Raw genomic sequence first — 229,724 nt, 5'->3', positions numbered from 1 at the left:
TCGACGAGCGGCTGGACGAGATCTCCCGCGCCATCGTCGCATCCACGGTCGCGGCGCAAGCCAATTCATTCGACCACGAGGCTTTCGAGCGCATCGAGAGGCGGATCGACTCGCTTGCCAGCCAGATCGAGGAAGTGGCGCAGGATCGTCCAGGCAACGCGGTCATGGACCGGCTGAGCACGCTGTCCGGTCGGGTCGACGAGCTCGGCGGTCGCGCCAATCTGCCCGAGCAGGCGATGGAGCGCCTGGCCAAGCAGATCGCACTCATCGCCGACAAGATCGACCAGGCGCCCGCCATGCCTGACGCCGACTACATCTTCCATGGGCTGGAGCAGCGCTTCGACGTGCTGTCGAGCATGATGGAACGCCGCCAGGGTGACGCCATCGAACAGGGCAACATGCTGTTCCGCGATCTCGAGCGCAGACTGGACGAGGTTGCCGACAGGCTCGACCAGCGCATGCCGCAGGTCGACAGCGCCGGCATCATGGAAGCCATCGATGCCCGCTTTACGGCGCTCGCCAAGCGTATGGAAACGCGTGTGCCCGATCCCGCGGGCGAAGCCGCGATCCGCGGCCTGGAGAGCCGGCTCGAAGACATTTCAAGCCGGCTGGACGCGTCGGCCGCACAGGTCGCCGGCATCGATCCGGCGCTGATCCGCAGCCTGGAAGCACAGGTTGCCGGCCTGTCCGCTCATCTTTCCAAGCCCAGCACCCCGCTGCCGGAATTCGAGGACATCAGCCCGCGTCTCAACGAAATTGAAAAGTCGCTCGCAGGAACCCGCGATTCCATCCTTGGCGCGGCGCGCGAAGCGGCCGAGAACGCAGTGCAATCGCTGGCCGGTTCGAGCGCCAATACGACCGCGGTTTCCGGCCTCGCCCAGGATTTGAAGACACTTGAAACGCTGACGCGGCGCTCCGACGAGCGCAATTCGAGAACGTTCGAGGCCATCCACGACACGTTGCTCAAGATCGTCGACCGGCTAGGTTCGCTCGAACCCGGCGAGCCGGTCGAGGCGATGAGCGAATTGCTGGATGCGGCACCGGCCGAGCCGAGCAACTGGCGCGGCGCCCGGCGGCCCAAGATGGCTGTCGACGCGCCGTCGATGGATATCGATCAGCCCCTGCCATTGACCGGGGACATGGCCGATCTCGATGGCCGTGCCGCCGCCATCCTGCGCAACGAGCCGAGTGCGCGTGGCGACCTGGGTACGCGTGGCGACCTGGGTATTGGTATCGGCACGCGCACGCCGGCCGAGGCTGCGGCGGCGGCTGCCATGGCCGCGCTCGGTTCGGACACGATCGCCGAGAAAGGCGAACAGGCAGGCGGCCGCAAGTCGTTGTTCGGTGGCCTGGCTCGCGCCTTCAAGGGCAAGAAGGAGGCGGACATGCCGCCACTGGCCGGCTCGGCGCCGAGTGCCCCGATCCCGAGCGTCGATCTCGACGAGCCGCTCGATCCGAAAATGGCCAACCGGCCGCTGGAGCCCGGCTCCGGCGCACCTGACCTCAATGCCATCATGAAGCGCGTGCGTGACGAGCGCGGCCAGCCGGCCAAGCCCAGCGACACCGATGCCGCCAAATCGGATTTCATCGCCGCGGCCCGGCGCGCGGCGCAGGCCGCGGCCGCCGAGGCCGATGCGCTGAAGCGCCAGTCGACGGTGACCGGACCGGTGAAGGCGCTGCGGATCGGCGACCTGCTCAAGGCACGGCGCAAGCCAATCCTGATGGGGACAACCGCGATCCTGCTGGCGCTGGGCGCTCTGCAACTGGGCAAGGCCTTCTTCGCTGATCCGGCCCAGGTGGCGAGCAACGATGTCGCGCCGATCGTCGCCTCGCTCGATGCCGCGAGCCAGCCAAAGACGGACGCGCAGCCCGCGGCAGTGGAAAGCGCGCCGGACCATGCCGTCAGACAGGCCGAGCCGTCCGCACCGGCAACCAAGGACGACATGGCCGCGCAAAGCATGATTGCCACGCCGTCAGGCGCCGAGCCGTCGATGGGTGCCGCGCCGACCGCCGAGCCGGTTCCGGCGCCCGTCGCCTTGGCCACATCGGCCGATGCGAACCCAGCGGTGTCCGAGACAACAGCCCCGGCTGCGCCGCCCTCGACCGTTCCGGTCGCCCCGGAAGCTGCCGATACCGACACCGGCATCCAGCCTATGGCGGCAGAGCCGACCATCGCCAAGGACACCACGGGCGCGGTTCCGCCGGTGGACGCTTCGCCGGCGACGACGGCAAAGTTCGACATTCCCGCTGACGCCGGCCCGCCCGCCTTGCGTGATGCCGCCGCCGGCGGCGACGCCAAGGCGCTGTTCGAAATCGGCTCGCGCTATGCCGAGTCGCGCGGCGTCAAGGAAGACATGGCGGCAGCGGCCAAGTGGTACGAGAAATCGGCGGAACTCGGCTTCGCGCCGGCCGAATACCGCATCGGAAATTTCTACGAAAAGGGCGTCGGCGTCGCGCGCGACATCAAGAAGGCGAAGACCTGGTACCAGCTTGCCGCAGCACAGGGCAACGCCAGCGGCATGCACAATCTAGCCGTCCTGTTCGCCATGGCGGCAGACGGCGTGACCGACAATGAATCGGCCGCGCACTGGTTCCAGGCGGCGGCCGATGTCGGCGTCAAGGACAGCCAGTTCAACCTCGGCATCCTCGCCGCTAAGGGCGTCGGCATGAAACAGAACCTCGAGGAATCCTACAAATGGTTCGCGCTTGTCGCCAAGACCGGCGACAAGGATGCGGCGGCCAAGCGTGACGAGATCGCCAATGCGCTGCGGCCCGAGCAGCTCGAACGCGCCCGCGCCGCGACTGAGCTGTGGAAGGCCAAGCCGTTGGATGCGGCGGCCAATTCGGCCGACATTCCTGAATCCTGGCAGGACGGCACACCGCAGACGACAGCCAGCATCGACATGAAGAAGGCCGTCCAGAACATCCAGCGCATTCTCAACAAGAACGGCTACGACGCCGGCGGCGCCGACGGCAAGATGGGCCAGAAGACGAAGACCGCGATCATGGCTTTCCAGACCGACAACAAGATGCCGGCGACCGGCGAAGTCGATGAAAAACTGGTCAAGGCGCTGCTGGCGCGCAAATAACGGCGGAGGCGTCGTTTCCACGACGCCTCTGCCACACATTCGCCTGTTAACTGATTGAGATGTTTTTTGTTTCGGCGGCGTAGCGCGGTTTGACTTCGCAGCACCTCCGGCGCAAGAACGAATTGGCTTGTCGGTCCAAGATGCCCGCAACGGTTGCATTCGCCGACGGCAGAACTGATTGAGACTGACGGGTGGGCATCTATCTCCCGATCGCGGAAATTTCCGTCAATATCTTCGTCCTGCTGGCCATGGGCGCGGCGGTGGGTTTCCTGTCGGGCATGTTCGGCGTCGGCGGCGGCTTCCTCATCACGCCGCTGTTGATCTTCTACAACATACCCCCGGCGATCGCTGTCGCCACCGGCGCCAACCAGGTCATCGCCTCCTCCGTCTCCGGCGTCCTTTCGCACATGAAGCGGGGTACGCTCGATTTCAAGCTCGGCGGGGTGTTGCTGGCCGGCGGCATTGTCGGCTCCACCGGCGGCATCTACGTCTTCGCCTTCCTGCGCCGCCTCGGCCAGCTCGACCTGTTCATCTCGCTGCTCTACGTCGTGCTGCTCGGCACCGTCGGCGGGCTGATGTTGGTCGAAAGCGTCAATGCGCTGCGCGCCACGCGCAGCGGTGCGGCGCCGGTGCTGAAGAAATCCGGCCAGCACAACTGGATCCACCGCTTGCCGCTGAAGATGCGGTTCAGGGCGTCAAAACTGTTCGTCAGCGTCATCCCCGTACTTGGCCTTGGCGCCGGTATCGGCTTCCTGTCGTCGATCATGGGCGTCGGCGGCGGCTTCATCATGGTGCCGGCACTGATCTATCTGCTGAAAGTGCCGACCAACGTCGTCATCGGCACCTCGCTGTTCCAGATCATCTTCACCTCCGCCTATACGACGCTGGTCCACGCCACCACCAACCAGACGGTCGATGTCGTGCTGGCCTTCCTGCTGATGGCGGGCGGCGTCGCCGGTGCGCAGTACGGCGCCAAGGCCGGCCAGAGGCTGCGCGGCGAGCAGCTCAGGGCCTTGCTGGCGCTGCTCGTGCTGGCGGTGGCGATACGATTGGCGATCGATCTGTTCGTCACCCCGCCCAACCTCTATTCGCTGTCTGCCGCGGGCCTCAACTGATGAGGGCTCGCAACACATTCGCAACCGCCATTGTCCTGTCGCTGCTTGCGGCCGCCGTGCCGGCGAAGGCACAGGTCCCGCTGACCGAAGGCATCCAGATCGGGCTCTCCACCGACAACGTCTCGATCACCGCCGGCTTTTCCGGGGCCGACCTGACCATCTTCGGTTCGCTGGAAAACCCGGATCCACTCGTCGCGCGCCAAGGCCGTTACGACGTCATCGTCGTGCTCGAAGGTCCGCCCAAGCCGGTGGTGGTGCGCCGCAAGGACAGGGTGCTCGGCGTCTGGGTCAATCTGGACTCCGAGACCTTCGAAAACGTGCCCGTCTCCTATTCGGTGGCGACGACGCGGCCGCTGCAGGACATCACCGAACCCAACAGCTACAAGCAGCTGTCGCTCGGCGCCTCCAACCTCTATATGCAGCCCGCCGATGCCGGCGACAGCCCGGCGACGATCGAGGAGTTCACGGCGGCACTGCGGGAGCGCAAGTCGGCGACCGGCCTCTACAGCGAGAATGTCGGCGGCGTGCAATTTTTGTCGCAGAACCTTTTCCGCGCCACCGTCAGGCTGGCACCGAATGTGCCAGTTGGAACCCATAAAGCCCGCGCGTTCCTGTTCAAGAGCGGCCTGTTCATCAAGGAAAGCTCGGCCCAGCTCGAAATCCGCAAATCCGGTTTCGAGCAGTCGATCTTCCGTGTCGCGCACAATTATTCGTTCCTCTATGGCGTCTTCGCGATATCGCTGGCCATGCTGACTGGCTGGCTTGGAAGGCTGATCTTCCGGCGGGACTAATGCATGTCGCCCAAAAGTGGCCCCGGTTTTGGGAGAACGACATGCATCGAATCAAGACCTGAAGTGCGTCGCGTGAATCCGCTCAAACGCGACGCACTTCAGAACTTTCCCGAAAAGTGGTTTCCCTTTGCCGAGGCATGCGGTAGACCGCGCTCCCCGGCCAAATGGCACACACAAACAATTCGGTTCGGCAGAGCAGCCCGTCCCCGGACAGCGCGCGATTTCTCATGGCGCCTCTTGGCTCGCCGACGACAAATACAGGAACTTGTCATGCGACCAGCCTTCGGCGGCATCGACTTCGGGACTTCGAACTCCACCGTTGGCGTGGTCCGCAACGGGCAGCCGCGGCTCGTCGTGCTTGAGGACGGCCAGGTGACGCTACCCAGTGCCGTATTCTTCAACTTCGAGGACAACCGCACCTGCTTTGGCCGCCACGCCATCGCCAACTACACCGACAGCGTCGAAGGCCGGCTGATGCGTTCTCTGAAGAGCGTGCTCGGCAGTTCGCTGGCCCATGAAAAGACCCGCATCAAATCGCGGTCGATCGGCTTCATGGAGATCGTCGGCATGTTCCTCGGCCATCTCAAGAAGAGGCTGGAAGCAGATGCCGGCGATACGGTCGAGACCGTCGTGCTTGGCCGGCCGGTGCAATTCGTCGATGACGATGCCGAGGCCGACGCGAAGGCGCAAAGCGAACTCGAGAACGCCGCGTGTGCCCAGGGCTTCAAGCACATCGCTTTCCAGTTCGAGCCGATCGCGGCGGCGCTCGACTACGAGCAGAAGGTGACGCGCGAGGAACTGGCGCTGATCATCGATATGGGCGGCGGCACGTCGGACTTCTCGATCGTGCGCGTTTCACCGCAGCGCTCCCGGTCGCTCGACCGCAAGGACGACATCCTGGCCAGCCGGGGCGTCCACATCGGCGGCACGGATTTCGATCGGCAGCTGAGCATCGCCCATGTGATGCCGCAGCTCGGCTATTTGACGCCAACCAAGGACGGCAAGCGCAATCTGCCGGCAAGCTACTTCATCGATCTGGCGACATGGCAGCGCATCAATCTGGTCTACACCGCCAGGGCGATGACGCATCTGCGCCAGATCCGCTACGAGGCCGAGCGCGCCGACCTGGTCGGCCGTTTCATCCACATCGTCGAACACCGCTATGGACACGCGCTGGCGGCACTCGTCGAGAAGGCCAAGATACAGCTGACCGACAGATCGTCCGCAGATGTCGTGGTGAAGCTGCCGGGTGCGGAGTTCGCCGCCGAAATCACGCGCAACGGGCTGGATGCCACGATCGCCAGGGATATCGAGCGTGTCACAGCAACGGTGGCGCAGACCATCCGTGACGCTGAGGTGAAGCCATCCGACATCACCGCGGTGTTCCTGACTGGCGGATCGACCGCGATCCCGCTGGCCAGACGAGAAATCCTGTCGCTGGTGCCGCAGGCGTCCGTCATCGAAGGCGACATGTTCGGCTCGGTCGGACTTGGGCTGGCGCTAGATGCCCAACGGAAGTTCGGCTGATCAGGGTCCATTGATATTCAGGTGATGCCGGCCTGCAAATGGCTGGTACCTGCGCTTCCGGTGCTCACGTACTTTAAGTACGCTCCGCTCCGGTTCTCGGCGTCAGCCATTTTCGACTCGGCCTGACCTGAATCTCAACGGACCCTATCTTGGCGCGGACCCGTTCATCTCCGTACCCAGATGTGCCTTGAGCGCCATCTGGGCCAGGCTTGCCTGGCGATCGCGATGAGTGATCATGGCGAAGTCGCGTTTCGGCAGTTCGAGCGGCACCGATCTCAGACCGCCTTCGGCCACGGCGCGGGCCACGACAAGCTCCGAAATGATGGTGGCGCCGGCTCCTGCCTCGACCGCCTGGCGGATAGCCTCATTACTCGGCAGCACCAGGAATATCTGGAGGTCGGCGAGCGAAATCCCTTCGTGGCGCGCCAGATCCTCCAGCACCTCGCGCGTACCCGAACCACCCTCGCGGATGATCCAGCGCAGGCCCTTGATGTCAGGGCGGCCGGGCGCGACTTCGGGGATCTCCGGATGCGCGCTGGCAACCACCAGCATCAGCCTGTCGACGTCGACCTTGGCGCGGCGCAATATGTCGGACTCGGTGCGGCCTTCGACCAGGCCGAGATCCGCGGCGCCATCGAGGACATTGGCCTCGACCTGCCTGGTGTTGCCGATGGAGACGCTTAGCCTGACGGCCGGATAGGCTTCGTGGAAGGAAGCCAGCCGGCGCGGCAGCCAATAGCTGGCGATGGTCTGGCTGGCGGCGATCGAGAGGCTGCCGGTGACGGTCTGTGAGACATGCTCCAGCACATTGCGCGCGGCGGCGGCCCGCTCGAGCACGGCCTTGGCCTCCGGCAGGAACCGGTGGCCGGTCTGGGCAAGCTCGATGTTGCGGCCGACGCGGTTGAACAGATGGACGCCGTGCTGTTCTTCAAGCGCCCGGATGGCGGCCGATGCGGCCGACTGCGAAATGCCCAGCAGTTCCGCCGCCTTGGTCATATGGCCGCGCTCTGCGACGGCGACGAAAATCCGCAACTGGTCCAGGGTCATGTCTGCATTAAGAACCAATATCGATCGAATTTACAAGAACAACTGATTAGACGGATCGATAGCTTTATTCTAAGTTTTTGGGTGAAGTTAGAAAAAATTCGCCGAGAGATCGCAGAGAGCAGAATGGTCGGGCGGTTCAGATCCCTGCTTGCGCATTGGACCCGCGGCATAAGACGGCGGCTGGCCGGCGATCGCTACCACCCGGAAGAGCATTACATGCGCGGCCCCGGACCGAAGACGCGGGCCAAATCCATGGGCCGTACAGGCGCCACCGGATCATGATGCAGGGACCGCCGCGCGGCGCGAATTCGGCACCATCGCAACGCCCGCTTGCCGACACGCGAGCGCCTGACGAAGGCGACGGCGTCGACACCTCGCCTGATGTTTCCGACAGCATCGCCAAGACGACCTGCTACATGTGCGCCTGCCGCTGCGGCATCGATGTGCACATCAAGGATGGCAAGGTCCGCTACATCAACGGCAACAAGGACCACCCGGTCAATCGCGGCGTGATCTGCGGCAAGGGCAGCTCCGGCATCATGCAGCACTACAGTCCGGCAAGGCTGAAGAAGCCGCTGCTGCGCACCGGCCTGCGCGGCTCTGGCGAGTTCCGCGAGATCGAATGGGAAGAGGCGTTTTCGATCGCCACCGAACGGCTCTCGGCGATCCGCCGGACCGACCCCAAGAAACTGGCCTTCTTCACCGGCCGCGATCAGTCGCAGTCGCTGACCGGCTGGTGGGCGAGCCAGTTCGGCACGCCGAACTTTGCCGCCCATGGCGGCTTCTGCTCGGTCAACATGGCGGCCGGCGGTCTCTACACGATCGGCGGTTCGTTCTGGGAATTCGGTGAGCCCGACTGGGACAACACCCGGTATTTCATGCTGTTCGGCGTCGCCGAGGATCACGATTCCAACCCGATCAAGATCGGCCTCGGCAAACTCAAGGCGCGCGGCGCCAAGGTCGTCTCGATCAACCCGTGCCGCACCGGCTACAATGCCATCGCAGACGACTGGATCGGCATTCGGCCCGGCACCGATGGGCTGTTCGTATTCGCCCTCATCCACGAATTGCTCAAGGCGGGCCGCGTCGATCTCGATTATCTGCTGCGCTACACCAATGCCCATGTTCTCGTCGTGCAGGAGTCGGGTGCCGCCGATGACGGGCTGTTCGTGCGCGACGCCGACGGAAATCCCCTGGCGTGGGACAGGGTTGCGAAGACGCCTGTCGGCGCCACTGATGCCAGTGCGAAGCCGGCACTGACGGGCAGCTTCACGATCGGCGGGCGCCACTGCGTCCCGGTGTTTCAGCTCATCGCCGACCGCTACCTCGATGAGAGCTATGCGCCGGACGCGGTCGCCGAGCGTTGCGGCATTGCCGCCGATACGATCCGCAGGATCGCCGCCGAACTTGCGCATGTCGCCTTCGAACAGACGATCGAACTGCCGATCGCCTGGACCGACTGGGCCGGGCGCCGGCACGAGACCATCAAAGGGCGGCCTGTCTCGATGCACGCCATGCGCGGCATCTCGGCCCATTCGAACGGCTTTCACACCTGCCGCGCCATCCATCTCCTCCAAGTGTTGCTGGGCACGGTGGATGTTCCCGGCGGTTTCCGTTTCAAGCCGCCCTACCCCCGCTCCGCTCCGCCAGGACCGAAGCCGGCCGGCAAAACCGTCAAGCCGATGACGCCGCTTGACGGCATGCCACTCGGTTTCGTCTGCGGGCCGGACGATTTGCTTGTCGATGAGGCCGGCACACCGCTTCGTATCGACAAGGCTTATTCCTGGGACGCGCCGCTGGCCGCGCACGGCCTGATGCACACCGTCATCCGCAATGCCTGGGCCGGCGACCCGTACCCGATCGATACGCTGATGATGTATATGTCGAACATGGCGTGGAATTCCTCGATGAACACCGTTGAGACCATTGCCATGCTGACCGACAGCGACGAAGCGGGCAACTACAAGATTCCCTTCATCATCTATTCCGATGCCTATTATTCCGAGACCGTGCCGTTCGCCGACCTGGTGCTGCCGGATACCACCTATCTCGAGCGGCATGATTGCATCAGCCTGCTCGACCGGCCCATCAGCCATGCCGACGGACCGGGCGACGCCATCCGCTATCCCGTCGTCGAGCCGGACCGCGACGTCAGGCCGTTCCAGTCGGTGCTGATCGAACTCGGCGCCCGGCTCGGCATGCCCGGTTTCGTCGATGAGGACGGCACGGCCAAATACCGCGACTACGCCGACTACATCGTCAATCATGAGCGCACGCCCGGCATCGGCCCGCTCGCCGGCTGGCGCGGCAAGGATGGGACCTCGACCGGCAGGGGCGAGGCCAACCCGGATCAGTTGCAGCGCTACATCGACAATGGCGGCTTCTGGCATCACGATTTCGCCGACGACCAGCGCTACTATAAGATGGCCAACCGCTCCTATCTCGACTTCGCGGTGCAGATGGGCTTCATCCCCAAGGCGGAGCCAATCGTCTTCCAGCTCTATTGCGAGCCGATGCAGCGCTTCCGCCTCGCCGCGCGTGGGTATGGCCCCGTATTGCCGCCAAAGGGCGATCGCCAGCGCATCGAGACCTACATGGACCCGCTGCCCTTCTGGTACATGCCCTTCGAGGAAGCGGTCGTCGACCTCGAAAAATATCCGCTGCATGCGCTGACGCAGAGGCCCATGCACATGTACCATTCCTGGGGATCGCAGAATGCGTGGCTGCGGCAGATCACCAGCCAGAACCGGCTGTTCGTGCATCACCGGACGGCAGCCGGCCTTGGCCTTGTCGATGACGACTGGGTGTGGATCGAAAGCATCAACGGCAGGGTGAAGGGGCAGATCAAGCTGATCGACGGGGTCAACGAAAGCACGGTCTGGACCTGGAACGCCATCGGCAAGCGGCGCGGCAGCTGGGGGCTGAAGGACGACGCGGCCGAGAGCAACCGTGGCTTCCTGCTCAACCATATCATCGGCGACCAGACCTCGGCCGATGCACAGGGCAAACGCTATTCGAATTCCGATCCGGTCACAGGCCAGGCCGCATGGTTCGACCTGCGCGTGCGCATCGTCAAATGCGCTGTCGAGGAAGCCGGCTTCACCGAGCCGCAATTCGAGCGTTTCCGGCAGCCGCCGCATTTCGAACCCTCACCCGACATCCTTCGCTTCGGTGCCGAATTCCGCAGGGCAAGAGAGGCGACCGAATGACCTGTCTGCCAAGCCAAAGCGGCAAGAAGCTCGGCCTCGTCATCGATCTCGACACCTGCGTCGGCTGCCAGGCCTGCGTCACCGCCTGCAAGGAATGGAACACCGGCGGCCACATGGCACCGCTGACCGACATCGACCCCTATGGCGGCCATGTCGACGGCGTCTGGTTCAACCGCGTGCACGCTTACGAGCACACGACCGAGATGGGCGGGCGCACCGTCAATTTTCCGCGTTCCTGCCTGCATTGCGAGACACCGGCCTGCGTCACCGTCTGCCCGACCGGCGCCTCCTACAAGCGGGCCTCGGACGGCATCGTGCTGATCGACGAGGACAAGTGCATCGGCTGCAAATTGTGCAGCTGGGCCTGTCCCTATGGCGCGCGAGAATTCGATACGGACGTCGGGGTGATGAAGAAGTGCACGCTGTGCGTCGACCGCATCTACAATGACAATCTGGCCGAAGAGGACCGCGTACCGGCCTGCGTCGCCGCCTGCCCGACCAGCGCCCGGCATTTCGGCGATCTCGGCGATCCCCTATCGGCGGTTTCGCAACTGGTGGCGGAGCGTGGCGGCGTCGACCTGATGCCTGAGCTCGGCTATCGCCCGACCAACAAATACCTGCCGCCGCGCGCCCACACCACGCGCGCCGCATCGGTGGCAGCACCCGCACTCGAACCGGTGCGGGCCGAAGGCGGTTTCCTCGGCTGGGTCGACCGCATGCTTTCGAACTGACCCATGCATCCAGCCTTCTCCGTCGTCTTCTTCACCACCGCCACCGGGGCGGGCTACGGCCTGCTCGCGCTGCTGGGCGTGCTCGGAGGATTCCAGATCATCCCACCCGATTTCTGGCTGGGCTTCATCGGCATGGGGCTGGCGCTCGGCCTGATCGTAGCCGGACTGTTGTCCTCGACTGGCCACCTCGGCAGACCCGAACGCGCCTGGCGGGCGTTCTCGCAATGGCGCAGTTCATGGCTGTCGCGCGAAGGCGTCGCCTCGGTCATCACCTTCATTCCGGCGGGACTGTTTGGCATCGGTTGGGTATTTTTTGGCCGCACCAGTGGCTGGGTGGCCATTGCCGGATTGCTGGCGGCCTGCGGCGCGATCGTCACCGTCTGCACCACAGGCATGATCTATGCGTCGCTGAAGCCGATCGCCCAGTGGCACAGCCGCTACACTCTACCGGCCTACCTCATCTTCTCGGCGATGACCGGCAGCGTGCTGCTGAACGCGCTGCTGCAGGGATTTGCTCTCGGCTCGAAGATGCTTCTGGCGGCTTGCTTGCTGCTCACCTTGCTCGGCTGGGGCTGGAAGCTCGCGACCTGGCGCTACAACGACCGATTGGAGATCGCGACCACCGCCAACACCGCGACCGGGTTGGCCGGAGGCACGGTGCGGTCGCTGGAATGGCCGCATACCGAGGAAAACTACCTGCTCAAGGAAATGGGTTTCCGCATCGCGCGCAAGCACAGCGCGCGGCTGCGCCACATCACGCAGCTTCTGGCCTTCGTGTTGCCCTTGGGGCTGCTCGCCATTGTGTTCGCCCTGCCATGGCCGCTGGCAGCGTTGCTGACGGTACTTGCTGCTGCAATCCAGTTCGCCGGCATGCTGGTCGAACGTTGGCTGTTCTTCGCCGAGGCGAAGCACACGGTTACGCTCTACTATGGCAGGTAAGGTTGTTTAGCCCGGCCGCAGCATCGAGCCGGAAATGGCAAAGATGCGTTGGGCGCCCAGCATATAAGCCATCAGCGTGTCCAGCCGGAACAGCCCGGCATAGGCGCGGTCGAGCACGTTGAGCGAGCCGGTATAGGCGCCGAAGGCCGGCATGATCATGCGGCCGCCGTCGCCGGCAAAGCAGCGGCGCCGCACCGAGCGGCCCTGCTGGACTATACGGGCGCAGGGGTGCAGATGGCCCGCTATTTCGCCTTCGACACGCTGCTTCGACGGCTCATGCCGGAACAGCAGCGAGCCTGTAGCAAGTTCACGCACCGTTTCGCCGGGCAGATCGGCTGGCGCTTCCGGGTCGTGATTGCCGGTGACCCAGAACCATTGCCGGCCGGCCATCAGTGCTTCCAGCCGCTCGCGGAAACTTGCGTGCATACGTTGGGCGCCGCCGCCATCGTGAAAGCTGTCGCCCAGGCTGATGACGATCGACGGCTGGTAGTCCGATATCACGGCCTGAAGCCGCAGCAAGGTCGCACCGGTGTCGTAGGGCGGAATCAGCGTGCCGCGGCGTGCCAGCGACGAACCCTTTTCCAGATGCAGATCGGACACGGCCAGAAGCCGCAGATCCGGAAAATAGAGCACGCCGCGCGGGTCGCAGACAGCGCGCTCGCCGGCGATGCCGACGAGATCGGCCTCGGCGATCAGCGATGTGCGCGCCAGCGAAAAATTCATTCCTCAGCCATTCCCGGCCCCATGGCCTCCTCGACCAATGTCGCCGCATCCATCAAAAGCGTTTCATCGGCTTCGCCATGGACCGGCATCTTGCCGATCTCGAGCATGATCGGCACAGCGAGCGGCGATATCTGTTCGAGTGCCTTATGCACGATTCGACCCTGGATGCGCGAGAGCATGTCGGCAAGTCTGCTGACATCGAGCAGGCCGGTCGCTGCGTCGGCGCGTGTTGCCTGCAGCAGAATGTGGTCCGGTTCATGGCTGCGCAGCACATCGTAGATCAGGTCGGTCGAGACCGTGACCTGGCGGCCGCTCTTTTCCTGGCCGGGGTGGCGTTTCTCGATCAATCCCGAAATCAGCGCGCAATTGCGGAAAGTGCGCTTGAGAAGCCAGCTGTCGGCCAGCCAGGCTTCGAGGTCGTCTCCAAGCATGTCCTGGTCGAAAAGCGCGCCAAGCGAAGGCTTCCTGGCTTTGAACATCGCGCCCATGTCGCCCAGTGACCATATCGCCAAGGCATAATCGGTGGCGACGAAGCCGAGCGGCCTGGCTCCTGCCCTGTCGAGACGGCGGGTGAGCAGCATGCCGAGCGTCTGGTGCGCCAGCCTGCCCTCGAACGGGTAAGCCACCAGATAGTGGCGGTTGCCTCGTGGAAAGGTCTCGATCAGCAGGTCGTCGCGTTTGGGAAGCACCGATTTGTCGGCCTGGTATCGCAGCCAGTCGGCGACCTGCTCGGGCAGCTTCTTCCATCGCTGCGGGTCGTCCAGCATGATGCGGACCTGTTCGGCGAGATAGGTCGAAAGCGGGAACTTGCCGCCGCCATAGTAAGGCACCTTGGCATCGCTGCCGGGCGCGTTCGACACGAAGCATTCATTCTCGCGGATGCCTTCGAAGCGCAGAACCTTGCCGGCGAACATGAAGGTGTCGCCATGCGTCAACGTTTCGAGGAAGGCCTCCTCGATCTTGCCGAGAACCCGGCCGCCGCGCGAAGCCGCACCTTTGCCGCCGGCCTTGATATAGCGCACATTCAGCGCCGGAACCTCGATGATGGTGCCGACATTCAGCCTGTATTGCTGGGCGACGCGCGGATTGGACACCCGCCAGAATCCATCCTTGTTCAGGCGTATGCGGGCGTAGCGCTCGTAATTCTTGAGCGCATAGCCGCCGGTGGCGACAAAATCGATGACGCGGTCGAAAGTCGGCCGGTCGAGGCTGACATAGGGTGCTGCCGTTCGCACTTCCTCGAACAGATCATCGGCACGGAACGGCGCGCCGCAGGCGCAGCCGAGTACATGTTGCGCCAGCACGTCGAGACCGCCATCGATCAAGGGAGGCGTGTCCTGCGCGCCGAGATAGTTGGCGTCGAGGGCGGCCCGGCATTCCAGCACCTCAAAGCGGTTGGCCGGGATGAGGATCGCCTTGGACGGCTCGTCCATGCGGTGGTTGGCGCGGCCGATGCGTTGCGCCAGCCGGCTCGCCCCCTTTGGTGCGCCGACATGCACGACCAGATCGACATCGCCCCAGTCGATGCCGAGGTCGAGCGTCGAGGTGGCGACGATGGCGCGCAGTGCGTTTTCCCCCATCGCCTTTTCGACGCGCCGGCGCTGGGCGACGTCGAGCGAACCGTGATGCAGCGCGATCGGCAACGTATCCTCGTTGACCCGCCACAATTCCTGGAACAGCAGCTCCGCCTGGCTGCGCGTGTTGACGAACAACAGGGTCGTCTTGTGGCGCTTGATCTCTCGGTAGATCTCAGGCGTGGCGTAGCGCGCCGAATGTCCCGCCCATGGCACCCGCTCTTCGGAATCGAGGATAGAAATCTCCGGTTTCGCGCCCCCGGTGACGACGATCAGTTCCGCCATGTCATGGTCTGTCGAACCCTTGGGCGGATTCTGGCTGACCAGCCAGCGCCGCAACTCGTCCGGCTCGGCCACCGTCGCCGACAGCCCGATGGTTTGCAGACCAGGGACAAAGCTGCGCAACCGCGCCAGACCGAGCGCCAGCAGATGTCCGCGTTTCGACGTCACCAGCGAATGCAGTTCGTCGAGCACGACGTAGCGCAGATCCTCGAAGAAACGTTTAGCATCGCCGGCCGCAATCAGTAGCGCCAGTTGCTCGGGCGTGGTCAGCAGGATGTCGGGCGGCACCAGCTTCTGGCGCTGGCGCTTGTGGGCGGGGGTGTCGCCGGTGCGCGTTTCGATGGTGACAGGCAGGCCGATCTCTTCCACCGGCTTGCCGAGATTGCGCTCAATATCGACGGCAAGCGCCTTCAGCGGTGAGATGTAGAGCGTGTGGATACCGCGACGCGCCTGGCCCGGCTTTCTCTTGGGCCTGTTGGCCAGTTCGGTCAGCGAAGGCAGGAATCCGGCCAGCGTCTTGCCGGCACCGGTCGGCGCAATCAGCAGGACTGATTGCCCGGCCTGGGCTTTCGCCAGAAGTTCGATCTGATGGGCGCGCGGCGACCAGCCTTTCTCACCAAACCATCTGATGAATGGTTCGGGCAGGGCCACGGCGGCATTCTGTTCGGCAAGGCGCGGCTGCTCTGTCACCCGCCAGAGGTAGCGCGACGGCGGCTAATCGCCAAGAAGAATCGGAACAAAAGGGGATCGTTCTTCCCTAAGGCCGCCGAAACCCTGTCGGGCTGCCATAGAGATAGCCGATGCGCGCGACGGCGTCTTTCAATCCCTCGTGCGACACCAGCATGGTGTGGCCATTGGCGTGGATCATCGTGTCGGCATCCGTCATGACGGCGACATGGCCCTTCCAGAACACCAGATCGCCGCGTCGCAAGCCTGAGAAATCAGGTCCCGGTTCGAGCGGCTCGCCAAGTGTCGCCGCCTGCATGTCCGAATCGCGCAGCACGTCGCTGCCGGCCATGCGCATCGCCAGTTGCACTAGGCCCGAACAGTCGATGCCGAACCCGGAAGTGCCACCCCAGAGATAGGGCGTGCCGAGAAACGCCTCGGCAACCGCGACATAGTCGGAGCCAGCTTCACTGAGCGGCCGCAGGTGACCTGCGATCAGCGCCTCGCCGGAAGGCAGGACCGCATAATGCGTACCGCGCGTCTCGGCGGCCTCCGTCACTGTCACCGTCGATCCCATCGACAATTGTCCGGCGATCGGAAAGCGCAGATCCGGCCCGGGGTAAAGGAAGGTGCGCGGCACGCAGACGATGTGAGTGGCCGCGTGATCCCGGCCCCCGAGCATCGTGTCGGCGACATAGCCGACATAGCCGTCGCGTTCGGCCTGGACCCAGGCCCAGCCTTCAGCGACATCGAAGACCAGGACATCGTCGCCGAACAGCGCTTGCGTGTTGACGCCGGCATCAGGCCGCGGCGCCTTGCGCATATCGGCCACTGACGCGATGACCCGCGCCGGCCGGCCGGCGACGAAGCGGTCGGCGGCGACCTCGCCCTTCAGCCTTGCATCGGCGAGATCGGAGCGAAAAGCGTGAAGGCGGGCATCCCTGGCGGTCAAATCGAGCACTCTGTTGAAAAGGTAATTCGCTCACATCGGCAGTTCGAGCGCCTTGGCGATGATACCATCGCCGAAGCGCTCGACAAAGAGCGCGCCCTCGACCGTGCGCCTGATCAGAACATTGCGCTTGTCGAGTTCGTCGCGATGGCGCGAGACGAGTTTCAAAGCGCCCATCGTGTCGAGCGCGCGGGTGATCACGGGCTTGGTGACATTGAGGCGCGCGGCGAGCCCGCGCACGGTGTGCGGCGGCGGATCGAGATAGATGGTGAACAGGATTGCCGTCTGGCGCATGGTCAGATCGGGCGCGTCGTCGCGCACCTGCGACAGCATCACCTGCTGCCACAGTCGCAAGGCCTGGCTCGGGCGCATCGCAATCGACATCGCGCCAGCATGACGGCAAATTGTTTCGGTTCCGTTTCAGTCAAAGCGATTGCCGTCTCTCGCCTGCAACCGTCAGCCGTAGCGTTTCGCGATGATCCGCTCCAGCGCGCGGATGCCTTGTGCCTCACCGCCGGCGGGGCCATGCGGACGGTCAGCCGGGTTCCAGGCGAAGATGTCGAAATGCGCCCAGCCCGCGGTTTTTTCGACGAAGCGCTTGAGGAACAGCGCCGCGGTGATCGAGCCGGCGAAACCATCCGGGGTGACATTGTTGATGTCGGCGATCTTCGACGACAATTTTGCATCGTATGGCTGCCACAGCGGCATGCGCCACAGCGGATCCTCGACCGCGACGGAAGCCGCCGCAAGATCGGATGCCAGCATTTCGTCGCCGGTGTAGAACGGCGGCAGATCGGGGCCGAGCGCGACACGGGCAGCCCCGGTCAGCGTCGCCATGTCGATCAGAAGCTGCGGCTCCTCCTCGTCGGCCAGCGCCAGCGCGTCGGCCAGCACCAGCCGCCCCTCGGCATCCGTGTTGCCGATCTCGACAGTGATGCCCTTGCGGCTCGCAAGCACGTCCCCGGGCCGGAAGGCGTTGCCGGCAATCGAATTTTCGACCGCGGGAATGAGCACGCGCAGCCGCACATTCAGCCCGGCAGCCATGATCATCGAGGCAAGGCCAAGGACATTGGCGGCACCGCCCATGTCCTTTTTCATCAGCAGCATGCCGGACGATGGCTTGATGTCGAGACCGCCCGTGTCGAAGCAGACGCCCTTGCCGACCAGCGTTACCTTCGGCGCCCCTTGCTGCCCCCACTGCATATCGATCAGGCGCGGCGCGCCGGCCGACGCACGGCCGACAGCATGGATCATCGGGAAATTCCGGTCGAGGAGATCGTCACCCTTGACCACCGAGACTTCGGCCTTGTGCTTGGCGGCCAGGGTCCGCACCGCCTGCTCCAAATCTTCCGGGCCCATATCGCTGGTCGGCGTGTTGACCAGATCGCGTGTCAGGAAGACGCCATCGGCAATGCGGCGAACGCGCCCGGCATCGACGCCTGCCGGCAGGCCGAAGCGCAGCGCCCTGCCTGACTTCTTGCCGTAACGGGTGAAGACATAGCCGCCGAGCAGCAGCGCGATCGCCGCGAGATCCGGCTTGGCCGGCGTCGAGGCGAAATGCCAGTCGCCTTCCGGCAAGGCTTTCGACAGTGCGCCGAGGGCGAGCGCGCCTTCGCCATCGCCGACGCCGAACAAGGCGCCGCCGAGCGCCCCGTTTTCGCCGGGCACGACCAGCGTCCTGCCTGCCTCGCCGGAAAAGCCGTTGGCCCTGGCCCAGGCGACAGCGGCCGGCGCAAGGCCGGCCGCGTCCAGACCGTCCCTGGCGATCAGATGGACCGGCAGCGCGCCCGGCAATGTCTTCCCGACGAGTTCGACAGGCATGCGATGTTCTCCGTGTGAGTCGCCGTTCTTAACCGTCCGTTAGGGTTAACAGAATATTTCTGCGGGAGGGAAGACGGCCACGCAATGGCCGCGCATGAATGGAGGCTTAGGTGGCCATGCCGACCAACCGCAGGATCAACGCCAGGGGAAAACGGCTCATCACCACGGCCCTTGTGCTGGCGCTGGCGGCGGGCGTCGCCGGTTGCGGAACCGACAAGCTCTCCACCGGCTCTATCACACGCACCAGCGGCAAACCGCTGGAAAGCATGTCGGCCGGCGAACTGCACAATGCCACCGGCGCACTTGGCCAATCCTACGCGAAGAACCCCAACGACAAGCGGATAGCGACGAATTATGCGGCGGCATTGCAGATGGATGGCGACGCCGATCAGTCGCTGGCCGTGATGCGCAAGCTCGCCATCGCTTTGCCCAAGGATCGTGACGTTCTTGCCTCATATGGCAAGGCGCTGGCCGCCAATGGCCAGTTCGAGGCGGCGCTCGACGCCGTGCGCCGTGCTCAGACACCGGAATATCCCGACTGGAAGCTGGTGTCGGCCGAAGCGGCCATTCTCGACCAGACCGGCCAGAAGGACGATGCACGCCAGCTTTACCGCAAGGCGCTCGACCTCAAGCCGAACGAGCCTTCCGTGCTCTCCAATCTTGGCATGTCGTATGTGCTGGAAGGTGACCTGCGCACCGCCGAAACCTATATGCGCTCGGCCGCGCAGCAGCCGAATGCGGACAGCCGCGTCCGCCAGAACCTGGCACTGGTCGTCGGCCTGCAAGGCCGGTTCGACGAGGCCGAGAAGATCGCCTCGCAGGAGCTCTCGCCCGAACAGGCGCAGGCAAACGTCGCCTATCTCAGGCAGATGCTGGCCCAGCAGAATGCCTGGAGCCAGCTCAAGGACCAGGACAAGCCGAAGTCCGCGACCAACTGAGATCACAATCCCGATGCCCAACGAAGAAGCCGCGCTGCATGCGCGGCTTCTTCGTTCGAGGGAATGCAGGAATTTGCCTTGCCGCTACTGGGCGTTTGTTGCCGGCGCCGGATGATCGCCGAAGATACCGCGCTGGCTGACCTGAATGCCGGCGGGGCCTAGAATGATGGCGAAAAGCACAGGCAGGAAAAACAGGATCATCGGCACGGTGAGCTTTGGCGGCAGGGCGGCGGCCTTCTTCTCGGCCGCATTCATGCGCATGTCGCGACTTTCGGCGGCAAGCACGCGCAGTGCATGCGCCACCGGCGTGCCGTAACGCTCGGCCTGGACGAGCGCCTGCGACACCGACTTGACCGAATCCAGGCCAGTGCGGCTTGCCAGGTTCTCGTAGGCCTGCTTGCGCTCCGGCAGGTAGGAAAGCTCGGCGTTGGTGAGGATGAATTCTTCCGCCAGCGCCACCGATTGCGCACCGATCTCGTCGGCGACCTTGCGCAGTGCCGCTTCCACCGACATGCCCGATTCGACGCAGATCAGCATCAGATCAAGCCCATCCGGCCATGCCATCTGGATCGACTGCTTGCGCTTGGTGGCGCGGTTGTTGACGTAGATGACCGGTGCGTAGAAGCCACCGTAAGCAACAAGGATGCAGACAAACAGCCTGATGACCAATGGCTTGTCGGGCAGTCCTCCGAGCACGAAGATGTAGATTGCGGCCAGCGCGAAACCGACAAAAGGAAGCACGAGACGGAAGAAAAGAAACCGCGTCAGCGGATTCTGTCCACGAAAACCGGCCACCTTGAGTTTCTGCAAGGTGCCTTCATCGGCGAGTGCGCGTCTCAGATCCAGCCGGTCGACAATGTTGCGCATGCCGATCGACTGTTCCTCGCGCAAGCCCTTGCGACGGCGGTCGGCCTCGACCGCAAGCCGGGCGCGCTGTTGCGCACGCAGTTCGTCGCGTTCCAGCGCAACGGATTTCATGCGTGACTTGAGCTGGTTTCCGCCAAACGCCGGCAGCAAGGTGAAGACGGTCGCAAACACCGCTATCGCGACCAGCATCGCGATCAGGAAGCTCGGATCCGTCAGGGTCTTGATGACTTGCTCGGTCATGCCAGCATCCTAGACTTCGAAGTTCATCATCTTGCGCATCACCAGGATGCCGATCGACATCCAGACCGCAGAGCAACCAAGGATCAGGTTTCCGACGCTGGTGTTGAAGAGCGGCATCAGGTAGGCCGGGCTCGACAGGTAGACGAGAAAGGCGACGATGAAGGGCAGCGCACCGATGATCGCGGCGGACGCCTTCGCTTCCATCGACAGCGCCGCGACCTTGGCTTTCATCTTCTTGCGATCGCGAAGCACGCGCGAAAGATTGCCCAGCGCCTCGGAGAGATTGCCGCCGGCCTGCGATTGAATCTGGATAACGATGCCGAAGAAGCTTGCTTCGGTGCAAGGCATGGTTTCGGGCATGCGCAAGGTCGCGTCGGGGATAGAGAGGCCCATCTGCTGTGAATCGACGATGCGGCGAAACTCGGTCTTCACGGGTTCGGGCGATTCGTTGGCGATCAAGCGCACGGCGTCGTTCAGCGGCAGGCCGGATTTGACCGCGCGCACGATGATGTCGAGCGCGTTTGGAAATTCGTTGAGGAATGCCTTGACCCGGCGGGCGCGACGAAACGTGACGAACCAGCGCGGCAGGCCCAGCCCCCCGGCCAACAGCACGCCCGGCAAGGCGATCAGCGGGGCTCCGGCCACAAAGGCGACCATCGTCAAAACGATGCCGCATATTGCGGAATATATATAGAAACGCTCGATGGTGGTCTTGAGGCCGGCCTGACGAAGCTGGGCTTTCAGCGGCGGTTTCTTGACGCGGCTGTCCTTGGTTTTCTGCTTGGCGTCGAGTTCGTTGAGAGAATCCTGAACCGATTTGCGCCGCTTGGTGGCTTCCGCCACGCGGTCGCGCGAGGCCTTGACGACGGAGCGATCCGTCTCGGCGGTCCTGATCGTTTCGAGCCGCTTGCCGACCTGTTTCTCGTTGCTGATCCGGGTGAACAGAAATGCATAGGCGACGGCGCCGGCGCTAAAGCCGGCGAGCACGACAAACGCCAGTACTGTGCCGTCAATTCCAAACATTGGCCCGAACCCTTACACCCCAGCATACGTCAGTCAGCGCGTTTCTCCATCGCCTCGAGCGCAATGGCGAGACGCTGCTCCTCGCCGTAATAGCGTGCACGCTCCCAGAAATGCGGACGGCCGATGCCGGTCGATACGTGCTCACCCAACAGCCGGCCGTTGGCGTCCTCACCCTTGATGTTGTAGAGGACGATATCCTGCGTGATGATGACGTCGCCTTCCATCCCGATCACCTCGGTGATGTGGGTGATGCGGCGCGATCCGTCGCGCAAGCGCGCCGCCTGGATGATCACGTCGATGGAGCCGACGACGATTTCGCGCACTGTCTTTTGCGGCAGCGAATAACCGCCCATGGCGATCATGGATTCGATACGGTTCAGGCATTCGCGCGGGCTGTTCGAGTGGATCGTGCCCATCGAGCCGTCATGGCCGGTGTTCATCGCCTGCAGAAGATCGAACACTTCGGGTCCACGCACTTCGCCGACGATGATGCGCTCGGGCCGCATGCGCAGACAGTTCTTGACCAGGTCACGCATCGTCACCTCACCCTCGCCCTCCAGATTGGGCGGGCGGGTTTCGAGGCGTACCACATGCGGCTGCTGCAATTGCAGCTCGGCCGAGTCTTCGCAGGTGATGACGCGCTCCTCGCGGTCGATATAGTTGGTCAGGCAATTGAGCAGCGTCGTCTTGCCCGAACCGGTGCCGCCCGAGATCACGATGTTGCAGCGAACACGGCTGATGATCTTGAGGACTTCGGCGCCCTGCGGCGAGATGGCGCCGAACTTGACCAATTGATCGAGCGTCAGCTTGTCCTTCTTGAATTTGCGGATGGTGAGCGTGGCGCCATCGATGGAGAGTGGCGGCGCGATGACGTTGACGCGGGAGCCGTCGGGAAGGCGCGCGTCGCAGATCGGGCTGGATTCGTCGACGCGGCGGCCAACCTGGCTGACGATACGCTGGCAGATGTTGAGGAGCTGCTGGTTGTCACGAAAGCGGATGCCGGTCTGTTCGACCTTGCCGTTGACTTCGATGTAGACGTTCCTGGAGCCGTTGACCATGATGTCGGCGATGTCGTCGCGGGCGAGCAGCGGCTCGAGCGGCCCATAGCCGAGCACGTCGTTGCAGATGTCCTCGAGCAGCTCTTCCTGCTCGGCGATCGTCATTGCGAAGTTCTTGATCGCGATGATGTCGTTGACGATATCGCGGATTTCCTCGCGCGCACTTTCAGGATCAAGCTTGGAAAGCTGCGACAGATCGATGGTGTCGATGAGCGCGGAGAAGACCTGGCTCTTGGTATCGTAATAAGTTTCGCTCTTTTCGCGCTGTGCCCGCTTCGGCTCAGGCGCCAATGGCGGTGCTTCGACCGCACGGCGCGCCGGCGGCGCGACAGGCGCGCTTGGCGCCGCGGGCCGGGTCAGAACCGCCGTGTCCATGGAACCTGCAGCCGGCGGCGCAACAGGCGCCGGTGCTGGCTGGCGAAATTCCGGCGTGAACCGGTTGCCGTCGTCGCTGCCTCTTTTACCAAACATGATCGACTACCGATTCCACTGCTGAAGCGTCACTTCTTGTTGCGCGAGAGCTTGCCGAGCAGGCTGCCGAGCCCGGCCTTCTTCTTGATCTTGATTTCGCTGCGCCCGGTCAGCACATGCGCCATTTCGTTGATCATTGCGACGACCGGGTTCTTGGCATCCATTTCGCCAAGCATGCGTCCGTTGTTGGCGGCATTGCCGAACAGCAACGGATCAAAAGCAATGACCGACATTGGCGACAAGCCGAGCGGCTCGGCGAAGTCGGAGGGCGAAATCTCCGGGCGCTTCGGCACGCCGGCCTGGTTGATGATCAGCTTGGGCGGCGGATCATTGGGACGAAGCCGCTTGAGCATATCGACGAGGTTCTTGGTGTTGCGCAGATTGGCAAGTTCCGGTGTCGCGGTGATGACGATCTCGTCGGCCTTGACCAGGGTGTTCTTGGTCCAGCCCGTCCAGGCATGGGGGACGTCTAGCACCAGAAGCGGCACGCTGCGCTGGGCGGTGTCGATGAGCTGAACGAAGGCCTCGGCATCGAAATCATAGACCCGTTCGAGCGTCGAAGGTGCTGCCAGCAGCGACAGATGCTCGGCGCACTGGGTCAGCAGCCGGTCGAGATAGACTTCATCGATGCGTTCCGGTGAAAACACTGCCTCGGCGATGCCTTGCGCCGGATCTTGGTCGAAATTCATGTTGGCGGTGCCGAAAGCCAGATCGAGATCGGCGACGACCACTTCGGATTTGAACAGGGAGGACATCGCCCAAGCCACATTGTGTGCGATCGTCGAGGAGCCGACACCGCCCTTGGCGCCGACAAAGGCGATCGAGCGGCCGAGCGGCTCGGCTTCCGGATCGATAAAAATCGACGACACCACGCTGACGATGTCGGCCATCGAGACCGGAGCGATCACATATTCGGAAATGCCGTTGCGGATGAGCTCGCGGTAGAGGCCGACATCATTGTAGTGGCCGATCACCACCACCTTCGACGTCGGATCGCAATATTCCGAAAGCTGGGCGAGTTGTTCCAGCAATTGCTTGGGCTCGCTGCGCGATTCCAGCAGGATCAGGTTGGGCGTCGGCGCCGATTGGTAGAATTCGATGGCGGTGGGGACGCCGCCCATATGCACCTTGAGATGCGCCTTCGTCATGCGGCGGTCCTCGCCGGCGCGCTCGACCGGATTGGCAACACCCTCGGTCTCGCAGAATGCCTGGATCGAGATGCGCGGGATCGGCCGCAACGCCTGCATCGCGGCGATGTCCTGCTGCGAGGTATCGCTGCCGTCCACCGGGGCGTCGTAGGCAAGGTTGCTCATCGTCATGCTCTTTCCCGTGGCCTGTTCTATCCGAGACTGGCGGCTTAGTAGTCTACTTCCGAATTGCCCAGGAACTCATCCGAAATGCCTCTTGCACGGTAGACATCGATCACCGCGCCGCGATTTTCAGCATCGATTGTGGACGGCTTGCGCGGGCCGAGCAGATCGGCCGGGTTGGCCATCTGGGCGGCAAGATTGTTCTGATAGGAGCAGCCGAAGTCGGCATAGTGCTTATTCTCCGACGTATCGACGAGGTCGGCTGGCCAGCGTCCGCATTTGTCGGTCCGCGCCCTCACCGCAACATAAGCGACGCGGACCGGCGAGGATATTTCGCTCGAGGCGGCCTGGTAAGAGGTGACGACAAGCCGGTTGCGCTTGACGCCGCTGGCGATCGCGAGCCGGGCGAAATCACGGGCCGCCGCGGTCGCGGCGACCTCATTGGCCGATCCGCTCGGGACCTGGATCGTCAGCGTCGGGGCGGCACTTCTGTCATAGCCATCGAGGAAGCCAAGAAGTGTATCGCGCTGAGAGCCGGTCATGCCGCGGTCACCGGCACCAACCGGGAGGTCGATCTTTTGATTCTTCTCGGCGATCACGATCGGATGGTTGGTGCGGTAATCGTCCGGAATGGCGCCGACCGTGATGCTGTCGCGCTGGGCGCAGCCGGCCAGCAGAGCCGCCACCGCAACCGCCAGGACAGGAACGGCTCCCCGGCAGACCCGCGAGCGGCCAAAGCGCATCGCTGCCGCGATGGTGCTTGCCTTCAATGCTGACTGAGACATGTCCGCTTCCCCGCTCACTTGTAGATGAAGCCGACAACGCCGTGGTAGCGGCCGTTGGGCTTGTCTGTCTGCATGGTGCCGTAGACGCGATTGACGCGGCCAAGGAACATGCCGGCGCCATCGCTGGCGGCGTTGAAATTGTCATCCGGCTTGGCAAGGTCGTTGCGGGCCACCGGCTTCACCAGATAGGGCGTTATGATGATGACGAGCTCGGTCTCGTTGCGGACGAAGTCCCTGCTGCGGAAGAGCGAGCCGAGCACCGGGATCTTGGCTAGGCCAGGCAGGCCCGAGATAGCCTGGCGAACGTCGTCGCGAACGAGACCCGCGATCATCATCGACCCGCCCGAAGGCAATTCGACAGTGGTATCGGCAAGCCTTTTGCGGATGGACAATATCGTCATACCGGGTTGAGTGCCCGAACCTTCGAGGGTCGGCGCACCATCCGTGGTCGGCTCCGATACGGAGGTTCTGACCTTGAGGCTTATGCGCCCCGCCGACAACACGACCGGCTGGAACTCGAGGCCAATGCCGTATTCGATCTTTTCAAATGAATATGTCGTCAGGCCGGTCTGATTGTCGGTCGAGACATTGCTCGAGCGACCGGTGGCCAGATTGTACTCGCCGCCGACCTTGAACGTTGCCTTCTCGCCCGACACGGCGGTGAGGGTCGGCTCGGCCAGCGTCTTCATCACGCCGCTTTGCTCCATGGCATTGATGTAGGCCTGGAGGCCGTTTCCGATCCCGTCTCCCAGCAACAAACCGGAACTAGCCGCAATCGGCTTGCCCAACCCGAAAGCAGGCGAACTTGCCGCGCTGTAAGAAATGCCGTTGGAGCTGCCGCTGCCGACCATGTTGACGCCGAGCTGCTTCATCACGGAGCGGCTGACTTCGGCGACCGTGACCTTCAGCGTAACCTGGTCGTCGCCAATGATCTGCAGCAGGTTGACGATCTTGCTGGTGCGGCGTTCCTGGTCCGGATTGTTGATGTCGACACCGCTTTGAGCTGAACCGCCGGCGGCGGTCTGCGAATACTGTCCCGTCGTCGCTTCACCACCCGAAACGAAGATCGTCGCCAGGTCGACCGCGCGCTTTGCGTCCAGCGGCGTGTCGACCGTTCCGGTCAGAACGACGTTGTCGTTCAGCAGTTCCACCTTGATGGCCGACGTCGGCAGGAAGCGCCTGATATAATCCTCAAGGCCGGCAACGTCGCGTTCGACGGCCAGGTCAAGACTGACGATCTGCTCGCCATTCGGACCGAAGACAAAGATGTTCGTCTCGCCGACCGCCTTGCCGAACAGATAGATGCGCCTTGCGGTGCGGGTCACCGCATCGGCCACCGCCGGGTTGGCGACGAGAATGTCGTAGGCATCGCTCGGCAGGTCGATGACCACCGACTTGTTGAGGCCGAGTTTGACGCGCTGGGTGGCCGTCGATGCCGTGACCTGCGCGTTCTTTGCCTCGACAACGCTGCCTTGCACATTCGTTCCGACGAGCAGCAGGCCGAATGCCGCGGCTACGATTGCCGGCAGTTTACCGCTTAGCCTCATTTCCTTGCCCCTACTTCGGAAACTTCGCCCGACTTGATCAGCCTCACCGTTCCCCTGCGGCCATTGCCGGAAACGAGATAGTCGGCCTCACCCAGATTCTTTTCCTGCGCGTCCGCGACTGCCCGTAGCGCCAGGGTCAGGCGATCCGCCATCTGTTGGGCGACGGTGATGATCTCCGCCTGCTTGGGCGTCAGTTCCAGCGTGGCGGTCTGACCCACCCTGGTCTTCTTGCCTTCCTCGTCCTCCTGAATGGTCTGATCGATGGCCAGGACGCGGATGTTCTTGAGGATGGTCTCGGTGTTGAAGCCGGCGGCGCCGCTGGCGGCATCGGCCCTGCGGGTCATGATGACGTCGACGAAATCGTTGGGAAGAATGAAGCCGCCGGCCGACGTATCGGCCGAGATGGCCGTGGCGACCGCCCGCATGCCGGAAGGCAGGATCGACGACATGAAGCTCTGCCCCTCGCCGATCAGCTTGGAGCGCCGCAGGGGTTCTCCGGCATACATTGCCACACGGGCAACGGAACTCTTCAGCTTGTCCAGCGCCTCGGGCTCGGCGGTGCGGGTGATGAAATTCGCGTTGACGCCGTCGGCGGGCCAGGATTGCCAGGCGATGTTGTTTTGGATCGGGCTGCCCATCGGAACGTCGCCTGAAAGCACAAGCACATCCTGGAGTGCCACTGCCGGGGCTTGGGGGCCGGAATCGACGACGACCTGGGGCGGCGGTGCCACCATGTTCTTCGCGACATAGCCAGCGCCACCCGCCGCGGCCACCGCCACGCTCAGAATTATCAATCGCGATGCTGGCATCTGTCCGAACCCTTGCCCTGGCAAACCACGTAGCCAAGCCGGACTTTGCAGCGGCAATCGTCAAAACAAGGTTAATGTAATGCTTACGATCGTGATTAATTTAAGCTTTACATAAATTAGCCGGAATGTGGTCTGAACGGCCAAAATGGCCGGGCCGGCCCTGTTGAGAACGGGGTTTCGGCAATGCTGACAGACAATAAAAATAAGATCGTGCTCAAGTCGCCAGCCTGGCAAGCGCCCATACCATCAAAGGCGAATCCGGATAGGTCAGCAACCCGCCAAGGCCGAGGGCGACGCCGTAGGGAACACCTTTTGCCTCGTCGGCGAAATGGCGCAGAAACGGATTTTGGCCGGTAACGGCCGCAAGCAGCGACTTCCGGTAGAGGATGATCGCCAGCGTCAGCAAGCCGCCGATGATTGTCGAGGCGACAAGATACTCCACGAGATTGATATTGAGGCCCATCCACATCGCGGTGGCGGCCAGAAGCTTGGCGTCGCCGCCGCCCATGCCGCCCATTGCAAACAGGCCGAACGTCACGGCCAGGACCAGGGCGCCGGCGGCGAAATGTCCGCCATAGACCGCCCAGTCCATACCCGTCAGCGGCGCGACCAGCGCGAAAACAACGACGAGCAGCACCGGCACGCGATTGGCGATCGTCATCGACAGCATGTCGGAAATCGCGGCAAACAGCATGCAGAACGGAAAGACGACGAAGATCAGGGCTTCAAGCATCGGCGCTGTGCCTATTGTTCAATTCCAATGCGGCCAGTCTAGACATGTTCGATTAACGATTGATGAGGCCCGCTGCTAAAACGTCTTGGTACCCTAAGGTCTCACAAACAAAGCAAGGGCCGCCAGTGAGGCGGCCCTTGCTGCAAGTTGATTGCTTCAGCGATAGCGAATCAGTTGCCAGCGCCGTTCAACGTGGATCCGATGTTGGTGAACTTGGCGTTGAGCGCAGTACCGAGCTGGCCCGCGCCAGTGATGATGGCGAGCGCAATGAGAGCGGCGATCAGACCATATTCGATAGCGGTCGCGCCGGATTCGTCCTTCACAAAACGTGCGATGAGATTAGACATTCGAGAGCTCCTACTCCACGTGTTACAGCACTTCCGTCAACTTCTGTGATGGTTGATCGGATGCTGCCAATCTAGGGAGAAGCTCTTTCGATCGGCTTAAGAAACAGCCTTACCGATTCCTTTCCCGGTTCGAACACATTGCGTGGTTAACCTGGGGCTAATATACCACTGAGCCTTCTCGCCCCGGGTTTGTGGACTTCCGGACAGTGCCCGGCGAGCGTCCTTGTCTGCCATCGCATCATTGGCGACACCGCATGCTTAACCGTTGGTTCACCAATCTCGTTCATGTTCCGTTGATCAGTCCGCCTGCGTGGAGCGCCTCAATGGCCCAGCCGAGATCGTCAATCCTGATTGCCGCGCTTCTTGCCGTCTCGAGCTTCGTCGCGCCCGCCATGGCCGGCGCCGGTATCGAGGTCACGATGAACCAGGCCAAGATCGTCAAACTGTCGCGTCCCGCCGACACCATCGTGGTCGGCAACCCGGCAATCGCCGACGCTTCGGTGCAGGACGCTTCAACGATCGTGCTCACCGGCAAAGGCTTCGGGGTCACCAATCTGGTCGTGCTCGATACGGACGGCAGCCCCATCGTCGACGAGCAGGTTACCGTGGTGCGGCAAGCCGCCTCGTCCGTGCGCATCTATCGGCGCGCCGAAATCCAGACGATGTCGTGCACACCCTATTGCGAAAGCTCGTACAAGAGCGAAGCGGAGAAGTCTTCGGAAGCGGAGATGAGCGTCAGCCGATAGGTGGCGTTGCCGACTGCCGTTCCGGTTATTGTCTGGTTAAGAGGCCTGCGCCGACTTTAACGATCATCCAAACCGGACCTCAATCGGTTTGCGCTAATGCTCCTTCCGAGACCGCATAGAGATCGGCAGGATCGGACATGAGCAAGGAATTCGGTCGCGCAGGCGACCACAAAGTGAGACGCCCAAGGTTTTTCGCCCGCTTCCTTCGTGACCGGCGCGGCGCCACGGCAATCGAATTCGCGATCCTTTCAGTCCCCTTCGCGCTGCTTGTCTTTGCCATTCTGGAAAGCTGCATCTCGTTTGCCGGCCAGGAGGTGATGGCCAACGTCACCGACGATGTCGCGCGCAAGCTGCGCACCGGCCAGTTGAGAGCGGCTGACGTTGCCGGAACCAATTTGCGGGACATGATCTGCACGAAACTGCAGATCATCGTCTCCCAGGATTGTCCCAATCAACTGCTGGTGGATCTTCGCCAATATACGTCGTTCGCCGATGCGGCCACGGCAGGCTTCAAGATCCAGAACGGCGACGTCGTACTGACGAAAGGCACCGCAACCCAATCGTTCTCAGTGACAGCGGGTGCGGCGGAGTCGAGGAACATGCTTCGGGTCTTCTACAAGTGGCCGATCATGACCGATCTGCTGGCGCAGTCGATGGGCGGCAACAAGACCCTGCATTTCGCATCGGTGACCTGGCAGAACGAGCCGTTCGACAACTGAGCGGAATGCACGAGCAGTATAAGAAAAGGGCAAGGGCATGATGCGTGCGGGGGCACATCTTATGATTACGGGAGTTTGGCGGAAAGCAAGCCGATTCTGGTCCGATCGCCGCGGCATCGCGGCGGTTGAATTCGCGTTGATCATGCCAATTCTGCTGATCATGTATTTCCTGACAATGGAAGCGTCGCAAGCCATCGAGACCAGCAAGAAGGTCAGTCGTATCGGCAGCATGGTGGCCGATCTCGTCACCCAGCAGACAAGCGTCCTCAAAGCGGATGTCGACGCCATCATGCAGATCGGCAGCGTCACCCTTCAGCCCTACAACCGCTCGCCCCCTAGCATCACCATCACGGCGATACAGGTTACGCCCGATGCGACGAGGGCACTGGTGGTTTGGTCACGCAAATTGGTCGCCGGCGTCGCCAGCCGTGGCGCCGGCGCCACCACCGAGACAACGATCCCGACGTCGCTCAGAGTCGCCAACACGTTTCTCATTCGCGTCGAAAGCAACCTCGGCTATACGCCGGCCATCGCGTGGAGCGCGAGCAGTCAACAGAAGCTTGGACTGACCTCGGCTTTCAGCAACATAACCATGGGCGAAACCTATTATCTGCGCCCCCGCAGAAGCGTGACGATCCCTTGCAGCGACTGTTGAACAGAACCAGCTAGGCCCTGCGCAGGGCCGCTACTGCTGCGGCTCACGGTCCGAAACGAAGCGCACGATAGCAGCGGCCATCTCGTAGTCTTTTGGCGCCACGCGAGCGAAGCCGCCGGAATGTCCCGATTCCAGGAGGGCGTAGATATCGGGCGTCGTCGACTTGAGGTTGGTGAGGAACACGGCAAGTCGACGCTTGGCTTCCGGGTCGAGATCGCTGCGGACCGCGTGCGGGCCGTATCTCAGCAGACCCGACGTCCACACGACACGAAGCGCCGTCACCGAGAGCCCTGCCGCCTCCAACCTGGCCTGCGTGCCCGACGGTTCTCGCGGGCCGTCGGCAGCGGCCGTCACCCAGCCAAACAGGCCATCAGCCTTGCCGTCGACCAGCATCGTCTCGGCCGCCGCGGCCGAATCGGCACGGGCCAGAAACGGTGCATCTTCCGCGATCTTGCGGCCTTCCGCGGCCAACGCCGCCAATGGCAGGAGAGAACCGCCGACGCTGTCCGAAGGCGCCATGGCGATACGATGGCGGTCCATCGCCGCAAGGTCGGGCAGCTTGCCGTCCCGCGTCAGCAGAACGGAGCGGATGCCGATCGCGCCGTCTGAATCGACCGGAGCGACAAGCGGTTCGATACATAAGCAGCGCTGCGAGGCCGTTGCATAGGCGGTGGCCGAATAGATCGCATATTCGATGCGGGAATCGGCCTGCGCCTCGATCAGCGCGGCATAATTGCGGGCAACGACAAACTCGACCTTCATGCCCAATGCTTTGGTGTAGGCGTCGGTCAACACAGCCAGCCCCGGAACGGCGTTGCCGGCACCTGGCTCGGCAACGATGCCTATGCGAAACGTGCCGATATCATCGCGCCAGTCGGCATGCGCCGGGTTGGACCAGAGCCCGACGAGCGCGCCCGGCCCCAGCAACAGAGCGGCATATGTCTTTAACGCAACCCTCATGACAGAACCGCCGTCTGTTTTCCCGGATCGATGCTCAGATCGTCATTCCCAAACCGCTGCGCACTTTTGGGCGACGCACTGCTTGCTTTGGGCAAGTCGTTGCCCCCAAAACCGCTGCGCACTTTTGGGCGATATGCACTGATTGTCACGCCTGCCCGTTGCCGTTTGGTTTCCGAATTGCCAATGAAGTCGCGGAACCCTATGTCTGGTCGGTCAAACTGGCAACAACTTGATGGCGCGCGCTTTCCTCTTCGTCCTGGATTCCTTCGGCATCGGCGGCGCGGCCGACGCCGACCGCTACGGTGACGCCGGCGCCAACACATTCGCGCACATCGCAGAGGCCTGTGCGGAGGGCCGTGCGGATCGCGAAGGGTCTCGTAGTGGACCGCTGTTTGTCCCTCATATGGCCTCACTCGGGCTTGGCAAGGCTGCCGAAACCGCGACGGGACTGGGATTTGCCAACAGCGGGGCGGATATGCTCCCAACTGCCTTTCACGGCGCCGCACAGGAGGTTTCGAGCGGCAAGGATACGCCATCCGGCCATTGGGAAATCGCCGGCCTGCCGGTGCGCCTCGACTGGGGCTATTTCCCGGATACGGTTCCGGCCTTTCCGGCCGAACTGACCGAGGCGATCATCCGTGAAGGCAAGGTGCCGGGCATTCTCGGCAATTGCCATGCGCCGGGCACCGAGATCATCGAGCGCTTCGGTGAGGAGCACATCCGGACCGGCAAGCCGATCTGCTACACGTCGGTCGACTCGGTCCTGCAAATCGCCGCGCATGAAGTCCATTTCGGCCTCGACCGGCTTTATGAATTCTGCCAGGTGGTGCGCAGGCTGGTTGACCCGCTGAGGATTGGACGGGTGATCGCGCGGCCGTTCGTCGGCGAAACCACCGCCACTTTCGAGCGGACATACAACCGTCATGACTACGCCGTGCCTCCGCCGGAACCGACCCTGCTCGACCGGCTGACGGCGCGTGGCAGCCGTGTCATCGCCGTCGGCAAGATCGGCGACATCTTCGCCCATCGCGGAATTTCGCAAGTGCGCAAGGCGGCAGGCAACATGGCGATGTTCGACGAGGCGCTGGGTGCGATCGATGATGCCGGCGACGGTGACCTCGTCTTCGCCAATTTCGTCGACTTCGACACCGAATTCGGTCACCGCCGCGATGTCGCAGGCTATGCTGCCGCGCTCGAGGCCTTCGACCTGCGGCTGCCGGAAGCATTTGCGAGGCTGCGGCAGGGCGATCTTCTCATCCTGACGGCCGACCACGGCAACGACCCGACCTGGGGCGGGACCGATCACACGCGCGAGCGCATTCCGGTGATCGGCACTGGACCGGGTCTCAAGGGCGGCGACATCGGACTGAGAACGACATTCGCCGACATTGGCGAGACCCTGGCCGAGCATCTCGGGCTGGCGCCCGGACGCTACGGCACTTCTTTCTATACGGCGATCGGCGGTCATGCCTGAATTGCCGGAAGTCGAAACCGTCCGGCGCGGACTTCAGCCGGTTCTGGAAGGCGCCACCATCGCCCGCGTCGAGGCGCGCCGACCGGATCTGCGCTTTCCATTTCCCGAGAAATTCGCGCAGCGGCTGACCGGCAAGACGATCACGGCACTCGGCCGCCGGGCCAAGTATCTGACGATGGACCTGGAAGGCGGGCCCGTGCTAATCTGCCATCTCGGCATGTCGGGCTCATTCCGCGTCGAGACGGCCGATGGCAGCGACATGCCCGGCATCTTCCGGCACGACCGCTCGAAAAGCTCCAATCACGACCACGTCGTCTTCCATGTCGAGTCTCCAACCGGTGCCCGGTCCCGCGTGATCTTCAATGATCCGCGCCGCTTCGGCTTCATGTTGTTTGCGGAGGGACTGCCGGACGTTCACCCGATGCTGGCTGGACTTGGCGTCGAGCCTACGGGCAACACATTGGACGGTGCGCTGCTCGCCTCATTGATGAAGGGGCGGCGATCACCACTGAAGGCAGCGCTTCTCGACCAGAGGCTGATCGCCGGGCTCGGCAACATCTATGTGTCGGAGGCGTTGTGGCGTGCCGGCCTGTCGCCGCTGCGCGAGGCGGGCACGATCGCCAGGCCCGGAAAGAAAGCCCAAGCCCAAAGCGAACACCTCGCGCAAGCCATTCGTTCGGTGATATCGGATGCGATCGCAGCCGGCGGCTCCTCACTGCGGGACTATATGCAGACCGATGGGTCGCTGGGCTATTTCCAGCACGCCTTCGCCGTCTACGACCGCGAAGGCGAGGCCTGCTCCAAGCCCGGCTGCGGCGGCCACATCGAACGGATCGTGCAGAGCGGCCGATCGACCTTTTATTGCCGGACATGTCAGCGGTGAGTTTGAGCAATTCCAGGAAAAGTGTGAAACGGTTTTCCGTCGAGAATTGCGTCGAGACAAGGAGATGGGAGCGGTTCTGCGTTTCCGTGAAACGATGAACCGCTCTAGACGAGCGTGAGCAAGGAGAAGCAGCCATGGCCTATGAGACGATCATCACCGAGACGCACGGCAAGGTTGGGCTGATCACGCTGAACAGGCCGCAGGCGCTCAACGCGCTGAATTCGCAGATTCTGACCGAAGTGGTGGCAGCCGTGAACGGGTTCAGCGCCGATCCAGATATCGGCGCCATGGTCATCACGGGTTCCGAAAAGGCTTTCGCCGCCGGCGCCGATATCAAGGAGATGCAGTCCATCTCCTACGCGGACGCCTACGCTCAAGACTTCTTCGTCGGCTGGGAGGAACTGACGCGGGCGCGAAAGCCTATTATCGCGGCGGTGGCGGGCTATGCACTCGGCGGCGGCTGCGAGCTGGCGATGATGTGCGATTTCATTATCGCCGCCGACACGGCCAAATTCGGCCAGCCCGAGATCACCCTCGGCGTCATTCCAGGCATGGGCGGGTCACAAAGGCTGACCCGCTTCGTCGGCAAGTCGAAAGCGATGGACATGTGCCTGACCGGGCGGATGATGGATGCCGCCGAGGCCGAGCGTTCTGGTCTGGTGTCGCGGGTCGTGCCTGCCGGCGAGCTTGTCGAGGAGGCGCTGAAGGCCGCAGCCAAGATCGCCGCTTTCTCACTACCATCGGTGATGATGGCGAAGGAGGCTGTCAACCGCGCCTTCGAGACGACGCTTGCCGAGGGATTGCGGTTCGAGCGCCGGCTGTTTCACTCGCTGTTTGCACTGGACGATCAGAAGGAAGGCATGGCGGCCTTTGCCGAGAAGCGGAAGCCGAATTTCACCAACCGCTGACGCCAATCCCTTGGCCGCGAAGAAGATGGCTGTTGGCCGCCAAAAAGAAGACCGGGCAGCGTTGACGCGCCGGAAAAGCTGAACTATAAGCCGCACCAACCGAGGCGGCCCCGTGGCTGCCCGTTTGTTTTTTGCGCCCTGCGGCATTCCGCATGCGCCGACCAGATCAGAAGAGAGGCATCATGGCCAATACATCCTCGGCCAAAAAGGCAACGCGCAAGATCGTCCGCCGCGCAGCGATCAACAAGAACCGCCGCTCGCGCGTCCGCACCTATATCCGCCAGGTCGAAGAGGCGCTTGCCTCCGGCGACAAGGCTGCCGCACAGGCTGCCTTCAAGATCGCGGAGCCGGAATTGATGCGCGCCGCGACCAAGGGCGTGATTCACAAGAACACGGCGTCCCGCAAGGTGTCGCGACTGGCTCAGCGGGTCAAGGTACTGTCGGCCTGACATTACTTGCCTAGACTGACGTTCTTCGAACCCGGCCGTTTGTGCCGGGTTTTTTCGTTTGCCGGCAAGCACTTAAAAAGAATGTCCGGAAACGGCGTCTTAGGCGGATTTCACAATTGGGAATAGTTTGCCGGCATATGCATGCCTGCTGTTGATCGGCATGCTTGAAAAGGGCCAGCTTAATGATTCTTAACTGTCAGAAATAGCTTATAATTTTCAGACACTTACTGATGGTGATCCACAGCTTGTCCACACCGGGCCGACCCGATCGGGGACAAGTCGCTGTCAAGCGAATTATTTCAGAATATTTCTCTCAGCGTCCGGTTTTTCATATTCGCCGGAAAAGGGTTTGAATCACAATGGCTTTGTTAAAATGTGCCGTCACGGCACGCCACTCGAACCCGCCTCCAGTAACCAGATTCCTTAAAAATCCGTTAGACGTGGCCTTGCCCTATCCACAGCGATTTCGGTAGTGTCGATCTATCGAAAGGGACGGGCTCTGGCTCTTAACCCAAGCCTGAATCGGCCAGCTTAAATTGGCGGGATTTGCAACGCGGATCAAGTCCGCGGACGGGTTTGGTTTGTCTTTTTCGATACGGTAGGGGACTGGCGTAACTAGACATGGCAGGTAGACGGCGCGCCGGCGCTCCTTTCGCCGGACGGTGTTGTATTGCCCTGACATACCCAACGCGGACTGGCTTCCATGGGCCGGCACCGGTTCCCGCAGATAATGGGCGACGTTCATCTGCCGGCGGCGGCAGCGGACATCGTAGCAAAGACTTAGGTCGCCGGAACCGGATGCAGGAGGCGCATCCCCGGTGGAAACAGGTACGGAAGAACAAGGAAAAGATCATGCAGAGCGGCATCGAAAGGGAGCTTACGGGCGACCTCCCATTTCCTGGAACTTTGATCGGAGCAAACGACATGGCGGTGTCCAGCGACGCGGAACAGAAATTCGACCGGGTCAAAGCCCAGTTGAAGGCGCGCCTGGGAACCGAAGTCTATTCGAGCTGGTTTGGCCGCATGAAGGTCGCCGAGGCTTCCAAGGGCATCGTCCGCATCTCGGTGCCTACTGCCTTCCTGCGCTCATGGATCAACGGCCACTATCTCGACCTCATCTCCGAGTTGTGGAAGCAGGAGGATCCCGATCTCCTCAAGATCGACATCGTCGTGCGCACGGCAACCCGTCAGGGACGCAGCCAGGCCGAGCCAGAGGTAACGCCAGCACGCAGCAAGGTGACACGGCAGACGCAGACGGCGCTTGCCGCCGGCACAGTCAGCCCCAGCCGGGTGGAGCGCGCACCGGCTCCGCGTCCGGGCACACCGATCGAGAGCGAATTCCGCCACAACGTTTTGGGATCACCGCTCGATCCGCGCTACACGTTCGGCTCCTTCATCGAGGGACCGTCGAACCGGGTGGCCTTCGCCGCCGCCAAGGCAGTGGCGGAATCGCAATCGAGCGCGGTGCGCTTCAATCCGCTTTTCCTTCACGCAACCGTCGGGCTCGGCAAGACACATTTGCTGCAGGCCATCGCCGCGGAATCGCTGAAGCAGAACCCCAAGTCGCGCGTCGTCTATCTCACGGCCGAGTATTTCATGTGGCGCTTTGCCACCGCGATCCGCGACAACAACGCGCTGACGCTCAAGGAACAGCTGCGCGACATCGACCTGCTCATCATCGACGACATGCAGTTTCTGCAGGGCAAGTCGATCCAGCACGAATTCTGCCACCTCATCAACATGCTGCTCGACAGCGCCAAGCAGGTCGTCGTCGCCGCCGACCGGCCGCCATCGGAACTGGAATCGCTCGAACCGCGGGTCCGTTCGCGCCTCAATGGCGGTGTCGCGCTTGAAATGTCGGCGCCCGATTTCGCCATGCGCCTCGGCATGCTCAAATTGCGCCTTGCCACGGCCAGGAGCGACGACGCGTCGCTCGACATTTCGGAGGAGATCCTCAATCACGTCGCCCGCACCGTGACCGGCAGCGGACGCGAGCTGGAAGGCGCCTTCAATCAGCTTTTGTTCCGTCAATCCTTCGAGCCGCAGATCACCATCGACCGGATCGACGAAATCCTCGGCCACATCTATCGCACCGGCGAGCCGAAGCGTGTCCGTATTGAGGACATCCAGCGCATCGTGGCGCGTCACTACAATGTGTCGAAGACCGAATTGCTGTCCAACCGGCGCACGCGCACCATCGTCAAGCCGCGGCAGGTCGCCATGTACCTGTCGAAGGTGATGACGCCGCGCTCGCTGCCTGAGATAGGACGGCGTTTCGGCGGCCGCGATCACACCACGGTGCTGCATGCCGTGCGCAAGATCGAGGACCTTTCCGGCAACGACAACACGCTGGCGCAGGAACTTGAGCTTCTGAGGCGGTTGATCAACGACCAGGCCTGATCCTCCGGGGATGGCAGAGCCAGAACAATACCGGAATTCAATGGCTTGCCAGTGCGGCGCTGGGCCTGGATCGGGCTCGTGGCGCCGCCTGGAAGCGATCTGGATTTCGGTTTTACGACACTGGCTCGCGGACTTCGGGCGCGTTATCCCCAGAAAGCCCGCCTAGCCGGCCTGAACCGGTGGCGCGGGCTTGCGTTTGCTGGTTTTTTCCTGTCAGTTTACGCAGATTCTGAGCCTGTTCAGACCTTTCGCGGGACGCCGCTCACTGGTGACCCGTCATTCATTCAAGCGAGCCTGTTTCGTCATGCGTGTTATCCTGGAACGGTCAAATCTCCTGAAGTCGCTCAACCACGTCCATCGTGTGGTCGAGCGGCGAAACACCATACCGATCCTGTCCAACGTGCTGCTCAGCGCCGAAGGCGCCAGCCTTGAAATGAAGGCGACCGATCTCGACCTCGAGGTGACCGAAGCGACGCCCGCCAAGGTGGAGCGCGGCGGGGCGACGACAGTCCCGGCACATCTGCTCTACGACATCGTGCGCAAGCTTGCCGATGGCGCCGAGGTGATGCTGAAGACGGACGAGGACGGCAACGCCATGACGGTGACGTCTGGCCGCTCGAGCTTCCGCCTTCAGTGTCTGCCGCAATCCGACTTCCCGGAGCTCTCGGCCGGATCCTTCTCGCATATCTTCCGTCTCGACTCGGTTGCCCTGAAAGGCCTGATCGAGAAGACCCAATTCGCCATCTCCACCGAGGAGACGCGCTATTACCTGAACGGCATCTACCTGCACACGCATGAGGTCGGCGGCAAGCTGAAGCTGCGCTCGGTGGCGACCGACGGCCACCGCCTGGCGCGCGCCGAGATCGATGCGCCAGCGGGTTCCGAAGGCATGCCGGGCATCATCATTCCGCGCAAGACGGTGAGCGAGCTGCAGAAGCTCGTCGACGATCCGGATGTCGCGGTCACCACCGAACTGTCGGACACCAAAATCCGCTTCACCATCGGCAGCGTGGTTTTGACCTCGAAGCTGATCGACGGCACCTTCCCCGACTATCAGCGGGTCATTCCGACCGGCAACGACAAGAAGCTGATCATCGACCGCCAGAGCTTTGCCGCCGCCGTCGATCGTGTCTCGACCATCTCTTCCGAACGCGGCCGCGCGGTGAAGCTGTCGATCAGCGAGGGTCAGGTGACGCTTGCGGTCAACAATCCGGATTCAGGCAGCGCCACCGAAGAACTGTCCGCCGACTATTCATCCGATCCGATCGAGATCGGCTTCAACGCCAAGTACCTGCTCGACGTTGCCGCGCAGCTGACCGGCACGGAGGCCAAGTTCATGCTGGCGGATGCCGGTTCGCCGACACTGATCCACGACATGGCCGACGAGACCGCGCTTTATGTGTTGATGCCGATGCGGGTGTAGCGGCGCGGTGTCAGCACTTCGGTCCTGTTGTGAACGGCGGCAAGCGCGATATTTACGGCAACTCCTAGAGCAATTCCAGGAAAAGTGTGAAGCGGTTTTCCGTCCGGAATTGCGTCAAAACAAAGAGATAGAGCGGTTCTGCGTTTCTGTGAAACGATGGAGCGCTCTATAGGCGGATAGCGGTTGCCGGGACAGAACCATATAAGTAAGCTAACACTTACTAATTTCCGCAACTATGCGGCACTGACGATCGATCTGGCGCCAGGTGCCGTGGTTTTTTCCGGCGACAACGGCGCCGGCAAGACCAATCTCCTCGAAGCGATCTCCTTTTTGACACCAGGGCGTGGCTTGCGCCGCGCCCCTTACGCGGATGTCGCACGCGAGGGCGGCGACGGCGGCTTTGCATTGCATGCCCGGCTCGACGGACCTGACGGCCAAGTCGAGATCGGAACAGGCATTTCCGGCGGCGACACCGCCGGCGAAGGCGGCAGGCGGGTGCGCATCAATGGAGCTCCGGCGCGTTCGGCCGAGGACATGCTGGAATGGCTGCGCGTGGTGTGGCTGACGCCGGCCATGGACGCGTTGTTCACCGGGCCGGCCGCGGATCGCCGGCGCTTTCTCGACCGGCTGGTGCTGGCGATCGATCCCGGCCACGGGCAACGTGCGATCGACTATGAGAAGGCGATGCGTGGCCGTAACCGCTTGCTTACTGAAGGCTCTCGAGACGACCGCTGGTTCGACGCTATCGAGACGCAGATGGCCGAAACCGGTGTGGCGATCGCCGCCGCGCGGGCCGAGATGGTGCGTCTTCTCGCCGCCATGATCGACAGGCTGCCCGACACAGGACCGTTTCCGCAGGCCGACATCGGCCTTTCGGGCGATCTGGAAGCCGAGATTGCCGTCGCGCCGGCAGTCGATGTCGAGGAACGCTTCCGCCGGACGCTTGCCGACGGCCGTGAGCGCGACCGCGCCGCCGGGCGCACGCTCGATGGCCCGCATCGTTCGGACCTGATGGTTCGGCACCGCCCCAAGGCGATGCCGGCCGAGCTTTGCTCGACAGGCGAGCAAAAGGCGCTGCTGGTCGGCATCGTGCTGTCGCATGCAAGGCTGACCGGCGAAATGTCGGGCATGACACCGATCCTGCTGCTCGACGAGATCGCCGCGCATCTCGACAGCCGGCGCCGCACGGCGCTGTTTTCCATCCTGGAGGAACTGAACTGCCAGGCGTTCATGACAGGAACCGATGCTGCGCTGTTTTCCAGTCTCCAGGGACGCGCGCAATTCCTGACTGTCGACCATGGGACGGTTGGGCCAACCGAAGATCCCTGACAAGGTTTTTCAGTCCCTGTATGATCAGGCAATGACCACTGCCGCCCTGACCGCAGACGAGATCGAACGCTATGCCCGCCACATCGTGCTACCGGAGATCGGCGGAGCCGGCCAGCAAAGGCTGAAACAGGCCCGGGTGCTGGTCATCGGCGCTGGCGGGCTGGGCGCGCCGGTGCTTGAATATCTCGCCGCCGCCGGCGTCGGCACACTAGGCGTGGTCGATGACGACACCGTTTCGCTGTCCAATCTGCAGCGCCAGGTCATTCACGGTACCGACACTGTCGGCCTGCTGAAAACCGATAGCGCCAAGGCGGCAATCGCTCGCATCAATCCCAACACAATTGTTGAAGCGCACACAATCCGGCTGACCAAGGACAATGCGCCCGCCCTCGTCGCCCGCTATGACATCGTCGTCGACGGTTCCGACAATTTCGAAACGCGCTATGCCGTGGCCGATGCCTGCGCGAGCGAAGGCAAGCCGCTGGTGCATGCCGCCGTCGGACGCTTCGATGGTTCGGTAACGGTGCTGAAGCCATTCGAAGACGGCAAGGACGGCAAACCCAATCCAGGCTATCGCGATCTGTTTCCCGAGGCGCCGCCGCCGGGCCTGGTGCCGTCCTGCGCCGAAGCCGGCGTGCTTGGCGCGCTGGCCGGTGTCGTCGGCACGCTGCAGGCCATGGAGGCGATCAAGCTGATCACCGGCGTCGGCGAACCGCTGGTCGGCCGGCTGCTGCTCTATGATGGGCTGGCGGCGCGCTTCGACACCATCCGCTACAAGAGAAGCTGAATTCTTGGACCGGATCGAAGCTGTCTCCATCACGCGGATCCCGACCGATTTCGACCGCTGGGACGATGTGCTCGCATTGATCATGCGCGCTTTCGCCTCGATGGACGGCGTCATCGACCCGCCCTCCTCGGCCCACCTTTTGACCACCGACACTCTGCGGGACAAGGCGCGGTGGGAGACCGGCTTCGTCGCGCTCAAGGGCGATCGGATCGTCGGCTGCGTCTTTGCCCTTGAAAAGGTGACAGAGTTCTATGTCGGCAAGCTCGCGGTCGCGCCGGACTGCCAGGGACAAGGCATTGGCCGGCGGCTGATGCAGGCGGTCGAAGACCTTGCCCGCAGCCGCGGCAAGGCGGCAATCGAGCTTCAGACGCGGATCGAGCTGACCGGGAATCATGCGGCCTTTGCTCGCCTCGGCTTTCGCGAACTGAACGGACGGCGCACGAGGGCTATGCCAGGCCGACCTCGATCACCATGCGCAAAGCTATCCCGTAAGGTTTATCTTACGGTTTGTGGGCCGCGACAGCGTCAGGTCCTGAGCGGCAGCACGCGGTCTGGTGGGCGGTGGCCGTCAACGAAGGCGCGGATATTGATGATGACCTTTTCACCCATGTCGATGCGGCCCTCGAGCGTCGCCGAGCCCATATGCGGCAAAAGCACGACCTTGTTCTTGGCGGCGAGCTTCAGCAGCTTGCTGTTCAAGGCCGGCTCATGCTCGTAGACATCGAGCCCGGCGCCGGCGATCTTGCCGTCCTGGATCAGCTTGACCAGCGCTTCCTCGTCGATGATGTCGCCACGTGCGGTGTTGACGACATAGGCAGTCGGCTGCAGCAGCGCCAGCCGCCGCGCCGAAAGCAGATGGAAGGTTGCCGGCGTCGAGGGACAGTTGACCGAGATGATATCCATGCGGGCCAGCATCTGGTCGAGGCTTTCCCAATAGGTCGCCTCCAACCCGTCTTCCACGGCCGGCAGCACGCGGTGGCGATTGTGATAATGGATCGACAGTCCGAAGGCCTTGGCCCGCCTGGCGACGGCGGTGCCGATGCGGCCCATGCCGACAATGCCGAGCCGCTTGCCCCAGATGCGCCGGCCCAGCATCCAGGTCGGCGACCAGCCGGCCCATTTCTTGTCACCGGTGAGCACATTGGCGCCTTCCGCCAGCCGCCGCGGCACCGCCAGCATCAGCGCCATGGTCATGTCGGCGGTGTCCTCGGTCAGGACATTCGGCGTGTTGGTGACGGTGATGCCCCTCTTGGCCGCGGCCGCGACATCGATCTTGTCGACGCCATTGCCAAAATTCGCGATCAGTTTGAGGTTGTCGCCGGCCTGGGCGATCAGTGCGGCGTCGATCTGGTCGGTTACCGTCGGCACCAGCACGTCGGCCTCCTTGACCGCCGCGACCAGTTCCGGCTGCGTCATCGGCCGGTCCTCGACATTCAGCCTTGCGTCGAACAACTCGCGCATGCGGGTCTCGACGGGGTCGGGCAGCTTTCGCGTGATGACGACGAGAGGCTTCTTTTTGCCTGCCATTGTTTCCCTCTCGAGTACTTGCCGCAATTCCGAACGCAAAACCGCTTCACACTTTTGCTGGAATTGCTTCTAACCCGATCTCGTTGAGACCTCTTTAACCAAGACCGGCGAAACTGAAAGCCGGTCGCGGTGCCGATTACTCCCTGTAACAAGCGGTGCCGCCGAAGACAAAGAAAAAGGGGCGCCGAGGCCGATGGGCAAGCGCCGAAAGGAATGAAAGTGTCTGGTTTCGCGTCGCTTCGCCTGACCCTCAGCGCAGCATTTCTCGGCGCTCTGCTTTATTCTCCGCTTGCGGGCGCGCAGAGTGCCGCAGCACCTGCCCAGGGCGTCGTCACGCTTGGTCCGAGCGGCCTGCCGCTGCCGCGCTTCGTCAGCCTGAAATCCGGCCGCGTCAACTCGCGCGTCGGTCCCGGGGCCAACTACTCGGTCGACTGGATGTATATGAAGGCCGGCCTGCCGATGGAGATCATCCAGGAATTCGACACATGGCGCCGCGTGCGCGATGCCGATGGTTCGGAAGGCTGGATCAACCAGTCGCTGCTTTCCGGCCGACGCACGGCAATCGTCGCACCATGGCAGCGCGGCAAGGGCGCCCAGATCGACCTTCTCAACAGTCCCGACAAGGACGCAAGAGTGGTCGCGATGATTGAACCTGGCGTCATGGGTACGATCAAATCCTGCGACGGCCAGTGGTGCGAAATGACGTTCGACGGCCACACCGGCTGGCTTGCCCAGTCGGTTGTCTGGGGCGCCTATCCCGGCGAACGGGTCAAGGACTGACAACTTCATCGCGAGGCTCGGAAGAACTCGGGATCAGAAATAGGCCGGCAATCACGGATACGGCAACAAGGTGCTTGCGCCTCCGCTTCATCAAACTCAATTGCAGCATTGTCATTCACGCCGCCGATCGCTCGCGTCCGTTGCGAATGCGGCAGCGATTGCGCCTCTCAGCGGGTTGCTCAACCGTGTCAGGAGCGTAATCCGGCTGGCTGGCAAATCCGGCAATCCATGCGACCGGTTCAGTATCACGCAATCGGCCGGTACCTGGCTCTGCCCGATCGCCGCCACTCCCAAGCCCGCGCTGGCGGCCGATTGCAACGCAGTCACCGAACCGCCGGTGAAGGCGAGGCGCCAGGCGGTATTGCTGCCATCGAGCGCGCGTTCCGCTGCCAGTCGGACGGTGCAGGATCCGGGCAATGCCAACAGCGGCAACGCGGCAGACGACCGCCAGACGTCAGGCGACCTTGCACACCAGACAAGCTGGTCTCGGTAGAGCGGGATGCCCTGGCGCCGGCTGATATCCATGCGCACGACGGCAAAATCGGCCTTGCCTGCGTCGTAGCGGGCCTGCATCTCGGCTGAGAGACCCACCGACACTTCCAGCAGCAATTCCGGAAAGACTTGGCTCAGACGCCCAAACGCCGACTCCAGAAGCGCACCGGCGGCGTGATCGCCGATGGCCGCCCGGAGCGTGGTGGTTTGCGTGCCAGCATCGAATGTAGCCACGGCCCGGTCATGAGCCTCGAGGACCTGCCGCGCCGAAGCAAGGAACCGCGCGCCTTCGGGCGTCAGCGAAACCGCGCGCGGCGTCCGCGCCAGGAGACGCCGCTCCATCGCTTGCTCGAGCTTGCGGACCCGCAGGCTGATCGCCGACTGGGTGGTCCCGAGAAGATCGGCCGCGGTGGTGAAGCTCTCGCAGTCGGCAACAAGCACGAAGCTGCGAAGCTGTTCGATGGCAAGATGCTTCATTTCGTACTCATATCATAGAGACAGCTACTATGACATTTCCAAATGCTCCTCGTCGAGTCATATGGATTCCGACGAAGCACGGCGGTTGCCGGCTGACCCGGAAGGAGAATGATTAGATGTCTCGCCTATCGCCAATAAACGAAGATTCCGACACGGAAGCCGGCAAGCTTCTGGCGGAAACGCGACGCCAGCTCGGACGCGTCCCGAACCTCTATCGCGTCCTGGCCAACTCTCCGGTCGCTCTCAAAGGTTATCTGCAATTTCGCGAGTCGCTGCAGAGCGGCCGTCTCAGTTCGAAATTGCGCGAGCAGATCGCCCTGATAACTGCTGAGGTGAACCGCTGCGAATACTGCGTTTCGGCCCACGCATTTCGCGGATCCAAGATCGGCATCTCCGATACGGAATTGGAGCTAAATCGCAGGGGCGATTCAAGCGATGCCAGAGTGGCGGCCACGCTGGCGTTGGCTGCGGATGTGGCGCGTAGCCGCGGAGCCGTCACCGACCAGGCATTCGGCGCCGCCAGGGCCGCGGGGCTCGACGACGAGGAACTGGCAGAGGTGATCGCGCATGTCGCACTCAACTTCTATTCCAACATCCTCAATCACTTCGCCCAGCCAGAACTCGACTTTCCACGGACAGTGCTTCTCAATGACTGACCTCGTGACCCTCGATCCGAGTTCGATGGCGACCATTCCGCGTCACCAGATCGTCGTTTCGTCCAGCTATGGTTTCGATGAGACACTGCAACGGCTTCGCGACGCCATCGCTGCTGCCGAGCTATGGATCATCCATGAGATCGATCCGCAGGCCCTGCTCAGGAAAGGCGGGATCTCCACCATTCGGCTCCGTCAACTGCTTTGGTTCCACCCGCGATACATGGCGCGCCTGTTGCTGACCGATCCTGGCGCCGTGCCCGAAGCGCCGTTCAAGTTCGTGGTCAGCGAACAAGCAGCCGGCGTGACGGTCTGCGCCTTGAACCCGATTTTGGTGTTCTCGCCATATCCCCGGCTTTTTGGTCTCGCCCATGAACTGTTCGACGCGACGGAGCGAATGCTCGAGACGGTTTCCACGATGCCGGTGTCGGGAGGCGATATCTAGCGGAGCCATGAGCGGTCCGGCCGCCTGCATCAGGCGTGGTCATCTAGTCCCGATGCGGCCGAGATGGTGTCCGGAAAGCCGGTCGACAGCTTCAGGCCATAGCCCAGCGCACGGTCGATGGCGATGTGGGCGATCCAGATCAGCAACCGCCATCGCATTGCCCCACATGTGCCCGGCGAGCAGCAACAGCGCGGGCACGGTCAGGGGGCCTCGCCGGTCATTCGCGGCGTTTGGGGCGCAGCCTCACCACGATGTCGACATTGGCGATCTCCATCCCTTCCGGAGGCTCCGGCAGGTTGGCAACCGTCACCGGACCGCTGTCGATGTCGAATATGCGGTTTTCGCCTTCGATGTAGAAATGGTGGTGGTCGGAGGTATTGGTGTCGAAATAGGTTTTCGCGCCCTCGACGGCGAGGATGCGCAAAAGTCCCGCCTGGGTAAACTGGTGAAGGGCATTGTAGACGGTGGCCAGCGACACCGGCACGCCGGCGGCAACCGCCTCCTCGTGCAGTTCCTCGGCCGACAGATGCCGGTCGCCCTTGGCGAAAAGCAGATCGGCCAGCGCAATGCGCTGACGCGTCGGCCTCAGGCCGGCTTCACGGACCCGCTTGTCCACAGCGACATTTTCCTTCCGGCCGTCCAGGTCCATCTTCTCGTCGAACCCCACAGTTCCGCCCCAAGACACGCCCAGAATGGCAAAAAAATGAACGTCTGCCGAAACCGGACCTCTCAGGACATATATTCTGTCGTCCGAATGCGATCAATAGCGCGCATTGACCCAGGCAGACGAGCAGGCTAAGCGCAAACGCCGGTTTCCGGCCTGAAACAGATTGTGTTAGGAAACCAACTACAAGGGCACCCGATAGCCCGGAACGATATGGGATGAGATTGATGGCGGGTAAATCCAGCTACGAGTACGACGAATTGCTGGCCTGCGCCCGCGGCGAACTGTTCGGACCGGGCAACGCCCAGCTTCCTTATCCGCCGATGCTGATGTTCGACCGCATCACCGAGATCAGCGAGACGGGCGGCGCCTTCGAGAAGGGTTTCATCCGCGCGGAGTTCGACATCAAGCCGGACCTGTGGTTCTTTGCCTGCCATTTCATCGGCAATCCGATCATGCCGGGGTGCCTCGGCCTCGACGCCATGTGGCAATTGACGGGCTTCTATCTTGGCTGGCTGGGCGAACCCGGCAAGGGGATGGCGCTGTCGACCGGTGAAGTGAAATTCAAGGGCATGGTCACGCCCTCGGTGAAGAAGGTCGAATATGGCATCGACTTCAAGCGCGTGATGCGGGGCCGGCTGGTGCTCGGCATCGCCGATGGCTGGCTGAAGGCGGATGGCGAACCCATATACGCGGCAACGGATTTGAAAGTCGGTCTGTCCAAGCAGTCGGCGGTTGGCTGACCGGCATCCCTGGCCAGCTCTCTGGCCAGCATCCTTGGAAGGAGTTGCGAATGAGACGTGTCGTAGTCACAGGCATCGGCGTTGTGTCGTCGATCGGCAACAATGCCAACGAGGTGCAGACCTCTCTGCATGACGCCAAATCCGGCATCAGCTTCTCCGATTCCTTCGCCGAACACGGCTTCCGTTGCCAGGTCTGGGGAGCGCCGACGCTCGATCCATCGGCCATGATCGACCGCCGTGCGATGCGCTTCCTGAGCCAGGGGGCTGCCTGGAACCATGTCGCCATGGATCAGGCGATCGCGGATGCGGGCCTCGGCGAGAGCGACATCACCAATGAGCGCACCGGCATCGTCATGGGATCGGGCGGACCATCCACCCGCACCATCGTCGAAGCTGCCGAAACGACGCTGAAGAATGGCAGTCCCAAGCGCATCGGTCCGTTCGCGGTGCCGAAGGCAATGTCATCAACCGCATCGGCAACGCTTGCCACCTGGTTCAAGATCCACGGCGTCAACTACTCGATCTCGTCGGCCTGTTCGACCTCGGCGCACTGCATCGGCAATGGCTACGAATTGATCCAGTGGGGCAAGCAGGACATCATCTTTGCCGGCGGCCACGAGGATCTCGACTGGACGATGTCGGACCTGTTCGACGCCATGGGCGCGATGTCGTCGAAATTCAACGACAAGGCATCGACCGCTTCCCGCGCCTATGACGCCAATCGCGACGGCTTCGTCATCGCTGGCGGCGCCGGGGTGCTGGTGCTGGAAGAGCTTGAGCATGCCAAGGCGCGCGGCGCCAAGATCTATGCCGAGATCGTCGGCTATGGCGCGACGTCGGATGGCTACGACATGGTTGCTCCTTCAGGCGAGGGCGCGGTCCGCTGCATGCGCCAGGCGCTGGCTACGGTTTCCACACCGGTCGACTACATCAACACCCATGGCACCTCGACGCCGGTGGGAGATTCCAAGGAAATGGGAGCGATCCGCGAGGTGTTCGGCCCAGAGATGCCGTATATCACCTCGACGAAGTCGCTGACCGGCCATTCGCTGGGCGCGGCCGGCGTGCAGGAATCCATCTATTCGATCCTGATGATGCAGGGCGGCTTCATCGGCGAAAGCGCCCATATCGAGACCCTCGACCCCGAATTCGAGGGCATGCCGATCGTGCGAAAGCGCATCGACGACGCCAGGATCGATACTGTCTTGTCCAATTCGTTCGGCTTCGGCGGCACCAACGCCACGCTCGTTTTCCAGCGCTATTCCGCATAAGGATTTGCCGGCCATGGACGGATTGATGAAGGGCAAGCGCGGGCTTGTCATGGGTGTCGCCAACGATCATTCGATCGCTTGGGGAATTGCCCGGAAATTGTCCGAACATGGGGCGGAACTCGCCTTCACCTATCAGGGCGATGCCTTCGGACGCAGGGTCAAGCCGCTGGCCGACAAGCTCGGCGCCTCGCTGGTGGTGCCGTGCGACGTCGAGGACAGCGCTTCGGTCGCCGCCACATTCGAGACCCTGGGCAAGGAATGGGGCGGGCTGGATTTCATCGTCCACGCCATCGGCTTTTCCGACAAGAACGAGTTGAAAGGCCTCTACGCCGACACCAGCCGGGACAATTTCGTCCGTACCATGGTGATCTCTTGCTACTCCTTCACCGAGGTCGCCCGCCATGCAGCCACCTTGATGCAGGACGGCGGATCGATGATCACGCTGACCTATGCGGGCTCCGTCCGCGTCATGCCGAACTACAATGTCATGGGCGTCGCCAAGGCAGGGCTGGAGGCGAGTGTCCGCTACCTCGCCAACGATTACGGTCCGCGCGGCATCAGGGTGAACGGCATATCGGCTGGACCCGTGCGCACGCTCGCCGGCGCCGGTATTTCCGATGCGCGCCATATGTTCTCCTACCAGCAGCGAAACTCGCCGCTGCGCCGCACGGTGACCATCGACGAGGTCGGCGGCTCGGCACTTTATCTGTTGTCGGATCTGTCTTCCGGGGTTACCGGCGAGATCCACTATGTCGATTCCGGCTATCACATCGTTTCCATGCCGACACTCGACGAATTGAAGCAGACCGACGGCGGACGAGACTAACGCCTGTCGCCCAAAGGTGCGCGGCGGTTTTGGAATGGCGACATTGAAGACACGAAGCTTAAAGCGCGCCAACTGAATCCGTTTCAGCGCTAGGCGTATTGATCCGCTCAAGAAATACTTTCGGTCCAGTAAAATTGGATTCATTCGCGGAAACTCATTTTAAGGAGATATCCGCTAGAAAGCCCCGTACTCAGGGGAACTTTCAATGCTCGCCGTCAGCAACCCGAAGCGAACACCGGTGTTCCGACTGCTCACCATAGCGAGTTCGGGTCTCGGCAGTTTCGTCCTCGGGCTCTGGGGCTTGAAGCTCGGCCTCGGCGATGGTTTTGTCGGCATCTCCGCGGACATGATGGTCTCGGTGATGGCCGCTCTTTGCGCACTGGCGGCATCGGTCGCCGCGATGTCCTTCTTCGCCGGCGTCGATGAATCGGCGGATTTCGTCTTCACGGAAACCCATTTCGACAAGCTGACCGGCCTGGTGGCACGCCCGGCGATGGTCGGCAAGATTGCCGAGGCGGCATGCGCGACCAGCCGGACCGGCGAGCCGATGTTCCTCATCGATATCGACATCGACCGGTTCAAGCAGATCAATGACGCCATCGGCTACAGCCAGGGCGACGAGTTGATCCGCGCCTTCACCAAGCGCTTGAAGACGTGCGTGCCGCCGCGCGCGCTGATCGGACGCATCGGCGCCGGTGAATTCGCGATCCTGCTGCCCGACAATCAGGTGTCCGGATCGCTGGAAAGCACCGTCGAGAGGCTCATCGACGAGATGATGGAGCCCTATGATCTCGGTACGCACCTGCAATCGGTCAGCCTGTCGGTCGGCATCGTGGCGATGCCAAAGGACGGCGTCGATCCGGTCCTCATCCTGCGCCGCTCCAATCTGGCGCTGCAGAACGCGCGCGCCAGCGGCGTCGGCAACTGGTCGGTCTTCCATGCCGAAATGGGCAGGGTCGCCGACCATCGCCAATGGATCGAATCCGAACTGCATATAGCCTTCGAGCGTGGTGACTTCGACCTTCATTACCAGCCGCAGCTCGATCTCCCGACCGGCCGCATCGTCGGGTATGAAGCGCTTATCCGCTGGCGGCATCCGGAACGCGGCATGATCCCGCCGATGGAGTTCATTCCGATCGCCGAGGAAACCGGCATGATCGGCCCGATCGGCGAATGGGTGCTGCGCAAAGCCTGCAGCGACGCACAGCATCTGCCCGATGATTGCTTCGTCGCCGTCAACATCTCGCCCGTCCAGTTCATGACCAAGGACTTCGTCGGCATCGTGCGCGACACTATGACGAGCACCGGCATCAAGCCGTCGCGGCTGGAGCTGGAAGTGACCGAGACGGCGATGATGCAGGACCGCGACCGCGCCGCCGCCATCCTGAAGGAGCTTGCGGATATGGGCATCTCGGTCGCCGTCGACGATTTCGGTACCGGCTATTCCAATTTGAGCTACTTGATCGATTTCTCATTCGGCAAGCTGAAGATCGACCGGTCCTTCGTCAGCCGCCTCGACACCGACTCCAGCTCCGGCGCGGTCGTCTCGACGATCGTCGGGCTTTCGCGCGCGCTCGGGGTCAGCATCATTGCCGAAGGCGTCGAGACCGAAAGCCAGGCGACGCTGCTCAGGGCAGCCGGCTGCGAGGTGGTGCAAGGCTATCTTTACGGCAGGCCCGCCCCCCTCAAGATCAGGATCGGCGACGCGCATGTCACCGATGAGGTCCGGCGCGTCGCCAATCTGCATTGAGTGCGACGCGATGTCTGTTTTCGTCTGAGCATGACCTTTTCCGAAAACCGGTATCCACTTTTCGGGATCATGCTTCAACGACGAGCGACAAGCACCTTGAACATGCCGTCGCGAGCGAGTTCGGCATGGCTCGAAAAAGCGGCCGCCAGGATCGGCTCATAGGGAAGCTGGCGGTTGGCGACCATGAACAGCCGCCCACCTGGTTTCAAGGCCTTGGCCGCCGCGCGGATCATGCCGGCGCCGATCTCCGGCTCGGCCGCCCGGCTGCGGTGAAAGGGCGGGTTCATGGCGATCGCGTCGTAACGCTTCTCGACCGGTTCCTTCAGCAGATCGATCCAGAAGAAGTTTCTGGCGATCGACTGGGTGACCCCTGTCAGATTGAGCTTTGCGGCTTCGAGCGAGGCGAAATCGGCCTCATAGAGGTCGAGCGCCTGAACGCCGGGGGAGCAGGCGGCGATCTCGGCAGCCAGATACCCCCAGCCGGCGCAGAAATCGGCAACGCTGCCCCGCAGATCATTGGGCAGGTTCTCGACCAGCAATTTGGAGCCGGTATCGATCCGGTCGAAGGAAAACATGCCGGGCGCGGTGCGGAACCGGTTTTCAACCAGCAGAGCGGGATTGGCGGCGCGCAGTTCTTCCGCGACGGCGAGATCCGCGGGACGGCGTAACCAGAAGGCGATGCCGTGATATTTCGGCAGATGGCCCTCAAGGGGGACAAGTTCGTCAACGCGCTTGCGCAGGCTGGCAATGCCGTCATCCTTGCCGCCGGCAATGACGACCAAGGCGCCAGGCGCCACGCGCTCAAGCGCATCGGCGATGCGCACCTCGTTCAGGCCGCGATGCCGGCCGGCCAGCACAAGTGCCATATCGAAGCCGCCGCCTTCCGGTTGCGCGGTGACGCCGGAGGCCTGCAACGCACGAAAATCCGGCCGGAAGCCTTGCACGAGGTGAAGCGTCGCCTCGAAGCCTTCAGGCAGGCGAAATCCTGGCTCAGCGCCGAGAAACAGCACGCGCTCGCCCTTTACCGGCAAAGCAACAGCCTCGGCCTCAAAGGGATGGAAAAGCGTCTTCAACGGCTCGGCGGACATTGTTCGATCTCGACCTGTCTAGACGATCTGAAAGTGAAAACGGAGCTAAAATGAAAACGGGCGCGACATAAGCCGCGCCCGTTTCGATTCATGGTCTCAGACCAATCAGGCGGCGTTTTCTTCGCCTTCGGTCTTCTTGTCGCGGGCGAGTTCTTTGCCGGTGGCCTGGTCGACGACCTTCATCGACAGGCGGACCTTGCCGCGCTCGTCGAAGCCCATCAGCTTGACCCAGACCTTATCGCCTTCCTTGACCACGTCCGAGGTCTTGGCGACCCGGTCGTTGGCAAGCTGCGAGATGTGGACGAGGCCATCACGCGGACCGAAGAAGTTGACGAAAGCGCCGAAGTCCGCGGTCTTGACGACCGTACCTTCGTAAATCTCGCCGACTTCCGGCTCGGCGACGATGGTGTGGATCCACTTCTTCGCCGCCTCGATCTCCTTGGCGTTGGACGAAGCGATCTTGACCGTGCCGTCGTCCTCGATGTTGATCTTGGCGCCGGTCTTTTCGACGATCTCGCGGATGACCTTGCCGCCCGAGCCGATCACGTCACGGATCTTGTCGGTCGGGATGTGCATCACTTCGATGCGCGGTGCGAACTCACCCAGTTCCGAACGCGCGCCGGTCAGAGCATGCGCCATCTCGCCGAGGATGTGCTGGCGGCCATCCTTGGCCTGGTCCAGCGCGATCTTCATGATCTCCTCGGTGATGCCTTCGATCTTGATATCCATCTGCAGCGAGGTGATGCCGCTGGCGGTGCCGGCGACCTTGAAGTCCATATCGCCGAGGTGATCTTCGTCACCGAGGATGTCGGAGAGAACGGCGAAACGCTCGCCTTCCTTGATCAGGCCCATGGCGATACCGGCGACGGGCTTGGCCAGCGGCACGCCGGCATCCATCAGCGCCAGCGAGGTGCCGCAGACAGTGGCCATCGACGACGAACCGTTGGACTCGGTGATCTCCGAGACGACGCGCAGCGTGTAGGGGAACTGGTCAGCGCTCGGCAGCATCGGGCGAATGGCGCGCCAGGCGAGCTTGCCATGGCCGATTTCGCGACGACCCGGCGAACCCATGCGGCCGGTCTCACCGACGGAATAGGGAGGGAAGTTGTAGTGAAGGAGGAACTTCTCCTTGTACATGCCGGTCAGCGAATCGACATACTGCTCGTCCTCGCCGGTGCCGAGCGTGGCAACGACCAGCGCCTGGGTCTCGCCGCGGGTGAACAGCGCCGAACCATGGGTGCGCGGCAGAACGCCGACTTCGGAGACGATCTTGCGAACCGTGCTCAGGTCACGACCGTCGATGCGCGAACCGGTGTCCAGGATGTTCCAGCGCACGACCTTGGCCTGGAGTTCCTTGAACACGCTGCCGATCTGCTCGGAAGTGTATTTGGCGTCTTCACCTTCGGCCGGGGCAAACGCTGCCTTGACCTTCGCCTTGACGGCGTCGACGGCGGCGTAACGCTTCTGCTTGTCGACGTTCTTGTAGGCATTGCTGAGTTCGTCGCCGACGATCTTCAGCATCTCGGCTTCAAGCGCGGAATAGTCCGGCGCGGTGAAGTCGCGCGGCTCCTTGGCGGCAACTTCGGCCAGCTTGATGATGGCGTCGATAACCGGCTGGAAGCCCTTGTGGCCGAACATGACCGCGCCGAGCATCAGCTCTTCGCCGAGTTCCTTGGCTTCGGACTCGACCATCAGCACGGCATCTGTGGTGCCGGCGACGATCAGATCGAGCTTCGATTCCTGCATCTCGTCGACATGCGGGTTGAGCACATATTCGCCGTTGATATAGCCGACGCGAGCGCCGCCGATCGGGCCCATGAAGGGAACGCCGGAGAGCGTCAGGGCGGCCGAAGTGGCAACGATCGACAGGATGTCCGGATCGTTCTCGAGATCGTGCTGGACGACGGTGACGACGATCTGGGTGTCGTTCTTGTAGCCGGAGGCGAAGAGCGGGCGGATCGGGCGGTCGATGAGGCGGGAAACCAGCGTTTCCTTCTCGCTCGGACGGCCTTCACGCTTGAAATAGCCACCCGGGATCTTGCCGGCGGCGTAGGTCTTTTCCTGGTAGTTGACGGTCAGCGGGAAGAAATCGAGGCCGGGCTTCGGCTCCTTCATCGAAACGACGGTGGCGAGAACCTTGGTCTCGCCGTAGGTGGCGAGCACCGCGCCGTCAGCCTGGCGTGCGATCTTGCCGGTTTCGAGGATGAGCGGACGGCCGCCCCATTCGATTTCCACTTTGTGGTGATTGAACATGTCTTGTCCTTAATATGAGGAAAGGGCCGCGCCGTTTCACGGTGCGCGGATGCCCTTTCCCTGGCTTCCTTTCTCGGGCAGCCACGGGCAAGACAACGGGAAGCTCGGGTGATTTCGGCGCGGTGCGCGCGCGAGCGTCCTGCAATCCTGCCCCATGACCGTCCATGGGCGGTTTCGAGTGCCCTCTGCACGATCGAAACCGGGTCTGGCCAGTCGATGCGACTGGCAGAATGCGCGACCGGCGGGCTCTCCTTCGAAAGCCCGCCGGTCAATTCGTCAACGGCGCAGACCGAGCTTCTCGATCAGCGTCTGGTAGCGCGCGTCGTCCTTGCGCTTGAGATAATCAAGCAGGCTGCGGCGCTGGGAGACGAGAGCAAGCAGACCACGGCGGGAATGGTTATCCTTCTTGTGGTCCTTGAAATGGTCGGTCAGGTTCTTGATGCGCTCGGAAAGGATGGCCACCTGGACTTCCGGAGACCCGGTATCGCCCTTGGCGGTTGCGAATTCACCCATCAATTCCTGTTTGCGCTCGGCAGTAATCGACATCGTGTTTTTCCTTATCTGTTTGAGGAAACGGGTCGCCCTCAGCCGGGATGTCGTCCAGCAGGGGCCGGTGCAAGCAAAACGTCATAGCGCTATGCTGCGGCGCATATAGTGCAATTCCCCGGAAAACACCAGCCCAATTCACAAGCCGGCTTTTCAGGCCAAAATGGCAGGTTTTAGCCTTGTCAAAGCCATTTCTTCCATTTGAAGAAGGCGATCAGCCCGAACGCGACAAGCGCCATGAACAGCAGCGACAAGGGATAGCCATAATAGGCCTTCAGTTCCGGCATGTTCCAGGGCGAAGACTCCGGATCGAAATTCATGCCCCAGATGCCGACCAGGAAGGTGAGCGGCATGAAGATGACCGAGACGATGGTGAGATAGCTGATGACGTCGTTGGTGCGCGCCTGGCTCAGCGACAGGTGCATCTCGATCAGGCCGGTCAGCATGTCGCGCTGGGTTTCGACCAGCTCGATCAACCGTAGCGCATGGTCGAGCGTGTCGTTGAGGAAGATCTTGGTCTCGGCCTTCACATAGGGCACATCGTTGCGGATCAGCGTCGCCAGCGCATCGCGCATCGGCCACAGCACGCCTTTCAGCACGTTGGCGTCGCGCCGCAATTCATGCAGCTGCCGCATCTGATGCTTGTGCGGCGAATGCAGCATCTCGTCCTCGATGCTGTCGACCATGTCGCCGGCGGCCTCGATCGGCGGAAAGTAGCTGTCGACGATGGCGTCGATCAGCGCATAGGCGAGGTAATCGGCACCGCGCGCGCGCAACCGGTTGGGCGCTGAGCTTTCGATGCGCTTGCGCACGGGATCGAACGGATCGCCTTCACGCTCCTGGAAGGTGACGACGAAATTATTGCCGAAGAAGACGGCGATCTGCTCATAGCGGTGCGAGGCGACGTCGTCGATCATCCTGACGACGACGAAGGCATGATCCTCGAAAAAGTCGACCTTCGGCCGCTGGCCGGTGTTGACGACGTCCTCCAGCGCCAGCGGATGCAGGCTGAAAATGCGGCCGATCTCCTCGATCAGCGGGATGTTGGCGAGGCCGGTACAATCGAGCCAGATAACCGGCCACTTGTCGCAATGGGTGTTGAGGTCGTCGATGCTGGCATTTTCGATAGTCTTGAATTTTTCGGGCGAGATCAGCGTCAGCCTGAGTTCGCTGCGCCGCGCCGAGGGATCGGCGATCAGCGTGCCGGGCGACGCACCGACCGGCGGCCGCCGCGTTTTCACTGGTGCCCGCGTCTTCACGGTCTCAGCCTTTGCCATATGCCCCTCGTGCGAGTCCTCGCCTCGACATTAGACGACAGGAGTCACCCGGCAAAGACCCGCTTGGGCTTGAACATGCCTTGCTCGATGGCACCGATGGCGACCAGCTTGCCGCGCGCCGTGGCGCAGGCTTCCTCGGCTACCACCGGTGCATCACGGCCGCGGATGATGACTGGATTGCCGAGGCGGACCTTGGTCGCCGCATCGTCGCTGATGGCGATCTGCGGCAGGCAGTCAAGGGCGGCCGATGTATCGACCAGAAGCGCATCGATGGCGTCGAAGTCGATTGGTACTTCCACCTTGTCGACAGCCTCTGTCGTGTCAGCGGCTTCCGTTGCGTCCGTGACGTCCGTCGTGCTGTCTTCGTCCTGGACACCGAAACGGGCGGCTTCCAGTTCGGCAATGGTGACGAAATCCTCCGCCGTGAACGGCTCGACCTCCACCCGGCGCAATTCGGAAATGTGGCCGAAACAGCCCATGTCGCGGCCCATGTCGCGGGCCAGCGCGCGCACATAGGTGCCCTTGCCGCATTCGACCTCGAAAACAGTATGGTCGGCGCCATGCTCGACAACGTCCAGACGGCCGATCTCGATCTCGCGCGCGGGTATGTCGACTGTCGCGCCGTCGCGGGCCAGATCATAGGCACGCTCGCCCGCGATCTTGATGGCCGAGAATTGCGGCGGCGTCTGCATGATGACGCCAGTGTATTTCGGCAGCAGGGCGAGCACTTGGGCTTGCGACGGGCGCAGGTCGGACTCTTTCGTCACCGGACCTTCGAGGTCATCGGTGGAGCGCTCCTGCCCCCAGGCAACGGTGAAGCGGTAGATCTTTGCGCCGTCCTGCACGTAGGGAACGGTCTTGGTGGCCTCGCCAAGCGCGATCGGCAGCATACCGGACGCCAGCGGGTCGAGCGTGCCGGCATGGCCGGCCTTTTCGGCCTGGAACAGCCATTTGATCTTGGAGACGGCTTCGGTCGAGCCCATGCCGACCGGCTTGTCCAGGATCAGCCAGCCCGAGATCGGCCGGCCCTTCTTCTTGCCGCGGCGCGCCACTATTCGGTGTCCTTGTTGTCGTCTTTGCCCTGGTGCGGGTTTTCCTGGTCCTCAGGACCCAGATCGCGCGCCACTTCCGGCGATTTCAACAGGTCGTTGATCCTGGCAAAGTTGTCGAAGGAGGTGTCGAGCTTGAAGCGGAACTCCGGCATGAACTTCATCTGCCGCAGCGCGCCGGAGACACGGCCACGGACGAATTTCGCATGCTTGTTCAGCGCCTCGACCACCGCATCGGTATCCTTGGCGCCGAGCGGCGAGACGAAAGCGGTAGCGACCTTCAAATCGGGCGACATGCGCACTTCCGAAACCGACACCACAGTGCTCTCGATCAGCGGATCGATGATCTCGCCGCGCTGCAGGGTTTCGGATAGCGCATGGCGCACCTGTTCGGCGACGCGCAGCATGCGCTGGGATGGGCTGGATGTGGTTGGACGGGGCATTTTTCTCTATCCTGAAGGCGTGAGGCGCGGGATGGGACCGTGCCGCATGTCTCATATGGGTCGTTCTCAATAGACCTCGGGCGGCGGCCTCTCGGCCACCGCCCGGTATGGACAAGTCACTCGAACTCAGAGTGTCCGGGTCACCATCTCGACGCGGAAGCACTCGATGACGTCGCCGACGCGCATGTCCTCGTAGTTCTGGAAGGCCATGCCGCACTCCTGGCCGCCGGGGACTTCCGAAACTTCGTCCTTGAAGCGCTTCAGCGTCTTCAGCGTCCCTTCGTGGATGACGACGTTGTCGCGGATCAGGCGCACCCCCGCACCGCGTTCGACCTTGCCTTCGGTGACACGGCAGCCGGCGATCTTGCCGACCTTGGTGATGTCGAAGATCTCGAGGATCTGCGCGTTGCCAATGAAGGTCTCGCGACGCTCCGGCGACAGCAGGCCCGACAGAGCCGCCTTCACGTCATCCACGAGGTTGTAGATGATCGAGTAGTAGCGGATCTCGATGCCAGCCGCCGCTGCGGCGGCACGTGCCTGGACGTTGGCGCGGACGTTGAAGCCGATGATCGCGGCACCCGAAGTCTCCGCCAGCGACACATCGCTTTCGGTGATGGCGCCGGCACCGGCATGGACGATGCGCGCACGCACCTCGTCGGTGCCGAGCTTGTCGAGCGCGGCGTTGATCGCCTCGATCGAGCCCTGCACGTCGCCCTTGATGACCAGCGGGAATTCCTTCAGCCCGCTTGTCTGCAATTGCGACATCATCTGCTCGAGCGAACCGCGCTGGCCGGCATGCTTGGCAACCGCCTTCTCGCGCGCCAGACGCTGGCGGTATTCGGTGATCTCGCGGGCACGGGCCTCGTTGTTGACCACGGCGAAGCGGTCGCCGGCCTGCGGGGTGCCCTGCAAGCCAAGCACTTCCACCGGCATCGCCGGCGACGCTTCCTTGATCTGCGTGCCACGATCGTTGACCAGCGCACGCACCCGGCCCCATTCGTTGCCGGCAACCAGGATGTCGCCCGGCATCAGCGTGCCGGTCTGCACCAGCACGGTGGCGACGGGGCCACGGCCCTTGTCGAGCTGGGCTTCGATGACGACGCCTTCGGCGGTACGATCCGGATTGGCCTTCAGGTCAAGAATTTCGGCCTGCAGCAGGATCGCCTCGAGCAGTTTGTCGAGATTGGTGCCCTTGGTCGCCGACACTTCGACGTCCAGAACTTCACCCCCCATGGATTCGACGAAAACCTCGTGGCGCAGCAGCTCCGAGCGCACTTTCTGCGGATCGGCATCATGCTTGTCGATCTTGTTGATCGCCACGATGATCGGAACGCCGGCCGCCTTGGCATGGCTGATCGATTCGATCGTCTGCGGCATGACGCTGTCGTCGGCCGCAACCACCAGGATGGCAATGTCGGTCGCCTGGGCGCCACGAGCACGCATCGCTGTGAAGGCGGCGTGGCCGGGCGTGTCGATGAAGGTGATCTTGTGACCGTTCTTCTCGACCTGGTAGGCGCCGATGTGCTGGGTGATGCCGCCGGCTTCGCCGGAGACGACATTGGCGTTGCGGATCGCGTCGAGCAGCGAGGTCTTGCCGTGATCGACGTGACCCATGATCGTCACGACCGGCGGACGCGAAACCAGGTCCTCGGCACTGTCGGCGATGTTGAACAGGCCTTCCTCGATGTCGGACTCGGCGACGCGGCGGACCGTGTGGCCGAATTCGGTGGCAACCAGCTCGGCCGTGTCGGCGTCGATGACGTCGCCCGGCTTCAGGATCTGGCCCTGCTTCATGAAGAACTTGACCAGGTCGACCGCGCGCTCGGACATGCGTTGCGCCAGTTCCTGGATGGTGATGGTCTCTGGCAGGATCACTTCGCGCATGACTTTCTCGCGCGGCTCATTGTGCATCGCGCGCTTGAATTTTTCCTGGCGGCGACGCATCGACGACAGCGACCGGGCTCGCGCGTCTTCGTCGGACAATGCTGAATTCAGCGTCAGCTTGCCGCGGCGGCGGTCTTCCTCGGCCTTGGTCGGCTTGGCCGGACGCGCCACTTCGGGCGTGACCGGACGGCGCACCGGTGCGCCGGCACCAACACGTTTCGGCTTGGCCACTTCCTCGTCATCGACTGTTGCCAGTTCGGCGGCCAATGGCGCGCGTCGACGGGCCTCTTCCTCAGCCCGACGGCGGGATTCTGCCTCGGTCTGCAACCGCGCCTCTTCCTCGGCCTGGCGGCGTGCGGATTCATCGCGTTCGCGCTTGCGGCGCTCTTCGTCCTCGGCGCGACGCTTGGCATCCTCGGCGGCGCGCTGGCGGTCCTCGACCTCGCGAACCTTCGAGCCCTCGAGCGCCCTGCGGCGTGCTTCCATTTCACTGCGCGACAGTTCGTTCAGCACCATACCGCTGCGTTCGACCGGGGCCGGCGGCGGTGGTGGCGCCTTCGGTGCTTCCGGCACGACGACGGGTGCGGCCACGACCGCCGGCTTCGGTGTGAAGACGGGGGCGGCAACAGGCTCCGGCTTGTCGCCGGGCATCGAGAACTTGCGCTTCTTGGTTTCGACGACGACCTGCTTGGTGCGGCCGTGCGAGAAGTTCTGGCGCACAGTGCCCTGTTCCATACCGGGGCGCTTCAGCGTCAAGGTCTTCTTCGGCGTCACACTCAGCGTATTGTCGTCACCCGATTTCGTATCGCTCATTCCATATCCTCTGCGGCATCATCTTCGTCAGCAACAGCCGCAAGCATTGCCAGATCGTCCGGGGAACCGCCCCGATACCGGTCGAGCGCAACCATGCGCTTCTGGACCGCCCTGCCCGCGTCTCCCGCGAGAACGGCAGCATGTATCACATTTGTACCCCCCAATGCCAAGCTCAACTCGGCCTCGGAGAAAAGTTTGTAGGCAAGGATAGCGGGCCCGCCGAGATGGACTGTCGCCCGTCGCGCCTGGCTGATCTTGCGCACGCCGTCGTCGGACGCCTCGGTCGCGTGGAGCACGAAAAGCGCCAATCCACCGCGGACAGCACTTTCGACCTTGGTGGCACCCAGCGAAATTGCGCCTGCCTTGCGGGCAAGACCAAGCATGCCCAGAGCGTGCCTGGAAAGTAGCCCGTCGATCATGCCGCCAAGATCGGGCGGCACGACCACCTGTGCCTTGAAGGCGCGGGCAAAGAGGTTCTTCGCCGCAGCCTTGTCGATATGTAGGCGGTCGGCGCTCACCCAGCAACCGCGGCCGGGCAGATTTCTCTTAATGTCGGGAACGACGGCCGAATCCGGGCCGACGACAAACCGGATCAGATCATCCGGTTCGGCTTGTTTGCGCGTAACGATGCAGGTGCGATCGTTCATCTCGTCCAAGGGCGGGTTCGGTGCGATGCGGTTTCACCTCACGCACCAACGGCTTCGTCAGCCGAGACTTCTTCGGCTGCAAGCTCGTCTTCGGTGATCCAGCCGGCCTTGAGGCGGGCGGCCAGAACCATTTGTTCGGCGTCTGCGCGGGTCACGCCATGATTGGCCAGCACGCCCGGATAGACCTTGGTCTCACCGTCCTTGCGTTCCTTCCAGCCGGTCAGGTCGTCGGCGGCATAGCCGGCGAAATCCTCGATCGTCTTCACGCCGTCCTCGCCAAGCGTCACCATCATGGCGGTGGTGACGCCGGGGATTTCGCGCAATTCGTCCGAAACACCAAGCGCCTTGCGCTTGTCATCGTGCTCGGCCTCGATCTTCTCCAGATATTCGCGAGCGCGGGTCTGGATTTCCGAAGCGGTGTCCTCGTCGAAACCGTCGATCGAGGCGATCTCGCCGGAATCGACATAAGCGACTTCCTCAACGCTGGTGAAGCCTTCGGAGGCCAGCACCTGGCCGACCATCTCGTCGACGTCGAGGGCTTCCATGAACAGCGACGAACGCTCGACGAATTCCTTCTGGCGGCGCTCGGATTCTTCGGCCTCGGTGAGGATGTCGATATCCCAACCGGTCAGCTGCGAAGCGAGACGCACGTTCTGGCCGCGGCGGCCGATGGCCAGCGACAGCTGGTCGTCGGGAACCACGACTTCGATGCGTTCGGCATCCTCGTCGAGCACGACCTTGGCGACTTCCGCCGGCTGCAGCGCGTTGACGATGAAGGACGCCGCCGAAGGCGACCACGGAATGATGTCGATCTTCTCGCCCTGCAATTCGCCGACGACGGCCTGGACGCGGCTACCGCGCATGCCGACGCAGGCACCGACCGGATCGATCGAGCTGTCGCGCGAGATGACGGCGATCTTGGCGCGCGAACCTGGGTCGCGGGCGACCGATTTGATCTCGATGATGCCGTCATAGATTTCCGGCACTTCCATGGTGAACAACTTGGCCATGAACTGCGGATGGGTACGCGACAGGAAAATCTGCGGGCCGCGCTGCTCGCGGCGCACATCGTAGACATAGGCGCGGACGCGGTCGCCATATTTGTAGTTCTCGCGCGGGATCAGCTCATCGCGGCGGATGATCGCTTCGCCGCGGCCGAGATCGACGATGACGTTGCCGTATTCGACGCGCTTGACGGTACCGTTGACGATCTCGCCGATGCGGTCCTTGTACTCGTCATACTGGCGGTCGCGTTCGGCCTCGCGGACCTTCTGCACGATGACCTGCTTGGCCGACTGGGCGGCGATGCGGCCGAAATCCATGGGCGGCAGCTGTTCAGCGATGAAGTCGCCGAGCTGAGCGTCGGGATTGCGCTCGCGCGCCGAGGAAATGGCGATCTGCGTGGCGTAGTCATCGACCTTCTCGACGACTTCCATCAGCCGCTGCAGCTTCATCTCACCGGTGTTCGGGTTGATGTCGGCGCGGATGTTGGTCTCCTGACCGTAACGCGAGCGCGCCGCCTTCTGGATCGCATCGGCCATGGCGGCGATGACGATCGACTTGTCGATCGACTTTTCACGCGCGACCGCGTCGGCGATCTGCAGCAATTCAAGTCTGTTGGCGCTTACAACCATCGTTTTTCTCCCGAGCCTGTTTGCCGGACCTTTGCGCCCGGCAGCTCAATCATAGTTCCTGTTCGTGTTCTTCCGTGGCGTCCGCTTCCGCACCCGACTCGTCGTCGTCCGGTTCGCCGCGGCGTTTCTTGGCTTCCTTGCGCGCCCTGTTGTCCTTCGACAGGGCATCGCGGATAAGATCGTCTGTCAGGATCAAGCGCACATCGGCAATCGCATCATAGGGGACGCGCACCGTCGGCTCCTCGCCATAGGCGGCCTTGTCGCGCTCGATCAGCACATCGTCTTCGCCGGCTTCGGCGATCTTGCCCTTGAAGCGCTTGCGGTCGGCAACGACGATCGATGTTTCCATCTTCACCAGATGACCCGTCCAGGTCGTGAAATCCGATTTGCGGACCAGCGGCCGGTCGATGCCGGGCGACGAGACTTCAAGATGATAGGCCTTTTCGATCGGATCGTCGACGTCGAGCGCCGGCGACACCGCGCGGCTGACCTCTTCGCAATCCTCGACGGTCATGGTGCCGTCCTCGCGTTCGGCCATGATCTGCAGCGTCAGCCCGTTCTGGCCCGACAGATGCACCCGCACGAGGCGGAAGCCGATGCCACGCAGGACCGGCTGGACGATCAGCGCGATGCGCGCATCGATGCCGCTTTCGCGGATGATGCGATCGTCGCCCTCGCTTGCCGTTGCAGTCATTGAAGCCCTGTCGTTCTACTAGGTTATCGGCAGGTAATAAAAAAGAGCGGGACCGGGTGGACCCACTCTTCGTCATACCGACCAAGAATTTGAGGCTGATATAAACGATCATGGCCTGTGTTTCAAGCCCGCTATGCTGGTCGGGCAACGCCGCCATCGAGGCGGCCCGCGCCAGCGTTGCATGGGGTGCATGGCGCCTATGCGGCGACCCCCATGGGATTGGCGCCGAAACGCACCTACCTATGTTGCGCTGCACAAATGTGGCCGTGGGTCACACGTGCGCGAAAGGACATGATCATGAGCAATCGCAAGATATTTTCTGCAATAGGCGACTTCTTCACCGTATTCGGCAGCGCCGTGGCCGCTTCACGGGCCGTGGAAGCCGGTCGCAGGCCGCGCGCCGACGACCTGCGCAACCTCGGCGTCGAGCCTGCCGCCTTCGATCGCATCGGCCGCCGCTTCTAGCTTTGACGCAATTCCGGACGGAAAACCGTTTCACACTTTTCCTGGAATTGCTCTAAGACCGCGAGCCTATTTCCGAATGAAGGTAAGATAGGCCGGCCGCCGGCCCTCACGAATGGCCTTGACCTCGTAACGGGTGCCCGGCCAGCCTTCATAGGGCCGGTGCCAGTCCGCCGCCTCGCAAGCCTGCCATGCGAACGCGCCATGCGCGCGGCAATGCAGCAGGGTCCAGTTGACATAGGTGTCGATGTCGGACGCAAAGCGGAATTTTGAACCAGGCTTCAGCACACGCGCGAACCGCTCGAGATTGACCGGGCTGACGAAGCGCCGCTTCCAGTGTTTCTTCTTCGGCCAGGGATCGGGATAGAGCAGATCGATGCCGTCGAGCGAGGCTTGCGGCAGCCAGTCGAGCAGCCTTGTGGCGTCGTCGTCATAAACCCGCAAATTGCCGAGCGGTTTCTCGCGCACCGCCATCATCATCTTGGCCATGCCGTTGACGAAGGGCTCGACGCCGATAAAGCCGATCGCTGGGGCCTCGGTCGCACGATGCAGGAGATGCTCGCCACCGCCGAAGCCAATCTCGAGGCGAACCGCGCGGACATCCGTCTCAAACAAAGCGCTGAGATCAGCCGGCGGCTCGGCCGCCAGATCGAGCCGATATGTGCCGAAGCCGCTTTCCAGCGCGGCCGCCTGCTGCGGGCGCATGGTCTTGCCGCGCCGGCGACCGAAAAAGGCTTCGGTCGCGCGGCTTGGTCTGTCCTTCGGATCCATGGCGGGACTTTGCGGTGCCGCTGTCAGGCGGCGACCGCGTCCTTGAGTGCCTTGGCGAGATCGGTCTTTTCCCAGGAGAAAGACCCATCACGGCCGGCCTTGCGGCCGAAATGGCCGTAGGACGACGTCTTGGCGTAGATCGGTTTGTTGAGATCGAGGTGACGGCGGATGCCCGACGGCGACAGATCCATCACCGTGCGCAACGCGTCCTCGAGCTTTGCCTCGTCGACCTTGCCGGTACCGTGCAAGTCGACATAGACCGACAGCGGCTGAGCAACGCCGATGGCGTAGGAAAGCTGGATGGTGCAGCGGTCGGCGAGTTTCGCCGCCACGACGTTCTTGGCCAGGTAGCGCGCCGCATAGGCCGCCGAACGATCCACCTTGGTGGTGTCCTTGCCGGAGAAGGCGCCGCCGCCATGGGGTGCGGCACCACCATAGGTGTCGACGATGATCTTGCGGCCGGTCAGTCCGGCATCGCCGTCCGGCCCGCCAATGACGAACTTGCCGGTCGGATTGATGTACCACATGCAATCGTCGGCGATCTTGAGGTCGCCCAGCGCCTCTCGGATATAGGGTTCGACGACCTTGCGGACCTTCTTCGAATCCCAGCTCGCATCGAGATGCTGTGTGGACAGCACGATCTGCGTCGCCTCGGCGGCCTTGCCGTCGACATAGCGAACGGTGACTTGGCTCTTGGCATCCGGCCCGAGCTTGCCGGCTTCACCGCTGCCTTCGTGACGGGCGGCAGCCAGCAGTTCGAGGATCTTGTGGCTGTAGTAGATCGGCGCCGGCATCAGATCCGGCGTCTCGCGACAGGCGTAACCGAACATGATGCCCTGGTCGCCGGCACCCTCTTCGCCCTGACGGTCGGAGGCATTGTCGACGCCCTGGCCGATGTCAGGCGACTGGCCGTGCAGCAGAACCTCGATCTTCGCCGTTTTCCAATGAAAGCCGGCCTGCTCGTAGCCGATTTCGCGGATCGCCTTGCGGGCGACCGATTTGAACTTGGCCGGATTGACGACCGAATGCCCGGCGGCATCCTTGAGAATATTGCCGGCCTTGTCCCGCTTGAGCAACGTGTCGGGAACACGCACTTCGCCGGCGATCACGACACGGTTGGTGGTGGCCAGCGTCTCGCAGGCGACACGGACTTTCCACGGGTCCATGCCGGTCTTCTTGGCTTCGCGATACACCAGATCGACGATCTCGTCGGAAATCCGGTCACAGACTTTGTCGGGATGGCCCTCGGCAACGGATTCCGAGGTAAAGAAGTAGTTCTGCCGCGTCACGGGTGTCCCCTCTTGAAAAACGATCGGCAGGCTGCCGATTTTGGCGCGCCACGTGTTAGCGGGGCGAAGCGCCGCTCGTCAAGCGGTGCTTCGGTTCTGGCATGATGTCGATGCAGTTATCTTGTGCCACCGGCGGCAAGACGCCGCCAGTCCTGGCGTGATTGCCGATCAGTCGGGATCGTCGGTGGAGAGGGACTTGACCAGGTCTATGATCCTGCGGCGCACCTTGGCGTCCGCGATCTTGACAAAGGCCCGGTTGAGCTGGAGTCCTTCGGGACTGCCGCAGAATTCGACGGCGAAAGCCATCGACGCGTCCTCGGCAAATCCGCGGCCCGCCACGGGCTCCTGGCCGGGCGCATCCTCGAAAAAGAAGGCGACAGGCACGCCGAGTATGGACGCTATCGCCTGCAATCGGCTGGCGCCGACGCGGTTGGTGCCTTTTTCATATTTCTGAATCTGTTGAAATGTGATGCCGAGGTTTTCTCCCAGCTTTTCCTGGCTCATTCCCAGCATGTTGCGGCGAAGCCGGATGCGACTGCCAACATGGATGTCGATCGGATTCGGTTTCTTCTTGTTGTCTTCTGTCATTTTTTCCTCGCCGAATTTTTTCGGCTTTCTCTATTTTTTTCCTGCCCAAACAAAGCCGGAGGCAACTGCCCCAACAGAACGATCCACCGGCTTCGAGAAATTTTCAGGCACTTACAGTATGAGTTTCTAATGTGTGGGCTGTCAATTCACCCGTAGCCTTTGCCTTACGTTCAACAGCGCTGCCCCAACGGCAAACAGCAACATGATCAGCATTCCGTTAATGCGCCGTTGGCCGGGAGATATGAGCGCCTGTCCGGAAATCGGTATGTGGGCGTCGATGGCGCCGCGTGCGTCGATCGCAAGCGCATCGACGATGCGCCCACGCGGATCGACGACGGCCGAGATGCCGTTGTTGGCAGCACGCACCAATGGCAATCCATTTTCCACCGCACGGATCTGGGCCTGCCTGAAATGCTGATACGGACCCGGCGTGTCGCCGAACCACGCATCGTTGGTAACGTTCACAATAAGCTGCGCTGACGCAGCGTCAACTGCCACAAGATCGGGAAAGATCACCTCATAACAGATAAATGGCAGCGCACGGATGCCATCGGGCAGCGTGATGGCGTGGCGCTCATTGCCGGCCGCGAAACTCATCGGCCCGGCAACCAGTTGCTCGATGCCGAAACGCTGGAGCAGATCGGCGAAAGGCAGGTATTCGCCGAACGGCACCAGGTGAACCTTGTCGACGGCGTCAGCGATTTCACCCTTGTCGTCGATCGCCACCACGGAGTTGTAGTAACGGCTGTCGGCATTCGCGGCCGAACCGCCTTCCTCGCGAACGACGCCGGCAATCAGCATCTGGCCGGGTCCGAGCATGTCCCCCAGCGCCGTCAATGCGTCCGGACGCTCGGTGAAGAGGAACGGCACCGAGGTTTCGGGCCACAAGATCAGTTGCGGCTTTTGATGGCCTGGGTCCGGCGCCTTGGCCGAGAGCCCCATCAGGACCGCGAAGATGCGGTCGCGCACCGAGGCATCCCATTTTTCCGACAGGTCAACGGCCGGCTGGACGATGCGGACATCCAGGCTGCGTGAAGCTGGCGGTTCGGGAGCGGCAAGCCTGACATAGCCGAAGCCGACATGGGCGGCGGCGAGCACGACAAACAGTGCCGCGCCGAGGCGCAGATGCCGACGTGCCGCCAGCAGTGCCGGCAATGCGAAGACGAACACCGCGAGCGCGTTCATGCCGATCATGCCCGTCACCGAGACGCTCTGCATCAGCAGCGGCACGGGCATGGCCGCGTAGCCGACGGCATTCCAGGGAAAACCGGTGAACAGGAAATCGCGCAGCCATTCCGCCAGGCCGAAGCCGAAGGCAAGGGCGGCGATGCGGCCAATGTCGTTGCTCCACAGCAGCCGGGCAACGATTGCCGCAAAGCCGTAGAAAAAGGCGAGCATGAAAGGAATGCCGACCACCGCGAAGGGAAGCGCCCAGGCAAAACTGTCGGCCTCGACCAGCAGCGCCGAGCCGATCCACCAGAGGCCGGCGAGGAAATAGCCGAAACCGAACCACCAACCGACGGCGAAAGCCGGCCGCAGGCGCTGGAACAGGCTGCCGGAAGCTTCGCCGGTGGCGCCGTCGAGCAGCCAGACCAGCAGCGGAAACGAGACGAAACAGGCGGCGAAGAAATCGTAAGGCGCCTGCCCAAGCACGGCAAAAGCGCCTGCGAGAAACGCCACGAGCGCACGCCGCCAACCCCAAAGCAGAATTATCCGGCCGGTGAGGCGCTCCATGCATACTTCCGAGTCGCGAATCAGGACACAAGATTTAACAGGCTGCGCTCCGCGCTCCAAACGGCGGATGGGCTGGCTGAGATGCACAGCTTCGGCCCTGCCCTACCGGTGCCAACCCTCGATTTGGACGCCGCCCAGCCGCTCGGCCTCCTCGCGCGGAACCGAACGGATGGTCTGCGTGAAGGTCCAGACATGGCCTTCGGGGTCGCGTGCACGATACTGGCGCTCGCCGTAGAACTGATCCGCCGGCTCCTGGATTATATCAGCGTCGACCGCCCGCGCCTGCTCGCAATGCGCATCCAGGCCGCGCTTCAGCCTGACATAGATCGACTGCGTGTTCTTGCCCAAGACCGAAGCCGGGCTGGCAACATAATCGCTCCATTCGGAATCTACGATGATGTAGCTGTCGCCGAATCGCATCTCTGCATGGACGAGTTTCCCTCGGCATCGCTGACCACCATGCTGCGCGCGAAGCCTAAGGCTGCTTCCAGCCAGTCCAGCGCGGCACGAGGGTCCTTATAGAAAACACCGGACCCCAGACTTGGATGCTTGAAGGGGTCCTCGACCGCCATCCCTAAGCGCCTGGATTCTGGTTTTGCCGCATGATGTTCATTCGAAAAGTCTGCAACTTTTCGGCATCATGCTTAAGCCCTGGTTTTGCCGCATGATGTTCATCCAAAAAGTCTGCAACTTTTCGGCATCATGCTTACGCCTGTTCGGTGCGCGCGGTGGCGCGCCGGCGGCGCTCACCCTTCTGGCTCTGCACGATGCGCACGCGCTTGACGCGGCGCGGATCGGCGTCGAGGACGTGGAACTCGAAGCCGGGTATGGCCTGCACCACCTCGCCGCGGGCCGGAACACGGCCAAGCGTGTTGAAAATCATGCCGCCGATCGTGTCGACATATTCGCCATGTTCACCGGCGGCGAAATCCCCGCCGATCATCTTGGCGACGTCGTCGATCTCGGCCTTGCCGTCGACGATGAACACGCCGTCGCCGCTCTGGGTGATCATCGGCTCGTCGTCGTCATGCTCGTCCTCGATGTCGCCGACCACCATCTCGACGATGTCTTCCAGCGAGGCGAGGCCGTCGGTGCCGCCATATTCGTCGATGACCAGCGCCATCTGGGTGCGCGTCGTCTGCATGCGGCCCATCAGGTCGGAGGCAAGCATCGACGGCGGCACGAACAGCACCGGGCGGATCAGATTGAGGTCGCCAATGGTGCGTGCGAGGTCGACCTGGGCAAGATCGAGAACCGTGGCAGCGGGGGTTTTCCTGGTCGTGCGGCCCTTCTTGACGCGCGCGATCTTGGTGATGTGGGCCAGCACGTCACGGATATGGACCATGCCGCGCGGATCATCGAGCGTCTCGGAATAGACCGGCATGCGCGAATGGCCGGATTGTTCGAAAGTGCCCAGGAGATCGCCGAGCGTCGTCGTGATTTCGACCCCCTGAATGTCGGCGCGCGGTACCATGACGTCCTCGACGCGCACTTCGCGCAGCCGCAGGATGTTGTTGAGCATGGCGCGTTCGCCGGGCGAGAAGGCGCCGGCATCGCTCGTCGTCTCGGCTAGCGCGCCGGCAATTTCCTCACGCAGGCTGGTTCCGTTGCGTTGCCTGAACAGGCCCAGAACGCGGTCGAACAGTGAGGGACCGGCAGGCAACGTCTCGCTGGCAGCGCTGCCAGCACCGGCAGCAGCAGAGGTACTGCTAGCGCCAGACGTAACGGTACTCGGACTTGATCCCTCTTCCGACGTGTCGGAAGCCTTGTTCGCACTGCCGGCGTCGGGGCGGGCGGCAGTCTCTGGTTTGTCGTTCATCGTCGTCCGGTCAATTGATCAGATGTAGTTACGCGTAGGGGTCGGGAATGGCAAGCCTTGCAAGCGCCGCGCGTTCGACGGCTTCCATCGCCTCGGCCTCGGCCTCGGTCTCGTGATCGTAGCCCAGCAAATGCAGCAGGCCGTGGATGACGAGATGGGTGATATGGTTCTCGACCGGCTTGTCTTCCAGTGCCGCTTCATGGGCGACCGTTTCGGCGGCCAGCACGATGTCGCCCAGCATCGGCGGCAACGGACCGCCTTGCGCAAACGGAAAAGCCGGGAAAGACAAGACGTTGGTCGGCTTGTCCTTGCCGCGCCAGCCGGCATTGAGGAGCTGGACATGGGCGTCGTCGGTAAAAACGAGGCTGAGTTCGGAACGGCCCGCCACGCCGGTTTCGGCAAAAGCCGCCTTGACCGCGCCATCGACCAGCCGCGTCAGGCTTACCTCGTCGGGCCAGTTGCCCGCCTCAACCGATATGTCGATGTCGACGGGAACATTCCCGTCGCCGGATATTATGTCCTCAGGCATGAAGCCGCATCGTCAACATCAATTCTCGGCGCCGAGGCCGCGCGCCAGCTTGGCGTCCCGGTCGTAGGCCCTGACGATTTCCGCCACCAGTGGATGGCGGACCACATCGCCGTCGTTGAAGCGCACGGTGACCGCGCCCGCCACACCGTCCAGCACGCGCAAGGCTTCGACCAGGCCCGATTTGGTGTTGGAGGGAAGGTCGATCTGGGTCGGGTCGCCGGTGACGATCATGCGCGAATTTTCGCCCAGACGCGTCAGGAACATCTTCATCTGCATCGGCGTGGTGTTCTGCGCCTCGTCGAGGATGACGGCGGCATGCGCCAGCGTGCGGCCGCGCATGAAGGCGAGCGGCGCGATCTCGATCACTTCGGCGGCAATGGCGCGCTCAACCTTGTCGGCGGGCATCATGTCGTAGAGCGCATCATAGAGCGGCCGCAGATAGGGATCGACCTTCTCCTTCATGTCGCCGGGCAGGAAGCCCAGCCGTTCGCCGGCCTCGACCGCAGGCCGCGAGAGAATGATGCGCTCGACCATGCCGCGCTCGAGCAGCATCGCCGCATGCGCCACCGCCAGATAGGTCTTGCCGGTGCCGGCCGGGCCGATGCCGAACACCAGTTCCGACCGTTCCAGCGCCCGCATATAGGCGTCCTGGTTGAGTGAACGGGCATAGATCGTCTTCTTGCGGGTGGCGATCTGGGCGGCGGAAACCTTGCCCTTACGCTCCAGCGTCGGCAGGGTCAGCTGATCGTCGGCGGCAATCGCCATGCGCACGGCGCCATCGACGTCGGACTGGCCGATATCGACGCCCTTCTGGAGAATGCCGTAGAGATTGTCGAGCGCGCGGCGCGCCTGCTCGGCGGCCGACGCCGAACCCTTGATGGTCAGCTGGTTGCCGCGTGAGCGGATGTCGACGCCAAGCTTCTGCTCCAGCCTGGCGAGGTTTTCGTCGAACTGACCATAAAGGGCGCTGGCAAGCTTGTTGTTGTCGAAAGTCAGAACGATGTGCGCCATGTCAGAAGCCCCAGATGCCGGTACCGGGGGCAGGTTCTTCAGCTCTGCTGCGCTCAACCGTCTCTCCTCATCTGCCGAGACCCTCAGGCCAATTCGGCGAACAGGCTATTGTAGCCCGTCTTCGTGATTCGCACCTGGATAATGTCACCGATTTCGCCGGCCTTTTCATCAACAATAACCGGCTGCAGCCAAGGTGAGCGGCCAACCTTCTGGCCGGCCTGACGGCCGGGCTTCTCGATCAGCGTGCCGATGGTGCTTCCAACGAGGCTCAAGCCGAAATCCTGCTGCTGCTTCACAAGCAGAGCCTGCAGCCGCTGCAAGCGCTCGTCCTTGACCGTTTCGGGCACATGATCGGACATTTCGGCGCCCGGCGTGCCGGGGCGCGGCGAATATTTGAACGAGAAGGCCGAGGCGTAATTCACCTGACGCACCAACTCCATCGTCGCCTCGAAATCCGCTTCTGTCTCGCCGGGGAAGCCAACGATGAAGTCGCCGGAGAGCGCGATGTCAGGCCGCGCGGCACGGATACGGTCGAGCAGCGCCAGATAATCCCTCGCCGTGTGCCGGCGATTCATCGCCTTGAGGATGCGGTCGGAGCCGGATTGCACCGGAAGATGCAGATAGGGCATCAACGCCGGCAGATCGCGATGGGCCGCTATCAGTTCGTCATCCATGTCGCGCGGGTGGCTGGTGGTGTAGCGCAGACGCGCCAGCCCGGGGATTTCGGCCAGCCTGAAGAGCAGGCGGCCAAGGCCCCACTCCTCGGTCTTGCCCCCTTTGGCCTCGCCCCGGCCATGCCAGGCATTGACGTTCTGGCCAAGCAGCGTCACTTCGCGCACGCCGGCTTCGGCCAGGCGCTCAGCCTCCGCGACAATCTGCGCCACCGGCCGGGAGACTTCGGAGCCCCTTGTGTAGGGCACAACGCAGAAGGTGCAGAACTTGTCGCAGCCTTCCTGCACGGTGAGGAAGGCGGTGACGCCGCGCTTGATGACCTCGGCGCGCTTGGGCTGCGGCAGATGCTCGAACTTGTCCTCGATGGCGTAGTCGGTCTCGACGATCTTTTCGCCGCCGCGCACCCGCGCCAGCACGTCCGGGAGCCGGTGATAGGTCTGCGGACCGATGACCAGGTCGACGGCAGGCGAACGGCGGATGATCTCGGCGCCTTCGGCCTGCGCCACGCAGCCGGCGACGCCGACCAGCATCTCACGGCCGGCCAGGGCACGCTCGGCTTTCATGTCGCGGATACGGCCGAGCTCGGAATAGACCTTTTCGGCCGCCTTCTCCCTGATATGACAGGTGTTCAGCAACACCAGGTCGGCCTCGCCAATGGCATCGGTCGCGGAATAGCCGTCGGCAGCCAGCGCATCGGCCATACGCTGTGAATCATAGACATTCATCTGGCAGCCATAGGTCTTGATGAAGACTTTTCTCGCTGCCGCGGGAAGCACCGCCGGCTGTCCAGCCGTAGTGCCGATGTCGTCGCTTTCTATCGTGTTCAAGTCCATAAGGCGGCTTCTAACGCCTTTCCGTGACAAAAAACAGACGATTCTCGGCGCGCCAGCAAGGGCATGCCGGAGCTACCGGCTCGGCCGCGGGTCGGCAAGCGCCGCCTGCATCATCTCACGCACCTGGCTTTCCATCAGTTTCGACGTCTCCTTGCGGTTCGAACCCTTGGAAAAGGCGATTGCCTCGCCGAAATGCACCTCGACGTCGAGCGCGCCCTCAGCGAGCAATACCTTGAGATGCGGCATCAGATCCTCATCGCCGATCCAGGCGGCAAGCGGGCGATGCCGGCGGCCGAGCGGCACGCCGTGCAGACGCGTATAGGCGATCGCCACCGGCTGGATGAACACCTGTTCCGCCGCGCCTTCGGAAATCGCCATCGAGGCGGCGCCGAACAGCGTGCTCTTGAACGGCAGGACCATATTGCCGTCGCCGGTCGAGCCCTCGGCAAACAGCACCATCGCATCGCCCTTGGCCATGCGGCTGGCAATCTCGCTTGCCTGGTCGCCCGACGATCGCTTGCGCTCGCGCTCGATGAACACGGTGCGCTGCAGCTTCGACAGCATGCCGATCAGCGGCCAGCCTTCCATATCCGCCCTGGCGATGAACTTTACGTCGGCAAAAGAGCCGAGCACCATGATGTCGGTCCAGGAGATGTGATTGGACGCAACCAGCAGCGGGCGCTTGTCGGACAGCGTTCCCTTGACATGGATGCGCATGCCGAGCGCCCTGACGATCAGCCTGTGCCAGATCTTGAGGATGAAGGTTTCCGGCCACCAGCCGGTCTTCATCGACAGGATCTGTAACGGCACGAGGACCAGCGAACCGGCGACAACGAGGCCCAGCGCCAGGAAAATCCTGATTTTCTTGATCATCGCCTCATCCCGGCCGTGTCGCTAGCGAAGATCGCGGCGCATGACAAGCGCGCCGGTCGGTCCGTGTTCGGCCGATCTGTAGTAATTCGGCCGCTTGCCGACCTCATGGAAGCCCAGCCGACGATAAAGCGCGATCGCCGCGACATTGGTCTCATCGACCTCGAGGAACAGCGCTTCGGCGCGCTGCGCGTGCAGTTCGCGCAACACCGCGTCCATCAATTGCCAGCCCAACCCCTGGCGACGATGCGATCGCGCCACCGCGACGGTCAGGATCTCGCCCTCGCCTGCCGCAAGCCTCGCCAGCACGAAGCCGACGGGCGGCTTGGAGCCCTGCCCGGTTTCGCGCGCGGCATAGCCGAACACGGTGTCCTGTTCGAGCAGGGCGGCGAATTCGCCATCGGTCCAGGGGCGGACAAAGTCCTCGCGATGCAGCAGCGAGACCGCCGGACTGTCGGCGATCCTCAGCGGCTCGAGCGCGTAGTCCCGGCGGCGTGGTTGGAGAAAAGGTATGCGCATTTATCTTTCTTGCCTTGATAGAATAAAGCCAGCCTGCGGCTTGGCGTCGGCGCCGCGCATATAGAGTGGTTTCGGCCGTTCGCCTGCGCCCTTGGCGGCAGCCAGGCGGGCGTAGGTGACAATGTCGGCGGTGGCTGTCCGAGGGCCGACATCAAATTCGCGCCCGGCCGATGCGCTGATGAGCGCTGCCGCGGTGCCGGCAAGCACCGGAGACGTTTCCATCGCCATGGCCACCACGTCAGCCAGCGTGGCCACGGCCGGACCGTAAGCCAAGGCTGACGTTTCGTCGTAAAAGGCGGCGTGGATCTCCTCACGGCCGGCATCGAGCGCCGCCAGCACGGCGCGACCGGGAAATGCGGCTGCTGCTTCGGCGGCCAGCGCCTCCAGGGTCTTCACCCCGATCGCCGGTATCTTCAGCGCCAGCGCCAGGCCACGCGCGGTCGAGACGCCGACCCGCAGACCGGTGAAGGAACCGGGGCCGACAGAGACGGCAATGGCGCCAAGACCGGCATAGTCGGTTGCGCTTGCCTCCAGCGCTTCGGCTGTGACCGCCATCAGGTGCTCGGCATGGCCCTTGCCGAGATCGAGCACCGAGCGGCCAAGCTCCCGCTTCGCCACAGCATCATAGACGCAAGCGGCGCAAAGGTTGGCGGCACAGTCGATGGCAAGCAATTTCATGAGGCAACCGGTTCGAAAAACAATTCCCTGTGCCCGCCACGGCCCGCCACCGCAAGGGGATAGTGCATAATTCGTTAAACGGCTTCGCTGGTAGACTATGCGGCCTGTTCGATGCGCAGCATGTGGTTGTCCCAGACATAGTCCGGTTCGGAGCGTGTCGCGCCGCTGCCCTCGACGATCTCGCCGGCGCCGGTGGTGGCCATGAAGCCGGTTCCATCGGGGGCCACGCCGCAGACCTCGACCAACGCGCTGTTCGCAACGACCCGGCCGCTGGCCGCATCGATCACGACAAGCGAGTTGCCTTCCGGCGAGGAAACGGCGACGGTTCCGGCAGCCCGATTGGCCGCGACCGAGCCTATGTAGTTGCGGAAGCCGGACAAAACGTCCTGCGGCATGTCGAGCAACTGCAGATCCTTGCCGCGCGCGGCGCGACCGACCAGCAATGGACGATCGCTGCCCGGTCCCCGGTACTGGCAGCCGAACCAGACGGTTCCGGCCGGATCGGTGTCCATGTGGCGGATCGACAGCTGATGCAGTGCGGCCGGCAATTCGTGTTTCTCGATGACATAGCCGGTGACGCGGTCGATCAGCACATAGGACGGCTTCATGGTGGCGATGTTGAGCTCGGCGCGGCCGTAGTCCGGATGAGTCTCGATGCCGCCATTTGCAACCGCAATCGTCCTGCCGTCGCCCAGGAGCAGAAGCTCGTGCGGACCCATGCCATAGGTCGGGAACTCACTGATGCGGCTGAATTTCGCCCGCGCATCATAGACGCCGACGACGCCGGCGGCGTTGTCGAAGTCGTTTTCGGTGGCATAGAGCAGCGCACCGTCGGCCGAAAACACGCCATGGCCGAAGAAATGCCGGCCGGCGATGCTGGCGATCGTCAGCGGCGCGTCACGGCCCGAGTGATCGAAAACCACGGCGAAGGTGCCGGGCTGACGCGCGAAGACCACCGAGCGTTTCGATATGGGATCGAAGGTGACATCGTGGCCGCGATCGGGCAGGTCGATCGCATGCAGGACCTTGCCGGCCTCGGACAGGACGGCAGCGCCAAAGCTGCCGTCGCGTTTGACGAAAGCCGTGGCGAAGACGGCGTCGGCCGCAAGCGTCTTTGCCCAGGCCGACGGCGCCATCGCCGCGGCAAAGCCGATACCCGCAGCCCTCAGGAAATCGCGGCGATCGATGAGGGAGGTTTTCAAGAGACTATCCTCCCCTGCACTGGCTCGCTCCAGGACACGGTGATTATTACGGATCGGAGCTGACGCTTGGCACCTACCGATTCTTGGAATGATCCATCGCAGACATTGGAAGTTAGCCGAAGCCTCCGGAACTTCGTCATCCACGGGCGGAGCAGGAGCGAAGCTCCGTCGCGGAGACCCGAGGATGACGAAGCTATGGGCGTTTCGGCCAATCTCAAGGTCATGCTCAGTCCCCATCCAGCGACGAGAAGCCTGCGGTCAGGCCGAATTCGGCGGTCAACCTGGTGCCGATCAAGGTCGACAGGCTGGAGGTGATCAGCGCGAAATGATCGAGCTTGTCGCGCAGCGCCGGATCGGCAAGCGTCTTGTCGATTGGACCACTGACCGCCTTGGCGGTGGCGACACCGTTGACCAGCTGGATATGGATCGATTCGGCCATCCAGCGCGCATCGGCCGGCAGAGCGTCACCAAGTTTCGAGGCCTGGAACAGCGTATCGATGCCGGAGAGATTGCCGGCCAGTGACGCGGTGGTGTTTTGCGAGCGCCAGTAGATTGCCTGTTTCGGCTTGTCCGCATCCGGCTTGCCACCGAAAAACCCTTTCAGGCGCACGTCGCGGACCATTTCCAGCTCATTGATGAAGACGCCGACCAGTTCGGTCACCGCTTCATTGCCGTCGCGGTAGAGCGGGTTCTGCGGCCCCGGATTGGCCCAAAGGGCGGCAAAGCCGCCCGGCTTGTTCCAGGCGGCGCTGACCTCGCCGGCCATGGTTTCGATGTTGCCGGCAACAGCAGTGCCATAAGCGCAGCGGTAGGGATCATCCTTGCCGGCAAGTGCATCGGCGCCGTCGCCGTAAAGAACGAATTCGAGCGCGCCCAGCCCCTGCATGGCAACGCTCTTGCCGGCCAGTTGTGCCGGATCGGTCGCGGTCGGATCCTTGGCGGACAGCGCCGCCTGTACCTGTTTCAGGCCGATGCTCTTGCGATCCGGCCAGAACAGCATGCGTTCCAGCCGGTTGTTCTCCTTGATCGGTCCGAAGCCGATGATTTCGGCTGACGACCAGGCATAGACGGTGGCGGAGAATTCGGCGCGTGCGGCATCGAGTTCTCCTTGCGAGGGCGCTTCGCAGAGCTTGTGCATCGCTTTCGTCAAGGCTTCCGCATGCTGATGCAGGCCGGCATAGGCCGGGCGGACGAAGCCATCGATCGCGCGCTGGATGATATCGGAGGCTTTGACCGCCGCCGACGCAGGGACAACGCCCAGCAGAGCCAGCGGAAGAACGAGAAACAATGCAGAACGCTTGAACATCACAGTGACTCCAGGAATTTGAGCAGCGCATTGCGGTCGGCCGCATTGGCTGCGGCAAAGCGGTCGCGCGCTTTCTGTGCCTCGCCGCCATGCCACAGGATCGCCTCGGTCAGGCTGCGCGCGCGCCCGTCATGCAGGAAGAAGGAATTGCCGTTGACCGTCTCGGTCAGGCCGATGCCCCACAGTGGCGGCGTGCGCCATTCATTGCCCGTCGCATCTCCCACGGCCTGGCCATCGGCCAGATCTGGCCCCATGTCGTGCAGCAGGAAGTCGGAATAGGGCCAGATCAGCTGGAAGGCCTGCGCTTTGTTGGGCGTGTCGCGGCGCGTGACAAATTTCGATGTGTGGCAGGCAATGCAGCCCATCTCATAGAAGACCTTCTTGCCTTTGAGAACTTGTGGGGCGTCGAGATCCCGGCGCGCCGGCACGGCCAGGTTCTGCGAATAGAAGGTGACGAGATCCATCACCGGCGGCGGCGCCTCGACCGGGCCAAGACGCTGCTGCACGCCGTTCGGCATGGCGAGGCATTTTGCCTCCGCAGCAGTGCAATCGCCCCAATGCTTCGGCTCTTCGGGCGTCGAGATGCCGATGTCGCCGGCAAAGGCATCCGCTGCCTGCTGGCGGATCGACGCGGTCTGCGCCTTCCAGCCGAAGCGGCCGAGCGTCAGTTCCCCGCTCAAGCCATCGCGCACGATGTTCGGCCTGCCGGAAATGCCGTCGCCGTCCCTGTCGTCCGGATCGGCGTGGGCGAGAATATCAGCCGGCGCGATCTGTTCGATCAGGCCCAGGCCGATCATCGGCGGCGTCAGGCGCGGCGACAGCGTGGTGCGTGGGTCAAGCGGCCCGTAGCCAAGGCCGTCAACCGAATAGCTCGGTTTGCGCAAGGAGATCACTGTGCCGTCCGTCAGCTCCACCTTACGTTCCTGATAGTCGATGTGCATCCTGCCTTCACCGGGCAGGCCGGGCACGGCGAGCTCCTGCAATTGCCTGCCATAGACCGGGTCGGGGAAGTTAGGCACCTCGTGGTCGGCAAGCGCCTCCCTCTCTTGCGCGCTGCTGGCGTCGCGGGCCAGCCGAAGGAACATCGACGTGGTGCCGGCGTCGCCTTGCGGCGGGCGGCCGCGGCCATCCTTCAGATGGCAGTTCTGGCAGGCGCGTTCGTTGAACAGCGGGCCGAGCCCGTCCGAAGCCTGCGTCGAGGATGGCGACGAGACCCAATTCTTGCGGAAAAGGGCATTGCCGAGCTTGAAGTCGCCCTCTTCCTCGAAGGTGATGTTGGCCGAGGATTGCGAGAAGGAATCGCGGCTGACGTCCTTTCGGGACGTGCCGGCGCCACCTTGCATCAGTTCGAACTGCTCTGGCCTGGAAAAATCCGTGGTCGGCCTGGTGACGGCGATGACGCGCGCCTGATCCTTCGCATTGAGGTCGGTGCGCGTGACGGCGAGGCCGGCTGGCTGAATATCACCCGCCATCGCCGAAGAGGTGAGTGCCAACACGAGCATGACATAGTGCCGACGCGCCAATCCGGCTGACGTCTTTGGAAGGGACGGCGAGCCATCGGCCCGCCGCGAGCGGCGCACGAATTCTAGCAGGCGCCGCATTCCCGCATGCCCTTACTCCGCCTCGTCCGCCGATGCGGCGTTGAGCTGGCCGTATTTCTCCTCGCCGATCGAGGCAAGCAGGTCGAGTTGCGTCTCGAGAAAGTCGATGTGGCCCTCCTCGTCGGCGAGCAATTCCTCGAACAGCTTCATCGTCACGTAGTCGCCGGCGTCGTTGCAGATTTCGCGCGAACGCTTGTAAGCGGTACGTGCGTCATATTCGCCGGCAAGGTCGGATTCGAGCACTTCCTTGACGTTCTGCCCGATGCGCAGCGGCGCCACGGACTGCAGGTTCGGATGGCCTTCGAGGAAGATGATGCGGGCGACGAGCTTGTCGGCATGGTGCATCTCCTCGATCGATTCCGCCCGCTCCTTCTTTGCCAGCTTGGCGTATCCCCAGTCCTCAAGCAGACGGAAATGCACCCAGTACTGATTGACGGCCCCGAGTTCCAGAAAAAGGGCCTCGTTAAGCCGCTCGATGATCTGCGGATCGCCTTTCATGAATTCTGCTCCCGTATTGGACGCGCAGGCCTCTGACGCGATCCAGGTGTGAAACGACATCCACGCCGCTCGCCTCCGAGCGGGCGTGGTAATTTTCGGTGACCCGAATGATCGTTTCCACCACATTTGGGAAGCAGCCGCAACAGCGACCGCGCTTTTGCATGGCATGATAGATCTTCGCCGGCACGATCAGCTGCCAGGGATCCTGGTCCAGCAGCCCGACGATCGTCTGCTCGATCTCCTTCTCGGTGATGATATTGCAATGACAAATCAGCATTGGCTTGCTCGGCTGGCTGACGGCGTCTCCCGCGCCGTGTGGCTTGATTTTCTAGCGGAGGCCGTTCCAGAGCCGGTTTTCCGGCTCCCGGATCAGTCACCTGTCTTTCGACCCTTACTTGAACACCTTGTCCGGCGCGTCGAGGCTATCGGACCCTTCGAAGGCGATGGTGCTGAGCTTCAAGGAGCCGACGGCGCGCTCAATCGACTTGGTCTGATCGATCAGCGCATCGATCGCCGCCTGCACGGTGGCGTTGCCCTCAATGTTGCCCTCGGCGATCTGCTGGTCATAGGCCTCGCCGGCCAGTGCACGCGCCTTGATCGCCTCCATCTTGGCGACCGAAACATCGAGCTTGTCAGACAGTTCCTTGTCGATCGCCGGATCGGCCGCCTTCACCATATCGGCCACCGAGGGACCCGAAACGACGGTGCCGTCGAGACGCGTGTAGCTCGCATGATAGGCCGCGCGAATGCCGATGGCGTCGTAGAGATGCGAATTGTACGTGTTGTCGGAGAAGCAATCGTGCTCCTCTTCCGGATCATGCAGCAGCAGGCCGAGCTTCATGCGCTCGCCGGCCAGTTCGCCGTAGGACAGCGAGCCCATGCCGGTGAAGATGGTCGAGATCGCCGTGTTCGGCTCGCCATCGACGAGAGCCTTGCGGGCGGCGCCGTCTTCCTTCCAGTTGCCGACCATCTCCTGAAGATCCGAAACCAGAAGGTCGCTGGCCGATTTCAGATACTCGGCGCGGCGATCGCAATTGCCGCCGGTGCAGTTCTGGAGGTCGTAGTCGGTATAGGGGCGCTCGCCGGCACCCGGCCCGGTGCCATGCAGGTCCTGGCCCCAGAGCAGGAATTCGATGGCGTGGTAGCCGGTGGCGACATTGGCCTCGATGCCGCCGGCTCCCTGCAGCGTGCCGGAGAGGAATTCCGGCGAAAGCTTCGATGCATCGACCTTCTTGCCGTTGATCTCGATCTCCTTGTTGGCGATCACATTGGCCGTGTAGAGCGCATTCGCGTCCGATTCGGTGCCGTAGCTCTTGGCGATGTAGTCGATCAAACCTTCATCCAGCGGCCAGGAATTCACCTTGCCTTCCCAGTCGTCGACGATCTTGCTGCCGAAGCGGTAGACCTCGGTCTGCTGGTAGGGAACGCGCGATGCCTTCCAGGCGTCACGGGCAGCGTTGAGGGTTTCCGCCGATGGCGTGGCGAGCAGCGCGTCGACCGCCTTGTCGAGCGCCTGCGCGGTGGTCAGCGAATCCTCATATTTGGCGAGCGCGATGTCGGAATAGGTCTTGATGACGGCCTTTGCATCGGTTTCCGCCTTTGCCGGCAACACGAATACCGCCGCCGTCAGCAGGGCAGTGGCGCCGATCGCCGCAAGCCTGCTGCCATATCGTGCTGTCATAATCACTCTCCAGTTTCTCGGAAATTCTGTAAACGGCGCGCACAGCAACCGGCGCCAGGCCATCTGCGGGCCATTGGGCGCAAGAGATGCCGCGCTAGCGCGCGGTTCGCGGAAGAAAGACACCAAAATGCCTCCAATCGAAAGGGTTCAAGGCCCAGACATTAAAGGGATGCGCTGACGCGCGAGCTTCCATAAAGCTGCGACATCGTCGGATGTCAATGACAATCCGTAGGAAAAGTCAATTGAAACAACAGTTTAGAATTATTCTAAACTACGACTGTCAACTTATGCGTCTTTCTGCACCGGTCTTGCCGTTGAACTGTACGATTGACAGCTGCCATTCCGGGTGCGACCCGCAAAAGCTCTCTTGCGGCGGCACCAGACAATTGCCACTTGGCGAGACATCCTAGGATAGAAGCGGGATTGGAATGCGATGAAGAACGGTGTGGTCATTGTCGGCGCGGGTCATGCGGGCGTGCAAGCGGCCGCCAGTCTGCGCGAAGACGGCTATGACGGGCCGGTGATCCTCGTCGGGGATGAGGACGAACTTCCCTATCACAAGCCGCCGCTGTCGAAGACTTTCATCAAGGATGCCGAGGCCAAGCCGCAACCCTTGCGCGGCGAGGCCTTTTACACCGGCAGCGCCATCGATTACCGGCCTGGCGTCAGGATCGATCGCATCGATGCCGAGCGCCGCAGCCTGGAGATATCAGGCGGTGGCGCGCTTGCTTTTGATCACCTGATCCTGGCGACCGGCTCGCGCCCGCGCACCCTGCCGTTGCCCGGCTCGGACCTGTCCGGCGTGCTGTCGCTGCGCTCGCTGGCCGATGCGCGGCTGATCCGCGACCTCAGCGCGCAAAGCGACGAAATCGTCATCCTCGGCGGCGGTTTCATCGGGCTGGAGATAGCAGCCACACTGCGGGCCACCGGCCGCACGGTGACAGTGGTGGAGGCCGTGGACCGGCTACTCGGCCGCGCCGTGGCGCCGGTGGTGGCGAGCCACGTCCGGCAACGGCTGGAAGCGACAGGCGTGCGCATTCTCACCGGCACCTCGATCGCCAGGCTCGATGGCGAAAACGGTCATGTCACGGCCGCCATCACCTCGTCAGGCGAAAGGCTGCCGGCGCGCATGGTCATCGTCGGCATTGGTGCCATGCCGAATGTCGAACTGGCGCAGTCTGCAGGCCTCGGCATCGCCAACGGCATCCGCGTCGATCATCAGATGCGCACGTCGATGCCGGAGATTCTTGCCATTGGCGATGCTGCCTCCTACCGTCACTGGTTCACCGGCGGCGACGTGCGGCTGGAATCGGTGCAGAACGCCACCGATCAGGCGCGGCTTGCCGCGCGCACGATATCAGGCCACACCGACGCCTATTCGGCGGTGCCATGGTTCTGGTCGGACATCGGCGACATGAAATTGCAGATGGTCGGCCTGACCGCCGGCGGCGACAGCCATGTCGTGCTGGGCGACCTGCCCGAAAACAAATTCTCGATCTACCACTATGCCGGCGACCGGCTGCTCGGCATCGAATCGGTCAACCGCCCCGGCGACCACATGCTTGGCCGCAAGATGCTCGGCGCCGGCTTTTCGCCGACGCCGGAAACGGTTGCTGAGGGACCTGACGGTTTGAAGGCGGCGCTGGCCGCGTTTCAGCAGGATGAGCCTGCCAGGGCTGCGGGCTAGCCCCCGCTTACCCTCCCTTGTGGGGAGGGTCGCTGTGAAGCAGCGGGGTGGGGTCTGCGCGAGGCGCCCCACCCGGACCTTCGGTCCGACCTCCCCACAAGGGGGAGGTAGAAGTTCAGGCGGCGCAGACTTCGCGGATCGAGCTTTCCAGGATGTCGAGTGCTTCGTTCATGACTTCGTCCTGGATGGTGATCGGCGCCAGGAAGCGGATGACGTTGCCGTAGACACCGCAGGTCAGCAGGATCAGGCCCTTGTCGAGCGCCTTCAACCGGATCGCATTGGCGATCTCGGCCGACGGCAGGCCCTTCTTGACGTCGTTGAACTCGACCGCGTTCATGAAGCCGAGGCCTCTGATGTCGACGATCTCGGGCACGTCGTCGCGGATCGACTGCAACCGCTGCTTCAGCCTTGCGCCCAGCGTGTTGGCGCGGTCGCACAGGTTTTCGTCCTCGATCACGTCGAGCACGGCGTGCGCGGCGGCAACGCCGATCGGGCTGCCGCCATAGGTGCCGCCTAGCCCGCCGGGGCCGGGCGCATCCATGATTTCGGCGCGGCCGGTGACCGCCGCCAGCGGAAAACCGCCGGCCAGGCTCTTGGCCATGGTGGTGATGTCGGCCGCCACCTCATGGTGATCCATCGCAAACATCTTGCCGGTGCGGGCAAAGCCGGTCTGCACTTCGTCGGCAATCAGCAGCATGCCGTGCTGGTCGCAAAGCTTGCGCAGCGCAACCAGGAAGTCACGCGGCGCCTCGTAGAAGCCGCCCTCGCCCTGAACCGGCTCGATGATGATGGCGGCGACGCGGGCCGGATCGACATCGGCCTTGAACAGCCGGTCGAGCGCCGCCAGCGAGTCGGCGACCGAGACACCGTGCAGCGGCACCGGGAACGGCGCATGATAGACATCGCCCGGCATGGCGCCGAAGCCGACCTTGTAGGGCACGACCTTGCCGGTCAGTGCCATGCCCATGAAGGTGCGGCCATGGAAACCGCCGGCGAAGGCGATGACCGCCTGACGGCCGGTGGCATTGCGGGCGATCTTGATGGCGTTCTCTACCGCCTCCGCCCCGGTGGTGACGAAGATCGTCTTCTTCTCGAACTTGCCGGGCAGCATGCCGTTCAGCCGTTCGGCCAGGCGCACATAGCTCTCATAGGGCACCACCTGGTGGCAGGTGTGGGTGAAGCGGTCGAGTTGTGCCTTGACCGCTTCGATCACCCTGGGATGGCGATGCCCGGTGTTGACGACGGCGATGCCCGACGAGAAATCGATATAGCGACGCCCCTCGACATCCCAGATTTCCGAATTTTCAGCCCGGTCGGCATAGATCTGCGTGGTCATGCCGACACCGCGGGAAATCGATTGGTTCTTGCGTTCGGAAATGGCTGAATTCTTCATCGTATCCCTCACCGGGCCGGCGCCCGTCCTGTTTGATGCCGTTGAGACATCTTCTGACCTTATTTCACGTTTTCCTCAAGTCGGCACCACCGGCAGGCGATTGGGCCTGCGGTGGGCAGATCCCGGCGCTTAACCAGTCAGGCGATACACGTACGAGACCGGTTTCCTTTTCCCGGGGATCGACTATCCTCTGGATGTCCACGAGGCATCGCGACCAGCGAGCCGCCGCGGCCGGGGGAGCCCATGAGCAGGAACGTGACTTCGCCCGTCTCGCAGCCGTCGGTCCAAGCTCCCGGTCTTTTGTCTTTTCCAGCCGCCCCGGCGCTTTTCGCCTGCACGGCTGCGCTGCTTTTGGTCGGCTGCCAGAAGCAGGAAGCGGTGGACAAGAAACTGCAGATCATGGTGCGCACCGAAACGGTGGCGATGGCCGACTATGCGCCAAGGACCTCGCTGACCGGGGTGATCGCGGCGCGTACGCTGAACAATCTGTCGTTCCGGGTCGGCGGTCGCGTCGCCGAACGGTTTGTCGATGTCGGCCAGCATGTCGATCAAGGCACGGTGCTTGCCCGGATCGATCCGCAGGAGCAGGAATCCGATTTGCGCTCGGCGCAGGCCGATCTCGACGCGGCACAGGCGCAATTGACCCAGTCCGCCGCCGCCTTCGAACGGCAGAAGACGCTGCTCGCCCAGGGTTTCACCACCAGGCGCGATTATGACGCCGCGGACCAGGCCCTGAAGGTGGCACAAGGCAGCGTCGATGCCGCGCAGAGCGCTTTCTCCAACGCCCAGCAAAACCTGTCCTTCACCGAGCTCAAGGCCGGTGCCGCCGGCGTGATTACCGCCCGCCAAGTCGAAGCCGGCCAAGTGGTGCAAGCCGCGCAAACCGTCTTCACCGTCGCCGAGGACGGTGACCGCGACGCGGTATTCAACGTGCAGGAGACGCTGATCGCCAAGACACCGGCATCGCCTGCGGTGACGATCACGCTGTTGTCCGATCCGCAGGTCAGGGCGACGGGCAAGGTCCGCGAAATCTCGCCCGCGGTCGACCCGGCTTCGGGCTCGATCCGGGTCAAGGTCGCCATTCCCGACACGCCCGCCGACATGCCGCTGGGGGCAGCCGTCATCGGCTCGGTAAGCGCCAAGCCGGCGAAGGCGATCCTGCTGCCTTGGCAGGCGCTGACGTCCAGCGGCGGCAAGCCGGCGGTCTGGATCGTCGATCCCTCGACCAAGGCGGTGACGATGGCGCCGGTCGAAGTGCTGGCGTTCAATTCGGGCACGGTCGTGATCACCAAGGGGCTGGACGCGGGCCAGAGCGTCGTCACCGCTGGAGGACAGCTGCTCAGCCCTGGACAGACGATCGAGATATCGGGAGCGGGCCAATGAGCCGGACGCCACGCATCCTGCTCGGCGTGCTCATGCTCGGCGCGCTGGCATCCTGCTCCAAGTCGGAGGAAAAGCCGCCCGAGATCATCCGACCGGTGCTGTCGATGGTGATCGAGCCGCGCACCACGCAAATCTTCGGTTTTGCCGGATCCGTCGAACCGCAGGTCAGCGCCGACCTGGCCTTCCGCCTGCTTGGCCGGGTCGTCTCGCGCGACGTCCAGGTCGGCGACATCGTCAGCAAGGGCACGACGATAGCGGCACTCGATCCGACCGCGCTGGAGTTGGGCCTCCAGGCGGCCAAGGCGGAACTGTCCAATGCCGAGGCGCAGCTCGCCAACTCCGCCGCCAGCGAGGAACGGCAGCGCCAGTTGCTCGCCTCGGCCAACGCCACACAAGCTGTCTTCGATGCCGCGCAGCAGGCGCGCAAAGCTGCGGAGGCAGGTGTCGAGCGGGCCAAGGCTTCGCTTGCCAAATCGCAGGAGCAGCTCGGCTACGCCAGGCTGTTCTCTGATTTCGACGGTGTCGTCACCGCGGTCGGCGCCGAAGTTGGCCAGACGGTCTCGCCCGGCCAGACCGTCGTCACCGTGGCGCGTTCGGACCTGCGCGAGGCGGTGGTCGACATTCCCGATCAATTGACCGGTGATCTTGAGGCCGGCACGCCCTTCCAGGTGATCCTGCAGTCGCTGCCGACGATCCAGACCGGGGCCAAGCTGCGCGAGATCGCACCGCAATCCGAGGGCTCGACCCGCACGCGGCGCGTCAAGCTGACGCTCACGGATCCGCCACAGGCCTTCCGGCTCGGCTCGACGGTAACGGCGACCCGCGTGACCAAGGTGGCACCGACGATCGAACTGCCGATGTCGGCGCTGTTCGAAAAGAACGGTTCCGCGAAAGTGTGGATCGTCGACCCGCAGACATCCAGCGTGAACGCACGCGACATCAAGATCGCGTCGAAGAATGGCGTTATCTTCACCGTGGCCGAAGGGCTTGACGCGGGCATGCGTGTCGTCACGGCGGGCGTCCACAGCCTGAGCGAAGGCCAGAAGGTGAAAGTGCTCGAGGGAGGCGCCTCATGAAAGGCTTCAATCTCTCCGACTGGGCGCTCAACCACCGCTCCATGGTCTGGTATTTCATGCTGGTCTTCGTCGTGGCTGGCGTGTTCTCCTACCTCAATCTCGGCCGTGAAGAAGACCCCAACTTCACCATCAAGACGATGATCATCCAGGCCAACTGGCCGGGCGCCTCGGTCAAGGAAACCGTGCAGCAGGTGACCGACCGTATCGAGAAGAAACTCGAGGAACTCGACAGCCTCGACTACACCAAGTCCGTCACCACGGCCGGCCAGACCGTCATCTTCGTCAACCTGAAGGACACCACCAAGGCACGCGATGTCGTGCCGAACTGGATTCAGGTGCGCAACATGGTCAACGACATCGGGGCGCAGTTTCCGCAGGGGGTGCAGGGACCGTTCTTCAACGACCGCTTCGGCGACGTCTATGGCAACATCTACGCCTTCACATCGGACGGGCTGACGCCGCGCCAGTTGCGCGACTATGTCGAGGACGCCAGAACAAAAATCCTGACCGTGCCCAACGCCGGCAAGGTCGACCTAGTCGGCGCCCAGGACGAGGCGATCTATCTCGAATTCTCGACCCGCCAGATCGCCGCCCTCGGCCTCAACCAGCAAGCGATCGTGGCGAGCCTGCAGGCGCAGAACGCGATCACGCCGTCCGGCGTCATTCAGTCCGGGCCGGAGCGCATCAGCGTGCGTGTCGGCGGGCAGTTCACCTCCGAGGACAGCCTGCGCGCCATCAATCTGCGCGTCAATGACCGCTTCTTCCGCCTCAGCGACGTGGCGACGATCACGCGCGGCTATGTCGATCCGCCTACGGCGCTATTCCGCTTCAACGGCCAGGACGCGATCGGGCTCGCCATCGGCATGAAACCCAACGCCAACCTGCTCGAATTCGGCGAGGCGCTGCACAAGGAGATGGACAAGGTGCTGGCCGACCTGCCGGTCGGTGTCGGCGTGCATCTGGTGGCCGACCAGCCGGTCATTGTCGAGGAGGCCGTCTCGGGCTTTACGCGCGCGCTGTTCGAGGCGGTCGCCATCGTGCTCGCGGTGTCGTTCATCAGCCTCGGCATGCGCGCCGGCTTCGTCGTGGCGCTGTCGATCCCGCTGGTGCTGGCCATCACCTTCACGGTCATGGCCTATCTCGGCATTTCGCTGCAGCGGATTTCCCTGGGTGCGCTGATCATCGCGCTCGGGCTTCTGGTCGACGACGCGATGATCGCGGTCGAGATGATGGTGGCGCGGCTGGAGGTCGGCGACAATCTGCGCAAGGCGGCGACCTATGTCTACACATCGACCGCCTTTCCGATGCTGACCGGTACGCTGGTGACGGTCGCCGGCTTCATCCCGATCGGCCTCAACAACAGCGCCGCCGGCGAATATACCTTCACCCTGTTCGTGGTCATCGCCGTTTCGCTGCTGGTGTCATGGGTCGTGGCGGTGCTGTTTGCGCCACTGCTCGGCGTCACCATCCTGCCGGCGACGATGAAAACCAAGCATCACGACCAGCCCGGCCGCTTCACCTCGCTTTTCCGGCGCGTGCTTGTCGGCTCGGTGCGCCATCACTGGCTGACCATCATCGTCACCGTGCTTTTGTTTGCCGGCTCGATCGCCGGCTTCGGGCTGGTGCAGCAGCAGTTCTTTCCGCCATCGGACCGGCCGGAGCTGATCGTCGACTGGAACCTGCCGCAGAATGCCTCGATCGCCGATACGCGCGACCAGATGGAGCGGTTCGAGCAGCGGGCGCTGGTCGGCAATCCCGACATCGACCATTTTTCGTCCTATATCGGCCAGGGCGCGGTGCGTTTCGTGCTCGCCTATGACGTGCAGCCGGCCAACCCCTATTTCGGCCAGACCGTCATCGTCACCAAGAGCATCGCGGCCCGCAACCGGGTCAAGCCGGCGCTTGAAAAACTGCTGCGCGAGGAGTTCGTCGGCACCGACGCCTTCGTCAAGCCGCTCGAACTCGGGCCCCCGGTCGGCCGCCCGGTGCAGTATCGCGTCGGCGGTCCCGACATCCAGACGGTGCGCGGGCTGGCGCAGCAATTCGCCGGTATCATTTCCGCCAACCCCAAGCTTGCCGCGCCGACCTTCGACTGGAACGAGCCGCAACGCGTGCTGAGGGTCGACGTGCTGCAGGACAAGGCACGCCAGCTTGGCATCACCTCTTCCGACATCGCCAGCGCGCTCAACAGCACCGTCGGCGGCGCTACCATCACGCAGGTGCGTGACGCCACCTACCTGATCAATGTCGTGGCGCGCTCGCGTGGGTCCGAACGCGGCTCGATCGAAACCTTGCAGAACATGCAGCTGCCGACCAGTACCGGCGAGGCGATCCCGCTCGCGGCCGTCGCCAACTTCCGCTACGATCTGGAGCAGCCAACGGTGTGGCGACGCGACCGCATCCCGACCATCACCGTGCGCGCCGGACTGGTCGGCGACGTGCTGCCGGCCACCGTCGTCAACGAATTGAAGCCTTCGGTCGATGCCTTCACCGCCAAGCTGCCGCCGGGCTATTCGATCGCCACCGCCGGCTCGGTCGAGGAGAGTGCCAAAAGCCAAGGACCGATCGCCGCCGTCGTGCCGTTGATGCTGTTCGTCATGGCGACGATCCTGATGGTGCAATTGCAGAGTTTCCAGCGCCTGTTCCTGGTGGTGGCGGTGGCGCCGCTCGGCCTGATCGGCGTTGTGGCGGCCCTTGTGCTGAGCGGCGCGCCGCTCGGCTTCGTCGCCATCCTCGGCGTGCTGGCGCTGATCGGCATCCTGATCCGCAACTCGGTCATCCTGATCGTGCAGATCGAGGATCTCGTCCGGGAAGGCAAGGACCGCTGGGCGGCCGTCATCGAGGCGACGGAACACCGCATGCGGCCAATCGCGCTGACGGCGGCGGCCGCAAGTCTCGCCCTGATCCCGATCGCGCGCGAAGTGTTCTGGGGCCCGATGGCCTATGCCATGATGGGCGGCATCATCGCCGGCACGGCGATCACGCTGCTGTTCCTGCCAGCGCTTTATGTGACGTGGTTCAGGATCAAGGAGCCGAAAGCCCAGGAAGAGCTACCCGTGGAGAGCGGCGAACCGGTGCAAGCTCAGACTTAAGGCTTTGCCGGGTCATTCGTTGTCGTTGGAGGGTACGGGGCGTGACTTGGCGCGTTGCCACGGCGACGATTTTGAGGTGCGCCAGGCATGCCAACCTTTCGGCAAATCGGCCAACTCCACGATGGTTTCATCCAGTTGAACCACCTCTTGCAGGCCTACGAGCATTACCTCGCGTTCATCCCATTCTCGAGTGTCGCTGCTGTAGAATTGCCAACTGCCACCTTCGTCGTTGTAGCTGTCGTCGTCGTCATCTTCATGCACAACGTATGCGATCCAGTCGCCACGTTTAAATAGGCTCTTGTCCGACAACACCGCGAGGTTGGGCGGATCCGCAAACTTCCATTCCTCCATCGGAATCCCTGAAGACGGTTGGTTCTGCACACAGGAAGACGAATTCAGGCGGTTCTCACAAACCCGTCGCTCGCTCTCAGCAGGTTGCGAGTATAGTCCTTCGTCACGCGGCGTTCGACGAGATCCGCCGCCGCCAGATTCTCCACCGCCTCGCCGCTTTGCATCACCATCAGCCGCTCGCACATATGGGTGATGATGGCGAGGTCGTGGCTGACCATCAGGAAGGTCAGCTTGCGCCGCTTGCGTACCTCTTCCAACAGGTTGAGCACTTCCGCCTGCACCGAGGCATCGAGCGCCGAGGTCGGCTCGTCGAGCAGCAGGATCGAAGGTTCGAGGATCAGGGCACGGGCAATCGCCACGCGCTGGCGCTGGCCGCCCGATAGTTGGTGCGAATAGCGGAAGCGAAAGCCGTTTCCCAGCCCGACCTCGTCGAGCGCCCGCTGGATGCGCTTTTCGCCATCGGCGAAGCCGTGGATGGCAAGCGGCTCCTGCAGCAGGCGGTCGACGGTCTGGCGCGGGTGCAGCGAGCCGTACGGATCCTGGAAGACCATCTGCACTTCGCGGTAGAAGGCCTTGTCGCGGCGTGGCCCGAGCGTCTTGCCGTTGACGGCGATGCTGCCCGATGCGACCGGCGCAAGGCCGGCGATGGCCCGAAGCAGCGTCGATTTGCCGGAGCCGGATTCACCGACCAGGCCAAAGGATTCACCCGGCTGCACGTCGAGGCTGACGCCCTTCAGTGCGCGAAAACGGTCGAAGATCACTTCCAGCCTGTCGACGGCAATCGCAGAAGTCATGCCGCCCACTCCGGCTTGCGGTCGAGCACCGGCAGCGGGTGGCGGTCGGCACCGATCTTGGGCATGCAATTGAGCAAGCCGCGCGTGTAGGGATGCTGGGCATGGCCGAGTTCGGACGCCTTGAGCTGCTCGACCACCTTGCCGGCATACATGACGATGACGCGGTCGCAGAAGGATGAGACCAGGCGCAGATCGTGCGAGATGAAGATCAGCCCCATGCCGCGCTCACTGACCAGCCGGTCGAGAATGCCGAGCACATCAAGCTGCACGGTGACGTCGAGCGCCGAGGTCGGCTCGTCGGCGATCATCATTTCCGGACCGGCGATCAGCATCATGGCGATCATGGCGCGCTGGCCCATGCCGCCGGACACTTCATGCGGATGCAGGTTGAAGACGCGAGAGGGATCACGGATCTGCACCGCCTCCAGCATGGCCAATGCGCGGTCGCGCGCCTCGGCCTTGCCGACCTTTTCATGCGTGCGCAGCGTTTCGACGATCTGGCGGCCGATGCTCATCACCGGGTCGAGCGAGTATTTCGGATCCTGCAGGATCATGGCGATGCGTTTGCCGCGCAGCGCCCGACGTTCGCGCGGCGAGACGCTGAGCAGGTCGATGCCGTCGAAGGCGAGCTTGTTGGCCGATATCCGCGCCTGCGGCGGCGTCAGACCCATGATGGCGCGGCCGGTCTGCGATTTGCCGGAGCCGGATTCTCCGACGATGCCGAGCCGTTCGCGGCCGAGCGAGAAGGAGACGCCGCGAACCGCCTCGATCAGCCCGGTGCGGGTCGGGAAGGTGACGCGCAGGTCGTCGACCTCGAGCAGCGTCTTCGTTTCCCTGCTCATTGGTCACCACTGCGGGGATCGAGCGCGTCGCGCAGGCCGTCGCCGAGCAGGTTGAAGCCGAGGCTGACGATGAGGATGGCGAAGCCCGGCGCACCGGCCACCCACCACTGGTCGAGCACGAAGCGGCGGCCCGACGCGATCATCGTGCCCCATTCCGGCAGCGGCGGTTGCGCGCCGAGGCCGAGGAAACCGAGCCCGGCGGCGGTCAGGATGATGCCGGCCATGTCGAGCGTCACCCTGACGATCAGGGACGAAATGCAAAGCGGCATGATATGGCGCAGCACGATGCGGAAGGGCGAGGCGCCCATCAGCTGCACCGCCTTGATGTAATCGGAATTGCGCACCGTCAGCGTCTCTGCCCGCGCGATGCGGGCGTAGGGCGGCCATGAGGTGATGGCGATGGCCAGCACCGCATTCTCGATGCCGGGGCCAAGTGCTGCAACAAACGCCAGCGCCAGGATCAGCTTGGGAAAGGCGAGAAAGATGTCGGTGATGCGCATCAGGATGGCATCGGTCCAGCCGCCGGCATAGCCGGCCACCGTGCCGACCAGAAGGCCGATCGGTGCCGCGATGATGGCGACCAGGATGACCACATAAAGGGTCCAGCGCGAGCCGTAGAGGATGCGCGACAGGATATCGCGGCCGAGATCGTCGGTGCCGAACCAGTGCTCGGCGCTCGGCGCCAGCAGGCGCGCGTTCTTCAGGTCGCCGAACGTCGGAGAATAAGGCGCCAGCACACCGGCAAGGGCGGCAACGATCAGCAAGGCAATGATAATGAGCAGGCCGAGAAAGGCCAGCCGGTTGGCGGAAAAGCGCCGCCACGCCACATAGGCGCGGCCGAGCCTCGCCTGGGTGCGCGAGGCCGGCCGCTCGCTGAGCAGCCAGTCGCGACGAGAGAGAGGACGGGCGTCGGAGGCGGTCATGATGATGCCTCTTGGAGCTGTCGACCCCCACTCCGGCCTGCTTCGCAGACCACCTCTCCCCCGCTCGACGGGGGAGAGGAAAGGCGCGAAGCGTGCGACCGGCTTTTCCTCTCCCCCGGGCAGGGGGAGAGGTGACCCGAAGGGCCGGAGTGGGGGTGATTGGCCGCAGCTGGAGCAATTCCAGGAAAAGTGTGAAACGGTTTTCCGTCCGGAATTGCGTAAAAACAAGGAGTTAGAGCGGGTAGCCGTTTCCGTGAAACGGTGAACTGCTCTAGGCCCGAAAGTGGAATACCTCTGCTCATTGAACCTTCGTCCTCGGATCGAGCACCCGATACAGAAGGTCGGAGAGGAGATTGATGGCGATGAACACCGAGCCGATGACTATGGTGCCGCCGAGCACCGCATTCATGTCGGCGTTCTGCAGCGAGTTGGTTATGTAGAGGCCGATGCCCGGCCATGAGAAGACGGTCTCGGTCAGCACCGAACCTTCGAGCAGCCCGGCATAGGAGAGCGCGATCACCGTCACCATCGGCACCGCCGCATTGCGCAGCGCGTGGCCCCAGATGATGCGGGTTTCCGACAGTCCCTTGGCGCGCGCCGCGACGATATATTCCTGCGACAATTCGTTGAGCATGAACGAGCGCGTCATGCGGCTGATATAGGCGAGCGAGAAATAGCCGAGCAGCGAGGCCGGCAGGATGATGTGGCGGAAGGCGTCGTAAAAAACGTCCCACTGCCCCTGCATCGCAGAGTCGAGGAGATAGAAGCCAGTGATCGGCGTAAAGGTGTATTCGTAGACGATGTCGAGCCGCGCGGGGAAGGCAACCCATTGCAGCTTGGCGTAAAACAGCACCAGCGCCAGCAGTCCCAGCCAAAAGATCGGCACGGAATAGCCGATCAGGCCGATGATACGCACGATCTGGTCGATGAGACTGCCGCGCTTGACCGCCGCCAGCACGCCGAGCGGCACGCCAAACAGCGCCCCGATCAGCGTCCCCAGCGTCGCCAGTTCCGTCGTGGCCGGCAGCGCCCGGCGAATGTCGGTCATGACCGGATTGGTGGTCAGCACGGAGACACCGAAATTGCCGTTCAGGGCATTTTTCACATAGATGTAGAACTGCTCCACCAGCGGCAAATCGAGGCCCATCTCGCGGCGCGTGCGCTCGACGACATTGGCCGGCGCCCGGTCGCCGAGCACCGCCAGCACCGGGTCGATCGGGATGACGCGACCGATGAAGAAGGTGACCGCGAGCAGACCAAGATAGGTCGTGATCGCGATGACCAGGAAACGGCCAAGCGATGATGCAATAGCGACGGCACGGGCGCTGCCGCGCCCCGCCGCCACTTCCTTTTCAACCGTGCTCATGCGGCGTGTCCGCGAGCACTATTCCTTGGACACCGGCCCGACGAAATTGCTGTCGAAGCTCGGGCCGAGGGCAAAGCCCTTGAGGTTCTTGCGCAGGCCGGCCACTTCCAGCTGCTGGTGGATGACGACGAAGGGGCTGGTGTCCAGGATCTTCTTCTCGAGATCCTTGTACATGTCAGCGCGCTTGCCGGCGTCCTTCTCGAGCAGCGCTGCTTCCGTCTCCTTGGTCAGGTCCGGAATGTCCCAGGCGTTGCGCCAGGCCAGCGTCTTGGACTTACCCGCATCCGAGTTGTCCGGATTCGAGGCAAAGGTCTGGGCGTTGGAATTCGGGTCGAAATAATCCTGGCCCCACTGGCCGATATAGATGTCGTGGTTGCGGGCGCGGTACTTGGTCAGCGTCTGCTTGCCGTCGCCCGGGATGATCTCGAGCTTGATGCCGGCCTGTCCGAGCGTCTGCTGGATCGATTCCGCCATGCCGGTCGTCGGCTGACCGGTGCGTACGTCCATGGTTACGCTGAAGCCGTCGGGCAGACCGGCCTTGGCCAGCAATTCCTTGGCCTTGGCGACATCGAACTTGAACGGATTCTCATCCAATTCGCCGAGCACACCCTTCGGCAGGAAGGTCTGGTGGATTTCGCCGATGCCCTTGAGGATCGTCGAGCTCAGCGCATCGTAGTCGACCAGGTATTTGAAGGCTTGGCGGACCTCGGGCTTGGCGAGGTTGGCATTCTTCTGGTTGAGGCTGATGTAATAGACCGTGCCCTTCGGCGCGCTGGTCGAGATGAGATCGGCGTTCTTGGCGATGGCGTCGAGGTCGTTCGGCTCGAGATTGCGGGCAACGTCGATGTCGCCGGCCTCGAGCGCCAGGCGCTGGCCCGAGCTTTCCTTCATGTTGCGGTAGATGACGCGGGCAAGCTTGGCCTTCTCGCCGTAGTAATTATCGTTGCGCTCGAGAACGACCACCTCATTGGCCCGCCATTCGCGCAGCTTGAAGACGCCGGAGCCGGCATAGCCGGTCTTCAGCCAGGCATTGCCGAAATCATTGTCCCATTTGTAGTCGGCGCTCGGCGTCACCGCAGCGACATGTTCCTTGACCAGCTTGGCGTCGACCACCGATGCAACCGTTGCCGACAGGCAGTTCAGCACGAAGCTCGGCGCATAGGCCTTGTCGACGGTGAACTGGAAGGTGGTCTCGTCGACCGCCTTGGCCTTCTCGGCGACGTTGTCGCCGCTGATGCCGAATTGGCCGATGATGAAGGCCGGGCTCTTGTCGAGCTTGACGGCGCGTTCGAACGACCAGGCGACGTCGGCCGCGGTGATCGGATTGCCGGAAGCGAATTTCAGGCCGGGCTTGAGCTTGAATGTGTAGGTCAGGCCGTCATCGGAGACGGTCCAGCTTTCGGCAAGGTCTCCCTTGACCTTGGAGGTGTCGCTGAGGTCGAGACGGACAAGCAGATCATACGTGTTGCCGGTGACCTCGGCGGTCGACAGCTCGAACGCCTCGCCCGGATCCATGGAGATGATGTCGTCGATCGCGAAACCTTCGACCAGCGTGTCGGCGGGCGTGACCGCACCGGCGGGCGCGCCGGCCAGAAGCAGCGCGGACATGGCTGCACCCGCCAGCAGGAAGCGAGAGCGTAGAGCAAACTTTTCCATCATCATCGTGATTGTTCCCTGTTTTGTTGTTTGTTGACCTGAGTTCCCGGCTCAGGGTTGTGCAATTCTTTTCGGGCCTGGAGAAGGCCCCAGTGATCTCTTACCGTTGCGGTTTTTGTCCAGTTGGTCAACACCATATCCGGCAGCCTCGTGGCGGGCAACGAGCATTTATACGATGGCTCAATGGGCCAGAAAGGCCGGTGGGATGTCGACGCATCGGCCAGCCAATCGAGGCTGCCGATCGAGGATAATCTGGCGAATGTCGCGGCTATCTCAGCGCCGCGACCAGGCTGGTGTCAGGGAAGCAGGTGGCGGCGCGGCCGTTCTTGGCTTGCCAAATGCCGATCGAACGGCGGGTCTTGAAGCCGGGCAGGCCATCGGCGCTGCCGACGTCATAGCCCTTGGCTTCCAGCGCGCGTTGCAGAGCGGCTATGTCCGAACGGTGGAGCCCGCCGACCGCGCCCCAGCTGCCGGCAAAATTCGAATCGCCATGGGCGATGCGATCGGCGCCATGGCCGATGAACAGCGCGTAGAGGTCGCTGGTGTTGTACTGCTTCAGCACGTAGAAATTGGGCGTGGCGATAAAGGCCGGACCGCTGCGCCCTGCCGGCATCAGCAGGAAGCCTTCGGCCTTCATCTCACTCGCTGGAAACGGCTTGCCGCCGACGCGCCTAACGCCCATTGCCGCCCATTCGGAGATTTTCTTGCCCTGGTCCGGGCCTTCCAACGAACAGGAAACGCTTTCCGGCACCATCACCTCGAAACCCCAGCCACGGCCCTTTACCCAGCCATAGTGGACGAGATAATTGGCGATCGAGGCCAGCACGTCCGGCGTCGAGTTCCAGATGTCGGCGCGGCCGTCGCCGTCGAAATCGACGGCATGTTTCAGGAACGAGGTCGGCATGAATTGCGGCTGGCCGAGCGCTCCGGCCCAGGACGATTTCATCGCGCCGACCGGAGCCAGCCCGCGCTCGACGATCTCGAGTGCAGCAAGCAGTTCGGTGCGGAAGAAGTCCTTCCTGGTCGACATGAACGCTTTGGTGCCCAGCACTTCGAAGGCGTCGTAGGGCATCTTCGCCGCGCCGAATCCGGTCTCGCGGCCCCAGATCGCCAGCAGCACTTCGCCCGGCACGCCGTAGCGCTTTTCGATAGATGCAAGTGTCCTGGCATTGGTGGCTTCGCGCGCCCGGCCGCCCGCCGTCACCGCGCGAACCGTCTTCTCGGCGAAATAGGCGCCGGGTGAGCCGAATTCGGCCTGGTGCTGCTTCTGCGGCGTGGTCGTCTTATCGCCCGGCTTGACCAGGTCGGGCAGCTTCAGATTGGGATTGATGCCGTCGAAGGCGGCATCGAGGGTGGCTTTGGAAATGCCTTTCGCCCTGGCTTGCGGCCAAAGGTCGTTCTGCAGCCAGGCGCGAAACTGGTCGTCGATCTTTGCGGCGGAGGCGGGGGTGGAAAGGAGGACCGCGAGAAGAACTGCAAAAAAGGAAAACAGAGCCAATCTGAGAGGTTTGCGTTCCTTCACACCCCCCTCTGTCCTGCCGGACATCTCCCCCGCAAGGGGGGAGATTGGCCGCTTCATCGGCGGCGCTCTTGTTGCAATGTCGGCGATTTGCGAAAACAAAGATGACATCCGATCTCCCCCCTTGCGGGGGAGATGTCCGGCAGGACAGAGGGGGGTGCTTGGCACCAGCCTCGACGGATGCGCAACAATCATGATCCGCATCCTCTGCCGCAACTTTGTCAAAACGCCGTCCGCGAGCGCAGCGCCGCGGCCAGCGTGCCCTCGTCGAGATAGTCGAGTTCGCCGCCGACAGGCACGCCATGCGCCAGTCGTGTCACCTTGATATCGAAGCCGGACAGCTGATCGGTGAGGTAATGCGCGGTCGTCTGGCCCTCCACCGTAGCATTGACGGCGAGGATGATCTCCTTGACCTCGCCACCGGCGACGCGGTCGATCAGCGAGCGCATGTTGAGCTGCTCGGGGCCGATGCCGTCGAGCGGGGACAGCGTGCCGCCGAGAACGTGGTAACGCACATTCATCGCCGCCGCGCGCTCCAGCGCCCACAGGTCGGAGACGTCCTCGACGACAATGATGGTGCCGGCATCTCGGCGCGGATCGGTGCAGATCATGCAAGGGTCCGATGTATCGACATTGCCGCAGGTCGAGCAGATGCGCACCTTGTCGGCCGCCTCGGCCATGGCGGCGGCCAGCGGCGACAGAAGCTGCTCCTTCTTCTTGATCAGATGAAGGGCGGCACGCCTGGCCGAACGGGGACCCAGCCCCGGCACCTTGGCCAGGAGCTGGATCAGACGTTCGATCTCGGGACCGGCGATTCGCTTCGACATCGCTCTGATCTAGGATTTTTCAGAGCGCTTTGGAACATCCGCATACGCATGACCGCCATATTGGCCTTGGCGGACCAAAATGGGCGGGGCCCATGGGATCATGGAGAGCAGATCAGTTGGTTTCGAGCGGCCGGCCCTGGCTGACGATCATCGCGCCGACAGCGTCGGTGTTCTCAGGCGTCGACTGGAAACCCATAGACGCCTCTTGCGGCGCTTCCTCGACCGAGGAGATGACCCTCGTCCTTGTGTTCAAGGTTCCGCCAAAACGGGCGGCATCCGGTTCCTCCATCGGCTCCTGCATCGCCACCACCGTCGGCTCCGCCGAGACACGCGCAGATTTCGCGGCCGGCGCGGCGGCCGCGGTCATATAGGTCTGTTGGGCAGGAGCGGACCGGACGGTGGCCGGCTTGGCCGGACGCACCGGCTCGGCGGACGCGACCATCGTCACCGGCTCCGCTGGCTTCTGCGGCGCCGCCGAGGCAATGGCGACCTGCGGCTCGTCCGGCAGCGGCTGCCAGTTGCGGCCGCGCTTCTCGTAAAAGGCATTGCCGCCGGCAACCATGGTGTAGTGCATGTTCTTGTAGGGGAAGCGTAGGCCGGCGGTGTGGAAGAACATGGTGTTCTTGAGCTTGGACTTGCGCTCCCCCTTCAGCACCGCGTCGGCGGCTTCCTCGACATCGGGCATTGCGCGTGAATTCATCGGCCTTGTCATGACGCCGGGGGCAAACTGCCCGCGCTCGCCCACCACCGCGCAGATGGTGCTGCCGTGCTTGCCGGAGCGCAGCCGGTTCATCACCACCGTGCCGACCGCGATCATGCCGTCGCGGCTCGAGCGGTTGGATTCAAAGAACATCGCCCGTTCCAGGCATTCCTTGTCCTTCGGCGTGTGGCTGTACGCCCGGGAGCTCAGGAAACCCGGCGTGATGGCGTCGGTCAGGCTGGCGACGGACATGCCGTGTGAAGTGGTCTGGCTACAGGCAGCCAAAAACAGGGGTGAAATGACGGCGCCGAGCAACAGCGGCGTCTTCCATCGCGTAGAAATCAACAGGTAACCCTCTCACTTCGTGCCCGCCCCCAGGCTGCGGCAAGAATGAGACACTTTCGGGCAAAATGATGGCCAAAACGTTATTAACAACGCGCTGTTGCCAAATTGGCACAATTTCCTGGTTTTCCAGATAGATCGCACCCATCATTTCACAAAGGCGATGACCTCTCTCTCTTTGTTTCGCCGCAATTGCCCCAAGGGAAAGCACTACGCGCTTTTCCCGGGCAAACGCTGTTAATTTCTCCTGGAACCGGTCTGCAGCCCGGCCGCAATCACGGCCGCTGGCCAGGCTCAAGCTCCTCGACCTTCTCCGAAAACAGGCCGCGCCGGAGGAACAGCGTCCGCGCCTCCCTGGCCGTCGGGGCGATCTTTCCCGGCCAGTCGCTGTCAATGAACTCAGCCTTGGTGAAGTCCGGATTTGTCTCGCTTGCCGCCTCCAGGAATTCGGCGATCTCCAGCACGATCGCGCGCTCGTCCTTCGAAAGCGCCGATGTGCCGGCTTCGATCGAAGGGCGATGGACGAAATCCTCGAACAGATAGAAATAACCCTTGATGCCGACGAGATCGACGCCGTCGTCACAATCGGCCAGGATTTCCAGGATCTCGTAGATCCTGTTGCGGATACGCTGCTCGATCAGTCTTTCGGAGGGCTCTTCGGTCATGTCGATGATGGGCGCGCACGCCGAATGCTAGAAGGGCAGTTTCATTCCCGGCGGGATCGGCAGACCTGCGGTCAGCGCCTTGGTCTTTTCCTGCATGATCTGCTCGACCTTGGTCTTGGCGTCGTTGTGAGCGGCCAGCACCAGGTCTTCCAGGATCTCGACATCGTCTTCCTTGAACAGAGACGGATCGATCTTCAGCGACTTCATCTCGAATTTTCCGGTCAGCGTCACATTGACCAGGCCGCCGCCGGCCTGGCCGGACGCTTCCAGCGTGGCGATCTCGTCCTGCATGGCCTGGAACTTGGCCTGCATTTCCTTCGCCTTGCCCATCAGGCCGAGAAGATCTTTCATGGTCGGGTCCTTTGCGGATTCGTGGCTGGATCAGGGTTCATCGTCGTCAGCCGGCGGCTCGACCGGCACTTCAGCCTCTGTCGTTTCGGCTTCCGGCGCGTCTGGAATGCGCACGTCGATGATCTTGGCGCCGGGAAAGCGCGCCAGGATAGCGGCCACGGTCGGGTCGCTCTTGGCATCGAGAAAAGCCGTCTCGCGCTTGGCCGATTCCATTTCGGCGAGCGTCTGGCCGCCCTCTTCCTTCGACAGCGAGACCAGCCAGCTGCGGCCGGTCCAGGCGCGCAATTTCGTCGTCAGGTCGTTGAGCAGCATCTTGGGCGCATCGCCGGTCAGGCCGACGTCGATGCGGCCGGGCTCGATGCGCACAAACCGGATGCAGCTCTTGACCAGCACCTTGAAGGCGATGTCGCGCTGCGCGTCGGCGAGCGCAATGATGTCGGCCAGCGATTTCAGCGGCGCCGATTGCGCCTCCATGACCGGCTCCGGCGGAGCGACGTAGGCAACGGCAGCAGGCGAGGCTTCGACCAGCCGCATGGTCTGCGCACCGCCCGATCCGGATGGCATGCGCGTCTGCGCCACCGCGCCGGCGCCACCGCCATTGCCGGAACTTGCCGACGTCCCATTCGGGCGCGGCGCGCCATTCTGCATAGGCGCAGCGCCCTCGAGCGATCTCAACGCCTCATCCAGCGTCGGCAGATCGGCGGCATGCGCCAGCCGGATCAGCACCATTTCGGCGGCACTCACCGGCCGGTTGGAGGACTGCACTTCGGGAATGCCCTTGAGCAGCATCTGCCATGTCCGTGACAGCACCCTGACCGACAGCGTCCTTGCGAAATCGGCGCCGCGCTGCCGCTCGTCCTCCGACAGCGAGGCATCCTCGATGGCCGTCGGCACGAAACGCAGCCGGGTGACGAGATGGTTGAATTCGGCAAGGTCGGTCAGCACGGCGGCCGGATCGGCGCCGGTGTCATACTGCGCACGGAATTCGCCAAGGGCGGCTGCCACATCACCCTTCATCACATGTTCGAACAGATCGACGATGCGGGCGCGGTCGGCAAGTCCCAGCATCGCCCGCACAGCCGCGGCACCGACAGTGCCGGCGCCATGGGCAATCGCCTGGTCGAGGATGGAGAGCGAATCACGGGCCGAGCCTTCGGCGGCGCGCGCGATCATCGCCAGCGCGTCGTCGTCGACCGCAATGCCTTCCTGGGCCGAGATCGAGCCGAGATGCGCGACCAGCGCGCCGGCGTCGATGCGCCTCAGGTCGAAGCGCTGGCAGCGCGACAGGACAGTGATCGGGACCTTGCGGATTTCGGTGGTGGCGAAGATGAATTTGACGTGCGGCGGCGGCTCTTCCAGCGTCTTCAGCAGGCCGTTGAAGGCCTGCGTCGACAGCATGTGCACTTCGTCGATGATATAGACCTTGTAACGGGCCGAGACCGGCGCATAGCGCACGCGCTCGATGATATCCCTGATGTCGTCGATGCCGGTATGCGAGGCGGCGTCCATCTCGATGACGTCGACATGGCGGCCCTCCATGATCGCCTGGCAATGCTCGCCGAGCACCGCGAGGTCGACCGAAGGCTGGTCGATATCAGCGGTTTTATAATTCAGGGCCCGCGCGAGGATGCGCGCCGTCGTGGTCTTGCCGACGCCGCGCACCCCGGTCAGCATCCAGGCCTGGGCGATGCGGCCGGTGGCAAAGGCATTGGTGAGGGTGCGCACCATCGGCTCCTGGCCGACCAGCTCGGAGAAGTTCGAAGGACGGTACTTGCGCGCCAGCACGCGATAGGCGGCGGCCTTGCCTATCTCCAGGCTTTTTGGTCCCGAATTTCCGGCTTCGCTCATACGCCCGTAAAGCTCCAAATGACCGCGCCCGAAGGCGGCCGATTCCTGCGCATAGTCTCGCCCGCGCTGCAATGCGTCGTCAATGTCGCGAGAGGGGCCGATGAGGTGGGAGGCTGGAACAATGACCCGTTCCGGGCTCGTTAGGGCTGCTTCCTTCCGGACCTGACCCGGTTGGCGAGTGGATCGTCCACCACCAACCTCCCGCTTTCCATATCGGCAATTGCGCGACGAAATGCAAGTCCGCCGAAGAAATCGCAAAAATATGGAATTGGCGCACCAATGCGTGAGGGGCGCAATGATTCGCTTGCAGCCCCCTTGCCGCCGCTCTAGCCTTCATGTGTTGAGCAAACCAAGAAAAGCAAGGGAAACGCCGATGCTGCCGGGCCTGGAGGCCGGATTCACGCTGGACGCACGGCTGGAGGCGGACAGCGAGCAGTTGATGTGGCTTGGGCTGTGCGAATTGCGGGTGATGAACGACCGCCGCTGGCCATGGCTGCTGCTGGTGCCGCAGCGGCCTGGCGCGGAGGAAATCCATGACATGACGCCGCTCGACCAGACGATGCTGACCTTCGAGACCAATATGGTGGCGCAGGCGCTGAAGAAGGCGACCGGCTGCACCAAGATCAACACCGGCGCGCTCGGCAACATCGTGCGCCAGTTGCACATCCATGTCATCGCGCGTTCGGAAGGCGATCCCGGCTGGCCAGGCCCTGTGTGGGGACATGGTCTGCGAGAGCCCTATCAACGTTCCGACTTGCGACGGTTTGCCGAAACGATCAAGGCGGCGCTATAAGCGTTCCCCGTGTCCATCCCTCAACGTATCCCAGAGTCCCCATGAGCTTCCGCCTGTTTGACGCGCCTTTGCGCGAGCCGAGCCAGTTCGTCGGCTTTGCCGGCAACATGATCGACCGGCAGTCCGAGAACCGCGCCGACGATTCGGTCGACAAGGCGCTGGCCGACCCGGCGACGCGGCTGCTTCTGATGCATGGCGGCCGGCTCTATCTGAAGCTCGGCGATAGCGGCGCTCTCGACCCTTGGTTCGGCGCGACCGAGAGCGAGCCCTTCAAGGTTTCCCTGGCGCAAGGCATCCTGCTCGGCTTTTCCGAACGAGGACCGGTGCTGGCCGTGCCCGCCGGCGTCGAACCCGAACAGCTTCCGGAAGCAGTCAAGGCCATCGACTACCGCTCGGTCTACATGCAAGGGCTGATCGACGAGGCGGCGGCTGGCGCGATGGCGCAAGGGGCGGCCCTGCTTGCCTGGCATGCCAGCCATCGCTTCTGCAGCAAATGTGGTACGGAATCGCAGATGCGGGCCGGCGGCTACAAGCGCCATTGCCCGAATTGCGGCACCGAGCATTTTCCGCGCACCGACCCGGTGGCGATCATGCTGACGGCGACGCGGGAAAAATGCCTGCTCGGACGCGGCCGGCATTTCGCGCCGGGCATGTACTCGGCCCTTGCCGGCTTCATCGAGCCGGGCGAGACGATCGAGGCGGCGGTGCGCCGCGAGACGCTGGAAGAGGCCGGTATCCGGCTTGGCCGCGTCGTCTACCACGCCAGCCAGCCCTGGCCGTTCCCCTATTCGCTGATGATCGGCTGCTTCGGCGAGCCGCTCAATGACGATATCCAGGCCGACCTCAACGAGCTTGAGGACTGCCGCTGGTTTTTTCGCGACGAGGTGCGCCTGATGCTGGAAAGGACGCACAAGGACAATCTGGTCACGCCGCCGAAAGGCGCCATTGCGCATCACCTCATCCGCGCCTGGGTCGATTCAGAATGATGGCAGCGAACACCGAAAGACATTGCAGGAGCAGGACATGATCCGTCACACCGTCGTTTTCACGCTGAAGCATCCGCCGCATTCGCTGGAGGAAAAGCGGTTCCTGGTCGACGCCAAGAAAATCCTAACCGCGATCAGAGGCGTCACGCATTTCGAGCAATTGCGGCAGATCAGCCCCAAGAACGACTATCATTTCGGCTTCTCGATGGAGTTCGCCGACCAGGCCGCCTACAACAGGTACAACGACCATCCGGACCATGTCGCCTTCGTGCGCGACCGCTGGGTGCCGGAGGTCGAGGCCTTCATGGAGATCGACTACGTGCCGCTGGGCGCGGTGATTTAGGGCATGGTCCCGAAAAGTGGAAACCGGTTTTTGGACAAGATCATGCCCAGTAGCGATCAGTCCGCAACCTTCCACTGCTCACGCGACTCACTGGCCGGATAGACGCCCAGAATCCGCACTTCGCGGGAGAAGAAACGGAGCTCGTCCAGCGCAAGCTTGACCAGCGGGTCGTCGGGATGGCCCTCGATGTCGGCATAAAACAGCGTCGCCGTGAAAGCGCCCAACTGGTAGCTCTCCAGCTTGGTCATGTTGATGCCGTTGGTGGCAAAACCGCCCATCGCCTTGTAGAGCGCGGCCGGCACGTTGCGGACGCGAAAGATGAAGGTCGTCATCATCTTGACGTCGGTTGATGGGCGCTCGGCCCATTGCTTGTTCTTGGTCAGGACGACAAAGCGGGTGACGTTGCTGTCGGTGTCCTCGACGTTTTGCTCGATGATGTCGAGCCCGTAGAGGGTCGCTGCCAGCGCCGGCGACAGCGCCGCCATGGTGCGGTCCTTGACCTCGGAGACCATCTTGGCTGCACCAGCCGTATCGCCGGCGACGATCGCCTTCCAGCCGTTCTTGCGGATGTATTTGCGGCACTGGCCAAGCGCGTGGATGTGGCTGTGCACCGTCTTGATCTCGTCGCGCCTGACGCCCGGCAGCACCATCAGCTGGAAATGGATCGGCAGGAAATATTCGCCGATGATGTGCAGCTTCGATTCCGGCAAGAGATGATGGATATCGGCGACGCGCCCGGCAATGGTGTTCTCGATCGGGATCATGGCGAGATCGGCCTTGCCGGTCTCGACCGCGTTGAACGCATCCTCGAAGGTCGGGCACGGCAACGGCTCCATCGATGGATAGACGTTGCGGGAGGCGGTGTCGGAATTGGCGCCCGGCTCGCCCTGGAAGGATATTCTGTTGGTCTTTTCAGGCATGCCGATATCTCAGGTTGAAAGGATCTGTCTGGCGCGTTCGAGGTCTTCCGGCGTGTCGACGCCGAGCGGCAGCGACTGGACGATCTCGGCGTCGATGCGCATGCCGGCTTCCAGCGCCCGCAACTGTTCCAGCCGCTCGCGCCGTTCGAGCGGCGACGGCTTCAGCGCGACGAAACGCTCAAGTGCTTCGCGGCGATAGGCGTAGAGGCCGACATGATGATAGAGCGGCCCCTCGCCCCAAGGCGCCGTGGCACGGGTGAAATAGAGCGCCCTCAGCCTGCTGCCGGAAAGCGGCGAACCGACGATCTTGACGACATTGGGATTGGTCTTTTCCTCGTCGCGGACGATCTCGACGCCGAGCGTGGCGATGTCCACCGCACTGTCCTCGAAAGGCCTGAGCGACGCGGCGATAATCTGCGGATCGATGGTCGGCAGGTCGCCTTGCACATTGACGATGGTTTCGACCTTGCGCCCGGGGTCGAGCGCGATCAGCGCCTCGTGGATGCGGTCGGAGCCGGATTCGTGATCCGTGCGCGTCATCACGGCCTCGAACCCGTGCGCGCGCATCGCTTGCGCCACGCTTTGCGTGTCGGTCGCCACCACCACCCGGCCAAGGCCGGCTTCGGCGGCGCGGCGGGCGACATGGACGATCATCGGGGCGCCTGCGATGTCGGCCAGCGGCTTGCCCGGCAGGCGGGTCGAGGCCATGCGGGCCGGGATCAGGATCAGCGTGGACATTTCGGGTGCAAGGCGTCTCGAAAGAGGACAGGGAAAGTGGCAAAAGGTCTCACTGGAAGCGCCCTTATAGGTGTTGCAACGCCGCAGCAAAAGACCTAGTTTCCGCCCGATTTGACCGCCCTGGCAGGACGGGTCACGATACCGACGGACGGAGTGGACGGTTCTGTCCGCCGGAAAAGGGAGCAAGGGGCGTATGGATTCCAACGAAGTCAACAAACTGCTCGCCGGATTGCTCGGAACCGTTTTCGTCGTCTTCTCGGTCGGCATTGTGTCCGATGCGCTGTTTGCCTCGCCTGCGCCGGAAAAGCCCGGCTTCGCCATCGAGGCCGCGGAGCCCGCCGAAGGCGGCCCGGCCGCTCCTGCCGCAGCCGAAAAGCCGATCGCAGATCTTCTGGCCAATGCAAATGCCGAACAGGGCGCTGCCATCTTCAAGAAGTGCCAGGCCTGCCATTCCGGCGAAAAGGGCGGTCCTAACAAGGTCGGCCCCGATCTGTGGGACATCGTCGACCGTCCGGTCGCCTCTCACGAGGGCTTCGCCTATTCGGCGGGCATGAAGGAATATTCCAAGGGCGGCACAGAGAAGTGGACCTACGATAACCTCAACCACTTCATCACGTCGCCCAAGAAGGACGTTAAAGGCACGGCGATGGGCTTTGCCGGCCTGCCGAAGGAAGAAGACCGCGCCAACGTCATCGCCTATCTGCGCACGCTGTCCGACAATCCCAAGCCGCTGCCGGCACCGGGTGCCGCCGCCAATGCAGGCGCGCCCGCCAAGCCTGCCGATGCAGCCGCTCCGGCAAAGCCGGCTGATGGTGCCGCGCCCGCGAAACCGGCCGCTCCTGCCGCCCCAGCTCCGGCCGCACCCGCACCGGCGCCTGCCCAATAACCAGATATCATCTCGACGACCTTGAAAAAGCCGGGTTCAGCCCGGCTTTTTTGTTGGGAAAACCGCATAGGTGGCGACAAAGCCGCGCATGGCGGTTTTCACGGGCGCCAAATCATCTAGATTGCCGGAACGGGCATTGCGAAGAGGATAGTGCATGACGGTTGGCCGAACGCTTCTCAGGTCGTTGCTGGCGGCAGCCCTTCTGGCGGCGGGATTGCAGGCTGCCCGCGCCGACGAATGGCGCACCACCTCATCGCTGATCGGTGAGTCCAAATACGGCGCCAATTTCCAGCACTACGACTACGTCAACCCCGACGCGCCCAAGGGCGGCACGCTGAACTCGGTGGTGCCAGGTACATTCGACAGCTTCAATCCCTACGTCGTCCAGGGGTCGCCGGCTGCCGGCCTCGTCGGGTTCGGTGGCGGTCTGCTCTACGACACTCTGATGGAGCAGGCGACCGATGAAGGCAGCACCAGCCATCCGCTGATCGCCGATGCTTACAAATATCCGGCCGACTATTCCTCCGCGACCTATCGGCTCGATCCGCGCGCCAAATGGCATGACGGCCAGCCGATCACCGTCGATGACGTGATCTGGTCGTTCCAGGTGCTCAAGGCCAACAGCCCGCAATACAGCCGCTATTTCGAGAATGTTATCGATGCGGTGGCGATTTCGGATCGCGAGGTGGAGTTCCATTTCAACCAGAAGGGCAATCGCGAACTACCCAAGATAATCGGCGACCTCGCCGTACTGCCGAAACATTGGTGGGAAGGCACCGATGCCAACGGCAAGAAACGCGACGTGACCAAGCCGACCCTGGAAATCCCGCTCGGTTCGGCGGCCTACAAGATCGCCAGCTTCAAGCCGGGCTCGGAGATCATCTGGCAGCGTGTGCCGGATTACTGGGCGGCCAAGCTGCCGGTGAAGATCGGCCGCGAGAACTTCGACACGCGGCGCTACACCTATATCCTCGACGACAACGCCGCCTGGCTCGCCTTCACCAAGGGCGGGCTGGAAGACATCAACCGCGAATACAGTTCGCGCAAATGGGCGACGGCTTACAATTTCCCGGCATTCCAGGCCGGCGATGTCATCAAGAAGGATTTTCAGACCCAGGCGCCGGAACCGATGCAGGGCTTCGTCCTCAACCAGCGGCGGCCGCTGTTCCAGGACCGGCTGGTGCGTGAAGCGCTGACCATTCCATTCGATTTCGAGAGCATGAACCGCACCCTGTTCTTCGGCTTCAACACCCGCACATCAAGCTATTTCCAGGGCACCGAACTGGCCTCGAGCGGGTTGCCGCAGGGCAAGGAGCTGGAGATCCTGGAAAAATATCGCGACAAGCTGCCGCCCGAACTTTTCACCCAGGAGTTCAAGCTGCCGGTCTATGATACGCCGCAGGCGGAACGGAAGTACCTGAAACAGGCGGTCGATCTCTTCGCCAAGGCGGGATGGGTGATCAAGGCCGGCAAGATGGTCAATGCCAAGACCGGCGCGCCGTTCAAGTTCGAAATCCTCGGCTGGAACGACACAGACCAGGTGATCGCCAGCCCCTACATCGCCAATCTGCGCAAGATCGGTATCGACGCCACTTTGCGCATCATCGACCAGACGCAGTACATCAACCGCGTCAATAATTTCGATTTCGATGTCGTGACCGGGATTCTGCAGCAGTCGGATTCGCCGGGCAACGAGCAGCGCGACTTCTGGAGCTCTAGAGCTGCCGATTCGCCCGGTTCGCGCAATCTGATGGGCATCAAGGACCCGACCGTCGACGCCCTGGTCGATCGCATTATCTTCGCGACCGATCGAGACGATCTCGTCGCCGCCACCCATGCGCTCGACCGCATCCTGCTGTGGAACTTCTATGTCTTGCCGCAATATTACCGGTCGGCGGTGTGGCTGGCCTATTGGGACAAGTTCAAATTCCCCGACAAGCAGCCTGCCTATATCGGAGCCGACATCGATTCTTGGTGGATCGACCCGGACAAGGAGAAGGCGCTGGCGGCCAAATACAAGGGTGGCAATTGATGGCGGCCCTTGCCCGCCGCGACTTTCTCGCCCTGGGCAGTGCCGCGGCAGCCGCCGCCTTGCTGCCCGGCAGGGCCTTCGCCGACATTGCGACCGGCACCAAGCTGCATGGCCTGTCAGCCTTCGGCGACCTCAAATATAAGCCCGATTTCGCGCATTTCGACTACGTCAATCCGGACGCCCCAAAGGGCGGCCAGATGAATTTCGCGCCGCCGAACTCGACCCTCAATCAGAGCTTCCTGACCTTCAACACATTGAACTCACTGGTGTTGAAGGGGGAGGCGCCGCCGCGCACCGAACTCTGTTTCGATTCGCTGATGACAAGCGCGCTCGATGAGCCGGATGCGGTCTATGGCCTGCTTGCAGAAACCGTTTCCCTGTCGCCGGACCGCAACGGCTTCCGCTTCGTGCTTCGACCGCAAGCGCGTTTCCACGACGGCTCGCCGCTGACCGCGGAGGACGTTGTCTTCGCGCTGAAGCTTTACAAAGACAAGGGCCATCCGAACCTTTCCCAGGCGTTGCGGTACATGACCGACGCGGTTGCGGTCGATCCCGCCACCGTCAACCTCACTTTCAACGGCGAACAGTCAGCGCAAAACATCCTGGCGATCGTGGGGATGCCGATCGTCTCCAAGGCGTTTTACACGGCCAATGATTTCGATGCTTCGACCATGACACCGCCGCTTGGCTCGGGTCCCTACAAGATTGGACGCGTGGCGGCCGGACAGACTGTCGAATATGACCGCGTGGCCGACTATTGGGGCCGCAATCTCCCAGTGAACCGCGGCCTCTACAATTTCGACCGCATCCGCATCGACTTCTATCTTGACCGGCAGGCGGCGTTCGAAGCCTTCAAGAAAGGCGACACGCATTTTCGCGAGGAATTCACCTCGCGGGTATGGGCGACCGGCTACGACTTTCCGGCGCTGAAGGACGGCAAGGTCGTCAAACGGGAATTTCCCGGCGAAAAAACGCCCTCCATGCAGGCTGCCGCAGTGAACCAGCGGCGACCGCAGTTCCGCGATGAGCGGGTGCGGCGGGCGATCGCCAGATGCTTCGATTTCGAATGGATGAAGCGGGCGCTGTTTTACGGCTCCTACGAGCGCTCTCATTCGAATTTCGAACGGTCGGATTACAAGGCCGAAGGCCTGCCCTCACCTGACGAATTGAACCTGCTGGAGCCGTTCCGGGCCGAGTTGCCGCCAGAGGTCTTTGGTGAAGCGGTGACGCAGCCCCTTTCCGACGGTTCGGGCCATGACCGGAAGCTGCTGGGCGAGGCTTCGAGATTGCTTGCGCAAGCCGGCTGGAAGCGTACAGGCAGTTTCGTCGTCAACGACAAAGGCGAGCGGCTGCGGGTGGAAATGCTGGCCGAAGACGACGGCATGGTTCGCATCTTCACCCCATGGTCGGAAAGTATGAAGGCGATCGGGATCGACGCCTCGATCCGGCAAGTCGATTCGGCGCAATATGAACAGCGGCAGAGCGATTTCGACTTCGACCTCATCGTGCTCGCATGGTCGATCGGGGCGACGCCGACCGACGACAGCCTGCAGATGCTCTATAATTCCCGGATGGCTAAAATCCCGGGGCAGCGCAACTATCCGGGCACCGAAAGCAAGGCCATCGACGCCCTGATCGCGGCAGCCGGCAAGGCGAAAGACCGTATAGAACTCGTCACGGCGCTCAGAGCGCTCGACCGGGTCTTGCGCGCGCGGCTCGACTGGATTCCAACATACTATCTGGCGAATCACCGCGTCGCCTATTGGGACATGTTCGGCTTTGTCGAACAGAAGCCCGATTTCGGCTTTCCGGTCGAGACGCTGTGGTGGTTCGATAAGGGCAAGGCGGCAAGAATTGGCAAAGGCTGAGATGTTCGCTCAACGAGGGCAGAAGGCCTGATGGGCGCCTATATCCTGCGCCGCATCCTTTTGATGATCCCGACGCTGTTCGGCATCATGGCGATATCCTTCGCCGTCATCCAGTTCGCCCCCGGCGGTCCGGTCGAACAGGTCATCGCCCGGCTGACCAATCAGGGCGGCAGCGACCGCCTCGGCGGCGGTGGTGGCGACGCGGGCGCTGGCGGCAATTTCGATGCCGCCGGTGACGTCAGTTCGAAATATCGCGGTGCGCAGGGGCTCGATCCGGAATTCATCAAGAAGCTGGAGAAACAGTTCGGCTTCGACAAGCCGCCGCTCGAGCGCTTCGGCATGATGCTTTGGAATTACGCCCGCTTTGATTTCGGCGACAGCTATTTCCGCGACATTTCGGTGCTCGACCTGATCCTGGAGAAAATGCCGGTGTCGATCTCGATCGGGCTGTGGATCACGCTGTTGTCCTACCTGATCTCGATCCCGCTCGGCATCCGCAAGGCGGTCAAGGACGGCACTCCCTTCGACGTCTGGACCAGCGGCGTCGTCATTGTCGGCTATGCCATTCCGGGCTTCCTGTTCGGCATCATGCTGATGGTGCTGTTTGCCGGCGGGTCTTTCTGGGACTGGTTTCCGTTGCGCGGCCTCACCTCGGACAATTGGGATCAATTGTCCTGGTGGGGAAAGATCGTCGACTATTTCTGGCACATGACCTTGCCGCTGACCGCGCTCGTGCTGTCGGCCTTCGCCACCACGACGCTGCTGACCAAGAACTCGTTCCTCGAAGAAATCCGCAAGCAGTATGTGGTGACGGCGAGGGCCAAGGGCCTGTCGGAACGGCAGGTGCTCTACGGCCACGTCTTCCGCAACGCCATGCTGATCGTCATTGCCGGCTTTCCCGGCGCCTTCATCTCGGCCTTCTTCACCGGCTCGCTGCTGATCGAGAACATCTTCTCCCTCGACGGCCTCGGCCTGCTCGGCTTCCGGTCGGTGGTCGAGCGCGACTATCCCGTGGTGTTCGCCAATCTTTACATCTTCTCGCTGCTGGGGCTGTTCGTCGGTCTCTTGTCCGACCTGCTCTACACCTGGGTCGATCCGCGCATCGATTTCGAGCGGAGAGACGTCTGATGTCGGAGGCTACAGTCCCCGTGGACGCGGCACCCGCGCGGATAAAGCGGCCGTTTCTGTCGCCGCTCAACAAGCGGCGCCTGCAGAACTTCAAAGCCAACCGCCGCGGCTACTGGTCGCTGTGGATCTTCCTCGTCCTGTTCGTGCTGTCGCTGTTTTCCGAGTTCATCGCCAACGACAAGCCGATCATCGCCTCCTACAAGGGCGAAATCCTGTTTCCGGTGCTGGTCGCCTACCCCGAGGAAAAATTCGGCGGTTTCTATGCAGTCACCGATTATCGCGACCCGGTCATCCAGGACGAGATCAACGCCAATGGCTGGATGATCTGGCCACCGGTGCGCTACTCCTATCAGACCGTCAACAACGCCATTCCGGAAGCAGCGCCGGCCAAGCCGTCGTGGCAGTATGACGCCACGAAGCGCTGCAACCAGTATCCGCAGGGTGCCGCCGACCCGGCCTGCATGGTCGGCAACTGGAATTGGCTCGGCACCGACGACCAGGCGCGCGACGTGCTGGCGCGCGTCATCTACGGTTTCCGCATTTCGGTGCTGTTCGGCCTGATCCTGACCGCCGGCTCGGCTTTGATCGGCGTCGCGGCCGGCGCCGTGCAAGGCTATTTCGGCGGCTGGACGGATCTCTTGTTCCAGCGTTTCATCGAAATCTGGTCCGCCATCCCGGTGCTCTATCTCCTGCTCATCGTCGCCGCCATCCTGCCGCCGGGCTTCTTCATCCTGCTCGGCCTGATGCTGCTGTTCTCCTGGGTGGCGCTGGTCGGCGTGGTGCGGGCCGAGTTCCTGCGCGCCCGCAATTTCGAATATGTCAACGCGGCCCGGGCACTCGGCGTGCCCAACCGCACCATCATGTTCCGGCACCTGCTGCCCAACGCCATGGTGGCGACATTGACCTTCATGCCCTTCCTGCTCTCAGGCTCGATCTCGACGCTGACCTCGCTCGACTACCTCGGCTTTGGCCTGCCGCCCGGCTCCGCCTCGCTCGGCGAACTGCTCAAGCAGGCACAGCGCAACCTCAATGCGCCGTGGCTCGGCATTTCCGGCTTCGTCGTCATCTCGCTGATGCTGTCGCTGCTGGTCTTCGTCGGCGAGGCGACGCGCGATGCCTTCGATCCGCGCAAGACGTTCAGATGAGCGAAGCCCCCTTGCTCAGCGTACAGGACCTCAGCGTCGCCTTCAGCCAGGGCGGTAGCCAGTCGACGGCCGTCGACCACATCTCGTTCGACATCGCCAAGGGCGAGACGGTGGCGCTGGTCGGCGAATCCGGCTCCGGCAAATCGGTCTCGGCGCTTTCGGTGCTGAAGCTGCTGCCCTATCCAAGCGCCAGCCACCCCTCGGGAAAGATCCTGTTCCAGGGCGCCGACCTGCTGGCGATGAGCGAGAAGCAGTTGCGGCAGGTGCGCGGCAACAAGATCACCATGATTTTTCAGGAGCCGATGACTTCGCTCAATCCGCTGCACACGATCGAGCAGCAGATCGTCGAGATCCTGAAGCTGCATCAGGGCATGGCCGACCGCCCGGCCAAGGAACGCACACTGGCCTTGCTCAAGGAGGTCGGCATCCGCGATCCGCACAAGCGCCTCGATGCCTATCCACACCAGTTGTCCGGCGGCCAGCGTCAGCGCGTGATGATCGCCATGGCGCTGGCCAACGAGCCCGAACTTCTGATCGCCGACGAGCCGACGACGGCACTCGACGTCACCGTGCAGGCGCAGATCCTCGAACTGCTGGCCGGCTTGAAGAGCCGCAAGGGCATGTCGATGCTGTTCATCACCCATGATCTCGGCATCGTGCGCAAGATTGCCGACCGCGTCTGCGTGATGACCAAGGGCAAGATCGTCGAGACCGGGCCGACCAAGGAGATCTTCGCCAATCCGCAGCATGCCTATACGCGGCATCTGCTGGCGGCCGAGCCGAAGGGCAAGCCGCCGGCCGCCAATGCCGGTGCCAAGCCTGTCATGACCGGCAAGGACATAAAGGTTTGGTTCCCGATCAAGCAGGGCTTCTTCCGCCGCACTGTCGACAATGTGAAGGCGGTCGACGGCATCGATGTCACCGTGCGCGCCGGCCAGACGCTTGGCGTGGTCGGCGAATCCGGCTCCGGCAAGACGACGCTCGGCCTGGCGCTGGCACGCATGATCTCGTCGACCGGGACCATCCAGTTCAACGGTCGCGACATCAACCAGCTGACTTTCAACGCCATGCGGCCGCTCAGGCGCGAATTGCAGATCGTCTTCCAGGATCCGTTCGGCTCGCTCAGCCCGCGCATGTCGATCGCCGAGATCATCGAAGAAGGCCTCAAGATCCACGAGCCGAAGCTGTCGCCCGACGAGCGCGACGACAAGGTGGCCGCCGTGCTGAAGGAGGTCGGGCTAGACCCGGCGACACGCAACCGCTATCCGCACGAGTTTTCCGGCGGCCAGCGCCAGCGCGTCGCCATCGCACGCGCCATGGTGCTCAACCCGCGCTTCGTCATGCTGGACGAGCCGACATCGGCACTCGACATGAGCGTGCAGGCGCAGGTCGTCGATCTGCTGCGCAGCCTGCAGGCCAAGCACGACCTCGCCTATCTTTTCATCAGCCATGATTTGAAAGTCATCCGGGCGCTCGCCAACGACGTCATCGTCATGCGCAATGGCAGGATCGTCGAAGCCGGTCCTTCCCAGCAGATTTTTGAAAATCCGCAAACCGACTATACTCGGGCGCTGATCTCGGCCGCCTTCAAGATCGAGACGGCACCGGTCGGCATCGTCAGCGAGTGATTTGCGTAGAGAGGAACTAAAAGACCGCAATGGAAAAAGGCCGTATCCTGCTTGCCGTCACCGGCTTTCATCCGCAGCGCTGGCGCGAGCTCCTGTCGGCCGGGCGCGAGGTGGTGCTGGAGCCGGACGGCGCCAGCGACCCCTCGATCACCTATGCCGTGGTGTGGAAGCAGAAGCCGAACCTGTTGTCGTCGCTGCCCAATCTGCGCGCCATCTTCTCGATCGGCGCCGGCGTCGACCATATCTTCGCCGATCCCGGCCTGCCCGACGTGCCGATCGTCAAGGTCGTCGCCGACAACCTCACCCAGTACATGACCGAATATGTCGTCTGGCGGGTTCTCGACCATCATCGCCAGGGCCTGCTCTACCGGTCGCAGCAGCCGAAGAAGATCTGGCACGAGCCGCAGCAGAGGCCTGCCGGTGACATTTCGGTCGGCATCATGGGCCTCGGCAGTCTCGGCCGCGCCGCGGCCTCGGTGCTTTTGTCGCTCGGCTTTGCCGTCAATGGCTGGTCGCGCACCGACAAGGCCATGGAAGGCGTCGCGACCTATTCCGGCGAGGCTGGACTGATCCCCTTCCTCAAGGCGACCGACATCCTGGTGGTGCTTTTGCCACTGACGCCGGAGACCAAGGGCATTATCAACTACGGCGTGCTGAAGGAGCTGCGGAAACGCAACGGCCTCGGCGGCTCTGTGCTGATCAATGCCGGGCGCGGCCGCCTGCAGAAGGATGCCGACATTTTGCGGGCACTGGATGACGGCACGCTGAAGGAGGCAAGCCTCGACGTGTTCGAGGTCGAACCGCTGCCGAAGACCAGTCCGCTGTGGGGGCATCCAAAAGTGTTCGTGACGCCGCACGCGGCAGCGACCTCCGATCCGGTGCATCTGGCGCCGATCATGCTGCGCCAGATGGACGCCTTCGAACGCGGCGAAAAGCTCGACAATCTGGTGGATCGCAAGGCGGGATACTAGCCAGGACAGCCTCATCGGGCCAGGTCCCACTCCCGGAAGCATTTCTTGATTGCCCGCAGTGACGACAACTGGACCTTTGGCAGATCGAGTTGTTCGAACATTGCCCGGTACCGGTTGCGATTTTTCGGTGTGGCCACGGTGATATGGTGGATCATATCCCATTTGATGCTGTCGTGCCCGCCCTCCAAGGCACCGCGCCGTTCAATCTCAAACAGCGTTCGCCTGATATAGCGCAGCAGGCTTGTCGGCGTCGATATATCCAAGAAGATCAATCCCGTCGCTCGCAGAAAGCGTTGGGGCATGCAAACCGAATAATTTCCATCCATCACCCAACGCTCGCCGGCGATAGCGGCGTCATGCAAGGCAATGAATTCGTCCCTTGGGCGCGCTTCCCAATCCGTGTTCGGGAGATGGAAGAGTTGATCTAGATGGATAGTCGCCAGATCACGTTTGCGGGCAATCGCGTTGGCGAGGGTCGACTTGCCACTGTTGGACGGCCCCAAGATACATATCCGGTCTCCGAGCTCCGAGAGATGCATCCGATCGTGCCCTGGTTTGTTGCCTGCGATTCTCAACCCGTGGCGGCCTCGGATCTTTAGCCAGGCAGGGCGAGTTTCTTCTGCTTGTCCGGCTGGCCGCATTCGCGGCGATCGATCGACCGGTTCATGGCATCGATCTCGCCGCTCGCCTTGTCGGTATCGCGTTTGGCCTTGGAGCGCATGTCAGGCGTGAACGGGCCGAAGCCCATCGCCGGGTTGGAGAAGGTCGGCTTGGCCCTCGTCGGAAGGTTGTATTGCTGCGCCAAGCCGTTGCGCTGCGCCAGCAACTGGTCGCAGGGCACGTTGTCATATTGCAGGGAGGACTGGACGTTCGCATCCTGCTGTTCCGACATCGAAGTGCCGCCGACGCAGCCGGCGGTCAGCAGGCAAGAGGCCAAGATCATCATGTTCCAGCGCATCGACTATGCTCCTCCTGATATCCCACCCTGATGCGAGCAGATCGCAAATATTAGTCGCGCATGCAAATCGGACTTTTTCACAGCAAGAATGTTTGCGAGGCGGCGACGGACCCCTCCGCCGGCAGCTTGCCTGCCACAACGGCAGGGCTGCGAGGTCGGGGCAACGGGTTCCTTCGGAGCCTTGGCCGGCGCGTGGCTGACGGAGCATCAACGAAAAACCCGCCTGTGCGGCGGGTGACTGGCACAAATCAGCACCATGGGCCAAAATGTACCATAGCTGAGGGCATGGTGTCAAGAAAAAATTCCTATCGCGCTGCCCGGCAAAAACGGCGGACACCGCCGAACTGGCTGTCGTCAGGTCTTTGCTAGGCGGAGTTCGGAGCCCCGGCCACAACGACCAGCCCGTTGACGTGTTCCCCGCGATCCTGCCGGATCACGGTTGGTTCCAGTGACAAGACCGAAAGCCCGTTGGCGGCCAGGACCTCGCGCACATAGTGTTGCGCATGCGCATAGCGGCGCGACGGCAACAGCACGAAATCGCCATCGCCAGCCAGCGTCTCCACGGAAAATGCGAACAGGCCATCCGTGGCCAGTAAGCCGGCAATCGTCTTCACCACGCCGTCCAGCGCGCCGACATAGATGAAAACATCGGCCACCGTCACCAGATCGGCTTTCGGACCGGCATAGGGAAAATTCCGCAGATCGGCCTTATCAAGGAAATCGTAGACGCCCTTGGCCCGCGCCTTTCTCAGCATCCTGGCCGAAATGTCATAACCCTCCAGCCGGTCGGCGATCGGACGCAGCCTCTGTCCCGTCAGGCCGGTGCCGCAGCCAAGATCGAGCGCCAGCGCGAAGCGACCTGGCCTTGCCGCTCGAATGGCCTGGTCGAGCATCTCAGGCAGCCGGTACCCCAGCCTGCCGACCAGGGACTCGTCGAAGCTCTCGGCATAATGGTCGAACAGTGTCTCGACGAACGCGCTGGGGAGCGCGTCGAGCGCCGGCGCCTTGCCGATCAATTGCAGGTTGAGTGCAGCGCCTTGACGATCCGATGGATCGAGTTGCAACGACATCGTCCAGGCCTGTGCAGCCAGATCCGCCGCGCCCGCCGCCTGCTGCATCTCGCCGAGGCGAAACCAGCCCATCGCCCATTGCGGCGTCATTTCCAGCGCACCGAGCAGCAATTCCGCCGCTGCCGCATGATCGCCATCCGCGTGCAGCATCTCGGCATAATCGGCACGGCGATCGGCGTTCAAGTCGCCGGACGAGGCCTGAAGCGGTTTCATGGCGATGGGTCCTGCCGGCGGATCGAGCCGGCGGTGCTCTATGCGGGAGTCAGCAGTGACTTACAACAGGCTTCCCGCCGCGGAATTATATCCTATCTTGGAGACCATGCGCGCCAGCGACCTGCTCCATCCCCGGCCCGAGGGCCTCTATTGCCCGCCGGGCGATTTCTTCATCGACCCGGTCCGGCCGGTCAACCGGGCACTGATCACGCATGGCCATTCCGATCACGCACGTTCCGGCCACCGCTCGGTGCTGGCGACGCGGCAGACGCTCGACATTATGGGCCTGCGCTACGGCGAGAATTTCGCTGGCGCGACGCAAGCGGCACAGCTCGGCGAGACGATTGCACTCAATGGCATCAGCGTCAGCTTCCATCCAGCCGGCCATGTGCTGGGCTCGGCGCAGATAGCGGTCGAGCATCAGGGCACGCGCATCGTCGCTTCCGGCGACTACAAGCGGCAGAGAGACGCGACCTGCGCGCCATTCGAGCCGATCCAGTGCGATGTGTTCATCACCGAAGCGACCTTCGGCCTGCCGGTGTTTCGCCATCCTCCCGACACAGAAGAAATCGCCCGCCTGCTGAAATCGGCAGCGCAGTTCCCCGAGCGCTCGCATCTGGTCGGCGCCTATGCGTTGGGCAAGGCGCAAAGGGTGATGCGGCTGTTGCGCGACGCCGGCTACGACAGGCCGCTCTACATCCATGGCGCGCTGGCCAAGCTCAGTGAATATTACCAGAGCCAAGGCATAGACCTTGGGCAACTGGAGCCGGCAACCGTCGAAAGCGGGGGCAAGGATGATTTTACCGGCGCCATCGTCGTCGGCCCGCCATCGGCCTTCGCCGACCGCTGGGCGCGGCGCTTTCCCGATCCGATCTCGTGCTTCGCGTCAGGCTGGATGCGCATTCGCCAGCGCGCCAAGCAAGGCGGCGTCGAACTGCCGCTGATCATCTCGGACCATGCCGACTGGGATGAGTTGACCGCCACCATCAAGGAGACCGGAGCCGAGGAGATCTGGGTGACGCATGGCCGCGAGGAAGCGCTGGTGCGCTGGTGCGAACTCGAAGGCATCGCCGCCCGGCCGCTGCATCTGGTGGGATACGAGGACGAGGGCGATTGATGCTAGTTGCTGATCCACCAATCACCGGCGCCGCGATCCTTCACACCCCCCTCTGGCCTGCCGGCCATCTCCCCCGCAAGGGGGGAGATCAGATGTCACCGCCGCTTTCGCTAATCACCAACCGCGCAAGGAGAGTGCTGGCATCGAAGCTGCCAATCTCCCCCCTTGCGGGGGAGATGTCCGGCAGGACAGAGGGGGGTGTGCCGAAGTGCCAAGCCCATCCAGTAGTGTCACCATGAACCGCTTCGCCGAACTACTCGACCGCCTGGTGCTGACGCCGTCGCGCAACGGCAAGCTGACCTTGCTGACCGACTATTTCCGCACGGTAGAGGATCCCGACCGCGGGCTGGCGCTGGCTGCCATCACCGGCGATCTCCACATTGCCGCGGTCAAGCCGGCGATGCTGCGCATGCTGGTCACCGAACGCATGGATCCGGTGCTGTTCGGCTATTCCTACGACTATGTCGGCGATCTCGCCGAAACGGTGTCGCTGGTCTGGCCGCAAACGCCCGGAAACATCGCGAACCGCGAGCCGACGCTTGGCGAGGTCGTCGCCAGACTGCAGGCGGCGAGCCGCTCCGACGGACCGAAGGTGCTGGCAGGGCTGCTCGACAGCGCCGGCATCTCGGCCCGCTTTGCCATCATCAAGCTGGTCACCGGCGGCTTGCGCATCGGCGTGTCGGCGCGGCTGGCCAAACAGGCGCTGGCGGATTTCGGCAAGGTCGACATCGCCGAGATCGAAGAGCTCTGGCACGGGCTGTCGCCGCCTTACACAGCGCTGTTCGCGTGGCTGGAAGGCAAGGCCGAAAAACCCAGGAACACGGCGTTGGCATTGTTTCGACCGGTGATGCTGTCGAACCCGGTTGGCGACGGCGATCTCGAAAAGCTCGATCCGGCGGATTATGCCGCCGAATGGAAATGGGACGGCATCCGTGTCCAGGCGGTGGCCGAGGGCGGTATCCGCCGGCTCTATTCGCGCACCGGCGATGACGTTTCGGGTGCCTTTCCGGACCTCGCCGATGCCATGCATTTTTCCGCAACGCTGGACGGCGAACTGCTTGTCGGCGATCCCCGGCAGGCGACGGGAACGTTCTCGGATCTGCAGCAGCGGCTGAACCGCAAGACGGTGACACCGAAGATGCAGCAGCAATACCCGGCCTTCATGCGCTGCTACGATCTGCTCCAGGTCGGCGGCGAGGATCTGCGCGCGCTGTCGTTTCGCGAGCGGCGCGGCCGGCTGGAAGCGTTTGTCGGGACGCTCGACCCGAGCCGTTTCGATATTTCGCCATTCGTCGACTTCACGGATTGGCAAACGCTGGAGGAACTGCGCCGGGTGCCACCGCATCCGATTATCGAAGGCGTCATGCTCAAGCGCTGGGACTCAGCCTATGTCGCCGGCCGGCCGAAAGGTCCATGGTTCAAATGGAAACGCGATCCGCACACGGTGGACGCCGTGCTGATGTATGCCCAGCGCGGCCACGGCAAACGCTCGAGCTTCTATTCCGACTATACGTTCGGTGTCTGGACAGGTGCAGAAGGCGAGGAGGAACTGGTGCCGGTCGGCAAGGCCTATTTCGGCTTCACCGACGAGGAGTTGAAGCAGATCGACAAATATGTCCGCGACAACACGATCGAGCGTTTCGGGCCGGTGCGCTCGGTGCGGGCCGACCGCGACAACGGCCTGGTGCTGGAAGTCGCCTTCGAAGGGCTCAACCGCTCGACCCGGCACAAATCCGGCGTCGCCATGCGCTTTCCCCGCATTTCGCGGCTGCGCTGGGACAAGCCGGCCAACGAGGCCGACCGCATCGAGACGCTGCAGGCGCTGCTCGACCGCTAGACCGTTCGGCGCTCTTACGGCTCGATCGAAACGCGGATTTCGTAGATGTCCGCGGCCTTGCCCTGCTTGTCGAAGTCGGAATTGATGGCAATGGTGCCGGCCGAGCCCGGGCGCTTATCCGGAAACTGAACGTCGAACAGATATTCGTTCTGCTGCTGGCCGACCGCATAGCGCTTGCGGCCGCAGTCGCCGAGTTCGCCGAAATTGCAGTCGACCGAAATCTGCGTCTCCTTGCCTTCTTCGGAGCGGGCAATGATGTCGAACACGGCATGTTTGCCGGCCAGCTTCTCCAGCACGCCTTGTCCGACGTCGAAACTGATCGCCGAACCGGACGCGCCGGAACGGATGCGCAGGAACGAACCGGTATCGTCCTTCATCACCTCGGCCCTGGCGTCAGACGGCGCGCTAACATGGGATGCATCGGCCGGCGAAAACACATTGATCCAGTCGCGCGCCTGGTCCGCGGCGCCGGGTTTTGCCGGACCGCCGTCGGCCGGTGTGAAATCGTCGTCCTCGACGGTCGGCGGTGCCTGCGGCGGGGCGGTGTCGAGTTGCGCGGATGTCTTGAACACGCCGGTCTGCACGGCGAAGAACAGGCCGATGCCAACCGCGGCGAGCAGTGTCACGGTCAGGAAGATGGCGGTCAGCGGCAGGCGACGCCCCCTTATGCGCCGTTCATCGCGGTCGGGCGCCACTTCCGTCGTCGCGCCGGCCGAGGCCGGAACCGACATGTCGATGGCCGGAGCATCGGGAAGCGTGGCGTCCGGCATGATGTCGGGAACGACGGGCAGAACGCGCGAGCGCGGCGCATCGGCAGCGGATTGCACGGGTCCGTCGACGACGACATCGGGGGACGATGCCTGTCGGCCGGTTTCGACCGCGGGCGCCGAGTCCGCTCCGAGTTCGACCGCCGGTGCATCGCCCTGCTGGCCGACATCCGGCACCGCCGGCAGGAACTCGGATTCGATTTCGGTGATTTTCGCCTGGATTGCCTTGCGGCGCTTGATGGCGACCTCGACGGTCACACCGGGATTGGCCTGGAGCGCGCGATCGAGCGCGGCAAAAGCCGAGCGATAGACCCTCTCGCGGAACGCGCGGTCCTCGGCATTGCCTTTCTCCAAGGCGTTCCGGATCGCTTTTTCGATCGCGTCCAAGCAGGTCCCTCTGTCTTTGCCAACCTTGCCGTGATCGTTAGCCGCAGGCGACCAATCAATCAACGGGCGAGCGGCGTATTCTGCCTCGCAGAGGTGTGCAAAGTCCATTCCGGCGCTGTTCCGGCAACAAAATCAGCATGTTTCGCCGATTTCGCGCACAGGGAGCGCACGCACCGTGCGCCGCATTCCCTTGGCGATTGACTGGCGGACAAAGCGGCGGCCGGCTTTCGAGAGTGCCATGACGCCGACGCAGGAATTGCCAAGTCGCATCTTGAATTCGCGCCCGGTTGCGTCTATCACCGCCGCATCTTGGAGGCCTTGGCTTCCTGGGCCGCTTTAGCTCAGTTGGTAGAGCACCGCATTCGTAATGCGGGGGTCAGGTGTTCGAGTCACCTAAGCGGCACCATTCCTCCTCCGTTTTGTAGTCTGCCCCTTCGCAGCTGGTGCAAAGGATTGCGACGCCGGCCTGGCAGATCTGCCATTGTCGAGACCCCGGTTTGGTGTGAAACTCATGGCCTCAGCATGGGAGGTCAAAAAATGCCCAACAATTTCAAGACCGGAGACGTCGTCAGGCTGAAATCCGGAGGCCCCAGGATGACGATCAGCGATGGCGCAGCCTCGGGCATGTATCTGTGCCACTGGTTCAATCGCGAGGGCGAGGTGTGGACCCCGCAACATGCCGGGTTCAAGCCCGAACAACTGATTGCGGCCGACCAGTCGGACTAGAATTTCTTCCATCCCGATCAGGTCGGGATGGGCACCCTCTGTTGTCCGGGCATGAACGGATCAGCACGCGCGACCGACGGATTTTCCGGGTCGCGGCGTTTAACGGTTGAAGCGCGATTGCGGCACAAGCCGTCTGCGTCGCGCCAACCTGGAGACGCACAACATGATCAGTCGTTCGATATCAGTCGTTGCCTTGAGTTTGCAGACCGTTGCGGCTTTCGCCCAGGCAGCGACGCCGCCTGCACCGCCAACGGCCGCGCCACTTGCCGCGCCAGGCGCTTCGGGGACCAGGTCCGACATCACGCTGGCCAAATTCCAGAAGCGGCGCGAGAAGGCGATCATGGCGGCCGATACCGACGGCGACGGCAAGATCAGCCTGCTGGAGTGGGAGGCCTTTCAGACGAAGCGCAACGCCAAAGGCGACGCCGCCAAATCCTTCGCACGGATCGATTCCAACCATGACGGCTTCATCGATCGCGCCGAACTCGATGCATTCTTCGCCAGGCGCTTCGCCCGGCTGGACAAGAATGCCGACGGCATTTTAACGGCCGACGAACTGCCGGGCCACAAAACCGCTCCCAAGCAGGAACAATGACCAAGAGGCAATGACGCGCGATGAACATCGGGAGTGCGCCGACTGATGGCTGCGGATCCGGACGAGGAGCTGGTTCGCCGTGTTGGCGCCAGCGAGCCCGCAGCCGTGCAAACGCTCGTCGCGCGCAAGCTGCCACGTATACTGGCGCTTGCCGTGCGCATGCTCGGCGATGCGGCGGAGGCCGAGGATGTCGCGCAGGAAACCTTCGTGCGGATCTGGCGCCATGCCGCGAGCTGGCGGCGCGGCAATGCGCGCTTCGACAGCTGGATCCACCGGGTGACGCTCAACCTTTGCTACGACCGGCTGCGTCGCAGGCGCGAGTGGGTGACCGGCGACCTGCCGGACGTGGTCGACCCTGCGGCACTTCCCGACGCCCCTCGCCAAGAGGACGCGCTTCGGGTCGAACGGGCACTGCAAGCCATAGCGCCGCGCCAGCGCGAAGCGATCGTTCTGGTCTACTATCAGGAGATGTCCAATATCGAGGCGGCAGCGACCTTGCAGATCAGCGTCGATGCCCTGGAGAGCCTGCTTGCGCGCGGCCGGCGGTCGCTGCAGGCGATCCTGGCGGGGGATGGCGCCGATGAGTAAGCACCGGGCAAGCACCAACGCACTACGGCCATTGCGCCTTGCTGGTGCCGCCTGGCGCTCGGCGCCGACCGGCAAGGAGGAGACACATGGCTGAAGGGTCCAGAAACGAACCCGCAATGGGTGCCAGCCGCTTCGCCGCCTTGGCCCAGGCCTATGGCGGCGACTTGCGGCGATGGCCCGAGGCTGAGCGAATGGCCGGCACGGCCTTTGCCGCGAGCGGCGCGGGCAAGGCCATCTTGAGGCAGGCCGGGACACTTGACGCGCTGCTCGACAGCTACCGCGTCGACGCCCCGGACAAGGCACTGCACAGCAGCATTCTGCAGGCTGCCGGCCGGCACCTCGTCCAGCGCCGGCGTCAGTGGTTCTGGTGGCTGGGACTTGGACTTGCCGGCATTGGTCTGGCCGGTGCCGTGGCAGGACTGGCCCTGGTGACCATCGTCACGCCGGAGGTCCAGCCGGACCATTATGTGCTGGATGCCAATGTGACGGCGTTTGGCGATGCCGGCCCCGATGCCGAGAACGGTGAGGAAAACCTATGAGCCCGCGCTGGATCCGTGGCCTGGTCATTGCTTCCGTGGTGCTGAACGTCTTTCTTGCAGGCGCATTTGCCGGCGGTGCGGTCTGGCTGAGAAATGCCAAATCGGGTGTCTCGCTGGAATCGGCTGGCCGACAGCTTCCCAACCAGGACCGCAAGGCGTTCCGCCTGGCGCTGCGCCAGGTTCGCGTGGAGTCCCGGCAGATCATTCTAGATGGCCAGCAGGCGAGGCAGGAGGCAGCGGACCTGTTGCAGCAGCCTGTCATGGACAAGGCCGCCTTGTCCGCCGCGCTGGAGCGGGCACGCAATGCCGATGTGACGGTGCGCAGCCGGCTTGAACAGGCCATTGTCGACTTCGCGGCGAACACGTCACACGAAAACCGGAGCGTGCTGGCACAGGCATTGCTGCGCCATATGGAACGCCGCGCCGCCGTTGCGCCGAAAAAATCGCCATGACGACCGACGGAAAAGGCCGGAGACGCCGTTTAACGACGCGAAGGGACAAGCCTGCCCGATCGCACCATGCAGGGCGGCCATCTTCAAACTCGAAAGCACTCGGAGTCCAATTATGAGTCGCCTGAAAAACTACGCAGCAGCCGCTATGCTGGCCCTCAGCGGAACGGTCGTGACAGCCACCGCGTCCAGCGCAATGCCCATCGTGTCCGTTGCCCAGCCGGCCGCCCAGGCATCGGTCGAGCATGTCCGCTGGGGCTGCGGCATCGGCTGGCATCCGAACAGATGGGGACGTTGCGTGCCGAGCGGCGTCGTCATCGTGCGCCCGCGCTACCATTACTGGCACGCTCCGGTCCACGTCTGGCATCCGCACCATCGCTGGCATCGCTGGCACCACTACTGATCGAAGCACGGTAGGGCCAGGCGCTTGTGAAACCTGGTCCCGCCGTTGCGGACAGCGCGATCCCCGGAATTAAGGTTAAATTCACTATAGATTTGTTCTCAGCCCGCAAATAATCGAACAGTTTCCCGAAACTATGCTCAGGCATATTCATGGGAAAATCTGTGGCTCAGCTTCAAATCCTTGGGCGGGTGCTCTGTCATCCGCTGACGCTGGTCGTGGTCAGCCTAGCCGGTGTCTTCGCCGCCGGACGGGCCGAGCACGAATGGCTGTCGGTGCCGTTCTCGCTGGCGCTGGTGGCTGCCCTTGCCGGACTTCTCTTCCTGGCTTCGGGGCGCCTTGCCTTTTCCGTCTATCTCGCCTGGATGGGCATCGCTTTCATCACAGTGGTGTCAGCGATCAAATTCAGGATGAAGGGGTTTTCGCTGCACTTTCTACGACACGGTCTTCGTGTCGAAGGATCCGGAAGTGTACCGCTTCCTGCTCGGCTCCTACCTCCATCTGATCGCGCCGGTCGTTGTTGCCCTGGTGCTCGGCATTACGGCGGCGGTGCTTCTGTTCCGGATCGATCGAAAAATCGGCTGGCCGGTATCGGCACGCGTCCTGGTCATGGCGGCGCTCGTCGTTCTGGTGCCGCTGACCTTTCCGGCCGAGGCCTCGAAGGACCGTTATTTCTACTACATGCAGGGCCGGCACATGTCGGCCTTCTTCGTTTCGCTGCTGGATTTGCACAACCTCGTTGTTGAATCGGGCTTCGAAAAGCGGCTGCAAGCCGTCGCGCCACAGCCGCCTTTTGCCGACACGGTCGATTGCGGCGACCGGGCTGATCTTCCCGACGTCTTTTTCGTGCTCAGCGAAAGCCAGTCCGATCCCGGCTATTTTCCGCAGGTCGGCAACGGCGCGGGATTCCTGCAGAGGTTCGCGCCGGGGGCCGGCACGCCGCATCCGATGCAGGTCGAGACGTTTGGCGGCGGCACCTGGATCACCAATCTGTCGCTGATGACAGGCCTGTCGGCCACCGATTTCGGCTGGCGAAGCCCCTATTTGACCATCACCCTGCAGGACAAGGTCGCCGGCGCCTTGCCGGAGGTGCTGGCGCGCTGCGGCTATCGAACTGTCGTGATGACGCCGATGGACTTTTCGTTCGTCAATGAAGGGCCGTTCCTGAAATCGATCGGTTTCGAGACCGTGCTCGACATCAAGGACATCGCCGCGCCCTTCTATCACCTGCGCGATATCTTTTATTACCAGGCGGCCGAGGCATTCATCGCCAGGCACCGCAAGGAAGACGGCCGGCCGCTGTTCCTCGAGATCCAGACCATGTTCCCGCACTCACCCTATGAGGGGCGGATGGAGCCCGAGTTGAAGGTGGCGGGCGAGCCTTTCTCGGACGACTTCCAGGCCAATGAGTATCTGCGCCGGATGGCGGTGGCGCGCGGCGATTTCCATGATTTCCTCGACAAGAGGGAAGCGGATGCCGGTGAACGCGGCGCCGTGGTGCTCGAATTCGGCGATCACCAGTCGTCGGCGACCAAGCCGTTCGTCGACGCGATCGCCGGGGACGACGCCTTGGCGACCCCTGGCTCGCTTGCCTACCGCACCTTCTACACGCTCACCACCTTCAACCATCCTTTGCGCCATCCGATGCCTGACCTAGCGCCGCTCGACGTCGGCTTCCTCAGCGCAAGCCTGCTCGACGCCGCCGGCCTGCCGATGTCGCCTGTCATGGCCGATCTCGTGCGCCTGCGCGACCATTGCGGCGGCAGGTTCCATGGTTGTCAGGATCGGGCCGAAGTGGATGCGCATTTGCGACGCCGTGTGGATTCAGGGCTGCTGCATCTGTTCCCGGAGGCGGTGCCGTTGCGTTCGCTGGCGCCGCTCCAATCGGTAGACGCCCGCTAGATATTCAGTCGATTTTATCCGGTCCCAGCGTCGCCACCGTCTTCAGCGCACCATCCAGCATGTCGCCCTTCTCGTCTTTCAGCGCCATCTCGCGCAGGCGGCGGATCCAGTCGGCGGCATCCGTGCGGCCCTTGACCAGGTCGAGCGCCGACAGCACGCGGTCGAATTTCGACTGTGCGCGGACATGGGTGTCGCTGTAGCCCTTGATCAGCCGGCGGCAATTGAGGATCTCGACGGCCAGCGCGTAGTCCTGGCGAACATGGTCGAGAGCCAGCGCGTACCAGCGATCAAGATGCGCGATCTCAACCTTGTGGCGCAGCAGACTACGGCGCCAGCGGCGCAGGCCGCCGATGAACCACAGAGCGGCAAAGCCGGCAAAACTGTCGGTGCGGATGCGGCGGCCATGGTTGATGCGGCGATCAAGAAAGGCGGCGAGCTTCGGCCGGTTCTCGATGTAGCTGCCCAGCCCCGCCGGTAGCGTGCCGCAGAACTCCTCGATGCGCGGATGGAAATATTCGGTCACCTGCAGGATCGAGCCATCCTTGACGCCGACCTCGCGGCGCACGCGTTTGTCGCGCGTCGAACGTGTCTTGAGATCGGCGACACGGATCATGTCGTCGTAGCACAGCGCGTTGGCCAGATGCTTGGCGGCAGCGATGGACAGGCCATAGCCCTGAATCGGCCCGTCCAGCGCGACGGCCTTGTCCAGCCGGTCGAGATACTCGCGCCCATAGGCGATGTCCTGATAGTCGACGACCTTTCTCAAGCCCCGAAGCGCCATGTCGCGCACGGCCACCGGCAACAGATCGATGCGGGCAGCCAAGGCCTGCCAGCCTTGCAGCAGGTTTTGCGGGCCACTCACCTGTCCTGTGCCCAGGGCAGATTCGACAATCGCGGGCTCGGCCGGCCTAGGCGCCGGTGCTGCCGTGCCGCGCGCACGATCAAACCCGGCACCGAAGGCGGCGAGGCTGGCCTTGACGCCCCGGCCGCCGGCACCGATCGCCTGTTCGTAGCTTTCGCGCGTGAACGGCAGGGCGTCGGACCCCGCCAGCGCGCCAAGCAGGCTGGCCGAGATCATCGAGCCATTGGCGGCGGCGATCTTTTCCATGTCGAAAGCGATGAAGCGCTTCGATGCTGCTTCCGCCGTCGCATGCACCTTGGAGGACGAGGCCCGGCCATCGCCCGGCTCGATCTTTTCCGACACGGCGGCGATGCGGTGCGACGAGGCGATCAGCGTCGTGCGGTCGGGCGTGACGAAGCCGCGAATGATGGCACGGCCGGCTTCCATCAATTCGGCGGCGATCAGGATGTCGACGTCGCCCTGCGACGGCGACAGCGCGAAGACCGGCAGCCGGCCGGTGTCGCGGGCCATCTCCACATAGTAAATGGTGGCGCCGGTACGCTGGGCGACGCCGGCGACCGAGGTCGATTGCGCAACAAAGCCGTTGCGCTCGGCGACATCGGTGATCCAGTCGGCGAGCACGCCACCGCCTTGGCCGCCGACCGCCAGCACGGCGAGCTTGATGACACGCTCGCTATCCTGAGCGCCGGCGCGGGCGCGAAATGGCGGGACAGCGTCAAGCATCGGCGAAGGTCAGGCGCCGGCTTTCGCGGCGTCGCTGCAACAGGCTGATGGTGGCACGGCGCGCGGCTTCCAGGAAGCGATCCCAGCGGCTCGGATTGTGTACGACGTCGGCGCGATAGAAGGATGGGCACAGCACCGCCGCATCGGCGACCTCGCCGCAATTGCCGCAGCCGACGCAGCTCTGGTCGATATGCGCGACCGGATCGTCGCGCAGCGGATCGTCGAGCGACTTCACCGACAGCGAGGGACAGCCGGACAGCCGCATGCAGGCATGGTCGCCGGTGCAGATGTCCTCATCGACGCCGAACTTCGGTTTCACCACACGCTCGCCACCCTTGATCGCCTTGTCGACCAATGGCTTTTCGCGGCGCTGCCGGTTGAGCATGCATTCGGACGAGGCGACGATGACCTTCGGCCCCTTCTCGTCCGTCGTCAGCGCCTCGCGCAGCGTGTCCTGCATCTTGGTGACGTCATAGGTGCGGTCGACATGGCGCAGCCATTTGACGCCCATGCCTTTCACCGCCTCGGTGATCGGATGCTTGGTCGACTTAGTCTTGTTGCCGGCGCGGGACGACAGAATGTCCTGCCCGCCGGTGGCCGCCGAATAGAAATTGTCGACGATGACGATCACGCCGTCGTTCTTGTTGAACACCGCATTGCCGATCGAGGAGGTCAGGCCGTTGTGCCAGAAGCCGCCATCGCCGACGAAGGAGATGGAGCGGCGCTTGGCATCGGGTGAATTGAACGCAGAGGCCGAGGCCGGTCCCAGACCGTAGCCCATGGTGGTGGCGCCGAGTTCGAAAGGCGGCATGATCGAGAACAGATGGCAGCCTATGTCGGAGGCGATGTGGTGCTTGCCAAGTTCCTGCTCGACCAGTTTTGTCGCGGCAAAGATCGGCCGCTCCGGGCAGCCGATGCAGAAGCCCGGCGGACGGCCCGGCACGACGTTGATCAGGTCGGCGGCATCGACGCCGTCGCCGACCTTGTTGGGGGCACGCACCTCGCCCGGCAGCAGATGAGGCGCCTCGGCGCGCAGGAAGGCGCCGATGCCGTCCATCATGACCTGGCCGGTGTATTCGCCGGCCATCGGCAAATGCTCCTTGCCGACCAGCCTGGTGCCGCGACCGGCCTTGTGCAGCATCGAAGCGAAGGCCTGCTCGATATAGTTGGGCTGGCCCTCCTCGACGACCAGCACCGACTGCTTGCCCTCGCAGAACGACAGGAACTCGTCATCGATCAAGGGATAGACGGCGTTGAGCACATAAAGCGGCACATCGGTGTCGCCATAAATATCGGCGAGGCCGAGCCGCTGCAGCGCGCGGATGACCGAATTGTACATGCCGCCCTGCATGACGATGCCGACCGAGCCATGATCCGACCCGAAGAATTCGTTGATCTTGTTCTTGCGGATGAAATCGACCGCCGCCGGCCAGCGCTTCTGCACCTTCTCCTTCTCATGCAGGAAGGAAGCGGGCGGCAGCACGATGCGGCCGGTGTCGCGGCGGGGCGCGTCGAGCGCATCGGCGACCGTCATCGGCGGCCGCTTGTTGTCCTTGGCGATGAAATGGCCATGCACGTGGCAGCAGCGGATGCGAACCTGCAGCATGACCGGCGTGTTGGAAATCTCCGACAGTTCGAAACCGTCCTCCACCGCCTTGACAATCGACGGCAGGTTGGGGCGCGGGTCGAGCAGCCAGACCTGACTTTTCATGGCGAAGGCATGGCTGCGCTCCTGCATGATCGAGGAGCCTTCGCCATAGTCCTCGCCGACGATGATCAGCGCGCCGCCGGTGACGCCGCCGGAGGCGAGGTTGGCCAGCGCGTCGGAGGCGACATTGGTGCCGACCGTCGACTTGAAGGTCGCCGCACCGCGGATCGGGTAATGCACCGAGGCGGCCAGCATGGCGGTGGCGGTGGCTTCGGAAGCGCTGGCTTCGAAGTGCACGCCGAGTTCGCCCAGAATGTCCTGTGCGTCGGCCAGCACGTCCATCAGATGGCTGATCGGCGCGCCCTGGTAGCCGCCGACATAGCCGACGCCGCATTGCAGCAGCGCTTTAGTGATGGCGAGGATGCCTTCGCCGGCAAATTCCTCGCCGCCACCCAGCCGAAGCTTCTCGACTTCCTTGGCAAAAGAGCGTTCGGCCATTTTTTTCTCCTTCCGGTACCGCCCGAGGCTGGCGACGCGTAGGTCTAGATGTCGTGCTTGCGAATGTTCTTCAGCATCTTCAAAAGCGTGGCGATAAGTGCGGAATATTCGGCGTCGTCGATATCGTCGAACATCGCCTCGAACGCGTCATGCATGGCCGGCCAGGCGCGCGCGAACTCGGCGCGGCCGTCGTCGGTCAGGAACACGTGGCGGATGCGGCTGTCGGTGACGCCCTGTTCGCGTCGTACCAGGCCCTGGCCCTCCAGCGAGTCGAGCGTCCGGCTCAAGGTCGACTGCTCGATGACCGTATAGACCGAGAGGTCGTTGACGGTGATGCCGTCGGTGACCGACAGCACGGCCAGCGTGCGCACCTGCGGAATGGTCAGGCCCTGCTTGCGGAAATCGTCGCGCAAGGTGGCGTTGTAGCGGCCCATGATGCGGTTCATCAGATAGGGCGCGAATTGCTGCAGGCCGATCTGCCCCAGGGTCGAAATGCGCTGGCGCTTCTCGGTGACCTTCTCTTCCATCACAACCTCCCCGCAAGGAGAAAGCCGGAACCGCCGCCAAGGCCGGCCCCCGGGTGGGTCGAGGCGCCGATATGGTAGAGGCCCTTGATGCCGGTCTGATGGTTGCGGCTGCTCTTGAACGGCCGCCACAGGAACGACTGGTCGATGGTCGAGGAACCGCCATAGGGGTCGCCACCGACCAGGTTGATGTTCATCGCCTCGAGATCGGCCGGCGAATAGGCACGGCGCGCGATCACGCTGGCCTTGAAGCCCTCGATATGGCCGGCGAGGATGGCCTCGGCGCGATCGGCATAGGCTTCGCGTAGCGCAACGGTCCACTGCCCGTCTGCCGGTGCCTGCAGCTTGCCGGCTGCGTCACCCTTGATGTGGCGAGGCGCCTCGGGCAGTTGCAGCCACAGGATCGCCTTGCCTTCGGGGCAGCGCGACGGATCGAGCGCATGCGGCTGGCCGGCACAGATGGTCGGCACCTCCGGCAGCATGCCGCGCGCCGCCTCGTTGCAGGCTTTCGAGACGCCATCCAGTCCCGGCGTCAGATGCAGCAGCGCCACCTTGTCCAGGCCTTCGCCCCGCCATGCGGGCGGTTTGTCCAAGGCGTAGTGGATCTGGAAATTGCCTTTGCCATAACGGTACTTTTGCGTCGCCTCGACATCGGCTTTGGGTGCATCCGCGCCAAGCAGCCTGCCATAGAGCTGCGTCGGTGTAACCGAGCAGATGACGCCCTTGTTGGCCGTGATTGTCTCGCCCGAGGCCAGCCGCACGCCGCTTGCCCGGCCATTGCTTTGAACGATCGAAGTGACGTCGGCGCCGGTGCGGATGTCGCCGCCGCGTTCCCGGATCAAAGCCTCGAAGGCCGCCAGCAGGTTTTTTGCCCCGCCCTTGACGATCGGCGCGCCCGCCGCCTCAAGCGCGAAGGCGATAACCCTGGCGATCTGGCCGGAAAAGGCGTCTTCGGGGCCGAGCCCGGCATGCAGCACCCAGGGCGCCCACAGCGCGCGAATGGTTTCGGACTGGTAGGTGCTTTCCAGCCAGCCGCGCGCCGGCACCAGTGCCTCGCCGAGAAAGGCGGCAAGGCCACGCGGGCCACGGCGCCAGGCATCGCCGGCCAGCAGCCTGGCGGTCGGATAGGACCACAAGCTGCCGCCGAGCAGGCCGAACAGCAGGCCGGCATTGCGCTCGATGCCGCCGACATCATCCGCGTGCCGGTCACCGTCGCCTGCCGCGATCGCATTGAGGGCCGCGACGTTGGCAGCGCGGTCGGTGCGCAGCACGGCGTGGCTGCCGTCCGGCCGCAGCACGCCGGTCGGCGTGCCGGTGTGGCAGAATTCCAGCCCGTGCCGAGCAAGGTCGGCGCCCAGTGCCGCAAAGGCGGGCGAGGTGATGAACAGCACGAAGGTCGTCGCCATCACATCATGGATGAAGCCGGGCGCGGTGATCTCCTCGGTGCGCATGCAACCGCCAATGTGGTCGTTGCGCTCAAGGACGAGCACACGCGCCCCTTTGCCGCCAAGCACCGCCGCGCAGACCAGCGCGTTGATGCCGCTGCCGACGATGATGTGATCCGGCTGGGTCACGGCAAACGCTTTCGCTTAGCCCTTCGACACCAGCGCCAGCGCGCGGATCGGGCTGCCGGTGCCGTGCTCGATCTTGAGCGGCGCCGCGATCAGGATGGCGCCCTTTGGCGGCAGCTGGTCGAGGTTGCAAAGGCTGGCGAGGCCATAGCGGTTGGCTTTGTGCATCAGCGTGTGCGCCGGGAATGGCGGCTCCATGCCACCGGCTTTGCCGGCATCGGTGCCGATCGTCTCCGAGCCCCAGCCCTTGATGTCCTTGCTGATCAGGAACTGGATGGCTTCGGCCGTCGGGCCGGGCGTGTGCGGGCCGGTCTCGTTGGCGTTGAGGAACTCGGCTTCCGAGCCGTTGCGCTTGTACCAGTCGGTGCGCATCACCACCCATTCGCCGGCATTGATCGCGCCATGCTTGGCTTCCCAGGCCTTGATGTGGTCGACGGTGAGCAGGAAATCAGGGTCGCCGGCGGCTTCCTTCGAACAGTCGATGACATTGACCGGGCCGACGAAGTTCTGCGCCGGAATGGTGTCGGTGGCGCCGTCCGGATAATCCTTGCCGGAGATCCAGTGCTGCGGCGCATCGAAATGTGTGCCCGAATGCTCGCCGAGCTTCAGCCAGTTCCAGGCCCACCACGGACCGTTCTTGTCGTAACGGGAGATGTTGTGGATCTCGACCTTCGGCGTGTCGACGGCGAGTTCCGGCGGCAGCTTGATCAACGGCGTGTCCGGCCCGAGCGGCGCCGACAGGTCGACCACCTTGATGGCGCCTGAAAGAAGCTGGCCGGCGACCTCGCCGAGGAGTTTTTGCGTGTCCATGGTCTGAAGTTCCCTCTTTCGTGTGATGATCAAGGCTCGTCTCGGCCCTTAATATCCTACTAGACGAAAACATATGCATCTGCAATTATCTTTAAGCATAAAGGAAATGGGGACGAGGCGTGAGCGAGTTCGACGCCATCTTTGTCGGGGCGGGCCACAACAGTCTGGCATGCGCCGCGCATTTGGCGCTCAAAGGCTGGAAAACCGGGATTTTCGAGCGTAACGCAGCGATCGGCGGCGCCGTCCAGACGCGCGAATTCACCCTTCCCGGCTTCCGCCACGATTTCGGCGCGATGAATCTGAGCCTGTTCGCCGGCTCGGCCTTCCACCGGAAATATGCAAATGAATTGAAAGCGCAGGGGCTGGAGTTCGCGCCCGTTGCCGACTGTTTTGCCAGCGCGTTCCCGGACGGACGCTGGTTCGGCGTCAGCAACGATATGGAAAAGACCACTGCGCGCATGGCCGCCTTCTCCGCCACTGACGCCACGACATGGCGCAGGCTGGTCGCCGCCTTCCCGGCGGAGGCCGAACATCTGTTCCGGCTGCTGGGCTCGCCGATGAGCGCCCGCGCGCTTGCCGGCATCGCGTGGAACCTGTGGCGCAAGAAGGGCATGTCTGGGGCGCTCGATACAGGCCGGCTGCTGTTGTCCTCGCCCCGCGCCTGGCTGGAGGAAAATTTCCAGTCGCTGCATATCAGGGCAACGCTCGCCACCTGGGGCATGCATCTCGACTTCGCGCCCGACATCGCCGGGGGTGCGGTGTTCCCCTATCTGGAATCAATGGCCAACCAGAGCTTTGGCATGGTGCTGGGCAAAGGCGGCGCCGACACCATCATCCGCGCCCTGTCGGGCATGGTGACCTCCGCCGGCGGCAAGATTGTCACCGGCGCCGAAGTGGCCGAGATCACCGTTTCCGCCGGCAAGGCGACCGGCGTCCGGCTCGCTTCGGGCGAGACGTATACCGCCACCAAAGCGGTCATTGCCGGCGTCGCGCCGACGGCGCTGACCGGCAGATTGCTTCCCAATGGTTCGGGCGACGCCGGCTTCGATACGGCGATGCAGAAATTCCGCTATGCGCCGGGCACGATGATGATCCATCTGGCGCTCGACGATCTGCCGGACTGGCGTGCCGGAGCGGAGCTTCGGCAGTTCGCCTATGTGCATCTGTCGCCCTCGCTCGACGCCATGTCGCGCACCTATCAGCAGGCGATGGCGGGCATGCTGCCGGACGAACCGGTGCTGGTCGTCGGCCAGCCGACGGCGATCGACCCGTCGCGGGCGCCGGAAGGCAAGCATGTGCTGTGGGTGCAGGTGCGCATGCTGCCCGCCGAAATCCTGGGCGATGCCGCCGGCAAGATCGCACCGGACCATTGGGACAAGGTGAAGGAAGCCTACGCCGAGCGTGTCCTCGACATCATCCAGACCTACGCACCCGGCCTGCGAAACAAGATCCTTGGCCAGGCGGTGTTCTCGCCCATCGACCTCGAACGCGAGAATCCGAATCTCGTCGGCGGTGACCAGGTCTGCGGCAGCCATCATCTGGCGCAGAGCTTTTTATTCCGCCCGGCACGCGGCTATGCCGGCTGCAACACGCCGGTGGCGCATCTGCACCTCACCGGGGCCGCGACATGGCCGGGCGCCGGCACCGGTGCTGCGTCGGGCTTCATGCTCGCACAACAGCTTGGCGGGAGGTAGGAGCCGAGGATTTCCGTGAGGCTACAAGGGGCAAGGCGCTGCTGCCCGAGAAGCCTGAACCAATGAACTAAGACGCCGCGCGCAGAAACAAAACCAACAAGGGGAACGACCATGACAATCAACAGACGTGAATTGCTGGGATACAGCGCCGCGGCACTCGGGGCGGCCGCCATCGGCCTGCCGCAGATCGCCAAGGCAGCTGCCGGCGAACTGACCATCGCCTACAATGTCAACCTGCCGTCCTGGGATCCGACCACTGGACCTTCGGCCGTCAACCCGACCATCCAGGGTCTCTACCAATCGGTATTCGACCAGTTCATCCCGCAGAAGCCCGATTTGTCCTTCGCGCCGGGCCTGCTCACCGAATGGGGCTGGAACGACGACCGCACCAAGATCATGATGACGGTGCGCGAAGGCGTGACCTGGCATGACGGCTCGCCGTTCACGGCCGAGGACGTCGTCTGGTCGCTGCAGCGGGCAGGCGACGAAAAGACCGGCAACCCTATCCAGTTCGTCTGGAAGAACGTCAACAATTTCAAGATCGACGGCAACAAGATCACCGGCGACGTCGTGCAGTTCGACCCGGTCTATTTCAAATGGATGTCGTTCCTGACCGGCTACATCATGCCGAAAGCCTACTACGAAAAGGTCGGCGCCGAAGGTTTCGAGAAGGCGCCGATCGGCACCGGCCCCTACATGGTGGAAAAGTTCGAGCGCAACGCCTTCCTGCGGCTCAAGGCAAACCCGAACTATTGGGGCGGCAAGCCGGCCTTCGAGAATGTGACGATCAAGTTCGTCGCCGATGCGGCAAGCCGCGTCGCCGAGATCGAATCCGGCTCCTCGCAGGTGACGCTCGAAATCCCCTATGAGGAGTATGACCGGCTGATCGCCAAGGACGGGCTGGCCGGCTCGTGCAAGAACGTTTCCGACATCGGCATGATCTTCTTCAACGACATCGAGGCGATGCTGGACAAGAACGTCCGCCAGGCCGCCGTGATGGCCGTCGACAAGAAGCTGCTGGTCGATCGCCTGCTGCGCGGCTACGGCCAGCCGATCGATACGCTGGAAACGCCGGAATACGCATCCTACGACGCGTCGATCAAGGTCGAGCACAATCCGGAAAAGGCCAAGGAATTGCTGGCCGCTTCCGGCTATTCGCCGGAAAAGCCGGTCAAGTTCACCATCCAGACGACCAAGGGCTTCAAGCCCAAGGACTATGAGATGATCCAGGCGATCGTCGGCATGTGGCGCAAGGTTGGCATCGAGGCGACGATCGAAGTCTACGAGATCGCCAAGCACTACGAACTGCGCGCCGCCGACAAGCTGGCGCCGGCGGCCTTCTATAATTGGGGCAATGCCATCGGCGATCCGACCACCTCGACCGGCTTTGCCATGTACGGCCCGAGCCCGCATTCGGTGTGGGACAGCCAGGATTTGATCGACATGATCAATCCGCTGTGGGGCGAAAAGGACGAGGCCAAGCGCATCGCCGGCTGGAAGGCTGTCGACAAATACATCGCCGAGCAGGCCTATGTGCTGCCGCTGATCCAGTATGCGCAACCGATCGTGCATGCCAAGGGCGTCAATGTGGTGCAGCATGTGTCCGGCGCGCTGCTGCCGGCTCTGATGACCCCGGCCTGACCAATATGGGAGGGCACGCTGTCGCGAGACGGCGTGTCTTCTTTAACGACGCAGGCCCCTCATCCGGCCCTTCGGGCCACCTTCTCCCCGCTGGGGAGAAGAGACTGGCTGAGCCGTCGTCGACCTCTTCTCCCCTCGGGGAGAAGGTGGCCGCGAAGCGGCCGGATGAGGGGGCTGTTCGTTCCACCTGTCACTGAAACGCATTAGGCCTACGCCAGAATGCTCCTGCAAAGATTCCTGATCCGTCTGCTGACGATGCTGATCACGCTGTTCGGCGTGGCCGTCGTCGTCTTTGTCGTGATCCGCGTCGCGCCCGGCGATCCGATCGCCATGATGCTGCCACCGGGCGCGACGGATGCCGACATCGCCCGGCTGCGCGCGCTCTATGGGCTCGACAAGACCATCGTCCAGCAATTCTTCATCTGGCTCTCGGGCGTCGCCAGGGGCGATTTCGGCACCTCGATCTCGCTCAGCCAAGATGTGCTCGGCCTCGTCTTCAACCGGCTACCGGCGACGCTGGAACTCGCCATCGTCGCGCTTGTGATGGCGGTGACGCTCGGCGGCACCACGGCGATCATCGGCGCACGCGAGCGCGGCACGGCGGTCGAGGCCGGCATCGACATCGCCAGTGGTGCCGCGCTCTCGATACCCGATTTCCTGTGGGGCCTGGTGCTGATCCTGCTGTTCGGCGTGCTGGTGCCGATCTTCGACATTTCCGGCCGGGTGTCGCCGCAGCTCGACTTGCCCTTCGTCACCCAATTCTATCTGTTCGAGAGCCTGTTGCGCCTGCGCCTCGACCTCACCTGGGATCTCCTGAAGCACATGCTGATGCCGGCCGTGGCGCTTGCGCTGCCGCTGGCGGCAATCATCTCGCAGCTCTTGAAACAGTCCCTGAAGGAAGTGCTCGATCTCGACTATGTCGTGCTGGCGCGGGTGAAGGGGTTCTCGGAAACGCAGGTCATCCTGCGCGAGGCCTTGAAGAATGCCGCTTTGCCGACGCTGACACTGGTCGGCGTGCAGTTCACCTTCCTCATCGGCGGCACCGTCATCGTCGAGCGGCTGTTTTCCTATGAAGGCCTCGGCAATATGGCGATCGACGCCGTCATCAACCGCGACCTGCCGCTGATCCAGGGCATCGTGCTGGTCTTCGCGCTGCTGTTCGTGCTGATCAACCTCAGCGTCGACATGATGTACGCGCTGCTCAATCCGAGGCTGCGCCATGGATGAGGGCCGCGCACGAAGGCGAGGTGTGTCGCCACGCCTGTGGCTGGCCGGCGGCTGGCTGCTGCTGGCGCTGTTGGCCGCGATCTTCGCGCCGCTTGTCGCGCCGCAGGATCCGCTGGCGCAGGATTTGATGCTGGAACGACTGCCACCGTTCTGGGTGAGCGGTGCTGAGCCCGGCTATTGGCTGGGCACCGACAGCCTCGGCCGCGATCTGTTGTCGAGGCTGATCTTCGGCGGCCGCATCGCCTTCATCGTCGCCTTGTCCGCAGCCATCGCTGCGTGCCTGGTCGGCTCGACGCTGGGCCTGATCGCAGGCTATTTCGGCGGTTGGGCCGACCGCATCATCTCGCGCGTCGTCGATGTTTGGATGGCGTTTCCGCCGGTGCTGTTCGCCATATTGCTGGTGGCGGTGCTCGGCACGGGCTTGAGTTCCGTCATCCTTGCCATCGCCATCATCGACTGGACGCGCTTTTGCCGGGTGATCCGTGCCGAGACGATGGGTCAGTCGCGCATGGACTATGTCGAGAATGCCCGCATCGCCGGCTACGGCCGCATCGGCATCATGCTGCGCGAAGTGCTGCCCAATGTGGTGCCGTCGATCGTCGCATTGCTGTCGCTAGAAATGGGCATCGCCGTCATCGTCGAGGCGATCCTGTCCTTCGTCAATCTGTCGATCTCGACCGACGATCCGACCTGGGGAGGCATCATCGCCGAGGGCCGGCTGTCGATCCATCAGGCCTGGTGGGTGCTGGTGTTCCCGCTGATCACGATGATCCTGACCGTGCTGTCGTTCAGCCAGTTCGGCGAGGCGCTGAAGACGCGTTTCGATCCGGTGCTGCGATGAGCGCCTGTCTCGACATCAGGGATCTGAGCGCGGTGCTGCCCAACGGCCAGCGCGTGCTGCGATCGGTGTCGCTTGCGGTCCAGCCCGGTGAAGTCCGCGCGCTGGTCGGCGAAAGCGGCGCCGGCAAGACGATGATCGGCAAGGCGGTGCTCGGCGTCCTGCCTTCGAGTGTGCGCATTGTCGAAGGCGACATGCGGCTTGAAGGCGAAGACCTCGGCAAGCTTCCGCCCAAGGCACGGCGCACGCTGATCGGGGCACGCACGGCGCTGATCCCGCAGGACCCGCTGACAGCGCTTAACCCGTCGCGCCGCGTCGGCTCGCAGATGACTGACCGGCTGGTGCGCATCCTCGGCTGGAGTGGCGAGAGGGCCGATACCCGCATTCGGCAATTGCTGGACGAGGTGCAAATCCGCGATCCCGACCGTGTGCTGAAAAGCTATCCGCACGAACTGTCAGGCGGCATGCGCCAGCGCGTGCTGATCGCCGCCGCCTTCGCCGCGGAGCCAAGGCTGATCGTCGCCGACGAGCCGACCACGGCTCTCGATGTGACCGTACAAAAACAGATCCTGCGGCTGATCGTGCAGTTGCAGCGCGAGCACGGCACGGCGATCCTGTTCGTCACCCATGACCTCGGCGTCGTCGCCAAGATCAGCCAGAAGGTATCGGTGCTCTATGCCGGCAAGGTGGTGGAGGAGGCCGAGACCGCAGCGCTCTTCGCCGCGCCGCAGCACCCCTATACACGAGCGCTGATGGCGGCGACGCCACGCTACACCGATCCTTTCGCCTCGCTGAAGCCGGTGGACGAGGCGGTTCTGGCCGGGCTTGCTTCGGAGATCGCTGCCGCCGACCAAGCCTGGAGGCGGCCGCATGGCTGAGCCACTGTTCTCCGTGCGCGGGCTGAAGGTCGCGCTGCCCGACATGACGCGCAAGCCACTGATCGGCCGCGCGCCATTGGTCGAAATCCTGAAGGGCCTGGACTTCGACCTGCCCAAGGGCTCGGTGACCGGCATCGTCGGCGAATCCGGATCGGGAAAATCAACGCTCGGCCGCGCTTTGGTACGCCTGCTGCAACCCAGCGCAGGCAGCATCACTTTCGACGGCCGCGACATCACCCATCTGCCGGAAGCCGAACTGCGGCCGCTGCGCCGCAATCTGCAGATGATCTTCCAGGATCCGATGTCGTCGCTCAACCCGCGCCGCACCATTGCCAGCATCATCGCCGCGCCGCTGAAACAGAACGGCCTTGGCGACAATCTGAAGGCACGCGTCGCCGAGGCGCTGCAGCGTGTCGGCCTGCCGCAGAGTTTTGCCAGCCGCTACCGCCACGAACTGTCGGGCGGCCAGCGCCAGCGCGTCGGCATTGCGCGCGCTCTGGCGCTGTCGCCGAAATTCGTGCTGGCCGACGAGATCGTCTCCGGCCTCGACGTATCGACGCAAGCGCAGATCCTGACCCTGCTGGAAAAGCTGGCGGCGGAGATGGGGCTGACCGTCGCTTTCATCAGCCACGATCTGTCTGTTATTCGGCGGCTGTGCCGGCAAGTGATTGTCATGCGCGAAGGCATGATCGTCGAAGCGAGCGCCACCGACGCCTTGTTCGACAAGCCGCAGCAGGCCTACACGCGCGATCTCATCGCGGCCATTCCGCTGCCCGAGATCGATGCTGGCTGGCTGGACATCCCCGCCGCCGCCAAGGCGCCGACATGAATGCATACGCACGCCGAAGAGCGGGCCTCGGACGTGCGACCACAAAGACCCAAGTCCCGCCAAATGGAGAGGACTGACATGAAGACCACAATCGCAATTGCAACGGTGGCCGCCGCGATGCTCGGCAGCGCCGGCATGGCCTCGGCGGATTCGATCCCAGGCATGCGCGGCCACGACCACACCGGCATCACCGTTCCCGACATGAAGCAAGCGGTCGACTTCTTCACCGAAGTGGTCGGCTGCAAGAAGGCGATGTCGTTCGGTCCGTTCGCCGACGACAAGGGCACCTTCATGCAGGATCTCCTGGGCGTCGACCCGAAGGCGGTGATCGAAGAGGTCACCATGGTCCGCTGCGGTTATGGCTCGAACATCGAGCTGTTCAAATACACAGCACCGGACCAGAAGGCCCTGACGCCGAAGAACAGCGACATTGGCGGCTTCCATATCGCCTTCTATGTCGACGATGTCGCAGCCGCGAAGGCCTATCTCGAAGCCAAGGGCGTCAAGACAAGGATGGGACCATTGCCGGTCAACGAAGGACCCGCCGCCGGCCAGACCATCCTCTACTTCCAGGCGCCGTGGGGTCTGCAACTGGAGGCGATCAGCTATCCGTCGGGTATGGCCTACGAGAAGGGCGCCGAGACGGTGCTGTGGAGCCCGAAGAGCCCGGAAAAGTGATCCGGCAGCGCGCTTGCGCGATGACACGCAGGCGCGCTTTCGCCATGTCAGGACAATCGTTTTGATATAAAACTTTAAGCTTGAAATATCGTGTCGCCGGCGCGATACTGAACTCCAGCAAGCGAAGAGGAGATCGCAGACATGAAGGTTGCGGTTCTCGGCGGCGGACCAGCCGGCCTCTACTTTGCCATTTCGATGAAGCTGAGGGACGCCGCGCATGATGTGACGGTGTTCGAGCGCAACCGCGCCGACGACACGTTCGGCTGGGGCGTCGTGCTTTCGGCCGAGACGCTCGACAATCTGTCGAAAAACGACCCGGTCAGCGCCGTCTGGATCAAGAAGCACTTTGCCTACTGGGACGACATCGCCGTCATCCATGACGGCGTGCGCACGGTCTCGTCAGGTCATGGTTTCTGCGGCATCGGCCGCAAGCGGCTGCTGGTCCTGCTGCAGCGCCGGGCGCGCGAACTCGGCGTCAAGCTGATGTTCGAGACCGACATCGCAGATCCCAAGCCCTACATGGCGACGCATGATCTGGTCGTCGCGGCCGACGGCCTGAACTCCAGGGCGCGCAACAGTTTCGTCGACATCTTCAAGCCCGACATCGACACCCGCAAATGCAAGTTCGTCTGGCTCGGCACCAACCAGAAGTTCGACGACGCCTTCACCTTCATCTTCGAGAAGACCGAGCATGGCTGGGTGTGGGCGCACGCCTACCAGTTCGACAGCGACACCGCGACGTTCATCGTCGAGTGCAGCGAACAGACCTGGGCTGCCTTCGGCTTCGGTGCGATGTCGCAGCAGGAATCGATCGCCGTTTGTGAGCGGATCTTCGAAAAACATCTCGGCGGCCACGCGCTGATGACCAACGCCAACCACATCCGTGGTTCCGCCTGGATCAATTTTCCGCGCGTGCTGTGCGAGCGCTGGTCCTACAAGAATCTGGCACTGATGGGCGATGCGGCGGCATCCGCGCATTTCTCGATCGGCTCCGGCACCAAGCTGGCACTGGAAAGTGCTGTGGCGCTGGCCGAATATGTCGAAACCGAGCCGGACCTGGACGCCGCCTTCCGTAGATATGAGGATGCCCGCCGCACCGAGGTGCTGAAGCTGCAATCGGCGGCGCGCAATTCGCTGGAATGGTTCGAGGAGGTCGAGCGCTATCTCGGCCTCGATCCGGTGCAGTTCAACTATTCGCTATTGACCCGCTCGCAGCGCATCAGCCACGAGAATTTGCGGCTGCGCGATGCCGAATGGCTTGAAAGCGCGGAAGAATGGTTCCAGCGCCAGGCAGGCGCCGGCGGCAACAGCCTGCGCCGCGCGCCGATGTTCGCCCCGTTCAAGCTGCGCGACATGAGGCTGCAGAACCGCGTCGTCGTCTCGCCGATGGCGCAGTACAAGGCCGTCGACGGCTGTCCGACCGACTGGCATTTCACCCACTATGCCGAGCGGGCCAAGGGCGGCGCCGGGCTCATCTATATCGAGATGACCTGCGTCAGTCCGGAAGGGCGGATCACGCCCGGTTGTCCCGGTTTCTACGCGCCCGAACATGAGGTGGCGTGGAAGCGGCTGGTCGACTTCGTCCACACCGAGACCGAAGCGAAGATCTGCGCCCAGATCGGCCATTCCGGCGCCAAGGGCTCGACCCGGCTTGGCTGGGAGGGCACCGACGTGCCGCTGACCTCCGGCAACTGGCCTATCATGGCGGCCTCGGCCGTTGCCTGGTCGCCTGAGAACCAGGTGCCGAGGGCGATGGACCGTGCCGACATGGACCGGGTGCGTGACGAATTCGTGGCTTCGGCGGAAATGGCCGGTCGCTGCGGCTTCGACATGCTCGAGATCCACGCCGCGCACGGCTATCTCTTGTCGTCCTTCATCACCCCGGTCACCAACCGGCGCACGGATGCCTATGGCGGTTCGCTGGAGAACCGCATGCGCTATCCCCTCGAAATCTTCCGCGCGGTGCGCGCCGCCTGGCCGGCGGAAAAACCGATCTCGATGCGCATTTCGGCCAATGACTGGGTCGGCATCGAAGGTGTGACGCCAGCCGATGCGGTCGAGATCGCCCGGCTGCTGCATGAGGCCGGCGTCGACATTTGCGACGTCTCGGCCGGCCAGACCTCGGCACTGGCGAAGCCGGTCTATGGCCGCATGTTCCAGACGCCGTTTTCCGACCGCATCCGCAACGAGGTCGGCATGGCCACCATGGCGGTCGGCAACATCTACGAGCCGGACCATGTCAACTCGATCCTGATGGCCGGCCGCGCCGATCTGGTGGCGCTGGCACGGCCGCATCTCGCCGATCCCTACTGGACGCTGCATGCGGCGGTGACGCTCGGCGACCGCGGTGTCAAATGGCCAGATCCCTATCTGCCCGGGCGCGACCAGCTCTACCGTCTGGCCGAGCGCGACGCGGCAGCGGGGCTGAAAGTATGATTGTTTTTCATTTGCCACGTCAGCGCTATACCCCCACCCCTAGCCCCTCCCCACAAGGGGGAAGGGGACCAAGTCGCAATCGGCTCTGGAACCGCAGAAGTTTGCAATGGATGGGCGCTGTCGTAGCCTTCTCCCTCCCCCTTGTGGGGAGGGTTAGGGGTGGGGGCACTTGGCGCCAAGTTTCGAGGATTGGCGCATGATCGCGGGCAAGCATGCGCTGGTCACAGGCGGTGGGTCCGGTGTCGGCCGGGCCGTTGCGCTGGCGCTGGCTGCTGCCGGCATCGACGTGACCATCTGCGGCCGCCGGGAAGCGGAGCTCACTGAGGTGGCCGGCGAGAACGACCGCATCTTCGGCATTGTCGCCGATGTCACCGACGAGGCGGCAATGGCGGCGCTCTACGAGAGGGCGCAAGCCGCGCGTGGCCCCTTCGACATCGTCGTCGCCAATGCCGGCATGGCCGGCAGCGCCCCGGCGCACAAAACCGCGCTCAGCGACTGGCAGCGGACGCTCGACGTCAATCTGACCGGCGCCTTCCTGACCGTGAAGCCGGCGCTGGCCGGCATGGCCGCGCGGAAAACGGGACGAATTGTTTTCATCGCCTCGACCGCCGGCCTGAAAGGCTACGCCTACGTCGCGTCTTACGTCGCCGCCAAGCATGGCGTCATCGGCCTGATGCGGGCTCTTGCCGCCGAAACAGTGAAATCGGGCGTCACCGTCAACGCCGTGTGCCCAGGCTTTGTGGAAACCGAAATGCTGGAAGAGTCCATCCAGCGCATCATCGAGAAGACCGGCCGCTCGGTCGAGCAAGCGCGGTCAAGCCTCGCCTCGACCAACCCGCAAGGCCGCTTCATCCAGCCGGATGAGGTCGCCGCGGCCGTGCTGTGGCTCTGCGGCGACGCCGCCCAGTCGATAACGGGACAGGCGATTTCCATCTCAGGAGGCGAAACATGGTAGCCGGCCCCCTGCCCGCGCCGTCGGGACCCGGCAAGGACCGCTTGCGGCTGTGGATCAGGCTGTTGCGCGCCTCGCGCACGATCGAGGCCGAGCTGCGCGAGCGGCTGAAGAAGGAATTCAACACGACGCTGCCGCGCTTCGACGTGATGGCCGCCCTCTATCGCGCGCCGGAAGGCATGCTGATGAGCGATCTGTCGCGGTTCCTGCTGGTCTCCAACGGCAATGTCACGGGCATCGTCGACCGGCTGGTTTCGGAAGGACTTGTCGCCCGCGCGAGGCGCAATGGCGACCGCCGCACGTCGATGGTGCGGCTGACCGAGGAAGGCACGCAGGCCTTCGCCACCATCGCCGCGGCGCATGAAGGCTGGATCGGTGAATTGCTGGGCAAGGTCAGCGAGGACGACGCGCGCCGGCTGACCGGCATGCTGACCTCGTTCCGCAGCAACTGGGAGGGACGCGAATGACCGCAATGGCCGGACGCAAGCCGAAGCATTTCCTCTGGGAGGTTGAGGGCAGGATCGCAAAGGTCCGGCTCGACCGGCCCGAGCGCAAGAACCCGCTGACCTTCGACAGCTATGCGGAACTCCGCGACACATTCCGCGACCTGGTCTATGCCGATGACGTCGACGCCGTGGTGTTCCTGTCCAATGGCGGCAATTTCTGCTCCGGCGGCGATGTCCACGACATCATCGGCCCGCTGGTCAAGATGGACATGAAGCAGCTTCTCGCCTTCACCCGCATGACCGGCGATTTCGTCAAGGCGATGCTGAATTGCGGCAAGCCGATCATTGCGGCGGTCGACGGCGTCGCGGTCGGCGCCGGTGCCATCATTGCGATGAGCTCCGATATCCGCATCGCCACGCCGGAAGCCAAGACCGCGTTCCTGTTCACCCGCGTCGGCCTCGCCGGCTGCGACATGGGCGCCTGCGCGATCCTGCCGCGCATCATCGGCCAGGGCCGCGCCGCCGAACTGCTCTACACCGGCCGTACCATGACGGCGGCGGAAGGCGAACGCTGGGGTTTCTACAACCGGCTGGTCGATGCCGCCTCGCTGGAGGCCGACGCGCTCGACATGGCGGCGCGCATCGTCTCCGGCCCGACCTTTGCGCACGGCATCACCAAGACGCAGCTCAACCAGGAATGGTCGATGGGTCTCGACCAGGCGATCGAGGCGGAAGCGCAGGCGCAAGCGATCTGCATGCAGACCCGCGACTTCGAGCGCGCCTACAAGGCGTTCGTGGCCAAGGAAAAGCCGGTGTTCGAGGGGGATTGAGGATGAGCGGTTTGCGCCCAGGCACCCCCCTCTGCCCTGCCGGGCATCTCCCCCGCAAGGGGGGAGATCAGCGGTTTCGTTGGCAGCGCCCATACTGCAATTTTGGAGATTGGCGAAAGCCAAAACAACGTCCGATCTCCCCCCTTGCGGGGGAGATGCCCGGCAGGGCAGAGGGGGGTGTGAAGGATCGCTGCGCGGAAGGAGGCACCCATGCCTGACCGCTCCTTCCTCTCCTGGCCGTTCTTCGAAGACCGCCATCGCGAGTGGGCCGAACAACTCGACGCATGGTGCGCTAAAAACCTGCCGGTCGATCACCATGATGTCGACGCCGCCTGCCGCGAGCTGGTCAGCAAGCTCGGGCGAGACGGCTGGCTGAAGCCGACGGCGCTCGACACGGACAATCCTGGCCCCCTCGACGTCCGCACTTTGTGCATCACGCGCGAGACACTCGCCCGCCATGACGGGTTGGCCGATTTCGCCTTCGCCATGCAAGGGCTCGGCACCGGCGCGCTCAGCCTGTTCGGTACGCCGGAGCAACAGCAATGGCTTTCGAAGACACGTGCCGGCAAGGCGATATCAGCCTTCGCCCTGTCGGAACCGCGCTCGGGGTCGGATGTCGCCAACACGGAAATGACGGCGACCCGCGACGGCGACAGCTATGTTCTTTCCGGTGAAAAAACCTGGATCTCCAATGGCGGCATCGCCGACCTCTATGTCGTCTTTGCCCGCACCGGCGAGGCGCCGGGCGCCAAGGGGCTTTCCGCCTTCCTCGTGCCTGGCGACGCCAGGGGCCTTGGCATCGCCGAACGGCTGGAAGTAATCGCGCCGCATCCGCTGGCGCGGCTGTCTTTCGACCAGGTCCGCCTGCCAGCCGCCGCACTGATCGGCAAACCGGGCGATGGCTTCCGCATCGCCATGTCGGTGCTCGACGTGTTCCGTTCGACCGTCGGCGCGGCGGCGCTTGGCTTTGCCCGCCGCGCACTGGACGAGAGCATCAAACGCGTGGCGGAGCGCAAACTGTTCGGCGCCCCGATGGCCGAATTGCAGATGGTGCAGGGGCATATCGCCGATATGGCGCTCGACGTCGATGCGGCGGCGCTTCTGGTCTACCGCGCTGCGTGGACCAAGGACATGGGGGCCGCGCGGGTCACACGCGAGGCGGCGATGGCCAAGCTGTTTGCCACCGACAAGGCGCAAGAGGTGATCGACAAGGCTGTGCAGCTGCATGGCGGCGACGGTGTCCGCAAGGGCCACATCATCGAAAGCCTGTATCGCGAGATCCGCGCGCTGCGCATCTACGAGGGTGCCTCCGACGTGCAGAAGGTGGTGATCGCGCGGCAGGTGATGGGCGCGGCCTGACGGCAGAGATTTTGACGAGCGTTCGATTTTGAAAATTGGGTTTTGGAATACCGGGAGGTTTTGGATGCACAGGATTCTGCAGCCCGAAGGCTGGGCAAAACCTGTCGGCTACGCCAATGGCGTCGCCGCGCGCGGGCAGCTCGTCTTCGTCGGCGGACAGGTCGGCTGGAACGGGCAATGCCAGTTCGAGACCGACGATTTTGTCGGCCAGGTGTGGCAAACGCTTCAGAACATCGTGGCGGTGCTGGCCGAGGCCGGTGCCGGACCGCAGCACATCACCTCGATGACCTGGTATTTTACCGACAAGGCCGAATACCTAGCCAACCTCAGGGGCATCGGCGAGGCCTATCGCGAGGTCATCGGCCGGCATTTTCCGGCGATGGCCGCCATGCAGGTGGTGGCGCTGGTCGAAGACCGGGCCAAGGTGGAGATCCAGGCGACTGCCGTTATTCCGGAATAGGGAATTCGTTCGTCCGGAGTAAACGCCCATTACTTCGTCATCCACGGGCGAAGCAAGGAGCGAAGCGACGCGGCGCAGACCCGAGGATCCATGCCGGGACTCCAAAGCGTCACCACGGTCCAGAATTCTGCACCGCTGCACACTCCACGGCCGAAGTCGCGGCATGGATCCCAGGGTCTCCGCGACGGAGCTGCGCTCCTGCTTCGCCCAGGGATGACGACGTTGGGGAGGGCTTCGGCTAATTCCGAATATCCGCGATGATCCACCGCAACTGATCACCACTACTATGCGCGAAGCCCCGCCTTCCGCAAAATCGGCAGCACGTGATCGCAGAAATAGGGCAACTCCCTGGTGTAATTGACGAAGGACAGCGCCATGCCCTGGTAGCCATGCCCGGCAATGGCGACCATGTCGGCGGCGATCGTTTCCGGCGTTCCGATCAGCGGGTAGGTGCCGGCGCCGCCGGCGAAACGCTGCCGGTAGCGGTCATAGGCGTGCGGGTCGTGCGACTGCGAGAATTCCTTCTTGCCGGCCATGTGGGCATCGACGGCGTCGTGGTCGGCCATATGGACCGCATAGCGCGTGTAATATGCCCGCGCCTCTTCCATCGTCGGGCGGCAGACGACATGCGCCACGGTGTAGACGCCGACATCACGGCCCACCTTGTCTGCCCGCTCGCTGATGTCGGCGACATGTTTGCCGGCATCGCCCATTTCGGAAAAGGTCGTGAACAGATAGTCGCATCTCGCGGCGGCGAAATCGCGGCCGGGCCCGCCGAAAGCGGCGTTCATGGTCACCGGGCGCGGCACCTGCAGACTGGCCGGACGGCTGACGGCTTCCTTGAGGCGGTAGTAGGTGCCCTCATAGTCGAGCGGGTCGGGCGAGGCATAAAGCTTTTCGAGGATTTCGATCCATTCCGCTGCCTGGTCGTAGCCCTTCTCGACCAGAGGCGTGCCGAACATGCCGAATTCCTTCGGATTCCAGCCGCAGACGATATTCAGGCCGGCGCGACCCTGGCTGATGTGGTCGACCGTCGCCAGCGCCTTGGCGGCATAGAGCGGATGCACCAGCGGCACATGCACGGTCATGAACAGGCCGATCTGCTCGGTGGCCATGGCAAGGGCCGCCGCCCAGGTGAAGGTCTCGAACGACCATTCCCGCACCTTGTTGCGGCCGCCAAAACCGCGCCAGCGGGCGATCGGCAGCATGAACTCCAGCCCGGCACGGTCGGCGATCTGGGCTGCGGTCAGATTGTCCTGCCAGCTTGCCGTCCAGCGTTCAGGCACATCGGTTATGGCCAGCCCGCCATCGGCATTGGTCGAAAAGACCCCAGCTTCAATCTGTTCGGGCCGTGCAAGGGGTGTGGTTTGTTCATGTCGCGACCTCCCGGCGAGAGAGCACACGCTAGGCCCGCGCAGAGATATTTCAAGCCTGAAATAGCTTCGCGTCGCCATCGCTCGCAGGTATCGGTTCCAGCGGGCCGCACCGTGTCCGCCACGCAACGGACACCGCAGCTTTTTAAGCTTAAAACTTTCGCCTTGAAAAGCGCCGCACTTTGGATAAGCATTCCAGAGTCGATGGCGATTGCCGTGCCGGACGGGCTTGCCGGCCAGTCCATCGTGCAGACCAGTTCATCGTGCCGGCCAGTCCATCGTGGGTGCTCCGGGTGGGAGTCTCAGTTCTTGTCGTTCATACTGCCCCAGTCATCATCCAATGCGCGCCATGCCTTCGATGAAGTGCGCGCGCAGATCCGCGATCTGCAACACAAAACGTCGCCAACCATGACCGCATGGTCGCTGCCATGAATTGACGTCCTGCGTGAAGCGGGGCGGCAAAAAACCGTGCGGGAGCAACCCGCCCGATCAACAACAGAGGGAACACAAATGAGCTTCACGCGCCGCAAATTGCTTCTTCTTGCCGCCGCCGTCGGCATCGCCGCCGGCCCCGCCACCGCCTATGCCGCCGATGTGCTCAATGTCGGCGCCTATCCGACCAACCCGCCCTTCGAATTCAAGAACGAGAGCGGCACCTTCGAAGGCTTTGAAGTCGACATCGTCAACGAAGCCGCCAAGCGCATCGGCATGACCACCGACATCGCCGATCTCGGCTTCCAGGCGCTGTTTGCCGCCACCACGTCGAAGCGCATCGACGTCGCCATCTCGTCGATCACCATCACGGCCGAGCGGCTGAAGTCGCAGTCGTTCACGCAGCCCTATTATGATTCCGACATGGGCATTGCCACCAAGGCCGACAGCCCGATCAAGGCCGAGGCCGACCTCAAGGGCAAGATCGTCGGCGTGCTGTCCGGCTCGACCGGTGAAACCTGGGTCAAGGCACATCAGGAAGCCGGCGGCTTCAGCGACGTGAAGGGTTACGACACGCAGCAGAATTTGCTGCTCGACCTCAGCGCCGGCCGCGTCGATGCCGCCGTCAGCGACATTCCAGGCATGGAGTATTCCTTCACCAAGATGAAGGACCTGGTCGTCAAGGAGCGCATCAAGACCGGCGAACAATACGGCCTGATGATGAGCAAGGACCACCCCCTGCTCGGCAAGCTGAACGACGCGCTGAGCGCTATGAAGAAGGACGGCACGCTGGCCGCCATCCACAAGAAGTGGTTCGGCAGCGACGCGCCCGCCGACTCTTCGACCATGAAGGAAATGCCGCTGCCGAAGGCCTGAGCTGAAAGCTGCGCTGACATCGTGCCGGCTTTCCAGGCCGGCACGATTCATTTCATGCGCCAGCGCCGGCTTCCGCGCAGACCGTCTCGCCATTGGCGAGGTCGATTGGTTTTAACCTGAGCATCCTTGCTCTCGGGTTCGGGAACGCTCCCATGTCGCTGCTGGATACCTTCTTCAATCCCGATGTCATCATGTCCAGCCTGCCGGCGCTGCTGCGCGGCTTCCTGAACACGCTGCTGCTCGGCATTTTGAGCATCGGCATCGGCATCCCCATCGGCCTGGGGATCAGCCTGGTGCGGCTCTATGCGCCGAAGCCGCTGCGGTGGCTGGCGGTCGGCTACACCGACATCTTCCGCGCCCTGCCGGTGCTGGTCGTGCTGATCCTGATCTACTATGCACTGCCGTTCCTCGGCATACGCCTGTCGTCCTGGGCCTCCGCCGTGACTGCTTTCGCCTTCATCATGTCGGCCTACTCGGCGGAGGTGTTCCGCTCCGGCATCGAGAGCATCCCGCGCGGCCAGTTCGAGGCGTCGCAGGCGCTTGGCCTGCCGTTCCTGCTGACCTTGCGCAAGGTGGTGCTGCCGCAAGCGATCCGCGTCGTCATCCCGCCGATGACCAGCAACTGCGTCTCGATGTTCAAGGACACTTCGCTCGCCTCCACCGTGGCGCTGCCGGAACTCTTGAAGGAAGCGACCAACGCGCAGTCGCTCTACGCCAACCCCTCGCCGCTGATCGGCGCAGCGCTTGTCTACCTCATCTTCCTCTGGCCGATGGTCCGCCTCGTCAGCCTGCTTGAAGAGCGCTTCAAGACCGAAAAGAAGCGCTGACCTCCACTACCTGATCCCCGCTCAAGTCCTTTGCAGGAGCCTACCCGTGAACAAGCATCAAACCGACAATGCAAACGCCACCGCGTTCCCCGTCGACGCCATCCGCGCCATGTTTCCAGCCTTGCAGCGGGCTGGCGACTTCATCTTTTTGGACAACGCCGCCGGCGCGCAGATCCCGCAAAGCGTGCTCGACGCGGTGACCAACCATCTGGTTTCGCACAATGTGCAGCGCGGCGGCCGCTATGGCCGCAGCGTCACCGTCGACCAGTCGGTCGCCGATGCTCGGACAAGCGTAGCGCTGCTCATCAACGCCTATAGCCCGGCGGAAATCTGCTTCGGCATGAACGCCACCTCGTTCATCCGCCTGGTCAGCCTCGGTATCGGTCAGATGCTTCAGGAGCGTGACGAGATCGTCATCACCGACATGGACCACGACGCCAACATCGCGACCTGGCTGGCGCTGGAATCCGCCGGTGCGAAATTCAAATGGTGGCGGATGCGCGAGGACGGTAATCTGCATGTCGACGATCTGCGCCCGCTGGTTTCCGACCGCACCCGTCTCGTCGCCTGCACGGTCACCGCGCACTCGATCGGCTCGATCGTCGATGTCGCCGCGGTGGCCAAGATCGCGCACGCGGCCGGCGCCGAAGTGTTCCTCGACTGCGTGCATTACGGACCGCACGGGCTGATCGACGTGCAGGCCTGGGACTGCGACTATCTCGTCTGCTCCGGCTACAAGAATTTCTCGCCGCATATGGGCTTCCTCTGGGGTCGTTTCGAAACGCTGAAACGGCTGCCGACCTTCCGCGAGGATTTCATCCCCAACGAGCCGCCCTACAAGGTCGAGGCAGGCACGTTCATCTACGAGAACGTCTCCGGCATGGATGCCGCCGTGCAGTACCTGGAACTGATCGGCCGCAATCTCGCACCCTCCAACAACCGCTCGCGGCGCGACAACATCGTTGCCGGCATGGGCGCCATCCGCGACTACGAATTGGTGCTGGCGCGCGAGATGCTTGCGGTGCTGAAAGGTTGCCGCGCGACCATCTATGGCGTCGCAGACGAGGCCCGCATCACCGAACGCGTGCCGACGTTCTGCTTCAACATCGGCACACTGTCGCCGCAGCGGATCGTCGAAGAGATGGCCGAGATGCAGATCGGCATCCGCGACGGCCACATGTATGCGCCGCGGCTGATGAAGCGCCTCAACCTATCGATGGACAGCGGCGCCATCCGCGCCTCACTGGTCCACTACAACACAGTCGAGGAAGTCCGGCGCTTCGGCGAAGCGCTACGCAGCATCATCGCCAAGCTGTCCTGAGCGAGCTGAATGCTACGGCCTGACGCCGCGGCGTCAGGCGGCTTTCTTCTTCGCTAGCCTCGCCTTGATCGAGGCGACGTCGGCGCGCGGGGTCGCCGCGAACAGCGTCCTGGTGTAGCTGTGCTTGGGGTCGGCGAAGACCTCGTCGCGCGAGCCGTATTCGACCGCTTCGCCGAAATACATCACCATCACATCGTCGGCGATGTAGCGCACCACGGACAGATCGTGGCTGATGAAGACATAGGTCAGCTGGAACTCGTCCTGCAGGTCGGCGAGCAGGTTGAGCACCTGTGCCTGCACGGAAAGATCGAGCGCCGAGACCGGCTCGTCCAGCACCAGCAGGCTTGGGTTGAGCATCAGCGCACGGGCAATGGCAATGCGCTGGCGCTGGCCGCCCGAGAACATGTGCGGGTAGCGGTTGTAGTGCTCGTGACCGAGGCCGACCTTCTTCAGCATCTTCATCGCCAGGTCGCGCCGCTCGGCCGCCGGCTTGTCGGTGTTGATCAGCAGGGGCTCGCCCAGCACGTCGCCGATCTTCTGGCGCGGATTGAGCGATCCATAGGGGTTCTGGAAGACGATCTGCACCTTGCGGCGCATCTCTTTGGTCAATCCGCCCTTGGCGATGTCGACCTTGTTGCCGTCGATGAACAGGTCGCCTGACGTCGCCGGATCGATCAGCGTGATGATGCGGGCGAGCGTGGACTTGCCGCAGCCGCTTTCGCCGACGATGGCCAGCGTCTTGCCCTTGTCGACCTTGAACGAGACGCCCTTGACCGCGTGCACTGTGCGCGGCCCGGTGAACAGGCCACCACCGATATGGTAGTCGCGGACGATGTTCTTGCCTTCGAGGACCGTGGTGCTCATCAGGCGGCTCCAACTGCCGAAGGCGCCGGCTCGAACATCATGTCGGAAACGGTAGGCAGCCGGTCGCCGACGGCGTTCTCCGGCAGCGCCGACAAAAGCGCCCGCGTGTAATTGCTCTTCGGCGATTCAAACAGCGACAGCACGTCGGCCTCTTCCATCTTGCGGCCCTTGTACTGGACGATGACACGGTCGGCGGTCTCGGCCACCACGCCCATATTGTGGGTGATCATGATCAGGCCCATACCGTATTTGGCCTGCAGCGAAACCAGCAGATCGAGGATCTGCTTCTGGATGGTGACGTCGAGCGCCGTCGTCGGCTCGTCGGCGATCAGCAGCTTCGGATTGCAGGCGATGGCGATGGCGATCATGACGCGCTGGCATTGGCCGCCCGACATCTGGTGCGGAAACGAGCTAAGCCGTTCTTCCGGATCGGCGATGCCGACCAGCTTCATCAACTCGATGGCCCGCGCGCGCCGCTGAGCGCGATCCATACCCATATGGAAGCGCAGCACCTCCTCGATCTGGAAGCCGACGGTGAAGCACGGATTGAGGCTGGCGATCGGCTCCTGGAAGATCATCGAGATGTCCTTGCCGACGATCTTGCGGCGTTCGGACGGGCTGAGCTTCAGGAGATCGACGCCGTCGAAGGCCATGCGGTCTGCCTTGACGGTTGCGGTGTTGGGCAACAGGCCCATTACCGCGAGCATCGCCACAGATTTGCCGGAACCGGACTCGCCGACGATCGCCAGCACTTCGCGCGGCTCGATCGAGAGGTCGATGCCTTGCACGGCCATGAACGGTCCGGCCGCGGTGTCGAAGGAAACGGTGAGGTTCTTGATCTCGAGCAGAGGCATGCTCACGACCTCTTCAGCTTGGGGTCGAGCGCGTCGCGCAGGCCGTCGCCGATCAGGTTGATGGCGAAGACGGTGATCAGGATGGCGAGACCCGGGAAAGTAACCACCCACCAGGCACGCAGGATGAACTCGCGCGCCTCGGCCAGCATGGTGCCCCACTCCGGCGTCGGCGGCTGCGCGCCCATGCCGAGGAAGCCAAGGGCCGCCGCCTCGAGGATGGCGTTGGAGAAGGACAGCGTCGCCTGCACGATCAACGGCGCGATGCAGTTGGGCAGGATGGTGACCAGCATCAGCCTGAGATGACTGGCGCCGGCGACCTTGGCGGAGACGACATATTCGCGGGTCTTCTCGGCCATCACGGCGGCGCGGGTGAGCCGGGCGAAATGCGGCTGCAGCACGAAGGCGATGGCGATCATGGCGTTGACGAGGCCGGGGCCAAGCACCGCGACCAGCACCAGGGCCAATAGCAGCGACGGGAAGGCCAGGATGATGTCCATGATGCGCATGATCAGCGTGTCGACCCAGCCGCGGCAGTAGCCGGCGAGTAGGCCGAGAATGACGCCTGAAATCAGCGCTGACGTGACGACGACGAAGCCGATGGCGAGCGAGAACCGCGAGCCGTAGATCAGGCGCGACAGCATATCGCGGCCGACAGCGTCGGTGCCGAGCAGGAACTGCGCGTTGCCGCCCTCCTGCCAGGCCGGCGGCGTCAGGAAGAAGTCGCGGAACTGATCGTCCGGCGAATGCGGCGCCAGCAGCGGCGCGAAGATGGCGATCAGGATCAGCAGCGCAAAGACGAAGAGCCCGATCACCGCGCCCTTGTTGACGGAGAAGTAGTGCCAGAACTCGCCGAACATCTGCAGCCTGGCATCCTGCGGCTTGACGACGGTCGCGGCTTCGATGGTGGCTGGGCCTTCATTGCTCATGTCAGTTGGCCCGGATGCGTGGGTTGATGACGGCGTAGAGCACGTCGACGATGAGGTTGACCGACATGACGATCAGCGCGATCAAAAGCAAGCCGCCCTGCACGGTGAAATAGTCGCGCTTGGAGATGGCGTCGATCATCCATTTGCCGATGCCGGGCCAGGAGAAGATGCTCTCGGTCAGGATGGCGCCGGTCAAAAGCGTGCCGACCTGCAGACCGATGGTGGTGACGACCGGGATCAGCGCGTTGCGGAAGGCATGCAGGCCGATGACGCGGCGCGGCGCCAGGCCCTTGGCGCGCGCGGTGCGGACATAGTCCTCACCCAGCACTTCGAGCATCGCCGAGCGTGTCTGCCTGGCGATGACTGCGAGCGGGATAGTGCCGAGCACGATGGTCGGCAAGATCAGGTGCGACAGCGCCGAGCGGAATGCGCCCTTCTGCCCCGAGATCAGCGAATCGATGGTCATGAAGCCGGTCACCGGCTTGAAGAAATAGAGAAGGTCGATGCGGCCGGAAACCGGCGTCCAGTGCAGCGTGCCGGAGAAGACGATGATCAGCAGCAGGCCCCACCAGAAGATCGGCATGGAATAGCCCGCCAGCGCCGTGCCCATCGTCAGCTGATCGAACCAGGAGCCGCGGCGGATGGCGGCGAAGATGCCGGCGGCGACACCCAGGACAACGGCAAAGATCATGGCGAAGATGGCGAGTTCGACCGTTGCCGGGAAGCGCACCAGGAAATCCTTGAGCACCGGCGTCTTGGTTGAAAACGAGGTGCCGAAATCGCCGCTCAGGACATTCGTCAGATAGGTCAGGTATTGTTGCCAAATCGGCAGATCGAAACCGAACTGGTGCATCAGCGCCGTGTGGCGTTCGGGCGACAGGCCGCGTTCGCCCGCAAGCACCAGCACCGGATCACCGGGCAGGATGCGCACGAAGCCAAAGGCGAGGATGGTTATCCCGATGAAGGTCGGGATGATGAGGGCGAGTTTGCCGAGGATATAACGCAGCATGGCGGGCGAGTGGGGGCGTCACCACATGGTGGCGCCCCCGTTTCGCAACCTTATTCGGCGATATCGACGCCGTCGAAGCGGTGGATACCGAGCGGATCCATCGCAAAGCCGGTGACGGTCTTCTGCATCGGCATGAACACCTTGGAGTGAGCGAGCGTCGCCCAGGGTGCCTGTTCCTTGAAGATGACCTGTGCCTGTTCATAGAGCTTGGTGCGCTCGGCCTGGTCCGAAACGGTCTTAGCCTTGTTGATGAGCGCATCGAAGTCCTTGTTGCACCATTCCGCGCGGTTGTTCGAACCGACGGAAGCGCAGCTCAGGAGCACGCCGAGGAAGTTGTCCGGATCGCCATTGTCGCCGGTCCAGCCGACGATGACGGCGCCGTCGTGATCGACCGCGGAAGCGCGCTTAAGGTATTCACCCCAATCGTAGCTGACGATCTCGACGGTGACGCCGACCTTGGCGAAGTCCGCCTGGATCAGCTCGGCGGTGCGACGCGCATTCGGCATGTAGGGGCGCGACACCGGCATGGCCCAGACGTTCATCTTGAGGTCCTTGACGCCGGCTTCTTCAAGCAGCTTCTTGGCTGCATCCGGATCGTAAGGATCGTCCTTCACTTCCTTGTTGTAGGACCACATGGTCGGCGGGATCGGATTGATCGCCACCTGGCCGGCGCCCTGGAAGACGGCATCGATGATGGCCTTCTTGTTGATGGCCATGTTGAGCGCCTTGCGAACGCGCACGTCGTCGAACGGCTTCTGCTGGGTGTTGTACATCAGCGCGCCGACATTGAGGCCTTCCTGCTCCTCGACCTTCAGGTTCGCATCGGCCTGCAGGCCGGCGATGTCGGCCGGTGCCGGGTACGACATGATGTTGCATTCGCCGGCCTTGAGCTTCTGCGCGCGCACCGCCGGATCGGTGGTGATGGCGAAGACCAGATCGTCGATCTTCTGCTTGCCGCCCCAATAGTCCGGGTTGGCCTTGTAGCGGATGGCGGCGTCGGTCTGGTAGTCGACGAAGATGAACGGGCCGGTGCCGATCGGCTTCTGGTTGAACAGCTCAGGCGTCTTGTCGGCCTGCAGCTTGTCGGCATATTCCTTGGAGACGACCGAGGCGAAATCCATGCCCAGCGTCGGAATGAAGGTGATCGCCGGCTCCTTGAGGGTGAACTTCACCGTCAGGTCATCGACCTTCTCGACCTTGGTAATGTTGTCGCCGAACTGGTCATTGTAATACTGGTAGGCAATGCCCGGAATGTACTGGAACCAGGGGCCGTTCTTGTCGACCTGGCGTTCGAACGAGAACACCACGTCGTCGGCGTTGAAGTCGCGCGTCGGGGTGAAATAGTCGGTTGCGGCGAACTTGACGCCCTTGCGCAGCTTGAAGACATATTCCTTGCCATCGTCGGAGATCGTCCAGCTCTCGGCCAGGCCCGGCGAGGTCGTCGTCTTGCCGTGATCGAATTCGACAAGGCGGTTGAAGACGGTGCGCGATGACGCGTCGAACGTCTGGCCTGCGGTATACGGCGCCGGATCGAAACCTTCCGGCGAAGCTTCCGCGCAGTAGACCAGAGTTTTCGCATTGGCCATGCCGCTCAGGACGCTTGCAGCCAGCAACGCGGCTGCAAAAGTCAGCTTCTTATTCATTGAGCACTCCCTGATGTTCTTCCAAGCCCCTCTATCAGGCTCGCGAAGCGCGCATATAAGCACCGTTTTTCCGGCTTTGGAACACCCCGTTTGCTTACCCCGCGGGAAGCAGGAAAAAAATCCGCTATTCTGCCAAATTGCAGAAAAAATTAGCAGTTTCTTCCATTCACGAGATTATTAACAACCGGATTTTTTTATTGATCGCCAAGCTGACGATATAAATGTTCCCGGCGCTTCCGAGCGGCCGAGGGATGCGCCAGGACACCGCCTGGGAGCGCTGGCGGCGGCAAAGACTTTCGACGGCAAATCTTTCGCCATGTTGCCGCAAGGGCAAGACTTGCACGGTCACCAACGGAGGCAATACATAGGGTGTAGCGGCCGCAGCGGAGGGCGTCCTTGTCAATTCAGGGGCGAGCGCGGCGCGGATGAACAAGACTTGTCCAGGGAGGAACGGTTGGCAAAAGCATCAAGGACGACGGCGCCGGTGAAAGCGGGAGCCAAGGCGCCGTCGAAAGCAGCCGGTACTGCCAAGCCGAAAGCACCCGTTTCCAAAGCCGCCACGCCGAAGGCGGCCGCGGCGCCCGTAAGGGCAAGCACAAGGCCAGTGGTGAAAGCCCCGGCCAAGGCTGCGGCCGGAAAGACGGCGTCGGGAAATAAAGCGGGGGCGGCAAAGCCCGCTGCCAGGCCGGCATCGAAAGCCGCCGCGGCGATGAAGACCCCACCGGCGGCAAGGCCGGCCGACGCCACCGCCAACCGATTGCCGAAAACGCTGACGGCGCTGGCCGCCGGCTTGCCGGAAAAGCCGTGGCTCAAGAGCTATCCGAAAAACGTGCAGGCCGAGATCGGCGCCCTGCCCTACAGCTCGATCGGCGATTTCCTCGTCGCCGCCTGCAAGCAGTTTTCCGCGCAGCCGGCCTTCACCTGCATGGACAAGTCCATCAGCTACACCGATGTCGAGCGGCTGTCGGCGGCCTTCGGCGCCTACCTGCAATCGAAAGGCCTGCAGAAAGGCGCGCGCGTCGCGCTGATGATGCCGAACGTGCTGCAATATCCGGTGGCGATGATGGCGATCTTGCGAGCGGGTTATGTGGTGGTGAACATCAATCCGCTCTACACGCCGCGCGAGCTCGAACACCAGTTGAAGGATTCCGGTGCGCAAGCCATCGTCATCCTGGAGAACTTCGCCAACACCTTGCAGGCGGTGATCGCCAGGACCACGGTCAAGCATGTGGTGGTCGCCGCGATGGGCGACATGCTTGGCGGCCTGAAGGGCACGATCGTCAATTTCGTCGTGCGCCGCGTGAAGAAGATGGTGCCGGCATGGTCCTTGCCCGGCCATGTCAAGTTCAATGCCGCCATGAAGGCCGGCGCCGGCATGGGCTTCAAGCCGGCCAAGGTGGAAGCCGACGATGTCGCCTTCCTGCAATATACGGGCGGCACCACGGGCGTGTCGAAGGGCGCCACACTGCTGCACAGAAACGTGCTCGCCAACGTTGCGCAGAACGCGCAGTGGATGGAGGATGCCTACACGATCAAGCCGAAACCGGCGCACCCCAACTTCATCTGCGCGCTGCCGCTCTATCATATTTTCGCGCTGACCGTGAACGCGCTGATGGGCATGCAGCAAGGCGCCCGCAATGTGCTCATTCCCAACCCGCGCGACATTCCCGGCTTCGTCAAGGAATTGCAGAAATATCCGGTGCACATCTTTCCCGGCCTCAACACGCTTTTCAACGCGCTGCTCAACAATGAGGATTTCCGCAAGCTCGACTTCAAGCCGCTGGTGCTGACGCTGGGCGGCGGCATGGCGGTGCAGAAGGGCGTCGCCGAACGCTGGAAGACGCTGACCGGTTGTTCGGTCACCGAAGGCTACGGCCTCTCGGAAACCTCGCCGGTGGCCACCGCCAACAAGTTCACCGCCGGCGACTTCACCGGCACCATCGGCTTGCCGCTGCCCTCGACCGAGATCGCCATCCGCGACGACGACGGCAACAATTTGCCGCTCGGCGAGGTCGGCGAGGTCTGCATCCGAGGACCGCAAGTGATGGCGGGCTACTGGAACCGGCCCGATGAGACCGCCAAGGTGATGACCAAGGATGGCTACTTCAAATCCGGCGACATGGGCTTCATGGACGAGCGCGGCTACACCAAGATCGTCGACCGCAAGAAGGACATGATCCTGGTTTCGGGCTTCAATGTCTATCCGAACGAGCTCGAGGAAGTCGTGGCGATGCATCCGGGCGTGCTCGAAGTGGCGGCGGTCGGCGTGCCGGACGAGCATTCGGGCGAGGTGCCGAAACTGTTCGTGGTCAAGAAGGATCCGGCGCTGACCGCGGAGACGCTCACCGCCTTCTGCCGCGAGAACCTGACCGGCTACAAGCGGCCCAAATACATCGAGTTCCGCACCGAGTTGCCGAAGACACCGGTCGGCAAGATCCTGCGTCGAGCGCTGCGCGAATGATCGCAGCCGGCGGCGCGGAGGCGGTGGATGCATCTTGCCGTCCTGACCCGGCAGAATTCATCAGAACGAACATGCGCCTCGCCCCGGTGCCGTCGGTGCCTGAGATCCAGCTTTATACACCGCATCCGGCCAGTGGCCTGAGACGGCTCATAGATCCGCACCAAAGCGCTGGCGACGATGACGACACGATCGAGGCGGACAACGATGGACCCGAGCCGCAGCCGCCTTACTGGGCTTATGTGTGGGCCGGCGGCGCGGTGATTGCGCGCCACATACTGGATCATCCGCAAACGGTAGCCGGCCGCCGCGTGCTCGACCTTGGTGCCGGTTCCGGCCTTGTCGGCATTGCCGCCGCCATGGCCGGCGCGCGCGAAGTCATCGCCGCCGAGATAGACCGCAACGGCGTTGCCGCGATCGGCCTCAACGCAACGGCCAACGGCGTCGCCATCACCGTGATCGGAGACGATATCACCAGGGGTTCGCCACCTGCGGTCGACCTCGTGCTTGCCGGCGATGTCTTCTACAGCCAAGGCGTCGCCGACCGCGTCATGCCTTTTTTCGAACGCTGCCTGAATGCCGGCATCGAGGTCCTGGTCGGCGACCCCGGCCGCGCCTACCTGCCACGATCACGGCTGCGCCTGCTCGCCGAATACAAGGTGCCGGATTTCGGCCAGGCGAAAGACAGCGCGCTGCAGCCGAGCGGTGTCTTTCGCTTCGAGGGCTGACGAGGCGGCCGCGTCTACCGACGGGATCAGATCGTCTCCTTGACCCGCGCCGAGAGAAAATCCGGCAGATCGGCAACGGAATCCAGGATGGCGTCGGCAATGCCGGCCAGCGATTCGCGGGTTCCGGTGCCGGAGAGCACGCCGACCGCCAGCCCGCAGCCGCCGGCACGCGCCATTTCGAGGTCGTGGCGGTTGTCGCCGACCATGGCGATTTCCGCCGGCCTGAGGCCTGTGAGATCGCTGAAGGCCAGGATCGTGTCGGGCGCGGGCTTCGGATTGGCCACCGCGTCGTAGCCATAGGCCGCGTCGAACAATTGGGCGACGCCGAGCGTCACCAGCGTCTTTTCCGCGCCGCTGGTCGAATCGTTGGTGGCGACGCCAAGCCGGTAGGACTTCCTGTGCAGTGCCGTCAGCGTGTCGATGATGCCCGGCAGCGCCACGGCCATCGCCGAGCCTTGTACGGAGGTGATCTCGTTGAAGCGGGCGACCGCCAGCATCTGATCCTCGTTGGAGAGGCGCGGAAACCACAATTCGACGACGTCGAGATTGGTGCCGGAGGCAAATATCGAGTCAGGCTTAAAGCGCTTGTTGGCGAAATCGAAGCCGGCGGCGGCCAGCAGCCTGTCGGCTTTCCAGCGATCGCCTTCGGACGCATCCATGGCCATGAAGTCGGCAACGCCGAGCCAGGTGGCGTTGAAGTCGACAAGCGTGCCGTCCTTGTCGAACAATATTCCCTTGATGTCTGCCAAACTTTTCACTCCGAGCCACGCAAATGGTGGATGAATCCCACAAGGCCTGCGGTCGATGCGTCCCGCTTGGCGGCACTTTCCTTGCCCTCCACGACAGGCAGAAGGCCGGTGGCCAGTTCCTTGCCGAGTTCGACGCCCCACTGGTCGAACGAGTTGATGTTGAACAGCGTGCCCTCGACGAAGACGCGGTGCTCGTAGAGCGCGATCAGCCGGCCGAAGGTGCGCGGGTCGAGTTTGCGGTAAAGGATGGTCACCGAGGGGCGATTGCCGGAGAAGACGCGGTGCGGGGCTATCTTGTCGACCTCGGCCGGCTTCATGCCCTTGGCCAGCATCTGGGCGCGGGCTTCGTCCAGCGTGCGGCCCTTCATCAGCGCTTCCGACTGCGCCAGGCAGTTGGCGAGCAGCAGATCGTGCTGATGCTTGAGATCGGGCTCGTGGCCGACGGCCGCGGCGAGGAACTCGACCGGGATGAAATCGGTGCCCTGGTGCAGCAGCTGGAAGAAGGCATGCTGGCCGTTGGTGCCGGGCTCACCCCAGACCAGCGATCCGGTCGGCGTCGTCACCTCTGTGCCTTCGAGGGTGACGCTCTTGCCGTTCGATTCCATGTCGAGCTGCTGCAGATAGGCCGGCAGCCTGGACAGGCGCTGGTCGTAAGGGATGACGGCCCGCGCCGGGTAACCGCAGATCACGCGATGCCACCAGCCGACCAGTCCAAGCAGCGCCGGCAGGTTCTCCTGCACCGGCGCGGTGCGGAAATGCTCGTCCATCTCATGCGCGCCATCGAGGAAGGCGCGAAAATTCCGCGGGCCGACAGCGATCATCACCGGCAGGCCGATGGCGCCCCAGAGCGAATAGCGGCCGCCGACCCAATCCCAGAAGCCGAACACGCGATCGGGCGCGATGCCGAACTTGGCGACCAGATCGAGCGCGGTGGACACGGCGGCGAAGTGCTTGCCGACCGCTTCCTTGCCGAGCGCCTTCTGCACCCAGTCGCGTGCCGTCTGGGCATTGGTCATCGTCTCGACCGTGGTGAAGGTCTTGGAGGCGATGATGAAAAGCGTGGTTTCGGCGGAGAGGCCCTTCAGTGTGTCATGGATATGGGCGCCGTCGATGTTGGAGACGTAGTGGGCGCGCGGCCCGTCATGATAGGGCGCCAGCGCCAGCGTCGCCATGGCCGGGCCGAGATCGGAACCGCCGATGCCGATGTTGACGATGTCGGTGATCTTCTTGCCGGTGGCGCCGGCCGCCTTGCCCGAGCGCACGGCATCGGCAAAGGCGCCCATGGCGTCGAGCACGGCGATGACGTCAGCCTTGACGTCCTGGCCATCGACGGTGACGCCCTTGCCGGTCAGGTTGCGCAGCGCCGTGTGCAGCACGGCACGGTCCTCGGTGACGTTGACCTTCTTGCCGGCGAACATGGCGGCGCGGCGGCCTTCGAGATCGGCGGCCTGGGCGAGCTTTTCCAGCAGCTCCATGGTGGTCGCGTCGACCGCGCATTTCGACCAGTCGAGCAGCAGATCGCCGTCGGTGGCGGAGAATTCCACGAACCGCTTGGGATCGGCGGCGAAGGCCTGGCGCATGCTGGCGGGCGCCGCCGCGCGGTGGTCGCGCAAGGCGGCGAGCTGTTTTTGAAAGGACGATTGATCCACTGCCAAACTCCGAGACCTCGAGCCATCATTACGGACCGGATGTTTCCGGCGCGTGTCGTCGCGACAATCTATCGGGCCGAACTCCACCCGTTTCAATGCGCAGCGATGACGCACGGAGTCACGCAGCTATGCCGCGACGCAGCATCAAAATGGCGTGAAGGATCACTGGCATAAATCCCAACGATCAGAAAAATTGATTGGCGCAACCCCTTGTGCCACGGTTACGTTCGGCTGGTCCAGCCAAGCGAAAAAGGCTGGCCATCGAGGAAATCTCCCATGCCACAGCGAAACGACACGGCGATATGGTCCGGCCTGTTCCGGATTTCGGCTGAATCCGGCCAAACCCTGCAAGCGCAGATCCGCCAAGCCATCGTGGCCGCCATTCTGGACCGCCAGATCGCCGCTTCGATGCCGCTTCCTTCCTGCCGGATCCTGGCCGAAAAACTTGGCGTGGCGCGCGGAACCGTGGTGCTGGCGTTCCAGCAGCTCGTCGACCAGGGTTTCCTGGTGGCGCGCGAGCGGCGTGGACATTTCGTCAATCCCGATGTGCTGGCGACACCGGCCAAGCCGCACCAGAAGGCGCCCGACCAGGCCAACGAGATCGACTGGAAGGCACGCCGCAAGATCTTCGCCAGCGACATGCCGCCGCCGGCCAAGCACGAGAACTGGATCAAGTCGTCCTACCCCTTCGTCTACGGCCAGTTCGATCCGGCGCTGTTCCCTACCGCCGAATGGCGCGAGTGCAACCGCATGGCGCTGGCGGTGTTGGAAATCCGCAACTGGGCGTCCGACATGGTCGACCGTGACGATCCGCTGCTGATCGAGCAGATCCAGGCGCGGCTCCTGCCCCGGCGCGGCATCTTCGCCAATCCCGACGAGATCATCGTCACGCTGGGCGCCCAGAACGCGCTCTACATGCTGGCGACGCTGCTGATGTCCAAAGGCTCCAAGGTGGCGATGGAGGACCCCGGCTACCCCGACGCCCGCTCGATCTTCCGCCTTGCGGGCGCGGAGATACAGCCGGTGCCGGTCGACCAGTCCGGCATCGTAACCGCTTCTATTCCCAATGATTCCGGCTTCGTCTTCGTCACGCCCAGCCATCATTGCCCGACCATGGTGCCGTTGTCGGCTGAGCGGCGGCAGGATCTTCTGGCGCGAGCCAACCGCTACAACCAGATCATCATCGAGGATGGCTATGACAGCCAGCTTCTCGACGAGGCACCGCAGCAAGCGCTGAAGAGCCTCGATCGCTCCGGCCGCGTGGTCTATGTCGGCTCGATGTCCAAGACGCTGGCTCCCGGCCTGCGGCTCGGCTACATCGTGGCGTCCGCGGGACTGATCGCGGAACTCAGGGCGCTGCGCCGCTTCATGCTGCGTCATCCGCCGGCCAACAATCAGCGCGCCGTCGCGCTGTTCCTGTCGCTCGGCCACCACGAGGCGCTGGTGCGGCGGCTGTCGTCGGCCTTCGACGAACGGCGCAAGCGGCTGGTCCATGCGATTTCCGCCTTCCTGCCGGAATGGCGCTCGACCGATTCGGCCGGCGGCACGTCGCTCTGGCTCGAAGGGCCGCGCGGCACCGATTCGCGCGGGCTGGCCGAGGCAGCCGCCTCGCGCAGCGTCATCATCGAGCCAGGCGACCGTTTCTTCGATCGCACTGAAAAGCCTTCGCGTTTCATGCGGCTAGGCATCTCGTCGATCGCACTGCAGCACATCGAGCCAGGCATCCGCGAACTGGCCACGGCCGCCGGGCGCAGACCCGCGGCCGCCTGATCCATCGTCGATCTCTCGTGACCGGAGCCGCTCGCAGCGGCTCCGGTATTTTAGTTCTGGCACATGGAACTGGGCCCGCTGGACCATAGGATGGGCCAGTGCCAGCGGCATAGTCGGCGTCATGGGAAGAAGCAGGCCGATGGTGGACCAACCGCCACGTGTTCCTGCCGACTAAGGTGGAGTGCTTCCATGCCAGTGGCTGTCGAACAGCAGGACACGCCGGCGAACCGTCGTCCGCAGCGCTACGGTCTTCGCGAAACAGGACATGCCATGCGATCATCTCCCCTGGTGGAGGATACCAGACCACAGCACAAGGCCATCGAGGGCGGCGGCTACGGGCCGCTGCGCGGGGATGACCGCGAGCGTATCCACGAGGGCGTGCTGACGCTTCTGGAGACGGTGGGTTTCGCCAACGCCATTCCTTCCTGCATAAAGGTGCTGACCAAGGTGGGGGCGGTCCACGGCGACGATGGCCGTGTCCGCTTTCCGCGCGCGCTCGTGCTCGACACCATCAAGCGGGCGGCACGACATTTCACGCTTCATGGCCAGGACCCCAGGCACGACATGGTAGTCCAGGGCAAGCGCGTGCACTACGGCACGGCAGGCATCGCCGTGCACCTGGTGGATCTGGAGAAGCGCGAGTACCGCGAATCCAAGCTGCAGGATATTTATGATGCGGCCCGCATCGTCGATGGGCTGGACAATATCCATTTCTTCCAGCGGCCGATGGTGGCGCGCGACATCGCCGATCCGCTCGAGATGGATTTCAACACGCTTTATGCCTGTGTGATGGGAACATCGAAGCACGTCGGAACATCCTTCACCGTGCGTGAGAACGTGAAGCCTGCGCTTGAAATGCTGTACGCCATCGCCGGTGGCGAGGAGAATTTCCGCGCCCGGCCATTCGTTTCCAACTCCAACTCATTCGTCGTGCCGCCGATGAAGTTCGCCGAGGATGCCTGCGGCGTGCTTGAGGCCTGCGTCGAAGGCGGCATCCCGATCCTGCTGCTGTCGACCGGCCAGTCCGGCACCACGGCACCCGCGGCGATGGCCGGCGCCGTCGTGCAAGCAGTGGCCGAAGTGCTGGCCGGCCTGGTCTATGTCAACGCGCTCAAGCCCGGCCATCCGGCGATTTTCGGCGCATGGCCGTTCATGTCGGACCTGCGCACCGGCGCCATGGCGGGCGGGTCGGCCGAGCAGTCGGTGGCAACGGCGGCCTGTGCCCAGATGGCGCAATTCTACGATCTGCCCGGCGGCTCCGCCGCCGGCATGACGGATTCGAAACTGCCCGATATTCAGTCCGGCTACGAAAAGGGCATCACCAATGTGATGGCCGGCCTCTCCGGCCTCAACCTCGTCTACGAGGCGGCCGGCATGCATGCCTCGCTGCTCGGCTTCTGTCTGGAAAGCCTGGTCATCGACAACGACATGCTCGGTCATTGCCTGGGCTGCGCGCGTGGCATCGACGTGACCGACGAGGCCCTGTCGATCGACAGCATCGCCGAGGTCTGCCTCAAGGGTCCGGGCCACTATCTCGACAACGAACAAACGCTCAAGCTGATGCAGACCGAGCACTTCTATCCCGCCCTCGGCGATCGTTCCTCGCCGAAGGAATGGAACGAAAAGGGCCGGCCTGATATATTGCTGCGTGCGATCACCGAGAAGAAACGCATTCTTGCCGAACGATTTCCGCGCCATGTGCCAAAACAGGTCGACGACAGATTGCGTGCCCGTTTCGGCAACCTGATCCACCTGCCGCGCACGCAAATGGGCGGCTGACCGGAGACGAGTTCGTGCAGCCATGCAGCCACCACCCAGGATCAACCATCGGGCAGAACGACAAATGAGTGTGCATCCTATCCAGCAAGCCCACACAGACGGCGACGCGATCGATCGGCTGGTGGCATCTCATCGGCCAGGTCACGGCCTGGTGCGTGCCTTCTATCATGACCAGGCAATCTTCGAGCGCGACATGGAACGTGTCTTTCGCCGCCACTGGCACTGCCTGGCCCATGCCAGCGTCATCGCGAACCCGGGCGATTTCGAGCTGTTCAAACTGGGCGACGAGGCGGTCATCCTGACACGCGCCATGGATGGCACCGTGCATGCCATGCTCAATGTCTGCCGCCACCGCGGCGCCGAGGTCTGCACCAAGGAAAAGGGCAACGCGAAGATGTTCGTGTGCCCATACCACGCCTGGAGCTATTCCAATGACGGCTCATTGCGCGCTGCCCGCCTGATGCCGAAGGATTTCGACCGCTCGGCGCACGGGCTGAAGAAGCTTCATGTCCGCGTCGCCTCCGGGCTGGTCTTCATTTCCTTCGCCGAGACGCCGCTCGATTTCGATCCGATCGAACAGTCGCTGCGCACGAGTTGCGGCCAATATGGCTGGGGCGACGCCAAGGTGGCGTATCGTCAGTCCTATCCGCTCGACGCCAACTGGAAGCTCGCCGTCGAGAACTATGTCGAATGCTACCATTGCGGACCGGCGCATCCGGAATATTCGCAGACGCATGCGCTGGAAAAACCGGCCGAGATGATCGAGCAGCTCAATGCGGCGATGGAGCAGCGCACCTGCGCGCTCGGCATCGAGATCGGCAGTGCCAACCGCTGGCAGAACTCGGCGGCCGGTCAGGAAGCAATCGACACCTTCCGCTACGCGCTCTATGACGGCGTTTCGAGCGGCAGCCAGGACGGCTCTCCGGTGGCCCCGCTGATGGGCCGCTTCACCGACTATGACGGTGGCGTCACTTCCATCCATCTCGGCGGCACGACCTTTCTCGTCTGCTATCCCGATCACGGCATGATCTACCGATTCATCCCGAAAACGGCTGGTACATGCGAGATGGAACTGATCTGGCTGGTGCGCGGCGACGCGGTCGAGGGTCAGGATTACGATCTGGAGAAGCTGACCTGGCTATGGAAGGTCACCACCGACGAAGACAAGAAGATCATCGAGCACACCGCGCGCGGCGTGCGCTCGCACTATTTCGTGCCCGGACCTATCGCGCCGATGGAATACAACGAACTGCGCTACATCGGCTGGTATCTCGAGGAGATCAGCCGGGCCTGAACGGTTCGGCTGCCTTAGGAGGATCAGGCAGATCTTGCCTTTCGCGTCATTCCGCGCTGAGCCCGTATCGGTCGACGACTTCGGGGTTGATGAGCTTGGCATGCAGTGTCATCAGCACGATCTGCGCGTCGAGGCTGTCGCCGGTTTCAAGCGCCGCCTCGATGCGGCGCTCGGCTTCCAGCGTCCGCTGATGGCCATTGGCTTGCTCGAAGGTTTCGGGACCCGCGATGCAATAGCTGCATAATTGTGCCACCGACGCATAGGTACCCCGTGGCGGCTCGTCGGGCCAGCGATCCTTCATGAGATTGACCAGGGTAAGCTTCACGCCCTCCGGCACAAGGGCTGGATGCAGATCCGCGCCGCGCAATGCATCGTCGAGCTGCCTCAAGTCGCCCGAGCGGCCGAACATTCCGAGGAAGCCGAGGGAAGAGCGCCGTCCGGCCATGATGTTTCCTTCCGTTCCAGCCCACTTAGGTGGTGGGCAAGCGAATTACAAAGGCGGTGCTATCTAACCAGCCGCCGCCAGCAAGACCCCTGCAAGGGCGGATAGCGCGAGTGTCGGCAGCATGCCGATCTTCAGCTTCAGGATGGCGATCATGGCGGCACCCGAAAGCAAGGCCGCACGCCAGTCGATCGACGAAAGCACCGGCACATTCATGCCAAGACCCGTCGCATGCACCTCACGGAAGATGACGTGCAAGCCAAACCATAGGGCCAGATTCATAATCACCCCGACAATTGCGGCGGTGATCGCGCCCAGTGCGGCCGACAGTGCCTTGTTGCCGCGCAACGCCTCGATGTAGGGCGCCCCGAGGAATATCCAGAAAAAGCAGGGCGTGAACGTCACCCACAGGGTGAGCAACGCCCCCAGCGATCCGGCAAGCAACGGGTCCAGCGAGCCGGAGTGGCGGAACGCGGCGATGAAGCCGACGAACTGCAGCACCAGGATGAGCGGCCCCGGCGTCGTTTCGGCAAGCCCAAGGCCATCAACCATTTCACCAGGGGCCAGCCAGCCGAAGGACTGGACGGCTGCCTGCGCGACATAGGCAAGCACCGCATAGGCGCCACCGAAGGTGACGACAGCCATGAGACTGAAGAACCGGCCTATCTCGGTCCAGACGCTTGCAGAGCCGGTGAACCACCAGATCAAAAGAACAGGCCCGAGCCAGAGCGGCAGCCAGATGGCGACGGTGCGCGGCGCATGCCATTTGGTCGGTTTGACATGGGCGAGTTCGCCGCGTTCGAACATCAGGTCGACCGCTCCCTTGAAGTCGGCAACATCGTCCTTGCCATGGGCCGAGCCGGAAAACAGGCCGGGAGCAATGCGATCCCCCAGCCATCCCGTCAGGCCGGCGAACAAGACGATGAGCGGAAACGGCACATTCAACGCATAGATGGCGATGAACGCCGCGACCGCGATCGACACCATGACCCGGTTCTTGAGGGCGCGCCGTCCGATCCGGATCACCGCCTCGATGACGATGGCAAGCACCGCCGCCTTCACCCCGAAAAACAGCGCCGCGACGAGTGGCATGTCGCCGTAGAGCATGTAAAGGCTGCTCAAGACGAGCATGACCAGCGCGCCCGGCACGACGAACAGGATGCCGGCGACAAGGCCGCCGATCGTCCTGTGCAGCAGCCAGCCGACATAGATGGCGAGTTGCTGGGCTTCCGGGCCAGGCAGCAACATGCAGTAGTTCAACGCATGCAGGAAGCGCTGTTCACCGATCCAGCGCCGGTCCTCGACCAGCTCCTTGTGCATCAGCGCGATCTGCCCGGCAGGTCCGCCGAAGCTGAGCAATCCGATCCTCGCCCAGACCTTCGTGGCTTCCGCGAAGGTCGGCGCAGCCGGCGGCTCGACGGCCACCGCCTTGTTGTCGGGGACAAGAATGGTCATGACGGCTTACCCGCAGCGGGCCAGTTGTGCGTTTCTTCGGTGGCGTCGCGACACCAGCGGAAGAACGCGTCGTAGAGCAGCATGCCTGCTTCCAGTTGTTCCAGATCGTCGCGGTACATACGCGACAGACCCAGCGAGGCAGCCAGAAAACCGGCCGCCTGGGGCACCAAGTCGAGGCTTGCGGTGTCGGCCGCGCGCACGATTACGGCGAGGCGATCGAGCGCCTCGGATTCCAACCCGAACTCCTCGATCATCGTGTCGAAGGTGCAGCGTTCGCCACGATGGCTCCAGAACACATTGTCGATGTCGAACGGCACGGCCTGAAAGCGGTCGGCAACAGCCAATACTTCAGCGGGCTCGACAAACAGGAACACCGCGTCGGGGTCGAGGAAACGCCGGATCAGCCATGGGCAAGCGATGCGGTCGACCTTCGGGCGCGATCGCGTCACCCAGACGGTGGCGCCCTTTTCATTGCGCGGCGGCATTTTGGCGGTGCGGACCAGAAGTCCCCCGGCATCGCGCCAGGCCTCAAACCCGCTTTCAAGGGATTCGGCTGATATCCCCTCATGGCGCAGCCATGCAACGACGCCTTGCGAGAGCTTTTGCCCCTTCTGGCATACGACGGCCACCGGCTTGCCGGCGAATGCGGCCGCCCAGGTCGAAACGGTTTTGAAATCGCGCCGGCACGAAGCCGGCAACAGGCGCGGGTCGGCGTCGAAATCGTCATCGATGCGAACATCGATAATGACAGGCGCGCCCGGCAGACCGATGAGCCGGGACAGTTGCGATACAGTGATAGCGGTTGTTGACGGCATGGCGTCCACCTCCTGGAAGAGAAGCTTGGACGCGAACGTTGGGCTGACGCCTCACGGGGTCGTCGCGATGCACCCCTTGTCATGATGTTGGATTTGTTGGGCGCGCTTGTCAAGGACGGTGACCGTTCTCGACCTACCCGGCAACACGCTGACCGGAAAACCGACGGCGGCTTGATTTGATCAAGCCGCCATCCGTCGATCCAGAATCAATGATTGTCCCCGGAGCAATCAGTGATTGTCTCTGGGAACGCCGCTGGTGTGCGCGACGTCCTGATACTTCACCGCCGGCTTCAGCACCATTCCCTCCGAGAACTGCGCGACCATGCCGCGCTGGATCTCCTGCCAGGGTGTCTGGTGCTTGGGATAGTGGAAGCCACCATTGTTCTGCAGTTCGGCGCGGCGCCGGGTGATCTCGTCGTCGGTAACGAGGATGTCGGCCGTGCCCTTGCGCAAGTCGATGCGGACCCTGTCGCCCGTCTTGAGCAGCGCCAGTCCGCCGCCGATCGCCGCTTCCGGCGAGGCGTTGAGGATCGATGGCGAACCCGACGTACCCGACTGGCGGCCGTCCCCGATGCAAGCGAGCGCGTGGATGCCCTTCTTGATGAGATAGGCCGGCGGCTGCATGTTGACGACTTCGGCACCGCCTGGATAGCCGACCGGGCCAGCGCCGCGCATGAACAGGATGGTGTGTTCGTCGATGCCTTGCGCCGGGTCGTCGATGCGGGCGTGGTAATCCTCCGGCCCATCGAAAACCATGGCGTTGCCTTCGAAAGCCTCGGGATCCTTGGGGTTGGAGAGATAGCGTTCGCGGAATTCCGGCGAGATGCCGCTGGTCTTCATGATCGCCGAATCGAACAGATTGCCCCGAAGATTGATGAAGCCGGCATTGGCCTTCAGCGGCTTGGCGACAGAGCGGATGACGTCGGGATTTTCGTTGGCGACGCCCTCGCTATTCTCACCGATCGACTTGCCGTTGACGGTGCGCGCGCCGGGATGCGGCAACAGCCCGCCCTTCATCAGTTCGGCGATGACCGCCGGCACGCCGCCGGCATGGTGGTAGTCCTCGCCAAGGTATTCGCCCGTCGGCTGCAAATTGACCAGTAGCGGCACATTGAGGCCGACCGTCTGCCAGTCGTCATTGTCGAGCTTGACTCCGAGGTGGCGCGCGATGGCGTTGAGATGGATCGGCGCGTTGGTCGAGCCGCCAATGGCCGAATTGACGACGATGGCATTCTCGAAAGCCTCTCTCGTCATGATGTCGGACGGCTTCAGATCCTCATGCACCATCTCGACGATGCGCTTTCCGGTCTCATAGGAAATCTGGCCGCGCTCGCGGTAGGGCGCGGGAATCGCGGCCGAGCCCGGCAACTGCATGCCAAGCGCTTCGGCCAGCGAGTTCATCGTGGTGGCGGTGCCCATGGTGTTGCAATAACCGGTGGACGGCGCCGACGAGGCGACGATGTCCATGAACTCGTCATAATCGATCTCGCCGGCCGACAGGCGCTGGCGCGATTCCCAGACGATGGTGCCGGAGCCGGTGCGCTTGCCCTTGTGCCAGCCATTGAGCATCGGCCCGACCGACAGCGCGATCGCCGGGATGTTGACGGTGGCCGCCGCCATCAGCAGCGCCGGCGTCGTCTTGTCGCAACCGATGGTGAGCACGACGCCATCGAGCGGATAGCCGTAGAGCACTTCGACAAGGCTGAGATAGGCAAGGTTGCGGTCAAGTGCCGCGGTCGGGCGCTTGCCGGTCTCCTGGATCGGATGGCAGGGGAATTCGAAAGGAATGCCGCCCATCGAGACGATGCCTTCGCGCACACGCTTAGCGAGTTCGATATGGTGACGGTTGCAAGGCGACAGATCCGAGCCGGTCTGTGCGATGCCGATCAGCGGCTTGCCGGACATCAGTTCGGCGCGCGTCAGGCCGTAATTGAGATAGCGCTCGAGATAGAGCGCCGTCATGCCCGGATTGTCGGGATTGTCGAACCACTCCTGCGAGCGAAATTTTTTCTTGTGGGTGGGGGCGCCTGCCATCATGGTCTCCGTATTTGTAAGACAAATCGATATGGCAACGCGCGGGAGCAGGCAAGAGGGCGTGCGGTCGCAACCGGACTTTGGTGCGATAGACACGCACCAAGCCGTGCGTTACGGGTTCCGACAGTCTTGTCCGGGAGGTTTTCATGGCTTTGGTGATCGAAGGCGAGGAGCGCATTGCCGCACCGCTGCAAAAAGTGTGGGAAGCGCTGAACGATCCCGAGGTCTTGAAGGCGACCATTCCCGGCTGCCAGAGCCTGGAGATGAAGTCGCCGACCGAGATGGCGGCAACCGTGGTGGTGAAGATCGGACCGATCAAGGCGACATTCAACGGCGAAGTGACGCTGAAGAACCTGAAGCCGCCGCACTCCTACACCATCCAGGGCGAAGGCAAGGGCGGCATTGCCGGCTTCGCCAAGGGTGGTGCCGACGTGACGCTGACGGCAGATGGACCTGACGCCACGATATTGAACTACGCGGCCAAGGCCGATGTCGGCGGCAAGATCGCCCAACTCGGCAGCCGGCTGATCGAATCGACCTCGAAGAAACTGGCCGGACAGTTTTTTTCGTCGTTCGGCGAAAAGGTCCGCGGCTGAGCCCTCAAGCGGGCGTCACTCGAACACAATACTCGGCACCGCCGCTGCCGCCGCGCCACGCTCTTCATTGACCCGGTCCCAGACCTTCGAAGCGATGTCGCGATAGATTTTCGCCTCGGCGCCGTCAGGCTTCGAGACGACAACCGGCGTGCCGGCATCCGAACTTTCGCGGATGCCCATCTCGAGCGGCACTTCGCCAAGGAAGGTGACGCCGAGGCGCTCGGCCTCGCGGCGCGCGCCGCCATGGCCAAAGATGTCGTAGCGCTTGCCGGTGTCCGGGGCGATGAAATAGCTCATGTTCTCGACGATGCCGAGCAACGGGACGTCGACCTTCTTGAACATGTTGAGGCCTTTTCGCGCGTCGATCAGGGCCAGATCCTGTGGCGTCGAGACGATGACAGCACCAGCCAGCGGCACCTGCTGGGCCATGGTCAGTTGCGCGTCGCCGGTACCGGGCGGCATGTCGACGACGAGCACGTCGAGCCGACCCCATTCGACTTCACGCAGCATCTGCGTCAGCGCCGACATCACCATCGGGCCGCGCCAGATCATCGGCGTTTCCTCGTCGACGAGGAAACCCATCGACATCACCTTCAGGCCGTAATTCTCCATCGGTTTCAAGATCTTGCCGTCGACGGTCTGCGGCCGTCCGTGGATGTTGAGCAGCCTGGGCATGGACGGTCCGTAGATGTCGGCATCCAGCACGCCGACGCGCAGGCCGTTGGCGGCGAGGCCGAGCGCGATATTGACGGCGGTGGTCGACTTGCCGACGCCGCCCTTGCCGGACGCAACCGCGATGATTGCCTCGATACCGGGCACGCCACGCTTGCCCGAGCTGTGCGAGGCAGGCGCGTGTGGGGCGGCGCGCGGCGCGGCGGCAGCGGGCTGAACCGGCGGCGCGGGCCTGGGTGCGGGGCGCGAGGGAACCGGCGCCTCCATGCCGCCGCCCTTCTTCTCGGCCGTCAGCGCGACGACGGCGCCGGCGACACCGGGGATCGCCTTGACGACACGCTCGGCGGCAGCGCGCAGCGGCTCCATTTCCTGGGCGCGGGCGGCGGGAACGGTAATCGAGAAGAAGACCTTCCCGTCGGCGATGAAAATTTCCGAAACCATGCCGAGGTCGACGATGTTGCCGGTGAAATCCGGCCCGTTGACCGTCTTCAGACGCTCGGTGACGATTTCCTTGGTGACGGACATGGCAGTTTTTCCTTACGCAGCTTGCGCCTGAGATGCAGCTTGCACCTGAGATAATGCAGTTTCCGGACAGAACCAAGCCGTGGAGCAATGGCTGTCTTGGCGTGCCTGAAAAAAGCGGCGGGTCCTGTCGGATTTCATCCGCGCCAAACGTCTTCCAGATAATCGAGCGCCGATGCGGCCAACAATCAGGTCAAGCGACAGTCGTCAAACGATCGCGGCGACCTATTTCGGTGACCAGCACGGGCCGACAACCAGGAAAGGAGACCATCATGCTCGCAAACAGCAACGCAATGGCAAATCTGGCGGTAAGCGACCTGGCAAAGGCCAAGGCTTTCTACGAGGGAACGCTTGGCCTGCAACAGGTGCACGATGAGGGCGGCGAACTGATCGTCTACAAAAGTGGCGATACCACCCTCAACGTCTATCATTCCCAATTTGCCGGAACCAACAAGGCGACAGCGGTGACCTGGATGGTTGGCGACGGGATCGGCGATATCGTCAAGGCGCTGAAGTCGAAGGGCGTCGCCTTCGAGCACTATCAGATGCCGGGCCTGACACTGGAGGGCGATATCCACGTCGGTTACGGAATGAAGGTCGCCTGGTTCAAGGATCCAGACGGCAACATCCTGAACCTTGTGGACAGGTAGATTTCCTCACCTCACCTCGCCAGGCCAACCGCGAGGTAGGTGAGCGCCGAAATCAAAGCGGTGGCCGGCAGGGTGACGATCCAGGCAATGACGATATTGCCGGCAATGCCCCAGCGCACGGCCGAGACGCGGCGGGCGGCGCCGACGCCGATGATTGCGCCAGTGATGGTGTGCGTGGTCGATACGGGAATTCCGAGCCAGGTGGCGGCAAACAGCGTGATCGCCCCACCGGTCTCGGCGCAAAAACCCTGCATCGGGTTCAGCCGGGTGATCTTCGAGCCCATGGTGTGGACGATGCGCCAGCCGCCGAACAACGTACCGAGCGCCAGCGCCGTCTGACAGGTGAGCACGACCCACAGCGGCACATAGAAAGTCGCGCCGAGCATGCCTTGCGAATAGAGCAGCACGGCAATGATGCCCATGGTCTTCTGGGCGTCATTGCCGCCGTGCCCGAGGGAATAGAGCGAGGCGGAAAAGAACTGCATGACGCGGAAGGTGCTGTCGACCGCAAACGGTGTCTGGCGCACGAAGAGCCAGGAAACGGCAAGGATCAGGACAAGAGCCAGGACAAAGCCGGTCGCTGGCGACAAGACGATTGCCGCAACCGTCTTGCCAAGCCCTGTCCAGACGATGGCGCCCACGCCTGCCTTTGCCACACCGGCGCCGACCAGACCGCCAATCAGCGCGTGCGAGCTGCTCGACGGGATGCCGGCGATCCAGGTGACGATGTTCCAGACGATGGCGCCGACGAGCGCTGCAAAGATCACCGCCGGGGTGACGATGCTGACGTCGATGATACCCTTGCCCACGGTCTCGGCAACGTGGAGGCCGAAGAACATGAAGGCGATGAAATTGAAGAATGCCGCCCACAGCACCGCATATTGCGGCCGCAGCACGCGGGTGGAAACGATGGTGGCGATGGAATTGGCGGCATCGTGCAGGCCGTTGAGAAAGTCGAAGAACAGTGCGACGGCGACGAGGCCGGCCAGCACGGGAAAGGCAATGGTGGCTTCCATCACCTAGACATTCTCAATGACGATGCCGCTGATCTCGTTGGCGACGTCCTCGAAGCGGTCGACCACCTTTTCCAGCTGGCCATAAATCTCTGAGCCGATCATATAGGCCATCGGATCGCTGCTGCCGTGCTTCCTGAAGAGATCCTTCAGCCCTTGCTCATGCAGGTCGTCGGCCCGGCTTTCGACGCGCATTACCTCTTCGGCGATGGCGTTGAGGCGCACAGTATGCGTCGCGACCTTGCTGAGCAGCGGGATCGCCTCGGCCACCAGCTTGGCGGCGGCGACGATGACGCCACCCATTTCCTGCATCAGCGGATCGAACTCCTTGCGCTCGAACAGCTTCACCGTCTTGACCGTCTTGTGCATCATATCGATGGCATCATCCATCGACTGGATCAGGTCCTTGATGTCGCCGCGATCGAAAGGCGTGATGAAGGAGCGCCGCACCGCCAGCAGGACTTCCGCGGTGATGTGGTCGGCCTCATCTTCGAGATCGATGATTTTCTGGCACCATAGGTCGATATCCCTGCCCTGGAGAAGCTGCTCCAGCGCCTCGGCGCCGCCGACCACGGTGCGGGAATGTCGTTCGAACAGGTCGAAGAAGCGATCTTCGCGCGGCAAAAGCTTGCGGAACCAGCCCAGCATGGTCGATCTCCCAGTTTCATCCACATAGCGCCGCATCGCGCCGCGGGAAACAGGTAGCCGGCTTAAAGGTGTGGATGCCGGGCAATTGTGCGTGGTGCTTGCGGTAGAGCACAATTTCCCCGACCTTGCAGCGAACGACCGGAAAGATCGCATGATCGACAAGCTGGAATTCTTCATCGCGCTCGCCAGGGAGGAGCATTTCGGCCGGGCGGCGGAGGTATGCGGCGTCACCCAACCGACGCTCTCGGCCGGCATCAAGCAGTTGGAAGGCCAGCTTGGCGTCATGCTGGTTCTGCGCGGCTCACGCTTCCAGGGGCTGACGCCGGAGGGAAAACAGGTGCTGGTGTGGGCACGCCGCATCGTCGGCGACACCAGAACCATGCGCGAGGAAATGCGCGCGGCGCGCCACGGACTTTCCGGCCGTATCCGCATCGCCGCCATCCCGACGGCGCTCGCCATGCTGCCGCGGCTGACGACGCCGTTTCGCGAAAAGCATCCCGGCGTCACCTTTTCGGTGCTGTCGCGGACCTCGATCGAGGTGCTGTCGCTGCTCGGCAATTTCGACATCGATGCCGGGATCACCTATCTCGACAACGAGCCGCTGGGGCGGGTGACCAGCGTGCCGCTCTATGACGAGCGCTACCAACTGATCACCGCGATGGGGAATCCCTATTCCGACCGCGACAAAGTGACATGGGCGGAGCTCTCGAGCCTGCCGCTGTGTCTGTTGACGCCGGACATGCAGAACCGCCGCATCATCGATCAGCATCTGGCCGAAGCCGGCGTGCAGGTGCGACCGACGCTGGAATCCAATTCCATGATCGTGCTGTTTTCGCACATCCGCACCGGCAAATGGTCGTCGATCATGCCGCTCAACCTTGCGGAAACATTCGGCTTTTCCGAGCCGATCCGGGCCATTCCGATCATCGAGCCAGATGCCAGCCACACGGTCGGCCTGGTGGCGACACCGCGCGAACCGCACACACCTTTGGTCTCGGCGCTGCTGGACGAGGCAATGGCGCTGGCGGACGATTTCCACGCCAACCGTTCCGCTAGACAGAGTTAGCCAAACGGAACGATAGAAAATTTCTATCGTACAACGAAACCGCTTTATTGATTTCAGAGGTTTTCTCTGGTTTCTTAAGCACTTAGCGATAAAGCGGCACGCGCATGTCGTTGTTCCAAAACAGCTTGATGCTCTTGGCCGATAGTATGGGTCGCTACGATAGGGAGGGCGCTGCATGACAATGCAGCCTGCAAGTACCGAGATTACGTCGCGCACGGCCGCGATCATCCAGGAGATGAAGGGCCTCGAAGGCCCATTGCTGCCGATCCTTCACGGCATCCAGGAAGAGTTCGGCCATGTGCCCAAGGATGCGCTGCCGGTCATCGCCGAGGCGCTGAACATTTCCAGGGCCGAGGTGCACGGCGTCGTCAGCTTTTATCATGATTACCGCAGCCACCCGGCAGGCAGGCATGTGCTGAAGCTCTGCCAGGCGGAATCCTGCCAGTCGATGGGTTCGGACGCCATCGCCGCCAAGCTGAAGCAATTGCTGGGCATCGGCTTCCATGAGACGACCCGCGACGGTTCGGTGACGCTGGAGCCGGTCTATTGTCTCGGCCTGTGCGCCTGTTCGCCCGCCGCAATGCTGGATGGCGAGGTGATCGGGCGGCTCGATGACGAGAAGCTCGACGAGATCGTTGCAGAGGTGCGCTCATGATCCCGCGTATCTACATTCCCGGCGATTCCGGTGCGCTGGCGCTTGGCGCCGAAAAGGTCGCCAAGGCGATCGCCGGCGAACTCGCCGAGCGCGGCATCGAAGCCAAGATCGTGCGCAACGGGTCGCGCGGCGCCTATTTCCTCGAGCCTATGGTCGAAGTCGCGACAGCCAATGGCCGCATCGCCTACGGGCCGGTCAAGCCGTCCGACGTCAAAAGCCTGTTCGACAGCGGCTTCCTCACCGGCGGCCACCACAAGCGCTGGCTGGGCACGCCGGACAAGATCCCCTTCCTGGCCAAGCAGACGCGGCTGACCTTCGCGCGCTGCGGCGTCACGGATCCGCTTTCGCTCGAATCCTACAAGAAGCATGGCGGGTTGAACGGACTGACGAACGCGCTGGCGCTGACGCCTGCCGCCACCGTCGCCCAGGTTACCGAGTCGGGCCTGCGCGGGCGCGGCGGCGCAGGCTTCCCGACCGGCATCAAGTGGAAAACGGTGCTCGATACCGCAGGCGACCGCAAATACATCGTCTGCAACGCCGACGAAGGCGATTCGGGTACCTTCGCCGATCGCATGATCATGGAGGGCGATCCCTTCGTGCTGATCGAAGGCATGACGATCGCCGGTATAGCCACGGGCGCGACGAAGGGCTTCGTCTATGTCCGCTCGGAATATCCGCATGCGGTGGCGGTGATGAACAAGGCCGTCGAGATCGCCCGCAAGGCTGGCGTTCTTGGCGCCAGCGTGCTGGGCTCACCCTACGCTTTCGACATGGAGATCCGGGTCGGCGCCGGCGCCTATGTCTGCGGCGAGGAGACGGCGCTGCTCGATTCGCTCGAGGGCAAACGCGGCATGGTTCGGGCAAAGCCGCCACTGCCGGCGCATAAGGGGCTGTTCGGCAAGCCGACGGTGATCAACAACGTCATCTCGCTGGCCTCGGTGCCTGTCATCATGGACAAGGGTGCGGCCTACTACAAGGATTTCGGCATGGGCCGCTCGCGCGGCACGATCCCGATCCAGATCGCCGGCAACGTCAAATATGCCGGTCTGTTCGAAGCCGCTTTCGGCATGACGCTGGGCGAGATCGTCGACGAGATCGGCGGCGGCACGGCCACGGGGCGCCCCGTCAAGGCCGTGCAGGTCGGCGGGCCGCTCGGCGCCTATTTCCCGCGCGCGCTGTTCGACACGCCATTCGATTATGAAGCCTTCGCCGCCAAGGACGGGCTGATCGGCCATGCCGGCATCGTGGTGTTCGACGACACCGCCGACATGCTGAAACAGGCGCGCTTCGCCATGGAGTTCTGCGCCATCGAAAGCTGTGGCAAATGCACGCCCTGCCGCATCGGCTCGACGCGCGGGGTTGAGACCATCGACAGAATAGTTGCGGGCATTGAGCCGGAGAAGAACCTCGCTCTGGTCACCGATCTCTGCAACACGATGAAGTTTGGTTCGCTCTGCGCGCTGGGCGGCTTCACGCCCTATCCCGTGATGAGCTCGATCACCCATTTCCCCGACGACTTCAAGCCAGCGCCCGTGCGCGTGGCTGCCGAATAGGAGCTGGCAGATGAACATCAAGGCCGACTTCCCCTCCCTCGTCGAAGAGATCGACTACGGAACCCCCCAATCGAAGGCGCAGAAGCAGGTCACGCTGAACGTCGACGGGCGCAGCATCACCGTGCCGGAAGGCACCTCGATCATGCGTGCGGCCATGGAGGGCGGGGTCGAGATCCCGAAGCTTTGCGCCACCGACATGCTGGACTCCTTCGGGTCGTGCCGTGTCTGCCTTGTCGAGATCGAAGGACGTGGCGGCACGCCGGCGTCCTGCACGACGCCCGTCGGCGAAGGCATGATCGTGCGCACGCAGACCGAGCGGCTCGACGCCATTCGCCGAGGCGTCATGGAACTCTACGTCTCCGACCATCCGACCGGCTGGAACGAACAGGCCGGAACCGGCGCCAGCGAGTTCGATGCAGTGGCGAAGTCGATCGGCCTGATCGAGAACCGCTACGGCATCGAAGGTCGCAACCACGTCAAGCCGGAAGGTGGCGTGGCGCCCGGCCATGGCTCGCTGGCGGTCGACTACATCGCCCGCGACGAGTCCAACCCCTATTTCACCTATGATGCCTCGCAATGCATCGTCTGCTCGCGCTGCGTGCGGGCCTGCGAAGAGGTGCAGGGCACCTTCGCGCTGACCATCGAGGGACGAGGCTTCGAATCCCGGGTTTCGGCGGGGATGCACGAGGCGTTCATCGATTCGGAATGCGTGTCCTGCGGCGCCTGCGTCCAGGCCTGTCCAACCGATGCGCTGCGTGAGAAGACGGTGCTTGCCAAGGGCCTGCCGGAGCGCTCCGCCGTCACCACCTGTGCCTATTGCGGCGTCGGCTGCTCATTCAAGGCCGAGGTGAAGGGTGACGAAGTCGTTCGCATGATGCCCTATAAGGAGGGCAAGGCGAACCACGGCCATTCCTGCGTCAAGGGCCGTTTCGCCTATGGCTATGCCACCCACAAGGACCGCGTCCTGTCGCCGATGATCCGGGAAAAGGTCACCGACCCGTGGCGCGAGGTGAGTTGGGAAGAGGCGATCGCCCATACGGCCAAGGAATTCCGCCGCATCCAGTACCAGTATGGACGCACCTCGATCGGCGGCATAACCTCCTCGCGCTGCACCAATGAGGAAACTTACCTAGTCCAGAAGATGGTGCGGCAAGGTTTCCGCAACAACAATGTCGACACCTGCGCACGAGTCTGCCATTCGCCGACGGGCTACGGGCTCGGCCAGACCTATGGCACCTCCGCTGGCACGCAGGATTTCGATTCCGTCGACTTCACCGACGTCGCCGTCATCATCGGCGCCAATCCGGCTTCCGCCCACCCGGTGTTCGCCTCGCGGCTGAAGAAGCGGCTGCGCCAGGGCGCCAAGCTGATCGTGCTCGATCCGCGCCGCACCGAGATGGTCAAGTCGGCCCATATCGAAGCGGATTACCACCTGCCGCTGAAGCCCGGCACCAATGTGGCCGTGCTGACGGCGCTGGCGCATGTGATCGTCACCGAGGGCCTGTTCGACGAAGCCTTCATCCGCGAACGCTGCGACTGGACGGAGTTCCAGGATTGGGCATCGTTCGTCGCCTTGCCGGAAAACAGCCCCGAAACCGTCGGCAAATTGTCCGGCGTCGATCCCGAGCTGATCCGCGGTGCTGCGCGTCTCTACGCCACCGGCGGCAACGGCGCGATCTATTACGGCCTCGGCGTGACGGAACACAGCCAGGGTTCGACCACTGTGATGGCAATCGCCAATCTCGCCATGGCCACCGGCAATATCGGCCGGCCCGGCGTCGGCGTGAACCCGCTGCGCGGCCAGAACAACGTGCAGGGCTCCTGCGACATGGGCTCCTTCCCGCACGAACTGCCCGGCTACCGCCACATCTCCGGCGAAGCCGTGCGCGATATCTATGAGACCTTGTGGGGCGTGAAGCTGGACGACGAACCCGGCCTGCGCATCCCCAACATGCTGGACGCCGCCGTCGACGGCAGCTTCAAGGGCATCTACATCCAGGGCGAAGACATTCTGCAGTCCGATCCCGACACCAAGCATGTCGCCGCCGGCCTTGCCGCGATGGAATGCGTCGTCGTGCACGACCTGTTCCTCAACGAGACCGCAAACTATGCGCATGTCTTCCTGCCGGGCTCGACTTTCCTGGAGAAGGACGGCACCTTCACCAACGCCGAGCGCCGCATCAACATGGTGCGCAAGGTTCTTGAGCCGAAGGCGCGCTACGCCGATTGGGAGGCGACGCAGGAGCTTGCCCGCGCGATCGGGCTGGACTGGAACTATCAGCATCCCTCGGAGATCATGGACGAGATCGCGATGACGACGCCGAGCTTTGCCGGCGTCTCCTTCGAGTTGCTCGACCGCGTAGGATCCGTGCAATGGCCCTGCAACGAGAAGGCGCCGCTCGGCACCCCGATCATGCACATCGATGCGTTCGTGCGCGGCAAGGGCAAGTTCATCCGGACCGAATATGTGGCGACGGACGAAAGGACGGGGCCGCGCTTCCCGCTGCTGCTCACCACCGGCCGCATCCTGTCGCAGTACAATGTCGGCGCGCAGACCAGGCGCACCGACAACAGCATGTGGCACTCGGAGGACCGGCTAGAGATCCACCCGCACGATGCCGAGAACCGCGGCTTGCGCGACGGCGACTGGGTCCGGCTGACGAGCCGCTCGGGCGAAACGACGCTGCGCGCGCTGATCACCGACCGGGTGTCGCCCGGTGTGGTCTACACGACGTTCCACCATCCGGACACGCAGGCCAACGTCATCACCACCGACTTCTCGGACTGGGCGACGAACTGTCCGGAATACAAGGTGACGGCGGTGCAGGTCGGCGCCTCCAACGGACCGTCGGAATGGCAGCGCGACTATGACGAGCAGGCCAAGCAGAGCCGGCGCATCGCGAAGCTGGAAGCGGCGGAATAGCTTTTGGGAACCTCGCTTTCGATAAAATGAGGGCGACGTTGCAATGACGGAGGAACAAAGGTGACTCGAAAGGAAGCCTACGAAATGCTCCTTCGCCTTTGTGAGAAGCAAGGCGCCGATCTGGATCGCTTCCTAAGTGATATTCAGGGACATGCTGCCAAAGAGGATTTCGAAAAGCTTCGGAGCATCGTCGGCAAGATAATGGGCAACGGACACTACGAGGCGTTTGAAGCCATTGCCCATGATGTTCCCGAATTGGCGCCTGTTTGGATGAAGCGAACCTGATGCGTACCCGCCAGCCTCTCAGCCAAATTTCCCGCTTGGCGCATCGCGCCAGCGGCACGGCTGCTGCCGACCGCATGGTGCCGGAAGAGACGCCGGTGGCGTTCTCCTTTGCCGGCACCACCCACGCCGTGATGATGGCGAGCCCGGCCGACTTCGAGGATTTCGCGCTCGGCTTCTCGCTGACCGAAGGCATCATCTCGTTACCGGATGAGATCGAAGCGATCGAGGTCGAGGACCATGGCGCCGGCATCGACATCCAGATCCGGCTGAAGGACCGAGCCAACACTCGTTTTGAAGCGCGGCGGCGAAGGCTCGCCGGCCCGGTCGGCTGCGGGCTCTGCGGCATCGAATCGATCGAGGAAGCAATGCGCTCGGTCGATGCGGTTGGTGCTTCAAAGCTTACGCTTGATGCCGACGACATTGTCCGTTCGGTCAAGCTTCTGTCGAAAGTGCAGCCGCTGCACACCGAGACCGGAGCCGTGCACGCCGCCGGCTTCTATGTACCTGGCAAGGGCATCGTCATGGCGCGCGAAGATGTCGGCCGTCACAATGCGCTCGACAAGCTGGCCGGCGCGCTGGCCAAAGCCCGCATCGACGGCGCATCCGGTGCTGTCGTGGTGACATCCAGGGTTTCGGTTGAAATGGTGCAGAAGACGGCTTCTATCGGCTCGGCCTTCATCATCGCCGTCTCGGCGCCGACCGCACTTGCCATCCGCACGGCGCAAGAGGCCGGCATGACGCTGGTGGCGCTGGTTCGCGGCGACGATTTTGATATTTTCACCCACCCCGACCGGGTGGTTTGCGGAGTTGCCAAGCATGTCGCATGACGAAGAACACATTATGAGCACCGCCGACAAGCTGGTGCGCATGGCAAACCAGATCGCCGATTTCTTCCATTCCAAGCCGCGCGAGGAAGGCATTGCCGGCGTCGCCGAGCACATCAACAAGTTCTGGGAGCCGAGGATGCGGCGGCAGTTCTTCGAAATGCTGGACGACGGCACCGGGAACTTCAACGAGTTGGTGGTGGCCGCCTCCGCCAGGATCAGGCGGCCGATCACGCCGGCTGCGGCCGACCTCAAACTCGGACTCGAGCCCTCCCCTGCCGATGTCGCCGCCTCGCAGGAATAGTCGCCAAGCCGCGCCGGCTTATATTCTCCATCGCTAAAGTTTAGCTGCGGCAATCTGCGCTGTTCTGCTATGGTTTGACGACCAGAAATCGTCAGGCCGGGGTGGAAATCTCGTGAGGCCGATCGAGACGCGATACGCCCGTAGCGGCGATGTGCGGATCGCCTATCAGGTGGTCGGGCAGGGATCGTTCGATCTCGTCTTCGTGCCGGGTTTCATTTCCAACCTCGACCTGCACTGGGAAGACGAGGGCTATACCAGGCTCTTGAAGCGGCTTTCGGCATTCTCGCGGCTGATCCTGTTCGACAAGCGCGGCACCGGTCTTTCCGACCGCGTCGACGCGCATAACCTGCCCAGTCTCGAAATGCGGATGGACGATGTGCGCGCGGTTATGGACGCCGCCGGCAGCGGCCGTGCAGCCCTGCTCGGCTCCTCCGAAGGCGCGCCGATGGCGATGCTGTTCGCCGCCACCTATCCGGAGCGGACGCGAGCTCTGGCGCTCTATGGCGGCTATGCGCATTTCCACAAATGGGTGATGTCGCGCGAACGCCTCGACGCTTTCATCGAGATGGCGGAGACAGCCTGGGGCACCGGCGCCACGCTGCCCCATTTCGCGCCGAGCCGGGTCGACGACGCGCATTTCGCTCAGTGGTGGGCACGTTTCGAACGATTATCGGCGAGCCCGACTTCGGCGGCGGCGCTGTGGCGCATGAACGCCGACGTCGACATCCGCCATATCCTGAGCGTGATCAGCGCGCCGACGCTTGTGATACATCGCCGCAACGATGCGCGGGTCGACCCCGATGCCAGCCGCTTCCTTGCGCAAAAGATTCCCGATGCCCGGCTCGTCGAGATTCCGGGACGCGATCATCCGATCTGGACCGGCGATGTCGATGGGGTGGCCGACTTGATCGAGGAATTCCTGACCGGCGAGCGCGCCGTAGGCGAAGTGGACCGTGTGCTGGCGGCGCTGCTGGTGACACGCATCTACGACACGGCGCGGCTCGGCGACCGCATGTGGAGCGAACGCAGCCAACGCTTTCAGGAAACCTGGCAGCTGCTGGTCGGGCGCCATGGCGGGCGCTCTGTGGGCCTGCAGGGCGAGTTGATGATTTCGCGCTTCGATGGCCCGGCACGCGCCATTCGCTGCGCGGCGGCGCTGCGCGAGGCGGCGCAGGAAATCGGCGTGGCAAGCGCGCAAGGGGCGCATGTCGGCGAGATCGAAGTGCGCGGTCCGCCCGTTGGGATGACGGCGCGGGTGGCGATGCAACTAGCCGCCCATGCCGGCCGCGGCGACATTATCGCGTCGCGTCTGATCGCCGATCTAGCGGCTGGGTCGGGCCTGCATTTCACCGACGCCGGGCGCATCAGCGTCGACGAGTTGGAGGAGCCGTTGGCGCTGGTCCATGCGACGTCCGAACAACACCTGGAACCCGCCTGCCGGCCCAAACCCAAGGCTGCCGAGCCTGCCGCATTGACGGCGCGCGAAACCGAGGTGGTGAGCCTCGTCGCCGACGGCAAGAGCAATGCCGCGATCGCCGCCGAATTGAGGCTGAGCGAACACACGGTCAAGCGCCATGTCGCCAACATACTGCTCAAGCTGGACCTGCCGTCGCGGGCGGCGGCGGCGGCGTTCTCAGTCAGGCACCCTGGCCCGCACGGGCCATGAGGGCCATGGCGCTTTCGGGCGAAGCGGCCAAGGGCGGCTAGGCGCTATCAATTCTCCCATGCAGGCCAGGCGGATGTCGCCGGAAAGGTGCTGCGAACGGAGGAGGAAATGCTGACGTCGAACCAAACACTCAAATCGCTTGTGATAGCGGCAGGCATTGGAGCGCTGTTCGCCATCGCTCCGGCAAAGGCCGAGGATGCGTCCGCGGCGGCGACCTACAAGGACATTGAGGCGACGCTCGGCTCGGTGCCGGACATGTTCAAGACGTTGCCGGATGTGGCCGTCGCCGGCGCCTGGGCCGAGATCAAGGGCGTGCAGCTCAACCCGAAGACGGCGCTTGACGGCAAGACCAAGGAACTGCTGGGCCTCGCCGTCGCAGCACAAATCCCGTGCCAGTATTGCATCTATTTCCACACCGAGGCGGCCAGGCTCAACGGCGCCAGCGACGAGGAGATCAAGGAGGCGGTGGCGATGTCCGCGATCGTGCGCCACTGGTCGACGATGCTCAACGGCAGCCAGGTCGATCTGACGACCTTCAAGAAGCAGGCCGACGACGTGTTCGCGGCCGTCAAGGCGAAGTCGCAGTAAAAACCACTGCCTGGCGACAAGCGCCGGGCAGCACTTCGACCATCAACCGCCCGGAAGACGGGCCAATGGAGAATGACATGCTGACCAAGACCCAAACAGTGGATGGCGCGGCGATCAAGAAGGCCATCGAAACCCGTGACGGCAAGATGCTGTCGAGCTTTTATGCCGAAGACGCGCTGGTGCGGGTGATCGACCGCAACAACCCGCCGAGCAAGCCGCGCGAGATCCGCGGACGCGCCGCGATCACCACATTCTGGGACGACATCTGCAGCCGCGCGATGACCCACAAGGTCGATACCACCATCGCCGACGGCGACAGTCTCGCCTTCACCCAGGCCTGCGCCTATCCGGACGGCACCAAGGTGTTCTGCGCGGCGATGCTGGAGCTGAAGGACGGGCGGATCGCAAGGCAGACCGTCGTGCAGGCCTGGGACGAGTAGGCAACAGCCGGTGGATCAACCGCGGCCTGGGCCGCAAAGCTGGAGGAGAAGACGATGTTCAGCGCCAGATGGCAGATCGACGCCAAATTCGGACACAAGCAGACCGTGCTCGACCTGTTGAAGAAATGGGAACGCGAGATCGGCTCGCAGGTCGGCCTCGCCGAGCTGGAGTTCCAGATCATGACCGGTTCTATCGGCGCGCGGGAGGCGACCGTCGAGTCCCATCACCAGGTCGAAAGCCTGGCCCAGTTGGAGGCGTTCTTCGCCAAGATCGGCAAGATCGACGCGCACGCGAAATGGGGCAAGGAGATCGAGCCCTATGTCGTGTCGGGCACCAGCCTATGGAATATTTATCGCGTTGTGGAGTAGCGACTCTTCTCCCCGTGAACGGGGAGAAGAGAAAATAGCCACGCCCGGCCCTTCGCAGGCGCAGGGCGTTCGAAGCTCGAAAAGCCAAGCAATTGGCTTTTCGTTTGCTACGCGGACCACTTCTCAACCATGCGCCACCATCACATGCCGCACGGCGGTGTAGTCCTCCAGCGCATAGAGCGACATGTCCTTGCCGTAGCCGGACTGCTTCAGCCCGCCATGCGGCATCTCGTTGGTCAGCATGAAGTGGGTGTTGATCCATGTGCAGCCATATTGCAGGCGGGCGGCCGTCGCCATGGCGCGCGAGACATCCTTGGTCCATACCGAGGACGCCAGGCCGTAGTCGCTGTCATTGGCCCAGTTCACCGCCTCGTCGACCTCCGAAAAACGAGTAACCGAGACGACCGGGCCGAACACTTCGCGGCGCACGATTTCGTCTTCCTGCAGCGCGCCGGCAACGACTGTCGGCTGGTAGTAGAAGCCGGAACCCTCGCCCGGCTTGCCGCCGGTGGTGATCTCGATGTGGTTCAGTTCCGAGGCGCGCTCGACGAAGCTGGAGACGCGGTCGCGCTGGCGGCGGGAGATGAGTGGGCCGATCTCGTTTTCGGTGTCGTCGGGACGATTGTACTTGATGGTCGAGACGGCCGAGGAGAGATCGGCGACGAGTTTGTCATAGATCTTCCTGCCGGCGTAGATACGGCAGGCGGCGGTGCAGTCCTGGCCGGCATTGTAATAGCCGAAGGCGCGCAGGCCGTTGACCACGGCGCCAAGATCGGCGTCGTCGAAGACGATGACCGGCGCCTTGCCGCCGAGCTCGAGATGCGTGCGCTTGACCGACTTGGCGGCCGCCTGCAGCACTTTCTTGCCGGTGGCGACATCGCCGGTGATCGAGATCATGTTGACCTTGGGATGGTTGATCAGCGTGTTGCCGACGCTGTCGCCGCGGCCGAGCACGACATTGACCACGCCTTCCGGCAGGATTTCCGCAAGGATTTTTGCCAGCTTCAGCGCCGTCAGCGGTGTCTGCTCGGAAGGCTTGAAGACGACGGTGTTGCCGCCGGCGATTGCCGGCGCCAACTTCCAGGCCATCATCATCAGCGGATAGTTCCACGGCGCGATGGAAGCGACGATGCCGATGGCGTCGCGGCGGACCATCGAAGTATGGCCGGGAATGTATTCGCCGGCGACGACGCCGGGCATCGAACGGACGGCACCGGCGAAGAAGCGGTAGCAGTCGACGATGGCCGGGATTTCATCATTGAGCACGGCGTTGATCGGCTTGCCGCAATTGAGCGCCTCGAGCGTGGCGAATTCCTTGGCATCGGCCTCGATGCGGTCGGCGATCTTCAGCAAATAGCCGGAGCGCTGCGCCGGCGTGGTGCGCGACCACAAGACGAACGCTTGTTCGGCGGCAGTGATCGCCGCCTCAATCTGTGCCTGGCTGGCCTCGGGCAGGCTGAGGATGGTCGCCCCGGTCTTTGGATTGAGGATCGGTTCCTCGGTCTCGGTGCCCTTCTCGAATCTCGAGCCGATCAGCATCTGGGTGTCCATAAGGTTTCTCCTTAACAGGAGCGAGTAGCGAGTAGCGAATAGCGAGTAGGGTTTGACTGTCGATCTTCCCTATTCGCTATTCGTCACTCCCTATTCGCTGATTTCATTTTCCACTGCCCGCAATCTGGTCGCCGTCGCGGGTGAGGTAATGGGCGGCAAGGATGGGCAGCAGCGTCACCAGCACCACGACCATGGCGACGACATTGGTCACCGGGCGCTGGCGCGGACGGATCAGCTCTTCCAGCATCCAGATCGGCAATGTCTGCTGCTGGCCGGCGGTGAAGGTGGTGACGATGACCTCGTCGAAGGACAGCGCGAAGGCCAGCATGCCGCCGGCAAGCAGCGCCGTGGCAATGTTGGGCAGCACGACATGTCGGAAGGTCTGAAAACCGTCGGCGCCGAGATCCATCGACGCCTCGATCATCGATCCGGAGGTGCGGCGAAAGCGGGCGACGGCATTGTTGTAGACGACGACGACGCAGAAGGTGGCGTGGCCGAGCACGATCGTCCAGAACGAGAACGGAATGTCGGCGAGCGAAAAGGCCGAGCGCAGCGCGATGCCGGTGATGATGCCGGGCAGCGCGATCGGCAGGATGACCAGCAGCGAGATGGTTTCGCGGCCGAAGAATTTTGTCCGTGAAACCGCCGCCGAACAGAGCGTGCCGAGGACGAGCGCGATCGCCGTCGAGATCGCGGCAACCCTGACCGACAGCGACAATGCCTGCCAGACATCCGGCCGGTTCCAGGTGACGGCGAACCATTGCGTCGTCAGGCCGGGGGGTGGCCAGACAAAGCTCTTCTCCTCGGTGGTGAAGGCATAGACGAAGATCAGCAGGATCGGCAGATGCAGGAACAGCAGGCCGCAGGCGGCGGCGATCTTCAGGCCGAGCGGCGCCGACTGGGAACCATCAGAGCGCATCGAAGGCCCCCATGCGCTTGGCGCCCCAGAGGTAGAAGCCCATGATGACGATCGGCACCACGGTGAAGGCGGCGGCGAGCGGGATGTTGCCGGCCGTGCCTTGCTGCGAATAGACCGCCTGGCCGATGAACAGCCGCGAGGTACCGATGATCTGCGGGATGATGTAGTCGCCCAGCGTAAGCGAGAAGGTGAAGATCGAACCGGCGACGATGCCCGGCAGCGCCAGCGGGAACAGCACGTTGCGGAAGGTCTGTCCCGGAGAGGCGCCGAGATCAGACGAGGCCTCGACGAGATTGCCGGGCACGCGCTCGAGCGCCGCCTGTACCGGCAGGATCATGAACGGTAACCAGACATAGACGAAGACGATGAAGGTGCCGGTGAACGATACCGACAGCGAATTGCCGCCGACGATCGGCAGCGACAGCCAGGCGTCGAGCACCCACAACAAATGCAGCTTGGCGAGGAGCCAGGTGAGGATGCCTTCCTTGGCCAGGATGAGCTTCCAGGCGTAGATCTTGACCAGATAGCTCGACCACAGCGGCAGCATGATGCCGAGATAGAACAAGGCCTTCCAGCGACCGCGCGCATAGCGCGCCGCGTAGTAGGCGATGGGGAAAGCGATGACGGCCGAGGCCAGCGTGACCAGAGCCGCCATCGTCACCGTGCGCAGGATGATATCGAGATTGGCGGCCTGGAACAGGTCACCATAGGTCTTGAGCGTGAACTCACGGTTGATGAGACCGGAAAACTCGTCGATGGAGAAAAAGCTCTGCGCCAGGAGCGCAAACAGCGAGCCGATATAGACGATGCCCAGCCAAAGCACCGGCGGCAGCAGCATGAGCAACAGCAGGACCTTCGGCTTGCGCCAGAAAAGGTCCGACAGCGCGCCACGCAGGCCGCCGCTGCCCGGCAGGATGGCGGGCGCGGGATTGGAGCTGAGCGCGGCGGTCGTCATGATGGAGCTCTGTACTCATGGAGGATGTATGAGAGGCCGAGATCCTTCACACCCCCCTCTGTCCTGCCGGACATCTCCCCCGCAAGGGGGGAGATCAGCAGCTTGTCCGCCTCACCGGCTCTGCAGCGTTGGAAGCTGGCGAAGCCAGTGGTAACAGCCAATCTCCCCCCTTGCGGGGGAGATGTCCGGCAGGACAGAGGGGGGTGCAATGCGCAAACCTTCATCATGCCGGCTCGTCCATCAGATGCAGGTGCTCGCGGTTAAAAGTCAGCACGACCGCCTCGCCTTCCCCAGGCAAGGCCGTGCCGGCCGGCACGATGGCGTGCAGTCGAAGGCCGTCGGCGTCGAGCGCCAGTTTTGTCGTGGCGCCGAGATAGTTGGTCGAGACGAGGCGGGCGGACACGCCTTCACCACTTGTGCCCCCGCTGGCCGCGCGGCCGACGCGAATGGATTCAGGGCGGAGACTCCCCCAGCGATGCTGGCCGGAATAACGCTGGACGAAATCCGGTGGCAGTACATTCGATGAGCCGACAAAATCGGCAACAAAACGCGTCTTCGGCCGCTGGTAGATATCCTCCGGCGTGCCGATCTGCATGATCTTGCCGTCGTTGAAAACGGCGACGCGGTCGGCCATCGACAGTGCTTCGCCCTGGTCGTGGGTGACGAAGACGAAGGTGATGCCGAGCGCCTTCTGCAGCGACTTCAGCTCCTCCTGCATGTTCTCGCGCAATTTGAGGTCGAGCGCGCCGAGCGGCTCGTCGAGCAGCAGCACCTTTGGCTGGTTGACCAGCGCACGGGCGAGCGCGACGCGCTGGCGCTGGCCGCCGGAAAGCTGGCCGGGGCGGCGGGCGCCATAGCCGGGCAGCCGCACCAGTGACAGCGCCTCTTCCGCCGCCTTGTGCCGCTGAGCCTTGCCGACGCCCTTGACCATCAGCCCGTAGGCGACGTTGTCGAGCACGTTCAGATGCGGGAACAGCGCATAGTCCTGAAACACGGTGTTGACGTTGCGGCGATAGGGCGGAACGCCCTCGGCGCGTTCGCCGAAGATCGAGATCGAGCCCGATGTCGGCTGCTCGAAGCCGGCGATGAGGCGCAGGCAAGTGGTCTTGCCGGAACCGGACGGCCCGAGCATGGCGAAGAATTCCCCCGGCGCGATATCGAGATCGACCGCGTCGACGGCGCGCACGCTGCCGAAATGGCGCGAGGCTTTCTGGAAGGAGACGGCGGAGGTCATGGGCTGTCAGTCCGTTGCCGGTTTGGTGTGCTGATGTCGCGCGACGTCCTACCTCCCCCCTTATGGAGAGGTCGCGGCGAAGCCGCGGGTGGGGGTGCCTCGAAAAACGCCGAGCCGACCCCACCCCGACGCTATGCGTCGACCCTCCCCACGAGAGGGAGGGTAAGAAAAATCACCGCCCGCCGATGACGCCGATATAGTCCGACACCCAGCGGTAGTAGGGCACGCACTGGTCGTTCTGGGTGGTGCATTTCGACACCGGCGTCTTCCAGAACTTGATCTTGTCGAAATTCTCGTAGCCGTTGGTCTTGCAGCCTTCGTCGGTCAAAAGCTCGTTGCCCTTGCAGGCGGCGGGCACGACGGGCAGCGAACCGAACCAGGCCGAGACATCGCCCTGCACCTTGGGCGACAGCGAATGTTCCATCCACATATAGGCGCAGTTTGGGTTGGCCGAATCGGCTTCCATCATCGTGGTGTCGGCCCAACCGGTGGCGCCCTCCTCCGGGATGGTGGACGCGACCGGCTTCTTGGCGGCGACCAGCGTGTTGACCTGATACGGCCACGAGCCGGAAGCGACGACGCCTTCGTTCTGGAAATCGTCGACCTGAATGGCGGCGTCGTGCCAATAGCGGCCGACCAGCGTGCGCTGGACGCGCAGCAATTCCAGCGCAGCCTTGTACTGATCCTCGTTCAGTTCGTAGGGATCCTTGATGCCGAGTTCCGGCTTGTGGAACATCAGATAGTTGGCGGCGTCCGCGACGTGGATCGGCCCGTCATAGGCTTGGACGCGGCCCTTGTTGGACTTGCCGTCAGGCAGCTTCATTTCCTCGAAGACGATGTTCCAGCTCTTGGGAGCCTCCTTGAACACGTCGGTGTTGTACATGAGGACGTTCGGACCCCACTGGTAGGGAACGCCGTAATGGGCGCCGCCAACGGTGAACCACGGCGCGTCCTTGAGGCGCTCGTCGACGGTCTTCCAGCTCGGGATGAGATCGGTGTTGATCGGCTGCACGCGCTTGCCGGCAACGAGGCGCAGCGAGGCATCGCCCGAAGCCGTGACGAGGTCGAAGCCGCCCTCATTCATCAGCGAGACCATTTCATCGGAGGTGTTGGCGGTCTTGACGTTGACCTTGCAGCCGGTCTCCTTCTCGAAGGAGGTCACCCAGTCATAACCCTTGTCGGTTTCGCCGCGCTCGATATAGCCCGGCCAGGCAACGATGTTGACCTGACCTTCGCCCTTGCCAAGTTCCTTGACCTGGGCGACGGCCTGACCGGAAAAGGTCAGCGCAACCGTCAGAGCAGTGCATGACTTCAGGAATGAATTCATTGTCGATCTCCCATTTAGGCGCCTGACCCTGAAAGCCGGTTTCGGTCTTCGCTAGGGGTCACGCGCGGACTGAAAACTGTCAGTTCGTCCGTTGGGCTTGATGCCGCTCTGATGGCGGCTTTGGTCCCTAACCGAAAGTGCTTCGAAAATTCCGGTTTCGCAAATTCATTTATCAGAAGGGCGATATCGGTTTTTCCGATAGGTGGGCAGCCGATCTCTCAGGGACGCTGGCGGACCGTCCGTTGCGACTGGGCAAGGCCGATGAAATCGCGCGCCGCCTGCGGCAGACCGGAGCCGCGCCGCCAGACCATGCCGACCTGGACCACCGGCAAGGAGCCGGAAATATCGCGCGATTCGATGCGGTCGCCTTCCAGCGACCAGGGCCGGTAGACGAGGTCGGGCAGCAGCGCCACACCGGCGCCGGTGGCGACCAGACTGCGCACGGCCTCCACGGAACGGGTGCGGAAGGCGACATGCGGCTTGGCGCCGATCGCCGTCAGCAGCTTGCCGGTATTCTCCTCGATCTCGTCGACGGTCAGCATGATCAGCGTTTCGGAGGCAATGTCGCCAATGCCGATGATGTCGGCGCCGACGAGCGGATGACCGAGCGGCAGCCACAGCCGATAGGCCGAGACTTCGAGGATTTCCGACTGCAACGCGGTGCGGTCGCGCAAATTGGAGGTGACCATGACGGCAATGTCGAGCTTGCCGCCGATCAGGAGGTGTTCGAGATAATCGCCATTGTCCTCGATGGCAGAGACCTCGACGCCGGGATAGGCGCGGCGGTAGCGGGCGAGCAGATCCGACAGCACATAGCCGGCGACCAGTGAGGTGACGCCGAGCTGCAGCCGGCCGGCCGCCACCGTCTGCTCGCCCGAGAAAGAGCGGCGCGCGTCGGAAACGTCCGCGAGAATCTTCGTCGCGTGGCGCAGGAACTGGTGGCCCTTGTGGGTGATGTTGAGGCCACGCGGATGGCGTTCGAACAGTTCGACGCCGAGATCGCTTTCGAGCTCCTTGATCGCTTCGGTGACCGACGATTGCGAGATTGACAGGTTCTGCGCGGCGCCCGAGACCGTGCCTTGCTCGGCGACTGCGATGAAGAACTGCAACTGGCGGATGGTGAAAGCCATGGCCGGACTAAACACGGCGGACGCGATGCTGGGAAGTGGCAACCGGCGAACACTTGACGCCTTCGCCTATCGTAACTAACTAAGTTACATGAAGCGCAACAGCCGACTGTCCTCGACCTTGCACATTCTCGTCCACATGGCCGAGAAGCCCGAACAGGCGCTGACCTCCGAGCAGCTTGCCACCTTCATCCACACCAATCCGGTCGTGGTCCGCCGCACCATCGCAGGCTTGCGCGATGCCGGCATCGTCACCTCGTCACGCGGGCACGGTGGCGGCTGGCTGCTCGGACGGGCGCCCGAGAAAATCTCCCTGGCCGAGATCAGCGCAGCGCTTGGCGAGACGCTGCTGCCGTTCAGCACCGAGCCGGAAAGCCCCGGCTGCCTCGTCGAGCAGGCGGTGATCGCCGTGCTCGACGATTTTCGCATCGCCGCCGAAAAGCTGCTGGCGGAGAAACTGAGCCGCATCACGCTGGCCGACCTGACCGCCGATTTCCGCCGCCGTTTTGACCTCATTGGAGTCTCCAGCCATGCAGTATGATCTTGCCGTCGTCGGCGGCAGCTTTGCCGGCCTGTCCGCCGCCATCCAGGTGGCGCGCGCAGGACGCAAGGTGCTGGTGATCGACGCCGGCCAGCCGCGCAACCGCTTTGCCGAGCATTCGCACGGCTTCCTCGGACATGACGGGCGCGCGCCCGGCGCAATCCTGGATGACGCAAGGCGGCAGCTGCTGGCCTATCCGACAGCCAGGGTTGTCGACAGGCGTGCGGACAAGGCCGTTGCTGCTGACAGCAGCGATTTCGAAATCGCCACCGACGGCGGCGAGACATTCGGCGCCACACGGCTGGTGCTGGCCATCGGGGTGCGCGATATCCTGCCGGAGGTTGCCGGTCTTGCCGAGCTCTGGGGCAGAAAAGTGCTGCACTGCCCCTATTGCCACGGCTACGAGGTTTCCGGCGGGCCGCTCGGCGTGCTCGCAACCGGCCCGATGTCCCTGCATCAGGCGCAATTGATCGCCGATTGGGGCGATGTCACGCTGTTCGGCAACGGCCTGTTCGAGCCTGACACAGAGCAGATGCGCGCGCTGGAGAGCCGAAAGGTGCGGTTTGAGCCCACCAGCGTTGCCGAGCTGCGGGAAGACGGCTCCGGCGGGTTGATCGTCCACCTCGACGATAGCCGAAAGGCCGGCGTCAGGGCGATGTTCACCGCGCCGCGCAACACCATGGCCAGCCCGCTGGCCGAACAGCTCGGCTGCGGCTTCACCGAAGGCCTTCTCGGTCCGATAATCACCGTCGATGACAGGCAGCAGACGACCGTGCCCGGCGTCTACGCCGCCGGCGACGCGGCACGTTCGATGCACAACATCGCCTTTGCGGTATCGGCTGGCACCTTTGCGGGCGTCTGCGCCCACCAGTCGCTGGTGTTTAGCTAAAACCCGGCTTCCTCGTCGGCGATGCTAAGCCGCGCGCCGGCCTGCGCAAGGGCGGCGGCCAGGTCGTGCGGCGGCGAGCGATCGGTGGCGAGTTCGGAAAAGCTGTCGAAGCCGCAGACCTGGACCAGACCAAGACGGCCGAATTTCGAGTGATCGGTGATGACCAGGGACCGCTGGCCGCGCGACAGCACCATGCGGGCGAACTCGGCTTCATCCAGATCAAAATCCATGACGCCCATCACCGCGTCGACGCCGCCGGTGGAAATGATGGCGTGGCTGACCGAAAAACGACTGACAAAATCGATTGCCGAGGCGCCGAAAGCAGCGCCGGAATCGCTGCGCAGCTCGCCGCCCGCCATATAGACCTTGTTGCCGTTGATGGTGGCCAGCGTGCGGGCAATATCCGAGGAATTGGTGACGACCGTCAGGCGCCGGTGGCCAAGCAGTTCACGCGCAAGGAACGAGGTCGTCGTGCCGGTGTCGAGCATGATCGATTCGCCGTCGCGTATGGTGGCGGCGACCATGCGGGCAATGACGCGCTTGGCGTCGGCGTTCTCACGCATACGCCGCTCGAACGGCGCTTCGCCGATCATCGACGGCAGGCCGATGGCGCCATGCATCTTGAGGACAGAGCCATCACCAGTCAGTGGCTTGACGTCGCGGCGCACTGTCTCGAGCGACACGCCCAGCCGGTCGGCCAGACTGGCGATGGTGACGGTGCCCTCTTCCTGCAGGAGACGCAGGATCTCGCCGTGTCGTTTGGACTGGGCCATCTGGTTTCCCGAACTGATGCTCCTGACCGATTCTAAGGTAATTCAAGTGCTTTTAAAGGAACTACCTTATGCTTTCGGGCAAAATACCCAAAAAAAGTCACACCTTTTTATTGACAAGCGGGCAACCCGGGCGTGAAATCAAAGACATCAACAGGCTTCAGATCTGCGACTGGGGGCAGAGACGCAACTCAGTGGTCAGGCCGTTTGGAACGTGCCTGTACAAGGAATTTTCAGATCCGCGGGGGCGGATGCCGGGCTCAAAAACCTGGCCAAGGGGCTCGTCGGTGCGGTGCGGGATACCGATCCTGGCGTCCCGCACCGACGAGAGTATTTACGTTTCTCCCCGCCGTCGTTGCGCTGTTCACGGCGCCTTGTCGAAGCCCAGCAAACCAGGGATGATTCCGTGACCGCCGAAGATCGCATCCGCGCCCTGCCCTGCTGGACCGGTGGCATCGAGATCGCACCGCTGCCCGGCGGCCTGAGCAACGCGAATTATGTGGTCACGGACGCGGCCGGACGACATGTCGTGCGCTTCGGCAAGGACTATCCGTTCCACCATGTCTTTCGCGAGCGCGAGGTTATGACCGCGCGGGCGGCGCATGCCGCCGGTTTCGCGCCAGCCGTCCACCATGCCGAACCGGGCATACTGGTAACGGAATTTCTCGGTGCGAAAACCTATCTGGCGGAAGACGTGCGCGCCAATCTCGGCCGCGTCGCGGCTCTGATGCGCGCCTTCCACCGGGAGATGCCCAATCACGTTTCCGGCGCCGGCTTCATGTTCTGGGTGTTCCATGTCATCCGCGACTATGCGCGCACGCTTGAAGAGGGCGGGAGCCGCAAGCGCAGCGACTTGCCGCGCCTTTTGACACTGGCCGACGAACTGGAGCGCGCGCAGAAGCTGCTGCCGATCGTCTTTGGCCACAATGATCTGCTGCCGGCCAACATTCTCGATGACGGCAACAGGCTGTGGCTGATCGACTTCGAATATGCCGGTTTCAACACGGCGATGTTCGACCTCGCAGGCGCCGCCTCCAACGCCGGCATGAGCGACGAGGAATCCTTCGCCTTCCTGACAGCCTACTTCATGAAGGAGCCGGACGATGCGATCCGCCGTTCGCACGCGGCCATGCAATGCGCCTCGCTGCTGCGCGAGGCGATGTGGAGCATGGTCTCCGAGCTCTATCTCGACGCGCCAGGCATCGACTACGTCGCCTACACCGAGGAAAACCTCGTCCGGCTCGACGCGGCACTTGAAAACTACCGGACAAAATACGGGATACAGAAATCATGACATTGCCGAGCCAGGCCGCCATCGTCGTCATCGGCGGCGGCATCATCGGCTGTTCGACGGCCTATCATCTGGCGCGCGACCATAAGGCTGACGTGGTGCTGCTGGAGCAGGGCAAGCTGACCTCGGGTTCGACCTGGCATGCGGCCGGCCTTGTCGGGCAATTGCGCTCGTCGGCGTCTATCACCCGCGTGCTGAAATACTCCGTCGACCTCTACAAGGGACTGGAGGCCGAGACCGGTCTCGCCACCGGCTGGAAGATGACCGGCTGCCTCAGGCTCGCCACCAATGCCGACCGCTGGACGGAGTACAAAAGGCTGGCGACAACAGCAAAAAGCTTCGGCATGGACATGCAATTGCTGTCGCCGGACGAGGTGAAAAGAATGTGGCCGCTGCTGGAGACCGGCGATCTCGTCGGCGCCTCCTGGCTGCCGACCGATGGCCAGGCGAGCCCCTCCGACATCACGCAGTCGCTGGCCAAGGGCGCGCGCATGCATGGCGCCAAACTGTTCGAGGATGTCCGTGTCACCGGCTTCGAAATGAAGGACGGCCGCATCACGGCGGTGAAGACCAGCAAGGGCGACATCGCCTGCGACAAGGTGGTCAACTGTGCGGGCCAATGGGCGCGGCAAGTGGGGGCCATGGCCGGCATCAACGTGCCGCTTCAGCCGGTGAAGCACCAGTACATCATCACCGAGAAGATCGACGGTCTGGCGACCGACGCGCCGACCATCCGCGACCCTGACCGACGCACCTATTTCAAGGAGGAAGTCGGCGGGCTGGTGATGGGCGGCTATGAGCCGAACCCGCAGGCCTGGGCGACTGGTCTCCCCGGCGGCGACGTACCCAATGATTGGGAGTTCAGGCTGTTCGACGACGACTACGACCATTTCGAGCAGCACATGAGCCAAGCGATCGCGCGCGTGCCGGCGCTGGAAACCGTCGGCGTCAAGCAGATGATCAACGGGCCGGAGAGTTTTACGCCGGACGGCAATTTCATTCTCGGCACAGCGCCCGAATGTGCCAACATGTTCGTCGGCGCCGGCTTCAACGCCTTCGGCATCGCCTCGGGCGGCGGCGCCGGCTGGGTGCTGGCGCAGTGGGTGGTCGACGGCGAAGCGCCGCTCGACCTTTGGGTGGTCGACATCAGGCGCTTTTCCAACCTGCACCGCGACCGTCAGTGGGTCCGCGACCGCACGCTGGAGGCCTATGGCAAGCACTATACGATCGGCTTCCCGCATGAGGAGTATGCCAGCGGGAGGCCCCGTATCCTCTCGCCGCTCTACGACAGGCTGAAACAGCATAATGCTGTGTTCGGCTCGAAGCTCGGCTGGGAGCGGCCGAACTGGTTCGCGCCCGAAGGCGTCGAGCCGCAGGACATCTATTCGATGGGCCAGCAGAACTGGTTCGCGGCGGTCGGCGACGAACACCGTCATGTGCGCGAAAAGGTTGGCATATTCGATCAATCCTCCTTCGCCAAATACGAGTTGAGCGGGCCCGATGCGCTGAAGGCGCTGGACTGGATCTGCGCCAACGACGTCAGCAAACCGGTCGGCCGGCTGACCTACACGCAGCTTCTCAACACGCGCGGCGGTATCGAGGCTGATCTCACTGTGGCGAGGCTGGCCGAGGAGAAATTCTACATCGTCACCGGCACAGGTTTCCGCACGCATGATTTCTCATGGATCAGCGATCATATCGGCGAAGGGCTCGACGCCAGGCTTGTCGACGTCACCGAGGATTTCGGCACGCTGTCGCTGATGGGTCCTCGGGCGCGCGACGTGCTCTCGGCGGCGACCGGAACCGACGTGTCGAATGCCGGCTTCCCGTTCGGCCATGTGCATGAGATTGCCATCGCCGGCCACACGGTTCGGGCGCTGCGCGTCACCTATGTCGGCGAACTCGGCTGGGAACTGCATGTGCCGATCGCGGCCACCGGCGAAGTCTTCGACGCGCTGCTGGCGGCAGGCGAGAAGCATGACATCCGCCCGGTCGGCTATCGGGCGCTGGAATCGCTAAGGCTGGAAAAAGGCTATCGCGCCTGGGGCTCCGACATCACCCCCAACGACACGCCGCAGGAAGCCGGGCTCGGTTGGGCGGTCAAGCTGCGCAAGAACACCGATTTCGTTGGACGGCGCGCGCTGGAGAAGACCAGCGGCGCGGCACTGAAGAAACGCTTTGCCGGCTTCACGGTCGACGACCCCGAGATCGTGCTGCTCGGTCGCGAAACCATACTGCGCAATGGCGATCCGGTCGGTTATCTCAGCAGCGGTGGTTATGGCTACACGCTGGGCAAGACCATCGGCTACGGCTATGTGCGCAACGCCGACGGGGTGAGCGACGATTTTCTGGTCTCGGGCGACTATGAACTGGTGGTTGCGATGGAGAGGACACCGGCCAAGATCCATCTCGAGCCGATGTACGACCCGGCAGGCGCCAGGGTCAAAGCGTAGGTCAGGTCACGCGCAGTGCGAGACCGCGGCTGGGCACGGTGTCGGCTTCGCCCGGCATGGAGACGTAAGGGCGCGTTTCCTCGACGCGGGTGACGAGGCCTTGCGCCTCGATCTCGCCGACACGCGTGGCAAAGCCGGCATCCCACAGCGTGTTCTTGACCGTCAGCACGATCACGCCGCCCGGGCGGCAGATGCGGATTAGCTCGTCCAGCCCCTCGACGCCGACATGGCCCGAGGTGAAGACGCCGGCCGAGATGATCCCGGCATAGGCATCATCGGCAAAGGGCAGATGACCGCCGAGCGCCAGGCAATGGAGCGCGGAATAGACGCCCTTGCGGGCCGCCTGATCCAGCATGCCTTGTGAAATATCGAGTGCCTCGACTTGCGGGTAACCAGCAATATCAAGCCATTCGCCGATGAGCCCGGTGCCGGCCCCGGCATCGAGCAGCGGTGCTGAACCGCGCGGCAGATGGCGGGCCAGCAAGGCAAGGCAGATCGTCGGATGGCGATAGCCGGCGGCCGACATGTCGGCGTCATAGGTTTCCGACCAGCGATCATAGAGTGCGGCCACCTCTTCGGGCCGCTTTGCCGCGTAGGCCGCGCCGAGCGCGCCATGATGTTTGCTGTCCGCCACTTTTATCCAGTCCGCCAATTTTTGATCTCGCAGTGATGATAGCCAAAGCGCGAAAATTGTGGAACCGTCGCTGCGACAAATAACGGCGTGGGGGCGCAGGCATGGTGACTGACGAGGCGCGTGCGGCACTGGACGCCATTCCCATGCTGGCCGGCTACAGCGGGCCGCTGGAACGGCTGGGCGGCCTCACCAACCTCGTCTTCAAGGCCGGCGACTTCTGCCTGCGCATTCCCGGCAAGGGCACCGAGGAATACATCAACCGGGCCAACGAAGCAGTGGCTGCACGCGAAGCGGCAAAGGCAGGGGTCAGTCCCGAGGTGCTGCATGTCGACCCCGGCACCGGGGTGATGGTGACACGCTACATCGCCGGCGCCGAAACGATGTCGCCGGAGAAATTCCGGACACGTCCGGGCAGTCCGGCCCGCGCCGGCGAGGCCTTTCGCAAGCTGCACGATTCAGGCGCGGTGTTTCCCTTCCGCTTCGAATTGTTCGCGATGATCGACGATTACCTCAAGGTGCTGTCCACCAAGGAGGTCGCCCTGCCCGCCGGTTATCATGACGTGGTGCGCGACGCCGAGAGCGTGCGCTCGGCGCTGGCCGCCTATCCGCTGCCGCTCGTTGCCTGCCACTGCGATCCGCTGTGCGAGAACTTTCTCGATACCGGCGAGCGGATGTGGATCGTCGACTGGGAGTATTCGGGCATGAATGACCCACTCTGGGACCTTGGCGACCTCAGCGTGGAAGGCAAATTCGACACGGGGCAGGATGAGGAGATGATGCGCGCCTATTTCGGCGGCGAGGCCAAGCCGGCGGAGCGCGGCCGCATCGTCATCTACAAGGCGATGTGCGACCTGTTGTGGACGCTGTGGGGGCTGATCCAGCTCGCCAACAACAATCCGGTCGATGATTTTCGCGCCTATGCCGACGGTCGGTTCGCGCGCTGCAAGGCGCTGATGGAGACGACGGAGTTTTCACGGCACCTGGCGGCGATACGTCAGGGCTGAGCCTACTAATTCACGCCCTTCGGCACGTTTTCGGGCGGCACCGCAGTCTCGACCACTTTCTGGCGGTGGAAGATGAACAGGCCGGCCAGAACGACGATGCCCGAGCCGATCAGTATGCGCGGGCCTGGCACGTCGCCGAAGAATGCCAGTCCGAACACCACCGCCCACAGCAGCAGCGTGTAGTGCAGCGGCGCCAATGTCGAAGCCGGCGCCAGCTTGAGCGCCCTGGTGATCATCAGATGCGCGCCGCAGGAGACGATGCCGAGCAGCAGCATGGCGCCGAGATCGAGCGCCGACGGCGTCTGCCAGGCGCCGATGGTCAGCACACCCCCGACCAGCAGCGTGCCGATAGTCTGCCATGTCACCAGATTGGTGTCGCTGGTGCCGCGCAGCCGGCGGTTGAGGATGATGGCGAAGGCGAAGGAGATGCTGCCCACCAGCGCAAAGCCCGACGACAGCGAGAACGCCGCCGAGGACGGTTTCAGCATGATCAAAACGCCGCAGAAGCCGAGCAGGATCGCCATCCAGCGGCGCCAACCGACCTTTTCGCCAAGCAAGAGGTGCGAGAGCGCCGCAACGTAGATCGGCCCGGCCATGTAGAAACTCATGACATCGGCAAGCGGCAGATAGACCACGGCGGCATAAAAGAGCGCGGTGTCGAGCGTGGTCATGACAACGCGCAGCAGCTGCAGCTCCAAGCGCTCCATGCGAAACAGCTTGGCCGTGCCTTGATGGGCAATCATCGGGCCAAGCACGAAAAAGGCGCCGATGGAGCGGATCAGCACCACCTGACCGACGGAGAAGCTGGCGACCAGCCACTTGCCCATGGCGTCGTTCAGCGCAAACAGGAAGTCGCCGGCCAGCATCAGCAGAATACCGGCCAAAAGCACATTCCTGATCGTTGAATTCTGCGCCACGGGCTGCGTCATGCCGATCCCGATTCCTCCCTGGTAAGCCGGGTCGTAGACGGAAGCGGCTGCCTTGACGAGGAGAATTCGGGCGATGGGTAAGACCAGCGCCGGGAATCGGCTGTATCTAGCTGGATATGTGCCGCCGGTTCACCATTCCCGGCCTTCCGTCGACGGACAGCCTGGTTTCCTGCTTCGTCCGCTCCGCCACCACCTTGCCCCTGGCGATGACGCACAGGCGCTCGGCGCGCAGCCGCAGGGCTTCGACCGGATTGCCGGCATCGAGGACGACCAGGCTGGCGCGCTTGCCGACCGCCAGGCCGAGATGATCGAGGCCCATGATCGCGGCATTGACGTTGGTGACCATGTCGAAGCAGCGCGCCATCTCGGCCGGGCTCGACATCTGAGCGACGTGCAGACCCATGAAGGCGACATCGAGCATGTCGGCGGTGCCCAGCGAATACCAGGGATCGAGCACGCAATCCTGGCCCCAGCCGACGCGAATGCCGAGCGCCAGCATTTCCTTGACCCGAGTCAGGCCACGGCGCTTCGGGAAGGTGTCGTGGCGGCCCTGCAGCATGATGTTGATCAGCGGATTGGGAATGACCGAGACGCCGGCCTCGGCGATCAGCGGCAAAAGCTTCGAGACGTAGTAACTGTCCATCGAATGCATCGAGGTGAGGTGCGAACCGGCGACCTTGCCGTACAGACCAAGGCGCTGCGCCTCATAGGCAAGCTGCTCGATATGGCGCGACAGCGGATCATCGGTCTCGTCGCAATGCAGGTCGACCATCAGGCCGCGTTTGGCCGCGATTTCGCACAGCTCCGTTACCGAGCGCGTGCCGTCGGCCATGGTGCGCTCGAAATGCGGGATGCCGCCGACAATATCGACGCCCATGTCCAAGGCGCGGATGGTGTTCTCCCGTGCCGTCGGCGAGCGATAAAACCCGTCCTGCGGGAAGGCGACCAATTGCAGGTCGATATAGGGGGCGACCATTTTCTTGACCTCGAGCAGCGCCTCGACCGCCAGCAGGCGGTCATCGCAGACATCGACATGGGTGCGGATGGCAAGCAGGCCCATCGACACCGCCCAGTCGCAATAGGCCAATGCGCGATCACGCACCGCCTCATGCGTCAAAAGCGGCTTCAACTCGCCCCACAGCGAAATGCCTTCGAGCAGCGTGCCCGACGCGTTGATGCGCGGAATGCCCAGGGAGAGCGTCGCGTCCATGTGGAAATGCGGATCGACGAAGGGCGGCGAGACCAGATTGCCACGGGCGTCGACCTCGGTCCGCGCAGAACCCTGCAGAGTGGGCTCGATCGCCGCGATCGTCTCACCGTTGATGCCGATGTCGGCAACCCTGCCATCAGGCAGTGTGCCGCCGCGAACGATAAGGTCGAAAGCCATCTGTCGTCATCCCGTCAAGAGAATCATCTGATATAATCGAAGCCGAAAATCGCATCTCGTCGATGCCGCTTGCAACAGCGGTTTGTCCGCGGCGGCCGCGGATGGTTCCATCCGGCCGCAACTCCCTCTATAAGCCGCCTTCGTTGTCCCGGTTTCAAGGATCCGCCGTTTGTTTCGTTTCTTCCGCTCGACGGAAAACCAGCGCCTCGTTGCGAGGTTGATCCGGGAATCCTTTTACCAGCACAGGTTTGGCTACGGCGCCGCGATCTTGTCGATGCTTGTGGTGGCCGCCACGACCGGCGCCAGCGCCTGGATTCTCAAAGAGATCACCGACGAATTCGTGGTCTTCAAGCGGATTGACCGCGTCAACCTGATTGCGGCGGGGGTTGCCACGATCTTCATCCTCAAGGGTCTCGCCAACTTCATCCAGGCCTATTTCATGAGCCGGGTCGGCAACGCCATCATCGCCGATCGCCAGCGCAAGATCTACGACCGCATCCTGGCGCAAGGCATCGAATTCTACCATTCGACCTCGTCGTCCGACCTGATCACACGCATGACCAACAATGCGCAGGCTGCGCGCAACGTGCTCGACCTCGTTGTCACGTCCTATGTGCGCGACCTGTTGTCGCTGGTTGTCCTGGTAGGGGTCATGGTCTGGCAGCAGCCAGCCTTGTCCATAATCTGCTTTGTCGTCGGCCCCTTGGCTATCTACGGGGTCAACCGCATCCTCAAACGTGTTCGCAAGTTCGCCGCGATGGAGTTTCGCTCGGTCGGCCAGATCGTGCAGGTGATGCAGGAAACGGCAATCGGCGTGCGCGTCGTCAAATCCTTCAACCTCGAAGGCGCAATGCGCAACCGCATGTACAAGGCCGTGTCGGACGTCGAGAACCGGGCCAACAACATCGCGACGCTGGAGGCTGCGACAAGCCCGGTGATGGAGACGCTGGCCGGACTGGCAATTGCCGGGGCCATCTTCGTCAGCGGCTTCCTGGTCTTGCAAGGCGGCCAGATGCCTGGAAACATCATGGCCTTCATCGGGGCGCTGCTGTTTGCCTATGAGCCGGCAAAGCGCCTTGCGCGCGTGCGCATATCGCTGGAAAGCGGCATTGTCGGCGTGCGCATGATGTTCGAGCTCGCCGACCAGCCGCTGACTCTGGTAGAGAAGCCCGACGCGAAGCCGCTTCTGGCCGGACCGGGCGAGATCCGGTTCGACGCGGTCGACTTCGCTTATCAGAACGGGCCGCCGGTGCTGGACAGGTTCGATCTGACGCTTGCGCCCGGCAAGATGACGGCGCTGGTCGGGCCTTCCGGCGGCGGCAAGTCGACGATTCTAAACCTCATCATGCGCATGTACGACCCGAAGAGCGGCAAGGTGCTGTTCGATGGTCAGGATATTTCCCATGCGACGCTCGCATCGCTGCGGGAAAAGATCGCCTATGTCAGCCAGGACACGTTCCTGTTTGCCGGCACCATCATGCACAACATCCGGCTTGGGCGCGAGGGTGCGACCGACGAAGAGGTGATCGCCGCCGCCAAGGCGGCCAACGCCCATGACTTCATCAGCGCGCAGGCGAAAGGCTACGAGACGGATGTCGGCGAGAATGGCGGCCTGCTGTCGGGCGGCCAACGCCAACGGATCTCGATCGCACGCGCCATGCTGCGCAATGCCGAGATCCTGCTTCTGGACGAAGCGACCAGCGCGCTCGATGCCGAATCGGAAGCACTGTTCCGCGACGCGCTGCAGCAATTGACGGAAGGCCGCACGACGATCGTTATCGCGCACCGTCTGTCGACCGTGCACCAGGCTGACACGATCGTGGTGCTCGAAGCCGGCAAGGTGGTGGAAAGCGGCCCGCACAAGACCTTGCTCAAGCAGGGCGGGCTCTACCAGAAGCTTTATGAGTATCAGTTGATGCCCTGATGGTGTTCCGGATGTTGGAGCCAGGCCCCTCATCCGGCCCTTCGGGCCACCTTCTCCCCGAGGGGAGAAGAGATCGTCAGCGCCGGCGCCAGCCTCTTCACCCCAGCGGGGAGAAGGTGGCCGCGTAGCGGCCGGATGAGGGGCCTGGGCGCGAACCTTATTCCGGCACAAACCTCACCGCGCCCTTGGCCGCGCTGGTCGCCATCGCGGCATAGGCGCGCAAGGCGGTCGTCACCTTGCGCTTGCGCTTTTCCTCGGGCTTCCAGGCCAGGGCGCCCCTGGCCTCCATCGCCGCCCGGCGCGCAGCGAGCTCCGCGTCATCGACAGCAAGGCGGATGCTGCGGTTCGGGATGTCGATCTCGATCGTATCGCCCTCCTGCACCAGCCCGATTAGCCCGCCTTCGGCGGCTTCCGGCGATGCGTGGCCGATCGACAGGCCCGACGTGCCGCCGGAGAAGCGGCCGTCGGTGACCAGAGCGCAGGCCTTGCCGAGCCCTTTCGACTTCAGATAGCTGGTCGGGTAGAGCATTTCCTGCATGCCTGGGCCGCCGCGCGGTCCCTCATAGCGGATGACGACGACGTCGCCGGCCTTGATCTCGTTGGACAGGATCGCCTTCACGCTCGAATCCTGGCTCTCGAACACGCGGGCCGGGCCGGTGAACTTCAGGATCGATTCATCGACGCCGGCCGTCTTCACGATGCAGCCGTCGAGAGCCAGATTGCCTTTCAGCACAGCGAGGCCGCCATCCTTGGAAAAGGGATGTTCGGTCGAGCGGATGACGCCTTTCTCGCGGTCGAGATCGAGTTCGTCCCAGCGGCGGTCCTGGCTGAAAGCGACCTGTGTCGGCACGCCACCAGGGGCGGCGAGGAAGAAATCGCGCACACTCTGGCTGGTCGTGCGGGAAATATCCCAATGGTCGAGCGCTTCGCCCAGCGTTCGCGTGTGCACCGTCGGCAGGTCGCGGTTGAGCAGGCCGGCATTGTCGAGCTGGCCGAGGATGGCCATGATGCCGCCGGCGCGGTGGACGTCTTCCATGTGCACGTCGGACTTGGCCGGAGCAACCTTGCACAGCACCGGCACCTTGCGCGACAGCGCGTCGATGTCGTCCTGATCGAAATCGATTTCGCCCTCATGCGCGGCGGCGAGAATGTGCAGCACGGTGTTGGTCGAGCCACCCATGGCGATGTCGAGCGTCATGGCGTTCTCGAACGCACCTTTGGAGGCGATGTTGCGTGGCAGCGCGGTTTCGTCGTCCTGCTCGTAATAGCGCTGGGCGAGATCGACGATCAGGTGGCCGGCCTCGACGAACAGCCGCTTGCGGTCGGCATGCGTGGCCAGCGTCGAGCCGTTGCCGGGCAATGAAAGGCCCAGCGCCTCGGTCAGGCAATTCATCGAATTGGCGGTGAACATGCCCGAGCAGGAGCCGCAGGTCGGGCAGGCCGAGCGCTCGATGACCTTGACGTCCTCGTCGGAAATTCTGTCGTCGGCCGCCGCCACCATGGCATCGACCAGGTCGAGAGCCTGCGTCTTGCCGGCGAGCACCACCTTGCCAGCTTCCATCGGACCGCCGGAAACGAAGACGGTAGGGATGTTGAGGCGCAACGATGCCATCAGCATGCCGGGCGTGATCTTGTCGCAATTGGAGATGCAGACCATGGCGTCGGCACAGTGAGCGTTGACCATGTATTCGACGGAATCGGCGATCAGCTCGCGCGACGGTAGCGAATAGAGCATGCCGTCATGGCCCATGGCGATGCCGTCGTCGACGGCGATGGTGTTGAATTCCTTGGCGACGCCGCCGGCCTTCTCGATCTCGCGCGCGACCAACTGGCCGAGATCCTTGAGATGGACATGGCCCGGCACGAACTGGGTGAAGGAGTTGACCACCGCGATGATCGGCTTGCCAAAATCGCTGTCCTTCATGCCGGTGGCGCGCCAGAGGCCGCGAGCGCCGGCCATGTTGCGGCCATGGGTGGTGGTGCGGGAGCGATAGGCAGGCATGTTTTTTCCTTGGTGGCTGGCCACAGCCAGGCATGGCGCGGCGGAGCTGAATTCGGACCGCAGGCGTTATAGACGCGCAAGCCCGGTCTGGCCACAATTTTGCAATGCGCCAGATTCTCTCAAAAAAAATGCGTGGCACTGTCGGATGGCGCACTGCATGCCCGTCCTTGGGCAGACGGCATGGAAATGGCACCGCGTTCGGAGTCAGCCGTTTCGCCGTAACGCAACCAAAACCACCCGAGGAGCACGACATGCAAAAGATCACCACCTGCCTGTGGTTCGACGGCCAGGCCGAAGAGGCCATGAATTTCTACGTCTCCATCTTCAAGAATTCGAAGGTGCTGAGCGTAATGCGCTGGCCCGAAGGCCACGCCGATGAAGGCAAGGTGCTGGTGACCACGTTCGAACTCGACGGGGTGCAGTTCCAGGCGCTCAATGGTGGACCGCAATTCAAGCACACCGAGGCGATGTCGCAGTCGATCGACTGCAAGACGCAGGAAGAGGTGGATTACTTCTGGGACAAGCTCATCGAAGGTGGCGGCCAACCGTCGCAATGCAGCTGGCTGAAGGATAAATTCGGCGTCTCCTGGCAGGTTGTGCCGGAGCAGCTGCCGCGCCTGCTGCTGGATCCGGACCGGGCCAAGGCCGGCCGCGTGATGTCGGCGATGATGCAGATGAGCAAGATCGACATCGCCAAGATCGAGGAAGCCGCTAGAGGATAGTCAAGGGTCGCGCCGCCCCTCATCTGCCCTTCGAGCACCTTCTCCCCGTGAACGGAGAGAAGGAAAAACTGGCGCCTACGCCGCTCTGTCGCGGACCTGATAGTCCTTGATCGTGGCAAACCTGATCGCCTTCCAGCGTTCCGCTTCGTAGTTCAGCGAGAAAGCGTGCTGGGCGAGGAACACCGGATCATTGTCGAGGTCGCGGGCGATGTCGCCGCGATGCGCCTCGATGAAGCGAAGCGTCTCGGCCTTGTCGTCGGCCGAGATCCAGCGACACACCGAGAAGCGCGACATTTCGAATTCGACCGGCAGCGTGTATTCGAAGTTCAGCCGTTCCTTCAGCACGTCGAGCTGCAGCGCGCCGACGACCCCGACGATGGCCGGCGAGCCATCCTCGGGCGAAAACAGCTGCACGACGCCCTCCTCTGCCATCTGGTGCAGCGCTTCCTTGAGTTTTTTCGCCTTCATCGCGTCGCCGAGGCGAACGCGGCGCAGGATTTCCGGTGCGAAATTCGGCACGCCGCGGAACAGGATTTCCTCGCCCTCGGTCAGCGTATCGCCAATACGCAGCGTGCCGTGGTTGGGAATGCCGACGACATCGCCGGCGAACGCCTCGTCGGCGGTGACGCGGGTGCGGGCAAAGAAGAACTGCGGCGCCGACAGCGACATCGGTTTTCCCGTGCGCACCAGCTTGGCCTTCATGCCGCGCTCGAGCTTGCCCGAACAGACGCGGACGAAGGCGATGCGGTCGCGGTGATTGGGATCCATGTTGGCCTGGATCTTGAAGACGAAGGACGTCATCTTCTCCTCGGTCGCCTCGACCTTGCGGGTATCGGCCTCCTGCGCGCGCGGCGGCGGTCCAAAAGCGCCAAGCGCCTCGATCAGGTCGCGGACGCCGTAGTTGCGCAGCGCCGAGCCGAAATAGACCGGCGTCAGATGACCCTCGCGGAAGGCCTCGATATCAAGGGGTCTGCACGCTTCCCGCGCGAGCTCCAGTTCCTCGATGAAGGCCTCGCGCTCGTTTTCCGGCAGCAGGCCGGCGACGCGGTTGGAATCGGGACCATTGACCGGCGTGCGTTCTTTCTCCGCGTCGCCCCTGCGCACGGCATTCAGCGCCAGATGATAGGTGCCGGCAAAATTCTTGCCGCGGCCGATCGGCCAGGTGACGGGGGCAGTATCCAGCGCCAGCTTCTGCTCGATCTCGTCCAAAATCTCGAACGGATCGCGGCTTTCGCGGTCCATCTTGTTGATGAAGGTGATGATCGGAATGTCGCGCAGCCGGCAGACTTCGAACAGCTTCAGTGTGCGCGGCTCGATGCCCTTGGCGGCATCGATGACCATGACCGCCGAGTCGACCGCCGACAGCGTGCGGTAGGTGTCGTCGGCGAAATCCTCGTGGCCGGGCGTGTCGAGCAGGTTGAAGACATTGTCTTCATACTCGAAGGTCATCACCGAGGTGACGACCGAGATGCCGCGCTCACGCTCGATCTTCATCCAGTCGGACCGCGTCTGAATCTTGTCCTTCTTGGCCTTGACCTCGCCGGCAAGCTGGATGGCGCCGCCGAACAGCAGCAGCTTTTCGGTGAGCGTGGTCTTGCCGGCGTCCGGGTGCGCGATGATCGCGAAGGTGCGGCGGCGCGCCACTTCTTCTTCTATTGCTTCGGGCATTCTCTGGGATTTCCGTGTGACAGGCCGGGCTTCTAGCAGCGCAGTGCCGGGCTGTCGACCGGTCCGACGGCTCGGAAGCTGCTGATCGCCGCCTCACCGTCAGAGCATACAGCTCAGCCGTGCTGTGGCTCCGGCCAGTGCATTGCCGCATATTTTGCGCTGCGCGATGTTGGCAAGCGGCTGCCGGGATGGCACTGGACGAACATCCCTCCGGACGGCGAGGCAGAGGAGCAAGCATGACTGCGGCGAAACAAGTGATCGTCATCGGCGCCGGCATCATCGGCGCCTCCATCGCCTGGCATCTGAGCAAGGCGGGAGCACAGGTCACGGTCATTTCCGACAGCCCCGTCGGTGGAATCGCCACCCCAAACTCGTTTGCCTGGATCAATGCCAGCTGGGGCAATCCGGAGCCCTATTTCCGGCTGCGCACCCGCGCGATGGCCGAATGGTCGCGGCTGGCGCAGGACCTACCCGGCCTGCCGCTCAGCTGGTGCGGTGGCCTGTGCTGGGATCTGTCGGCCACCGACATGGAAATCTACGCCACGGAGCATTCCGCCTGGGGCTACGGCATCGAACGCGTCGACCGCGCCGGTGCCGCGCGCATCGAGCCCAATCTCGCCGAGCTTCCCGACTTTGCCCTGCATGTGGCTGAGGAAGGTGTCGCAGAGCCCGTGGCCGCCGCCCATGCCCTATTGGCAGGCGCGAAGCGACATGGCGCGAAGACCATCTCCAGCACGGTGACGGCCCTGGTCCAGACCGGCGGCAGGATCACCGGTGTCGACACTTCGCACGGATTGATTGCATCAGACGAGGTGGTGGTCGCGGCCGGCGTCGGCTCGCCGGAGATCGCCGCGACCGCCGGGATCAACCTGCCGATCGAAACGCCGCCCGGCCTGATCGTCCACTCACGGCCTTACAAAAAGCTGCTCAACGGTCTGGTTCTGGCCGAGCGGCTGCACATGCGCCAGACGGCGGAAGGCCGCATCATCGCCGGCTCGGATTTTGGCGGCGCCGATCCGGGTATGAATGCCGAAGCCACCGCCCACGCGCTGTTTGCGGCCATGAAAGCCATGCTGCGCGACAGCGACGGGTTGGAACTCGATTTCCACACGGTCGGCTACCGGCCGACGCCGATCGACGGCTTTCCGATCATCGGCCGCGCGGTGGGCATGGACGGTGTCTATGTCGCGGTCATGCATTCCGGCATCACGCTGGCGCCGGCCGTCGGCCTGTTCGCCACAAGGGAAATCCTCGACGGCGAGCGCGACCCGCTGCTTGCGCCTTATGGATTGTCGCGCTTCGCTCAATAGGCGGGCGGACGGCGAAAGCCGCCGGTGAGTGGTTCGATTGCCTTGGCGATGCCGAGCAGCCGTGACTCCGACCAGCGTTTGCCGACCAGTTGCAGGCCGATCGGCAGGCCGGTGCTGTCCTGTCCGCACGGCATGGAAAGCGCTGGATGGCCGCTGTAGTTGAACACGGCGCCATAGGCCGGCAGCATCCAGTAGCTCTGCTCCTTGCCGTCGACCTTGATCGGCGTGCCCGGCTCGCAATGCGGGAAGGCGGTGGTCATGGCGACCGGGCAGATCAACGCGTCGTAGGCCTCGAAAAACCGGTCCCAGGCGAGAATGGATTTGTCGCGGCGGGCGAGTGCCTCGAACCAGCGCGAGACCGGTGTCGGTTCCTCCGGCGGCTCAGGCTGAGCGGCCTCCAGCATCATGCCGATCAGCGCGCCGCCCTGCTCCAGATCGTCATGCAGGTCGAGTTTCGGCAGTTTTGCTTCTTCGACGACCGCTCCTGCGGATTGTAACTGCCTTGCGAGACTTTCGACCGCGGCGCTGACGTCGCCCGCCACTGGAAACCCGGGAAAGAACGGCGCGAAGGCAATGCGCAATGTCTTGAGGTCGAGGCTTGGCATATCCTCGACCGGCACCGGCGCAAGATCGGTGTCGCTTCCATTAGGACCGGCAATGATTTGATAGATCAGCGCCAAATCTTCCACACTGCGCGCCAGCGGCCCAAGGCAGGACATCAGCCGCACGCTGCGCGCAGTACCGCCGGGATCGGGAAAGACGCCGGCCAGCGAGACGCGGTGCTCCGTCGGCTTCAGGCCATAGACACCGCAGAAACTGGCCGGCAGCCGGATTGAGTCCTGCATGTCGGTGCCGACATCGAACGGCGTCATCCCCGAGCAAAGTGCAGCCGCCGCGCCGCCGCTGGAACCGCCCGCCGTGCGCTGGAGATTCCAGGGATTGCTGGTGCGACCAAACAGCGGATTGTTCGACTGCCAGTCCGAAAGCATGGTCGCGACATTGGTCTTGGCCATCAGCACGCCGCCAGCCGCACGCAAGCGGGCGACGACCGGACTGTCCTGTTTGGCGACATAGTCGGCAAAGGGCGGAAAGCCGACCGTGGTCTTCATGCCTGCTGTTTCGTGCGTGTCCTTCAGCGTGAACGGTACGCCGTGCAACGGGCCGAGGGCCTCGCCGCGCGCCTGGGCCGCGTCGGCCTTCTTGGCGCACTCGCGAGCCCCTTCCCTGTCGAGCGAGATGACGGCGTTGACCGCATCGTTGTGCGCATCGATCTGCGCCAGGTGCGCGTCGAGTGCCTCGACGGCGGAGATCTTCCGCGCGGCGATGGCGGTGGCCAGCTCGATGGTTGAGGAAAAGACGAGGTCCATTGACAATGCTCCGGCTTGGCCGCGTTCGCCTGATCGGATGGCGGACAGCGGCGCTGCTTCAAATGGAGTTGAGCATTCGAGGATTGGCTGCGTTTGATCGAAATTGTGCAGACTGGACTGTCCAAGTCTGCACTCTACGGCGCCCCCCTCTGTCCTGCCGGACATCTCCCCCACAGGTGGGGAGATTGGATGTCACGACAGCTTTCGCCAATCTCGGACGTTGCAAGGAATAGCGCGGCAGTCGCAGGTGCCAATCTCCCCCGTGTGGGGGAGATGTCCGGCAGGACAGAGGGGGGGCTGTCCCGCGGCGTTGCCGCACTTTTGCAACTAGACGGCCAGTGCCAGCCTGGCCGATGCGGGTGCGAAAGGGCGAATGACCATGCCATCGCCAGTGATCGTCACAAAACTCGACGGCGGGATCGCCTGCCAGTCGCCGCCCTCGCGGTCGAACGGCTCGGAAACGATGCAGCGGCCGCCGCCCTTGCGCAGGACAGACGTGTAGAGCGTCGGTGCGTGAGCGTCGGTGGCGTAGCGCACCGCATGCAGCGCCTGCCCGTCGGAGAAGGCGGCGGTGAGTTTCAGCGCCGGTTCGAGGCCGGCGCGGCGCGAGGCTTCGAGCACGCGGCTGGTGGCGCGGGAGACGGCGCCTTGCGGATCGCCGGTCAATCCCTCGTCGATCATCAGCAGGAAAAACAATTCGGAATCGGTGGTGCCTTCGCGCTGGTCGAAGACAGCGTCGGACAGCGAATTCTCCAGCGCGCGGCGGATTTTTTCGAAGCCGCCGATCTGGCCGTTGTGCATGAACGACCAAGAGCTGGAGATGAACGGATGGCAATTCATGCGGCTGGTGGCGCCGCCGGTGGACGCCCGCACATGGGCGAGGAACAGGCCGGATTTGATCTGCCGGCACAGGCTCTTCAGATTGGGATCCGACCATGCCGGCAGGATGTCTCGGTAGAGACCCGGCTCCGGGCGGTCGCCATACCAGGCAAGGCCAAAACCGTCACCATTGGTCGGCGATTTCGCTTCCTGGGCGCAATGGCTCTGGGCGATCAGCGAGTGACAGGGCGCGGTGAGCATGTCTTCGAGAAAGACTGCTTCACCGAGATAGGCCGTCCACCGGCACATCGCTTCTGTCGCCCTCTAGGCGCGATCCATAAGAGCCGCAGGCTCCTTGATCGCGTGTGTGCCTCTGTTGTGCGTCCGCTCGTAAAGCTCACGAACGATTCGGCTGGCGGTAGTCTCAAACAGAAATGGCAAGAAAGCGTGAACGAGCGCGGCGCCAGCCGCCATCAGCAGCCGCGACGAGAACCAGCCGGCAAAGGCCATATGAGTGAAATAGGTTTCGCCGACCTTGGCCGGATGAGAGGTGAAAATCCATGCGACCGACATGCTGGTCCCCTTCAGCGCTTGAAGTTCCTGATATGAGTATCCTGACACGCTTCGCCGGTTCATCGGTCTCAAAATATCCTTGTATTTGACCCGTTGATGGGACAAACATCCCACATGGCGTTGGAAATCGACGAAATCGACCGGAAATTGCTTGCCGAATTGCAACGCGACGGCACGCTGTCGGTCGACCAGCTGTCGGAACGGGTGGCGCTGTCGCGCAATGCCTGCTGGCGCCGGGTGAAGCGGCTGGAGGAGGATGGCGTCATCACCGGCCGCGTGGCGCTGGTCGATGCCGAAAAGCTCGGACTTGGCCTTTCCGTCTTCATCCTGATCCGCACGTCCAACCACGACCCGGAGTGGCTGCAGAAATTCCGCGCGGCAGTGACCGGCTTTCCCGAGATCACCGGCGTCTACCGCATGTCGGGCGACCTCGACTATGTCTTGCGCGCCCGCGTCGCCGACGTGAAGGCCTATGACCGGCTCTACCAGCGGCTGATCGCCAAGGTGGCGCTGTCGGATGTGTCCGCGTCCTTCGTGATGGAGGAGATCAAGGAGACCACCGTCGTTCCGATGGAACTGCGCTGAGGTCACAGTGCCGCCCAAAAGAAAGCCGTTGATAGAATTACAGTCGAGTTGACCGAATCGCCGTTCGCGCCGATAGGATCGATTTTATGCGCGCAGCCCTTCAAACTCCCTCCGTCATCGGTCCGACCGTCGGCTTCGTCAGGTTGCCGCATGCTGAAGGACTTCCCCTTCCTGCTTATGAAAGCACCGGTGCTGCCGGCATGGATCTGCGCGCCGCGGTGCCCGACGACCGGCCGCTGCTGATCCTGCCTGGCAAGCGTACTTTGGTGCCGACCGGGCTGATCCTGGAAATTCCGGAAGGCATGGAGGGCCAGGTGCGGCCGCGCTCCGGACTTGCTTTCAAGCACGGCCTGACCGTCCTCAACACGCCCGGCACCATCGACAGCGATTATCGCGGCGAGGTGAAGGTGCTGCTGATCAATCTCGGCGACGAGGACTTCGCGGTGACGCGCGGCATGCGCATCGCCCAGATCGTTTTTGCCGCGGTGACGCAAGCCGCCGTGGAAGAGCGCAACCTAGCTGGCGGCACGGCGCGCGGCGCGGGCGGGTTCGGGTCGACCGGCACCGCCTGATGCCTGAACTGCCTAAACTTGTCATCTTCGACTGCGACGGGATCCTGGTCGACACCGAGAACCTCGCCAATCGGCGCCTCGCCGAATGGCTGACCGCTGCCGGCTATCCGACAAGCTTCGAATATTGCCGCAAGAATTTCTCCGGCCGCAGCATGGCGTCGGTGCAGAAAGAGATCGAAGCAGAGACCAGCGGCAGGCTCGGCGTCGATTTCGTCGATCGCTGGAACGCCGGCCTGCCGGATCTGTTTGCCCACGGCGTCGAAGCGATCCCCTACGTCCGCGAGTTCGTCGAAGCCGTGCGTTCAGCCGGTATCGCGTATTGCGTCGCCACCTCGGCCCGAGTGTCGAAGATGCACATCACGCTCGGCCAGACCGGGCTGTTGCCGCTGTTCGAACACGCGATGTTTTCCTCGACCATGGTCAGCCGTGGCAAGCCGTTCCCGGACCTGTTCCTGCATGCGGCCAAGACCATGGGCTTCGCGCCCGCCGACTGCATCGTCATCGAGGACAGCGTCGCCGGCACGCAGGCCGGGATCGCCGCCGGCATGCGGGTGTTTTCCTATCATGCCGATCCCTATTCCGACCGCGCCGGCCTGATCCAGGCCGGCGGCATCCTGTTCGACGACATGCGCGAGCTGGCCGGGCTGGTGCCGATCCACTAAGCTGATCTTCAGCCTGCGGCTGTACGCCTCGATCGTCCGTGCTAGCTTGGCCCCGCCAATTCGAGGCCACGCATGAAACCCGCCCTGTTCCGCTTCTTCCTTACCTTGACGCTGCTGCCGTTTTTGTGGACTGCGGCCGGCGCGCAAGCCGTCGGCTTCCCGGAACTCGGCAGTGCTTTGCCCGGCCGCACGGATGCCACCTATCTCGACCTCGCGAGGATGGTCATTCCAGATCTCGCCGCGGACCAGGACGGCTTCTACAGGGGCGGGTTACCGATCGAGATGCGACATATCGAGCGACCGGACGGCGGCGGTTCGCCGCCCGAAACTTCGGGCTTTTCCAATGCCGCGGTGCTTGCGATCAAGGCCGGCGGCAAGGACCGGCTGGCCATGCTGTTCGACCTCGGTGACTCTCCCGACAGCGCCGAAGGCTATGCGGTGCTGGCGCTCTACGACGTCACGGCCAAGCCAAAATTGCTCGACGCCGTCAATGTCGCGCTCGACCGCGGCACCTACTTCCGCGAACCGGGCAAGCTTTCGGTCAGCGCCAACGATGACGTCCTGATCACCATGAGCGCGCATTTCAACTCGAGCCAGAACTATGTGATCACGCCGCTGATCATGGTCCGCGACGACAAATTCGAACTGATCGACATGATCTATACGTTCGACGAAAACCTGTGCGCCTACAGCCGCAAGCAGGATGTAGCTTTTCAGGCCATCGCGGAGGGGAAGTCCTATGCTGCCATCAAAGTGACGGTGACCGATGCCACGGTGCTCAACGGCGAAAGCTGCGACGACACTCCGCCCCGACCAGAGTCCCACGCGATTTCCGTCATCTATCACTGGGACAAGAAGACATCGCGCTACATCAAGGATTCCGACACGCTGGACAAATTGGCAGGAGAGAACGCCAAACGCTTCTGAACCAACCGCATTCGTTTGCCCGGCCAAATGGGGCAGGATAAAATCCACTTAGCCACACCGCATATGGGGGTACTACCATGGACAAGGGCAAGATCTTCCGCGACCTGCATGCCTCGACCTTCGTCATGCCCAATCCCTGGGATATCGGCACGACGAAGCTGCTCGGCTCGTTCGGCTTCACGGCGCTGGCGACAACCAGCGCCGGCTTTGCCTTTTCGCGCGGCTTGCCGGACGGCGCGGTGACCTTCGACCAGATGATCCACCATTGCCGCGAGGTGTCGGGGGCGACCAGCCTGCCGGTCTCGGCCGACCTCGAGAAAGGCAAGGGCGACAGCGCCGAGCAGGCCGCCGAAACCATCTTCGCGGCCGAAGCGGCCGGTCTTGCCGGCTGCTCGATCGAAGACCACACCGGCGACCCCGACAAGCCAATCTATGATTTCGCGCACGCTGTCGAGCGCGTTGCGGCGGCGGTGGAGGCGGCGCGGGCGCTGAAGCGCGATTTCGTCTTCACGGCGCGGGCCGAGAATTTCCTGTGGGGCAAGTCCGACCTCGACGATACCATCAAGCGGCTGCAGGCGTTCGAGAAGGCCGGCGCCGACGTGCTCTATGCGCCAGGCATCGGCGACGTCGAGATGATCCGCACGCTCTGCTCGGCGGTCAGCAAGCCGGTCAATGTCATGGCAAAGCCTGGCTTCACCATCGCCGACCTCGCCATGGCCGGCGTCAAGCGCATCTCGCTCGGGCCGTGGCTGACCAATTTCGCCTATGGCATGCTGGAAACGGCGGCACGCGAGATCCAGCAGGACGGCACCTTCGGCTTCACCCGCGCCGCCATGCCGTTCGGCAAATTGCAGGCCCTCTTCGGCAAGTCTTCAGCTTGAACGGGGCCCATCGCATGACGCTGACCGTCGTCGACATGCATACAGGCGGCGAGCCGCTCAGGATCGTCACCGGCGGCTATCCCGGTATTCCCAAGGGCACGATCCTAGAAAAGCGCGCCTATGTGCGCGACCATCTCGATCATCTCAGGAAAATCCTGATGTTCGAGCCGCGCGGCCATTACGACATGTATGGCGCCTTGCTGGTCGAGCCGGACCTGCCCGGCGCCGACCTCGCCGTGCTGTTCATGCACAATGAGGGTTACTCGACGATGTGCGGCCACGCCATCGTCGCGCTCGGCCGCTACGCCGTAGATGAGGGATTGGTGGCGAAACAGGAACCAATCACGACAGTCAATATCGAGGCGCCGTGCGGGCTGGTCGTCGCCTCGGTCGAGGTCAGGGACGGCAAGGCCGGTGCGGTGTCGTTCGAAAGCGTGCCGGCCTTCCTGTTCGCCGGCGGGCAGACGATAGAGCTGGCGGGTCATGGCACGATCGGCTTCGACGTCGCCTATGGCGGCGCCTTCTACGCGCTGGCCGATTGTCACCAATTCGGGCTTGAATTCGGCAGAAGCCGGGTGCGCGATTTCGTCGATGCGGCAACCGCGCTGACGGACAGGCTCAAGGCCGAATTGCCGCTGTCGCATCCCGACCATGCCGACCTTGCCTTCCTCTACGGCACCATCCTGACCGATGGCCGCGACGCGTTTTCCAGCGAGGTGACTAAGAACATCTGCGTCTTCGCCGAGGCCGAGGTCGACCGCTCGCCGACCGGCTCCGGCGTGACCGCGCGGTTGGCGGCCATGCATGCCAAGGGCGAGATCGCGATCGGGCAGACACGCATGTTCGAGAGCATCGCCGGCTCGCGTTTTTCCGGGTCCGTGGTGCGGACGGCGAAGGCTGGCCCGCACGAGGCGATCATCGCCCGCGTCGGCGGCCGCGCCTACTATTCCGGGCGGGCCGAGTTCATTGTCGAGGCCGACGACGAACTGGGACGCGGTTTCCTGTTGCGCTGACGAAAATGCTCAGCCGCGTGAGGAGCGAGCCACTTCCCGCACCGAAATCGCCTTGTGCAGATGCACCATCATGGCGGCGGCGAAGAGCGGCGTCACCAGATTGAGCAGCGGCACGGCGAGGAAGGCAGCGATGAGCAGGCCGGCGAGAAACACCGTGCCGGCATAGTGTCTGCGCAAGGCTCTGGCCTCTTCTTCGTCGCGAAAGCGCATGGCGGCGAATTCGAAAAACTCGCGCCCGAGCAGATAGCCATTGACGATGAAGAAGGCGGCGATGTTGACGCCCGGCACCAAGAGAAGCAGCAGGGCGACGATGTTGCCAAGAATGACGACGCCGAGGAATCGCGCCGACAGCACCAGCGAGCGCAGCGCCGGCATGGCGCGGCCGGTCGGATCGCCGGGATAGTCGGTGCGCTCGACCACTTCGGCGATATCGTCGAGGAACAGGCCGGCGACAACAGCCGTCACCGGCGCGATGAGCAGGGCCATGCCGAAGGCAAGCGCTATCGCGGCGATGATGCCACCCAGCCAGCCGGCCCAGGACGGTATGCCGGGCAACAGCGTCTGCAGCCACGGCAGGGCGAGCCACTCGACGAGGCTGGTCAGGCCGAACCACAAGGCGACAAGCGCCAGCAGCGTCAGACCCAATGTCTTGAGGAACACGGCCCGAAAGGGAGGCGAGAGCAGCTCGAGGGCCGCAGTGCGGGCAGCGTCGAAAATCACCTTGTCACACCCCCGGTTAGCGGACGCCGCCTAAAAGGCGGATGCTTCCGAGATAGGCAGCGCAGGCCATGAGCACAAGCGGGCTGGTTCTTTGCTTTGACGCAATTCCCAAGGGAAAGCGCTATGCGCTTTTCCCGGGAAAACCGCTTCACACTTTTCCTGGAATTGCTCTACCGCGCAAACGCCGGCTTTCGAATCGGGATGGTCATGGCAGCGACCCCGGCCACGACGAAACCCATGCCCAGCCATGCCGTCGAACCAAGGCTTTCGCCGAGGAAGAGAGCGCCGATGCCGACGCCGATCGGTACGCGCAGATAGGCCTGCGAGGTGGTGCCGACCGAACCCAGCGTGTGGATGAGGCGGAAATAGATGACGAAGGCCAGCGCGGTGGAAAAGACCGACAGGCCGAGCAAGGCCAGGATCGACGCGGTCGAGGGCGCCAGCGTCCATGGCTGGTCGAACACAAGGCTGAGGGGCACGAGTATGACGGCGCCGCACAGCATGGAACCGGCGGCAGGCAGCATTGGGTCGAGGCCCTTGAAACCACGGCCGAAAATGGCCGCACCCGCATAGCAGATTGTTGCCGCTACGATGGCCAACTGCGCCCACAACTCGTGACCGAGGCCACCCAGTGCCTGCGTGCCGATGATGAGGCAGATGCCGGCAATGCCGGCGCCGACGCCAATCAGCTTGCGCACCGTGACCGGCTCGTGGCGGGTGATGAGCGCTGTCAAGAGGAAGGTGAAGATCGGCGAGGTGGCATTCAGGATGGTGGCGAGGCCGGCATCGACCGAACGTTCCGCCGCCGCGATGAGGGTGAACGGGATGACGCTGTTGAGGCAGGCCTGGAAGGCGAAGCGGCGCCAGCTTGCCGCATCGCCCGGCATGGCGAGCCCGCGCCAGCGGAGGATGGCGAACAGGATACCACCGGCAATCAGGGTGCGGGCGGCAATGAAGGTGACCGGCGGGATGGTTTCGACGCCGATCTTGATGAAGGTGTAGGAGGCGCCCCAGAGCACCGCCAGCACGACGAGCAGCGCCAGGTCGGTGGTCATGTCGTTCTTTGCAGGCTCGTTCTTTGTCGAGATCTTCTTTGTAGACATGGGGCTGGCTCGCCTTCGAAACGGGATCGGCTGAACCAGGCTTGTAGGCGGTGCGGCGAAGAAATGCTTCGGCCACGGTCGAATTGTCATAGCGCCTCGCGGCTGAGGCGCCTTTTGCCTGTTCCGCCAAAGTTGCGTGTCTCGCCCTAGGCAAACCGGTTTCAAATCGCTAGACCCGCGCCGGGCCGGCGTGGCAAGAAGCCGGCTCGGGTTTTTGGCGGAGATTTTGATGCCGGATTATGACGTGCTTTGCATCGGCAATGCCATTGTCGACATCATCGCCCAGTGCGACGAGGAATTCCTCGAGACCAACGGCATCATCAAGGGCGCGATGAACCTCATCGACACAAAGCGCGCCGAACTGCTCTACAGCCGCATGGGGCCGGCGATCGAAGCCTCCGGCGGTAGCGCAGGCAACACGGCGGCCGGCGTCGCCAGTTTCGGCGGCCGCGCCGCCTTCTTCGGCAAGGTCTCCAACGATGCGCTGGGCGAAATCTATGCCCACGACATCCATGCGCAGGGCGTCGCCTTCGACACCAGGCCGCTCAAGGGCGAGCCGCCGACGGCGCGCTCGATGATCTTCGTCACCCCCGACGGCGAGCGCTCGATGAACACCTATCTCGGCGCCTGCGTCGAGCTTGGACCGGAGGACGTCGAGGCCGACAAGGCCTCCGGCGCCAAGGTCACCTATTTCGAAGGCTATCTGTGGGACCCGCCGCGCGCCAAGGAAGCAATCCGCCAGACGGCGAGGCTGGCGCACGCGGCAGGTCGCGAAGTGTCGATGACGCTGTCGGATTCGTTCTGCGTCGACCGCTACCGCGACGAATTCCTCGACCTGATGCGTTCGGGCACGGTCGACATCGTATTTGCCAACAGCCACGAGATCAAGTCGCTCTACCAGACGTCGTCGTTCGACGAGGCGCTGGCGCAAATCCGCAAGGATTGCAGGATCGCCGCCGTCACCCGCTCGGAAAAAGGCTCGGTGATCGTGCGCGGCGACGAGACCGTGGTCATCAAGGCGACCGCCATCAAGGAACTGGTCGACACGACAGGCGCCGGCGATCTCTATGCCGCCGGCTTCCTGCATGGTTACACGCAAGGCCGCGACCTGCAGACCTGCGGCGACCTTGGCTCACTGGCGGCCGGACTGGTGATCCAGCAGATCGGCCCCAGGCCGCGGCAGAATTTGCGTCGCGAGGCCGAGCAGGCGGGGTTACTGTAACCCTAAAGCCCGGCGCCTGTGCCGTAGGCGGCCGGTCGCGCCGCTGCCCTTCGCAGGCTCAGGGCGTTCGAAGCTCGAAAAGCCAAGCAATTGGCTTTTCGTCCGCTGCGCGGACCGCTTCTCACCGTCGCGCGGCTGTCATACATCGCACCTACACGCAATCTGGGCGTCCCGCGACTGACATTTCGGTGCGCCCTCAGTCAGTTGGGGTGTCAAGAAATGCTGGACAGCATGCTGTCGGGCGGCCGGATTCGTTGCCGCCGCGATTTCCGTTTTCCGCACTAGAAATTCAACAATCGGCCGCAGCTGAGGGGAGCGCGCGGCCAAAAGACAGATGCATGAACAGATTTCAGATCCAGGGCCTCAAACAGGACGACTTCGCGGAGATGGTCGCGGAGGACGTCGAGCGCGCGCTTGCGCACTATGACGAGGCCATCAACAAGCCCACCATGGTCTCGGTCGGCAAGATCGCCGGCAGCATAGCGTCCGCCGTCACCTTGCTGTCACCGAAGCACCAGCGCGCCATCGACGCCATCCATGCCGACCTGCCCGGCCTGGCCTCGAAATTCGTGCGCGCGCTGGCGGCGGAAGCCGCGCGCCGCAGCGAAGCCGGTATAGCCGGCGTAATCAATCCGCCGACGACCCCGTTGGCCGATGTCGAGCCTCCTTCGCTGCCAAAGTCCGACGATCTCGAATCGATGCTGATCGAGGACTGGGCGGGCCGCGTCGCCGGCTCGACCTATCTGGAAGAGAATTTGCGTATCGCCCGCTCGACCCTGCATCGCTGGCAACGGCGGGGCGAGGTCATCGCCTTGCGCAAGGGCGGCCGCAAACATGTCTTCCCGCTGGCGCAGTTCGTCGATGGACGGCCGGTTGCGGGCATTCGCGACGTGCTGTCGCTGATCACCAATCCAAGGCTCGCATGGCTGTGGCTGACGCGGCCCTCGGCGCAGCTCGACGGCCGCATTCCCGTCGACCTGCTTCGGCAGGATCAGGTCGACGAGGTGATCGAAGCCGCGCGCGTATTCGCGCCGGGCTGAACGCCTCGCAGACTCACCGCTAAGGCTCGCCGCTCAAGTCCCCGCCGTATACGCCGCGATCGCCGCCATGTTGACGATGTCCGAGTCCTTGGCGTTGAGCGACACGATCTGAACTGGCTTGTTCAAGCCGACCAGCAGCGGGCCGATGACCGTGGAGCCGCCGAGTTCCTGCAGCATCTTGGTCGAGATCGAGGCCGAGTGGAACGCCGGCATGATCAGCACATTGGCCGGGCCGGTCAACCTTATGAACGGATATTGCGCCATGGCCCGCGCATTGAGCGCCACGTCGGCGGCCATTTCGCCGTCATATTCGAAATCGACGCGGCGCTTGTCGAGGATGCGCACCGCTTCCTGGACGCGCTCGGAGCGCTCGCCCTGCGGATGGCCGAAGGTCGAATAGGCGAGCATGGCGAGCCTCGGCTCATAGCCCATGCGGCGGGCAAAGCCCGCGGCCTCCTCGGCGATGTCGGCGATCTGCTCGGCGTTCGGCATGTCGTGCACGGCGGTGTCGGCGACGAGCACGGTCTTGCCCCGCGCCAGCACGATCGAGACGCCGATGACGCGGTGGCCGGGCTTGGCGTCGATGACGCGGCGGATGTCGTCGAGTGCGGTGGAATAGTTGCGGGTCACACCCGTGACGATGCCGTCGGCGTCGCCCAGCGCCACCATGCAGGCGGCAAAATGGTTGCGGTCGTTGTTGATCAGCCGCTGGCAGTCGCGGAACAGGAAGCCTTTGCGCTGCATGCGCTCGTAGAGATAGTCGGTGTAGATGCCGTTGCGGCGCGACAGGCGGGCGTTGATGATCTCGATGCCTTGCTTGTTGAGGTCGATGCCGGCGTGCTTGGCGTTTTCCTTGATGACGTCGTCGCGTCCGAGCAGGATGGCGGTGCCGAGCCGCTGGTTCACATAGGAGACGGCGGCGCGCATGACCTGCTCCTCCTCGCCCTCGGCGAAGACGATGCGCTTGGGCTGGCGGCGCACGCGGTCGTAGATGCGCTGCAGGGTCGATGCGATCGGGTCGCGGCGGGCCGACAGTTCCTGCGCGTAACGATCGAGATCGAGGATCGGCTTGCGGGCGACGCCGGAATCCATCGCCGCCTTGGCCACCGCAATCGGGATGGCCGAGATCAGGCGCGGGTCGAACGGCACCGGGATGATGTAGTTGGGGCCGAATTTCGGCCGGTTGCCCTGATAGGCGGCGGCGACGTCGTCGGGCACATCCTGGCGTGCCAATGCCGCCAGCGCCTGCGCGGCGGCGATCTTCATGTCGTCATTGATGGTGGTTGCCCTGACATCCAGCGCGCCGCGGAAGATGTAGGGGAAGCCGAGCACGTTGTTGACCTGGTTGGGGTAATCAGAACGCCCTGTGGCCATGATGGCGTCGGTGCGGATTTCGGCGACCTCCTCCGGCGTGATTTCCGGATCGGGATTGGCCATGGCGAAGATGATCGGGTTCTTGGCCATCGACTGCACCATGGCGGTGGTCAGCGCGCCCTTGGCGGAGAGGCCGAGGAAGACGTCGGCGCCGTCGAGCGCCTCGGCGAGGCTGCGCGCCTCGGTCTTGACCGCATGCGCCGACTTCCACTGGTTCATGCCTTCGGTGCGGCCCTGGAACACCACACCCTTGGTGTCGCACAAAGTGATGTTTTCGGGGGCAAAACCCATCGCCTTCATCAGCTCGATACAGGCGATGCCGGCTGCACCGGCGCCGTTGCAGACCATTTTTGTGGTCTTCATGTCGCGGCCGGTGATTTCCAGCGCGTTGATCAGGCCGGCGGCCGAGATGATCGCAGTGCCGTGCTGGTCGTCATGGAAGACCGGGATGTCCATCAATTCGCGCAGGCGCTGCTCGATGATGAAGCATTCCGGCGCCTTGATGTCCTCGAGATTGATGCCGCCGAAAGAGGGCCCGAGGAAACGCACACAGTTGATGAACTCGTCGGCGTCCTCGGTATCGACCTCGAGGTCGATGGAATCGACATCGGCGAAGCGCTTGAACAGCACCGCCTTGCCCTCCATCACCGGCTTGGAGGCCAGCGCGCCGAGATTGCCAAGGCCGAGAATGGCGGTGCCGTTGGAGATGACGGCGACCATATTGCCGCGCGTCGTGTAGTCGAAGGCGCGCGAGGGGTCTTCGGCGATGGCCAGAACAGGAACCGCGACGCCAGGCGAATAGGCGAGGCTGAGGTCGCGTTGCGTCGCCATCGGCTTGGTGGCAACGACCTCCAGCTTGCCGGGGCGACCCATGGCGTGGAATTCGAGCGCTTCCTGCGCACTGACGGACGGACCGTTGTTCTCGGTTTTCCTGGCCATGATGTTCTTGATTTCCTCACCGGTGCAGCACCTCGTTGAAGCGGGTGCTTTGTGTCGGACCGAATTAAGACCACGCGCCGCCGCGTGTAAACCGCCAGCGCGCTGGAATCGCCGTCCGCATCGGCAATTGCGGACAAGCTGCCGTCCCGTCGTCCCCTGTTTTTCGAAGCTCTGGCATTAAACCGCATCATCACATCTGCTAGCGTGCCGCGCATGAACATGCACAGCCCGAACGAGCCAGACGCCCCCGAGGCGATGACGCCGGTGCCGACCGCCCACGCCGGCGCCACGCCGATGATCGAGCAATTCATCGAGATCAAGGCGGCGAACCCCGATTCGCTGCTGTTCTATCGCATGGGCGATTTCTACGAGCTGTTCTTCGACGATGCCGAGAAGGCGAGCCGGGCGTTGGGCATCGTGCTGACCAAACGCGGCAAGTATCAAGGGCTCGACATTCCGATGTGCGGCGTGCCGGTGCATGCCGCCGACGATTATCTGCAAAAGCTGATCGGCCAGGGTTTCCGCGTTGCCGTCTGCGAACAGATCGAGGATCCGGCCGAGGCCAAGAAACGCGGCGGCAAATCGGTGGTGCGCCGCGACGTGGTGCGGCTGGTGACACCGGGCACCATCACCGAGGACAAATTGCTGGCGCCGTCGGAATCGAGTTTCCTGATGGCGCTGGGGCGGGTGAAAGGCGGAGCGGACCACTCCTTTGCGCTGGCCTGGATCGATATCTCGACGGGCGCCTTCCGCGTCACCGACACCACCGCCGACCGGCTTTTGGCCGACATTTTCCGCGTCGATCCGCGCGAGCTGATCGTCGCCGAGCCGGTGTTCCACGATCCGGAGTTGAAACCGGTGTTCGACGTGCTTGGCCGCGTCGCCAGCCCGCAGCCGCCGTCGCTGTTTGATTCGGCCTCGGCCACGGGACGCATCGCCCGCTTCTTCGATGTGGCGACACCGGATAGTTTTGGCGCCTTTTCGCGCGCCGAACTGTCGGCGATCTCCGGCGCCATCGCCTATGTCGAGAAGACGCAGAAGGCGGAGCGCCCGCCGCTATCGCGGCCCGAGCGCGAAGAGCAAGGATCGACCCTGTTCATCGATCCGGCCACGCGCGGCAATCTGGAACTCTTACGCACTCTGTCGGGTAGCCGCGAAGGCTCGCTGTTCAAGGCGATCGACCGCACGGTGACGGGCGGCGGCGCAAGGCTGCTCGCCGACCGGCTGATGGCGCCACTGACCGACCCGGTGGCGATCGGCGGCAGGCTGGACTCGGTTTCGTTCTTCCGTGCCGAAACGCGGCTGTGCCAGGCGGTACGGTCGAGCCTGAAGAGCGTCGCCGACATGCCGCGCGCGCTGTCCAGGCTGGCGCTCAACCGGGGCGGCCCGCGCGACCTTGGCGCGCTGCGCGCCGGTTTCGAGGCTGCCGGCGCGATCGCCGAGATCTTTGCCGCGACCGCCCTGCCCAGGGAATTGACGGCGGCACTCGCTGCCATCCACGCGCTGCCCCAGGCGCTGGCCCAGCACCTGACACAGGCGCTTGGCGACGAACTGCCGCTGCTCAAGCGTGACGGCGGCTTCGTTCGCGGCGGCTATCACCCCGATCTCGACGAGATGCGGGCGCTGCGCGATGAGTCGCGCAAAGTGATCGCCGGGCTGGAGCGCTCGCTGATCGACGAGACCGGCATCCGCTCGCTGAAGATCCGCCACAACAATGTGCTTGGCTACTACATCGAGGTGACCGCCAATCACCACGCGATCATGACCGGCAGCGACGGCGCCAAGGCTCGCTTCATCCACCGCCAGACCATGGCCAACGCCATGCGCTTCACGACGACCGAGCTTGCCGAACTCGAGACCAAGATCGCCAACGCCGCCGACCGGGCGCTCAGCATCGAGCTTGCCGCCTTCGACGCGCTGACGGCGGAAGCGGTCGGCGAAGCGGAGAAGATCCGCGCCGGTGCGGATGCGCTGGCCGTGCTCGATGTCTCGGCGGCACTTGCGCTTCTCTCGGAAAGCGAAGCCTGGTGCCGGCCGGTGGTGGATTCGAGCCTTGCTTTCGACATTTTGGGGGGCCGGCATCCGGTGGTCGAGCAGGCCTTGCGCCGTTCGGGCGAAGGCCCGTTCGTCGCCAATGATTGCGACCTGTCGCCGGAGGGCAGCGCCAAGAATGGCGCGATCTGGCTTCTGACCGGCCCCAACATGGGCGGCAAGTCGACGTTCCTGCGGCAAAACGCGCTGATCGCCATCCTGGCGCAGACCGGCTCGTTCGTGCCAGCGACCTCGGCCCATATCGGCGTCGTCGACCGGCTGTTCTCGCGTGTCGGCGCCTCGGACGATCTGGCGCGCGGCCGCTCGACCTTCATGGTCGAGATGGTCGAGACGGCGGCAATCCTCAACCAGGCCGGCGAGCGCGCCCTGGTGATCCTCGACGAGATCGGCCGCGGCACCGCCACCTTCGACGGCCTGTCGATCGCCTGGGCGGCGGTCGAATATCTGCATGAGAAGAACCGCTGCCGGGCGATCTTCGCTACTCACTTTCACGAAATGACCTCGCTGGCCGGCAAGCTGGCGCGGCTCCACAACGTCACCATGCGGGTCAAGGAATGGGAAAACGACGTCGTCTTCCTGCACGAGGTCGGCAAGGGCGCCGCCGACCGCTCCTACGGTGTGCAGGTGGCGCGGCTGGCCGGGCTGCCGGAAGCGGTGGTCGACCGGGCCAAGGAAGTCCTGCACCAGTTGGAGGAAGGCGAGGTTTCCGGCAAGACCAACCGGCTGGTCGACGACCTGCCGCTGTTTTCGGTGGCGGTGAAGCGGGAAGCGGCGAAGCCGGCCAAGGGCGACGCGTTGGGTGCCGCGCTCGGCGACATCAATCCCGACGAGATGACGCCAAGGGAAGCGCTGGAGGCGCTTTACCGGCTTAAGGGACTGGCGTAGCCAGTAAAGGTCGGCGGGACAGCACCCCCCTCTGCCCTACCGGGCATCTCCCCCGCAAGGGGGAGATCGGACGTCACCTTGGCTTTCGCCAATCACCATGCAAGGAGAGCGGAGCGCGGAAGCTGCCTATCTCCCCCCTGTTTGGACCGGAGACATCGCGAACAGGTGTGCGAGGACATCGCGAACAGTTTTGTCACTTATCGTCTGCAGAGGTTGAGGTCGACTGTTTCTAT

General features: G+C 63.3%; 207 protein-coding genes, 1 tRNA gene, 1 other RNA gene and 2 pseudogenes (1 of these 211 running past the window's edge). 104 read left to right on the top strand and 107 right to left on the bottom strand.

All coding sequences use genetic code 11. The features are described 5' to 3' along the window. The 4 genes from NKJ11_RS01055 to NKJ11_RS01040 form a co-directional block, all read left to right on the top strand. A protein-coding gene (locus tag NKJ11_RS01055) for a peptidoglycan-binding protein (protein ID WP_352792510.1) crosses the window boundary here: on the top strand, positions 1-3,089 show its 3' portion. Its footprint begins 934 nt before the window's first position; 3,089 of the gene's 4,023 nt are visible here — the last part of the coding sequence; its start codon lies off the left edge, out of view; its stop codon occupies positions 3,087-3,089. A gap of 191 nt (positions 3,090-3,280) precedes the next feature. After that, positions 3,281-4,204, top strand: coding sequence for a sulfite exporter TauE/SafE family protein (locus tag NKJ11_RS01050; protein WP_023811359.1), 924 nt, complete (start codon positions 3,281-3,283; stop codon positions 4,202-4,204). Continuing rightward, positions 4,204-4,995 carry a TIGR02186 family protein gene (locus NKJ11_RS01045; protein ID WP_027161734.1) on the top strand — a complete coding sequence of 264 codons (792 nt, stop codon included), beginning with the start codon at positions 4,204-4,206 and terminating at the stop codon, positions 4,993-4,995. The genes NKJ11_RS01050 and NKJ11_RS01045 overlap by 1 nt, the downstream gene beginning before the upstream one ends. 270 nt (positions 4,996-5,265) lie before the next feature. Then, the gene (locus NKJ11_RS01040; RefSeq protein ID WP_352610738.1) at positions 5,266-6,522 is read left to right on the top strand and encodes an Hsp70 family protein; all 1,257 of its coding nucleotides are present in this window, start codon (positions 5,266-5,268) and stop codon (positions 6,520-6,522) included. 144 nt (positions 6,523-6,666) lie between these two features. On the opposite strand, the gene NKJ11_RS01035 is transcribed toward NKJ11_RS01040, so the two are convergent. Next, positions 6,667-7,569, bottom strand: a complete 903-nt coding sequence (locus tag NKJ11_RS01035) for a LysR substrate-binding domain-containing protein (RefSeq protein WP_128304351.1) — start codon at positions 7,567-7,569, stop codon at positions 6,667-6,669. Positions 7,570-7,847: 278 nt separating this feature from the next. Here NKJ11_RS01035 and NKJ11_RS01030 point away from each other — a divergent pair, with 278 nt between their 5' ends. From NKJ11_RS01030 to NKJ11_RS01020, 3 genes are read left to right on the top strand one after another with little or no spacing between them, the layout of a single operon-like run. After that, positions 7,848-10,778 (top strand): molybdopterin oxidoreductase family protein, encoded by a 2,931-nt coding sequence (locus tag NKJ11_RS01030; RefSeq protein ID WP_164892953.1) that lies wholly within the window; start codon positions 7,848-7,850, stop codon positions 10,776-10,778. Further along, entirely contained in the window at positions 10,775-11,509 is a 735-nt protein-coding gene (locus NKJ11_RS01025; RefSeq protein WP_023811364.1) for a 4Fe-4S dicluster domain-containing protein, read from the top strand. The genes NKJ11_RS01030 and NKJ11_RS01025 overlap by 4 nt, the downstream gene beginning before the upstream one ends. A 3-nt stretch (positions 11,510-11,512) precedes the next feature. Further along, positions 11,513-12,448 carry a dimethyl sulfoxide reductase anchor subunit family protein gene (locus tag NKJ11_RS01020; protein ID WP_128304350.1) on the top strand — a complete coding sequence of 312 codons (936 nt, stop codon included), beginning with the start codon at positions 11,513-11,515 and terminating at the stop codon, positions 12,446-12,448. Between the two features lie 6 nt (positions 12,449-12,454). Here the strand turns inward: NKJ11_RS01020 and pdeM are convergent, their stop codons facing one another. The 5 genes from pdeM to NKJ11_RS00995 all read right to left on the bottom strand — a co-directional run bounded on the left by pdeM (position 12,455) and on the right by NKJ11_RS00995 (position 18,463). Beyond that, complete coding sequence (pdeM, locus tag NKJ11_RS01015; RefSeq protein ID WP_128304349.1) at positions 12,455-13,171, bottom strand: ligase-associated DNA damage response endonuclease PdeM; 717 nt, start codon at positions 13,169-13,171, stop codon at positions 12,455-12,457. Continuing rightward, positions 13,168-15,717, bottom strand: coding sequence for a ligase-associated DNA damage response DEXH box helicase (locus tag NKJ11_RS01010; RefSeq protein ID WP_352792508.1), 2,550 nt, complete (start codon positions 15,715-15,717; stop codon positions 13,168-13,170). Before NKJ11_RS01010 ends, pdeM begins: the two co-directional genes overlap by 4 nt. A gap of 67 nt (positions 15,718-15,784) precedes the next feature. Further along, complete coding sequence (locus tag NKJ11_RS01005; protein ID WP_352631063.1) at positions 15,785-16,645, bottom strand: C40 family peptidase; 861 nt, start codon at positions 16,643-16,645, stop codon at positions 15,785-15,787. A 30-nt stretch (positions 16,646-16,675) separates the two neighbouring features. Beyond that, a complete protein-coding gene (locus NKJ11_RS01000) occupies positions 16,676-17,026 on the bottom strand; it encodes a MarR family winged helix-turn-helix transcriptional regulator (RefSeq protein ID WP_013533675.1) in 351 nt (116 codons plus the stop codon). A gap of 72 nt (positions 17,027-17,098) precedes the next feature. Then, positions 17,099-18,463: a leucyl aminopeptidase family protein gene (locus NKJ11_RS00995; RefSeq protein WP_352792506.1), complete on the bottom strand. Its 1,365-nt coding sequence runs from the start codon at positions 18,461-18,463 to the stop codon at positions 17,099-17,101. Between the two features lie 116 nt (positions 18,464-18,579). Between NKJ11_RS00995 and NKJ11_RS00990 the strand changes: the two genes are divergently transcribed. Further along, complete coding sequence (locus NKJ11_RS00990) at positions 18,580-19,401, top strand: tetratricopeptide repeat protein (RefSeq protein ID WP_352792608.1); 822 nt, start codon at positions 18,580-18,582, stop codon at positions 19,399-19,401. A gap of 84 nt (positions 19,402-19,485) precedes the next feature. Here NKJ11_RS00990 and NKJ11_RS00985 read toward each other — a convergent pair whose 3' ends face one another. The 9 genes from NKJ11_RS00985 to NKJ11_RS00945 all read right to left on the bottom strand — a co-directional run bounded on the left by NKJ11_RS00985 (position 19,486) and on the right by NKJ11_RS00945 (position 28,591). Next, positions 19,486-20,508, bottom strand: coding sequence for a type II secretion system F family protein (locus NKJ11_RS00985; RefSeq protein ID WP_127321199.1), 1,023 nt, complete (start codon positions 20,506-20,508; stop codon positions 19,486-19,488). A gap of 9 nt (positions 20,509-20,517) precedes the next feature. Then, positions 20,518-21,531, bottom strand: a complete 1,014-nt coding sequence (locus tag NKJ11_RS00980; protein WP_352792505.1) for a type II secretion system F family protein — start codon at positions 21,529-21,531, stop codon at positions 20,518-20,520. A 29-nt stretch (positions 21,532-21,560) separates the two neighbouring features. Beyond that, positions 21,561-23,060, bottom strand: coding sequence for a TadA family conjugal transfer-associated ATPase (locus tag NKJ11_RS00975; protein ID WP_352554701.1), 1,500 nt, complete (start codon positions 23,058-23,060; stop codon positions 21,561-21,563). A 29-nt stretch (positions 23,061-23,089) separates the two neighbouring features. Next, positions 23,090-24,379, bottom strand: coding sequence for a CpaE/TadZ family protein (locus tag NKJ11_RS00970; RefSeq protein WP_127295264.1), 1,290 nt, complete (start codon positions 24,377-24,379; stop codon positions 23,090-23,092). A gap of 38 nt (positions 24,380-24,417) precedes the next feature. Next, entirely contained in the window at positions 24,418-25,155 is a 738-nt protein-coding gene (locus NKJ11_RS00965) for a CpaD family pilus assembly protein (protein WP_128304343.1), read from the bottom strand. Positions 25,156-25,169: 14 nt separating this feature from the next. Next, positions 25,170-26,702: a type II and III secretion system protein family protein gene (locus NKJ11_RS00960; protein ID WP_128304342.1), complete on the bottom strand. Its 1,533-nt coding sequence runs from the start codon at positions 26,700-26,702 to the stop codon at positions 25,170-25,172. Next, a complete protein-coding gene (gene cpaB / locus NKJ11_RS00955; RefSeq protein ID WP_352610745.1) occupies positions 26,699-27,511 on the bottom strand; it encodes a Flp pilus assembly protein CpaB in 813 nt (270 codons plus the stop codon). The genes NKJ11_RS00960 and cpaB overlap by 4 nt, the downstream gene beginning before the upstream one ends. Positions 27,512-27,725: 214 nt before the next feature. After that, complete coding sequence (locus tag NKJ11_RS00950; RefSeq protein WP_127327694.1) at positions 27,726-28,244, bottom strand: A24 family peptidase; 519 nt, start codon at positions 28,242-28,244, stop codon at positions 27,726-27,728. Between the two features lie 170 nt (positions 28,245-28,414). After that, positions 28,415-28,591, bottom strand: a complete 177-nt coding sequence (locus NKJ11_RS00945) for a Flp family type IVb pilin (RefSeq protein ID WP_127327695.1) — start codon at positions 28,589-28,591, stop codon at positions 28,415-28,417. A 323-nt stretch (positions 28,592-28,914) separates the two neighbouring features. Between NKJ11_RS00945 and NKJ11_RS00940 the strand changes: the two genes are divergently transcribed. From NKJ11_RS00940 to NKJ11_RS00930, 3 genes are all read left to right on the top strand, one after another. Further along, on the top strand, positions 28,915-29,337 hold the full coding sequence (locus NKJ11_RS00940) for a pilus assembly protein N-terminal domain-containing protein (protein ID WP_013533687.1): 423 nt from the start codon (positions 28,915-28,917) through the stop codon (positions 29,335-29,337). A 137-nt stretch (positions 29,338-29,474) separates the two neighbouring features. Continuing rightward, on the top strand, positions 29,475-30,056 hold the full coding sequence (locus NKJ11_RS00935; protein WP_127295250.1) for a TadE/TadG family type IV pilus assembly protein: 582 nt from the start codon (positions 29,475-29,477) through the stop codon (positions 30,054-30,056). A 37-nt stretch (positions 30,057-30,093) separates the two neighbouring features. Then, positions 30,094-30,711 carry a TadE/TadG family type IV pilus assembly protein gene (locus NKJ11_RS00930; RefSeq protein ID WP_023811381.1) on the top strand — a complete coding sequence of 206 codons (618 nt, stop codon included), beginning with the start codon at positions 30,094-30,096 and terminating at the stop codon, positions 30,709-30,711. Positions 30,712-30,741: 30 nt separating this feature from the next. On the opposite strand, the gene NKJ11_RS00925 is transcribed toward NKJ11_RS00930, so the two are convergent. Then, entirely contained in the window at positions 30,742-31,671 is a 930-nt protein-coding gene (locus NKJ11_RS00925; protein WP_023811382.1) for a phosphate/phosphite/phosphonate ABC transporter substrate-binding protein, read from the bottom strand. 232 nt (positions 31,672-31,903) lie between these two features. Here NKJ11_RS00925 and NKJ11_RS00920 point away from each other — a divergent pair, with 232 nt between their 5' ends. The 9 genes and pseudogenes from NKJ11_RS00920 (at position 31,904) to NKJ11_RS00880 (ending at position 41,816) form a co-directional block, all read left to right on the top strand. Next, positions 31,904-33,145: a phosphopentomutase gene (locus tag NKJ11_RS00920; RefSeq protein ID WP_023811383.1), complete on the top strand. Its 1,242-nt coding sequence runs from the start codon at positions 31,904-31,906 to the stop codon at positions 33,143-33,145. Continuing rightward, complete coding sequence (gene mutM / locus NKJ11_RS00915; protein WP_023811384.1) at positions 33,138-34,028, top strand: bifunctional DNA-formamidopyrimidine glycosylase/DNA-(apurinic or apyrimidinic site) lyase; 891 nt, start codon at positions 33,138-33,140, stop codon at positions 34,026-34,028. Before NKJ11_RS00920 ends, mutM begins: the two co-directional genes overlap by 8 nt. 134 nt (positions 34,029-34,162) lie before the next feature. Further along, positions 34,163-34,936 (top strand): enoyl-CoA hydratase, encoded by a 774-nt coding sequence (locus NKJ11_RS00910; RefSeq protein ID WP_023811385.1) that lies wholly within the window; start codon positions 34,163-34,165, stop codon positions 34,934-34,936. Positions 34,937-35,118: 182 nt separating this feature from the next. Beyond that, positions 35,119-35,385: a 30S ribosomal protein S20 gene (gene rpsT, locus NKJ11_RS00905; RefSeq protein ID WP_013533694.1), complete on the top strand. Its 267-nt coding sequence runs from the start codon at positions 35,119-35,121 to the stop codon at positions 35,383-35,385. Between the two features lie 924 nt (positions 35,386-36,309). Beyond that, positions 36,310-37,785 carry a chromosomal replication initiator protein DnaA gene (gene dnaA / locus NKJ11_RS00900; RefSeq protein ID WP_023811386.1) on the top strand — a complete coding sequence of 492 codons (1,476 nt, stop codon included), beginning with the start codon at positions 36,310-36,312 and terminating at the stop codon, positions 37,783-37,785. A gap of 304 nt (positions 37,786-38,089) precedes the next feature. Further along, positions 38,090-39,208, top strand: a complete 1,119-nt coding sequence (dnaN, locus tag NKJ11_RS00895; protein WP_023811387.1) for a DNA polymerase III subunit beta — start codon at positions 38,090-38,092, stop codon at positions 39,206-39,208. 183 nt (positions 39,209-39,391) lie between these two features. After that, positions 39,392-40,537 (top strand): DNA replication/repair protein RecF, encoded by a 1,146-nt coding sequence (gene recF, locus NKJ11_RS00890; RefSeq protein ID WP_352554691.1) that lies wholly within the window; start codon positions 39,392-39,394, stop codon positions 40,535-40,537. Positions 40,538-40,568: 31 nt separating this feature from the next. Then, positions 40,569-41,324 carry a molybdopterin-synthase adenylyltransferase MoeB gene (locus tag NKJ11_RS00885; protein ID WP_352580075.1) on the top strand — a complete coding sequence of 252 codons (756 nt, stop codon included), beginning with the start codon at positions 40,569-40,571 and terminating at the stop codon, positions 41,322-41,324. An 82-nt stretch (positions 41,325-41,406) separates the two neighbouring features. Next, positions 41,407-41,816, top strand: a pseudogene (locus NKJ11_RS00880) (GNAT family N-acetyltransferase). A gap of 33 nt (positions 41,817-41,849) precedes the next feature. Here the strand turns inward: NKJ11_RS00880 and NKJ11_RS00875 are convergent. Next, the gene (locus NKJ11_RS00875) at positions 41,850-42,851 is read right to left on the bottom strand and encodes a 2-hydroxyacid dehydrogenase (protein ID WP_023811391.1); all 1,002 of its coding nucleotides are present in this window, start codon (positions 42,849-42,851) and stop codon (positions 41,850-41,852) included. 219 nt (positions 42,852-43,070) lie between these two features. Here NKJ11_RS00875 and NKJ11_RS00870 point away from each other — a divergent pair, with 219 nt between their 5' ends. Continuing rightward, positions 43,071-43,631 carry an SH3 domain-containing protein gene (locus NKJ11_RS00870; RefSeq protein ID WP_023811392.1) on the top strand — a complete coding sequence of 187 codons (561 nt, stop codon included), beginning with the start codon at positions 43,071-43,073 and terminating at the stop codon, positions 43,629-43,631. Positions 43,632-43,742: 111 nt separating this feature from the next. Here the strand turns inward: NKJ11_RS00870 and NKJ11_RS00865 are convergent, their stop codons facing one another. Beyond that, entirely contained in the window at positions 43,743-44,600 is an 858-nt protein-coding gene (locus tag NKJ11_RS00865; protein WP_023811393.1) for a LysR family transcriptional regulator, read from the bottom strand. A 116-nt stretch (positions 44,601-44,716) separates the two neighbouring features. On the opposite strand from NKJ11_RS00865, the gene NKJ11_RS00860 reads away from it, so the two are divergent. Both NKJ11_RS00860 and NKJ11_RS00855 read left to right on the top strand, forming a co-directional pair. Beyond that, positions 44,717-45,256 carry a carboxymuconolactone decarboxylase family protein gene (locus NKJ11_RS00860; RefSeq protein WP_023811394.1) on the top strand — a complete coding sequence of 180 codons (540 nt, stop codon included), beginning with the start codon at positions 44,717-44,719 and terminating at the stop codon, positions 45,254-45,256. Further along, positions 45,249-45,698: a DUF302 domain-containing protein gene (locus NKJ11_RS00855; RefSeq protein ID WP_023811395.1), complete on the top strand. Its 450-nt coding sequence runs from the start codon at positions 45,249-45,251 to the stop codon at positions 45,696-45,698. Before NKJ11_RS00860 ends, NKJ11_RS00855 begins: the two co-directional genes overlap by 8 nt. A gap of 29 nt (positions 45,699-45,727) precedes the next feature. Here the strand turns inward: NKJ11_RS00855 and NKJ11_RS00850 are convergent, their stop codons facing one another. Both NKJ11_RS00850 and irrA read right to left on the bottom strand, forming a co-directional pair. Continuing rightward, positions 45,728-45,856 (bottom strand): DUF4260 family protein, encoded by a 129-nt coding sequence (locus NKJ11_RS00850; protein WP_245486205.1) that lies wholly within the window; start codon positions 45,854-45,856, stop codon positions 45,728-45,730. A gap of 59 nt (positions 45,857-45,915) precedes the next feature. After that, positions 45,916-46,347 carry an iron response transcriptional regulator IrrA gene (gene irrA, locus NKJ11_RS00845; RefSeq protein ID WP_024503471.1) on the bottom strand — a complete coding sequence of 144 codons (432 nt, stop codon included), beginning with the start codon at positions 46,345-46,347 and terminating at the stop codon, positions 45,916-45,918. A 242-nt stretch (positions 46,348-46,589) separates the two neighbouring features. On the opposite strand from irrA, the gene fabA reads away from it, so the two are divergent. The 4 genes from fabA to NKJ11_RS00825 all read left to right on the top strand — a co-directional run bounded on the left by fabA (position 46,590) and on the right by NKJ11_RS00825 (position 50,952). After that, positions 46,590-47,105, top strand: coding sequence for a 3-hydroxyacyl-[acyl-carrier-protein] dehydratase FabA (gene fabA, locus NKJ11_RS00840; RefSeq protein ID WP_013527885.1), 516 nt, complete (start codon positions 46,590-46,592; stop codon positions 47,103-47,105). Positions 47,106-47,155: 50 nt separating this feature from the next. Continuing rightward, positions 47,156-48,376 (top strand): beta-ketoacyl-ACP synthase I, encoded by a 1,221-nt coding sequence (gene fabB, locus NKJ11_RS00835; RefSeq protein ID WP_023811398.1) that lies wholly within the window; start codon positions 47,156-47,158, stop codon positions 48,374-48,376. 13 nt (positions 48,377-48,389) lie between these two features. After that, the gene (gene fabI, locus NKJ11_RS00830; protein WP_023811399.1) at positions 48,390-49,202 is read left to right on the top strand and encodes an enoyl-ACP reductase FabI; all 813 of its coding nucleotides are present in this window, start codon (positions 48,390-48,392) and stop codon (positions 49,200-49,202) included. Positions 49,203-49,407: 205 nt separating this feature from the next. Further along, complete coding sequence (locus NKJ11_RS00825) at positions 49,408-50,952, top strand: putative bifunctional diguanylate cyclase/phosphodiesterase (protein ID WP_352610750.1); 1,545 nt, start codon at positions 49,408-49,410, stop codon at positions 50,950-50,952. Between the two features lie 74 nt (positions 50,953-51,026). Here NKJ11_RS00825 and NKJ11_RS00820 read toward each other — a convergent pair whose 3' ends face one another. From NKJ11_RS00820 to rimP, 10 genes are all read right to left on the bottom strand, one after another. After that, complete coding sequence (locus NKJ11_RS00820; protein WP_352610751.1) at positions 51,027-52,040, bottom strand: class I SAM-dependent methyltransferase; 1,014 nt, start codon at positions 52,038-52,040, stop codon at positions 51,027-51,029. A 105-nt stretch (positions 52,041-52,145) separates the two neighbouring features. Continuing rightward, positions 52,146-54,293, bottom strand: a complete 2,148-nt coding sequence (pnp, locus tag NKJ11_RS00815; RefSeq protein ID WP_023811402.1) for a polyribonucleotide nucleotidyltransferase — start codon at positions 54,291-54,293, stop codon at positions 52,146-52,148. A gap of 276 nt (positions 54,294-54,569) precedes the next feature. Next, on the bottom strand, positions 54,570-54,881 hold the full coding sequence (rpsO, locus tag NKJ11_RS00810; RefSeq protein WP_269470859.1) for a 30S ribosomal protein S15: 312 nt from the start codon (positions 54,879-54,881) through the stop codon (positions 54,570-54,572). Between the two features lie 140 nt (positions 54,882-55,021). Next, entirely contained in the window at positions 55,022-56,116 is a 1,095-nt protein-coding gene (corA, locus tag NKJ11_RS00805; RefSeq protein WP_352631053.1) for a magnesium/cobalt transporter CorA, read from the bottom strand. Positions 56,117-56,160: 44 nt separating this feature from the next. After that, the gene (truB, locus tag NKJ11_RS00800) at positions 56,161-57,168 is read right to left on the bottom strand and encodes a tRNA pseudouridine(55) synthase TruB (RefSeq protein ID WP_023811404.1); all 1,008 of its coding nucleotides are present in this window, start codon (positions 57,166-57,168) and stop codon (positions 56,161-56,163) included. After that, positions 57,168-57,608 carry a 30S ribosome-binding factor RbfA gene (rbfA, locus tag NKJ11_RS00795; RefSeq protein WP_352631051.1) on the bottom strand — a complete coding sequence of 147 codons (441 nt, stop codon included), beginning with the start codon at positions 57,606-57,608 and terminating at the stop codon, positions 57,168-57,170. Before rbfA ends, truB begins: the two co-directional genes overlap by 1 nt. 126 nt (positions 57,609-57,734) lie before the next feature. Continuing rightward, positions 57,735-60,305 (bottom strand): translation initiation factor IF-2, encoded by a 2,571-nt coding sequence (gene infB, locus NKJ11_RS00790; protein WP_352631049.1) that lies wholly within the window; start codon positions 60,303-60,305, stop codon positions 57,735-57,737. Then, positions 60,302-60,952, bottom strand: coding sequence for an RNA-binding protein (locus tag NKJ11_RS00785; RefSeq protein WP_023811407.1), 651 nt, complete (start codon positions 60,950-60,952; stop codon positions 60,302-60,304). Before NKJ11_RS00785 ends, infB begins: the two co-directional genes overlap by 4 nt. Before the next feature lie 38 nt (positions 60,953-60,990). After that, positions 60,991-62,586: a transcription termination factor NusA gene (gene nusA / locus NKJ11_RS00780; RefSeq protein ID WP_013527896.1), complete on the bottom strand. Its 1,596-nt coding sequence runs from the start codon at positions 62,584-62,586 to the stop codon at positions 60,991-60,993. 49 nt (positions 62,587-62,635) lie between these two features. Next, the gene (gene rimP / locus NKJ11_RS00775; RefSeq protein WP_013527897.1) at positions 62,636-63,280 is read right to left on the bottom strand and encodes a ribosome maturation factor RimP; all 645 of its coding nucleotides are present in this window, start codon (positions 63,278-63,280) and stop codon (positions 62,636-62,638) included. 297 nt (positions 63,281-63,577) lie between these two features. Here rimP and NKJ11_RS00770 point away from each other — a divergent pair, with 297 nt between their 5' ends. After that, entirely contained in the window at positions 63,578-63,745 is a 168-nt protein-coding gene (locus tag NKJ11_RS00770; protein ID WP_013527898.1) for a hypothetical protein, read from the top strand. A gap of 66 nt (positions 63,746-63,811) precedes the next feature. On the opposite strand, the gene trmB is transcribed toward NKJ11_RS00770, so the two are convergent. The 18 genes from trmB to NKJ11_RS00680 form a co-directional block, all read right to left on the bottom strand. Continuing rightward, a complete protein-coding gene (gene trmB / locus NKJ11_RS00765; RefSeq protein ID WP_023811408.1) occupies positions 63,812-64,513 on the bottom strand; it encodes a tRNA (guanine(46)-N(7))-methyltransferase TrmB in 702 nt (233 codons plus the stop codon). A 23-nt stretch (positions 64,514-64,536) separates the two neighbouring features. Continuing rightward, on the bottom strand, positions 64,537-65,802 hold the full coding sequence (metK, locus tag NKJ11_RS00760; RefSeq protein ID WP_023811409.1) for a methionine adenosyltransferase: 1,266 nt from the start codon (positions 65,800-65,802) through the stop codon (positions 64,537-64,539). A 168-nt stretch (positions 65,803-65,970) separates the two neighbouring features. Then, the gene (locus tag NKJ11_RS00755) at positions 65,971-66,390 is read right to left on the bottom strand and encodes a helix-turn-helix domain-containing protein (protein WP_023811410.1); all 420 of its coding nucleotides are present in this window, start codon (positions 66,388-66,390) and stop codon (positions 65,971-65,973) included. A 141-nt stretch (positions 66,391-66,531) separates the two neighbouring features. Then, positions 66,532-68,124, bottom strand: coding sequence for an apolipoprotein N-acyltransferase (gene lnt / locus NKJ11_RS00750; protein ID WP_128304329.1), 1,593 nt, complete (start codon positions 68,122-68,124; stop codon positions 66,532-66,534). Between the two features lie 102 nt (positions 68,125-68,226). After that, the gene (locus NKJ11_RS00745) at positions 68,227-68,544 is read right to left on the bottom strand and encodes a VOC family protein (RefSeq protein ID WP_245273216.1); all 318 of its coding nucleotides are present in this window, start codon (positions 68,542-68,544) and stop codon (positions 68,227-68,229) included. A 286-nt stretch (positions 68,545-68,830) separates the two neighbouring features. Then, positions 68,831-69,943 (bottom strand): hemolysin family protein, encoded by a 1,113-nt coding sequence (locus NKJ11_RS00740; protein WP_023811412.1) that lies wholly within the window; start codon positions 69,941-69,943, stop codon positions 68,831-68,833. Positions 69,944-69,971: 28 nt separating this feature from the next. Next, positions 69,972-70,472: an rRNA maturation RNase YbeY gene (gene ybeY, locus NKJ11_RS00735; RefSeq protein WP_023811413.1), complete on the bottom strand. Its 501-nt coding sequence runs from the start codon at positions 70,470-70,472 to the stop codon at positions 69,972-69,974. Positions 70,473-70,490: 18 nt separating this feature from the next. Beyond that, on the bottom strand, positions 70,491-71,483 hold the full coding sequence (locus NKJ11_RS00730) for a PhoH family protein (RefSeq protein ID WP_023758127.1): 993 nt from the start codon (positions 71,481-71,483) through the stop codon (positions 70,491-70,493). Positions 71,484-71,566: 83 nt separating this feature from the next. Next, positions 71,567-72,988 carry a tRNA (N6-isopentenyl adenosine(37)-C2)-methylthiotransferase MiaB gene (miaB, locus tag NKJ11_RS00725; protein ID WP_352792504.1) on the bottom strand — a complete coding sequence of 474 codons (1,422 nt, stop codon included), beginning with the start codon at positions 72,986-72,988 and terminating at the stop codon, positions 71,567-71,569. Between the two features lie 72 nt (positions 72,989-73,060). After that, positions 73,061-73,861, bottom strand: coding sequence for a lyso-ornithine lipid O-acyltransferase (gene olsA / locus NKJ11_RS00720; protein WP_023811415.1), 801 nt, complete (start codon positions 73,859-73,861; stop codon positions 73,061-73,063). Positions 73,862-73,882: 21 nt separating this feature from the next. After that, positions 73,883-74,377: a ribosomal protein S18-alanine N-acetyltransferase gene (gene rimI / locus NKJ11_RS00715; RefSeq protein ID WP_023811416.1), complete on the bottom strand. Its 495-nt coding sequence runs from the start codon at positions 74,375-74,377 to the stop codon at positions 73,883-73,885. Continuing rightward, positions 74,378-75,055, bottom strand: a complete 678-nt coding sequence (gene tsaB / locus NKJ11_RS00710) for a tRNA (adenosine(37)-N6)-threonylcarbamoyltransferase complex dimerization subunit type 1 TsaB (protein WP_352792502.1) — start codon at positions 75,053-75,055, stop codon at positions 74,378-74,380. A 95-nt stretch (positions 75,056-75,150) separates the two neighbouring features. Beyond that, positions 75,151-76,257: a DUF1513 domain-containing protein gene (locus NKJ11_RS00705; RefSeq protein ID WP_352792500.1), complete on the bottom strand. Its 1,107-nt coding sequence runs from the start codon at positions 76,255-76,257 to the stop codon at positions 75,151-75,153. A 226-nt stretch (positions 76,258-76,483) separates the two neighbouring features. Next, positions 76,484-77,563, bottom strand: a complete 1,080-nt coding sequence (locus NKJ11_RS00700) for an imelysin family protein (protein WP_352610755.1) — start codon at positions 77,561-77,563, stop codon at positions 76,484-76,486. Beyond that, positions 77,563-79,164, bottom strand: a complete 1,602-nt coding sequence (locus NKJ11_RS00695; RefSeq protein ID WP_352554672.1) for a di-heme oxidoreductase family protein — start codon at positions 79,162-79,164, stop codon at positions 77,563-77,565. Before NKJ11_RS00695 ends, NKJ11_RS00700 begins: the two co-directional genes overlap by 1 nt. Positions 79,165-79,176: 12 nt before the next feature. Further along, positions 79,177-79,662, bottom strand: a complete 486-nt coding sequence (gene bfr, locus NKJ11_RS00690) for a bacterioferritin (protein WP_013527914.1) — start codon at positions 79,660-79,662, stop codon at positions 79,177-79,179. Beyond that, positions 79,628-79,939 carry a (2Fe-2S)-binding protein gene (locus NKJ11_RS00685; protein ID WP_023811421.1) on the bottom strand — a complete coding sequence of 104 codons (312 nt, stop codon included), beginning with the start codon at positions 79,937-79,939 and terminating at the stop codon, positions 79,628-79,630. Before NKJ11_RS00685 ends, bfr begins: the two co-directional genes overlap by 35 nt. Positions 79,940-80,053: 114 nt before the next feature. After that, positions 80,054-81,343: an imelysin family protein gene (locus NKJ11_RS00680; RefSeq protein WP_352631029.1), complete on the bottom strand. Its 1,290-nt coding sequence runs from the start codon at positions 81,341-81,343 to the stop codon at positions 80,054-80,056. Between the two features lie 433 nt (positions 81,344-81,776). Between NKJ11_RS00680 and NKJ11_RS00675 the strand changes: the two genes are divergently transcribed. Next, on the top strand, positions 81,777-83,030 hold the full coding sequence (locus tag NKJ11_RS00675; RefSeq protein WP_352610759.1) for an NAD(P)/FAD-dependent oxidoreductase: 1,254 nt from the start codon (positions 81,777-81,779) through the stop codon (positions 83,028-83,030). A 115-nt stretch (positions 83,031-83,145) separates the two neighbouring features. Here NKJ11_RS00675 and NKJ11_RS00670 read toward each other — a convergent pair whose 3' ends face one another. Beyond that, positions 83,146-84,423 carry a 4-aminobutyrate--2-oxoglutarate transaminase gene (locus tag NKJ11_RS00670; protein WP_352610760.1) on the bottom strand — a complete coding sequence of 426 codons (1,278 nt, stop codon included), beginning with the start codon at positions 84,421-84,423 and terminating at the stop codon, positions 83,146-83,148. A gap of 243 nt (positions 84,424-84,666) precedes the next feature. On the opposite strand from NKJ11_RS00670, the gene NKJ11_RS00665 reads away from it, so the two are divergent. From NKJ11_RS00665 to NKJ11_RS00655, 3 genes are read left to right on the top strand one after another with little or no spacing between them, the layout of a single operon-like run. Further along, positions 84,667-85,806, top strand: coding sequence for an efflux RND transporter periplasmic adaptor subunit (locus tag NKJ11_RS00665; protein WP_352610761.1), 1,140 nt, complete (start codon positions 84,667-84,669; stop codon positions 85,804-85,806). Continuing rightward, positions 85,803-86,882, top strand: a complete 1,080-nt coding sequence (locus NKJ11_RS00660) for an efflux RND transporter periplasmic adaptor subunit (protein WP_352610763.1) — start codon at positions 85,803-85,805, stop codon at positions 86,880-86,882. The genes NKJ11_RS00665 and NKJ11_RS00660 overlap by 4 nt, the downstream gene beginning before the upstream one ends. Beyond that, positions 86,879-89,974: an efflux RND transporter permease subunit gene (locus NKJ11_RS00655; protein ID WP_352792499.1), complete on the top strand. Its 3,096-nt coding sequence runs from the start codon at positions 86,879-86,881 to the stop codon at positions 89,972-89,974. Before NKJ11_RS00660 ends, NKJ11_RS00655 begins: the two co-directional genes overlap by 4 nt. A gap of 12 nt (positions 89,975-89,986) precedes the next feature. Here the strand turns inward: NKJ11_RS00655 and NKJ11_RS00650 are convergent, their stop codons facing one another. The 14 genes from NKJ11_RS00650 to ffs form a co-directional block, all read right to left on the bottom strand. Next, positions 89,987-90,325, bottom strand: a complete 339-nt coding sequence (locus tag NKJ11_RS00650) for a hypothetical protein (RefSeq protein ID WP_352792497.1) — start codon at positions 90,323-90,325, stop codon at positions 89,987-89,989. Positions 90,326-90,369: 44 nt separating this feature from the next. Then, positions 90,370-91,119, bottom strand: coding sequence for an ABC transporter ATP-binding protein (locus tag NKJ11_RS00645; protein ID WP_352554666.1), 750 nt, complete (start codon positions 91,117-91,119; stop codon positions 90,370-90,372). Further along, positions 91,116-91,961 carry an ABC transporter ATP-binding protein gene (locus NKJ11_RS00640; RefSeq protein ID WP_031213315.1) on the bottom strand — a complete coding sequence of 282 codons (846 nt, stop codon included), beginning with the start codon at positions 91,959-91,961 and terminating at the stop codon, positions 91,116-91,118. Before NKJ11_RS00640 ends, NKJ11_RS00645 begins: the two co-directional genes overlap by 4 nt. Continuing rightward, positions 91,958-92,884, bottom strand: a complete 927-nt coding sequence (nikC, locus tag NKJ11_RS00635) for a nickel transporter permease (protein WP_352773442.1) — start codon at positions 92,882-92,884, stop codon at positions 91,958-91,960. Before nikC ends, NKJ11_RS00640 begins: the two co-directional genes overlap by 4 nt. A gap of 298 nt (positions 92,885-93,182) precedes the next feature. Continuing rightward, complete coding sequence (locus tag NKJ11_RS00630; RefSeq protein WP_352792496.1) at positions 93,183-94,250, bottom strand: ABC transporter permease; 1,068 nt, start codon at positions 94,248-94,250, stop codon at positions 93,183-93,185. A gap of 18 nt (positions 94,251-94,268) precedes the next feature. After that, positions 94,269-95,912 (bottom strand): ABC transporter substrate-binding protein, encoded by a 1,644-nt coding sequence (locus NKJ11_RS00625; RefSeq protein WP_128304322.1) that lies wholly within the window; start codon positions 95,910-95,912, stop codon positions 94,269-94,271. Positions 95,913-96,174: 262 nt separating this feature from the next. After that, a complete protein-coding gene (locus NKJ11_RS00620) occupies positions 96,175-97,452 on the bottom strand; it encodes a lytic murein transglycosylase (protein ID WP_352792495.1) in 1,278 nt (425 codons plus the stop codon). Positions 97,453-97,646: 194 nt separating this feature from the next. After that, positions 97,647-98,252: a recombination mediator RecR gene (recR, locus tag NKJ11_RS00615; protein ID WP_128305643.1), complete on the bottom strand. Its 606-nt coding sequence runs from the start codon at positions 98,250-98,252 to the stop codon at positions 97,647-97,649. A gap of 112 nt (positions 98,253-98,364) precedes the next feature. Further along, a complete protein-coding gene (locus tag NKJ11_RS00610) occupies positions 98,365-99,297 on the bottom strand; it encodes a cell wall hydrolase (RefSeq protein WP_128305644.1) in 933 nt (310 codons plus the stop codon). Continuing rightward, positions 99,224-99,592: a hypothetical protein gene (locus NKJ11_RS00605; protein WP_352610764.1), complete on the bottom strand. Its 369-nt coding sequence runs from the start codon at positions 99,590-99,592 to the stop codon at positions 99,224-99,226. The genes NKJ11_RS00610 and NKJ11_RS00605 overlap by 74 nt, the downstream gene beginning before the upstream one ends. Next, positions 99,570-99,959 carry a hypothetical protein gene (locus tag NKJ11_RS00600; protein ID WP_127293990.1) on the bottom strand — a complete coding sequence of 130 codons (390 nt, stop codon included), beginning with the start codon at positions 99,957-99,959 and terminating at the stop codon, positions 99,570-99,572. The genes NKJ11_RS00605 and NKJ11_RS00600 overlap by 23 nt, the downstream gene beginning before the upstream one ends. A 27-nt stretch (positions 99,960-99,986) precedes the next feature. Further along, complete coding sequence (locus NKJ11_RS00595) at positions 99,987-100,310, bottom strand: YbaB/EbfC family nucleoid-associated protein (RefSeq protein WP_013527931.1); 324 nt, start codon at positions 100,308-100,310, stop codon at positions 99,987-99,989. Between the two features lie 30 nt (positions 100,311-100,340). After that, on the bottom strand, positions 100,341-102,158 hold the full coding sequence (locus NKJ11_RS00590) for a DNA polymerase III subunit gamma/tau (protein ID WP_352792494.1): 1,818 nt from the start codon (positions 102,156-102,158) through the stop codon (positions 100,341-100,343). 105 nt (positions 102,159-102,263) lie between these two features. Continuing rightward, positions 102,264-102,360: signal recognition particle sRNA small type (gene ffs, locus NKJ11_RS00585), an RNA gene on the bottom strand. Between the two features lie 171 nt (positions 102,361-102,531). On the opposite strand from ffs, the gene NKJ11_RS00580 reads away from it, so the two are divergent. The 3 genes from NKJ11_RS00580 to NKJ11_RS00570 are packed head-to-tail and all read left to right on the top strand — an operon-like array spanning position 102,532 to position 104,280. After that, a complete protein-coding gene (locus tag NKJ11_RS00580) occupies positions 102,532-102,951 on the top strand; it encodes an HIT domain-containing protein (protein WP_127293986.1) in 420 nt (139 codons plus the stop codon). 41 nt (positions 102,952-102,992) lie between these two features. Next, entirely contained in the window at positions 102,993-103,937 is a 945-nt protein-coding gene (nudC, locus tag NKJ11_RS00575) for an NAD(+) diphosphatase (protein ID WP_352631010.1), read from the top strand. A gap of 37 nt (positions 103,938-103,974) precedes the next feature. Further along, positions 103,975-104,280 (top strand): Dabb family protein, encoded by a 306-nt coding sequence (locus NKJ11_RS00570; protein WP_127293984.1) that lies wholly within the window; start codon positions 103,975-103,977, stop codon positions 104,278-104,280. A gap of 56 nt (positions 104,281-104,336) precedes the next feature. Here NKJ11_RS00570 and NKJ11_RS00565 read toward each other — a convergent pair whose 3' ends face one another. Further along, a complete protein-coding gene (locus tag NKJ11_RS00565; RefSeq protein WP_352792493.1) occupies positions 104,337-105,200 on the bottom strand; it encodes a prephenate dehydratase in 864 nt (287 codons plus the stop codon). A gap of 9 nt (positions 105,201-105,209) precedes the next feature. After that, entirely contained in the window at positions 105,210-105,938 is a 729-nt protein-coding gene (locus NKJ11_RS00560; protein ID WP_128305649.1) for a 3-deoxy-manno-octulosonate cytidylyltransferase, read from the bottom strand. A gap of 193 nt (positions 105,939-106,131) precedes the next feature. Between NKJ11_RS00560 and NKJ11_RS00555 the strand changes: the two genes are divergently transcribed. The 7 genes from NKJ11_RS00555 (at position 106,132) to NKJ11_RS00525 (ending at position 115,596) form a co-directional block, all read left to right on the top strand. Next, complete coding sequence (locus NKJ11_RS00555; protein ID WP_352792491.1) at positions 106,132-106,824, top strand: c-type cytochrome; 693 nt, start codon at positions 106,132-106,134, stop codon at positions 106,822-106,824. Between the two features lie 154 nt (positions 106,825-106,978). Further along, positions 106,979-108,856 (top strand): extracellular solute-binding protein, encoded by a 1,878-nt coding sequence (locus NKJ11_RS00550; RefSeq protein WP_352792490.1) that lies wholly within the window; start codon positions 106,979-106,981, stop codon positions 108,854-108,856. Further along, on the top strand, positions 108,856-110,724 hold the full coding sequence (locus NKJ11_RS00545; protein WP_352792488.1) for an extracellular solute-binding protein: 1,869 nt from the start codon (positions 108,856-108,858) through the stop codon (positions 110,722-110,724). Before NKJ11_RS00550 ends, NKJ11_RS00545 begins: the two co-directional genes overlap by 1 nt. A gap of 30 nt (positions 110,725-110,754) precedes the next feature. Beyond that, on the top strand, positions 110,755-111,852 hold the full coding sequence (locus NKJ11_RS00540; protein ID WP_013527941.1) for a microcin C ABC transporter permease YejB: 1,098 nt from the start codon (positions 110,755-110,757) through the stop codon (positions 111,850-111,852). Next, positions 111,852-112,997 carry an ABC transporter permease gene (locus tag NKJ11_RS00535; protein WP_352673534.1) on the top strand — a complete coding sequence of 382 codons (1,146 nt, stop codon included), beginning with the start codon at positions 111,852-111,854 and terminating at the stop codon, positions 112,995-112,997. Before NKJ11_RS00540 ends, NKJ11_RS00535 begins: the two co-directional genes overlap by 1 nt. Continuing rightward, entirely contained in the window at positions 112,994-114,625 is a 1,632-nt protein-coding gene (locus NKJ11_RS00530; protein ID WP_352556144.1) for an ABC transporter ATP-binding protein, read from the top strand. Before NKJ11_RS00535 ends, NKJ11_RS00530 begins: the two co-directional genes overlap by 4 nt. Before the next feature lie 29 nt (positions 114,626-114,654). Next, positions 114,655-115,596 (top strand): 2-hydroxyacid dehydrogenase, encoded by a 942-nt coding sequence (locus NKJ11_RS00525; RefSeq protein ID WP_352792487.1) that lies wholly within the window; start codon positions 114,655-114,657, stop codon positions 115,594-115,596. Between the two features lie 11 nt (positions 115,597-115,607). Here the strand turns inward: NKJ11_RS00525 and NKJ11_RS00520 are convergent, their stop codons facing one another. From NKJ11_RS00520 to NKJ11_RS00510, 3 genes are all read right to left on the bottom strand, one after another. Further along, positions 115,608-116,135 carry a P-loop NTPase family protein gene (locus NKJ11_RS00520; protein WP_352792486.1) on the bottom strand — a complete coding sequence of 176 codons (528 nt, stop codon included), beginning with the start codon at positions 116,133-116,135 and terminating at the stop codon, positions 115,608-115,610. Between the two features lie 56 nt (positions 116,136-116,191). Then, complete coding sequence (locus NKJ11_RS00515) at positions 116,192-116,554, bottom strand: hypothetical protein (protein WP_352556147.1); 363 nt, start codon at positions 116,552-116,554, stop codon at positions 116,192-116,194. 365 nt (positions 116,555-116,919) lie between these two features. Continuing rightward, a complete protein-coding gene (locus NKJ11_RS00510; RefSeq protein WP_352631133.1) occupies positions 116,920-117,837 on the bottom strand; it encodes a class I SAM-dependent DNA methyltransferase in 918 nt (305 codons plus the stop codon). 106 nt (positions 117,838-117,943) lie between these two features. On the opposite strand from NKJ11_RS00510, the gene NKJ11_RS00505 reads away from it, so the two are divergent. Continuing rightward, positions 117,944-118,954 (top strand): ligase-associated DNA damage response exonuclease, encoded by a 1,011-nt coding sequence (locus tag NKJ11_RS00505; RefSeq protein WP_352631131.1) that lies wholly within the window; start codon positions 117,944-117,946, stop codon positions 118,952-118,954. Positions 118,955-119,189: 235 nt separating this feature from the next. After that, positions 119,190-120,791, top strand: a complete 1,602-nt coding sequence (locus NKJ11_RS00500) for a cisplatin damage response ATP-dependent DNA ligase (protein ID WP_352550990.1) — start codon at positions 119,190-119,192, stop codon at positions 120,789-120,791. Between the two features lie 14 nt (positions 120,792-120,805). On the opposite strand, the gene NKJ11_RS00495 is transcribed toward NKJ11_RS00500, so the two are convergent. Next, positions 120,806-121,945: a hypothetical protein gene (locus NKJ11_RS00495; RefSeq protein WP_352792484.1), complete on the bottom strand. Its 1,140-nt coding sequence runs from the start codon at positions 121,943-121,945 to the stop codon at positions 120,806-120,808. A 330-nt stretch (positions 121,946-122,275) separates the two neighbouring features. Here NKJ11_RS00495 and NKJ11_RS00490 point away from each other — a divergent pair. The 8 genes from NKJ11_RS00490 (at position 122,276) to NKJ11_RS00455 (ending at position 127,144) form a co-directional block, all read left to right on the top strand. Continuing rightward, a tRNA-Thr gene (locus NKJ11_RS00490) sits at positions 122,276-122,351 on the top strand. Between the two features lie 131 nt (positions 122,352-122,482). Further along, entirely contained in the window at positions 122,483-122,671 is a 189-nt protein-coding gene (locus NKJ11_RS00485; RefSeq protein WP_023811455.1) for a YodC family protein, read from the top strand. 163 nt (positions 122,672-122,834) lie between these two features. Beyond that, the gene (locus tag NKJ11_RS00480) at positions 122,835-123,266 is read left to right on the top strand and encodes an EF-hand domain-containing protein (RefSeq protein WP_023811456.1); all 432 of its coding nucleotides are present in this window, start codon (positions 122,835-122,837) and stop codon (positions 123,264-123,266) included. A gap of 45 nt (positions 123,267-123,311) precedes the next feature. Continuing rightward, positions 123,312-123,854, top strand: coding sequence for an RNA polymerase sigma factor (locus NKJ11_RS00475; RefSeq protein WP_352792483.1), 543 nt, complete (start codon positions 123,312-123,314; stop codon positions 123,852-123,854). An 86-nt stretch (positions 123,855-123,940) separates the two neighbouring features. After that, a complete protein-coding gene (locus NKJ11_RS00470; protein ID WP_352792482.1) occupies positions 123,941-124,393 on the top strand; it encodes a hypothetical protein in 453 nt (150 codons plus the stop codon). Continuing rightward, positions 124,390-124,845 carry a periplasmic heavy metal sensor gene (locus NKJ11_RS00465; RefSeq protein WP_352610780.1) on the top strand — a complete coding sequence of 152 codons (456 nt, stop codon included), beginning with the start codon at positions 124,390-124,392 and terminating at the stop codon, positions 124,843-124,845. Before NKJ11_RS00470 ends, NKJ11_RS00465 begins: the two co-directional genes overlap by 4 nt. A gap of 112 nt (positions 124,846-124,957) precedes the next feature. Beyond that, positions 124,958-125,245 (top strand): GCG_CRPN prefix-to-repeats domain-containing protein, encoded by a 288-nt coding sequence (locus NKJ11_RS00460; protein ID WP_023811460.1) that lies wholly within the window; start codon positions 124,958-124,960, stop codon positions 125,243-125,245. 447 nt (positions 125,246-125,692) lie between these two features. Beyond that, positions 125,693-127,144 carry a sulfatase-like hydrolase/transferase gene (locus NKJ11_RS00455; protein WP_352792481.1) on the top strand — a complete coding sequence of 484 codons (1,452 nt, stop codon included), beginning with the start codon at positions 125,693-125,695 and terminating at the stop codon, positions 127,142-127,144. Positions 127,145-127,148: 4 nt separating this feature from the next. Here the strand turns inward: NKJ11_RS00455 and NKJ11_RS00450 are convergent, their stop codons facing one another. From NKJ11_RS00450 to NKJ11_RS00430, 5 genes are read right to left on the bottom strand one after another with little or no spacing between them, the layout of a single operon-like run. Beyond that, on the bottom strand, positions 127,149-128,729 hold the full coding sequence (locus NKJ11_RS00450) for an indolepyruvate oxidoreductase subunit beta family protein (RefSeq protein WP_352792479.1): 1,581 nt from the start codon (positions 128,727-128,729) through the stop codon (positions 127,149-127,151). Continuing rightward, on the bottom strand, positions 128,722-130,875 hold the full coding sequence (locus NKJ11_RS00445) for a thiamine pyrophosphate-dependent enzyme (RefSeq protein WP_352673518.1): 2,154 nt from the start codon (positions 130,873-130,875) through the stop codon (positions 128,722-128,724). Before NKJ11_RS00445 ends, NKJ11_RS00450 begins: the two co-directional genes overlap by 8 nt. Before the next feature lie 44 nt (positions 130,876-130,919). Further along, on the bottom strand, positions 130,920-131,402 hold the full coding sequence (locus NKJ11_RS00440) for a MarR family winged helix-turn-helix transcriptional regulator (RefSeq protein WP_023811464.1): 483 nt from the start codon (positions 131,400-131,402) through the stop codon (positions 130,920-130,922). Continuing rightward, positions 131,402-132,973: a phytoene desaturase family protein gene (locus NKJ11_RS00435; protein ID WP_352792478.1), complete on the bottom strand. Its 1,572-nt coding sequence runs from the start codon at positions 132,971-132,973 to the stop codon at positions 131,402-131,404. Before NKJ11_RS00435 ends, NKJ11_RS00440 begins: the two co-directional genes overlap by 1 nt. Positions 132,974-132,988: 15 nt before the next feature. Beyond that, positions 132,989-133,780: a cyclase family protein gene (locus tag NKJ11_RS00430; RefSeq protein ID WP_023811466.1), complete on the bottom strand. Its 792-nt coding sequence runs from the start codon at positions 133,778-133,780 to the stop codon at positions 132,989-132,991. Between the two features lie 119 nt (positions 133,781-133,899). Between NKJ11_RS00430 and NKJ11_RS00425 the strand changes: the two genes are divergently transcribed. The 13 genes from NKJ11_RS00425 to NKJ11_RS00365 all read left to right on the top strand — a co-directional run bounded on the left by NKJ11_RS00425 (position 133,900) and on the right by NKJ11_RS00365 (position 148,048). Then, the gene (locus NKJ11_RS00425; protein WP_352792477.1) at positions 133,900-135,474 is read left to right on the top strand and encodes a phytoene desaturase family protein; all 1,575 of its coding nucleotides are present in this window, start codon (positions 133,900-133,902) and stop codon (positions 135,472-135,474) included. A gap of 111 nt (positions 135,475-135,585) precedes the next feature. Further along, on the top strand, positions 135,586-137,115 hold the full coding sequence (locus NKJ11_RS00420) for an ABC transporter substrate-binding protein (protein WP_352631113.1): 1,530 nt from the start codon (positions 135,586-135,588) through the stop codon (positions 137,113-137,115). Positions 137,116-137,334: 219 nt separating this feature from the next. Continuing rightward, the gene (locus tag NKJ11_RS00415) at positions 137,335-138,342 is read left to right on the top strand and encodes an ABC transporter permease (protein ID WP_352631111.1); all 1,008 of its coding nucleotides are present in this window, start codon (positions 137,335-137,337) and stop codon (positions 138,340-138,342) included. Beyond that, entirely contained in the window at positions 138,335-139,183 is an 849-nt protein-coding gene (locus NKJ11_RS00410; protein WP_352631109.1) for an ABC transporter permease, read from the top strand. Before NKJ11_RS00415 ends, NKJ11_RS00410 begins: the two co-directional genes overlap by 8 nt. Further along, positions 139,180-140,058, top strand: a complete 879-nt coding sequence (locus NKJ11_RS00405; protein WP_352631107.1) for an ABC transporter ATP-binding protein — start codon at positions 139,180-139,182, stop codon at positions 140,056-140,058. The genes NKJ11_RS00410 and NKJ11_RS00405 overlap by 4 nt, the downstream gene beginning before the upstream one ends. After that, positions 140,051-140,887: an ATP-binding cassette domain-containing protein gene (locus tag NKJ11_RS00400; protein ID WP_352631105.1), complete on the top strand. Its 837-nt coding sequence runs from the start codon at positions 140,051-140,053 to the stop codon at positions 140,885-140,887. The genes NKJ11_RS00405 and NKJ11_RS00400 overlap by 8 nt, the downstream gene beginning before the upstream one ends. Positions 140,888-140,965: 78 nt before the next feature. Beyond that, on the top strand, positions 140,966-141,565 hold the full coding sequence (locus tag NKJ11_RS00395) for a VOC family protein (RefSeq protein ID WP_352792476.1): 600 nt from the start codon (positions 140,966-140,968) through the stop codon (positions 141,563-141,565). A 141-nt stretch (positions 141,566-141,706) separates the two neighbouring features. After that, complete coding sequence (locus NKJ11_RS00390; protein WP_352631101.1) at positions 141,707-144,001, top strand: bifunctional salicylyl-CoA 5-hydroxylase/oxidoreductase; 2,295 nt, start codon at positions 141,707-141,709, stop codon at positions 143,999-144,001. Positions 144,002-144,197: 196 nt separating this feature from the next. After that, positions 144,198-144,956: an SDR family NAD(P)-dependent oxidoreductase gene (locus NKJ11_RS00385; protein ID WP_352792475.1), complete on the top strand. Its 759-nt coding sequence runs from the start codon at positions 144,198-144,200 to the stop codon at positions 144,954-144,956. Further along, complete coding sequence (locus NKJ11_RS00380) at positions 144,950-145,420, top strand: MarR family winged helix-turn-helix transcriptional regulator (protein WP_023811475.1); 471 nt, start codon at positions 144,950-144,952, stop codon at positions 145,418-145,420. Before NKJ11_RS00385 ends, NKJ11_RS00380 begins: the two co-directional genes overlap by 7 nt. After that, the gene (locus tag NKJ11_RS00375) at positions 145,417-146,229 is read left to right on the top strand and encodes an enoyl-CoA hydratase family protein (RefSeq protein WP_023811476.1); all 813 of its coding nucleotides are present in this window, start codon (positions 145,417-145,419) and stop codon (positions 146,227-146,229) included. The genes NKJ11_RS00380 and NKJ11_RS00375 overlap by 4 nt, the downstream gene beginning before the upstream one ends. 210 nt (positions 146,230-146,439) lie before the next feature. Then, positions 146,440-147,588: an acyl-CoA dehydrogenase family protein gene (locus NKJ11_RS00370; RefSeq protein ID WP_352792473.1), complete on the top strand. Its 1,149-nt coding sequence runs from the start codon at positions 146,440-146,442 to the stop codon at positions 147,586-147,588. A gap of 64 nt (positions 147,589-147,652) precedes the next feature. Continuing rightward, positions 147,653-148,048: a RidA family protein gene (locus tag NKJ11_RS00365; RefSeq protein WP_352792472.1), complete on the top strand. Its 396-nt coding sequence runs from the start codon at positions 147,653-147,655 to the stop codon at positions 148,046-148,048. 284 nt (positions 148,049-148,332) lie between these two features. Here the strand turns inward: NKJ11_RS00365 and NKJ11_RS00360 are convergent. Next, positions 148,333-149,423 (bottom strand): annotated as a pseudogene (locus NKJ11_RS00360) (LLM class flavin-dependent oxidoreductase). 112 nt (positions 149,424-149,535) lie between these two features. Here NKJ11_RS00360 and NKJ11_RS00355 point away from each other — a divergent pair. The 4 genes from NKJ11_RS00355 (at position 149,536) to NKJ11_RS00340 (ending at position 152,877) form a co-directional block, all read left to right on the top strand. Next, entirely contained in the window at positions 149,536-149,853 is a 318-nt protein-coding gene (locus tag NKJ11_RS00355; RefSeq protein WP_164893002.1) for a hypothetical protein, read from the top strand. A gap of 78 nt (positions 149,854-149,931) precedes the next feature. Next, the gene (locus NKJ11_RS00350; protein WP_023811480.1) at positions 149,932-150,729 is read left to right on the top strand and encodes an ABC transporter substrate-binding protein; all 798 of its coding nucleotides are present in this window, start codon (positions 149,932-149,934) and stop codon (positions 150,727-150,729) included. 152 nt (positions 150,730-150,881) lie between these two features. Further along, entirely contained in the window at positions 150,882-151,556 is a 675-nt protein-coding gene (locus NKJ11_RS00345; protein WP_023811481.1) for an amino acid ABC transporter permease, read from the top strand. Between the two features lie 46 nt (positions 151,557-151,602). Continuing rightward, a complete protein-coding gene (locus NKJ11_RS00340; RefSeq protein ID WP_352792471.1) occupies positions 151,603-152,877 on the top strand; it encodes a cysteine desulfurase-like protein in 1,275 nt (424 codons plus the stop codon). A 33-nt stretch (positions 152,878-152,910) separates the two neighbouring features. Here the strand turns inward: NKJ11_RS00340 and NKJ11_RS00335 are convergent, their stop codons facing one another. The 5 genes from NKJ11_RS00335 to NKJ11_RS00315 form a co-directional block, all read right to left on the bottom strand. Beyond that, entirely contained in the window at positions 152,911-153,741 is an 831-nt protein-coding gene (locus NKJ11_RS00335; protein ID WP_023811483.1) for a dipeptide ABC transporter ATP-binding protein, read from the bottom strand. Then, positions 153,741-154,595, bottom strand: coding sequence for an ABC transporter ATP-binding protein (locus tag NKJ11_RS00330; protein ID WP_023811484.1), 855 nt, complete (start codon positions 154,593-154,595; stop codon positions 153,741-153,743). Before NKJ11_RS00330 ends, NKJ11_RS00335 begins: the two co-directional genes overlap by 1 nt. A 2-nt stretch (positions 154,596-154,597) precedes the next feature. After that, the gene (locus tag NKJ11_RS00325) at positions 154,598-155,452 is read right to left on the bottom strand and encodes an ABC transporter permease subunit (RefSeq protein WP_224618710.1); all 855 of its coding nucleotides are present in this window, start codon (positions 155,450-155,452) and stop codon (positions 154,598-154,600) included. 70 nt (positions 155,453-155,522) lie between these two features. Then, the gene (locus tag NKJ11_RS00320) at positions 155,523-156,530 is read right to left on the bottom strand and encodes an ABC transporter permease subunit (RefSeq protein WP_023811485.1); all 1,008 of its coding nucleotides are present in this window, start codon (positions 156,528-156,530) and stop codon (positions 155,523-155,525) included. Positions 156,531-156,580: 50 nt separating this feature from the next. Next, the gene (locus NKJ11_RS00315; protein WP_023811486.1) at positions 156,581-158,173 is read right to left on the bottom strand and encodes an ABC transporter substrate-binding protein; all 1,593 of its coding nucleotides are present in this window, start codon (positions 158,171-158,173) and stop codon (positions 156,581-156,583) included. A 454-nt stretch (positions 158,174-158,627) separates the two neighbouring features. Between NKJ11_RS00315 and NKJ11_RS00310 the strand changes: the two genes are divergently transcribed. Together NKJ11_RS00310 and NKJ11_RS00305 are read left to right on the top strand one after the other, a co-directional pair. Then, positions 158,628-160,634 carry a long-chain fatty acid--CoA ligase gene (locus tag NKJ11_RS00310; protein WP_023811487.1) on the top strand — a complete coding sequence of 669 codons (2,007 nt, stop codon included), beginning with the start codon at positions 158,628-158,630 and terminating at the stop codon, positions 160,632-160,634. Continuing rightward, the gene (locus NKJ11_RS00305) at positions 160,631-161,359 is read left to right on the top strand and encodes a class I SAM-dependent methyltransferase (protein WP_352792470.1); all 729 of its coding nucleotides are present in this window, start codon (positions 160,631-160,633) and stop codon (positions 161,357-161,359) included. Before NKJ11_RS00310 ends, NKJ11_RS00305 begins: the two co-directional genes overlap by 4 nt. A 26-nt stretch (positions 161,360-161,385) precedes the next feature. Here NKJ11_RS00305 and NKJ11_RS00300 read toward each other — a convergent pair whose 3' ends face one another. Next, a complete protein-coding gene (locus NKJ11_RS00300) occupies positions 161,386-162,108 on the bottom strand; it encodes an HAD family hydrolase (protein ID WP_023811488.1) in 723 nt (240 codons plus the stop codon). A 5-nt stretch (positions 162,109-162,113) separates the two neighbouring features. Further along, a complete protein-coding gene (gene pgi / locus NKJ11_RS00295; RefSeq protein ID WP_502905776.1) occupies positions 162,114-163,763 on the bottom strand; it encodes a glucose-6-phosphate isomerase in 1,650 nt (549 codons plus the stop codon). Positions 163,764-164,033: 270 nt separating this feature from the next. Between pgi and pdxR the strand changes: the two genes are divergently transcribed. The 3 genes from pdxR to NKJ11_RS00280 all read left to right on the top strand — a co-directional run bounded on the left by pdxR (position 164,034) and on the right by NKJ11_RS00280 (position 168,600). Further along, positions 164,034-165,527 carry a MocR-like pyridoxine biosynthesis transcription factor PdxR gene (pdxR, locus tag NKJ11_RS00290; protein WP_023811490.1) on the top strand — a complete coding sequence of 498 codons (1,494 nt, stop codon included), beginning with the start codon at positions 164,034-164,036 and terminating at the stop codon, positions 165,525-165,527. 189 nt (positions 165,528-165,716) lie between these two features. Then, a complete protein-coding gene (locus NKJ11_RS00285; RefSeq protein ID WP_352792468.1) occupies positions 165,717-167,306 on the top strand; it encodes a trimethylamine methyltransferase family protein in 1,590 nt (529 codons plus the stop codon). A gap of 64 nt (positions 167,307-167,370) precedes the next feature. Further along, positions 167,371-168,600 (top strand): aromatic ring-hydroxylating oxygenase subunit alpha, encoded by a 1,230-nt coding sequence (locus NKJ11_RS00280; protein WP_352792467.1) that lies wholly within the window; start codon positions 167,371-167,373, stop codon positions 168,598-168,600. Between the two features lie 46 nt (positions 168,601-168,646). On the opposite strand, the gene NKJ11_RS00275 is transcribed toward NKJ11_RS00280, so the two are convergent. The 4 genes from NKJ11_RS00275 to NKJ11_RS00260 form a co-directional block, all read right to left on the bottom strand. Then, a complete protein-coding gene (locus NKJ11_RS00275) occupies positions 168,647-169,045 on the bottom strand; it encodes a hypothetical protein (protein ID WP_023811493.1) in 399 nt (132 codons plus the stop codon). Between the two features lie 63 nt (positions 169,046-169,108). Next, a complete protein-coding gene (gene chrA / locus NKJ11_RS00270) occupies positions 169,109-170,497 on the bottom strand; it encodes a chromate efflux transporter (protein WP_352439703.1) in 1,389 nt (462 codons plus the stop codon). Further along, on the bottom strand, positions 170,494-171,312 hold the full coding sequence (locus tag NKJ11_RS00265; RefSeq protein WP_127290063.1) for a chromate resistance protein ChrB domain-containing protein: 819 nt from the start codon (positions 171,310-171,312) through the stop codon (positions 170,494-170,496). The genes chrA and NKJ11_RS00265 overlap by 4 nt, the downstream gene beginning before the upstream one ends. Before the next feature lie 228 nt (positions 171,313-171,540). Then, positions 171,541-173,346: an IlvD/Edd family dehydratase gene (locus NKJ11_RS00260; RefSeq protein WP_023811496.1), complete on the bottom strand. Its 1,806-nt coding sequence runs from the start codon at positions 173,344-173,346 to the stop codon at positions 171,541-171,543. 146 nt (positions 173,347-173,492) lie between these two features. Here NKJ11_RS00260 and NKJ11_RS00255 point away from each other — a divergent pair, with 146 nt between their 5' ends. Continuing rightward, complete coding sequence (locus NKJ11_RS00255) at positions 173,493-173,942, top strand: SRPBCC family protein (RefSeq protein ID WP_352792466.1); 450 nt, start codon at positions 173,493-173,495, stop codon at positions 173,940-173,942. Positions 173,943-173,957: 15 nt separating this feature from the next. Here the strand turns inward: NKJ11_RS00255 and NKJ11_RS00250 are convergent, their stop codons facing one another. Then, positions 173,958-175,139: an Mrp/NBP35 family ATP-binding protein gene (locus NKJ11_RS00250; RefSeq protein WP_352792464.1), complete on the bottom strand. Its 1,182-nt coding sequence runs from the start codon at positions 175,137-175,139 to the stop codon at positions 173,958-173,960. Between the two features lie 269 nt (positions 175,140-175,408). Here NKJ11_RS00250 and NKJ11_RS00245 point away from each other — a divergent pair, with 269 nt between their 5' ends. Beyond that, positions 175,409-175,786 carry a VOC family protein gene (locus NKJ11_RS00245; protein WP_352719607.1) on the top strand — a complete coding sequence of 126 codons (378 nt, stop codon included), beginning with the start codon at positions 175,409-175,411 and terminating at the stop codon, positions 175,784-175,786. A gap of 11 nt (positions 175,787-175,797) precedes the next feature. Here the strand turns inward: NKJ11_RS00245 and NKJ11_RS00240 are convergent, their stop codons facing one another. Together NKJ11_RS00240 and NKJ11_RS00235 are read right to left on the bottom strand one after the other, a co-directional pair. Then, complete coding sequence (locus tag NKJ11_RS00240; protein ID WP_352751784.1) at positions 175,798-176,802, bottom strand: inorganic phosphate transporter; 1,005 nt, start codon at positions 176,800-176,802, stop codon at positions 175,798-175,800. Positions 176,803-176,805: 3 nt separating this feature from the next. Further along, positions 176,806-177,447: a DUF47 domain-containing protein gene (locus tag NKJ11_RS00235; RefSeq protein ID WP_023811691.1), complete on the bottom strand. Its 642-nt coding sequence runs from the start codon at positions 177,445-177,447 to the stop codon at positions 176,806-176,808. Positions 177,448-177,598: 151 nt separating this feature from the next. On the opposite strand from NKJ11_RS00235, the gene NKJ11_RS00230 reads away from it, so the two are divergent. From NKJ11_RS00230 to NKJ11_RS00180, 11 genes are all read left to right on the top strand, one after another. Next, entirely contained in the window at positions 177,599-178,513 is a 915-nt protein-coding gene (locus tag NKJ11_RS00230) for a LysR family transcriptional regulator (RefSeq protein WP_027039670.1), read from the top strand. A gap of 175 nt (positions 178,514-178,688) precedes the next feature. Further along, positions 178,689-179,168 (top strand): formate dehydrogenase subunit gamma, encoded by a 480-nt coding sequence (locus NKJ11_RS00225; RefSeq protein WP_023811689.1) that lies wholly within the window; start codon positions 178,689-178,691, stop codon positions 179,166-179,168. Further along, the gene (locus NKJ11_RS00220; protein WP_128304842.1) at positions 179,165-180,721 is read left to right on the top strand and encodes a formate dehydrogenase beta subunit; all 1,557 of its coding nucleotides are present in this window, start codon (positions 179,165-179,167) and stop codon (positions 180,719-180,721) included. The genes NKJ11_RS00225 and NKJ11_RS00220 overlap by 4 nt, the downstream gene beginning before the upstream one ends. Before the next feature lie 10 nt (positions 180,722-180,731). Beyond that, entirely contained in the window at positions 180,732-183,644 is a 2,913-nt protein-coding gene (gene fdhF / locus NKJ11_RS00215; protein WP_352610807.1) for a formate dehydrogenase subunit alpha, read from the top strand. A gap of 84 nt (positions 183,645-183,728) precedes the next feature. Continuing rightward, entirely contained in the window at positions 183,729-183,929 is a 201-nt protein-coding gene (locus NKJ11_RS00210; RefSeq protein WP_155930580.1) for a thioredoxin domain-containing protein, read from the top strand. Beyond that, entirely contained in the window at positions 183,929-184,756 is an 828-nt protein-coding gene (gene fdhD, locus NKJ11_RS00205; protein ID WP_128304839.1) for a formate dehydrogenase accessory sulfurtransferase FdhD, read from the top strand. The genes NKJ11_RS00210 and fdhD overlap by 1 nt, the downstream gene beginning before the upstream one ends. Continuing rightward, positions 184,746-185,057 carry a formate dehydrogenase subunit delta gene (locus tag NKJ11_RS00200; protein ID WP_352610808.1) on the top strand — a complete coding sequence of 104 codons (312 nt, stop codon included), beginning with the start codon at positions 184,746-184,748 and terminating at the stop codon, positions 185,055-185,057. The genes fdhD and NKJ11_RS00200 overlap by 11 nt, the downstream gene beginning before the upstream one ends. A 112-nt stretch (positions 185,058-185,169) precedes the next feature. Next, the gene (locus tag NKJ11_RS00195; RefSeq protein ID WP_352610809.1) at positions 185,170-186,723 is read left to right on the top strand and encodes an alpha/beta fold hydrolase; all 1,554 of its coding nucleotides are present in this window, start codon (positions 185,170-185,172) and stop codon (positions 186,721-186,723) included. Between the two features lie 108 nt (positions 186,724-186,831). Then, positions 186,832-187,311, top strand: a complete 480-nt coding sequence (locus NKJ11_RS00190; protein WP_023811682.1) for a carboxymuconolactone decarboxylase family protein — start codon at positions 186,832-186,834, stop codon at positions 187,309-187,311. A 77-nt stretch (positions 187,312-187,388) separates the two neighbouring features. Beyond that, on the top strand, positions 187,389-187,751 hold the full coding sequence (locus NKJ11_RS00185) for a nuclear transport factor 2 family protein (protein ID WP_352610811.1): 363 nt from the start codon (positions 187,389-187,391) through the stop codon (positions 187,749-187,751). Positions 187,752-187,805: 54 nt separating this feature from the next. Continuing rightward, complete coding sequence (locus NKJ11_RS00180; RefSeq protein WP_127290045.1) at positions 187,806-188,120, top strand: hypothetical protein; 315 nt, start codon at positions 187,806-187,808, stop codon at positions 188,118-188,120. A gap of 123 nt (positions 188,121-188,243) precedes the next feature. Here the strand turns inward: NKJ11_RS00180 and NKJ11_RS00175 are convergent, their stop codons facing one another. The 6 genes from NKJ11_RS00175 to NKJ11_RS00150 form a co-directional block, all read right to left on the bottom strand. After that, positions 188,244-189,671, bottom strand: a complete 1,428-nt coding sequence (locus NKJ11_RS00175; RefSeq protein WP_352439716.1) for a gamma-aminobutyraldehyde dehydrogenase — start codon at positions 189,669-189,671, stop codon at positions 188,244-188,246. 103 nt (positions 189,672-189,774) lie between these two features. Next, the gene (locus NKJ11_RS00170) at positions 189,775-190,590 is read right to left on the bottom strand and encodes an ABC transporter permease (protein ID WP_352610813.1); all 816 of its coding nucleotides are present in this window, start codon (positions 190,588-190,590) and stop codon (positions 189,775-189,777) included. Beyond that, positions 190,580-191,545, bottom strand: a complete 966-nt coding sequence (locus NKJ11_RS00165; protein ID WP_023811677.1) for an ABC transporter permease — start codon at positions 191,543-191,545, stop codon at positions 190,580-190,582. The genes NKJ11_RS00170 and NKJ11_RS00165 overlap by 11 nt, the downstream gene beginning before the upstream one ends. Positions 191,546-191,768: 223 nt before the next feature. After that, a complete protein-coding gene (locus NKJ11_RS00160) occupies positions 191,769-192,779 on the bottom strand; it encodes an ABC transporter ATP-binding protein (RefSeq protein ID WP_352439717.1) in 1,011 nt (336 codons plus the stop codon). 172 nt (positions 192,780-192,951) lie between these two features. Further along, on the bottom strand, positions 192,952-194,106 hold the full coding sequence (locus tag NKJ11_RS00155) for an ABC transporter substrate-binding protein (RefSeq protein ID WP_352773509.1): 1,155 nt from the start codon (positions 194,104-194,106) through the stop codon (positions 192,952-192,954). Between the two features lie 218 nt (positions 194,107-194,324). Beyond that, positions 194,325-195,236 carry a LysR family transcriptional regulator gene (locus NKJ11_RS00150; RefSeq protein WP_023811673.1) on the bottom strand — a complete coding sequence of 304 codons (912 nt, stop codon included), beginning with the start codon at positions 195,234-195,236 and terminating at the stop codon, positions 194,325-194,327. 88 nt (positions 195,237-195,324) lie between these two features. On the opposite strand from NKJ11_RS00150, the gene NKJ11_RS00145 reads away from it, so the two are divergent. Continuing rightward, positions 195,325-195,774, top strand: coding sequence for an RrF2 family transcriptional regulator (locus NKJ11_RS00145; protein WP_128304833.1), 450 nt, complete (start codon positions 195,325-195,327; stop codon positions 195,772-195,774). Then, complete coding sequence (locus tag NKJ11_RS00140; protein WP_352792462.1) at positions 195,764-196,663, top strand: NAD(P)/FAD-dependent oxidoreductase; 900 nt, start codon at positions 195,764-195,766, stop codon at positions 196,661-196,663. Before NKJ11_RS00145 ends, NKJ11_RS00140 begins: the two co-directional genes overlap by 11 nt. Here the strand turns inward: NKJ11_RS00140 and NKJ11_RS00135 are convergent. Further along, positions 196,660-197,436 carry a DeoR/GlpR family DNA-binding transcription regulator gene (locus NKJ11_RS00135; protein ID WP_127290028.1) on the bottom strand — a complete coding sequence of 259 codons (777 nt, stop codon included), beginning with the start codon at positions 197,434-197,436 and terminating at the stop codon, positions 196,660-196,662. The two genes, NKJ11_RS00140 and NKJ11_RS00135, sit on opposite strands and share 4 nt — an antisense overlap. Before the next feature lie 403 nt (positions 197,437-197,839). On the opposite strand from NKJ11_RS00135, the gene NKJ11_RS00130 reads away from it, so the two are divergent. Together NKJ11_RS00130 and NKJ11_RS00125 are read left to right on the top strand one after the other, a co-directional pair. Next, positions 197,840-198,727: a phosphotransferase family protein gene (locus tag NKJ11_RS00130; RefSeq protein WP_128304831.1), complete on the top strand. Its 888-nt coding sequence runs from the start codon at positions 197,840-197,842 to the stop codon at positions 198,725-198,727. Then, positions 198,724-201,177 (top strand): GcvT family protein, encoded by a 2,454-nt coding sequence (locus NKJ11_RS00125; RefSeq protein WP_128304830.1) that lies wholly within the window; start codon positions 198,724-198,726, stop codon positions 201,175-201,177. Before NKJ11_RS00130 ends, NKJ11_RS00125 begins: the two co-directional genes overlap by 4 nt. A gap of 1 nt (position 201,178) precedes the next feature. Here the strand turns inward: NKJ11_RS00125 and NKJ11_RS00120 are convergent, their stop codons facing one another. Beyond that, on the bottom strand, positions 201,179-201,811 hold the full coding sequence (locus NKJ11_RS00120; RefSeq protein ID WP_164893001.1) for a class I SAM-dependent DNA methyltransferase: 633 nt from the start codon (positions 201,809-201,811) through the stop codon (positions 201,179-201,181). Positions 201,812-201,912: 101 nt separating this feature from the next. On the opposite strand from NKJ11_RS00120, the gene NKJ11_RS00115 reads away from it, so the two are divergent. Continuing rightward, a complete protein-coding gene (locus NKJ11_RS00115) occupies positions 201,913-202,815 on the top strand; it encodes a phosphotransferase family protein (protein WP_023811666.1) in 903 nt (300 codons plus the stop codon). A 5-nt stretch (positions 202,816-202,820) separates the two neighbouring features. On the opposite strand, the gene NKJ11_RS00110 is transcribed toward NKJ11_RS00115, so the two are convergent. Together NKJ11_RS00110 and NKJ11_RS00105 are read right to left on the bottom strand one after the other, a co-directional pair. After that, positions 202,821-203,744 carry a DMT family transporter gene (locus NKJ11_RS00110; RefSeq protein ID WP_023811665.1) on the bottom strand — a complete coding sequence of 308 codons (924 nt, stop codon included), beginning with the start codon at positions 203,742-203,744 and terminating at the stop codon, positions 202,821-202,823. A 106-nt stretch (positions 203,745-203,850) separates the two neighbouring features. After that, complete coding sequence (locus NKJ11_RS00105; protein WP_352792461.1) at positions 203,851-205,131, bottom strand: amidohydrolase family protein; 1,281 nt, start codon at positions 205,129-205,131, stop codon at positions 203,851-203,853. A 169-nt stretch (positions 205,132-205,300) separates the two neighbouring features. Here NKJ11_RS00105 and NKJ11_RS00100 point away from each other — a divergent pair, with 169 nt between their 5' ends. Further along, a complete protein-coding gene (locus tag NKJ11_RS00100; RefSeq protein ID WP_128363991.1) occupies positions 205,301-207,055 on the top strand; it encodes an ABC transporter ATP-binding protein in 1,755 nt (584 codons plus the stop codon). Positions 207,056-207,212: 157 nt separating this feature from the next. Here NKJ11_RS00100 and ilvD read toward each other — a convergent pair whose 3' ends face one another. Beyond that, entirely contained in the window at positions 207,213-209,057 is a 1,845-nt protein-coding gene (gene ilvD / locus NKJ11_RS00095) for a dihydroxy-acid dehydratase (RefSeq protein WP_023811662.1), read from the bottom strand. 251 nt (positions 209,058-209,308) lie between these two features. Between ilvD and NKJ11_RS00090 the strand changes: the two genes are divergently transcribed. Further along, positions 209,309-209,779 (top strand): VOC family protein, encoded by a 471-nt coding sequence (locus tag NKJ11_RS00090; RefSeq protein ID WP_027039696.1) that lies wholly within the window; start codon positions 209,309-209,311, stop codon positions 209,777-209,779. Positions 209,780-209,854: 75 nt separating this feature from the next. Here the strand turns inward: NKJ11_RS00090 and NKJ11_RS00085 are convergent, their stop codons facing one another. Continuing rightward, on the bottom strand, positions 209,855-211,447 hold the full coding sequence (locus tag NKJ11_RS00085; RefSeq protein ID WP_352439722.1) for a peptide chain release factor 3: 1,593 nt from the start codon (positions 211,445-211,447) through the stop codon (positions 209,855-209,857). 236 nt (positions 211,448-211,683) lie between these two features. Between NKJ11_RS00085 and NKJ11_RS00080 the strand changes: the two genes are divergently transcribed. Further along, a complete protein-coding gene (locus NKJ11_RS00080) occupies positions 211,684-212,757 on the top strand; it encodes an NAD(P)/FAD-dependent oxidoreductase (protein WP_352610814.1) in 1,074 nt (357 codons plus the stop codon). Here the strand turns inward: NKJ11_RS00080 and NKJ11_RS00075 are convergent. The 3 genes from NKJ11_RS00075 to NKJ11_RS00065 all read right to left on the bottom strand — a co-directional run bounded on the left by NKJ11_RS00075 (position 212,751) and on the right by NKJ11_RS00065 (position 215,516). Then, entirely contained in the window at positions 212,751-214,124 is a 1,374-nt protein-coding gene (locus tag NKJ11_RS00075; RefSeq protein ID WP_352610815.1) for an amidase, read from the bottom strand. The genes NKJ11_RS00080 and NKJ11_RS00075 overlap by 7 nt on opposite strands. 327 nt (positions 214,125-214,451) lie before the next feature. Continuing rightward, positions 214,452-215,252: a class II glutamine amidotransferase gene (locus NKJ11_RS00070; protein ID WP_352792460.1), complete on the bottom strand. Its 801-nt coding sequence runs from the start codon at positions 215,250-215,252 to the stop codon at positions 214,452-214,454. A gap of 15 nt (positions 215,253-215,267) precedes the next feature. Continuing rightward, positions 215,268-215,516, bottom strand: a complete 249-nt coding sequence (locus NKJ11_RS00065) for a DUF6356 family protein (RefSeq protein WP_352610825.1) — start codon at positions 215,514-215,516, stop codon at positions 215,268-215,270. Between the two features lie 114 nt (positions 215,517-215,630). Here NKJ11_RS00065 and NKJ11_RS00060 point away from each other — a divergent pair, with 114 nt between their 5' ends. From NKJ11_RS00060 to NKJ11_RS00035, 6 genes are all read left to right on the top strand, one after another. After that, positions 215,631-216,101, top strand: coding sequence for an Lrp/AsnC family transcriptional regulator (locus tag NKJ11_RS00060; RefSeq protein ID WP_023811653.1), 471 nt, complete (start codon positions 215,631-215,633; stop codon positions 216,099-216,101). Positions 216,102-216,187: 86 nt separating this feature from the next. Next, positions 216,188-216,673, top strand: a complete 486-nt coding sequence (gene dut, locus NKJ11_RS00055) for a dUTP diphosphatase (RefSeq protein WP_128304825.1) — start codon at positions 216,188-216,190, stop codon at positions 216,671-216,673. Further along, entirely contained in the window at positions 216,673-217,335 is a 663-nt protein-coding gene (locus NKJ11_RS00050) for an HAD family hydrolase (RefSeq protein WP_352610816.1), read from the top strand. The genes dut and NKJ11_RS00050 overlap by 1 nt, the downstream gene beginning before the upstream one ends. A 72-nt stretch (positions 217,336-217,407) precedes the next feature. Then, on the top strand, positions 217,408-218,262 hold the full coding sequence (locus NKJ11_RS00045; protein WP_352439725.1) for a hypothetical protein: 855 nt from the start codon (positions 217,408-217,410) through the stop codon (positions 218,260-218,262). 77 nt (positions 218,263-218,339) lie between these two features. Further along, complete coding sequence (locus NKJ11_RS00040) at positions 218,340-219,143, top strand: isocitrate lyase/PEP mutase family protein (RefSeq protein WP_352439726.1); 804 nt, start codon at positions 218,340-218,342, stop codon at positions 219,141-219,143. A gap of 14 nt (positions 219,144-219,157) precedes the next feature. Then, complete coding sequence (locus NKJ11_RS00035) at positions 219,158-220,156, top strand: proline racemase family protein (RefSeq protein ID WP_352439727.1); 999 nt, start codon at positions 219,158-219,160, stop codon at positions 220,154-220,156. A 9-nt stretch (positions 220,157-220,165) separates the two neighbouring features. Here NKJ11_RS00035 and NKJ11_RS00030 read toward each other — a convergent pair whose 3' ends face one another. Both NKJ11_RS00030 and NKJ11_RS00025 read right to left on the bottom strand, forming a co-directional pair. Then, complete coding sequence (locus NKJ11_RS00030) at positions 220,166-220,876, bottom strand: sulfate transporter family protein (protein ID WP_352792459.1); 711 nt, start codon at positions 220,874-220,876, stop codon at positions 220,166-220,168. 170 nt (positions 220,877-221,046) lie between these two features. Further along, entirely contained in the window at positions 221,047-221,979 is a 933-nt protein-coding gene (locus tag NKJ11_RS00025; RefSeq protein WP_352792458.1) for a DMT family transporter, read from the bottom strand. 229 nt (positions 221,980-222,208) lie between these two features. Between NKJ11_RS00025 and NKJ11_RS00020 the strand changes: the two genes are divergently transcribed. Together NKJ11_RS00020 and NKJ11_RS00015 are read left to right on the top strand one after the other, a co-directional pair. After that, on the top strand, positions 222,209-223,201 hold the full coding sequence (locus NKJ11_RS00020; protein ID WP_023811645.1) for an adenosine kinase: 993 nt from the start codon (positions 222,209-222,211) through the stop codon (positions 223,199-223,201). Positions 223,202-223,539: 338 nt separating this feature from the next. Further along, positions 223,540-224,241: an antitoxin Xre/MbcA/ParS-like domain-containing protein gene (locus NKJ11_RS00015; RefSeq protein ID WP_352610819.1), complete on the top strand. Its 702-nt coding sequence runs from the start codon at positions 223,540-223,542 to the stop codon at positions 224,239-224,241. A 33-nt stretch (positions 224,242-224,274) separates the two neighbouring features. On the opposite strand, the gene NKJ11_RS00010 is transcribed toward NKJ11_RS00015, so the two are convergent. After that, positions 224,275-226,554 carry an NADP-dependent malic enzyme gene (locus NKJ11_RS00010; RefSeq protein ID WP_023811643.1) on the bottom strand — a complete coding sequence of 760 codons (2,280 nt, stop codon included), beginning with the start codon at positions 226,552-226,554 and terminating at the stop codon, positions 224,275-224,277. A gap of 213 nt (positions 226,555-226,767) precedes the next feature. Here NKJ11_RS00010 and mutS point away from each other — a divergent pair, with 213 nt between their 5' ends. Further along, positions 226,768-229,491 carry a DNA mismatch repair protein MutS gene (gene mutS, locus NKJ11_RS00005; protein WP_023811642.1) on the top strand — a complete coding sequence of 908 codons (2,724 nt, stop codon included), beginning with the start codon at positions 226,768-226,770 and terminating at the stop codon, positions 229,489-229,491. Positions 229,492-229,724: the final 233 nt, after the last annotated feature.

This window comes from Mesorhizobium sp. M0243, from assembly GCF_040321775.1.
GTDB lineage: Bacteria > Pseudomonadota > Alphaproteobacteria > Rhizobiales > Rhizobiaceae > Mesorhizobium.
Note: the sequence above shows the minus strand (reverse complement) of the source record. Positions and strands in the feature narration are given on the sequence as shown.

Coding starts and splice junctions, on each gene's coding strand:
- rbfA (WP_352631051.1), bottom strand. CDS start 57,608: ATGCCCCGTCCAACCACATCCAGCCCATCCCAGCGCATGCTGCGCGTC.
- NKJ11_RS00505 (WP_352631131.1), top strand. CDS start 117,944: ATGCGCGCCAGCGACCTGCTCCATCCCCGGCCCGAGGGCCTCTATTGC.
- NKJ11_RS01045 (WP_027161734.1), top strand. CDS start 4,204: ATGAGGGCTCGCAACACATTCGCAACCGCCATTGTCCTGTCGCTGCTT.
- NKJ11_RS00595 (WP_013527931.1), bottom strand. CDS start 100,310: ATGAAAGATCTTCTCGGCCTGATGGGCAAGGCGAAGGAAATGCAGGCC.
- NKJ11_RS00620 (WP_352792495.1), bottom strand. CDS start 97,452: ATGTCCGGCAGGACAGAGGGGGGTGTGAAGGAACGCAAACCTCTCAGA.
- NKJ11_RS00175 (WP_352439716.1), bottom strand. CDS start 189,671: ATGGACACCCAGATGCTGATCGGCTCGAGATTCGAGAAGGGCACCGAG.
- NKJ11_RS00965 (WP_128304343.1), bottom strand. CDS start 25,155: ATGTCTCAGTCAGCATTGAAGGCAAGCACCATCGCGGCAGCGATGCGC.
- NKJ11_RS00695 (WP_352554672.1), bottom strand. CDS start 79,164: ATGCGGCGCCTGCTAGAATTCGTGCGCCGCTCGCGGCGGGCCGATGGC.
- NKJ11_RS00400 (WP_352631105.1), top strand. CDS start 140,051: ATGGCTGAGCCACTGTTCTCCGTGCGCGGGCTGAAGGTCGCGCTGCCC.
- NKJ11_RS00470 (WP_352792482.1), top strand. CDS start 123,941: ATGGCTGAAGGGTCCAGAAACGAACCCGCAATGGGTGCCAGCCGCTTC.
- NKJ11_RS00260 (WP_023811496.1), bottom strand. CDS start 173,346: ATGGCAGGCGCCCCCACCCACAAGAAAAAATTTCGCTCGCAGGAGTGG.
- NKJ11_RS00540 (WP_013527941.1), top strand. CDS start 110,755: ATGGGCGCCTATATCCTGCGCCGCATCCTTTTGATGATCCCGACGCTG.
- NKJ11_RS00930 (WP_023811381.1), top strand. CDS start 30,094: ATGATGCGTGCGGGGGCACATCTTATGATTACGGGAGTTTGGCGGAAA.
- NKJ11_RS00925 (WP_023811382.1), bottom strand. CDS start 31,671: ATGAGGGTTGCGTTAAAGACATATGCCGCTCTGTTGCTGGGGCCGGGC.
- NKJ11_RS00045 (WP_352439725.1), top strand. CDS start 217,408: ATGAAACCCGCCCTGTTCCGCTTCTTCCTTACCTTGACGCTGCTGCCG.
- NKJ11_RS00590 (WP_352792494.1), bottom strand. CDS start 102,158: ATGAGCGAAGCCGGAAATTCGGGACCAAAAAGCCTGGAGATAGGCAAG.
- NKJ11_RS00235 (WP_023811691.1), bottom strand. CDS start 177,447: ATGCTGGGCTGGTTCCGCAAGCTTTTGCCGCGCGAAGATCGCTTCTTC.
- NKJ11_RS00555 (WP_352792491.1), top strand. CDS start 106,132: ATGGATTCCAACGAAGTCAACAAACTGCTCGCCGGATTGCTCGGAACC.
- NKJ11_RS00180 (WP_127290045.1), top strand. CDS start 187,806: ATGTTCAGCGCCAGATGGCAGATCGACGCCAAATTCGGACACAAGCAG.
- infB (WP_352631049.1), bottom strand. CDS start 60,305: ATGAGCGATACGAAATCGGGTGACGACAATACGCTGAGTGTGACGCCG.
- NKJ11_RS00960 (WP_128304342.1), bottom strand. CDS start 26,702: ATGAGGCTAAGCGGTAAACTGCCGGCAATCGTAGCCGCGGCATTCGGC.
- NKJ11_RS00390 (WP_352631101.1), top strand. CDS start 141,707: ATGAAGGTTGCGGTTCTCGGCGGCGGACCAGCCGGCCTCTACTTTGCC.
- NKJ11_RS00085 (WP_352439722.1), bottom strand. CDS start 211,447: ATGCCCGAAGCAATAGAAGAAGAAGTGGCGCGCCGCCGCACCTTCGCG.
- NKJ11_RS00155 (WP_352773509.1), bottom strand. CDS start 194,106: ATGAATTCATTCCTGAAGTCATGCACTGCTCTGACGGTTGCGCTGACC.
- NKJ11_RS00380 (WP_023811475.1), top strand. CDS start 144,950: ATGGTAGCCGGCCCCCTGCCCGCGCCGTCGGGACCCGGCAAGGACCGC.
- NKJ11_RS00860 (WP_023811394.1), top strand. CDS start 44,717: ATGTCTCGCCTATCGCCAATAAACGAAGATTCCGACACGGAAGCCGGC.
- NKJ11_RS00365 (WP_352792472.1), top strand. CDS start 147,653: ATGCACAGGATTCTGCAGCCCGAAGGCTGGGCAAAACCTGTCGGCTAC.
- NKJ11_RS00150 (WP_023811673.1), bottom strand. CDS start 195,236: ATGGCTTTCACCATCCGCCAGTTGCAGTTCTTCATCGCAGTCGCCGAG.
- NKJ11_RS00255 (WP_352792466.1), top strand. CDS start 173,493: ATGGCTTTGGTGATCGAAGGCGAGGAGCGCATTGCCGCACCGCTGCAA.
- NKJ11_RS00550 (WP_352792490.1), top strand. CDS start 106,979: ATGACGGTTGGCCGAACGCTTCTCAGGTCGTTGCTGGCGGCAGCCCTT.
- NKJ11_RS00700 (WP_352610755.1), bottom strand. CDS start 77,563: ATGTTCAAGCGTTCTGCATTGTTTCTCGTTCTTCCGCTGGCTCTGCTG.
- NKJ11_RS00210 (WP_155930580.1), top strand. CDS start 183,729: ATGCTCCTTCGCCTTTGTGAGAAGCAAGGCGCCGATCTGGATCGCTTC.
- NKJ11_RS00385 (WP_352792475.1), top strand. CDS start 144,198: ATGATCGCGGGCAAGCATGCGCTGGTCACAGGCGGTGGGTCCGGTGTC.
- NKJ11_RS00320 (WP_023811485.1), bottom strand. CDS start 156,530: ATGCTGCGTTATATCCTCGGCAAACTCGCCCTCATCATCCCGACCTTC.
- NKJ11_RS00950 (WP_127327694.1), bottom strand. CDS start 28,244: ATGCTTGAAGCCCTGATCTTCGTCGTCTTTCCGTTCTGCATGCTGTTT.
- NKJ11_RS00650 (WP_352792497.1), bottom strand. CDS start 90,325: ATGGAGGAATGGAAGTTTGCGGATCCGCCCAACCTCGCGGTGTTGTCG.
- cpaB (WP_352610745.1), bottom strand. CDS start 27,511: ATGCCAGCATCGCGATTGATAATTCTGAGCGTGGCGGTGGCCGCGGCG.
- rpsT (WP_013533694.1), top strand. CDS start 35,119: ATGGCCAATACATCCTCGGCCAAAAAGGCAACGCGCAAGATCGTCCGC.
- NKJ11_RS00500 (WP_352550990.1), top strand. CDS start 119,190: ATGAACCGCTTCGCCGAACTACTCGACCGCCTGGTGCTGACGCCGTCG.
- NKJ11_RS00020 (WP_023811645.1), top strand. CDS start 222,209: ATGCCGGATTATGACGTGCTTTGCATCGGCAATGCCATTGTCGACATC.
- chrA (WP_352439703.1), bottom strand. CDS start 170,497: ATGACCATTCTTGTCCCCGACAACAAGGCGGTGGCCGTCGAGCCGCCG.
- NKJ11_RS00010 (WP_023811643.1), bottom strand. CDS start 226,554: ATGGCCAGGAAAACCGAGAACAACGGTCCGTCCGTCAGTGCGCAGGAA.
- NKJ11_RS00325 (WP_224618710.1), bottom strand. CDS start 155,452: ATGTTCGGCGAGTTCTGGCACTACTTCTCCGTCAACAAGGGCGCGGTG.
- NKJ11_RS00015 (WP_352610819.1), top strand. CDS start 223,540: ATGAACAGATTTCAGATCCAGGGCCTCAAACAGGACGACTTCGCGGAG.
- fdhF (WP_352610807.1), top strand. CDS start 180,732: ATGAACATCAAGGCCGACTTCCCCTCCCTCGTCGAAGAGATCGACTAC.
- NKJ11_RS00660 (WP_352610763.1), top strand. CDS start 85,803: ATGAGCCGGACGCCACGCATCCTGCTCGGCGTGCTCATGCTCGGCGCG.
- NKJ11_RS00825 (WP_352610750.1), top strand. CDS start 49,408: ATGCTCGCCGTCAGCAACCCGAAGCGAACACCGGTGTTCCGACTGCTC.
- NKJ11_RS00240 (WP_352751784.1), bottom strand. CDS start 176,802: ATGGAAGCCACCATTGCCTTTCCCGTGCTGGCCGGCCTCGTCGCCGTC.
- trmB (WP_023811408.1), bottom strand. CDS start 64,513: ATGGATCCGAAGGACAGACCAAGCCGCGCGACCGAAGCCTTTTTCGGT.
- NKJ11_RS00345 (WP_023811481.1), top strand. CDS start 150,882: ATGTCGCTGCTGGATACCTTCTTCAATCCCGATGTCATCATGTCCAGC.
- dnaN (WP_023811387.1), top strand. CDS start 38,090: ATGCGTGTTATCCTGGAACGGTCAAATCTCCTGAAGTCGCTCAACCAC.
- NKJ11_RS00675 (WP_352610759.1), top strand. CDS start 81,777: ATGAAGAACGGTGTGGTCATTGTCGGCGCGGGTCATGCGGGCGTGCAA.
- ilvD (WP_023811662.1), bottom strand. CDS start 209,057: ATGCCTGCCTATCGCTCCCGCACCACCACCCATGGCCGCAACATGGCC.
- NKJ11_RS00640 (WP_031213315.1), bottom strand. CDS start 91,961: ATGAGCAGGGAAACGAAGACGCTGCTCGAGGTCGACGACCTGCGCGTC.
- pnp (WP_023811402.1), bottom strand. CDS start 54,293: ATGTTCAATCACCACAAAGTGGAAATCGAATGGGGCGGCCGTCCGCTC.
- NKJ11_RS00450 (WP_352792479.1), bottom strand. CDS start 128,729: ATGCTTGACGCTGTCCCGCCATTTCGCGCCCGCGCCGGCGCTCAGGAT.
- NKJ11_RS00025 (WP_352792458.1), bottom strand. CDS start 221,979: ATGTCTACAAAGAAGATCTCGACAAAGAACGAGCCTGCAAAGAACGAC.
- rimP (WP_013527897.1), bottom strand. CDS start 63,280: ATGACTGCAACGGCAAGCGAGGGCGACGATCGCATCATCCGCGAAAGC.
- pdeM (WP_128304349.1), bottom strand. CDS start 13,171: ATGAATTTTTCGCTGGCGCGCACATCGCTGATCGCCGAGGCCGATCTC.
- NKJ11_RS00570 (WP_127293984.1), top strand. CDS start 103,975: ATGATCCGTCACACCGTCGTTTTCACGCTGAAGCATCCGCCGCATTCG.
- NKJ11_RS00685 (WP_023811421.1), bottom strand. CDS start 79,939: ATGCTGATTTGTCATTGCAATATCATCACCGAGAAGGAGATCGAGCAG.
- NKJ11_RS00515 (WP_352556147.1), bottom strand. CDS start 116,554: ATGCGCTGGAACATGATGATCTTGGCCTCTTGCCTGCTGACCGCCGGC.
- NKJ11_RS00110 (WP_023811665.1), bottom strand. CDS start 203,744: ATGACGCAGCCCGTGGCGCAGAATTCAACGATCAGGAATGTGCTTTTG.
- NKJ11_RS00480 (WP_023811456.1), top strand. CDS start 122,835: ATGATCAGTCGTTCGATATCAGTCGTTGCCTTGAGTTTGCAGACCGTT.
- NKJ11_RS00080 (WP_352610814.1), top strand. CDS start 211,684: ATGACTGCGGCGAAACAAGTGATCGTCATCGGCGCCGGCATCATCGGC.
- NKJ11_RS00945 (WP_127327695.1), bottom strand. CDS start 28,591: ATGTCTAATCTCATCGCACGTTTTGTGAAGGACGAATCCGGCGCGACC.
- NKJ11_RS00935 (WP_127295250.1), top strand. CDS start 29,475: ATGAGCAAGGAATTCGGTCGCGCAGGCGACCACAAAGTGAGACGCCCA.
- NKJ11_RS00105 (WP_352792461.1), bottom strand. CDS start 205,131: ATGGCTTTCGACCTTATCGTTCGCGGCGGCACACTGCCTGATGGCAGG.
- NKJ11_RS00145 (WP_128304833.1), top strand. CDS start 195,325: ATGAAGCGCAACAGCCGACTGTCCTCGACCTTGCACATTCTCGTCCAC.
- dnaA (WP_023811386.1), top strand. CDS start 36,310: ATGGCGGTGTCCAGCGACGCGGAACAGAAATTCGACCGGGTCAAAGCC.
- NKJ11_RS01025 (WP_023811364.1), top strand. CDS start 10,775: ATGACCTGTCTGCCAAGCCAAAGCGGCAAGAAGCTCGGCCTCGTCATC.
- NKJ11_RS00990 (WP_352792608.1), top strand. CDS start 18,580: ATGCCGACCAACCGCAGGATCAACGCCAGGGGAAAACGGCTCATCACC.
- NKJ11_RS00350 (WP_023811480.1), top strand. CDS start 149,932: ATGAGCTTCACGCGCCGCAAATTGCTTCTTCTTGCCGCCGCCGTCGGC.
- NKJ11_RS00820 (WP_352610751.1), bottom strand. CDS start 52,040: ATGTCCGCCGAGCCGTTGAAGACGCTTTTCCATCCCTTTGAGGCCGAG.
- NKJ11_RS00035 (WP_352439727.1), top strand. CDS start 219,158: ATGACGCTGACCGTCGTCGACATGCATACAGGCGGCGAGCCGCTCAGG.
- NKJ11_RS00885 (WP_352580075.1), top strand. CDS start 40,569: ATGACCACTGCCGCCCTGACCGCAGACGAGATCGAACGCTATGCCCGC.
- NKJ11_RS01040 (WP_352610738.1), top strand. CDS start 5,266: ATGCGACCAGCCTTCGGCGGCATCGACTTCGGGACTTCGAACTCCACC.
- NKJ11_RS00395 (WP_352792476.1), top strand. CDS start 140,966: ATGAAGACCACAATCGCAATTGCAACGGTGGCCGCCGCGATGCTCGGC.
- NKJ11_RS00565 (WP_352792493.1), bottom strand. CDS start 105,200: ATGCCTGAAAAGACCAACAGAATATCCTTCCAGGGCGAGCCGGGCGCC.
- NKJ11_RS00525 (WP_352792487.1), top strand. CDS start 114,655: ATGGAAAAAGGCCGTATCCTGCTTGCCGTCACCGGCTTTCATCCGCAG.
- miaB (WP_352792504.1), bottom strand. CDS start 72,988: ATGGACTTGAACACGATAGAAAGCGACGACATCGGCACTACGGCTGGA.
- NKJ11_RS00140 (WP_352792462.1), top strand. CDS start 195,764: ATGCAGTATGATCTTGCCGTCGTCGGCGGCAGCTTTGCCGGCCTGTCC.
- NKJ11_RS01000 (WP_013533675.1), bottom strand. CDS start 17,026: ATGTCGATTGCGATGCGCCCGAGCCAGGCCTTGCGACTGTGGCAGCAG.
- NKJ11_RS00285 (WP_352792468.1), top strand. CDS start 165,717: ATGCCAGTGGCTGTCGAACAGCAGGACACGCCGGCGAACCGTCGTCCG.
- bfr (WP_013527914.1), bottom strand. CDS start 79,662: ATGAAAGGCGATCCGCAGATCATCGAGCGGCTTAACGAGGCCCTTTTT.
- NKJ11_RS00995 (WP_352792506.1), bottom strand. CDS start 18,463: ATGCCTGTCGAACTCGTCGGGAAGACATTGCCGGGCGCGCTGCCGGTC.
- NKJ11_RS00170 (WP_352610813.1), bottom strand. CDS start 190,590: ATGCGCTCTGATGGTTCCCAGTCGGCGCCGCTCGGCCTGAAGATCGCC.
- NKJ11_RS00190 (WP_023811682.1), top strand. CDS start 186,832: ATGCTGACGTCGAACCAAACACTCAAATCGCTTGTGATAGCGGCAGGC.
- NKJ11_RS00275 (WP_023811493.1), bottom strand. CDS start 169,045: ATGGCCGGACGGCGCTCTTCCCTCGGCTTCCTCGGAATGTTCGGCCGC.
- NKJ11_RS00445 (WP_352673518.1), bottom strand. CDS start 130,875: ATGGCCGAACGCTCTTTTGCCAAGGAAGTCGAGAAGCTTCGGCTGGGT.
- NKJ11_RS00165 (WP_023811677.1), bottom strand. CDS start 191,545: ATGACGACCGCCGCGCTCAGCTCCAATCCCGCGCCCGCCATCCTGCCG.
- NKJ11_RS00280 (WP_352792467.1), top strand. CDS start 167,371: ATGAGTGTGCATCCTATCCAGCAAGCCCACACAGACGGCGACGCGATC.
- nudC (WP_352631010.1), top strand. CDS start 102,993: ATGAGCTTCCGCCTGTTTGACGCGCCTTTGCGCGAGCCGAGCCAGTTC.
- NKJ11_RS00460 (WP_023811460.1), top strand. CDS start 124,958: ATGAGTCGCCTGAAAAACTACGCAGCAGCCGCTATGCTGGCCCTCAGC.
- NKJ11_RS00265 (WP_127290063.1), bottom strand. CDS start 171,312: ATGCCGTCAACAACCGCTATCACTGTATCGCAACTGTCCCGGCTCATC.
- NKJ11_RS00785 (WP_023811407.1), bottom strand. CDS start 60,952: ATGAACGATCGCACCTGCATCGTTACGCGCAAACAAGCCGAACCGGAT.
- NKJ11_RS01030 (WP_164892953.1), top strand. CDS start 7,848: ATGATGCAGGGACCGCCGCGCGGCGCGAATTCGGCACCATCGCAACGC.
- NKJ11_RS00600 (WP_127293990.1), bottom strand. CDS start 99,959: ATGACCGAAGAGCCCTCCGAAAGACTGATCGAGCAGCGTATCCGCAAC.
- NKJ11_RS00405 (WP_352631107.1), top strand. CDS start 139,180: ATGAGCGCCTGTCTCGACATCAGGGATCTGAGCGCGGTGCTGCCCAAC.
- NKJ11_RS00220 (WP_128304842.1), top strand. CDS start 179,165: ATGATCCCGCGTATCTACATTCCCGGCGATTCCGGTGCGCTGGCGCTT.
- NKJ11_RS00335 (WP_023811483.1), bottom strand. CDS start 153,741: ATGAGCACCACGGTCCTCGAAGGCAAGAACATCGTCCGCGACTACCAT.
- olsA (WP_023811415.1), bottom strand. CDS start 73,861: ATGATCAAGAAAATCAGGATTTTCCTGGCGCTGGGCCTCGTTGTCGCC.
- NKJ11_RS00560 (WP_128305649.1), bottom strand. CDS start 105,938: ATGTCCACGCTGATCCTGATCCCGGCCCGCATGGCCTCGACCCGCCTG.
- NKJ11_RS00920 (WP_023811383.1), top strand. CDS start 31,904: ATGGCGCGCGCTTTCCTCTTCGTCCTGGATTCCTTCGGCATCGGCGGC.
- NKJ11_RS00975 (WP_352554701.1), bottom strand. CDS start 23,060: ATGTTTGGTAAAAGAGGCAGCGACGACGGCAACCGGTTCACGCCGGAA.
- NKJ11_RS00740 (WP_023811412.1), bottom strand. CDS start 69,943: ATGAACGACAAACCAGAGACTGCCGCCCGCCCCGACGCCGGCAGTGCG.
- NKJ11_RS00070 (WP_352792460.1), bottom strand. CDS start 215,252: ATGTGCCGGTGGACGGCCTATCTCGGTGAAGCAGTCTTTCTCGAAGAC.
- rimI (WP_023811416.1), bottom strand. CDS start 74,377: ATGCGCATACCTTTTCTCCAACCACGCCGCCGGGACTACGCGCTCGAG.
- NKJ11_RS00485 (WP_023811455.1), top strand. CDS start 122,483: ATGCCCAACAATTTCAAGACCGGAGACGTCGTCAGGCTGAAATCCGGA.
- lnt (WP_128304329.1), bottom strand. CDS start 68,124: ATGGAGCGCCTCACCGGCCGGATAATTCTGCTTTGGGGTTGGCGGCGT.
- NKJ11_RS00160 (WP_352439717.1), bottom strand. CDS start 192,779: ATGACCTCCGCCGTCTCCTTCCAGAAAGCCTCGCGCCATTTCGGCAGC.
- nikC (WP_352773442.1), bottom strand. CDS start 92,884: ATGACCGCCTCCGACGCCCGTCCTCTCTCTCGTCGCGACTGGCTGCTC.
- NKJ11_RS00315 (WP_023811486.1), bottom strand. CDS start 158,173: ATGAATAAGAAGCTGACTTTTGCAGCCGCGTTGCTGGCTGCAAGCGTC.
- NKJ11_RS00520 (WP_352792486.1), bottom strand. CDS start 116,135: ATGCATCTCTCGGAGCTCGGAGACCGGATATGTATCTTGGGGCCGTCC.
- NKJ11_RS00665 (WP_352610761.1), top strand. CDS start 84,667: ATGAGCAGGAACGTGACTTCGCCCGTCTCGCAGCCGTCGGTCCAAGCT.
- nusA (WP_013527896.1), bottom strand. CDS start 62,586: ATGGTTGTAAGCGCCAACAGACTTGAATTGCTGCAGATCGCCGACGCG.
- NKJ11_RS00730 (WP_023758127.1), bottom strand. CDS start 71,483: ATGGCGCACATCGTTCTGACTTTCGACAACAACAAGCTTGCCAGCGCC.
- mutS (WP_023811642.1), top strand. CDS start 226,768: ATGAACATGCACAGCCCGAACGAGCCAGACGCCCCCGAGGCGATGACG.
- NKJ11_RS00090 (WP_027039696.1), top strand. CDS start 209,309: ATGCAAAAGATCACCACCTGCCTGTGGTTCGACGGCCAGGCCGAAGAG.
- NKJ11_RS00535 (WP_352673534.1), top strand. CDS start 111,852: ATGTCGGAGGCTACAGTCCCCGTGGACGCGGCACCCGCGCGGATAAAG.
- NKJ11_RS00745 (WP_245273216.1), bottom strand. CDS start 68,544: ATGCGATTCGGCGACAGCTACATCATCGTAGATTCCGAATGGAGCGAT.
- recR (WP_128305643.1), bottom strand. CDS start 98,252: ATGTCGAAGCGAATCGCCGGTCCCGAGATCGAACGTCTGATCCAGCTC.
- fabA (WP_013527885.1), top strand. CDS start 46,590: ATGGCGGGTAAATCCAGCTACGAGTACGACGAATTGCTGGCCTGCGCC.
- NKJ11_RS00985 (WP_127321199.1), bottom strand. CDS start 20,508: ATGACCGAGCAAGTCATCAAGACCCTGACGGATCCGAGCTTCCTGATC.
- NKJ11_RS00655 (WP_352792499.1), top strand. CDS start 86,879: ATGAAAGGCTTCAATCTCTCCGACTGGGCGCTCAACCACCGCTCCATG.
- NKJ11_RS00185 (WP_352610811.1), top strand. CDS start 187,389: ATGCTGACCAAGACCCAAACAGTGGATGGCGCGGCGATCAAGAAGGCC.
- NKJ11_RS00415 (WP_352631111.1), top strand. CDS start 137,335: ATGCTCCTGCAAAGATTCCTGATCCGTCTGCTGACGATGCTGATCACG.
- fabI (WP_023811399.1), top strand. CDS start 48,390: ATGGACGGATTGATGAAGGGCAAGCGCGGGCTTGTCATGGGTGTCGCC.
- NKJ11_RS00680 (WP_352631029.1), bottom strand. CDS start 81,343: ATGACAGCACGATATGGCAGCAGGCTTGCGGCGATCGGCGCCACTGCC.
- NKJ11_RS00440 (WP_023811464.1), bottom strand. CDS start 131,402: ATGGAAGAGAAGGTCACCGAGAAGCGCCAGCGCATTTCGACCCTGGGG.
- NKJ11_RS00375 (WP_023811476.1), top strand. CDS start 145,417: ATGACCGCAATGGCCGGACGCAAGCCGAAGCATTTCCTCTGGGAGGTT.
- NKJ11_RS00755 (WP_023811410.1), bottom strand. CDS start 66,390: ATGACAGAAGACAACAAGAAGAAACCGAATCCGATCGACATCCATGTT.
- NKJ11_RS00475 (WP_352792483.1), top strand. CDS start 123,312: ATGGCTGCGGATCCGGACGAGGAGCTGGTTCGCCGTGTTGGCGCCAGC.
- NKJ11_RS00245 (WP_352719607.1), top strand. CDS start 175,409: ATGCTCGCAAACAGCAACGCAATGGCAAATCTGGCGGTAAGCGACCTG.
- NKJ11_RS00225 (WP_023811689.1), top strand. CDS start 178,689: ATGACAATGCAGCCTGCAAGTACCGAGATTACGTCGCGCACGGCCGCG.
- NKJ11_RS00545 (WP_352792488.1), top strand. CDS start 108,856: ATGGCGGCCCTTGCCCGCCGCGACTTTCTCGCCCTGGGCAGTGCCGCG.
- fdhD (WP_128304839.1), top strand. CDS start 183,929: ATGCGTACCCGCCAGCCTCTCAGCCAAATTTCCCGCTTGGCGCATCGC.
- NKJ11_RS00510 (WP_352631133.1), bottom strand. CDS start 117,837: ATGAAACCGCTTCAGGCCTCGTCCGGCGACTTGAACGCCGATCGCCGT.
- NKJ11_RS00645 (WP_352554666.1), bottom strand. CDS start 91,119: ATGACTTCTGCGATTGCCGTCGACAGGCTGGAAGTGATCTTCGACCGT.
- NKJ11_RS00940 (WP_013533687.1), top strand. CDS start 28,915: ATGGCCCAGCCGAGATCGTCAATCCTGATTGCCGCGCTTCTTGCCGTC.
- NKJ11_RS00125 (WP_128304830.1), top strand. CDS start 198,724: ATGACATTGCCGAGCCAGGCCGCCATCGTCGTCATCGGCGGCGGCATC.
- NKJ11_RS00875 (WP_023811391.1), bottom strand. CDS start 42,851: ATGGCAGGCAAAAAGAAGCCTCTCGTCGTCATCACGCGAAAGCTGCCC.
- NKJ11_RS00060 (WP_023811653.1), top strand. CDS start 215,631: ATGGCGTTGGAAATCGACGAAATCGACCGGAAATTGCTTGCCGAATTG.
- NKJ11_RS00630 (WP_352792496.1), bottom strand. CDS start 94,250: ATGAGCACGGTTGAAAAGGAAGTGGCGGCGGGGCGCGGCAGCGCCCGT.
- NKJ11_RS00530 (WP_352556144.1), top strand. CDS start 112,994: ATGAGCGAAGCCCCCTTGCTCAGCGTACAGGACCTCAGCGTCGCCTTC.
- NKJ11_RS00970 (WP_127295264.1), bottom strand. CDS start 24,379: ATGACGATGAGCAACCTTGCCTACGACGCCCCGGTGGACGGCAGCGAT.
- NKJ11_RS00980 (WP_352792505.1), bottom strand. CDS start 21,531: ATGTTTGGAATTGACGGCACAGTACTGGCGTTTGTCGTGCTCGCCGGC.
- NKJ11_RS00075 (WP_352610815.1), bottom strand. CDS start 214,124: ATGGACCTCGTCTTTTCCTCAACCATCGAGCTGGCCACCGCCATCGCC.
- irrA (WP_024503471.1), bottom strand. CDS start 46,347: ATGGACCTGGACGGCCGGAAGGAAAATGTCGCTGTGGACAAGCGGGTC.
- tsaB (WP_352792502.1), bottom strand. CDS start 75,055: ATGAAATTGCTTGCCATCGACTGTGCCGCCAACCTTTGCGCCGCTTGC.
- NKJ11_RS00040 (WP_352439726.1), top strand. CDS start 218,340: ATGGACAAGGGCAAGATCTTCCGCGACCTGCATGCCTCGACCTTCGTC.
- pdxR (WP_023811490.1), top strand. CDS start 164,034: ATGCCACAGCGAAACGACACGGCGATATGGTCCGGCCTGTTCCGGATT.
- NKJ11_RS00410 (WP_352631109.1), top strand. CDS start 138,335: ATGGATGAGGGCCGCGCACGAAGGCGAGGTGTGTCGCCACGCCTGTGG.
- NKJ11_RS00670 (WP_352610760.1), bottom strand. CDS start 84,423: ATGAAGAATTCAGCCATTTCCGAACGCAAGAACCAATCGATTTCCCGC.
- ybeY (WP_023811413.1), bottom strand. CDS start 70,472: ATGCCTGAGGACATAATATCCGGCGACGGGAATGTTCCCGTCGACATC.
- NKJ11_RS00135 (WP_127290028.1), bottom strand. CDS start 197,436: ATGGCCCAGTCCAAACGACACGGCGAGATCCTGCGTCTCCTGCAGGAA.
- NKJ11_RS00850 (WP_245486205.1), bottom strand. CDS start 45,856: ATGCGATGGCGGTTGCTGATCTGGATCGCCCACATCGCCATCGACCGT.
- NKJ11_RS00465 (WP_352610780.1), top strand. CDS start 124,390: ATGAGCCCGCGCTGGATCCGTGGCCTGGTCATTGCTTCCGTGGTGCTG.
- NKJ11_RS00580 (WP_127293986.1), top strand. CDS start 102,532: ATGCTGCCGGGCCTGGAGGCCGGATTCACGCTGGACGCACGGCTGGAG.
- NKJ11_RS00370 (WP_352792473.1), top strand. CDS start 146,440: ATGCCTGACCGCTCCTTCCTCTCCTGGCCGTTCTTCGAAGACCGCCAT.
- NKJ11_RS00200 (WP_352610808.1), top strand. CDS start 184,746: ATGTCGCATGACGAAGAACACATTATGAGCACCGCCGACAAGCTGGTG.
- NKJ11_RS00250 (WP_352792464.1), bottom strand. CDS start 175,139: ATGTCCGTCACCAAGGAAATCGTCACCGAGCGTCTGAAGACGGTCAAC.
- NKJ11_RS00910 (WP_023811385.1), top strand. CDS start 34,163: ATGGCCTATGAGACGATCATCACCGAGACGCACGGCAAGGTTGGGCTG.
- NKJ11_RS00050 (WP_352610816.1), top strand. CDS start 216,673: ATGCCTGAACTGCCTAAACTTGTCATCTTCGACTGCGACGGGATCCTG.
- NKJ11_RS01020 (WP_128304350.1), top strand. CDS start 11,513: ATGCATCCAGCCTTCTCCGTCGTCTTCTTCACCACCGCCACCGGGGCG.
- NKJ11_RS00115 (WP_023811666.1), top strand. CDS start 201,913: ATGGTGACTGACGAGGCGCGTGCGGCACTGGACGCCATTCCCATGCTG.
- NKJ11_RS00625 (WP_128304322.1), bottom strand. CDS start 95,912: ATGATGATGGAAAAGTTTGCTCTACGCTCTCGCTTCCTGCTGGCGGGT.
- dut (WP_128304825.1), top strand. CDS start 216,188: ATGCGCGCAGCCCTTCAAACTCCCTCCGTCATCGGTCCGACCGTCGGC.
- NKJ11_RS00865 (WP_023811393.1), bottom strand. CDS start 44,600: ATGAAGCATCTTGCCATCGAACAGCTTCGCAGCTTCGTGCTTGTTGCC.
- NKJ11_RS00330 (WP_023811484.1), bottom strand. CDS start 154,595: ATGCCTCTGCTCGAGATCAAGAACCTCACCGTTTCCTTCGACACCGCG.
- NKJ11_RS00065 (WP_352610825.1), bottom strand. CDS start 215,516: ATGTCGGTCGCATGGATTTTCACCTCTCATCCGGCCAAGGTCGGCGAA.
- NKJ11_RS00770 (WP_013527898.1), top strand. CDS start 63,578: ATGAGCAATCGCAAGATATTTTCTGCAATAGGCGACTTCTTCACCGTA.
- NKJ11_RS00305 (WP_352792470.1), top strand. CDS start 160,631: ATGATCGCAGCCGGCGGCGCGGAGGCGGTGGATGCATCTTGCCGTCCT.
- corA (WP_352631053.1), bottom strand. CDS start 56,116: ATGGCAAAGGCTGAGACCGTGAAGACGCGGGCACCAGTGAAAACGCGG.
- NKJ11_RS00420 (WP_352631113.1), top strand. CDS start 135,586: ATGACAATCAACAGACGTGAATTGCTGGGATACAGCGCCGCGGCACTC.
- NKJ11_RS00855 (WP_023811395.1), top strand. CDS start 45,249: ATGACTGACCTCGTGACCCTCGATCCGAGTTCGATGGCGACCATTCCG.
- NKJ11_RS01035 (WP_128304351.1), bottom strand. CDS start 7,569: ATGACCCTGGACCAGTTGCGGATTTTCGTCGCCGTCGCAGAGCGCGGC.
- fabB (WP_023811398.1), top strand. CDS start 47,156: ATGAGACGTGTCGTAGTCACAGGCATCGGCGTTGTGTCGTCGATCGGC.
- mutM (WP_023811384.1), top strand. CDS start 33,138: ATGCCTGAATTGCCGGAAGTCGAAACCGTCCGGCGCGGACTTCAGCCG.
- NKJ11_RS00430 (WP_023811466.1), bottom strand. CDS start 133,780: ATGGACACGCAAAAACTCCTCGGCGAGGTCGCCGGCCAGCTTCTTTCA.
- NKJ11_RS00230 (WP_027039670.1), top strand. CDS start 177,599: ATGATCGACAAGCTGGAATTCTTCATCGCGCTCGCCAGGGAGGAGCAT.